Source organism: Gemmobacter caeni, from assembly GCF_003054195.1.
Lineage (GTDB): Bacteria > Pseudomonadota > Alphaproteobacteria > Rhodobacterales > Rhodobacteraceae > Gemmobacter > Gemmobacter caeni.
This window is the reverse complement of the sequence record NZ_QBKP01000003.1, coordinates 107867-331417: the sequence shown is the minus strand read 5'-3', so window position 1 is coordinate 331417 and position 223551 is coordinate 107867. Positions and strand designations below refer to the sequence as shown.

General features: G+C 64.8%; 232 protein-coding genes, 3 tRNA genes and 1 other RNA gene (2 of these 236 only partly in view). 104 read left to right on the top strand and 132 right to left on the bottom strand.

The window, feature by feature from the left end:
- On the top strand, window positions 1–981 hold the 3' portion of the coding sequence (locus tag C8N34_RS06970) for a valine--tRNA ligase (RefSeq protein ID WP_108128300.1). 2127 nt of this gene lie to the left of the window's left edge; 981 of the gene's 3108 nt are visible here — the last part of the coding sequence; its start codon lies off the left edge, out of view; the stop codon is at window positions 979–981.
- A gap of 92 nt (window positions 982–1073) precedes the next feature.
- Here the strand turns inward: C8N34_RS06970 and C8N34_RS06965 are convergent, their stop codons facing one another.
- Window positions 1074–2702, bottom strand: coding sequence for an MFS transporter (locus tag C8N34_RS06965; RefSeq protein WP_054301825.1), 1629 nt, complete (start codon window positions 2700–2702; stop codon window positions 1074–1076).
- A gap of 119 nt (window positions 2703–2821) precedes the next feature.
- Here C8N34_RS06965 and C8N34_RS06960 point away from each other — a divergent pair, with 119 nt between their 5' ends.
- Together C8N34_RS06960 and C8N34_RS06955 are read left to right on the top strand one after the other, a co-directional pair.
- Window positions 2822–3154, top strand: coding sequence for a DnaJ family domain-containing protein (locus tag C8N34_RS06960; RefSeq protein WP_108128299.1), 333 nt, complete (start codon window positions 2822–2824; stop codon window positions 3152–3154).
- Window positions 3155–3191: 37 nt separating this feature from the next.
- The gene (locus tag C8N34_RS06955) at window positions 3192–4301 is read left to right on the top strand and encodes a pyridoxal phosphate-dependent aminotransferase (protein WP_108128298.1); all 1110 of its coding nucleotides are present in this window, start codon (window positions 3192–3194) and stop codon (window positions 4299–4301) included.
- On the opposite strand, the gene C8N34_RS06950 is transcribed toward C8N34_RS06955, so the two are convergent.
- Window positions 4302–4691, bottom strand: a complete 390-nt coding sequence (locus C8N34_RS06950) for a DUF4177 domain-containing protein (RefSeq protein WP_108128297.1) — start codon at window positions 4689–4691, stop codon at window positions 4302–4304.
- A 155-nt stretch (window positions 4692–4846) separates the two neighbouring features.
- A complete protein-coding gene (gatB, locus tag C8N34_RS06945; protein ID WP_108128296.1) occupies window positions 4847–6358 on the bottom strand; it encodes an Asp-tRNA(Asn)/Glu-tRNA(Gln) amidotransferase subunit GatB in 1512 nt (503 codons plus the stop codon).
- Window positions 6359–6525: 167 nt separating this feature from the next.
- Here gatB and C8N34_RS06940 point away from each other — a divergent pair, with 167 nt between their 5' ends.
- On the top strand, window positions 6526–7137 hold the full coding sequence (locus tag C8N34_RS06940; protein WP_229825186.1) for a transglycosylase SLT domain-containing protein: 612 nt from the start codon (window positions 6526–6528) through the stop codon (window positions 7135–7137).
- A 43-nt stretch (window positions 7138–7180) separates the two neighbouring features.
- Here C8N34_RS06940 and pepN read toward each other — a convergent pair whose 3' ends face one another.
- From pepN to C8N34_RS06905, 7 genes are all read right to left on the bottom strand, one after another.
- Window positions 7181–9736 (bottom strand): aminopeptidase N, encoded by a 2556-nt coding sequence (gene pepN, locus C8N34_RS06935; RefSeq protein WP_108128295.1) that lies wholly within the window; start codon window positions 9734–9736, stop codon window positions 7181–7183.
- 51 nt (window positions 9737–9787) lie between these two features.
- On the bottom strand, window positions 9788–10009 hold the full coding sequence (locus C8N34_RS06930; protein ID WP_054301819.1) for a ribbon-helix-helix domain-containing protein: 222 nt from the start codon (window positions 10007–10009) through the stop codon (window positions 9788–9790).
- A gap of 86 nt (window positions 10010–10095) precedes the next feature.
- On the bottom strand, window positions 10096–10326 hold the full coding sequence (locus C8N34_RS06925) for an N-(5'-phosphoribosyl)anthranilate isomerase (RefSeq protein ID WP_108128294.1): 231 nt from the start codon (window positions 10324–10326) through the stop codon (window positions 10096–10098).
- A 46-nt stretch (window positions 10327–10372) separates the two neighbouring features.
- Window positions 10373–10558, bottom strand: coding sequence for a DUF4169 family protein (locus C8N34_RS06920; RefSeq protein WP_054301817.1), 186 nt, complete (start codon window positions 10556–10558; stop codon window positions 10373–10375).
- Between the two features lie 204 nt (window positions 10559–10762).
- Window positions 10763–12157, bottom strand: a complete 1395-nt coding sequence (gene fumC, locus C8N34_RS06915; protein ID WP_108128293.1) for a class II fumarate hydratase — start codon at window positions 12155–12157, stop codon at window positions 10763–10765.
- Window positions 12158–12283: 126 nt separating this feature from the next.
- A complete protein-coding gene (locus tag C8N34_RS06910; RefSeq protein WP_054301815.1) occupies window positions 12284–12745 on the bottom strand; it encodes an SspB family protein in 462 nt (153 codons plus the stop codon).
- A gap of 83 nt (window positions 12746–12828) precedes the next feature.
- Entirely contained in the window at window positions 12829–14064 is a 1236-nt protein-coding gene (locus tag C8N34_RS06905; RefSeq protein WP_108128292.1) for an aminotransferase class V-fold PLP-dependent enzyme, read from the bottom strand.
- A 237-nt stretch (window positions 14065–14301) separates the two neighbouring features.
- Here C8N34_RS06905 and C8N34_RS06900 point away from each other — a divergent pair, with 237 nt between their 5' ends.
- The 5 genes from C8N34_RS06900 (at window position 14302) to C8N34_RS06880 (ending at window position 19703) form a co-directional block, all read left to right on the top strand.
- Window positions 14302–15348: an extracellular solute-binding protein gene (locus C8N34_RS06900; protein ID WP_108128291.1), complete on the top strand. Its 1047-nt coding sequence runs from the start codon at window positions 14302–14304 to the stop codon at window positions 15346–15348.
- 54 nt (window positions 15349–15402) lie between these two features.
- Window positions 15403–15756, top strand: a transfer-messenger RNA (tmRNA) gene (gene ssrA, locus C8N34_RS06895).
- Between the two features lie 131 nt (window positions 15757–15887).
- The gene (gene purQ / locus C8N34_RS06890; RefSeq protein WP_108128290.1) at window positions 15888–16556 is read left to right on the top strand and encodes a phosphoribosylformylglycinamidine synthase subunit PurQ; all 669 of its coding nucleotides are present in this window, start codon (window positions 15888–15890) and stop codon (window positions 16554–16556) included.
- 50 nt (window positions 16557–16606) lie between these two features.
- Entirely contained in the window at window positions 16607–18370 is a 1764-nt protein-coding gene (locus tag C8N34_RS06885) for a sensor histidine kinase (protein WP_054301811.1), read from the top strand.
- 7 nt (window positions 18371–18377) lie between these two features.
- A complete protein-coding gene (locus C8N34_RS06880) occupies window positions 18378–19703 on the top strand; it encodes a sigma-54-dependent transcriptional regulator (protein WP_054301810.1) in 1326 nt (441 codons plus the stop codon).
- 3 nt (window positions 19704–19706) lie between these two features.
- Here the strand turns inward: C8N34_RS06880 and C8N34_RS06875 are convergent, their stop codons facing one another.
- Window positions 19707–20678 (bottom strand): calcium-binding protein, encoded by a 972-nt coding sequence (locus C8N34_RS06875; RefSeq protein WP_158640455.1) that lies wholly within the window; start codon window positions 20676–20678, stop codon window positions 19707–19709.
- A 434-nt stretch (window positions 20679–21112) separates the two neighbouring features.
- Between C8N34_RS06875 and C8N34_RS06870 the strand changes: the two genes are divergently transcribed.
- The gene (locus C8N34_RS06870) at window positions 21113–23959 is read left to right on the top strand and encodes an Rne/Rng family ribonuclease (protein ID WP_108128365.1); all 2847 of its coding nucleotides are present in this window, start codon (window positions 21113–21115) and stop codon (window positions 23957–23959) included.
- Window positions 23960–24003: 44 nt separating this feature from the next.
- Here C8N34_RS06870 and C8N34_RS06865 read toward each other — a convergent pair whose 3' ends face one another.
- Entirely contained in the window at window positions 24004–24252 is a 249-nt protein-coding gene (locus C8N34_RS06865; RefSeq protein WP_108128364.1) for a sulfurtransferase TusA family protein, read from the bottom strand.
- A gap of 136 nt (window positions 24253–24388) precedes the next feature.
- Here C8N34_RS06865 and C8N34_RS06860 point away from each other — a divergent pair, with 136 nt between their 5' ends.
- From C8N34_RS06860 to C8N34_RS06850, 3 genes are all read left to right on the top strand, one after another.
- Window positions 24389–25144 carry a cytochrome c biogenesis CcdA family protein gene (locus tag C8N34_RS06860; RefSeq protein ID WP_054301808.1) on the top strand — a complete coding sequence of 252 codons (756 nt, stop codon included), beginning with the start codon at window positions 24389–24391 and terminating at the stop codon, window positions 25142–25144.
- 120 nt (window positions 25145–25264) lie between these two features.
- Complete coding sequence (locus tag C8N34_RS06855; RefSeq protein ID WP_108128363.1) at window positions 25265–26512, top strand: hypothetical protein; 1248 nt, start codon at window positions 25265–25267, stop codon at window positions 26510–26512.
- Complete coding sequence (locus C8N34_RS06850; protein ID WP_108128288.1) at window positions 26509–27888, top strand: cytochrome P450; 1380 nt, start codon at window positions 26509–26511, stop codon at window positions 27886–27888. Before C8N34_RS06855 ends, C8N34_RS06850 begins: the two co-directional genes overlap by 4 nt.
- A gap of 51 nt (window positions 27889–27939) precedes the next feature.
- Here C8N34_RS06850 and purS read toward each other — a convergent pair whose 3' ends face one another.
- Together purS and C8N34_RS06840 are read right to left on the bottom strand one after the other, a co-directional pair.
- A complete protein-coding gene (purS, locus tag C8N34_RS06845; protein WP_054301806.1) occupies window positions 27940–28179 on the bottom strand; it encodes a phosphoribosylformylglycinamidine synthase subunit PurS in 240 nt (79 codons plus the stop codon).
- Window positions 28180–28191: 12 nt separating this feature from the next.
- Window positions 28192–28968, bottom strand: coding sequence for a phosphoribosylaminoimidazolesuccinocarboxamide synthase (locus C8N34_RS06840; RefSeq protein ID WP_054301858.1), 777 nt, complete (start codon window positions 28966–28968; stop codon window positions 28192–28194).
- Between the two features lie 193 nt (window positions 28969–29161).
- On the opposite strand from C8N34_RS06840, the gene C8N34_RS06835 reads away from it, so the two are divergent.
- Genes C8N34_RS06835 through C8N34_RS06825 form a run of 3 tightly spaced genes read left to right on the top strand, consistent with a single transcriptional unit; the run spans window position 29162 to window position 30956 of the window.
- Entirely contained in the window at window positions 29162–29476 is a 315-nt protein-coding gene (locus tag C8N34_RS06835; protein ID WP_108128287.1) for a DUF1476 domain-containing protein, read from the top strand.
- Between the two features lie 60 nt (window positions 29477–29536).
- On the top strand, window positions 29537–30550 hold the full coding sequence (bmt, locus tag C8N34_RS06830) for a betaine--homocysteine S-methyltransferase (RefSeq protein WP_108128286.1): 1014 nt from the start codon (window positions 29537–29539) through the stop codon (window positions 30548–30550).
- On the top strand, window positions 30507–30956 hold the full coding sequence (locus C8N34_RS06825) for a DUF4260 domain-containing protein (protein WP_108128285.1): 450 nt from the start codon (window positions 30507–30509) through the stop codon (window positions 30954–30956). The genes bmt and C8N34_RS06825 overlap by 44 nt, the downstream gene beginning before the upstream one ends.
- Here the strand turns inward: C8N34_RS06825 and C8N34_RS06820 are convergent.
- Window positions 30938–32026 carry a PA0069 family radical SAM protein gene (locus tag C8N34_RS06820; protein ID WP_108128284.1) on the bottom strand — a complete coding sequence of 363 codons (1089 nt, stop codon included), beginning with the start codon at window positions 32024–32026 and terminating at the stop codon, window positions 30938–30940. The genes C8N34_RS06825 and C8N34_RS06820 overlap by 19 nt on opposite strands.
- A 153-nt stretch (window positions 32027–32179) precedes the next feature.
- Here C8N34_RS06820 and C8N34_RS06815 point away from each other — a divergent pair, with 153 nt between their 5' ends.
- From C8N34_RS06815 to C8N34_RS06800, 4 genes are all read left to right on the top strand, one after another.
- A complete protein-coding gene (locus C8N34_RS06815; RefSeq protein WP_054301802.1) occupies window positions 32180–32872 on the top strand; it encodes a corrinoid protein in 693 nt (230 codons plus the stop codon).
- A 99-nt stretch (window positions 32873–32971) separates the two neighbouring features.
- Complete coding sequence (locus C8N34_RS06810; protein ID WP_108128283.1) at window positions 32972–33625, top strand: DUF1638 domain-containing protein; 654 nt, start codon at window positions 32972–32974, stop codon at window positions 33623–33625.
- Window positions 33626–33672: 47 nt separating this feature from the next.
- The gene (locus tag C8N34_RS06805) at window positions 33673–35049 is read left to right on the top strand and encodes an FAD-binding oxidoreductase (RefSeq protein ID WP_108128282.1); all 1377 of its coding nucleotides are present in this window, start codon (window positions 33673–33675) and stop codon (window positions 35047–35049) included.
- Window positions 35036–35437 carry an SgcJ/EcaC family oxidoreductase gene (locus C8N34_RS06800; protein WP_054301799.1) on the top strand — a complete coding sequence of 134 codons (402 nt, stop codon included), beginning with the start codon at window positions 35036–35038 and terminating at the stop codon, window positions 35435–35437. The genes C8N34_RS06805 and C8N34_RS06800 overlap by 14 nt, the downstream gene beginning before the upstream one ends.
- On the opposite strand, the gene C8N34_RS06795 is transcribed toward C8N34_RS06800, so the two are convergent.
- The 13 genes from C8N34_RS06795 to C8N34_RS06735 form a co-directional block, all read right to left on the bottom strand.
- Window positions 35438–35602, bottom strand: a complete 165-nt coding sequence (locus C8N34_RS06795; protein WP_082400751.1) for a DUF3563 family protein — start codon at window positions 35600–35602, stop codon at window positions 35438–35440.
- A gap of 110 nt (window positions 35603–35712) precedes the next feature.
- Complete coding sequence (recN, locus tag C8N34_RS06790) at window positions 35713–37356, bottom strand: DNA repair protein RecN (RefSeq protein ID WP_108128281.1); 1644 nt, start codon at window positions 37354–37356, stop codon at window positions 35713–35715.
- Window positions 37357–37408: 52 nt separating this feature from the next.
- Entirely contained in the window at window positions 37409–38260 is an 852-nt protein-coding gene (locus tag C8N34_RS06785) for an outer membrane protein assembly factor BamD (protein ID WP_108128280.1), read from the bottom strand.
- Between the two features lie 162 nt (window positions 38261–38422).
- Window positions 38423–39343 (bottom strand): UDP-3-O-acyl-N-acetylglucosamine deacetylase, encoded by a 921-nt coding sequence (lpxC, locus tag C8N34_RS06780; protein ID WP_108128279.1) that lies wholly within the window; start codon window positions 39341–39343, stop codon window positions 38423–38425.
- A gap of 237 nt (window positions 39344–39580) precedes the next feature.
- The gene (ftsZ, locus tag C8N34_RS06775) at window positions 39581–41230 is read right to left on the bottom strand and encodes a cell division protein FtsZ (RefSeq protein ID WP_108128278.1); all 1650 of its coding nucleotides are present in this window, start codon (window positions 41228–41230) and stop codon (window positions 39581–39583) included.
- Between the two features lie 213 nt (window positions 41231–41443).
- Entirely contained in the window at window positions 41444–42778 is a 1335-nt protein-coding gene (gene ftsA / locus C8N34_RS06770) for a cell division protein FtsA (protein ID WP_054301795.1), read from the bottom strand.
- Window positions 42775–43731, bottom strand: coding sequence for a cell division protein FtsQ/DivIB (locus C8N34_RS06765; RefSeq protein WP_108128277.1), 957 nt, complete (start codon window positions 43729–43731; stop codon window positions 42775–42777). The genes ftsA and C8N34_RS06765 overlap by 4 nt, the downstream gene beginning before the upstream one ends.
- Window positions 43719–44642 (bottom strand): D-alanine--D-alanine ligase, encoded by a 924-nt coding sequence (locus tag C8N34_RS06760; RefSeq protein WP_108128276.1) that lies wholly within the window; start codon window positions 44640–44642, stop codon window positions 43719–43721. Before C8N34_RS06760 ends, C8N34_RS06765 begins: the two co-directional genes overlap by 13 nt.
- A gap of 38 nt (window positions 44643–44680) precedes the next feature.
- Window positions 44681–45607: a UDP-N-acetylmuramate dehydrogenase gene (gene murB, locus C8N34_RS06755; protein WP_054301792.1), complete on the bottom strand. Its 927-nt coding sequence runs from the start codon at window positions 45605–45607 to the stop codon at window positions 44681–44683.
- A 42-nt stretch (window positions 45608–45649) separates the two neighbouring features.
- The gene (locus C8N34_RS06750) at window positions 45650–46378 is read right to left on the bottom strand and encodes an SDR family NAD(P)-dependent oxidoreductase (RefSeq protein WP_108128275.1); all 729 of its coding nucleotides are present in this window, start codon (window positions 46376–46378) and stop codon (window positions 45650–45652) included.
- Window positions 46375–46854 carry an aromatic-ring-hydroxylating dioxygenase subunit beta gene (locus tag C8N34_RS06745; RefSeq protein ID WP_054301790.1) on the bottom strand — a complete coding sequence of 160 codons (480 nt, stop codon included), beginning with the start codon at window positions 46852–46854 and terminating at the stop codon, window positions 46375–46377. Before C8N34_RS06745 ends, C8N34_RS06750 begins: the two co-directional genes overlap by 4 nt.
- Window positions 46851–48191: an aromatic ring-hydroxylating dioxygenase subunit alpha gene (locus C8N34_RS06740; protein WP_108128274.1), complete on the bottom strand. Its 1341-nt coding sequence runs from the start codon at window positions 48189–48191 to the stop codon at window positions 46851–46853. The genes C8N34_RS06745 and C8N34_RS06740 overlap by 4 nt, the downstream gene beginning before the upstream one ends.
- A gap of 11 nt (window positions 48192–48202) precedes the next feature.
- Complete coding sequence (locus tag C8N34_RS06735) at window positions 48203–49153, bottom strand: PDR/VanB family oxidoreductase (RefSeq protein ID WP_242013766.1); 951 nt, start codon at window positions 49151–49153, stop codon at window positions 48203–48205.
- A 142-nt stretch (window positions 49154–49295) separates the two neighbouring features.
- Here C8N34_RS06735 and C8N34_RS06730 point away from each other — a divergent pair, with 142 nt between their 5' ends.
- The 5 genes from C8N34_RS06730 (at window position 49296) to C8N34_RS06710 (ending at window position 53407) form a co-directional block, all read left to right on the top strand.
- On the top strand, window positions 49296–49784 hold the full coding sequence (locus tag C8N34_RS06730) for a MarR family winged helix-turn-helix transcriptional regulator (protein WP_108128273.1): 489 nt from the start codon (window positions 49296–49298) through the stop codon (window positions 49782–49784).
- A 168-nt stretch (window positions 49785–49952) separates the two neighbouring features.
- Window positions 49953–50975 (top strand): TRAP transporter substrate-binding protein, encoded by a 1023-nt coding sequence (locus C8N34_RS06725; RefSeq protein WP_108128272.1) that lies wholly within the window; start codon window positions 49953–49955, stop codon window positions 50973–50975.
- Between the two features lie 53 nt (window positions 50976–51028).
- Window positions 51029–51538 carry a TRAP transporter small permease gene (locus tag C8N34_RS06720; protein ID WP_054301786.1) on the top strand — a complete coding sequence of 170 codons (510 nt, stop codon included), beginning with the start codon at window positions 51029–51031 and terminating at the stop codon, window positions 51536–51538.
- On the top strand, window positions 51531–52850 hold the full coding sequence (locus tag C8N34_RS06715; protein WP_108128271.1) for a TRAP transporter large permease: 1320 nt from the start codon (window positions 51531–51533) through the stop codon (window positions 52848–52850). Before C8N34_RS06720 ends, C8N34_RS06715 begins: the two co-directional genes overlap by 8 nt.
- Window positions 52847–53407 carry a GNAT family N-acetyltransferase gene (locus C8N34_RS06710; protein WP_054301784.1) on the top strand — a complete coding sequence of 187 codons (561 nt, stop codon included), beginning with the start codon at window positions 52847–52849 and terminating at the stop codon, window positions 53405–53407. Before C8N34_RS06715 ends, C8N34_RS06710 begins: the two co-directional genes overlap by 4 nt.
- A gap of 32 nt (window positions 53408–53439) precedes the next feature.
- Here C8N34_RS06710 and C8N34_RS06705 read toward each other — a convergent pair whose 3' ends face one another.
- Both C8N34_RS06705 and C8N34_RS06700 read right to left on the bottom strand, forming a co-directional pair.
- Window positions 53440–54192, bottom strand: a complete 753-nt coding sequence (locus tag C8N34_RS06705) for an SDR family oxidoreductase (protein WP_108128270.1) — start codon at window positions 54190–54192, stop codon at window positions 53440–53442.
- Window positions 54193–54294: 102 nt separating this feature from the next.
- Window positions 54295–54378 (bottom strand) — tRNA-Leu (locus C8N34_RS06700).
- A 161-nt stretch (window positions 54379–54539) separates the two neighbouring features.
- Here C8N34_RS06700 and C8N34_RS06695 point away from each other — a divergent pair.
- The 3 genes from C8N34_RS06695 (at window position 54540) to C8N34_RS06685 (ending at window position 56225) form a co-directional block, all read left to right on the top strand.
- Window positions 54540–55244 carry a CoA transferase subunit A gene (locus C8N34_RS06695; RefSeq protein ID WP_108128269.1) on the top strand — a complete coding sequence of 235 codons (705 nt, stop codon included), beginning with the start codon at window positions 54540–54542 and terminating at the stop codon, window positions 55242–55244.
- Entirely contained in the window at window positions 55244–55873 is a 630-nt protein-coding gene (locus tag C8N34_RS06690) for a CoA transferase subunit B (protein ID WP_108128268.1), read from the top strand. The genes C8N34_RS06695 and C8N34_RS06690 overlap by 1 nt, the downstream gene beginning before the upstream one ends.
- A gap of 61 nt (window positions 55874–55934) precedes the next feature.
- Entirely contained in the window at window positions 55935–56225 is a 291-nt protein-coding gene (locus C8N34_RS06685; RefSeq protein WP_054301780.1) for a GNAT family N-acetyltransferase, read from the top strand.
- Here the strand turns inward: C8N34_RS06685 and C8N34_RS06680 are convergent.
- Entirely contained in the window at window positions 56222–57100 is an 879-nt protein-coding gene (locus C8N34_RS06680) for a lytic transglycosylase domain-containing protein (RefSeq protein WP_108128267.1), read from the bottom strand. The genes C8N34_RS06685 and C8N34_RS06680 overlap by 4 nt on opposite strands.
- 372 nt (window positions 57101–57472) lie before the next feature.
- Between C8N34_RS06680 and C8N34_RS06675 the strand changes: the two genes are divergently transcribed.
- The 13 genes from C8N34_RS06675 (at window position 57473) to C8N34_RS06620 (ending at window position 69407) form a co-directional block, all read left to right on the top strand.
- Window positions 57473–57658 (top strand): Flp family type IVb pilin, encoded by a 186-nt coding sequence (locus C8N34_RS06675; RefSeq protein ID WP_054301778.1) that lies wholly within the window; start codon window positions 57473–57475, stop codon window positions 57656–57658.
- Window positions 57659–57769: 111 nt separating this feature from the next.
- Window positions 57770–57946 (top strand): hypothetical protein, encoded by a 177-nt coding sequence (locus tag C8N34_RS26285; RefSeq protein ID WP_158640454.1) that lies wholly within the window; start codon window positions 57770–57772, stop codon window positions 57944–57946.
- Between the two features lie 51 nt (window positions 57947–57997).
- Window positions 57998–58861, top strand: coding sequence for a Flp pilus assembly protein CpaB (gene cpaB / locus C8N34_RS06670; protein ID WP_054301777.1), 864 nt, complete (start codon window positions 57998–58000; stop codon window positions 58859–58861).
- A gap of 205 nt (window positions 58862–59066) precedes the next feature.
- A complete protein-coding gene (locus tag C8N34_RS06665) occupies window positions 59067–60458 on the top strand; it encodes a type II and III secretion system protein family protein (RefSeq protein WP_054301776.1) in 1392 nt (463 codons plus the stop codon).
- 3 nt (window positions 60459–60461) lie between these two features.
- The gene (locus tag C8N34_RS06660) at window positions 60462–61121 is read left to right on the top strand and encodes an OmpA family protein (RefSeq protein ID WP_054301775.1); all 660 of its coding nucleotides are present in this window, start codon (window positions 60462–60464) and stop codon (window positions 61119–61121) included.
- Between the two features lie 242 nt (window positions 61122–61363).
- Window positions 61364–62629 (top strand): CpaE/TadZ family protein, encoded by a 1266-nt coding sequence (locus C8N34_RS06655; RefSeq protein WP_054301774.1) that lies wholly within the window; start codon window positions 61364–61366, stop codon window positions 62627–62629.
- A 24-nt stretch (window positions 62630–62653) separates the two neighbouring features.
- On the top strand, window positions 62654–64111 hold the full coding sequence (locus C8N34_RS06650; RefSeq protein ID WP_054301773.1) for a TadA family conjugal transfer-associated ATPase: 1458 nt from the start codon (window positions 62654–62656) through the stop codon (window positions 64109–64111).
- Between the two features lie 9 nt (window positions 64112–64120).
- On the top strand, window positions 64121–65089 hold the full coding sequence (locus C8N34_RS06645) for a type II secretion system F family protein (RefSeq protein ID WP_054301772.1): 969 nt from the start codon (window positions 64121–64123) through the stop codon (window positions 65087–65089).
- 9 nt (window positions 65090–65098) lie between these two features.
- The gene (locus tag C8N34_RS06640; protein WP_054301771.1) at window positions 65099–66070 is read left to right on the top strand and encodes a type II secretion system F family protein; all 972 of its coding nucleotides are present in this window, start codon (window positions 65099–65101) and stop codon (window positions 66068–66070) included.
- Window positions 66071–66082: 12 nt separating this feature from the next.
- Window positions 66083–66649: a tetratricopeptide repeat protein gene (locus C8N34_RS06635; protein WP_054301770.1), complete on the top strand. Its 567-nt coding sequence runs from the start codon at window positions 66083–66085 to the stop codon at window positions 66647–66649.
- Between the two features lie 36 nt (window positions 66650–66685).
- Window positions 66686–67534, top strand: a complete 849-nt coding sequence (locus C8N34_RS06630) for a tetratricopeptide repeat protein (protein ID WP_108128266.1) — start codon at window positions 66686–66688, stop codon at window positions 67532–67534.
- 7 nt (window positions 67535–67541) lie between these two features.
- Window positions 67542–68030: a prepilin peptidase gene (locus C8N34_RS06625; RefSeq protein ID WP_108128265.1), complete on the top strand. Its 489-nt coding sequence runs from the start codon at window positions 67542–67544 to the stop codon at window positions 68028–68030.
- 63 nt (window positions 68031–68093) lie between these two features.
- Window positions 68094–69407, top strand: coding sequence for a P-loop NTPase family protein (locus tag C8N34_RS06620; protein WP_108128264.1), 1314 nt, complete (start codon window positions 68094–68096; stop codon window positions 69405–69407).
- A 152-nt stretch (window positions 69408–69559) separates the two neighbouring features.
- Here C8N34_RS06620 and C8N34_RS06615 read toward each other — a convergent pair whose 3' ends face one another.
- Complete coding sequence (locus C8N34_RS06615; RefSeq protein ID WP_108128263.1) at window positions 69560–70111, bottom strand: 5-formyltetrahydrofolate cyclo-ligase; 552 nt, start codon at window positions 70109–70111, stop codon at window positions 69560–69562.
- Window positions 70108–71484: a magnesium transporter gene (mgtE, locus tag C8N34_RS06610; protein WP_082400754.1), complete on the bottom strand. Its 1377-nt coding sequence runs from the start codon at window positions 71482–71484 to the stop codon at window positions 70108–70110. The genes C8N34_RS06615 and mgtE overlap by 4 nt, the downstream gene beginning before the upstream one ends.
- A 122-nt stretch (window positions 71485–71606) precedes the next feature.
- Here mgtE and guaD point away from each other — a divergent pair, with 122 nt between their 5' ends.
- On the top strand, window positions 71607–72884 hold the full coding sequence (gene guaD, locus C8N34_RS06605) for a guanine deaminase (protein ID WP_108128262.1): 1278 nt from the start codon (window positions 71607–71609) through the stop codon (window positions 72882–72884).
- Window positions 72885–72963: 79 nt separating this feature from the next.
- On the opposite strand, the gene C8N34_RS06600 is transcribed toward guaD, so the two are convergent.
- The 4 genes from C8N34_RS06600 to C8N34_RS06585 form a co-directional block, all read right to left on the bottom strand.
- On the bottom strand, window positions 72964–73281 hold the full coding sequence (locus tag C8N34_RS06600) for a ribonuclease E inhibitor RraB (protein WP_108128261.1): 318 nt from the start codon (window positions 73279–73281) through the stop codon (window positions 72964–72966).
- A gap of 59 nt (window positions 73282–73340) precedes the next feature.
- Window positions 73341–74681, bottom strand: a complete 1341-nt coding sequence (locus C8N34_RS06595; RefSeq protein WP_108128260.1) for an 8-oxoguanine deaminase — start codon at window positions 74679–74681, stop codon at window positions 73341–73343.
- Between the two features lie 121 nt (window positions 74682–74802).
- Window positions 74803–75606 carry an inositol monophosphatase family protein gene (locus C8N34_RS06590; protein WP_108128361.1) on the bottom strand — a complete coding sequence of 268 codons (804 nt, stop codon included), beginning with the start codon at window positions 75604–75606 and terminating at the stop codon, window positions 74803–74805.
- A 114-nt stretch (window positions 75607–75720) separates the two neighbouring features.
- Window positions 75721–76083 (bottom strand): helix-turn-helix domain-containing protein, encoded by a 363-nt coding sequence (locus C8N34_RS06585; RefSeq protein ID WP_054301761.1) that lies wholly within the window; start codon window positions 76081–76083, stop codon window positions 75721–75723.
- Between the two features lie 330 nt (window positions 76084–76413).
- Here C8N34_RS06585 and C8N34_RS06580 point away from each other — a divergent pair, with 330 nt between their 5' ends.
- A complete protein-coding gene (locus C8N34_RS06580; RefSeq protein ID WP_108128259.1) occupies window positions 76414–77376 on the top strand; it encodes an NADPH:quinone oxidoreductase family protein in 963 nt (320 codons plus the stop codon).
- A 129-nt stretch (window positions 77377–77505) separates the two neighbouring features.
- On the opposite strand, the gene C8N34_RS06575 is transcribed toward C8N34_RS06580, so the two are convergent.
- From C8N34_RS06575 to C8N34_RS06545, 8 genes are all read right to left on the bottom strand, one after another.
- On the bottom strand, window positions 77506–78489 hold the full coding sequence (locus C8N34_RS06575; RefSeq protein WP_108128258.1) for a Gfo/Idh/MocA family protein: 984 nt from the start codon (window positions 78487–78489) through the stop codon (window positions 77506–77508).
- A 72-nt stretch (window positions 78490–78561) separates the two neighbouring features.
- A complete protein-coding gene (locus tag C8N34_RS06570) occupies window positions 78562–79179 on the bottom strand; it encodes a class I SAM-dependent methyltransferase (RefSeq protein ID WP_054301758.1) in 618 nt (205 codons plus the stop codon).
- Window positions 79169–79927 carry a CDP-alcohol phosphatidyltransferase family protein gene (locus tag C8N34_RS06565; RefSeq protein WP_054301757.1) on the bottom strand — a complete coding sequence of 253 codons (759 nt, stop codon included), beginning with the start codon at window positions 79925–79927 and terminating at the stop codon, window positions 79169–79171. The genes C8N34_RS06570 and C8N34_RS06565 overlap by 11 nt, the downstream gene beginning before the upstream one ends.
- Before the next feature lie 3 nt (window positions 79928–79930).
- Window positions 79931–80629, bottom strand: coding sequence for a phosphatidylserine decarboxylase (locus C8N34_RS06560; RefSeq protein WP_108128360.1), 699 nt, complete (start codon window positions 80627–80629; stop codon window positions 79931–79933).
- A 195-nt stretch (window positions 80630–80824) separates the two neighbouring features.
- A complete protein-coding gene (locus C8N34_RS26280) occupies window positions 80825–81001 on the bottom strand; it encodes a hypothetical protein (protein WP_158640453.1) in 177 nt (58 codons plus the stop codon).
- 204 nt (window positions 81002–81205) lie between these two features.
- A complete protein-coding gene (rpoH, locus tag C8N34_RS06555) occupies window positions 81206–82102 on the bottom strand; it encodes an RNA polymerase sigma factor RpoH (protein ID WP_054301756.1) in 897 nt (298 codons plus the stop codon).
- Window positions 82103–82297: 195 nt separating this feature from the next.
- Entirely contained in the window at window positions 82298–82726 is a 429-nt protein-coding gene (gene irrA, locus C8N34_RS06550) for an iron response transcriptional regulator IrrA (protein ID WP_054301755.1), read from the bottom strand.
- Window positions 82727–82811: 85 nt separating this feature from the next.
- Window positions 82812–84071, bottom strand: a complete 1260-nt coding sequence (locus C8N34_RS06545; RefSeq protein WP_108128257.1) for an MFS transporter — start codon at window positions 84069–84071, stop codon at window positions 82812–82814.
- Window positions 84072–84209: 138 nt separating this feature from the next.
- Between C8N34_RS06545 and fabA the strand changes: the two genes are divergently transcribed.
- The 3 genes from fabA (at window position 84210) to C8N34_RS06530 (ending at window position 87041) form a co-directional block, all read left to right on the top strand.
- On the top strand, window positions 84210–84719 hold the full coding sequence (gene fabA / locus C8N34_RS06540) for a bifunctional 3-hydroxydecanoyl-ACP dehydratase/trans-2-decenoyl-ACP isomerase (protein ID WP_108128256.1): 510 nt from the start codon (window positions 84210–84212) through the stop codon (window positions 84717–84719).
- Window positions 84720–84996: 277 nt separating this feature from the next.
- A complete protein-coding gene (gene fabB / locus C8N34_RS06535) occupies window positions 84997–86226 on the top strand; it encodes a beta-ketoacyl-ACP synthase I (protein WP_054301752.1) in 1230 nt (409 codons plus the stop codon).
- A 26-nt stretch (window positions 86227–86252) separates the two neighbouring features.
- Window positions 86253–87041, top strand: coding sequence for an enoyl-ACP reductase FabI (locus C8N34_RS06530; RefSeq protein WP_108128255.1), 789 nt, complete (start codon window positions 86253–86255; stop codon window positions 87039–87041).
- 85 nt (window positions 87042–87126) lie between these two features.
- On the opposite strand, the gene C8N34_RS06525 is transcribed toward C8N34_RS06530, so the two are convergent.
- Window positions 87127–87200, bottom strand: a tRNA-Gly gene (locus tag C8N34_RS06525).
- A gap of 58 nt (window positions 87201–87258) precedes the next feature.
- Window positions 87259–87504 (bottom strand): accessory factor UbiK family protein, encoded by a 246-nt coding sequence (locus C8N34_RS06520; protein WP_054301750.1) that lies wholly within the window; start codon window positions 87502–87504, stop codon window positions 87259–87261.
- A 138-nt stretch (window positions 87505–87642) separates the two neighbouring features.
- Here C8N34_RS06520 and lgt point away from each other — a divergent pair, with 138 nt between their 5' ends.
- From lgt to C8N34_RS26275, 4 genes are all read left to right on the top strand, one after another.
- Entirely contained in the window at window positions 87643–88536 is an 894-nt protein-coding gene (gene lgt, locus C8N34_RS06515) for a prolipoprotein diacylglyceryl transferase (RefSeq protein WP_108128254.1), read from the top strand.
- Window positions 88523–89602, top strand: coding sequence for a class I SAM-dependent methyltransferase (locus tag C8N34_RS06510; protein WP_108128253.1), 1080 nt, complete (start codon window positions 88523–88525; stop codon window positions 89600–89602). The genes lgt and C8N34_RS06510 overlap by 14 nt, the downstream gene beginning before the upstream one ends.
- Window positions 89599–90354: a peptidoglycan editing factor PgeF gene (gene pgeF, locus C8N34_RS06505; RefSeq protein WP_108128252.1), complete on the top strand. Its 756-nt coding sequence runs from the start codon at window positions 89599–89601 to the stop codon at window positions 90352–90354. The genes C8N34_RS06510 and pgeF overlap by 4 nt, the downstream gene beginning before the upstream one ends.
- A gap of 225 nt (window positions 90355–90579) precedes the next feature.
- Complete coding sequence (locus C8N34_RS26275; protein ID WP_158640452.1) at window positions 90580–90726, top strand: hypothetical protein; 147 nt, start codon at window positions 90580–90582, stop codon at window positions 90724–90726.
- A 482-nt stretch (window positions 90727–91208) separates the two neighbouring features.
- Here the strand turns inward: C8N34_RS26275 and C8N34_RS06500 are convergent, their stop codons facing one another.
- Window positions 91209–91709 (bottom strand): Lrp/AsnC family transcriptional regulator, encoded by a 501-nt coding sequence (locus C8N34_RS06500; protein WP_054301746.1) that lies wholly within the window; start codon window positions 91707–91709, stop codon window positions 91209–91211.
- A 193-nt stretch (window positions 91710–91902) separates the two neighbouring features.
- Here C8N34_RS06500 and trxB point away from each other — a divergent pair, with 193 nt between their 5' ends.
- A complete protein-coding gene (gene trxB, locus C8N34_RS06495; RefSeq protein ID WP_108128251.1) occupies window positions 91903–92841 on the top strand; it encodes a thioredoxin-disulfide reductase in 939 nt (312 codons plus the stop codon).
- A 118-nt stretch (window positions 92842–92959) separates the two neighbouring features.
- On the opposite strand, the gene C8N34_RS06490 is transcribed toward trxB, so the two are convergent.
- Both C8N34_RS06490 and C8N34_RS06485 read right to left on the bottom strand, forming a co-directional pair.
- Window positions 92960–93187, bottom strand: a complete 228-nt coding sequence (locus C8N34_RS06490; RefSeq protein WP_108128250.1) for a DUF1150 family protein — start codon at window positions 93185–93187, stop codon at window positions 92960–92962.
- 12 nt (window positions 93188–93199) lie between these two features.
- Window positions 93200–93655 (bottom strand): Hsp20 family protein, encoded by a 456-nt coding sequence (locus tag C8N34_RS06485; RefSeq protein ID WP_054301743.1) that lies wholly within the window; start codon window positions 93653–93655, stop codon window positions 93200–93202.
- Window positions 93656–93859: 204 nt separating this feature from the next.
- Between C8N34_RS06485 and C8N34_RS06480 the strand changes: the two genes are divergently transcribed.
- The 3 genes from C8N34_RS06480 to C8N34_RS06470 all read left to right on the top strand — a co-directional run bounded on the left by C8N34_RS06480 (window position 93860) and on the right by C8N34_RS06470 (window position 95746).
- Entirely contained in the window at window positions 93860–94078 is a 219-nt protein-coding gene (locus tag C8N34_RS06480; protein ID WP_054301742.1) for a YdcH family protein, read from the top strand.
- 68 nt (window positions 94079–94146) lie between these two features.
- Window positions 94147–94632, top strand: a complete 486-nt coding sequence (gene purE, locus C8N34_RS06475) for a 5-(carboxyamino)imidazole ribonucleotide mutase (protein ID WP_054301741.1) — start codon at window positions 94147–94149, stop codon at window positions 94630–94632.
- Between the two features lie 46 nt (window positions 94633–94678).
- Complete coding sequence (locus C8N34_RS06470) at window positions 94679–95746, top strand: 5-(carboxyamino)imidazole ribonucleotide synthase (protein WP_108128249.1); 1068 nt, start codon at window positions 94679–94681, stop codon at window positions 95744–95746.
- A 130-nt stretch (window positions 95747–95876) separates the two neighbouring features.
- Here the strand turns inward: C8N34_RS06470 and C8N34_RS06465 are convergent, their stop codons facing one another.
- The 3 genes from C8N34_RS06465 to C8N34_RS06455 form a co-directional block, all read right to left on the bottom strand.
- Window positions 95877–96707 carry a DMT family transporter gene (locus C8N34_RS06465; RefSeq protein ID WP_108128248.1) on the bottom strand — a complete coding sequence of 277 codons (831 nt, stop codon included), beginning with the start codon at window positions 96705–96707 and terminating at the stop codon, window positions 95877–95879.
- Between the two features lie 172 nt (window positions 96708–96879).
- On the bottom strand, window positions 96880–98517 hold the full coding sequence (gene groL / locus C8N34_RS06460) for a chaperonin GroEL (protein ID WP_054301738.1): 1638 nt from the start codon (window positions 98515–98517) through the stop codon (window positions 96880–96882).
- Between the two features lie 72 nt (window positions 98518–98589).
- Window positions 98590–98877 (bottom strand): co-chaperone GroES, encoded by a 288-nt coding sequence (locus tag C8N34_RS06455; RefSeq protein WP_054301737.1) that lies wholly within the window; start codon window positions 98875–98877, stop codon window positions 98590–98592.
- Between the two features lie 181 nt (window positions 98878–99058).
- On the opposite strand from C8N34_RS06455, the gene C8N34_RS06450 reads away from it, so the two are divergent.
- The gene (locus tag C8N34_RS06450; RefSeq protein WP_108128247.1) at window positions 99059–100075 is read left to right on the top strand and encodes a TraB/GumN family protein; all 1017 of its coding nucleotides are present in this window, start codon (window positions 99059–99061) and stop codon (window positions 100073–100075) included.
- A gap of 147 nt (window positions 100076–100222) precedes the next feature.
- Here the strand turns inward: C8N34_RS06450 and C8N34_RS25910 are convergent, their stop codons facing one another.
- The gene (locus C8N34_RS25910; RefSeq protein WP_145693526.1) at window positions 100223–100765 is read right to left on the bottom strand and encodes a hypothetical protein; all 543 of its coding nucleotides are present in this window, start codon (window positions 100763–100765) and stop codon (window positions 100223–100225) included.
- Window positions 100766–100911: 146 nt separating this feature from the next.
- Between C8N34_RS25910 and C8N34_RS06445 the strand changes: the two genes are divergently transcribed.
- The 7 genes from C8N34_RS06445 (at window position 100912) to C8N34_RS06415 (ending at window position 106311) form a co-directional block, all read left to right on the top strand.
- Window positions 100912–101286, top strand: coding sequence for a GFA family protein (locus tag C8N34_RS06445; protein ID WP_108128246.1), 375 nt, complete (start codon window positions 100912–100914; stop codon window positions 101284–101286).
- A 102-nt stretch (window positions 101287–101388) separates the two neighbouring features.
- The gene (locus tag C8N34_RS06440; RefSeq protein WP_108128245.1) at window positions 101389–102306 is read left to right on the top strand and encodes a manganese-dependent inorganic pyrophosphatase; all 918 of its coding nucleotides are present in this window, start codon (window positions 101389–101391) and stop codon (window positions 102304–102306) included.
- A gap of 125 nt (window positions 102307–102431) precedes the next feature.
- Window positions 102432–103313, top strand: a complete 882-nt coding sequence (locus C8N34_RS06435) for a TIGR01459 family HAD-type hydrolase (protein ID WP_108128244.1) — start codon at window positions 102432–102434, stop codon at window positions 103311–103313.
- A 116-nt stretch (window positions 103314–103429) separates the two neighbouring features.
- Entirely contained in the window at window positions 103430–103873 is a 444-nt protein-coding gene (locus C8N34_RS06430; protein WP_054301732.1) for a MaoC family dehydratase, read from the top strand.
- A 29-nt stretch (window positions 103874–103902) separates the two neighbouring features.
- The gene (locus C8N34_RS06425; protein ID WP_108128243.1) at window positions 103903–104826 is read left to right on the top strand and encodes a bifunctional riboflavin kinase/FAD synthetase; all 924 of its coding nucleotides are present in this window, start codon (window positions 103903–103905) and stop codon (window positions 104824–104826) included.
- Window positions 104823–105269: a YcgN family cysteine cluster protein gene (locus tag C8N34_RS06420; protein ID WP_108128359.1), complete on the top strand. Its 447-nt coding sequence runs from the start codon at window positions 104823–104825 to the stop codon at window positions 105267–105269. The genes C8N34_RS06425 and C8N34_RS06420 overlap by 4 nt, the downstream gene beginning before the upstream one ends.
- 22 nt (window positions 105270–105291) lie before the next feature.
- A complete protein-coding gene (locus C8N34_RS06415) occupies window positions 105292–106311 on the top strand; it encodes a threonine aldolase family protein (RefSeq protein WP_108128242.1) in 1020 nt (339 codons plus the stop codon).
- Here C8N34_RS06415 and C8N34_RS06410 read toward each other — a convergent pair.
- Window positions 106308–107090 carry an alpha/beta fold hydrolase gene (locus tag C8N34_RS06410; protein WP_108128241.1) on the bottom strand — a complete coding sequence of 261 codons (783 nt, stop codon included), beginning with the start codon at window positions 107088–107090 and terminating at the stop codon, window positions 106308–106310. The genes C8N34_RS06415 and C8N34_RS06410 overlap by 4 nt on opposite strands.
- Window positions 107090–107686 (bottom strand): 2-hydroxychromene-2-carboxylate isomerase, encoded by a 597-nt coding sequence (locus C8N34_RS06405; RefSeq protein WP_108128240.1) that lies wholly within the window; start codon window positions 107684–107686, stop codon window positions 107090–107092. The genes C8N34_RS06410 and C8N34_RS06405 overlap by 1 nt, the downstream gene beginning before the upstream one ends.
- A 109-nt stretch (window positions 107687–107795) precedes the next feature.
- Between C8N34_RS06405 and C8N34_RS06400 the strand changes: the two genes are divergently transcribed.
- Entirely contained in the window at window positions 107796–108815 is a 1020-nt protein-coding gene (locus C8N34_RS06400) for a ribose-phosphate pyrophosphokinase (RefSeq protein WP_054301726.1), read from the top strand.
- A 34-nt stretch (window positions 108816–108849) separates the two neighbouring features.
- On the opposite strand, the gene C8N34_RS06395 is transcribed toward C8N34_RS06400, so the two are convergent.
- The 7 genes from C8N34_RS06395 to C8N34_RS06365 all read right to left on the bottom strand — a co-directional run bounded on the left by C8N34_RS06395 (window position 108850) and on the right by C8N34_RS06365 (window position 115216).
- A complete protein-coding gene (locus C8N34_RS06395; RefSeq protein ID WP_054301725.1) occupies window positions 108850–109200 on the bottom strand; it encodes an H-type lectin domain-containing protein in 351 nt (116 codons plus the stop codon).
- Between the two features lie 110 nt (window positions 109201–109310).
- Entirely contained in the window at window positions 109311–109703 is a 393-nt protein-coding gene (locus C8N34_RS06390) for a F0F1 ATP synthase subunit epsilon (protein ID WP_054301724.1), read from the bottom strand.
- Window positions 109704–109713: 10 nt separating this feature from the next.
- Window positions 109714–111138, bottom strand: coding sequence for a F0F1 ATP synthase subunit beta (gene atpD / locus C8N34_RS06385; RefSeq protein WP_054301723.1), 1425 nt, complete (start codon window positions 111136–111138; stop codon window positions 109714–109716).
- A 21-nt stretch (window positions 111139–111159) separates the two neighbouring features.
- The gene (locus C8N34_RS06380) at window positions 111160–112029 is read right to left on the bottom strand and encodes a F0F1 ATP synthase subunit gamma (RefSeq protein ID WP_054301722.1); all 870 of its coding nucleotides are present in this window, start codon (window positions 112027–112029) and stop codon (window positions 111160–111162) included.
- A 23-nt stretch (window positions 112030–112052) separates the two neighbouring features.
- Window positions 112053–113591 (bottom strand): F0F1 ATP synthase subunit alpha, encoded by a 1539-nt coding sequence (gene atpA / locus C8N34_RS06375; RefSeq protein ID WP_108128239.1) that lies wholly within the window; start codon window positions 113589–113591, stop codon window positions 112053–112055.
- Window positions 113591–114151: a F0F1 ATP synthase subunit delta gene (locus C8N34_RS06370; RefSeq protein WP_054301720.1), complete on the bottom strand. Its 561-nt coding sequence runs from the start codon at window positions 114149–114151 to the stop codon at window positions 113591–113593. Before C8N34_RS06370 ends, atpA begins: the two co-directional genes overlap by 1 nt.
- Before the next feature lie 297 nt (window positions 114152–114448).
- Window positions 114449–115216, bottom strand: a complete 768-nt coding sequence (locus C8N34_RS06365; RefSeq protein WP_054301719.1) for a class I SAM-dependent methyltransferase — start codon at window positions 115214–115216, stop codon at window positions 114449–114451.
- Between the two features lie 63 nt (window positions 115217–115279).
- On the opposite strand from C8N34_RS06365, the gene gloB reads away from it, so the two are divergent.
- The 3 genes from gloB (at window position 115280) to C8N34_RS06350 (ending at window position 119488) form a co-directional block, all read left to right on the top strand.
- Window positions 115280–116044, top strand: coding sequence for a hydroxyacylglutathione hydrolase (gene gloB, locus C8N34_RS06360; RefSeq protein WP_242013765.1), 765 nt, complete (start codon window positions 115280–115282; stop codon window positions 116042–116044).
- 178 nt (window positions 116045–116222) lie between these two features.
- Window positions 116223–118544, top strand: coding sequence for an ATP-dependent Clp protease ATP-binding subunit ClpA (gene clpA, locus C8N34_RS06355; RefSeq protein ID WP_054301717.1), 2322 nt, complete (start codon window positions 116223–116225; stop codon window positions 118542–118544).
- The gene (locus tag C8N34_RS06350; protein ID WP_108128237.1) at window positions 118541–119488 is read left to right on the top strand and encodes a M23 family metallopeptidase; all 948 of its coding nucleotides are present in this window, start codon (window positions 118541–118543) and stop codon (window positions 119486–119488) included. The genes clpA and C8N34_RS06350 overlap by 4 nt, the downstream gene beginning before the upstream one ends.
- Here C8N34_RS06350 and C8N34_RS06345 read toward each other — a convergent pair.
- Window positions 119465–120460: a DUF2125 domain-containing protein gene (locus tag C8N34_RS06345; RefSeq protein WP_054301715.1), complete on the bottom strand. Its 996-nt coding sequence runs from the start codon at window positions 120458–120460 to the stop codon at window positions 119465–119467. The genes C8N34_RS06350 and C8N34_RS06345 overlap by 24 nt on opposite strands.
- A 61-nt stretch (window positions 120461–120521) precedes the next feature.
- On the opposite strand from C8N34_RS06345, the gene C8N34_RS06340 reads away from it, so the two are divergent.
- Window positions 120522–121043: a gamma-glutamylcyclotransferase gene (locus C8N34_RS06340; RefSeq protein ID WP_054301714.1), complete on the top strand. Its 522-nt coding sequence runs from the start codon at window positions 120522–120524 to the stop codon at window positions 121041–121043.
- Window positions 121044–121081: 38 nt separating this feature from the next.
- On the opposite strand, the gene C8N34_RS06335 is transcribed toward C8N34_RS06340, so the two are convergent.
- A tRNA-Thr gene (locus C8N34_RS06335) sits at window positions 121082–121157 on the bottom strand.
- Between the two features lie 238 nt (window positions 121158–121395).
- Here C8N34_RS06335 and C8N34_RS06330 point away from each other — a divergent pair.
- The 11 genes from C8N34_RS06330 to C8N34_RS06280 all read left to right on the top strand — a co-directional run bounded on the left by C8N34_RS06330 (window position 121396) and on the right by C8N34_RS06280 (window position 129850).
- Window positions 121396–122238, top strand: a complete 843-nt coding sequence (locus C8N34_RS06330) for an urease accessory protein UreD (protein WP_108128236.1) — start codon at window positions 121396–121398, stop codon at window positions 122236–122238.
- Entirely contained in the window at window positions 122235–122537 is a 303-nt protein-coding gene (locus C8N34_RS06325) for an urease subunit gamma (RefSeq protein WP_054301712.1), read from the top strand. Before C8N34_RS06330 ends, C8N34_RS06325 begins: the two co-directional genes overlap by 4 nt.
- A 23-nt stretch (window positions 122538–122560) precedes the next feature.
- The gene (locus tag C8N34_RS06320; RefSeq protein ID WP_108128235.1) at window positions 122561–123139 is read left to right on the top strand and encodes a HupE/UreJ family protein; all 579 of its coding nucleotides are present in this window, start codon (window positions 122561–122563) and stop codon (window positions 123137–123139) included.
- Window positions 123140–123143: 4 nt separating this feature from the next.
- Entirely contained in the window at window positions 123144–123449 is a 306-nt protein-coding gene (locus C8N34_RS06315) for an urease subunit beta (protein ID WP_108128234.1), read from the top strand.
- A complete protein-coding gene (ureC, locus tag C8N34_RS06310) occupies window positions 123450–125156 on the top strand; it encodes an urease subunit alpha (RefSeq protein WP_108128233.1) in 1707 nt (568 codons plus the stop codon).
- A gap of 60 nt (window positions 125157–125216) precedes the next feature.
- A complete protein-coding gene (locus C8N34_RS06305) occupies window positions 125217–125726 on the top strand; it encodes an urease accessory protein UreE (RefSeq protein WP_108128232.1) in 510 nt (169 codons plus the stop codon).
- A complete protein-coding gene (locus C8N34_RS06300) occupies window positions 125719–126360 on the top strand; it encodes an urease accessory UreF family protein (protein WP_108128358.1) in 642 nt (213 codons plus the stop codon). Before C8N34_RS06305 ends, C8N34_RS06300 begins: the two co-directional genes overlap by 8 nt.
- A complete protein-coding gene (gene ureG, locus C8N34_RS06295) occupies window positions 126357–126977 on the top strand; it encodes an urease accessory protein UreG (RefSeq protein WP_108128231.1) in 621 nt (206 codons plus the stop codon). The genes C8N34_RS06300 and ureG overlap by 4 nt, the downstream gene beginning before the upstream one ends.
- 105 nt (window positions 126978–127082) lie before the next feature.
- Window positions 127083–127871 (top strand): 5'/3'-nucleotidase SurE, encoded by a 789-nt coding sequence (gene surE, locus C8N34_RS06290; RefSeq protein WP_054301705.1) that lies wholly within the window; start codon window positions 127083–127085, stop codon window positions 127869–127871.
- Entirely contained in the window at window positions 127868–128533 is a 666-nt protein-coding gene (locus C8N34_RS06285; protein WP_054301704.1) for a protein-L-isoaspartate(D-aspartate) O-methyltransferase, read from the top strand. The genes surE and C8N34_RS06285 overlap by 4 nt, the downstream gene beginning before the upstream one ends.
- A 69-nt stretch (window positions 128534–128602) precedes the next feature.
- Entirely contained in the window at window positions 128603–129850 is a 1248-nt protein-coding gene (locus C8N34_RS06280; RefSeq protein WP_108128230.1) for a M23 family metallopeptidase, read from the top strand.
- 189 nt (window positions 129851–130039) lie between these two features.
- Here C8N34_RS06280 and C8N34_RS06275 read toward each other — a convergent pair whose 3' ends face one another.
- The 4 genes from C8N34_RS06275 to tatA are packed head-to-tail and all read right to left on the bottom strand — an operon-like array spanning window position 130040 to window position 132488.
- Window positions 130040–130879 carry an ATP-binding protein gene (locus tag C8N34_RS06275; protein WP_108128229.1) on the bottom strand — a complete coding sequence of 280 codons (840 nt, stop codon included), beginning with the start codon at window positions 130877–130879 and terminating at the stop codon, window positions 130040–130042.
- A complete protein-coding gene (gene tatC, locus C8N34_RS06270; RefSeq protein ID WP_054301701.1) occupies window positions 130876–131739 on the bottom strand; it encodes a twin-arginine translocase subunit TatC in 864 nt (287 codons plus the stop codon). The genes C8N34_RS06275 and tatC overlap by 4 nt, the downstream gene beginning before the upstream one ends.
- Window positions 131736–132227 carry a Sec-independent protein translocase protein TatB gene (tatB, locus tag C8N34_RS06265; RefSeq protein ID WP_108128228.1) on the bottom strand — a complete coding sequence of 164 codons (492 nt, stop codon included), beginning with the start codon at window positions 132225–132227 and terminating at the stop codon, window positions 131736–131738. The genes tatC and tatB overlap by 4 nt, the downstream gene beginning before the upstream one ends.
- Window positions 132228–132266: 39 nt before the next feature.
- Window positions 132267–132488 (bottom strand): twin-arginine translocase TatA/TatE family subunit, encoded by a 222-nt coding sequence (gene tatA, locus C8N34_RS06260; RefSeq protein ID WP_054301700.1) that lies wholly within the window; start codon window positions 132486–132488, stop codon window positions 132267–132269.
- 156 nt (window positions 132489–132644) lie between these two features.
- On the opposite strand from tatA, the gene C8N34_RS06255 reads away from it, so the two are divergent.
- Together C8N34_RS06255 and C8N34_RS06250 are read left to right on the top strand one after the other, a co-directional pair.
- A complete protein-coding gene (locus C8N34_RS06255; protein ID WP_108128227.1) occupies window positions 132645–132971 on the top strand; it encodes an antibiotic biosynthesis monooxygenase family protein in 327 nt (108 codons plus the stop codon).
- A 33-nt stretch (window positions 132972–133004) separates the two neighbouring features.
- On the top strand, window positions 133005–133730 hold the full coding sequence (locus C8N34_RS06250) for a helix-turn-helix transcriptional regulator (RefSeq protein WP_108128226.1): 726 nt from the start codon (window positions 133005–133007) through the stop codon (window positions 133728–133730).
- On the opposite strand, the gene C8N34_RS06245 is transcribed toward C8N34_RS06250, so the two are convergent.
- Both C8N34_RS06245 and C8N34_RS06240 read right to left on the bottom strand, forming a co-directional pair.
- A complete protein-coding gene (locus C8N34_RS06245) occupies window positions 133678–134760 on the bottom strand; it encodes an ABC transporter ATP-binding protein (RefSeq protein ID WP_422387659.1) in 1083 nt (360 codons plus the stop codon). The two genes, C8N34_RS06250 and C8N34_RS06245, sit on opposite strands and share 53 nt — an antisense overlap.
- A 126-nt stretch (window positions 134761–134886) precedes the next feature.
- Window positions 134887–135666 carry an SDR family oxidoreductase gene (locus C8N34_RS06240; protein ID WP_108128225.1) on the bottom strand — a complete coding sequence of 260 codons (780 nt, stop codon included), beginning with the start codon at window positions 135664–135666 and terminating at the stop codon, window positions 134887–134889.
- Between the two features lie 184 nt (window positions 135667–135850).
- On the opposite strand from C8N34_RS06240, the gene C8N34_RS06235 reads away from it, so the two are divergent.
- Window positions 135851–136855, top strand: coding sequence for a Hint domain-containing protein (locus C8N34_RS06235; RefSeq protein WP_242013762.1), 1005 nt, complete (start codon window positions 135851–135853; stop codon window positions 136853–136855).
- A 77-nt stretch (window positions 136856–136932) separates the two neighbouring features.
- The gene (locus C8N34_RS06230; RefSeq protein ID WP_145693525.1) at window positions 136933–137358 is read left to right on the top strand and encodes a hypothetical protein; all 426 of its coding nucleotides are present in this window, start codon (window positions 136933–136935) and stop codon (window positions 137356–137358) included.
- A gap of 15 nt (window positions 137359–137373) precedes the next feature.
- Here C8N34_RS06230 and C8N34_RS06225 read toward each other — a convergent pair whose 3' ends face one another.
- Window positions 137374–138732 carry an esterase-like activity of phytase family protein gene (locus C8N34_RS06225; RefSeq protein ID WP_108128224.1) on the bottom strand — a complete coding sequence of 453 codons (1359 nt, stop codon included), beginning with the start codon at window positions 138730–138732 and terminating at the stop codon, window positions 137374–137376.
- Between the two features lie 146 nt (window positions 138733–138878).
- Between C8N34_RS06225 and C8N34_RS06220 the strand changes: the two genes are divergently transcribed.
- The 4 genes from C8N34_RS06220 (at window position 138879) to C8N34_RS06205 (ending at window position 143844) form a co-directional block, all read left to right on the top strand.
- Complete coding sequence (locus tag C8N34_RS06220) at window positions 138879–140477, top strand: peptide chain release factor 3 (RefSeq protein WP_108128223.1); 1599 nt, start codon at window positions 138879–138881, stop codon at window positions 140475–140477.
- Window positions 140474–141091, top strand: coding sequence for a hypothetical protein (locus C8N34_RS06215; RefSeq protein WP_108128222.1), 618 nt, complete (start codon window positions 140474–140476; stop codon window positions 141089–141091). Before C8N34_RS06220 ends, C8N34_RS06215 begins: the two co-directional genes overlap by 4 nt.
- A 64-nt stretch (window positions 141092–141155) precedes the next feature.
- Window positions 141156–142184, top strand: coding sequence for a glycosyltransferase family 2 protein (locus tag C8N34_RS06210; protein WP_054302289.1), 1029 nt, complete (start codon window positions 141156–141158; stop codon window positions 142182–142184).
- A 118-nt stretch (window positions 142185–142302) separates the two neighbouring features.
- A complete protein-coding gene (locus C8N34_RS06205; protein ID WP_108128221.1) occupies window positions 142303–143844 on the top strand; it encodes a DEAD/DEAH box helicase in 1542 nt (513 codons plus the stop codon).
- Between the two features lie 51 nt (window positions 143845–143895).
- Here the strand turns inward: C8N34_RS06205 and C8N34_RS06200 are convergent, their stop codons facing one another.
- The 30 genes from C8N34_RS06200 to C8N34_RS06055 form a co-directional block, all read right to left on the bottom strand.
- Window positions 143896–145575 (bottom strand): ribonuclease J, encoded by a 1680-nt coding sequence (locus C8N34_RS06200; protein ID WP_108128220.1) that lies wholly within the window; start codon window positions 145573–145575, stop codon window positions 143896–143898.
- A complete protein-coding gene (locus C8N34_RS06195) occupies window positions 145572–146351 on the bottom strand; it encodes a type III pantothenate kinase (RefSeq protein ID WP_054302292.1) in 780 nt (259 codons plus the stop codon). Before C8N34_RS06195 ends, C8N34_RS06200 begins: the two co-directional genes overlap by 4 nt.
- A 12-nt stretch (window positions 146352–146363) precedes the next feature.
- The gene (locus tag C8N34_RS06190; protein WP_108128219.1) at window positions 146364–147128 is read right to left on the bottom strand and encodes a biotin--[acetyl-CoA-carboxylase] ligase; all 765 of its coding nucleotides are present in this window, start codon (window positions 147126–147128) and stop codon (window positions 146364–146366) included.
- Complete coding sequence (nuoN, locus tag C8N34_RS06185; RefSeq protein WP_054302294.1) at window positions 147118–148554, bottom strand: NADH-quinone oxidoreductase subunit NuoN; 1437 nt, start codon at window positions 148552–148554, stop codon at window positions 147118–147120. The genes C8N34_RS06190 and nuoN overlap by 11 nt, the downstream gene beginning before the upstream one ends.
- Before the next feature lie 10 nt (window positions 148555–148564).
- A complete protein-coding gene (locus C8N34_RS06180; RefSeq protein ID WP_054302295.1) occupies window positions 148565–150106 on the bottom strand; it encodes an NADH-quinone oxidoreductase subunit M in 1542 nt (513 codons plus the stop codon).
- The gene (gene nuoL / locus C8N34_RS06175) at window positions 150106–152250 is read right to left on the bottom strand and encodes an NADH-quinone oxidoreductase subunit L (protein WP_108128218.1); all 2145 of its coding nucleotides are present in this window, start codon (window positions 152248–152250) and stop codon (window positions 150106–150108) included. Before nuoL ends, C8N34_RS06180 begins: the two co-directional genes overlap by 1 nt.
- 4 nt (window positions 152251–152254) lie before the next feature.
- Complete coding sequence (nuoK, locus tag C8N34_RS06170) at window positions 152255–152560, bottom strand: NADH-quinone oxidoreductase subunit NuoK (RefSeq protein WP_054302297.1); 306 nt, start codon at window positions 152558–152560, stop codon at window positions 152255–152257.
- 89 nt (window positions 152561–152649) lie between these two features.
- On the bottom strand, window positions 152650–153264 hold the full coding sequence (locus tag C8N34_RS06165; protein ID WP_108128217.1) for an NADH-quinone oxidoreductase subunit J: 615 nt from the start codon (window positions 153262–153264) through the stop codon (window positions 152650–152652).
- The gene (locus tag C8N34_RS06160; protein WP_054302299.1) at window positions 153261–153671 is read right to left on the bottom strand and encodes a carboxymuconolactone decarboxylase family protein; all 411 of its coding nucleotides are present in this window, start codon (window positions 153669–153671) and stop codon (window positions 153261–153263) included. Before C8N34_RS06160 ends, C8N34_RS06165 begins: the two co-directional genes overlap by 4 nt.
- Before the next feature lie 5 nt (window positions 153672–153676).
- A complete protein-coding gene (nuoI, locus tag C8N34_RS06155; protein WP_054302300.1) occupies window positions 153677–154180 on the bottom strand; it encodes an NADH-quinone oxidoreductase subunit NuoI in 504 nt (167 codons plus the stop codon).
- A gap of 1 nt (window position 154181) precedes the next feature.
- A complete protein-coding gene (nuoH, locus tag C8N34_RS06150) occupies window positions 154182–155219 on the bottom strand; it encodes an NADH-quinone oxidoreductase subunit NuoH (protein ID WP_054302301.1) in 1038 nt (345 codons plus the stop codon).
- Between the two features lie 30 nt (window positions 155220–155249).
- Window positions 155250–155648 carry a hypothetical protein gene (locus C8N34_RS06145; protein ID WP_054302302.1) on the bottom strand — a complete coding sequence of 133 codons (399 nt, stop codon included), beginning with the start codon at window positions 155646–155648 and terminating at the stop codon, window positions 155250–155252.
- A gap of 4 nt (window positions 155649–155652) precedes the next feature.
- Window positions 155653–157665, bottom strand: a complete 2013-nt coding sequence (gene nuoG, locus C8N34_RS06140; RefSeq protein ID WP_108128216.1) for an NADH-quinone oxidoreductase subunit NuoG — start codon at window positions 157663–157665, stop codon at window positions 155653–155655.
- A 1-nt stretch (window position 157666) separates the two neighbouring features.
- Window positions 157667–158056 (bottom strand): hypothetical protein, encoded by a 390-nt coding sequence (locus C8N34_RS06135; protein WP_108128215.1) that lies wholly within the window; start codon window positions 158054–158056, stop codon window positions 157667–157669.
- Window positions 158053–158406, bottom strand: coding sequence for a hypothetical protein (locus C8N34_RS06130; RefSeq protein ID WP_108128214.1), 354 nt, complete (start codon window positions 158404–158406; stop codon window positions 158053–158055). The genes C8N34_RS06135 and C8N34_RS06130 overlap by 4 nt, the downstream gene beginning before the upstream one ends.
- Entirely contained in the window at window positions 158403–158798 is a 396-nt protein-coding gene (locus C8N34_RS06125) for a hypothetical protein (RefSeq protein WP_054302306.1), read from the bottom strand. Before C8N34_RS06125 ends, C8N34_RS06130 begins: the two co-directional genes overlap by 4 nt.
- Before the next feature lie 5 nt (window positions 158799–158803).
- Complete coding sequence (gene nuoF / locus C8N34_RS06120) at window positions 158804–160099, bottom strand: NADH-quinone oxidoreductase subunit NuoF (RefSeq protein WP_108128213.1); 1296 nt, start codon at window positions 160097–160099, stop codon at window positions 158804–158806.
- Between the two features lie 9 nt (window positions 160100–160108).
- Window positions 160109–160345 (bottom strand): DUF5337 domain-containing protein, encoded by a 237-nt coding sequence (locus C8N34_RS06115; RefSeq protein WP_054302308.1) that lies wholly within the window; start codon window positions 160343–160345, stop codon window positions 160109–160111.
- 10 nt (window positions 160346–160355) lie between these two features.
- The gene (gene nuoE / locus C8N34_RS06110) at window positions 160356–161465 is read right to left on the bottom strand and encodes an NADH-quinone oxidoreductase subunit NuoE (RefSeq protein ID WP_108128212.1); all 1110 of its coding nucleotides are present in this window, start codon (window positions 161463–161465) and stop codon (window positions 160356–160358) included.
- Window positions 161465–162679 (bottom strand): NADH-quinone oxidoreductase subunit D, encoded by a 1215-nt coding sequence (locus tag C8N34_RS06105; RefSeq protein ID WP_054302310.1) that lies wholly within the window; start codon window positions 162677–162679, stop codon window positions 161465–161467. Before C8N34_RS06105 ends, nuoE begins: the two co-directional genes overlap by 1 nt.
- A 55-nt stretch (window positions 162680–162734) precedes the next feature.
- Entirely contained in the window at window positions 162735–163334 is a 600-nt protein-coding gene (locus tag C8N34_RS06100) for an NADH-quinone oxidoreductase subunit C (protein WP_108128211.1), read from the bottom strand.
- Between the two features lie 10 nt (window positions 163335–163344).
- Window positions 163345–163878: a NuoB/complex I 20 kDa subunit family protein gene (locus C8N34_RS06095; protein WP_054302312.1), complete on the bottom strand. Its 534-nt coding sequence runs from the start codon at window positions 163876–163878 to the stop codon at window positions 163345–163347.
- On the bottom strand, window positions 163869–164234 hold the full coding sequence (locus C8N34_RS06090; protein WP_054302313.1) for an NADH-quinone oxidoreductase subunit A: 366 nt from the start codon (window positions 164232–164234) through the stop codon (window positions 163869–163871). The genes C8N34_RS06095 and C8N34_RS06090 overlap by 10 nt, the downstream gene beginning before the upstream one ends.
- Before the next feature lie 246 nt (window positions 164235–164480).
- Window positions 164481–165269: a crotonase/enoyl-CoA hydratase family protein gene (locus C8N34_RS06085; RefSeq protein WP_108128210.1), complete on the bottom strand. Its 789-nt coding sequence runs from the start codon at window positions 165267–165269 to the stop codon at window positions 164481–164483.
- A 53-nt stretch (window positions 165270–165322) separates the two neighbouring features.
- Window positions 165323–166192, bottom strand: coding sequence for a hydroxymethylglutaryl-CoA lyase (locus tag C8N34_RS06080; RefSeq protein ID WP_108128209.1), 870 nt, complete (start codon window positions 166190–166192; stop codon window positions 165323–165325).
- A 4-nt stretch (window positions 166193–166196) separates the two neighbouring features.
- Complete coding sequence (locus C8N34_RS06075; protein WP_108128208.1) at window positions 166197–166856, bottom strand: glutathione S-transferase family protein; 660 nt, start codon at window positions 166854–166856, stop codon at window positions 166197–166199.
- The gene (locus C8N34_RS06070; protein ID WP_108128207.1) at window positions 166853–168763 is read right to left on the bottom strand and encodes an ATP-binding protein; all 1911 of its coding nucleotides are present in this window, start codon (window positions 168761–168763) and stop codon (window positions 166853–166855) included. Before C8N34_RS06070 ends, C8N34_RS06075 begins: the two co-directional genes overlap by 4 nt.
- Window position 168764: 1 nt before the next feature.
- Window positions 168765–169823 carry an NAD(P)H-dependent flavin oxidoreductase gene (locus tag C8N34_RS06065; protein WP_108128206.1) on the bottom strand — a complete coding sequence of 353 codons (1059 nt, stop codon included), beginning with the start codon at window positions 169821–169823 and terminating at the stop codon, window positions 168765–168767.
- Complete coding sequence (locus C8N34_RS06060; RefSeq protein ID WP_158640451.1) at window positions 169808–170419, bottom strand: thermonuclease family protein; 612 nt, start codon at window positions 170417–170419, stop codon at window positions 169808–169810. The genes C8N34_RS06065 and C8N34_RS06060 overlap by 16 nt, the downstream gene beginning before the upstream one ends.
- Window positions 170420–170424: 5 nt before the next feature.
- Window positions 170425–172029, bottom strand: a complete 1605-nt coding sequence (locus tag C8N34_RS06055) for a carboxyl transferase domain-containing protein (protein WP_108128204.1) — start codon at window positions 172027–172029, stop codon at window positions 170425–170427.
- 214 nt (window positions 172030–172243) lie between these two features.
- Between C8N34_RS06055 and C8N34_RS06050 the strand changes: the two genes are divergently transcribed.
- Window positions 172244–172837: an OmpW/AlkL family protein gene (locus tag C8N34_RS06050; protein ID WP_108128203.1), complete on the top strand. Its 594-nt coding sequence runs from the start codon at window positions 172244–172246 to the stop codon at window positions 172835–172837.
- Window positions 172838–172920: 83 nt separating this feature from the next.
- On the opposite strand, the gene C8N34_RS06045 is transcribed toward C8N34_RS06050, so the two are convergent.
- The gene (locus tag C8N34_RS06045) at window positions 172921–174081 is read right to left on the bottom strand and encodes an isovaleryl-CoA dehydrogenase (RefSeq protein WP_108128355.1); all 1161 of its coding nucleotides are present in this window, start codon (window positions 174079–174081) and stop codon (window positions 172921–172923) included.
- A 142-nt stretch (window positions 174082–174223) separates the two neighbouring features.
- Here C8N34_RS06045 and C8N34_RS06040 point away from each other — a divergent pair, with 142 nt between their 5' ends.
- The gene (locus tag C8N34_RS06040) at window positions 174224–174685 is read left to right on the top strand and encodes a CreA family protein (protein ID WP_108128202.1); all 462 of its coding nucleotides are present in this window, start codon (window positions 174224–174226) and stop codon (window positions 174683–174685) included.
- Window positions 174686–174850: 165 nt separating this feature from the next.
- Here C8N34_RS06040 and C8N34_RS06035 read toward each other — a convergent pair whose 3' ends face one another.
- The gene (locus C8N34_RS06035; RefSeq protein WP_108128201.1) at window positions 174851–176074 is read right to left on the bottom strand and encodes a DegT/DnrJ/EryC1/StrS family aminotransferase; all 1224 of its coding nucleotides are present in this window, start codon (window positions 176072–176074) and stop codon (window positions 174851–174853) included.
- Between the two features lie 419 nt (window positions 176075–176493).
- Window positions 176494–176820: a DUF3775 domain-containing protein gene (locus tag C8N34_RS06030; protein WP_108128200.1), complete on the bottom strand. Its 327-nt coding sequence runs from the start codon at window positions 176818–176820 to the stop codon at window positions 176494–176496.
- Between the two features lie 175 nt (window positions 176821–176995).
- On the opposite strand from C8N34_RS06030, the gene C8N34_RS06025 reads away from it, so the two are divergent.
- From C8N34_RS06025 to C8N34_RS06005, 5 genes are all read left to right on the top strand, one after another.
- The gene (locus C8N34_RS06025; RefSeq protein ID WP_108128199.1) at window positions 176996–177664 is read left to right on the top strand and encodes an FkbM family methyltransferase; all 669 of its coding nucleotides are present in this window, start codon (window positions 176996–176998) and stop codon (window positions 177662–177664) included.
- A 65-nt stretch (window positions 177665–177729) separates the two neighbouring features.
- Window positions 177730–179490: a DNA polymerase III subunit gamma/tau gene (locus tag C8N34_RS06020; RefSeq protein ID WP_108128198.1), complete on the top strand. Its 1761-nt coding sequence runs from the start codon at window positions 177730–177732 to the stop codon at window positions 179488–179490.
- Between the two features lie 50 nt (window positions 179491–179540).
- A complete protein-coding gene (locus C8N34_RS06015) occupies window positions 179541–179885 on the top strand; it encodes a YbaB/EbfC family nucleoid-associated protein (RefSeq protein ID WP_108128197.1) in 345 nt (114 codons plus the stop codon).
- A complete protein-coding gene (gene recR / locus C8N34_RS06010; protein WP_108128196.1) occupies window positions 179882–180481 on the top strand; it encodes a recombination mediator RecR in 600 nt (199 codons plus the stop codon). The genes C8N34_RS06015 and recR overlap by 4 nt, the downstream gene beginning before the upstream one ends.
- A gap of 9 nt (window positions 180482–180490) precedes the next feature.
- The gene (locus C8N34_RS06005; RefSeq protein WP_108128195.1) at window positions 180491–181396 is read left to right on the top strand and encodes a peptidoglycan DD-metalloendopeptidase family protein; all 906 of its coding nucleotides are present in this window, start codon (window positions 180491–180493) and stop codon (window positions 181394–181396) included.
- Window positions 181397–181527: 131 nt separating this feature from the next.
- Here C8N34_RS06005 and C8N34_RS06000 read toward each other — a convergent pair whose 3' ends face one another.
- The 3 genes from C8N34_RS06000 to C8N34_RS05990 form a co-directional block, all read right to left on the bottom strand.
- Window positions 181528–182922, bottom strand: a complete 1395-nt coding sequence (locus C8N34_RS06000) for a glutamine synthetase family protein (RefSeq protein WP_108128194.1) — start codon at window positions 182920–182922, stop codon at window positions 181528–181530.
- A gap of 3 nt (window positions 182923–182925) precedes the next feature.
- Entirely contained in the window at window positions 182926–184293 is a 1368-nt protein-coding gene (locus tag C8N34_RS05995) for an aspartate aminotransferase family protein (RefSeq protein ID WP_054302331.1), read from the bottom strand.
- Window positions 184294–184422: 129 nt separating this feature from the next.
- Entirely contained in the window at window positions 184423–186006 is a 1584-nt protein-coding gene (locus C8N34_RS05990; protein ID WP_108128193.1) for a bifunctional metallophosphatase/5'-nucleotidase, read from the bottom strand.
- 171 nt (window positions 186007–186177) lie between these two features.
- Here C8N34_RS05990 and C8N34_RS05985 point away from each other — a divergent pair, with 171 nt between their 5' ends.
- Both C8N34_RS05985 and C8N34_RS05980 read left to right on the top strand, forming a co-directional pair.
- Window positions 186178–186516 (top strand): DUF952 domain-containing protein, encoded by a 339-nt coding sequence (locus C8N34_RS05985; RefSeq protein ID WP_054302333.1) that lies wholly within the window; start codon window positions 186178–186180, stop codon window positions 186514–186516.
- Complete coding sequence (locus tag C8N34_RS05980) at window positions 186513–187574, top strand: quinone-dependent dihydroorotate dehydrogenase (protein ID WP_054302334.1); 1062 nt, start codon at window positions 186513–186515, stop codon at window positions 187572–187574. The genes C8N34_RS05985 and C8N34_RS05980 overlap by 4 nt, the downstream gene beginning before the upstream one ends.
- 41 nt (window positions 187575–187615) lie before the next feature.
- Here the strand turns inward: C8N34_RS05980 and C8N34_RS05975 are convergent, their stop codons facing one another.
- Entirely contained in the window at window positions 187616–188170 is a 555-nt protein-coding gene (locus C8N34_RS05975; RefSeq protein WP_054302335.1) for a YqgE/AlgH family protein, read from the bottom strand.
- Between the two features lie 131 nt (window positions 188171–188301).
- Here C8N34_RS05975 and C8N34_RS05970 point away from each other — a divergent pair, with 131 nt between their 5' ends.
- Window positions 188302–189144, top strand: coding sequence for a protein-disulfide reductase DsbD domain-containing protein (locus C8N34_RS05970; RefSeq protein ID WP_242013761.1), 843 nt, complete (start codon window positions 188302–188304; stop codon window positions 189142–189144).
- On the opposite strand, the gene coaBC is transcribed toward C8N34_RS05970, so the two are convergent.
- From coaBC to C8N34_RS05940, 6 genes are all read right to left on the bottom strand, one after another.
- A complete protein-coding gene (coaBC, locus tag C8N34_RS05965; RefSeq protein WP_108128192.1) occupies window positions 189145–190344 on the bottom strand; it encodes a bifunctional phosphopantothenoylcysteine decarboxylase/phosphopantothenate--cysteine ligase CoaBC in 1200 nt (399 codons plus the stop codon).
- Window positions 190345–190571: 227 nt separating this feature from the next.
- Entirely contained in the window at window positions 190572–191651 is a 1080-nt protein-coding gene (locus tag C8N34_RS05960; protein ID WP_108128191.1) for a saccharopine dehydrogenase family protein, read from the bottom strand.
- A gap of 156 nt (window positions 191652–191807) precedes the next feature.
- Window positions 191808–193307: an L-piperidine-6-carboxylate dehydrogenase gene (amaB, locus tag C8N34_RS05955; RefSeq protein WP_108128190.1), complete on the bottom strand. Its 1500-nt coding sequence runs from the start codon at window positions 193305–193307 to the stop codon at window positions 191808–191810.
- Window position 193308: 1 nt separating this feature from the next.
- A complete protein-coding gene (locus tag C8N34_RS05950; protein WP_108128189.1) occupies window positions 193309–194340 on the bottom strand; it encodes an ACP S-malonyltransferase in 1032 nt (343 codons plus the stop codon).
- On the bottom strand, window positions 194337–196520 hold the full coding sequence (locus C8N34_RS05945) for a thiamine pyrophosphate-dependent enzyme (RefSeq protein ID WP_108128188.1): 2184 nt from the start codon (window positions 196518–196520) through the stop codon (window positions 194337–194339). Before C8N34_RS05945 ends, C8N34_RS05950 begins: the two co-directional genes overlap by 4 nt.
- Window positions 196521–196587: 67 nt before the next feature.
- Window positions 196588–197796, bottom strand: a complete 1209-nt coding sequence (locus C8N34_RS05940; RefSeq protein WP_054302341.1) for an acyl-CoA dehydrogenase — start codon at window positions 197794–197796, stop codon at window positions 196588–196590.
- 100 nt (window positions 197797–197896) lie between these two features.
- Between C8N34_RS05940 and C8N34_RS05935 the strand changes: the two genes are divergently transcribed.
- Entirely contained in the window at window positions 197897–198814 is a 918-nt protein-coding gene (locus tag C8N34_RS05935) for a LysR family transcriptional regulator (RefSeq protein ID WP_108128187.1), read from the top strand.
- A 90-nt stretch (window positions 198815–198904) separates the two neighbouring features.
- The gene (locus C8N34_RS05930; protein ID WP_145693524.1) at window positions 198905–201775 is read left to right on the top strand and encodes a PAS domain-containing protein; all 2871 of its coding nucleotides are present in this window, start codon (window positions 198905–198907) and stop codon (window positions 201773–201775) included.
- Window positions 201776–201782: 7 nt separating this feature from the next.
- Here the strand turns inward: C8N34_RS05930 and C8N34_RS05925 are convergent, their stop codons facing one another.
- The 7 genes from C8N34_RS05925 to paaN all read right to left on the bottom strand — a co-directional run bounded on the left by C8N34_RS05925 (window position 201783) and on the right by paaN (window position 209941).
- Window positions 201783–203726 (bottom strand): 3-hydroxyacyl-CoA dehydrogenase NAD-binding domain-containing protein, encoded by a 1944-nt coding sequence (locus C8N34_RS05925; RefSeq protein WP_108128185.1) that lies wholly within the window; start codon window positions 203724–203726, stop codon window positions 201783–201785.
- 1 nt (window position 203727) lies between these two features.
- Window positions 203728–204429, bottom strand: coding sequence for an ABC transporter ATP-binding protein (locus tag C8N34_RS05920; RefSeq protein ID WP_054302345.1), 702 nt, complete (start codon window positions 204427–204429; stop codon window positions 203728–203730).
- Window positions 204416–205192 (bottom strand): ABC transporter ATP-binding protein, encoded by a 777-nt coding sequence (locus C8N34_RS05915; RefSeq protein ID WP_054302346.1) that lies wholly within the window; start codon window positions 205190–205192, stop codon window positions 204416–204418. Before C8N34_RS05915 ends, C8N34_RS05920 begins: the two co-directional genes overlap by 14 nt.
- A complete protein-coding gene (locus C8N34_RS05910) occupies window positions 205189–206145 on the bottom strand; it encodes a branched-chain amino acid ABC transporter permease (RefSeq protein WP_108128184.1) in 957 nt (318 codons plus the stop codon). Before C8N34_RS05910 ends, C8N34_RS05915 begins: the two co-directional genes overlap by 4 nt.
- Window positions 206146–206149: 4 nt before the next feature.
- Entirely contained in the window at window positions 206150–207022 is an 873-nt protein-coding gene (locus C8N34_RS05905; protein WP_054302348.1) for a branched-chain amino acid ABC transporter permease, read from the bottom strand.
- 93 nt (window positions 207023–207115) lie between these two features.
- A complete protein-coding gene (locus C8N34_RS05900; RefSeq protein WP_108128183.1) occupies window positions 207116–208255 on the bottom strand; it encodes an ABC transporter substrate-binding protein in 1140 nt (379 codons plus the stop codon).
- 33 nt (window positions 208256–208288) lie between these two features.
- Complete coding sequence (gene paaN / locus C8N34_RS05895; RefSeq protein ID WP_108128182.1) at window positions 208289–209941, bottom strand: phenylacetic acid degradation protein PaaN; 1653 nt, start codon at window positions 209939–209941, stop codon at window positions 208289–208291.
- A gap of 101 nt (window positions 209942–210042) precedes the next feature.
- On the opposite strand from paaN, the gene paaG reads away from it, so the two are divergent.
- The 6 genes from paaG (at window position 210043) to C8N34_RS05865 (ending at window position 214735) form a co-directional block, all read left to right on the top strand.
- The gene (gene paaG / locus C8N34_RS05890; protein ID WP_108128181.1) at window positions 210043–210837 is read left to right on the top strand and encodes a 2-(1,2-epoxy-1,2-dihydrophenyl)acetyl-CoA isomerase PaaG; all 795 of its coding nucleotides are present in this window, start codon (window positions 210043–210045) and stop codon (window positions 210835–210837) included.
- A gap of 14 nt (window positions 210838–210851) precedes the next feature.
- Entirely contained in the window at window positions 210852–211283 is a 432-nt protein-coding gene (gene paaI / locus C8N34_RS05885; RefSeq protein WP_199750646.1) for a hydroxyphenylacetyl-CoA thioesterase PaaI, read from the top strand.
- 29 nt (window positions 211284–211312) lie between these two features.
- A complete protein-coding gene (paaK, locus tag C8N34_RS05880; protein WP_054302353.1) occupies window positions 211313–212623 on the top strand; it encodes a phenylacetate--CoA ligase PaaK in 1311 nt (436 codons plus the stop codon).
- Between the two features lie 104 nt (window positions 212624–212727).
- Complete coding sequence (locus tag C8N34_RS05875; protein WP_108128179.1) at window positions 212728–213327, top strand: TetR/AcrR family transcriptional regulator; 600 nt, start codon at window positions 212728–212730, stop codon at window positions 213325–213327.
- Window positions 213328–213359: 32 nt separating this feature from the next.
- Entirely contained in the window at window positions 213360–213752 is a 393-nt protein-coding gene (locus tag C8N34_RS05870) for a hypothetical protein (RefSeq protein WP_108128178.1), read from the top strand.
- On the top strand, window positions 213752–214735 hold the full coding sequence (locus C8N34_RS05865) for a formylglycine-generating enzyme family protein (RefSeq protein WP_158640450.1): 984 nt from the start codon (window positions 213752–213754) through the stop codon (window positions 214733–214735). The genes C8N34_RS05870 and C8N34_RS05865 overlap by 1 nt, the downstream gene beginning before the upstream one ends.
- Before the next feature lie 7 nt (window positions 214736–214742).
- Here the strand turns inward: C8N34_RS05865 and C8N34_RS05860 are convergent, their stop codons facing one another.
- From C8N34_RS05860 to C8N34_RS05815, 10 genes are all read right to left on the bottom strand, one after another.
- Entirely contained in the window at window positions 214743–215357 is a 615-nt protein-coding gene (locus C8N34_RS05860) for an acyltransferase (RefSeq protein WP_108128176.1), read from the bottom strand.
- A complete protein-coding gene (paaZ, locus tag C8N34_RS05855) occupies window positions 215354–217405 on the bottom strand; it encodes a phenylacetic acid degradation bifunctional protein PaaZ (protein ID WP_108128175.1) in 2052 nt (683 codons plus the stop codon). Before paaZ ends, C8N34_RS05860 begins: the two co-directional genes overlap by 4 nt.
- A 69-nt stretch (window positions 217406–217474) precedes the next feature.
- Complete coding sequence (locus C8N34_RS05850; protein ID WP_108128174.1) at window positions 217475–218227, bottom strand: Phenylacetic acid catabolic protein; 753 nt, start codon at window positions 218225–218227, stop codon at window positions 217475–217477.
- 8 nt (window positions 218228–218235) lie between these two features.
- Entirely contained in the window at window positions 218236–219312 is a 1077-nt protein-coding gene (gene paaE / locus C8N34_RS05845) for a 1,2-phenylacetyl-CoA epoxidase subunit PaaE (RefSeq protein WP_108128173.1), read from the bottom strand.
- 33 nt (window positions 219313–219345) lie between these two features.
- Window positions 219346–219873 (bottom strand): 1,2-phenylacetyl-CoA epoxidase subunit PaaD, encoded by a 528-nt coding sequence (gene paaD, locus C8N34_RS05840; protein ID WP_108128172.1) that lies wholly within the window; start codon window positions 219871–219873, stop codon window positions 219346–219348.
- Between the two features lie 4 nt (window positions 219874–219877).
- Complete coding sequence (gene paaC / locus C8N34_RS05835) at window positions 219878–220645, bottom strand: 1,2-phenylacetyl-CoA epoxidase subunit PaaC (RefSeq protein WP_054302362.1); 768 nt, start codon at window positions 220643–220645, stop codon at window positions 219878–219880.
- On the bottom strand, window positions 220645–220929 hold the full coding sequence (gene paaB, locus C8N34_RS05830; protein ID WP_054302363.1) for a 1,2-phenylacetyl-CoA epoxidase subunit PaaB: 285 nt from the start codon (window positions 220927–220929) through the stop codon (window positions 220645–220647). Before paaB ends, paaC begins: the two co-directional genes overlap by 1 nt.
- A gap of 58 nt (window positions 220930–220987) precedes the next feature.
- The gene (gene paaA, locus C8N34_RS05825; protein WP_054302364.1) at window positions 220988–221986 is read right to left on the bottom strand and encodes a 1,2-phenylacetyl-CoA epoxidase subunit PaaA; all 999 of its coding nucleotides are present in this window, start codon (window positions 221984–221986) and stop codon (window positions 220988–220990) included.
- Window positions 221987–222004: 18 nt separating this feature from the next.
- Window positions 222005–223210: a 3-oxoadipyl-CoA thiolase gene (pcaF, locus tag C8N34_RS05820; protein WP_108128171.1), complete on the bottom strand. Its 1206-nt coding sequence runs from the start codon at window positions 223208–223210 to the stop codon at window positions 222005–222007.
- A gap of 182 nt (window positions 223211–223392) precedes the next feature.
- On the bottom strand, window positions 223393–223551 hold the final stretch of the coding sequence (locus C8N34_RS05815) for a PaaX family transcriptional regulator C-terminal domain-containing protein (protein WP_108128170.1). Its footprint extends 690 nt past the window's final position; only the last 159 of its 849 coding nucleotides appear in the window; its start codon lies beyond the right edge, outside the window; its stop codon occupies window positions 223393–223395.

Here is a 223551-nt window from a genome sequence, read left to right as displayed (position 1 = left end):
GCCGCCATGGCCTCGCTTGGTGGCGTTCTGAAGCTTGATACCCAGCGCATCGCCGGTTACCGCAACTTTGGCACGAAGCTCTGGAACGCCTGCCGCTTCGCCGAGATGAACGGCGTGTGGGAGGGTCACACGACCCAGGCCACCGCCCCGCAGGCCAGTGCCACTGCGAACAAGTGGATCATCGGTGAAACCGCCAAGGCGCTGACCGAGGTCAACGCTGCGCTGAATGATTTCCGCTTCGATCAGGCGGCGGACGCGCTTTACAAATTCGTCTGGGGCAAGGTCTGCGACTGGTATGTCGAATTCGCCAAACCGCTGTTCGACGGGGATCAGGCGGCCGAGACGCGCGCGACAATGGGCTGGGTGCTGGATCAGTCCATGATCCTGCTCCATCCGTTCATGCCCTTCATCACCGAGGAACTCTGGTCCACCACCGGCAAACGCGACGGGATGCTGGTCCATGCCGACTGGCCGTCCTTCGGTGCCGAACTGATCGACACAGAAGCAGACCGCGAGATGACCTGGGTCACCGGGCTGATCGACGATATCCGCTCGGCCCGCACGCAGATGCATGTGCCGGTCGGGCTGAAGCTCGACATGCTGGCGCTGACCATGGATACCGCCGCCCGCGCGGCCTGGGATCGCAACGAAGTGCTGATCAAGCGCCTCGCCCGCATCGAAAGCCTGACGGATGCGGCGACAGCCCCGAAAGGCGCACTGTCCATCGCGGCGGAAGGGGCCAGCTTTGCCATTCCGCTGGAAGGCATCATCGACATCGGCGCCGAAAAGGCGCGGCTGGTGAAGGCGCTTGAAAAGCTCGGGAAGGAAATTGCGGGGCTGAAAGGGCGGCTCGATAACCCGAAATTCATCGCCTCCGCCAAGGAAGAGGTGGTGGACGAAGCCCGCGCCAATCTGGAAGCGCGGGAGGAGGAGGCAGCCAAAGTCGCTGCCGCCGTCGCCCGTCTGGCAGAAATCGGCTGAGGCATTTTCTGTCAGAAAATATCATCAGCGGATGAATGTGCCGTAAGGCGCAAGGGGGGGCAGACAGCCCCCCTTCCTTTTTCACCTCGCCGTCACGGCAGATCAGGCCCAGGTTTCAACACCATCTCGCCGGGATGCGGGATGCTGTGCCGCTCGATCATGCGGTGCACCACGGGCTTGCCCGGCCCTCGGTGCAGGGCTTGCAGCCGCTCCAGATTGGCAAGATCGGCCTTCGTCCGCCGTTCGACATGCCGGATATATTCGACCCAGGTCGCGACGTGGTAGCTTTCGACCCAGATATCGGGGTCTTCCAGATCGCGCAGCAGCGCCCAGGCCCGCGCGCCATCACGGCGACGGATGCGGCGACGTTCCTGCATCACCTCCAGAAACGCAGGCACATCTTCCTCGGCGATGCGATAGTCGATCATCACCATGATCGGCCCCGACCGCCCCCGCAGATCCAGCCGCAGCGGCGGCGCATTGAACGGCCCCACCGGATCAAGGCTGAGGCCGCCGAACTCGCCCACCGCCAGCCACAGCCCCGACAGCGCGGCCAGCACCAGCGCGCCTGCGGCGAAGTAAAGCGCAAGGCTGACGCCGCCCGCATCCGCCACCGCGCCCCAGACCCAGGCGCCCACTGTCATGCCGCCAAAGGCCGCCGTCTGATAGAACGACAGCGCCCGCCCGACCACCCAGCGCGGCGAGGATAATTGCACCGTCACGTTGAACAGCGACAGCGACATGACCCAAGCGCCGCCGCAGATCAGCAGCGCAGGCGCGGTCATCCACAGGCTGCGGCTCAACCCCAGCGCGACCAGCCCCACGGCAAAGACCAGACAGCCGCCGCGCACGATGCTTTCATTCTTCAGCCGTGCCCGCAGCGGTCCGTTCAGCATCACCCCGCCGATGGCGCCAAAGCCGAAGGCGCCCAGCGTGATGCCGTAGGTCAGCGCGGTGCCGTGCAGCAGATCGCGCGCCACCATCGGCAGCAGCGCCAGCACCGCGCAGGCCCCAAAGCCGAACAGCCCCGCCCGCGCCATGGCCCGCATCAGGTTCGGAGACATCGCCACATAGCGCAGCCCCGACGACAGCGCCGCCCGCAGGGATTCGCGCGGCAGCCGCCGTTCGGGATAGGCCGGGCGCCAGCGCATCAGCGCGCCCAGCAGCGGCAGATAGCTCGCCGCATTGATGGCAAAGGCCGCAGCCGCACCGAACGCCGCCACCACCGCCCCCCCGATCGCCGGTCCGACCGAGCGCATCATATTGAACCCCATGGAGTTCAGGCTGACGGCCTGCGGCAGATCCTCGCGTTCCACGATATCGCCCATGCTGGCCTGCCAGGACGGATTGTAAAGCGCCGTGCCGCAGCCGATCAGGAAGGTGAAAGACAGCAGAAGCCAGGGCGTCATCGTGCCCCAGAAGGCCACGACCGACAGCGCCACCGAGGCGGTAAACAGAAAGACCTGCGCCCAGATCAGGATGATGCGGCGCGGGAAATTGTCGGCCAGCGCGCCTGCGATCAGCGACAGCACCATGATCGGCAGCGTGTTCGAGGCCTGTACCAGCGCGATCAGCTGATGCGAGTCGGTCAGCGAGGTCATCAGCCACCCCGCCCCGACCGTCTGGATCAGTCCGCCAAGCTGCGAAATCACCGTTGCAGTCCAGAGCAGGCGGAAGTCGGGGTTGGCGAAAGGGGCGAAAGTCGGTCTGCGTTCGATCACTGTCAGGCCTCGGGCGACACGTTTTCCGGGGATGCCGCCATATCGCGCCGTTTCGCCGCCGGGTGCAACCCTTTGTCGCAGGTCTTGTCTTTACGTCCGGGCAGGCCCAGAATCAGCGCATGACATGGCTGAACCGCATTGCCGAACGGATGATGATGAAAGCCCGCGCCGAGGGGAAGCTTTCGGGCCTGAAGGGTGAGGGGCAGCCTTTGCCTGATCGGCCCGGCGATGCCTTCGTTTCGGCGGGCGAGGCTGTGGGGTTTCGCATCATGGCCGAAGCCGGTGCGCTGCCCGAGGAAATCACCCTGAAAAAGCAGGTCCTCGCCCAGCAGGCGCATCTTGCCACGCTGGTGGACGAGGCCGAACGCAAGGCGGCAATGCGGGTTCTGGCCGATCTGCAAATGCGGCAGGCCATGGCCGAAGAGGCGCGGCGCGCCTTCATGAAAGGCTGATCTTGCAGGCCGGCCGGTTTCCGGCTGATATGCGGCCATGACCCAGTCCCCGCGTTACACCCCGCTCGTTCAGTCGCTGCCCGCCACCGTGCCCTTCGTCGGACCGGAAACCGCAGAACGCGCCTCGGGCCACCATTTCACCGCGCGGCTTGGCGCGAATGAGAACACCTTCGGCCCCTCGCCCCGCGCCATCGCCGCAATGGCGGCAGCAGCGCAGGATGTCTGGATGTATGGCGACCCGGAAAACCACGATCTGCGGGGCGCGCTGGCGGCGCATCACGGCGTGACGCCGGATCATATCGTGGTAGGCGAAGGGATCGACGGGCTGCTGGGCTATCTGGTGCGACTGGTCGTGGAACCGGGCGATGCCGTGGTCACCTCGGATGGTGCCTATCCGACCTTCAACTTTCACGTCGCGGGCTTTGGCGGGCTGCTGCACAAGGAGCCGTATATCGGCAACCATGAAGACCCAGAGGCGCTGCTGGCCCGCGCGGCGGAGGTTCAGCCGAAACTGCTGTACGTCGCCAACCCGGACAACCCGATGGGCTCGCATCATCCCGGCACCGTGATCGCCGATATGGCGGCCCGGCTGCCCGAGGGCGTTCTGATGGTGCTGGACGAGGCCTATATCGACCTCGCGCCGCCGGGGACCGAGGCCCGGATCGACGCAGACGACCCGCGCGTGATCCGCTTCCGCACCTTTTCAAAGGGATATGGGATGGCGGGGCTGCGTGTCGGCTATGCCATCGCGGCGCCGGGGCTGGTCTCGGCCTTCAACAAGGTGCGCAATCATTTCGGCATGGGGCGCATCGCGCAGGCCGGGGCACTCGCCGCGCTGGCCGATCAGGACTGGCTGGCCCATGTGCGGAACGAAGTCGCGACATCCCGCGACCGTCTCACCGTGATCGCGCACGACAACGGCCTGACACCCCTGCCCTCGGCCACGAATTTCGTGACCATCGACTGCGGTGCCAATGGCGATTTCGCGCGCGCGGTCGTGCGTGAACTGGCGGCGCGCGGCATCTTCATCCGCATGCCCTTCGTTGCGCCACATGACCGCTGCATCCGCGTCAGCTGCGGCCCCGCCGCACTGATGGACAAGTTCGCGGCTGCCCTGCCCAAGGCATTGGCCGCCGCGCGTGGCTGATCACTCGGCGGCGATTTCAGGGTTGTCGGAAGGCTTTTCCTGCGGACGTGCCGGGCCAACGGCAGGCGCCCGGCCTTCCTCCGTATGCGTGGTCAGACGCGCGGGCATCGCCGCAGCAACTTCGGCCACCTCGGGCAGCGCCGCGACCGCTTCGGCCCGAACCGGACGGCGGAACACCAGCATGTTGTGGAAATTGGTGGCCTTACCCGTCAGACCCACCCGTTCATCACAGGGCAGGACATCAGCCCGGACATAATCCCAGCCCTCGGCGCCCAGCCGGTTCATCAGCTGCATCAGCGCATGGGCGAAACGGTCTTCGACCGATTTCAGACCCCGGACCTTTTCGGCCTTGCGCGGCGCCGGAATGACCTTGAATTCATACTGCTGCATGCGTGCCTCCCGCAAACTTCGCGCAGAATGTCAGATTCCGCGCGCAAGTCCAAGCGATTGAAAGATAATCCGGCACAAAGCGGCCGATGGGCAGGGATGAAATAGAAAAAGGGCGGATCTGGTGTCCGCCCCCTTCCTGTCTACCAGCCCTTGCGTCAGAGCCCGAGCTTTTTGGCCACCATCTCGTTTACCACCGCCGGATTAGCCTTGCCCCCGGTCGCCTTGAGCACCTGACCCGTGAACCACCCGGCGAGCTTGGCATTGACCTTGGCCTTTTCCACCTGCGCCGGATTGGCGGCAATCAGATCGTCCAGCGCCTTCTCGATGGCGCCGGTATCAGTGACCGCCTTCATGCCGCGCGCCGCCGCCACCTCGGCGGGGTCACCACCTTCGGTCCACAGGATTTCAAACAGATCCTTGGCCATTTTCGAGGTGATCTCGCCCTTCGACAGCAGATCAAGCATGCCACCCAGTTGCGCAGCCGTGACCGGGCTGTCGCCGATGGCGTGACCTTCCTTGTTCAGCCGGCCGAACAGTTCGTTGATGACCCAGTTCGCCGCCAGCTTGCCATCGCGCCCCTGAGCCACGGCCTCAAAGAAGGCAGCCGAATCCAGCTCGGCGGTGAGGACGCTGGCATCGTAGTCAGTCAGGCCGAAATCGCCCATGAAGCGCGCTTTCTTGGCATCGGGCAGCTCGGGCATCCGCGCGGCGATGTCATCGACCCATGCCTGCTCGATTTCCAGCGGCAGCAGATCCGGGCAGGGGAAATAGCGATAGTCATGCGCCTCTTCCTTCGACCGCATCGACCGGGTTTCGCCCTTGTCAGGATCGTAAAGCCGGGTTTCCTGCGTGATCGAACCGCCATCTTCCAGAATGGCAATCTGGCGCCGCGCCTCGTAGTCAATCGCCGCCTGAATGAAGCGCAGCGAGTTCATGTTCTTGATCTCACAGCGCGTACCCAGATGCGAGAAATCCTGCGTTTCCTGATACTTCTCGTATTGGCCGGGGCGGCAGACCGACACGTTCACATCCGCACGCAGGTTGCCGTTCTGCATGTTGCCGTCGCAGGTGCCCAGATAGCGCAGGATCTGCCGCAGCTTGGAGACATAGGCTGCCGCTTCCTCGGGGCCGCGAATGTCGGGGCGGCTGACGATCTCCATCAGGGCGACGCCGGTGCGGTTGAAATCGACGAAGGACATGTTCGGGTCCATGTCGTGAATCGACTTTCCGGCGTCCTGTTCCAGATGGATGCGTTCGATCCGCACCAGTCGCGCCACGCCAGGCCCCATCTCCACCAGCACCTCGCCCTCGCCCACGATCGGGTGGTAAAGCTGGCTGATCTGATAGCCCTGCGGCAGGTCCGGGTAGAAGTAATTCTTGCGGTCGAAGGCCGAGCGCAGGTTGATCGCGGCCTTCAGCCCCAGCCCCGAACGCACCGCCTGTTCGACGCAATATTCATTGATCACCGGCAGCATGCCCGGCATGGCGCAATCAACGAAGCTGACATTGCTGTTCGGCTCGGCCCCCACGGCGGTGGAGGCGCCGGAAAACAGCTTGGCGTTCGAGGAAACCTGGGCGTGAATCTCCATCCCGATCACCAGTTCCCAGTCGTGTTTCGCCCCGGCGATCACCTTCGGTTTCGGCGCTTCATAGGTCAGGTCGAGCATCGGTTTCCCCTTGCAAACTTGCCCCCTTCATAGGCAGCGCCACGCAGCGCGGCAAGGCGCTGCGGGCGGATTTTCGCGCATGTCCGTACAGCACGCTAGCCCGGAGGGCGGTTGCGCAGGCAAATAACGCCTGTCGCCGCTGGGGGCGATGCCACCTTGGGCAAGGGATGCTGGGGAAAACTGCGATCATCCGGGGTATGCAGGGCGCGTTCGTCGCACTGGCTCTGGCAGGCTGCACGACCGAGGCCGCACAATTGGTCTCGCGCGCGGCGGAACCGCCCCCGATGCGTTGGGACCACCGCCCGGAAGCCGCCGAATGGACAGCCAATACCCTGATGGCCGTGGCACAGGAAGATGAGGTTCTGGCCGATCGCGTTCCCGCAGATATCGACAGCTGGTGTCCGGCCTACAGCGACGCGCCCCTGCCGCAGCGCCGCGCCTTCTGGGCCGGGCTGATTTCAGCGGTCGGGAAATATGAAAGCAGCCACAACCCGGCAGCAGTCGGCGGTGGCGGCAAGTATATTGGAATCATGCAGATTTCGCCGCGTTCTGCCCGCAACTACGGCTGCGAGGCCACGTCGGCCTCGGCGCTGAAGAACGGGACTGCCAATCTGGACTGCGCGGTCGAGATGATGGCCTACCATGTGCAGCGGGACGGTATGGCCGTCGGCGGCGGCAATCGCGGAATCGGACGCGACTGGATGCCCTTCCGCAAGTCGAATACGCGCGCGGAAATGCGCAACTGGATCAGCCAGCAGATTTACTGCCAGAAAGGCTGATGACCCGGTCGGGGGGCATCAGCCCCCCGGATGGACCTTTAGCTCAGCCCGCCATGCGCGTCGCCATCTCGCCCAGATCGCGGCTGAGACCGGAGGTGGCGAGGATGCGGGCCAGTTCAGCCCGGATCAGCCCCTGACGCCCCGAATCGTAGCGCCGCCAAGTTTCGAAAGCGGTGGACATACGCGCCGCCGTCTGCGGGTTCTTCGGGTCCAGCCGAAGCAGCCAGTCGGCCAACAGCCGGTAGCTGGCACCATCCTGATAATGGAACCCTGCGTGATTGGCGCTGAGCGCGCCGATGACCGACCGGAAGCGGTTGGGGTTCTTCCAGTCGAAATCGGCCCGCGCGGTCAGGAGTTCGACCGTTCGCGCGGTCTGGTCGGGGGCGGCATGCAGCACCTGAACCATGAACCATTTGTCCATGACCAGACGGTCCCCGCGCCAGCGCGCCTCGAAGGCGTCAAGCTGCGGCTGGCCGCGCCCGATCTCCAGCAACGCCGCAAGCGCGGCAAGGCTGTCGGTCATGTTGGTCGCGGCGGCAAAGGCCGCCTCGGCGGCCGCGCCTCCGTCGCGCAGGCTGAGCAGCCCAAGACAGGCATTATGCAGCGCCCGCTTGCCCGCCTGAACCGCATCGGGCGAGAAGGCGCCAGTGATCTGCGTCGCCTCCATCAGCCCGGGCAAGGCCGGGGCCAGCGCCCCGGCCAACGCCGCCGCCATGCGCCGCCGGGCCGTATGAAGTGCTGCCGGGTCGGGCTGTTTGCCTGCGGCCGCCAGGGTCGCGGCCATGTCATCCTCCCCCGGCAGGCGCAGCGCCAGGGCGCGGAATGCGGGATCAAGGCTGTCGTCCTGCACCAGCCGCACCATCGCCTCCAGCCAGTCAGGACCCACGGTCGGGGCGCCTGCTGCCAGATCGGCCAGCACCTCTTTCGCCAGCGCGCGCCCCGCCTCCCACCTGTTGAACGGGTCGGTGTCATGCGCCAGCAGGAAGGCGCGCTCCGCCGCACTGACGGCGCGGTCCAGTACCACCGGCGCCGAGAAGCCGCGCAGGATCGAGGCAACGGGACGACTGGCAAGCCCCTCGAAGCGGAAGCTCTGCCGTGTTTCGGTCAGCTCCAGAACGGTGGTCGGCTGCACCTCGTCACCGTTCGGGTTCAGCAGGCCCACCGCCACCGGAATCACCTTCGGCGCTTTCACCGGCTGCCCCGGTGTCGGCGGCAGATGCTGTTCCAGCGTCAGTGAATAAATACCGTCCTTCCACTCCTCCTCCACCGTCAGACGCGGGGTGCCTGCCTCGGTATACCAGCGCTTGAACTGCCCGAGGTCGCGGCCGGTCGCATCTTCGAACACCTTCAGCCAGTCCTCTATCGTCGCCGCCTCGCCATCGTGGCGCGCGAAGTAGAGATTCAGCGCACGGGCATATTCCGCATCGCCCACCAGACGCTTCAGCATGCCGATGACCTCGGCCCCTTTTTCGTAAACGGTGGCGGTGTAGAAATTGTTAATCTCGACAAAGCTGTCAGGCCGCACCGGATGGGCCAGCGGCCCCTGATCCTCGCGGAACTGCCGCGCGCGCAGCGCCTGCACATCCTCGATCCGCTTCACCGCATGCGACCGCATGTCGCCCGAGAACTGCTGATCGCGGAATACGGTGAGCCCTTCTTTCAGGCACAGCTGGAACCAGTCGCGGCAGGTGATGCGATTTCCAGTCCAGTTGTGGAAATATTCATGCGCGATCACCGCCTCGATCCGTTCATAATCGGTGTCGGTCGCAGTCTCGGGCGAGGCCAGAACCAGCTTGGAGTTGAAGATGTTCAGCCCCTTGTTCTCCATCGCGCCCATGTTGAAATCGTCCACAGCGACGATGTTGAACACATCCAGATCGTATTCGCGACCGTAGACCTGCTCATCCCAGCGCATTGAGCGTTTCAGCGCATCCATCGCATAGGCACAACGCGATTCGTCGCCCGCGCGCACCCAGATATTCAGCGCGACCTCGCGGCCCGAGGCCGTGAGGAAATGATCAGGCAGCGCTACCAGTTCCCCCGCGACCAGCGCAAACAGATAGGCTGGCTTCGGCCAGGGGTCATCCCATTCGGCCCATCCCGGCCCCTGCCCCGCCGGATTGCCGTTTGACAGCAGCACCGGCAGATCGCTTTCGATCCGCACATGAAACCGCGCCATGACATCCGGGCGGTCGGGGTAGTAGGTGATCTTGCGGAAACCTTCGGCTTCGCATTGCGTGCAATACATGCCGTTCGACATGTAAAGCCCCTCCAGCGCGGTATTGCCCACGGGGGCAATCTCGACCTCGGTTTCCAGAACGAAAGGATCGGCAGGCAAAAGCGCGGCGGGCAGCGTCAGGCCGGTGTCGTCGGGCTGGCAATCCAGCGGGGTGCCGTCCAGCGCAAGGCGGATCAGCCGCAGACCTTCGCCATCCAGCCGCAAATCCGCGCCGGGACTGCGCGCCGGATCAGGGCGGAAATGCAGTCGCGCGACAACCCGCGTCGCCTGCGGCGCCAGCCGGAAGGTCAACTCCACCCGGTCGAGTGGATGGCTGTAGGGGCGGTAGTCGGCCAGGTAAACGGTGGTCTGCTGCGTCATGGCGGTCTCCTTCGTCGTGAAGGCTACCCGATGGCGCGGCAGGCGCAACCGTCAGCCGCGCTGCTGGTAATGCCGCAACACCGCAAGGCGGATCGCTGAAGCAAGGCCGATATCGCCCTCACGGCTTTCGTCGATTTCCGCCGCCAACTCGTTCAGGCCCATCTCCCGCGCGGCGGCAAGTTCGCGGAACCCGTGCCAGAACTCGGCCTCCAGCGAGACACTGGTGCGATGGCCCCGCAGCGTCAGGGAATGCTTGGCAGGACGGGCGGACATCGCGGGTACCTCGGGGCTTGGGACAAATCTTTTGCGCCAAAAGATTTGCAAATTTCTTAGCAAGAAATTTGCGCCCGGTGGCGCGGTCAGTGCAAGAGCCGGATCGGGTCGCGGTTGCAGAAGATCACGAATTGCCCGGCGTTTTCCACCAGCCGGTAACCGCGTCGTCGCACCTCGTGCAGCAGGCGGTCACGACCGATCAGCCGGTCCACATCGGCGGCACTGCGGCGGATGATGCCGCCTTCCGCCACCGCACGGGCCGAAAACAGCTGCACGATCCATCGGTCGGCGTCGGGGGCAATACGGGTCGGGATCATCGGGCACCTCCGCCACCGATCCTCTCGGACCTGACTTAATGCGAGGTTAATCCTGATCCGTCTCGCGCTTCTTGCCATCCAGTTCGGCCCGCGCCCGTTCGGCGTCCGCCGCCTCGCGCGCCTTCTGCGCCTTGCTGCGACCGAACTTCGCGGCATTGGCATCCGCTTCATCGCGCGCCTCTGCCCGCGCCTTTGCCTTGCGGAAACGATTGAGGTTCACGACTTCGGCCATGGCTTTCCTCCTGACGGGACCGGGGCATGGCCCCGGCTCCATTTTCTCGCGGTTCTCGTGGAATGCAAGCGCTTGGCCTGCAAATACCGAGACGATCCTCTTCCGGCCCGCGCAAGCGTGCGCGGGCGTTCGATGCTTGATTCGATGCTTGAAACGCTCCACAGGAGCGTTTCATCGGGGGCGCCTTACGCGCCCGACCTCATCTCACCCCTTCGGCGAGATCATGTCTTCGGGGCGCACCACGCGGTCGAAGGTTTCTTCGTCCACGAAGCCCAGCGCGATCGCCTCTTCCTTCAGCGTCGTGCCGTTCTTGTGCGCGGTCTTGGCGACCTTGGTGGCATTGTCATAGCCGATGGTCGGCGCCAGCGCCGTCACCAGCATCAGGCTTTCCTTCATCAGCTTGTCGATGCGCGCCACATTCGCCTGCGTGCCCACCACCATATTGTCGGTGAAGGCCGAAGCCGAATCGCCCAGAAGCTGCATGGATTGCAGCACGTTGTAGGACATCATCGGGTTGTAGACGTTCAGCTCGAAATGCCCTTGCGAACCTGCGAAACCAACGGCAGCGTCATTGCCCATGACATGCGCGCAGACCATGGTCAGCGCCTCGGCCTGTGTCGGGTTCACCTTGCCAGGCATGATCGAGGAGCCCGGCTCGTTCTCTGGCAGGATCAGCTCGCCCAGACCCGAGCGCGGGCCGGAGCCCAGGAGGCGCAGGTCGTTGGCGATCTTGAACAGGCTCGCCGCCACCGTCTTCAGCGCGCCGGAGAACATGACCATGGCGTCATGCGCGGCCAGCGCCTCGAACTTGTTCGGAGCGGTGACAAAGGGCAGCCCGGTGATTTCGGCGATCTGCGCGGCCACACGGGTATCCCAGCCCACACGGGTGTTCAGCCCGGTGCCGACGGCGGTGCCGCCCTGCGCCAGTTCGTAGATATGCGGCAGGCACATCTTCACCCGCTCGATCCCGCGCTCCACCTGCTTGGCATAGCCCGAAAACTCCTGACCCAGCGTCAGCGGCGTCGCATCCTGCGTATGGGTGCGGCCGATCTTGATGATGTCCTTGAATTCCTCGGCCTTGGCAGCCAGCGCAGCATGCAGCTTTTCCAGCCCCGGCAGCAGCACGTCACGCGCCAGCATCCCGATGGCGACATGCATCGCGGTCGGGAAGGTGTCGTTCGAGGACTGGCCCATGTTGCAATGGTCGTTCGGGTGAACGGGTTTCTTCGACCCCATCACGCCGCCCAGCATCTCGATCGCGCGGTTCGAGATCACCTCGTTCGCGTTCATGTTCGACTGGGTACCCGAGCCGGTCTGCCAGACCACCAGCGGGAAGTTGTCGTCAAACTTGCCCTCGATCACTTCGGTCGCGGCGGCGGCAATGGCGTCGGCCAGCTCGGCAGGCATGTCGCCCTGCGCCTTGTTCACCAGAGCACAGGCCTTCTTGATAACGCCCAGCGCCCGGATGATCGGCACCGGCTGACGTTCCCAGCCGATCGGGAAGTTGATGATGGAACGCTGCGTCTGTGCGCCCCAGTATTTATCGGCAGGAACTTCCAGCGGGCCAAAGCTGTCGGTTTCGGTGCGGGTGGCGGTCATGGGCAAGCCTCCTTGAAAGGTTGGCTTCTTCTAGGCGGCACCGCGCGCGAAATCAATTGGTATACGGATGTATACCGCTAACAGGCCGGAAATTCCGGCCCGAAGAAGACCCGACAAAATGCCGGATTACTTGCGGAACTTGTCGAGGCTGACAACCTCGGCCTCGCGCGGGCGTTCTTCCGGCGCGGCGGCTTCTTCCTCGCCGTCTTCCTCATCCTCTTCGTCGTCTTCGTCCTCATGCGTTTCAAAACGCAGGCCGAATTCGACCGAAGGATCGACGAAAGTGCGCACGGCGTCGAAGGGGATAATCAGCGGTTCGGGGCTGTTGCCGAAGTTCAGCGTGACGGAAAACCCTTCGGGCGTGACCACAAGGTTTTCAAACCAGTGCTGGAGAACAACGGTCATTTCATCGGGGTAACGCGCACGCAGCCAGTCGGCGATCTCGACGCCCGGATGATTGGTGTCGAAGGTAATAAAGAAATGGTGCGCACCGGGCAGACCATGTTCGGCCACATCCTCCAGCACGGTCTGGATCAGACCCCGCATCGCGCGGTGCATCAGGTTGCCATAGTCGATCGTGCGCGCCATTCGGTCCCCTCTCGTCTTGCCCCCACCATAGGGCCGGGTCGCGCGGTTGGAAAGGGGCTTACCCGCCCCTTTCCACGCAAGGGTCAGAGCACGCGGTCCAGTGCGCCCATCAGTTTCTGCACCTCTGCGGCGGTGGTGTAGTGCACGAAGCTGAGCCGGAGCACGCCGCGGGACAGATCGACGCCCAGGGCCTCCAGCGGCCGGACGGCATAGAAATCGCCGCCACCGGCCATGATGCCATGCGCGGCCAGCGCTGCCGCCACCGGCTCGGCCGGGCGGTCCAGCGCAACGGCGACTGTAGGTGCGCGGCCAGCCGCCTGACGCGGGCCGATCAGCCGCAGATCGTTGCGCGCGGCCAGATGATCCAGCAGCGGTTGCAGAACCTCTTCCTCATGTGCGCGCATGAGCGCGTGGACCGCATTGTTGCGCGCCAGCGGCGTGGCATGCGCCGCCTCGCCATGATGGTGGGTGTAAAGTGCGTCGATATAATCGGCCATCCCCGCACAGGCCGCGACCTGCGCATGATCCGGCCCGGCCGGGGTGAAGCGCTTGTAAAGCGTGCCGCCATTGAAGAAATGGGCCTGATTGGGCAGGGTTTCCCCGAACTTGCGGCGGATCACCATGATGCCCTGATGCGGGCCATAGGTCTTGTAGGCGGAAAACAGGTAGACATCCGCCCCCAGCGCCGCCATGTCAGGAAAGCCGTGCGGCGCGTAGCTGACGCCATCGACACAGGTGAAAGCCCCCGCCGCATGCGCCATGGCGCAGATTTCGGCCACCGGATTGATCTCGGCCACCACGTTGGAACAATGTGGGAAGCAGACCAGCTTGACGCGGCCGTCCTCCAGCAGCGGCGCCAGCGCGGCCGGGTCCAGATGGCCGGTCTGCGGGTCGATACGCCATTCCCGCACCTCGATGCCCTCGTCCGCCAGACGGCGCCAGACCCCGCTGTTGGCCTCGTGATCCTGGTTCGTCACGACGATAGCGGCCTTCTTGCCGCGCAGCCATTGCCGTACTGCATTGGCCAGCACGAAGGTATTGGCGCTGGTCGAGGGGCCGAAGGACAGTTCGTCCCGTTCTACCCCCATCATCGCGGCAAGCCGCGCACGGGCTTCATCCATCTCGGCCCCGCCCAGTTGACTGGCTTCGTAGGGCGCATAGGGCTGCACCTTCCGGTCATGGTAAAAGCGGAACAGCCGGTCGATCACCGGCTTGCAGGTGTAGGAACCGCCCGCATTCTCGAAAAACGCCTGCCCCTGAAGCGCCGCGCTTTGAAACGCCGGAAACTGGCGGCGCACGAAATCAATATCCAGCGGCATATCACCCTCTTGCTGATGTTCCGGCGCGATCCTGACCCAGAGCCGCAGACACCGCAAGCGCCACAGCCTTCACCCGGCACCGCCTGCGCCGATTTTTTGATCAAAATGCGCATTTTTTCGCAACCCCAGACCCCGGAAGCGGAATTTCCGCTTGAGACACCGAATCCCCTCGCTTAGCTTCGTCCCCGACATGGCCGCTTGGGGGAGTGGGCCGTGACCAACAGCCGAGGAACACCCATGACCTTTCGCAGCCTTATCCTGTCCAGTGCCGCCGTCCTGCTGGCCGCGCCCGCCCTTGCCGCCGACCCGGAGTTCACCGTGCTCGACTGGGCCGGCTGGGAAATCGACGGCGTTCTGACCAGCTATGTCGCCAAGAATGGCGACAAACCCACCTACAGCTTCTTCGCCGATGATGACGAAGCGTTCCAGAAAGCCTCGTCCGGGTTCAAGACCGATGTGGTCCACCCCTGCGCCGCCCATGTCGGGCGCTATCGCGACGCCGGGCTGATCGAGCCGTGGGACCCGGCCAAGATCCCGGAATTCGGCAATATCGCGCCGCGCCTGCTGAACTCGCCTATCTTCAAGGACGACGCGGGCGTCTGGTTCATCCCGACCGATTACGCTTACACCGCCATCGCCTACAACACCAAGGAAGTGCCTGAGGCCGATGTGGCCTCGCTTCAGGTGTTCAAGGACCCGAAATACGCGGGCCGCATCTCGCTGCCGGACAGCACCGACGATGTGTGGTCTCTGGCCTTCCTCGCCACCGGCCTGACCCAGTGGGACAATGTGACGGACGAGCAGTTCAAGGCCGCTGCCGACTGGCTGCGCGAAGTGCATCCGAATGTCCGCGCCTACTGGTCCGACCCGGCCGAAATGGCACAACTGATGGCCACGGGCGAGGTTCTGGTGGCCTGGTCGTGGAACGACGGCGTGGCGACGCTGAAGGCCGAGGATTTCCCGGTCGGCTTCCAGCGCACCCCCACTGAGGGCGCGACGACCTGGTTCTGCGGCTATGTCAACATGAAGGACGCGCCCGGGAAGGAAGACAAGGCCTATGACTTCATCAACAGCCTGCTGGCGCCCTCGTCGGCTCCGGCACTGCTGGAAGAGCTGGGCTATGCACTGTCGAACGACGCTGCGATGAAGGAAATCCCGGCCGAGGAGCTCAAGGCGGCTTACGTCGATCCGGTCGAGGGGCCGATTCTGGCTCAGACCCCGGTTCCGGCAGAGATGCGCGCCAAGATGATCGAGGAATTCGAGGCGATCAAGGCGGGCTTCTGATCCACGCCATCCTAACGAAAGGCCCGGTGCATGCGCCGGGCCTTTTTCATTGCGCCGCTTGCGCCCCCGCCCCGCCCCGCCTATATCTGGCGCGTTCGGGTTCGCCCGGACTATGGCGATAAACGCACCTGTAATAAACGGATCGGACCCGGGGGCGGTACCCGGCGGCTCCACCATTCACCGCTCGTTGGGCGTGGCGGGGGCCGAAACAGGATCGACGGACGTCTAAAGAGGCCAGCTTTCGCTCGGTGAGGTACCACCGTTATCGGTCCAAAAGTACAGTTGCCAACGACAACCGTGCTCCGGTCGCTCTGGCTGCGTAAGCAGCTCGGGTAACCGAAACTTAAGTCCTTACGCTTAGCCGCCTAAGGCGGGGCCCGCCGGAGCCTGGCAACAGAATCCGGCACCTTTCCCTTCTCATTTCCGCAGCATCCGCCCGCGAAGGGGCTGGAAGCGGCAGGGGCTTTGCGTTATGGGCTGCGCATCCTCGGCCGCCGCGCTTTTGCTGCCCTGCGGCCTGCCCCTGAAAGGATCGCCCGATGAAAGCCGCCGTCGTCACCTTCCCCGGTTCCAACTGCGACCGCGACCTTGCCGTCGCCTTCGAAAAGGCAGGGGCCGAGGTCGTGCGCATCTGGCACAAGGACAGCGAACTGCCTGCGGGCGTCGATGTCGTGGGCGTGCCGGGTGGCTTTTCCTTTGGTGACTATCTGCGCTGCGGCGCGATTGCCGCGCAATCGCCCATCGCCCCCGCGGTCAAGGCCCATGCCGACCGGGGCGGCTATGTTATCGGCATCTGCAACGGCTTTCAGGTGCTGACCGAAATGCACCTGCTGCCGGGCGCGCTGATGCGCAATGCGGGGCTGAAATTCATCTGCAAGCCGGTAGAGATGACCGTGGCCACCACCGACAGCGCCTTTACCGCAGGCTACAGCGCCGGCCAGAAGGTCAGCTTCCCGGTCGCGCATCACGATGGCAACTATACCGCCGATGTCGAAACGCTGGCGCGCCTGAAGGGCGAGGATCGCGTGGCCTTCCGCTACACCGCCAATCCCAACGGCTCGATGGAGGATATCGCAGGTATCCTTTCGGCCAACCGCCGCGTGCTGGGCATGATGCCCCACCCCGAACGCGCGGTCGAGGCCGCGCAGGGCGGGGCCGATGGCGCGGCGCTGTTTGCGGCGCTGGTCGGCAAGATGGCGCTGGCCTGACGCGCTGCGGCCTTGAGGCCCCCCGGCGCCGCGCCTAGACTGCGCCGATCATGCAGGACGCCGCACCCGAGCCCGAGATGAAAGCCGAAAACGCCGGGATTTCCTGGCGCCTGAAGCTTGTCGTGCTGCTGCTGGTCATCTTCGGCGCCGTTGTGGTTCTGGTCACCAACCGCTGGCTGTCGGAACGCTTTACCGAAGTCACCCGCAACCGGGCCGAACTGCGGCTGGCACTTTACTCCGGCAACATGATTTCGGAGTTGCAGCGCACCTCGGTGGTGCCGCTCTTGCTGGCGCGCGACCCCGAACTGATCGGCGCGCTGACGCGGAAGGAATATTCCGCCACCTCCGCCCGCCTCATCTCGTTTCAAAGCGAGATCGGCGCCGCCTCGATCATCCTTCTGGATGCCGAGGGACGGATCGTCGGCGCGACCAACCGCAACCAGCTTGGCGCCAACCTGCGCAGCGCGCCCCAGTATATCGAGGCGCAGCGGGCCAAAGACACGATCTTCACCGTGGCCCCGCGCGAAACGCCGGGCTTCGATTTCACCTATTCCCGCGCCGTCCGGTCTGACAATCAGGTTCTGGGCGTCATCGTCGTCGCGGTCGATCTGATGAAATATGAACGCGCCTGGGCCGGGTTGCAGGATGCGGTTCTGGTGACCGACAGCGAGGGCACGGTGCTTCTGGCCACCGAACCCCGCTGGCGTGGCCTGCCGCTGGCCCGCGCGCTGGAGGCGCGGGATGCGCCCTCTGCCATCCGCCGCGCGCTCCAGGGCGCCGCCGACTGGGCGCAGGAACCGCCGGACGCCTATCTCAGCGGCGAGGCGGTGATGAAGACCGAAACCCGCGTCGCCTTCCGCGGCTGGCGCATCATCACCTATACCGCCTACGATTCGGTGCGCGAGCGGGTGAATGGCGTCATCGCGCTGGAAATCATGGGTTTTGCCATCCTGCTGGCCGTGACCTTCTACATGCTCTCACGCCGCGCCTGGTCGCGCAGCGTCACCTATCAGCGCGAAAGCGCGGAACTGCGGCTGCTGAACGCCCGGCTGCAACGCGAGATCGCGGAGCGCGAGAAGGTGCAGAAGAACCTTGCCGTGGCGGAACTGACGCTGGCGCAATCGTCGAAACTCGCCGCCTTGGGCGAGATGTCGGCGGCCGTCAGCCACGAGCTCAACCAGCCGCTTGCGGCGATGAAAACCTATCTGGCGGGCGCGCGGCTGCTCTTGCAACGCAAACGGCCGGAGGAGGCACTGTCTTCCTTCCAGCGCATCGACGATCTGATCGACCGCATGGGCGCGATCACCCGGCAACTGAAATCCTATGCCCGCAAGGGCGGCGAGGCGTTCGAGCCGGTGGACCTGCGCAACTCTGTCTCCAACGCACTGGCGATGATGGAACCGCAACTGAAGGCGCGCACCGTGCGCATCACCCGCACCCTGCCCCGCACGCCCGTCATGGTGATGGCCGACCGGATCCGTCTGGAACAGGTCATCATCAACCTTCTGCGCAATGCGCTGGACGCCACGAAGGAAACCCGGCAGCCGCAGATCGACCTGCTGCTGTCGGCGGGGGAAACTGCAATCCTGAACGTGCGCGACAACGGGCACGGGATCAAGGAACTCGAAAACGTGTTCGAGCCTTTCTACACAACCAAGAAACCCGGCGAGGGGGTGGGGCTGGGCCTTGCCATCTCCTCGGGGATCGTCACCGACCTTGGCGGCCGGCTGACCGCGCGGAATGCGGACGGCGGGGGGGCTGTATTCGAAATGCAGCTTCCCATATTGACCGGCGAAGCCAGGGCAGCAGAATGAGGACCAAATGGCCCGTGCAATGAAGATCGCCATCGTGGATGACGAGGCGGACATGCGCCAGTCGATCAGCCAGTGGCTTGCCCTTTCGGGGTTCGACACCGAAACCTATGGCAGCGCCGAGGATGCCCTCGCCGCCATTACCGGCGATTTTCCGGGCGTGATCGTCTCAGACATCCGCATGCCCGGCATGGATGGCATGGCCTTCCTCAAACGCCTTATGGGGATGGACAGCGCGCTTCCGGTCATCATGATCACCGGCCATGGCGACGTGCCCATGGCGGTAGAGGCGATGCGTCTGGGCGCCTTCGACTTTCTGGAAAAGCCGTTCAATCCCGACCGGATGACCGAACTGGCAAAGCGCGCCACTCACGCGCGGCGCATGACGCTGGACAACCGGGCACTGCGCAAGGAACTGTCCGACGGCTCCACCATCATGAAGAAGCTGATCGGTGCCTCCCCCGCGATCGAACGGCTGCGCGAGGATATTCTCGATCTAGGTCAGGCCGACAGCCATGTGCTGATCGACGGCGAGACCGGCACCGGCAAGACGCTGGTCGCCCATGCGCTGCATGCCGTGGGGCCGCGGGCGTCGAAGAAATTCGTCACCGTCTCCTGCGCGGCCTGGTCCGAGGATCAGCTTGCCGCCAAGCTGTTCGGCCCGACCGAAGATGGCGTGCCGCTGGTGGAAGAGGCGCGCGGAGGGACGCTGTGTCTGGAAGATATCGAAAGCCTCAGCCACGCGCTGCAATCGCGCCTGCTGACCATGATCAACGATCAGGGCACGCCGCCGGAAACCCGCGTCATCGCCATCTGCAACGAACACGCCCCCGACAAGACGCTGGAGCAGCTTCTGCGCAGCGATCTGTTCTACCGGCTGGGCGCCATGACCATCGTGCTGCCGCCCTTGCGCGCGCGGGGCGAGGACATTCTGACGCTGTTCACCCGCATGTCGGAACAATTCGCCGAGGAATATGGCTGTGACGCCCCGCCGGTGACCGCGCAGGAGGCCGCGCAACTGTTGCAGGCCCCCTGGCCAGGCAATGTGCGCCAACTGGTGAACATCGCAGAACGGGCGGTGCTGCAAAACCGGCGCGGCTCCGGCTCCATCGCCTCGCTTCTGATGGCGGATAACGAGGCGGCAGGCCCGGCGATGACCACAGAGGGCAAGCCGCTGAAGGAATATGTGGATGCTTTCGAGCGGATGCTGATCGACAACACCATGCGTCGCCACAAGGGCAGCATTGTCGCGGTGATGGAGGAACTCTGCCTGCCGCGCCGCACCCTGAACGAGAAAATGGCGAAATACGGGCTTCAGCGCTCGGATTATACCTGAGCGTTACAGCAGAAGATTGTCAGCACTCAGCCCGGTGACGGCAAGCAGGCGGATTTCCAGATCCGCCGCTCCGTCGCCAGTGACATCGGCCCGCAGCAGGGTATCGGCGCCATCGGTATCGAACCAGACGGCGCCGGGCCCGAAATGCAAAGGCTGATTGCCTGGCAGGTCGGCGTCAGCGTCGATCCGGCGCAGGTCGATGACGTCGCGGGAAGGGTCGAAGCCGCTCAGACTGTCCGCCGCCCCTGTCGCACTGTCCGACACCGCACGCAGCACCACGGTATCGCGCGCAACGTCGCGGCCAAGGCCGATCAGATCCGCCCCGGCGCCCCCCGTCACCACATCCGCTCCGCGCCCGGCACGCAGCACATCCGCCCCAGCCCCGCCCGACAGCGTATCGGCCCCGCCCGAGCCGACCAGCGTATCGTTCCCCGCCGCGCCTGACAGCCGGTCCCGCGCCAATCCGGCACGAATCACATCATTCCCGACAGTCCCGGTCACATCCAGCGACAGGCCACGCTGCCACTCGCCGTCAACCTCCACCCCGAACAGCACGTTACGGGCAAAGCCCGGAAAGGCGGTCAGCCCCACGTCCCCGAACTTCGCCGACCAGTCGCGCCCGTCCCCGATGATGTATAGCAGCGTCCGAATGTAGGAATTGCTGTTCTGTTCGGTCAGGATGAAATCGGTCCCCGCGCCACTTTCAGCCAGCGCATCGCGCAGCCTGACCAGCAGTTCCCAGACATGCGCGCCATCCTGCGCGGGGCGCAACGGCAAGGGCAAACGCCCATAAAGCTCGCCCTCTTCCGGCAGGTTGTGCGGCTGTCCTGCCGGCCGGAAATCCCAGTTGCCCCAGGCCAGAAACCCCTGCGGCTGCACCTCGATTTCCACCCATTCCCCCGCCAGACGGCGCAGGATCTGCAAATGGCCATTGTTGGCGACCACCTGATCCCCCGCCACGAACAGTTGCACCATCGTCCACCCCCGCTGTCGCCCGGATCGAATCCCCGGCAATTTTGCCATTGTATTTTGAGGGCACCTCCCCTTATTGTCACGCGACGGGTGCCATTTCGTTACATGCGAAGCCCCGCAAACCAGTTTCGCTGCCGGAAGCGCGGGTGGGGCCAAGGGTCCGACAGCGCTGATCCCCGCAGAAATCACTGGCCGAAAGGCCGCCAATTCGCCGGTCGCCCTGGTGCCCGGCGCATCATTTGGGTGCTTCGTCACCCGGGACTACGAACCGCGATGAGCCGCGCGCCTGATGCACTGATGACCGACGGGGGGCTTTCGCGCCTGCCTGCGGCCTGCGCATGCCGCAGCCACGCCCTTACAAGCCGCCATCTGCCCGCCCGCATCTTCCACGGTACCCCCGACGGAGGGGTGGACGGGCCATGGCGCAATGGAACACCATGGCCAAGAAAATGCTCATCGACGCCACGCACCCGGAGGAGACCCGGGTTGTCGTGGTGGACGGAAACAAGGTCGAGGAATTCGACTTTGAGACGGTAAACAAGCGTCAGCTTCAGGGAAACATCTACCTCGCGAAAGTCACGCGGGTGGAACCCTCGCTTCAGGCGGCTTTCGTCGATTACGGCGGCAACCGCCACGGATTTCTGGCTTTCGCCGAAATTCACCCCGATTACTATCAGATCCCCGTCGCAGACCGGAAGGCGCTGATCGAGGAAGAGCGCGCCCTCGCCCGCGCCGAGGAAGAGGAAGAGAACCGCAGCCGCAAGCGGCCGTCCTCGCACAAACGCCCTGCCCCGAAAGCCGAAGCCGCTGTGGCTGATGCCGTTGTGCATGCCGAGGCCCCGCAGATCACGGGCATGGATGTCGTCGATCTGGGCGAGGAAACCGGCGCGGATGCACTGTTCAGCGCAGCGGAACCCGTTGCCGCTGAAAGCCGCGAAGCGGATGACCAACCCACCTTTGACACCGCCCCCGAAACCGACAGCGCGGAGACCGAGACCGCCGCCGAGGACGAGGCCGAAGCCCCCGTCGATGACGAGATTGAATCGGTTGCCGAAGAAGACGTGACCGAAGAAATCCGCGCGCCGCGTAAACCGCGCCAGCGCCGCTACAAGATCCAGGAAGTCATCAAGGTGCGCCAGATCATGCTGGTGCAGGTGGTGAAGGAAGAACGCGGCAACAAGGGCGCCGCGCTGACCACCTACCTCAGCCTCGCGGGCCGCTATTGCGTGCTCATGCCCAATACCGCGCGTGGCGGTGGCATCAGCCGCAAGATCACCAATGCCGCCGACCGCAAGAAGCTGAAGGAAATCGCAGGCGAGATGGAGGTGCCGGAAGGCGCCGGCCTGATCATCCGCACGGCGGGGGCCAAGCGCACCAAGCCGGAAATCCGCCGCGATTACGAATATCTCATGCGCCTGTGGGAACAGGTCCGCGAGTTGACGCTGAAATCCATCGCCCCCGCCCCGATCTACGAGGAAGGCGATCTGATCAAACGCTCGATCCGCGACCTCTATAACCGCGAGATCGAGGAAATCCTGGTCGAGGGCGAAACCGGCTACCGCACCGCCAAGGATTTCATGCGCATGATCATGCCTGCCCATGCGCGGGTGGTGCAGCGCTATACCGATCAGATGCCGCTGTTCGCGCGCTTTCAGGTGGAAAGCTACCTTTCGGGCATGTTCAACCCGGTCGTACAGCTGAAATCCGGCGGCTATATCGTGATTGGCGTCACCGAGGCGCTGGTGGCGATCGACGTGAACTCGGGCCGGGCCACCAAGGAAGGCTCGATCGAGGATACGGCGCTCAAGACCAACCTTGAGGCGGCGGACGAAGTGGCGCGCCAGCTCCGGCTGCGCGACCTTGCGGGCCTCATCGTGATCGACTTCATCGACATGGAAGAGCGGCGCAACAATGTCGCGGTCGAGAAGCGCCTGAAAGACAAGCTGAAAACCGACCGCGCGCGCATTCAGGTCGGTCGCATCTCGGGCTTCGGCCTGATGGAGATGAGCCGCCAGCGCCTGCGCCCCGGCATGCTGGAATCGACGACCCAGCCCTGCGCTCATTGCCACGGCACCGGCCTGATCCGGTCTGACGACAGCCTCGCGCTGACCATCCTGCGCGCGCTGGAGGAAGAAGGCACCCGCAAGCGCAGCCGCGAGGTGCTGCTGAAGGCGCCGGTCGCGGTGATCAACTATCTGATCAACCACAAGCGCGAACATATCGCGCTGATCGAGGCGCGCTATGGCATGGCGGTCCGGCTGGAGGCCGACCCGCATCTGATCTCGCCCGATTACAGCATCGAAAAGTTCAAAACCGCCACCCGCATGGTGCCCGAACCGTCTTCGGTGATCTCGGGTAATGCCGCACTGATGGGCGCCCCGGTGGATGAGGACGAGGACGATCCGGAACTGCCGCTGGACGAGGATCTGGACGAGGCGGAAGCCGAAGCCGAGACCGAGGCGCGGGAAGAAGGCGCAGGGAATGGCGAGGGTGGCTCGAAGAAGAAGCGCCGCCGCCGTTCGCGCCGTCGGGGTGGCTCCAAGTACAAGGAAGGCGGGTCCGAGGCAGAAGCCGGGGACGACGCCGCCGATGAAGGCGCAGACGAGGAAGGTGCTGAGGACGAAGCTGCCGCTTCGCAACCCGAGCCGCTGACCGAGACGCCGGAAGCTCCGGCTGAAGCTCCTGCCCCCGTGGCCGCAGAGGCAACCGAAGCTGCCGAAACCGTTGCCGCAGAGACCCCGGCCGAGGCTGCACCGCAGAAGCCCAAGACCACGCGGAGCCGCAAGGCCCCAGCGAAGGACGGCGAGGCGAAGCCTGCTGCGAAGAAGACCACCACCTCGCGCAGCAAGTCCAAGGCCAAGGCTGCCGAAGCGGAAGTGCCCTCAGAGGGCGAGGCTGCGGCACCGGCCGAGGCGGACGAACCCGTCAAGACCAAACCCGCCGCCAAGCCCCGCAGCACTGGCTCGCGCAGCAGCAGCGCCAAGGCAAAGGCCAAGGCCGCAACCGCGGAAGAGCCCGTGGTTGCCGAAGCGCCGCAGACCGAAGCTCCGGTTGTCGCAGAAGCCGCCGCTGCCGCAATCCCCGTCGCCGCCGTGGCGGTGACGAGCGAACCGGCTCAAACCGAACCGGCGCCGGTCGCCGCACCAGAGCACCCCGCGCTGCAAGCCGATCCCGGCGCGCTGGAAACCGCTGCCGCCGTTCAGGCGGACCCGGCCGAGGCAGAGGCGCCCGAAGCCGACGACGACCGGCCCAAGCGCAGCGGCTGGTGGTCGGTGAACCGCTGACACGGCCGAAAAGACCAGAACGCCGGGCATCTGCCCGGCGTTTTTCATTCCGGTTCGGGCCGGTTCTCTCCTCGGCGGATGAAATGGGCGGTGGCGGCCCCCTCGGGCACCGCGCCAAGATAGGCATGCCCCGCGCCGGTGCAGAAATGCGGCAGGTCTACGGCGGCCATGCCATCGGTCGCCCGCACGCGCAGCACCTGTCCGGGCCGCAGCGCCATCAGCCGCTTGCGCGCCCGCAAGACCGGCAGCGGGCACAACAGCCCTTCGCAATCCAGATCGACATCATATTCCATGCGCCCGGCATAGACCCGCGCGCGCATCCGCACCAGATGAAACGCATCTGACGGCTTAGTGATGCACCGCGACGAGTCGCCCCGGTGACGACCGGGCGGCTTTGGTCTATCACCATCCCGACAGGACGGAGACCTCATGTTCGGCATCGACATATTTGACGCGGGCCTGTTGCCCGCCATGATCGTGGCGCTGGCCGGGGGCATTCTGTCCTTCCTCAGCCCCTGCGTGTTGCCTATCGTGCCGCCCTACCTTGCTTATATGGGTGGGATTTCCATGCCCGAGCTGCGCGACGGCCAGGCCGCCGCACGCCGCCGCATCATCCTGCCCGCGCTGTTCTTCGTGCTGGGCCTGTCGACCGTGTTCCTGTTTCTGGGCTTCACCGCCTCGGCCTTCGGTGCTTTCTTCCTGAAAAATCAGGAAATCTTCGCCCGCATCTCGGGCGCGGTGGTCATCGTGCTGGGCCTGCATTTCCTTGGCCTGTTCCGCATTCCGATCCTTGACCGCGAGGCACGGCTGGATGCGGGCGACCGGGGCGGCTCGGCCGCCGGGGCCTATCTTCTGGGTCTTGCCTTCGCCTTCGGCTGGACCCCCTGCATCGGCCCGCAACTGGGCGCCATCCTCTCTCTGGCCGCGAACGAGGCCAATCTGGCGCGCGGCACTGCGCTGCTGGCGGTCTATGCGCTGGGTCTGGGCCTGCCCTTCCTGCTGGCCGCCATTTTCATCGAGCGGGCGATGGGCGTGATGACCCGCCTGAAACCCTACATGAAGACCATCGAGCGGATGATGGGCCTGCTGCTGGTCCTCGTGGGGCTGGCACTGGTGACAGGCGCGCTGTCAGATTTCTCGTTCTGGCTGCTGGATACTTTCCCCTTCCTCGCCACGCTGGGCTGACCCGCCTGCTCCGCCTGCCCCGCCTGCCCCGCCGGGCTTGGCCTTTGCTCTCCCAGCCGCTACCCTATTTTCGCCAGATTGGCCCGGCAGGCTGCCCGCCGGAGGATGCGGATGCGCGATATGCAGGATGATCAGCCGAACGACCCGAAGGATGGTGGCACATTCCGCCGTCGGGTTTTCTATATTCCCGGCTACGATCCCATCCACCCGCGCCGCTACCGCGAATTATACCGCAAGGAAGGCGCGGCACAGGCCACCCTCTCCGGCAATACGCTGGAACTGAAGCCCAAACGCGTGCGCGGCCCCTATGGCTGGCAGGTGCGGGCCACGGTCGAGGGGCAGCCGGTCGAAGCCGATATCGAGGTGCTGGTCTGGTCGGACATCGTGCGGCATTCGATGCGCAATTCGATCCCGGCGACCTATGTGCAGCTTGTACGCACCGCGTGGGCCTATATCGGTTCCGGCGCGCTGTTCCGGCTGATGCGGCTGCGCAAGGGGCCGATCATCGCGGCACTTTACCCCATCGTTGCGCTGCTGCTGCAACTGGTGCTGGCGCTGGCCGTCGGGGGCGCTCTGTGGTGGATCACCCGTAGCGTGCTGCCCGGCTGGCCGGGGCGGATCGGCGGTTTTGCCCTGGGCCTCGCCGTGGCCGGGCTGATCCTGCGCTGGTTCAAGCGCAAGGACGGCAAGTTCTATGCCTATTACCTGATGCACGACTATGCTTTTTCGGCCCAGTCGAAAGGCGCCAACCCGCCGGAGCTTGAGGCCCGTATGACGGCCTTTCGCCACACCATTGCCGAGGCCCTGACCGGCCCCTATGACGAGGTGCTGGTGGTCGGCCATTCCTCGGGCGCGCATCTGGCGGTGTCGATCCTTGCCGACCTGATCCGCGAGGGGATGCCGGAGCAGCGCCCTGTGCTGTCTTTCCTGTCACTGGGCCAGGTGGTGCCCATGGTCAGCTACCTGCCCGAGGCGAAGCGCCTGCGCGGCGATCTTGCCTTTCTTTCCACGCGCCCCGAACTCACATGGATCGACGTGACGGCCCCCGGCGACGGTTGCGCCTTCGCGCTCTGCGATCCGGTGGCGGTGTCGGGCGTGGCACCCGAAGAACAGATCTGGCCACGCATCTATTCCGCGGCTTTCACGCAGACCCTGAAGCCCGAAACCTGGGCGGCGTTGAAGCGGCGCTATTTCCGGCTGCACTTCCAGTACCTCTGCGCCTTCGACAACCTGCCCGGCGCCCCATGGGATTACGACTATTTCCGCGTTACCGCCGGGCCACTGACGCTGGCGGACAGGTTTGCCGGACGGCCCGAGTCGAAAAGCCGCATTGACCGTGCCGCCAACCGCTTTACCACGGTGGCATGACCGCAGCGCCGCCCCTGCCCCCGAAGCCGCCCGCCCGCCCCGACCGGGTGTCGCTGTGGCGCTATCTGCGGCTGTTCCGGCGTGACATCCTCTCGGCCCAGCCCGCCCGGCTTTACCGGGCATGGATGGCCGAATTCCGCACCCCGTTCTTTCGCAGCTACATGTGCAACGACCCGGCACTGGTCGATCTGGTGCTGAAAGAGCGTCCCCGCGATTTCCCGAAATCCAACCGCATCCGCGAGGGGTTGACCCCGCTTCTGGGCAATTCTGTCTTCGTTACCAATGGCGAGACATGGGAACGCCAGCGCCGCATCATCGACCCCGCCTTCGAAGGCGGCCGCCTGCGCGATACCTTCCCCGCCATGCGCGCCGCGGCCGAGGCGATGCTGGCCCGGCTCGCCCCCCGCGCCGATGGCAAGCCGGTAGAGATGGAGTTCGAGGCCAGCCACGCCGCCGCCGACGTCATTTTCCGCACGCTGTTTTCCATTCCCATCGAGGATGCGACCGCCAGTGCAGTGTTCCACGAGTTCCGCCGCCACCAGCAGGAGCAGCCGATCCTGAACCTCGCGGCCTTCCTGCCGCTGCCGCGCTGGATGCCGCGTTTTCACAGCCGTACCACCCGCCAAACGGCCGCCCGTATCCGCCAGCTCATCGAAAGCCTCACCGCGGCCCGCGCCGCCGAAATCGCCACGGGCACCGCGCCGGATGATCTGGCAACCAAGATCATGACCTTCCCAGACCCGCAGACCGGCTCACGCTTTGATACCGCCGAAATGGTGGATCAGGTGGCGATCTTCTTTCTGGCGGGGCATGAGACCTCGGCCTCTGCCCTCGCCTGGGCTCTTTATCTGCTGGCGACACACCCCGACTGGCAGGAAAGACTGGCAGCCGAAGCACAGGAGCAACTGGGCGAAACCGCGGATTTCACCGTGATGGGGCGACTGAAACTCGCCCGCGCCGTCTTCCGCGAGGCGATGCGACTTTACCCGCCGGTGCCGATGATGGTGCGGCAAACCCGCTGCCCGGTGCGCCTGCGTGACCGCGAGGCCCCGGCTGGCGCGCAGATCGTGCTGTCACCATGGCACCTGCACCGCCATGAACGGCTGTGGGACAATCCCGACGGTTTCGACCCCGCACGGTTTGAGACGGAAAACGGGCGCGAGGGGCTGCGCCATGCCTATATCCCCTTCTCAGCCGGGCCGCGCGTCTGTCCCGGCGCGGGCTTTGCCATGGTGGAAGGGCCGCTCCTGCTGGCAATGGTGCTGCGCGATTTCCGCCTGACCGCCCTACCCGACCGCGTGCCGGTGCCCGCCGCGCATCTGACGGTACGGTCTGCCAATGGAATCTGGCTGAAACTGGAACGGCGCACGAGCTGACCGCCCGCGCGCCGCAAATCTTTTCCCGAAAAGATTTGCGGCGCGCGGGCGTCAGATCAATTCGACCGAATATTTCTCGATCACGGTATTGGCCAGCAGCTTCTCACACATGGCCTTCACCTCTTCCTCGGCCCTGGCGCGATCCGTCGCGGTCAGGTCCAGTTCGATCACCTTGCCCTGACGCACCGCCTCGACCCCTTCGAAGCCGAGCGTACCCAACGCGCGGCGCACGGCCTCGCCCTGCACATCCAGAACGCCGGTTTTCAGCATCACGGTCACACGCGCTTTCATCGTCAGGGCCTTTCAGTTGATGAGGGTCGGCTTGGTGGTATGGGTCACGTTGGAGGGCAGAACGCCCAGCCGCCGTGCGAGTTCTGTATAGACATCATTCAGCGGACCGGGCTCGCGCACCTGCCCTTCGCGGTCCGGGGTTTCCAGCCCGCGCAGATCCCACAGGCGGCAATTGTCGGGGCTGATCTCATCGGCGACGATCAGGCGCATGTAATCGCCTTCCCAGATCCGGCCGACTTCGATGCGGAAATCCATCAGCCGAACGCCGACACCCAGCATCACGCCCGACAGGAAATCGTTCACCCGCAGTGCCAGCGCAACCATATCGTCCAGATCCTGCTGGTTGGCCCAGCCGAAGGCGACGATATGTTCTTCGGCGACCATGGGAGAGCCGAGCTTTTCGTCCTTGTAGTAATATTCCACGATCGGCCGCGGCAGGGCGGTGCCTTCGGGAATGCCAAGGCGTTGCGAGATATCGCCTGCGGCGAAGTTGCGCACCACCACATCCACCGGCAGGATTTCCGCCATGCGGACAAGCTGTTCGCGCATGTTCAGCCGCCGCATGAAATGCGTCGGCACGCCGATGGCATTGAGCCCGGCCATGAAGAATTCGGACAGGCGGTTGTTCAGCACCCCCTTGCCTTCCAGCCCCTTCCCTTCGGCCCCCTGAGCAGGTGCCTGTTCGGACTGGGCGGCATCATCCTTGAAATACTGGATCAGGGTGCCCGGCTCCGGCCCTTCGTAAAGGATCTTCGCCTTGCCTTCGTAGACCTTCTTCCGACGTGCCATGAACTTTCCCGAATCGCGCTGGGGCGGAAGGTATTGCACCCCCGCCCGTCTGCGCGCGTCATAGTGGAAGCGCCGCGCCGCCGCAAGGTTTAGCGCCATCGCCCGCCCGGTCCCTCCTCTCGGCCCTTGCGGCAGGGGCCACGGGCGGGCATATGGAAGGAAACCGGAACCAATTCATTCAGGGGGCCTTGCCATGACCACCTTCGACGACCGCGAACAGGCATTCGAAGCCAAATTCGCCCATGACGCCGACATGCAGTTCAGGGCCGAAGCCCGCCGCAACAAGCTGGCCGGCCTCTGGGCTGCCGGGCTGCTGGGCAAATCGGGTGACGAGGCCGCCGAATATGCGATGACCATCGTCGCCGCCGATTTCGAGGAAGCGGGCTCCGAAGATGTGGTGCGCAAGCTGTCCGCAGATCTGGGCGACCGCGCCAGCGCCGATGCGATCCGCGCCAAGCTCGCCGAGCTGCTGCCGGTCGCCAAGGCGCAGCTGATGTCGGAACAGTAATTCCCTATCTCCGATTTCCCGGCTGCCCGGCGTTCGGGCAGCCTACCCTTGCGAGGCGATATGACCGACGCACTTTCCCGCCTTCTGGCGTCGCGCGACTGGCTGATGGCCGATGGCGCAACCGGCACCAACCTGTTCAACATGGGGCTGTCCTCGGGTGATGCCCCCGAATTGTGGAACACCGATCAGCCCGAGAACATCCGCGCGCTGTATCGTGGCGCGGTCGAAGCCGGGTCCGATATTTTTCTGACCAATACGTTCGGCGGCAATGCCAGCCGTCTGAAGCTGCACGGGGCGCAGGGCCGCGTGCGCGAGCTGAACCGCGTGGGTGCCGCCCTTGGCCGCGAGATCGCCGATGCCTCGGGCCGCACCGTTGTCGTCGCGGGTTCGGTCGGTCCGACCGGCGAGATCATGGCACCGATGGGCAGCCTGACGCATGAGCTGGCGGTGGAGATCTTCCACGAACAGGCCGAAGGCCTGAAGGAAGGCGGCGCCGATGTTCTGTGGGTGGAAACCATTTCGGCCCCCGAAGAATTCAAGGCCGCCGCAGAGGCAGCAGCGCGTGCCGATATGCCCTGGTGCGGCACCATGAGCTTTGACACCGCGGGCCGCACCATGATGGGCGTGACTTCGGCCGATCTGGCGACGCTGGTGGAAAAGCTGCCGAACCCGCCGCTGGCCTTCGGTGCCAATTGCGGCGTGGGGGCCTCCGACCTCATGCGCACCGTTCTGGGTTTCTTCGCCCAGGGCACCGAGCGTCCGGTGATCGCCAAAGGCAATGCCGGCATCCCGAAATACAAGGATGGCGCCATCGTCTATGACGGCACGCCCGAGTTGATGGCCGAATATGCCGTGCTGGCGCGCGATGCCGGTGTGCGCATCATCGGCGGCTGCTGCGGCACCATGCCCGAGCATCTGCGCGCCATGCGTGCCGCGCTGGAAAGCCGCCCCAAGGGCCCGCGCCCGACGCTGGAGGATATCTCTGCGCATCTGGGCGGCTTCTCCTCCGCGTCGGACGGCACGGGCGAGGATGCGGGCAGCGCGCGGCGAGAGCGGCGCGGGCGGCGTGGCTGACCGGCGCATCTGCGACCGGGGCACGATCCTTTGGCAGAAAGCCGAGGGCGCGGGGGTATTCCTCTGCGCCCTTCTGTTATATTTCACAGGGCCACAGCCGCTGCCCATGGTCACGCTGCTGCCGCTGTTCCTTGCCCCGGACCTGAGCTTTTTTGCCTATCTGGCCGGGCCGCGCATCGGGGCCTTCGGCTATAACTGCGTTCACAATTATGGGTTAGGGGCACTGCTGCTGGCTCTGGGCAACTGGTTCCAGACTGACCTGATGGCAAGTCTTAGGCTGCTCTGGCTCGCGCATGTCGGCTTCGACCGGATGCTGGGTTACGGGCTGAAAGAGACGCGGGGCTTTGGCTTCACTCATCTGGGGCGTATCGGCAAAGCCCGTCCCGTTCAGAACAGCGACAACTGATCACCCGCACGCGGTGGCGGGCGAAACAGGTCGCGGCGCAGCGGCGGTTGCGGCACGGTCAGCCCCAGCCGCGCCACCGCCTTGTCAAAACGCTGCGCCACAAGGTCGGACCAGATCCCCTCGCCCCGCATGCGGCGCCCCCATTGCGCATCGTAAAGCTTGCCGCCGTGCAATTCGCGGATGCGCGCCAGCACCTTTTCGGCCCGGCCCGGCACCCGCGCACGCAACCATTCCTCGACCAGAGGGGCCACCTCCAGCGGCAGGCGCAGCATGATCCAGCTCGCCGCCACGGCCCCGGCATCGCGGGCGGCGGACAGGATCGCCTCAAGCTCCGGGTCGGTCAGGCCAGGGATAACCGGCGCCACCATGACGCGCACCGGCACCCCCGCTACGCTGAGACGGCGGATCGCCTCCAGCCGCCGGGCAGGTGTGGGTGCGCGCGGCTCCATCGCGCGGGCCAGGCCTGCATCCAGCGTGGTGACGGTGATCCCCACCCGCGCCAGCCCCAGCGCCGCCATGGGCGCCAGCAGGTCCAGGTCACGTTCGATCAGCGCGCCGCGCGTGGTGATCGCCAGAGGGTGCTGCCAGTCATGCATCACCTGCACCACCTCGCGCGTGACGCGATAGGTCTTTTCCACGGGCTGATAAGGGTCGGTATTGGTGCCAAGCGCCAGCGGCGCCACGACATAGCCCTTGCGGCCGATCTCGCGTTCCAGCACCGCGCCAATACCGGGACGCGCGATCAGCCGGGTCTCGAAATCCAGCCCCGGCGAAAGGTTCAGATAGGCGTGGGTCGGACGGGCGAAACAATAGATGCAGCCATGCTCGCAGCCACGATAGGGGTTTACGCTGCGGTCAAAGGGCAGATCGGGCGACTTGTTCCAGTTCAGCGCCGAACGTGGCCGTTCCACCTGCACCTCGGTTTCCAGCAGCCGCTCCTCCTCGACCAGATCCCAGCCATCATCTTCCGCCACGCGGCGTCCGGGTTCAAACCGGCCGCTTTCATTCGCCAAGGCGCCACGCGCACGCAGACGCAGTTCCGGCCTGAGGGTGGTGTCTTTTCCGGTCATTTCCGAATTAGAACATAAAGCGAACAAATCGCAACCCCCCGTCCGACGATTCGGGCCGCTGTCGTCTTTGTTCAGCCCGATGTCGCAAAGCGAAAAGTCCCCGCGTCGCTTCCGTCGCATTGAAGCGATAACACTTTCCGCAGGAGCGCGCCGATGGCCGACGAAGACGATATCATCCTGTCCGAACTGAATGACGAAGAGCTTGTCCTTCAGATGCATGACGACCTCTATGACGGTCTGAAGGAAGAGATCGAAGAGGGCGTGAACATCCTGCTGGAACGCGGCTGGGCCCCCTATGACGTGCTGACCAAGGCGCTGGTCGCTGGCATGACCATTGTCGGCGCCGACTTCCGCGACGGTATCCTGTTCGTTCCCGAAGTGCTTCTGGCAGCCAACGCCATGAAAGCGGGCATGGCGATCCTCAAGCCGCTCCTGGCCGAAACCGGCGCGCCGCGCATGGGCAAGATGGTCATCGGCACCGTGAAGGGCGATATCCACGACATCGGCAAGAACCTTGTCGGCATGATGATGGAAGGCGCCGGGTTCGAGGTGCTGGATCTGGGCATCAACAACTCGGTCGAGAAATACCTCGAGGCGCTGGAAGCCGAACAGCCCGACATCCTCGGCATGTCGGCCCTGCTGACCACCACCATGCCCTACATGAAAGTCGTGATCGACACGATGAAGGAAAAGGGCATGCGCGAGGATTACATCGTTCTGGTCGGTGGCGCACCGCTGAACGAGGAATTCGGCAAGGCGATCGGTGCCGACGCCTATTGCCGCGACGCGGCCGTGGCGGTGGAAACCGCAAAGACCATGGTTGCGCGCAAGCACAACACGCTCTGATCCCGCAGTCACTGCGGATCAAGGCCCCGGCGTGCGAACGTCCGGGGCCTTTTCGTTTCGGGGCCAGTCCCCATATCTCTGTCAGATACGGAGCCCGCGATGACCGACACGCTGCCCGACGATATCACCCTGACCGAGGCCGGGCTTGCGCCCGAGGCGCGCGCGGGCCGCGTGCTGCTGATCGCCTGTGGCGCACTGGCGCATGAGGTGCTGGCGGTGAAACGTGCGGGAGGCTGGGATCATCTGGATCTGCAATGCCTGCCCGCCAACCTGCATCTCTGGCCCGACCGCATTCCCGCCGCTGTGGAGCGCGCAGTCACCGAAGCAAAGGGCGCCTACCAGCAGGTCTTCATCCTGTACGCCGATTGCGGTACAGGCGGTCTCTTGCAGGAAAAGTGCAAGCAACTGGGTGTTGAGATGCTGGCAGGCCCGCATTGTTATTCGTTTTTTGAAGGCAACGCGCGGTTCGCCGAAATCGCCGAGACCGAGATCACCGCCTTTTACCTGACCGATTTCCTTGTCCGGCAGTTCGATGCCTTCGTCTGGCGGCCCATGGGCTTCGACAAACACCCCGAACTGATCCAGATGATGTTCGGCAATTACGACAAGCTGGTCTATCAGGCGCAGACAGACGACCCGGTTCTGGATGCCAGGGCGCAAGAGGCGGCGGAGCGGCTGGGGCTGGCCTATGAACGGCGCTTCACCGGATACGGCGATCTGGCCGTGGAAATCGAGCGGATTGCCGCGCGCTGAGGTGGCGCCCCCTTCCCCTCGCGGAGGCCCAGGCCTAATGTCGCGGCATGAATGACGCGCATTCCGAACTGTCCGCCCTGCTGGGCCCCCGCTACAGCCGCAGCGCCGCCGAGTGCGACGCCCATGCGCACAGCGAAACCCATGTCTGCGCCGGCCCGCCCGAGGGCGTGGCCTGGCCGGAAACCACCGGGGAGGTCGCGGCGATCCTGCGGATCTGCCACGCCCACCGCCTGCCCGTGGTGGGCTGGGGTGCTGGCACCTCGCTGGAGGGGCATGCGCTGGCCCTTCATGGCGGCATCTGCGTCGATTTCACCCGCATGACCCGCATCGTCGAGTTGCGCCCCGAGGATATGCTGGTGCGCGTGCAGCCCGGCATCACCCGCGAGGATCTGAACCGCGAACTCCGCGCGACGGGGCTGTTCTTTCCGGTCGATCCCGGCGCCAATGCAACGCTGGGCGGGATGGCGGCCACCCGTGCCTCGGGCACCACTGCGGTGCGCTATGGCACGATGCGACAAGCCGTGCTGGGGCTGGAGGCGGTGCTGGCCGATGGCACTGTCATTCGCACCGGCAGCGCCGCGCCGAAATCCAGCGCGGGCTATGACCTGACCGCCCTGCTGGTCGGGTCAGAAGGCACGCTGGCGCTGATCACCGAACTGACCCTGCGCCTGCACGGCCAGCCCGAGGCCGTCTCGGCTGCGGTCTGCGGCTTTGCCGATATGTCCGGCGCTGTCGATTGCGTGATCGAAACGATCCAGAGTGGCATTCCGATGGCGCGGATCGAGTTTCTCGATACCGCAGCCGTTGCCGCCTGCAATGCCCATGCCAGGCAGGATCTGCCTGCGATGCCGCATCTGATGGTGGAGTTTCACGGCTCTGCCGCAGGCGTTGCCGAACAGGCGCAGCGCTTTGGCGAGATTGCGGCCAGCCACGGCTCTGCCGGTTTCCGCTGGGCGGAAAAGACCGAAGATCGCAATGCGCTGTGGAAGATGCGGCACAATGCCTATCCGGCCTGCCTTGCCGCCCGCTCCGGCGCCACGGCCATCGTCACCGATGTCTGCGTGCCGATCTCGCGTCTGGCCGAGGCCGTGGAGGAAACCCGCGCCGACATCAAAGCCAGCGGCCTGCCCGGCCCGATTCTGGGCCATGTCGGCGACGGTAATTTCCATGCCATCCTCCTGATCGACCCGGCTTCGGCCGACGAACGCGCCACCGCCAAGGCGCTGGCCGCGCGCATGGCAGATCGTGCGTTACGACTGGGAGGCACGATCACCGGCGAACACGGGATCGGGATGGGCAAGCTTGATTACATGCCCGCCGAACACGGACCTGCCTGGGCGGCCATGGGCGCGGTGAAACGCGCGCTCGATCCGCTGAACCTGATGAACCCCGGAAAGCTGGTGCCGCCGCATGACCAAGGCTGAAACGACCACTGCCGATGATTTCGCCCGCGCCTTTGCCCGCGCCTGGACGGCCCAGGACGCCAAGGCGCTGGCCGATCTGATGGCCGAGGACGGCGATCTGGTCAGCCTGACCGGCCGCTGGGCGGAGGGCCGCAAGGATATCGCCGCGACCTTCGCCGCCGAATTTGCCGGAACGCTGGCCCGCGCCCGTCTGGTGACGGGGCGGGCCAAGCTACGGCAACTGGGGCCGCAGATTGCCGTGCTGCATCAACGCTTCGTGCTGTCCGGCCTGATCGACCCGCAGGGCGCGGATCTGGGCCGCGTCGGCGTGGTTCTGGTGGCGACGCTGATCATCACCCCGCAAGGCTGGCGGGCCGCCGCGCTGCAATTCTGCGCGGCGGAGGGTTGATCAGTAATAGTAAGCGAAATTGCGGCGGAACTTACCGGCGTCGATCTCGTGCTGCCGGTATTCCAGATCGTAGCGATCGCGCGCGCCTTCCAGATAGGCCATCTCCAGCTCCTCGGTGCTGGGGATACGGAAAGACCGCAGGAAGCGGGACATCTTGTTCATCATGGCAAAACCCTTTTGATGGTTCAGCCTCCCTGATCCCAAGATAGGTCAGCACACCTGACAGAACAATTGCAAACGGCGCCCTGCCGCCCTGCGCTTGCTGCAACGCAGCATCACCCGTCGAGCAGTGCCATCGCCGCAGCCCGCGCGGCATCCGACACGGTATCGCCCGCGAGCATGCGGCCAATTTCCTCGACCCGCGCTTCGGCGCCCAGCGGAGTGACGGTCGAAAGCGTCATGTCCCCCTCGACCCGCTTTTCCACCCGCCAGTGATGCGCCCCCAAAGCCGCCACCTGTGGACTGTGGGTGACGACCAGAACCTGAGCCCCCTCGGCCAGCGCCTTCAGGCGCCGCCCTACCGCGTCGGCGGTCGCGCCACCGACACCCCTGTCGATCTCATCAAAAATCAGCGTCATGCCGGGAGCGTCGCCGGTCAGGCAAACTTTCAGCGCCAGCAAAAAGCGACTGAGTTCCCCGCCACTGGCGATGCGGTTCAGCGGCCCGGCGGGCGCACCGGGATTGGTGGCGACGGTGAAAGCCACCGCATCCTGCCCCTCCGGCCCGGCCTCGCCCGGTCCGACCTCAGTCGCAAAGACCGCGCGTTCCATCTTCAGCGGTGCGAGTTCCGCCGCCATGGCGGCATCCAGCCGCCCCGCCGCCGCCTTGCGCGCTTCGGTCAGCCGCGCGGCCTCGGCCCCGTAGGCATCTTCTGCCAGCGTCACCTCGCGCGTCAGCCGCGCCACGATTTCAGCCCCACCATCCAGCGCCGCCAGACGATTGCGCAGGGTGATCGCGTGGGTGCCCAGATCGTCGGGCAACACGCCATGCTTGCGCGCCAGCGCACGAATGGCGAACAGCCGCTCCTCGATCGCCTCAAGCTCGGCAGGGTTGACGTCTAGCCCTGACAGGCAGCGTTCCACACCCTGCTGCGCTTCGGCCAACTCATGCAGCGCCCGGTTCAGCGCCGCCAAGGGAGCCTCCAGCGCGCCCTCGGCCTGATCGGCGGCCCCTTCCAGACGGCGCAGCGCATCGAACAGCAGACCCTCGGCCCCCTGATCGGACAGTGCTTCATGCGCCCGCGCGACATCGGAGCGGATTTTCTCGGCCGCCTGCATGGTGCGGCGACGGACGTCCAGCGTCGCCTCTTCGCCCGGCTCGGGATCAAGCTTGTCAAGTTCGGCAACCGCGTGCCGCAGGAAATCCTCTTCCGCCTGCACGGCGGCAAGCGCCGCCTGCGCCTCGTCCAGCCGCTTCCGCGCCCGCCCCAGAGCGCCCCAGGCAGCGCGCGCGGACGCCAGATCCAGCCCGGCGAAAGCGTCCAGCATCTGTCGGTGCCCCCGCGGGTTCAGCAAACCCCGGTCGTCATGCTGGCCATGCAGTTCCACCAGCGTATCTGACAGCGCCCGCAGCACCTCGCCCGACACACGGCGGTCATTGACCCAGGCGGTCTTACGGCCATCCGCATGGTTCACACGGCGGAAGATCAGCTCGTCCTCGGCCTCGATGCCATATTCCTCCAGCACTGCATGGGCGGGATGGCCCGGCGCCAGATTGAAAACCGCCGTCACCTCGCCCTTTTCGGCCCCAGCGCGCACCAGTTCGGCCCGGCCTCGCCAGCCAAGCACGAATCCCAGACTGTCCAGCAGGATCGACTTGCCCGCGCCGGTTTCGCCGGTCAGCACGTTCAGGCCCGGCTGGAACGCCAGCGCGAGCCTGTCGATGATAAGCATGTCGCGGATGTCGAGCGAGCGGAGCATCGTCAGTTCCAAAGAAAGGCCCGAACCGGAAGAGGGGTGGGCCCCCTCCCCCTTACAGCCACTCGCCCTTGATCATCTGGCGATAGACCTTGGCCAGCCAGCTGTTGCCCTTGGCCTTCGGCTCCAGCCCCCGCTTGGTCAGCAGCTTGTAGCTGTCGTCATAGAACGGGCTGGACTGGTAGTTATGGCCCAGAATCGCGCCTGCCGTCTGCGCCTCGTCCGTCAGGCCAAGGCCCAGATAGGCTTCAACCAGACGATGCAGCGCCTCGGCGGTATGGGTGGTGGTCTGGAAATCCTGCACCACCACGCGGAAGCGGTTGATGGCAGCAGTGTAATGGCGCTGCTTCAGATAGTAGCGGCCGATTTCCATTTCCTTCGCCGCCAGATGGTCGAAGGCCAGATCGAATTTCAGCATCGCCGAACGGGCATATTCGCTGTCGGGATACTGCTCGATCACTTCGCGCAGCGCCTGAAGCGCCTGGAAGGTCAGGCCCTGATCGCGGCCGACCTCGTCGATCTGGTCATAATAGCTGAGCGCCATGAGGTATTTGGCATAGGCCGCATCCTCGTCACCCGGATAGAAATCAAGGAACCGCTGTGCCGCCTGCCGCGCCTCTTCGTAGTCGCGGTTCTTGTGATAGGTGAAGGCCTGCATGATCAGCGCACGGCGGGCCCAGTCGGAATAGGGATAGAGCCGCTCCACCTCGGTGAAATAGTGGATGGCATTCTTGGGATTGCGTTCGCCTTCCAGCGTCAGCTCGCCCTTCTTGTAAATCTGCTCCGCGCTGAGCGTATCAAGCGGCACTTCCTTGCTGGCAGCCCCGCCGCCCCCGCCGCAACCGGCAAGCATACCTACCAGAAGCAGGCAGCCCAGAACAGCCGCGCCCGATTTTCCGCCCGTCATCTCTTGCACATCTGCCTCGTCACTTCCGGCCCTTGCGGGCAAAAGTCCCGCGCGGCTTGGTCCCTGACGGCGGCCCGCCAAGGCTGTTCGGCTTGTCCTAGCATGAAAAACGGGAGAGGCAAAACGCCTTTCTTGCCACCAGCCCGCGGCATCCGCCTAGCGTCAGTGATGCACGGGCAGATCGCCCGGATGCACACCCATGCCCGGCAGCTTGCAACCCGTTACCGTGCCGCAATCCACCGGCATCCAGGCCGATGGATCGGCGAACAGGGCGCGCAGCAGGCGGTTCGTCATGGCGTGACCGGCCCGGATGCCGGTGTAGCGGCCAAGAATCGGCCCCCCGGCCAGCGCCAGATCCCCCAGCGCATCCAGCATCTTGTGGCGCACGGGTTCATCCGCATGGCGCAGGCCACCGGGGCTCAGCACCTGGCCGTTTTCAAACACCACGGCATTTTCCAGCGTGCCACCCAGGGCCAGCCCGTTGGCGCGCATCCGGTCGACATCGGCCTGAAGGCAGAAGGTGCGGCTGTCGCACAATTCGCGCACGAAGGCCCCGTTCGCCATGTTCAGCATCTTGGTCTGCTTGCCGATCGCGGCTTCAGCAAAGTCGATGCGGAAATCGATTTCCAGCATGTCCGAGGGTTCAAGCCGTGCAACCGCATCCCCCTCGCGCACTTCGACCGGCTTCAGGACGCGGATCGCACGCACACGGGCGGCCTGTTCGACCAGACCGACCTCAAGGAATTTTTCAACAAAGGGCACGGCCGAACCGTCGAGGATCGGCACTTCCGGCCCGTCAATCTCGATCACGGCGTTGTGGATGGCACATCCCGCAAGAGCGGCCATGATATGTTCGATGGTCGAAACGCTGGACCCGGCCGCATTGGCCACGAGTGTGCACAATTTCGACGGGACAACGGCATCCCAGCGCGCAGGAATGTCGGCCTCGGCGGCAGGCAGGTCGGTCCGGCGGAACAGAATCCCCGAATCCTCGGCCGCCGGGTGCACGATCATGCGCACCGGCTGGCCCGAATGCAGGCCAAGACCATCAAAGACAGCGGCGGATTTCAACGTGTTCTGCACGTCAGGTGACCCTTGATTATTCCACTCGCGGCACTGCACCAAGGCTGGCACAAAACCGCTCAGTTTAGGTAGTTCCGATGGGATCAGACCTCAACTCACACATTGTGACGAGTTGTAACACTGGCCGTAACACAGCGGGACATTCCGCCGACACGGCACTAAGCTCATGCTTTAAATAGACAAAAGGCCCACTTGCGCGGGCCTTTTGTGTAAAAAATGTGACCTGCTTCCCCTGGGTCAGTTTGCCTGACGGCGCAGGAAAGCCGGGATCTCGATCCGCTCCTGATCGGCCGAAAGCTCGGGCTCGTCGTCATAGGCCTGCACCTGCGGCTGCTGACGCGGCGCCGGACGTTCGGCTGCCGGTTCCGCCGCATGGCCTGCCATGCGATTGATCAGCGAGCCGATGCCGAAGCGCGGTTTTTCCTGCGCACGCGCCGGGGCGGCCGGGGCTTGCGGCGCAGCCGGGCGCTGTGCAGCGGGCGGTGCCTTGCTGACAGCGGCTTGCAGACGGGCCAGCGCCTCGGGCGAAGGCTGACCAGCGGCACGCGGACGCGGAGCAACAAAATTGCCCGCATCGGCATCATGGGCGGCAAAGCTGCGGGACTGCGGGGCCGGTTGCGGCGCAGCAGGCTGCGGACGGTAGGCCGGGGGCGGCATGTCGTCCACTGCCTCGTCCTCGTGCATCGGCTCGAACCCGGCGGCGGGCGTGTCGAACAGCGCGGCCTGTTGCGGCTGCGGGGCCGGAGCGACCGGCGCAGCGGCCTGCTGGGCGGGCACTACCTGCACCGTCACAGCCGGGCGAGCCTCGGCGGCACGGACTTCGACGCGCGGCTCCGGCTTCTGCTCGGGCGCCGGGGCGAAGCTGGGCGCAGCGCTGCCCATCGGGCGACGGGTCGGGGTTTCGGCGCGGTTCGAAGCCGAAGCGTCGATGCCGGTCGCCACGACCGATACGCGGATCGCGCCTTCCATTTCCGGGTCGAGCGTGGAGCCGACGATGATATTGGCGTCGGGGTCCACCTTTTCGCGGATGATGTTCGCGGCCTCATCCAGTTCGAACAGGGTCAGATCATAGCCGCCCGTGATATTGATCAGCACGCCTTTGGCGCCGTTCAGGCTGATCTCGTCCAGCAGCGGGTTGGCAATCGCTTTCTCGGCGGCCTGCACGGCGCGGTCTTCGCCGGTCGCCTCGCCGGTGCCCATCATCGCCTTGCCCATCTCGTCCATCACGGCACGCACATCCGCAAAGTCGAGGTTGATCAGGCCGGGCCGCACCATCAGATCGGTCACGCCCTTGACGCCCTGATACAGGACGTCATCGGCCATGGCGAAGGCTTCGGTAAAGGTGGTGCGTTCGTTGGCCAGGCGGAACAGGTTCTGGTTCGGAATGATGATCAGCGTGTCGACCACCTTCTGAAGCGCCTCGATTCCGTCCTCGGCCTGCTTCATCCGCTTGTTGCCCTCGAACTGGAAGGGCTTGGTCACAACGCCGACCGTCAGCACACCCAGTTCACGCGCGGCCTGCGCGATGATCGGCGCGGCGCCGGTGCCGGTGCCGCCACCCATGCCGGCGGTGATGAAGCACATGTGGACCCCGGCCAGATGATCCACGATCGCCTCGATCGTTTCCTCGGCGGCGGCGGCGCCGACCGAGGGGCGCGCACCTGCGCCCAGACCTTCGGTCACCCGCGGCCCCATCTGGATGCGGGCCCCGGCGCGCGACTGTTGCAGCGCCTGCGCATCGGTATTGGCGACGACGAACTCCACACCCTCGAGGTTCTTCTCGATCATGTTGTCAACGGCATTGCCGCCTGCCCCGCCCACACCGAACACGGTGATGCGCGGCTTCAACTCTTCACTCTGGGAGGTCATCATCAGATTCAGTGCCATTGCAAATCCGCCTGCTTTTCTTGGGGCCGCCGTTTTCTCGTTCTTTATCAGGATTTTGCCCGTGCCTGTCCCGCACGCCTTGATCCTGAGTTATCCGCAATTCTATCCACAGTGGCTTGCGCCGTCACCTAAAAAACACACAAAACCCACAAAATATGGGGGATAACGCCGCCATTTCAGCGGGATTTCGCCATGACCGCAATTTGTTGCGGGTTACCAGTTGTCCCGGAACCATTTGATGGCCCTCTTGAGCGACCGCGCCGGATAGCGTTCGGCCGGAATGTCGAAGTCCCACCATTCGTCCTGCGGATGGGTGGCAAACAGGCAAAGCCCGACCGACGAGGAAAATGCAGGTCCGGTAACGGCCTGCGGCAGGCCCTGGATGCGCAGGGGCCGTCCCAGACGGACCCGCTGCCCCAGGATGCGCGCCGCCAGACCGTCCAGACCGGGGATCTGGCTCGCGCCGCCGGTCAGCACGATCTGCTGGCTTGGCAGATGCTCGAACCCGGCCGCATCCAGCCGCACGCGCGCCTCTTCGAGGATTTCCTCGACGCGCGGGCGGATAATGCCGATCAGCTCGGTCCGGCTGACCTGACGGCGATCCTTTTCCCAGTCGCCGCTGTCGCCGCCGATCTCGATCATCTCGCGGTCATCCATGCTGGTGGCATGCACACCGCCGTGTTTGGTCTTGATCCGCTCGGCCACCGTCATCGGCACCTGAAGGCCTTTGGCAATGTCGGAGGTGATGTGATCGCCGCCCATGCGGACCGAATCCGCATAGATCATATGCTTCTTGATGAAGATGGAGATGCCGGTCGACCCGCCCCCCATGTCGATGCAGGCGGCACCCAGCTCCTGTTCGTCCTCGACGAGGCTGGAAATGCCCGAGACATAGGCCGAGGATGCGATGCCCGCGACCTCCAGATCGCAGCGGTTGATGCAATAGAACAGGTTCTGCACCACGCTCGCCTCGACCGACAGCAGGTGCATGTCGCAGGCCAGACGGTTGCCGATCTGTCCGCGCGGGTCGCCCATGCCAGTGCGATGATCCAGCGCGAAGTTCACAGGCTGGGCATGCAGCACCTCGCGCCCCTGCCCGATGTCGGGCATGTCGCAGGCGGCCAGCGCGCGCGCCACATCATGTTCGGTGACAACACTGTCCGCCAGTTCGATCTCGCCCGCCAGGCCATAGCTGCGCGGCTCTGCGCCCGAAAAACAGGCGATGACGTGATCGACCCGAACATTGGCCATTTTCTGTGCCGCCTGAACGGCGGTGCGGATGGCGCGCTCGGTTTCGTTCATCGCGTGGATCTCGCCAAAGCGCACCCCGCGTGACCGGGTTGTCGCCGCGCCGATGATGCGGAACTGCGACTGACCGGCCATGGACCCCACGCCATCGGTTTCGCGCCGCCGCTCCGGCCCGTCGAAGCGCAGGACCAGACAGGCGATCTTGCTCGACCCGATGTCGAGAATGGCGACGACGCCCCGCTGCATGGCGGCGCGGCGCATGTTCCGCATGGCACGTTGCGAATGATAGAGATCGGTCACAGGGCGTTCTCCAAGGTCTCAAGCCCCTTGGCGCGGCGCAGGCTCCGCAGGGCATCGGCTGAAAGGCGAATGGTGGGGCGGGCCTGATTGCGCAGGTCCACGGCGATGATGTCACGGCCAAGCAGATCCTCGGCCTTGTCGAGCGCCAGAAGGCGTTCCAGCGCCCGCACCGGATTGTCGGCGGGCAGCAGGATGCGCTGATCACGGTCCAGCACCAGATCCCAGCGACGTTCGCCAATCCGAACAAGACCGCGCAGACGCGGCAGTACGGGTTTGGCGGCGGCAACGATGGCCAGCGCCTCTGCGGCGGCCTTGTCGGCGCCAAGGCCGGTCACCACTGGCAGATCGGGACGGTCGGCCCGTTCCAGCACCTGCGCCACGCGGCGGCCCGAAGCATCGAGCAGGTCAAGCTCGGCTTCCTTGCGCCAGATCAGCGCGGGCTTGCGTTCGGTGATCTGCACCGACAGCACGCCCCCCGACCCCACCTTGACCTCGGCCTGCGCCACGGCATCCAGAGTACGGATGCGGGTCGCCGCGGCCTCAAGGTCGATGGCGAAGCGCGAAACCGGCAGCTTCACATCCAGCATCTCGCGGATCGCGGCATCCAGCGAAGGCGAGGCGCCGGTGACCTGCAGGACCGAGACGCGAAATTCCGGACGGTTCTCGATGGCCTGACGCCACTCGCCCACCTGGGCGAAAATCGCATTGCGCCGTGCTTCGGGACCGAAGGCAATCGCGCCAACGGCCGCCACGCACAGGACCGGCACCCCGACCCGCATAAGCACCCGGAACGCGGGCGTCAGCCACAGCCGCTGCATCCGGTAGGCCATGCGCGTCGGCGCAGGGTCCCGGCGCGGCGCGGGCGTATAGGCCGCCTGCGGAACATAGCCCTGCTGCGGCGCGCGGGCGCGCGGCGCATCGGGGTAGCGGCGGTCAGCAGTCAGCGGTCGCATGACGCATCCTCCACGATCCAGCGGCAGAGATCCGGGAAGCTGATGCCGTGGAAGGCTGCCTGCTCGGGCGCGAGCGACGTGGGCGTCATCCCCGGCTGGGTATTGGTTTCCAGCAGGATCAGCCCGGCCATCCCGCGACTTTCATCCCAGCGGAAATCCGACCGGCTGAGCCCCCGGCAACCGAGCGCCCGGTGTGCGCGAAGCGCGTAATCCAGACAGGCCGCCTCGATTTCGGCCGGGATATTGGCCGGAACCTCGTGCCGCGACCCGCCCGCCTTGTATTTGGCGTCATAGTCATACCAGCCAGAGGTGATGATATCAGTGACCGCCAGCGCGCGGTCGCCCATCACGGCGCAGGTAAATTCGCGCCCAGGCACATAGGTTTCGACCATAACCCGCTCGGGCATGTTGTCGGAAAGCTGCGGCGGGCCGTTGGCGGCCTCATGCACCAGATAGACCCCGACCGAAGAGCCTTCGTTATAGGGTTTCACCACATAAGGCGGCTGCATCACATGGCGCGTGCGCACCTCGTCGCGGGGGGCGATCAGGCTTTCCGCCACCGGCAGCCCGGCGGCCCGGAAGGTCTGCTTCGAGCGCTCTTTATCCATGGCCAGCGCCGAGGCCAGCACACCCGAATGCGTATAGGGGATACGCAGCCATTCCAGCAGACCCTGAACGCAACCATCCTCGCCCCAGCGGCCATGCAGGGCGTTGAACACGACGTCAGGAGAGATTTCATGCAGGCGCACGGCCAGATCGGGGCCAGCCTCGACCTCGACCACCTCAAACCCGGCTACCCGCAAAGCGTTGGCGCATTCACGCCCGGACGACAGCGACACCTCCCGCTCTGCGGAACGGCCGCCCATCAATACCGCTACACGGGAGCACGTCCTGCCCGACTTGCCCGCCATTTACTGCCTCTTCAGGGTCTTTGCCCCGATATTCTTCGTTATTTTGTCGCCGGTTCGCCGACGCGCATGATTTCCCACTCTAGCGTGATCCCGCTGTGTTGGAAAACCCTTTTTCGTACTTCCTCACCCAGATTTTCCAGATCGGCGGCTGTCGCCCCTCCGGCGTTGATCAGGAAGTTGGAATGCATCTCGCTCATTTGCGCGCCGCCGATGCGGGCGCCGCGCATGCCAGCCTCATCAATCACCTTCCAGGCTTTCAGCTCATGCGTGTCATCCGCCGCGCCGGTGGAGCTGCGCCCCAGCGGGTTGCGAAAGGTGGAACCGGCGCTGCGGTCCTTGGTGGGCTGGCTCGCGTCGCGTTTGGCCAACTGATCCTCCATCCGCGCCGCCAGCGCGGCAGGATCGCCCGCAGGCGCGTTAAAGGTGGCACCGATCACCACGGCGCCATCCGGCAGGTCGGATTGGCGATAGCGCAGGTTCAGCGCAGCGGCGGGCAGGGTTTCAATCTGCCCCGACCGCGTGACAATGCGGATTTCCTCCAGAAAATCCGCGACGTAGTGGCCGTAGCAGCCCGCGTTCATCCGCACCGCCCCGCCGATAGAACCGGGGATAGTGCGCAGGAAGGTCAGGTCGCGCCCGGCCTCGGCGGCTTTCCGCGCAACATGGGCGTCCAGCGCGGCGGCCCCCGCCGTGACGCGTCCGCCCTCTACCGTGATACCGTTGAAACCGCGCCCGAGGCGGATCACCACTGCCCGGATACCGCCATCACGGACGATGAGGTTCGACCCGACCCCCATCGGGAACACCGGCACCCCGGGCGGCAACACCGCCAGAAATTCGGCCAGATCGGCCTCGTCGGCGGGCTGGAACAGCCAGTCGGCCGGGCCGCCGACGCGCAGCCAGGTCAGATCGGAAAGCGGACGGTCCGGCGTCAGCGCGCCGCGCGGGGTGGGAAGCGTGGTCATAGCTCTCTGGTAGCCGCCTGCCCTGCCCCGCGCAAGCCATGGCTACAGGCTCATGCTTCCCACGCTCGCGCCACCGCAGACATAAAGCGTCTGGCCGGTGACGAAGCCAGAGGCCGGATCACAGAAGAACAGGAAGGCGTTGCTGACATCCTCGACCGTGCCCAGCCGCCCGACCGGAATGCGTTTCGCCAGTTCCGCCTCGCGTGCGCTGCCCTTGGGCACGATGCCCCAGAAATTGTCGGTCTGGATCGGTCCGGGCGCCACCACATTGACGGTGATGCCATGCGGCGCCAGTTCCAGCGCCCAGGTTCGCGCCATGCCGATCATCCCCGCCTTGCTGGCGGAATAGGCGGTGCGCGTCGGCACGCCCAGCGCCGCGCGCGAGCCATTGAACAGGATACGCCCGAAGCGCCGCGCCTTCATCGCGGGCAAGGCGGCCTGCACCAGCGACAGCGCCGCGCCAAGGTGCAACTGCGCAAGGCCGGTGATGTCGGCGGGTTGCGCCTCCTCCACCAGCTTCGGCCAGACCAGCCCGGCGTTGTGGATGACATGTGTCACCTCATGCCGGGCGGCGATGGCGGCGGCGGCCTCGGTCACAGCCGCGCTGTCCAGCAGATCAACCGACATATTCTCCAGCCGGTCATGGCTGAATTCGGCCGGGCCGCGCGACAGGTTGATCACCCGGTAGCCGCGCGCCAGCAGACGCCCGGCCAGATCGGCGCCGATGCCCTTGCTCGCGCCGGTGATGACGGCGGTGAAATCCGCGCTCATGGCAGCAACTGGATATTGCCGAAGGCGGCATCGCAATTGAGGATGTCGACCCGTTTGTTGGCGATGCGCAACCGCCCGTCAATCAGCGCCAGATCATGCTGCGCGGTCAGCGCCAGCAGCATCTGCTCATCCAGCCGCGTCTCGATATAGTGCATCTGCGTCGTGGTGCGGATGCGCCCGCTCTCAAGATCGATCTCGTCCACCCAGGGGCGTTGCAACACATGATGACAGCGGCTTTTCGGTTTCTGGCTGAAGGTGCGCGCGCCGTTCAGACGCTCCACCCGGACCTTGAGCATAAAGATATCCTCATACATCAGCGAGGTCACGTTCAGCGGATCAGTCTGCTTGTAGTCGAGCGGCATCCAGTAGTGCCCGTCCTTCAGCCAGAGCGCCAGCCAGTCGTCATAGCGCCCCTCGTCCAGCATCCGCGCCTCGTCATAGAGGAAGTCGATGATGTCGTCCTTCGTCACGCTCATTCCGCGGCCTCCCGTGCCGGCATGTCATGGGTCATGAACTTCACCCAGGCATGGAACTGGTTGCGCATCTGTTTTTCCGTGGTGCCGTTCAGCACGCTTTCCTGTTCGAAATCCTCGTCCGGGTCGTAAAGGCGCTGGATGTTCACCCATTCCATTCCATCGGCCTGCAAGCCTTCCTGCGCACGCTCATACATCTCCAGATCGTCATGGCCGACGATCGAGGTGGGGGCGTTGATCATGCGGTTATACATGGCGGTGCGCGCGGTCAGCTCCTCGGGTGCATCGACCAGCCGGTAGATATAGCTTTCCACCAGCGTCTTGTCAGCGGCGAGCGGAATGAACACGCGCAGTTGCTGGATCGGGCCCTTGATCATGATGTTCGGGAAATAGACCGTGTTGTGCCGGTTCTCGCCCAGAATGGCGCGGGCCTTTTCCTCGCCATGGGTGGCCGACAGCTTGTCCAGATAGCCCGGAATCTCGGTGTAGTTCGAATGAATCGAATGATGCACGCCGGTATGGCCATGGCCATTGGGCCAGGTACGGATGCCCATATTCTCAAAGAATTCATAGGGCGACGTGAAGGGGGCGATGATCTCCATCGCCGGGGGCAGCGGCGTGCCCTCGGGCATGTCGAGTTCCTTCCACAGCCGCACCGCCGTCCCGGCCGAGCTTTCATGCGCGACCATCGGGTGACAGGTGTCGGTCTGGTTCTCGACCAGCATCTTCCAGTTGCACTTGTGCATGTAGCGGAGCGGCGGCCCCGCCACCTCCAGCCGCTGTGCGGGCGAGCGGTCCACCATATTGTCGATGGAAGACAACGAGCCGCCGAAGAAATCCTCGAAGGAAATCCCCTCTTCCGCCAGACGGCAGAAGATGAAACCCCGGTAGTTCATCACCGCGCCCACGGATTTCATGCCATGGCCCGCATCGGTCTGCTCGAACCCCGTATTTTCGTAACCCTTCTTCAGCGGGATCGCCAGAAGGCAGCCATCGGTCTTGAACGACCAGGCGTGATAGGGGCAGCGGAAGAATTTGCCGGTGTTGCCGGTGCGGTCGATCACCAGCTTGGTGCCCTTGTGCGGACAGCGGTTGTAAAGAACGTAGATCTCGCCATCCGTATGCCGCACCTGGATGACCGGCTGATCGCCGACCATGGTGGTGAAGTAATCGCCCTTGTTCGGGGTCTGGCTGTCATGGCCCACGAAGATCCAGGCATTGGCAAAGAGATGCTTCATCTCCAGCCGGTAGACTTCGGGGTCGATATAGACGTCGCGATGCACCTGATGCCCCTGCACCAGAGCCGCGACCGCCGCCTTGTCGCCGGTATAACGTGTCATGGCTTCCTCCCTCAGAGATCAAGCACCAGCCGCAGCGATTTCGCCCGGCTGACGCAGATTTGCATGAGCTTCCCGGCCGCGCGCTCGGCCTCGGACAGCACCACGTCGCGGTGATCGGGTTCGCCCGAGATCACGCCGCACTGACAGATGCCGCAATCGCCGCGCTGGCAGTCGTAGACCAGATCGACGCCGCCTTCCTCCAGCACCTCGATGATGCTGCGGTCGGGCGGGATGGTGAAGGTCTGGCCGGTGGAGGCAAGCTCCACCTCGAAGGCGGTGTCGCCCGCCTCGGCCTGCGGGGCGTCGAACAGTTCGAAATGTACACGGCTGGCCGGGATGCCCGCCGCCTCGGCCTTCTGGCGCAGCGCGTCGAGCATGCCGCGCGGTCCGCAGGCATAGATGTGCCGGTCGCCCAGTGCGGCAAGCAGCGCGTCCAGATTCAGCGCGGTGGCCGGATCGTCGTCGCAATGCGCGGTGAAGGCCGGGCCGAAGGTTTCCGCCAGAGCGGACGCATAGGCCATCAGCCCGGCACTGCGCCCGGCGTAATGGAATTCAAAGGGTGTGCCCGCCGCCTTCAGCGCGGTGGCCATGGAAATCATCGGCGTCACGCCGATGCCACCCGCCAGCAGAGCAGCAGGCGCCCCGGCCACCAGCGGAAAATCGCATTTTGGCAGGCTGAGCGTGACCTCCGCCCCTTCCGCCAGCCCGTGCATGAAGCGCGAGCCACCTTTGCCCTCGGGTTCCAGTTGCACCGCGATGCGATACTCCGCCGGTGCCTCCGGCACGGGGGCCAGCGCGATCAGCGAATAGGCCCGGCTGTCGCCATCGGGCAGCGAGACGCGGACATGGGCGCCCGGCTCCCATCCCGGCAACGGGCGCTCGGCCACGCCGGTCAGGCGGAACTCGCGAATACGGTTGGTCAGTGGCTGGATGGCCGTGATTCTGGCTTTGATGCTGTGCACGTTTCGTCCTCCCCTCCACAAAACATGAAATTTCATGTAAATTTCGTCAAGCGTTTTTTTCACCGCCCGGCGCGACGCTGACCGCCCTTCGCATTGACAACCCGCCCCGCCCCGGCGTTCTTCTGCCAGACCGGAGGACTGCATGACCGACACCACCCCCGCGCCCGAGACAGAGACCGGACTGAAAGACACTTTCGTTTCGGGCTATCTGCTGTATTTGCTGGCCGCCGCGAGCGAGGCCGCCAGCGCGCAGTTTCACGCGCGGGTGCGCGAAGAAGGTCTTCGCGTGCCCGAATGGCGGGTGCTGGCGTGTCTGCATGACCGTGACGGCGCCATGGTGACCCGACTGGCGCAATTCGCGCTTATCGAACAGTCGCGCCTGACCAAGATCATCGCGCAGATGGAGGATCGCGGCCTCGTCACCCGGCGCGGCGACCCCGAGGATCGCCGCCGCACGCGGGTTTACCTGTCGTCCGAAGGCCGCGCGCTGGCCGAGGCGCTGGTGATCGAGGCCCGTCGGCACGAAGCTGATCTGCTGAATATCCTCGCAGGCAGCGACGGCGCCCGAATCAAACAAGCCCTGCGCGCGCTGATCGACCGGCTGGCCCCGGCCGAGACGCTGGACGCCTGACCCGCCCCGAAGATCCCCCGAAAATCCCTGTGCCACAAGAAATTGCGGCGCATCGCATCCTCACATGAAAAATCAGTTCACAACTGGCTGATTCTGTGGATACATGAAATTGCATATAATGAGCCCGCCGGAAGAGGAGCTGTCGGGCCGCACAACAGGGAGACCACCGTGACCAGGATTGCACGCCTTCTTGCCAGCGCCGCCGTTGCCGTCTGCACCGCCGCCGCCGCCCATGCCACCGAGACGCTGACCATCTCGAGCTGGCTGCCGCCGACCCACCCGATCAACACCGGCATGCTGGAAGGGCTGGTGAAGATGATGGAAGAGGCCACCGACGGCCAGGTCACCGGCGAGATCAAGCTTGGCCTCGCCCCGCCGCCCGCCCAGATGGATCTGGTGATGGATGGTGCTGCCGACATGACGGTGATCTTCCACGGCTACCAGCCGGGCCGGTTCATCGGCACTCAGCTCATTGAACTGCCGGGCTATCCGGGCAATGCGGAGGCCGCCTCGGTTGCCTACTGGCATGTGCAGAAGGCTTTCCTTGACAAGTTGGACGAACATCGTGGCGTCAAGCTGATCGCGCTGACCACCCATGGTCCGGGCCAGATCCACTCCAGCAAGGAAATCAATACGCTGGCCGATCTGAAGGGTCTGAAAACCCGCCTCGGCGGCGGCGTTTCGGCCGAAGTGGGCGCCGAACTTGGCCTCGTCGGCATTCAGGTGCCCGCGCCCAAGGTCTATGAGACGCTGGCCTCCGGCGCCGCGGACGCGGTGGCAATGAACATGGGCGAACGTGTCAGCTTCAAGCTGAACGAAGTGGCGAAGAACGTCTATGAAATGCCCGGCGGCTTCTATCGCGGCTCCTTCGCGGTGCTGATGAGCCAGGAACGTTTCGACAGCCTGCCCGAGGATGTGCAGAAGGCGCTGGACGAAAAGGTGTTCGGCGAACCGGCCAGCCGCATGATGGGTGCCGTCTGGGACCAGAGCGACAATGACGCCCGCGCCGCGACCGAGGCGGCGGCCGACAACAAGATCGTCACGGCCAGCGCGGAAGATCAGGCTGCCTTCGCCGAAATGGCCGCGCGGGTGCGCGAAAAGGTTCTGGCGCAGATTTCTGCCGCAGGCATCGACGCACAGGCAGCCTATGATATGGTCATGACAGAGATGACCGCCGCCGCCGGCAACTGACGCGACCCAAGGGCGCGCCGGACCGGCGCGCCCCACGCCTGCGGGAGCCCCTGATGATACCCTTGATCCGCCTCATGCGGCGCCTTTCGGTGCTGCCTGTCCTTCTTGCTTCTGTCACCCTGTTCGCGCTCATGGTGCTGACCTTCTGCGATGTGGTGCTGCGGTCGGCCTTCAGCGCGCCCATCGAGGCCGCCACCGAACTGACCCGCATCGCCATCGCCATCATCGTCTTCGCCTCGCTGCCCGTTCTTTCGGGGCGCGGCGGCCATATCGCGGTGGACCTGCTGGACCCGATCTTCGCCCGGCTGCATCTTGAACGTCTGCGCGACGGCATCGTCACCACCCTTTCGGGGGTCATGCTGCTGTGGCCTGCCTGGCGCATCGTCGATCTGGCCGAACGCGCCCGCAGCTATGGCGACGTGACCGAGTACCTCGCCATCCCCGTTTCCACCGTCACATGGTTCATCGCAATTATGACCTTTCTCACCGCTGCCGTGCTGATTGTACGCGGCCTGATGATCTGGCTGGCCCCGCGCCTGCTGTGGGAGGCCGGGCATGACTGACTCGCTCATCGGCTTCGCTGCCGTTCTGGTGCTTGTGTTGCTGCGCATGCCCATCGCCTTTGCCATGGGTCTGGTCGGTCTTGTGGGCTATGCGCTGGAAACCAACTTTCGCGGCGCCATCTCCATGGCGGCCCGGCTGGTGATCGACACCAGCCAGGATTATGGCCTGTCGGTGGTGCCACTGTTCATCCTGATGGGGCTGTTCGTCAACAAGGGCGGCATCAGCCGCGAGCTTTATCAGGTCTCGAACGCCTTCCTGGGCCATTTCCGGGGTGGCCTTGCCATGGCGACCATCGTGGCCTGCGGCGGGTTCGCCGCAATCTGCGGCTCGTCTCTGGCGACCGCCGCCACCATGTCGAAGGTCGCCATGCCCGAGATGCGGAAATACGGCTATGCCGACAGCCTTTCCACCGCCTCCATCGCGGCCGGCGGCACGCTGGGCATCCTGATCCCGCCCTCGGTCATCCTCGTGATCTACGGGCTGCTGACCGAAACCTCTATCGGGCAGTTGTTCATCGCCGGGATCATCCCCGGCGCACTGGGTATCCTGTTTTACCTGGCTGCCGTCTATATCTCGGTCCTGCGCAATCCTGCTGCCGGTCCGGCGGGACCGCGCGCGACCTGGGGGCAACGTCTGGCGGCGCTGCGCGGTGTCTGGTCGGTGCTGCTCTTGTTCGGGCTGGTGATTGGCGGGCTCTACGGCGCGCTGGATGTCTGGCCGATCCATCTGACCTTCTCGCCGACCGAAGCGGCGGGCATGGGGGCGATGGGCGCCTTCCTGATCGCGCTGGCGCGCGGCGGTCTGACGCTCGCCGACATCCGCGAGGTGCTGGAGGAAACCGCGCTGACCACCGCTTCGCTGTTCGCGGTACTGATCGGGGCGTGGATCTTCTCGAACTTCGTCAATATCGCGGGCCTGCCCGAGGCGCTGGCCAATGGCGTGATGGAGATGGGCCTCGCCCCCTGGATGGTCATGGCGCTGATCGTGCTGATCTATGTGGCGCTTGGCTGCGTGTTCGAAAGCCTGTCGATGCTGCTGCTGACGGTGCCGATCTTCTTTCCGCTGGTCACCGGCATGGGCTTCAACCCGGTATGGTTCGGCATCATCGTGGTGGTGGTGACGGAAATCAGCCTGATCACCCCGCCGGTCGGGCTGAACGTGTTCATCCTGAAAGGTGTGGTCGGCAATGTGTCCACCGCGACGATCTTCCGCGGGGTGACGCCCTTCTGGATGATGGACATCCTGCGCCTGCTGCTTCTGCTGCTGATCCCGGGGCTGACGCTGTTCCTGCCCTCGCAGATGCTGCCATGAGCGGGCTGCCGCCCCTGCCCCACCAGACGGCGCGGCTTTCGCTGCGCCGTTTTGTCCCTGAGGATTTCGCGGCCTATGCCGATTGTCACCGACGGGCCGAGGTTTATCGCCATCTTTACACCGCCCCGCCCGAGGGCGAGGCGCTGGCCCAGCAATTCGCCCGCGCCTGCGATCCGCGGTTCGAGGACGAGGGCGATGCCTTCCGGCTGGCGGTCTGCCGCCAGACGGACGGGGCTCTGCTGGGTGAGGTGGTGCTGAAATATGCCAACCGCATCGCGCGTCAGGGCGAGCTTGGATATATCTTCCACCCCGATTACGCCGGACAGGGCTACGCGACCGAGGCCGCCGGGGCCATGCTGGCGCTTGGCTTCGGTCCCTGCGGCCTGCATCGCATCTTCGCCCGCATCGCCAGCCGCAACGAGGCTTCCTGGCGCCTTGCCGACCGTCTTGGCCTGCGCCGGGAGGCGCATCTGGTGGAGAACGACTTCTTCGAAGGCGTCTGGGGCGACGAGTTCATCTATGCCCTGCTGGGGCGCGAGTGGCGCGACCGGGGCTGAGCGCTGCCCCGCATCGGGACAGCGCGCAAGGCTCAAAGCTTGCTGATCGAATTGCCCCCATCCGCCAGCATCGCCGTGCCGGTCACGAAAGACGCCTTGTCAGACAGCAGGAACAGCGCCGCATTGGCGATTTCCGCAGGCTCCGCCATCCGCTTCAGCGCGTGCAGGCCGCGCACGAAGTCATGGAATCCGGCATCCTCTCCGGCCATGGGCGTCATCGTCCCGCCGGGCAGCAGCGCGTTGACACGGATGTTCTCGGCTCCGTGCTCTGCCGCCAGAACCTGCGTCATGCCGATCAGCCCGGCTTTCGCTGCCGCATAGGCCGCCATACCCGGCAATCCGACCGTGTGCCCGACAAAGGTCGAGGTAAAGACGATGGAGCCAGCGCCACGTCGGCGCAGCGCCGGGATCTGGGCCCTGGCCGCATGAAAGCCGCTGGTCAGATTGACGGCGATGACCTTGTGCCAGTTTTCCTCGGTCATGTCGGGCACCGGCCCCAGCTCTCCGGTCATGCCGGCATTGTTGAATGCACCGTCAAGCCCGCCAAACCGGGTTTCCGCCAGCGCCACCAGATCAGCGGCATAGGCACCGTTTTCGACATCCCCGGCCAGAAAGGCAGCCTCGCCCCCCTTCTCCGCGATCTCGGCCACAAGATCGGCCAGCAGATCGCCACGCCGCGCGCCCAGCACCAGCCTTGCCCCTTCGGCAGCGAAAATCCGCGCCGCAGCCGCCCCGATCCCGCTGCTTGCGCCGGTGACAATGATGATCTTTCGATCCAGTAGCATTTCCGTCTTCCTTTCCTGAAGCTCGGAACTGTCTAGGAAAACGGGATGTGCCGACCGACCCGGTTCTTGCGCAAAGGCCGGACTGCCAGGCCAGCGCGCGTCTGGTGCGGGTGGCGGGGCTCGAACCCGCACGGGATACCCCTGGCGATTTTAAGTCGCCTGTGTCTACCATTCCACCACACCCGCACTGGCCTGCAACTTACATGGCGGCGCGGCGTGGTAAAGGGCACATCCCGCACGGCCCCATGCTTTCCGTGCGGCCCTGCTGCAATGCGGCACGGGTTCGATTGACTTGGGCCGTTGCAATCGCCACAACTTGACCCCGGAGAGTTTGCGGGGAGAGACGCATGGACAAGACATATGCGAGCGCCGGGGCGGCGCTGGAGGGGTTGCTGTTCGACGGCATGACGATGGCGGCGGGAGGCTTCGGCCTTTGCGGCATCCCCGAACTGCTGATCGACGCGATCAAGGCAGCGGGAACGAAGGACATCACCATCGCCTCGAACAACTGTGGCGTGGATGATTTCGGTCTGGGCGTACTGCTCAAGACCCGGCAGATCAGGAAGATGATCTCGTCCTATGTCGGCGAGAATGCCGAATTCATGCGCCAGTATCTGTCGGGCGAACTGGAGCTGGAATTCAACCCGCAAGGCACGCTGGCCGAACGGATGCGGGCGGGCGGCGCGGGCATTCCCGGCTTCTACACCGCCACCGGCGTCGGCACCGTGATCGCGGAAGGCAAGGATGTGAAGGTCTTCAACGGCCGCGAATACATCCTTGAAACCGGCATCGTGGCGGATGTGTCCATCGTGAAGGCATGGAAGGCCGATCCCTCGGGCAACTTGGTGTTCCGCAAGACCGCGCGCAACTTCAACGTACCCGCCGCCACCTGCGGCAAGGTCTGCGTGGCCGAGGTCGAGGAAATCGTGCCGCTGGGCAGCCTTGACCCCGATCACATCCACCTGCCGGGCATCTATGTCCACCGCATCGTGCAGGGCCAGCACGAGAAGCGCATCGAACAGCGCACTACCCGCAAGAAGGAGCAAGCCTGATGCCCTGGGATCGCAATCAGATGGCGGCACGCGCCGCGCAGGAGCTTCAGGACGGCTGGTATGTGAACCTCGGTATCGGCATTCCGACGCTGGTGTCGAACTACATCCCCGAAGGCGTCAACGTCACGCTGCAATCGGAAAACGGCATGCTGGGCATGGGCCCCTTCCCCTATGAGGGCGAAGAGGACGCGGACCTCATCAACGCCGGCAAGCAGACCATCACCGAACTGCCGCAGACCGCCTATTTCGACAGCGCGACCTCCTTCGCCATGATCCGTGGTGGCAAGATCGCCATGGCGATCCTCGGCGCGATGGAAGTGGCGGAAAACGGCGATCTGGCGAACTGGATGATCCCCGGCAAGCTCGTGAAGGGCATGGGCGGCGCAATGGATCTTGTGGCGGGCGTGGGCCGCGTGGTGGTGGTGATGGACCACACCTCGAAGCATGGTGAGTCGAAGGTGCTGAAAGCCTGCACCCTGCCGCTGACCGGCAAGGCGGTGGTGGATCGTATCATCACAAATCTGGGCGTGCTGGACGTGGTGCCGGGCGGCCTGAAGATCGTCGAACTGGCCGATGGCGTGACCGAGGCCGATCTGCGCGCCGCCACCGAGGCGACGCTGGTCGGCTGACCTTGCAAGAATCTGGCTGCCCCGCCCTGTGCGGGGCGCCTGCGACCATCAGGAGGATTGCATGAGCGACTTCGAGATCACACGCGAAACCACGGGCTCGAAGGGCCGCTATGTCATTCGTCAGGGCGGCGAGGAGGCCGAACTGACCTATTCCATCACCTCGCCCCAGCTTGTCATCGCCGATCACACCGGCGTGCCCGACAGCTTTCGCGGCACCGGCGCCGGGTTGGCGCTGGTCCTGCGTCTGGTCGCGGATGCCCGGGCCGAGGGGTTCAAGGTCATGCCGCTTTGCCCCTTCGTCAATGCACAGCGCAAGCGCCACCCCGAATGGGCGGATGTCTTCGCGGTCTAACCCCCCGCCGCGATCACCTTGAAGACGCAGGGGTCCGAAAACAGCTCTGGCGGGGTCAGGCACAGGCCCTGTGCCACCTGCCAGGCTGCCAGCACCTTGGGCACATAATCCCGCGTTTCCGCATAGGGCGGGATGCCGCCATTGGCCTCCACCGCCCCCTCGCCCGCGTTATAGGCGGCCAGCACCATCAACGGGTCGCGGTCGAACCGCTTCATCAGCCAGTCGAGATAGGCGACCCCGCCCTTGATGTTCTGCGCGGGCACCTTGGAATCCGTCACACCGAACCGCTCGGCTGTTGCGGGGATCAACTGCATCAGCCCCTGCGCGCCCGCTGAACTGACCGCATCCGGGCGGCCCGCGCTTTCGATCCCGATGACGGCCAGCGCGAGCGCGGGCGAAACCTCGGTGCCGATGGTGGCTTTCAGGATGTCAGTGCCATAGGCCGAGGCGATATTCTGCATCGCTTGCAGACGCGGCGCGGCGACAGCCTTGCCGCCCGGCCCCTGCGACAACGCCGCCAGAGCCTGCGGGAAACGCCCCTGCACGGCCGCCCTGTCCGCAGGCACCTGTTCCCAGAACCATGCATAGGAAGACGCGGGTTTCGCCACCGGATCAGCCAGCGGTGCGGGCGGCGGCGCATCGGCCACCGACTGCGCCTCTTTCTCGCGGTCGACCTTGGGCGAGGCGGCGAGGCGGCGCGCCTGTTCCTCGGGGTCGATCTGCACGGTGATGCGCTTGCCAGCCCCCGAGCCGGGCACCTTGATTCGCCGGAATGTGAAATCCTCGAACGCCGGAGGCGTCTGGGCACCCGCCGGATGCCAGTGAAAGGGCAGAATCGCCCCCGTCAGAATCGTGACCAATACTGCCCGCCTCATGCGGATGCCTGCCCGTTTCCCGGTTTCTAGCCCCCCTACTGTCGCAGAAACCCGTGAATCGCTCCAGCAAGGGACGAATCCCCCGGTCAGATCGTGGCAGTTTTGCCGCAATCCTGCCCAACTTGGCAGGGCGCGGCTGTGGGGCCCTTCGTTCGGCATGAAAAATTCAAAAACATATCCTCTAATTTCAATGCATTACGATTTTATTTTCGGTTTTACACAGATTTCCCGAGCGGTCAAATTGCCTCCCAACTCCCGCCACCTTCGGGGGGCTATATACACCCATGCCGCAACGAAGCGGATCGGAACAGAGGCCGGTCAGACGCAACGGCGGCGAGTAGTGAGCAACACCTGAACCAAGGGACCAAGACCATGAAACTGCTGAACATCTTCAAATCCTTCAAAAACGACGAATCGGGCGCCGTGACCGTTGACTGGGTCGTGCTGACCGCCGCCATCGTGGGCCTGGGCCTCGTCGTGATGCAAACCATCTCGCCGTCGCTCGACGCGACCGCCGCGAACATCGCGGACAAGCTGGACACCGCAGCCTCGTACTGATCCGGGCGTCTTCGGACACTTCGAGACTTCATGGGCTGCGGCTTGGTCACAAGCCGCAGCCTGTTTCGTTGCAAGGCTCAACGTGACGCTTCAGGGACCGCGAGGACCGACATGGACAAGATCACCGGCTTCCTGCGCGCCGAAGATGCCGCAGCCACCGTCGACTGGGTCGTCCTGGTCACGGCAGTCATTGTCATGACGATGGGTATTTTCATGATCGTGACGCAGGCGCTTTACGAAAACGCCGCCGAAAGCATCAGCGACAAGGTTCTGGAGGCGCGCAGCTAGTCTTGCGGCGATCTGCTGCCCGAACAGGCAGAAAATGAGAGAGGAACGAGAATGCGCATGATTTTTGCCGGTGTTCTGGTGCTCGGGCTGGCTCTCGCCGGGTTCGCGGTTTACATGGCCCAGAATTTCATCGGACATACCCAGGCCCAGCTTGCGAAAGAGCGCGAGATGCGGGCCAAAACCGGACCTCTGGTCGAGGTCTATGTGGTGAACAGGGCGGTCAACTATGGTGACGCGCTGACCCGCGACGACGTGCAACTGATCTACTGGCCGCAAAGCGCCCTGCCCGAAGGCATCTTCAAGGCGGGCGATCCGCTATTCCCCGAAGGCGAAACGCGGCCGCGCTTCGTGCTGCGCCAGATGGAGAAATTCGAGCCGGTTCTGGGTGTCAAAATCACCGAACCCGGCGAAGTGGCGGGGCTGACCGGCATGCTGGCTGCGGGAGAGCGCGCCTTTACCATCAAATTCGATGACGCCTCGGGCGCCTCGCGCTATCTGCAACCGGGCAACCGCGTCGATGTCTACTGGACCGGCGTCAGCAGCATGGGCGGTGAGGTCACGCAGATGATCGAAACTTCGCTGGCGATTATCGCCGTGGACCGCCCGCCGACCAAATCCGGCAAGGAAGATGCCCGTGCAACCGACGTGTCGGCCCCCAAGGCCATGACGGTCGCCGCAAGCCCGCAGCAGGTCGCGCGCCTGGCCCAGGGGCAGGCCACCGGCCAGCTTTCGGTCTCACTGGTCGCCAAAAGCGATGACAACACACCGCTGGCCGGCCCGATCGAGGTCAATAACGATCAGCTTCTGGGCATCCAGAAAGAGGCGGCGGCCCCAAAAGTCGAGGAAAAGGTCTGCACCATCAAGACCCGCAAGGGCGCAGATGTGCTGGAAATCCCGATCCCCTGCACCAACTGACCATCCACACCTTCGACGGCAGCACAATTAATGGTGCTGCCGTAAGTGTTTACGGCTACGGCTTGTGGGTTGTTGCAGGTTATCCACAGCAGAAACGCCGCACAAGCGTTTGATTCTTGCAATAAAATGTCGCTTGCGGCATCTTGAATGCGAATAAAGGGCGAAAAGACCCGGTTCCCGAGGCGTGATCGGAAAGGCAGGTCACATGCAGTTGAACAAGTTTATCGCGGCGGTTCTGGCAGGCTTGTGCCTCGCCGCCGCCGGATCGAGTACGGCAGATGCCCAGAACCTGCGCGTCATGACCGGCAGCGCCTCGGCGCCGCTGAACGTCCCGATGAACCGCGCCGTGGTGGTGGAAAGTGATACGCCTTTTGCGGAACTCTCGATCGCCAACCCCGGCATTGCCGATATCTCGACCCTGTCGGACAAATCGATCTATGTGCTGGGCAAGGCACCCGGCCGCACAACGCTGACGCTGCTGACCGGCGACGGCAAGCTGATCTCCAACGTCGAGGTGCAGGTGGCCCCCGATGTGGCCGAGTTCAAGGAACGCCTGCGCCAGATCCTGCCGGGCGAGAATATCGAGGTCCGCACCGCCAATGACGGCATCGTGCTGTCGGGCACCGTTTCTTCGACCGCGAAACTGGATCGCGCGCTGGACCTCGCGGAACGCTATGCGCCTGAGCGGGTGTCGAACCTGATGTCCGTCGGCGGGGCGCAGCAGGTGATGCTCAAGGTCCGCTTCGCCGAGATGCAGCGCTCGGTCGCCAAGAACCTGTCTTCCTCTCTGGCCATCTCCGGCGGCAACAAGGTGGGCGTCAAGGGTGAGACGGGCACCTGGCTCAATGGCGACAACGGGATCTCCAACGGCAATATCGCGGTGCGGGAAAACGCGAATTCCGCGCTGGCCCTCGGGTTTTCCGCAGGTTCGCTGCAATTTGCGGTGCTGCTGGAAGCCCTTGAATCCAAAGGGGTGGTCCGCACTCTGGCGGAACCGAACCTGACCGCCCTGTCGGGACAGGAAGCAAAGTTCCTCGCGGGTGGCGAATATCCGATCCCGGTGGTGTCGAAAGATGGTATCTCGGTCGAATACAAGCCCTTCGGCGTGGAGATGAACTTCACCCCCGTGGTGGTCGACGGGGACAACATCAACCTGACGATCAACGCCGCCGTTTCCTCCATCGACAGCACGGTGACGGTGGAAAACGAAGGCTTCAGCGTCAATGCTTTCCGGCGCCGCGAAACCTCAACCACGGTCGAGATGCGCGACGGGGAAAGCTTTGCCATTGCAGGTCTGCTGCAAGATGACTTTCGCGACCTGAACGGCCAGGTGCCGTGGCTGGGCGACATCCCGATCATTGGCGCGCTGTTCCGCAGCGCCGAATACCAGCGCCAGCAATCGGAGCTGGTGATCATCGTGACGCCGCATCTGGTAACGCCCACCCGCGGCGAAGCACTGGCGTTGCCGACCGACCGCGTGCGCATTCCGACCGAGAAAGAGCTGTTCCTGTTCGGCAAGGTCGCGGGGGCCAAAGGTCCTGCTGGCGAGGTCGCGCGGCAGGATTTCACCAGCCCCTACGGCTATGTGATGGAGTAAGCGATGCGGGGGCATATGCGGATCATCCTTTCGGCGGCAGTGCTGCTAGCACTGTCGGCCTGCGGCGACATGAACAAGGAACTGGGCGCCGAGGTCGACAACGGCCATTTCGGCGAAGCGACGATGAACAATTCGCTGATCCAGACCGGCGCTGTCGACTACCGGATTCAGCTTGGGCGACGCTTTGCCAGCGAAGTGCCCTCAACCATCACCTTCCCGTTCAACTCTGCCGCGCTGACACCAGAGGCGCGCAGCGTGCTGGATCATCAGGCCAACTGGATGCGCCAGTTCCCCGAACTGCGCTTCTCGGTCTATGGTCATACCGATCTCGTGGGCTCGCCGGGCTATAACAAATCGCTTGGCAAGAAACGGGCCCAGGCTGTTGTCGCCTATCTGGGCAGCCGCGGCATCTCGCGGTCGCGTCTTGATGCGCTTGTCTCTTATGGCGAGACGCGGCCGGTCGTGATGACCCAAAGCCCGGAAGAACGGAACCGCCGCACTGTGACCGAGGTCGCGGGCTTCGTGCAGAAGGGCAAATCCGCGCCGCTGAACGGCAAATATGCCGCCGTGATCATGCGCGAATATGTCAAGCTGGCGGAACGCAAGCATCCGCCAAACGTCGAGATGACGCCGGTTCTGGTGCCGGTCGGCACCGGCGGCTGACCTTTGAAACGGAATGCGGAACAGGCCCTTCGGGGCCTGTTTCCATTTTGGGCACCGCGCCGGATTCGCCCGTCCAAATGCCCCGGATTGACGGCTTTTCGGCCCAATTGTCGCCAATATTGACCCCCAGTTTCGGGGCAATCGAACCAATGGCGCGGTCCATACGCGCCCCGGGGACGGCTACGGGATTCGCGGCGCGGGGCGCCGTTCCCCGCCTGCCCGGTCAAGGAAGGACAGAGGCAATGACGAGTGTGGCAAATCTTCAGCCCGATCCTGCGCCCGTTGTGGCATGCACGATCTCGCGCGATGTTCAGAATTTCGAACTGCTCATCGACGACATGGAGCAGGAGCTGGGTGAAAACTGGGGCGATCTGTCATTCGAGGACGCCGCGATCTTCCTTGAACAGCCGGATGCGGGCAGCCTGCAATTCGTGGCAGTCGCCGTAGATGACAAGGACGAGGCCGATCTGACCCGGATCACCGAGATCATCCGCACCGCCAAGGGGCGCGGGATCCGCGTGGTCCTGATTGCCGATCAGGTCAGCCCGGTCGCGCTGCATCAGCTGCTGCGCCTCGGGGCCGATGACTTCGTGCCCTATCCGCTGCCGGAAGGTGCCCTGCACGAAGCAATCGAACGCATTCGCCAGCCCGCTCCTGCCCCGGCGGCCGAACAGCCTGCCGAGCCTGAGGAGCCGCACCAGACGCCCAGCTTCAAGGCCAAGGGCGACCGCGACGCGGTGCTGTTGCCGGTGCATGGCCTGGCCGGGGGCACCGGCGCCTCGACCTTTGCCGCGAATCTTGCCTGGGAACTCGCGACCATCGACAAGCAGAACCCGCCCCGGGTCTGCCTGCTGGACCTCGACCTGCAATTCGGCGCCATTGCCACCTATCTGGACCTGCCGCGCCGCGAGGCGGTGTTTGAAATCCTTCAGGATACCGAACATGCCGACAGCGATTCCTTCCTGCAGGCGATGATCACCTTCAATGATCGCCTGCATGTCTTCACCGCGCCTTCCGACATGCTGCCGCTGGACATCATCGGCCCCGAGGATGTGTCGCGCCTGCTGGACATGGCGATGGCGAATTTCGATTTCGTGATCGTCGACATGCCCAAGACCATCGTGGCCTGGACCGAGACGGTGCTGTCGCGCGCCCATGTCTATTTCGGTCTGATGGAGCTGGACCTGCGCTCGGCGCAGAATGTGCTGCGCCTGACCCGCGCGCTGAAAGCCGAAGGGCTGCCGCATGAAAAGCTGCGCTTCGTGCTGAACCGCGCGCCCAAGTTCACCGATCTGACCGCGAAAAGCCGGGTGAAGCGGATGGCCGAAAGTCTGGATATCAGCATCGAGGTGCAACTGCCTGACGGGGGCGCACAGGTGACACAATCCAACGATCACGGCCTGCCGTTGTCGGAAACCGCCGCGAAAAACCCGCTGCGCAAGGAAATCGGCAAGCTGGCCAAGCAGCTTTTCGAGGTGAACAAGGCCGCCGAGACCAGCCGCGGCTAAGCTGTCGCCGAGTGGAGTAACGATATGTTTTCAAGGTTCAAGAAGCCTGAGGGCACAAGCCCGAAGCCCGCCCCTCTGGCGCCCGTAGGCGCGGCAACCGCCGCGCCCAAAGCCGTTGGGCAGCCGGCGAAACCGGCGGCTCCGGGGCTTGCCCCCGCGCGCAACGCGCCGCGTGCCCCGGCCGAGGCGGCTGCGGCCGACAAGGAACGCAAGCGCAAGGACCGGCTTCAGGAACTGAAGGTCGAACTGCACAAGCGGCTTCTGGAAAACCTCAATCTCGCGGCACTGGAAAAGGCGTCGGAATCCAACCTCAAGGCCGAGATCGCTGCGATTTCCTCCGAAGCGCTGGACGAGATGGCAGTGGCGCTGAACGCGCATGACCGCGCCACGCTGAACCAGGAGCTTTATGACGAGGTGATGGGCCTTGGCCCGCTGGAGCCGTTGCTGAAAGACGAAACGGTCAGCGATATCCTCGTAAACGGACCCCAGCGCATCTTCGTGGAACGCGGCGGCAAGCTGACCCTGACCGACATCACTTTCAAGGACGAACGCCACCTGCTGCGCATCATCGACAAGATCGTGAGCGCAGTGGGCCGCCGCGTCGATGAATCGAACCCCTATTGCGACGCGCGCCTTGCCGACGGCTCGCGTTTCAACTGCATGGTGCCGCCGGTGGCGGTCGACGGCTCGCTGGTGTCGATCCGGAAGTTCAAGAAGGAAAAGCTGGGCATCAACGATCTGGTGAAGTTCGGCGCCTTCACCGAAGAGATGGCGCTTTATCTGGAAGCCGCCGTGTCGACCCGGCTGAACGTCATCGTCTCGGGCGGGACGGGTTCGGGGAAAACCACGACGCTGAACGCGCTGTCCTCCTTCATCGACAATACCGAGCGCGTGCTGACTATCGAGGATACGGCAGAACTCCAACTGCAACAGATCCACGTCGGCCGGATGGAAAGCCGCCCCGCCAACGTCGAGGGCAAGGGCGCGGTGACCCAGCGCGATTGCTTGCGCAACGCGCTGCGGATGCGTCCCGACCGCATCATCGTGGGCGAAACCCGCGGCGAGGAGGTCATCGACATGCTTCAGGCAATGAACACCGGCCACGATGGCTCAATGACCACGATCCACGCCAACAACCCGCGCGACGGTATCAGCCGTCTGGAAAACATGGTGGCCATGGCCGGGATCGAAATGCCGCTGAAAGCCGTGCGCAGCCAGATCGCCAGCGCCGTCAATCTGATCGTGCAGGCCAGCCGCCTGCAAGACGGTTCGCGCCGCATGATCTCGATCACCGAGATCACCGGGATGGAAGGCGAAGTCATCTCGATGCAGGAAATCTTTCGCTACGAGCGTCTGGGCATGGCCCCGGACGGCAAGATCATCGGCCGCTTCAATGCGACCGGCGTGCGCTCGCACTATTCCGAGCGATTCAAACAATGGGGCTTCAACCTGCCCCCGTCGATCTACGAACCGATTGCCTGAGGTGCGCCCATGACGATCAATCCCGCCGTTATCGTCTATGTCCTGATCTTCGTCGCGGTGCTGGCACTGGTCGAAGGTCTGTATCTGACCGTCTTCGGCAAGTCGATCAGCCTCAGCAGCCGCATGTCGCGGCGGCTTGCGCTGATGGAAAAGAACCAGAACCGCGAAGAGGTTCTGGCCCAACTCCGCAAGGAGATGAGCCAGCACATGCGGGCACGGTCAATCCCGGTCTATTCGATCCTCGCCTCAAAGGCGCAGAAAGCAAATATCGCCTTCTCGCCGATCCAGCTCATCGGGATCATGGCCGGGTTGTCGGTGTTTGCCTATCTCGGCCTTGCTATCGGCACACCCGCCGAAGGCCCGGTCCGGGCGCTGATTGCCGTAGTGATGGGCGTCGGCGGCGTCTACATGTGGGTGAACAAGAAGGCCAAGAAGCGCGTGGCGCTGATGGAGGAACAGCTTCCCGACGCGGTGGAGCTGATGGTGCGCTCGCTCCGGGTGGGGCACCCCTTTGCCTCAGCCATGGGAATCGTCGCCAAGGAAGTCCCTGATCCGCTGGGCACCGAATTCGGCCTGATCGGTGACGAGGCCGCCTATGGCCGCGACGTGGCCGAAAGCCTGAAAGCCTTCGCCGAACGGATGGACAATCAGGATCTGCGCTTCCTTGCGGTGGCGGTGACGATCCAGCAGCAATCCGGCGGCAACCTGGCCGAGATCCTGGAAGGGCTGTCAAAGGTCATCCGCTCGCGGTTCAAGCTGTTCCGCCGGGTCAAGGCCATCACCGCCGAGGCGAAATGGTCGGGGATGTTCCTGTCGTCCTTCCCCATCCTGGCGCTGGTGATGATCCTGATGCTGAAGCCCGACTATTTTGACGAAGTTCAGGAAACCTCGGTCTTCATTCCCGCAGCGCTGGCGGTCGGCGTCTTCCTGATCCTGAACATCATTTACATGCGCATCATGGTCAATATCAAAGTCTGAGGCCCGGTCATGTTCGACAATATCAATGCGATGCTGGTCGAGGCTTTCGGGCCGCTGGGCCCGGTGATCGTGCTTCTGGCGCTGGGTATCCTGCTGGCCGCCGCCACGCTGCCCACTCTGATGAAGAAGCGCAGCGATCCGCTGGACAAGCTGCGAGAGCAGCGGACGCAGCGCGCGAGCGAAACCAAGGCCGAGGCGCTGCGGCAACGCGACGCTGCCGACAAGCTGGAGAAATACGCGGCCTTCCTGGAACCACAGGATGCCGAAACGATGACGGCCTCGCGGCTCAAGATGATGCGCGCGGGCTATCGGCAGAAGAATGCGGTGCGGATGTTCCACTTCGCGCAGTTCTCGCTGGGCATCGGTATGCTGGTGCTGGGCTTTGCCTATGCGATGATGCTGAAAACGCAGCATGGCAACCTGTCTACGCAGACGCTGATCCTTTACACGATCCTGCCCGCAGCGGCGGGCTATTATCTGCCGCAATACTGGGTGCAGCGCCGGTTGCAGACCCGCCAGCAGGAAATCGTGCAGGGCTTTGCCGATGCGCTGGACCTGATGCTGGTCTGCGTCGAGGCCGGTCAGTCGCTGGACCAGTGCATCAACCGCGTCGCCAAGGAAACCCGTGCGGGCTATCCCGCCCTGTCGGAAGAGTTCGAAATCGTCAGTCAGGAGGTCAAGGCCGGCAAGGAACGGGTGCAGGTGCTGAAAGACATGGCCGAACGGGTCGGCGTGCCGGATGTCGCCTCCTTCGTCACGACGCTCGTGCAATCGGCCACTTTCGGCACCTCGATCGCCGAGGCGCTGCGGGTCTATTCCGCTGAAATGCGTGACAAGCGCGTGATGCGGGCGGAAGAAAAGGCAAACGTCTTGCCGACCAAGCTGACACTGGGCACAATGCTGTTCACCCTGCCGCCCCTGATGATCATTCTGATCGGCCCGTCGATCTATGGCATCGCAACCCAGCTTGGCGGGGGCTGAGACCGGACCCGAATGAAACCCGCACTTGTGATGTGTCTGTTGATGCTGGCCGCCTGCCAAACGGGCGGCCAGACTGCTTTGAACCCCGCGCTGAACGCCCCCCCTGCCGCCGATGGCAGTGAAAAGGGGGTGGACGGCCTGCTGGTCGGCCACCGCCTGATGGCCGCAAATGAACCGGAACTGGCGCTGAAGGCCTATCTTCGTGCCGCAGCCGAGGATGGAATGAGCGTCGATGTCCTGTCTGCGCTGGGGTCAGCCAATCTCTCGCTCGGGCGGCTGGGTCAGGCCGAACAGCTTCTGCGCCGCGCGGTGGAACTCGACCCTTCCTTCGTGCCCGCTCAGAACAACCTTGGTGTCGTGCTGATGGAGCGCGGCAAGGTGCCCGAGGCCCGCGTGGTGTTCCAGCAGGCCTTCGCGCAGGACAGTGGCAAGACGGACTCGATCCGCGACAATCTGAAACGCGCAATAGCCATGACCGAGAATTCCATCTATTCTGAACCGAACGAGAAAGAAGAACCGCACCGCTTCAATCTGGTGCGGCGGGGTCAGGGCGAATTCGTCCTGCTGTCGTCGCTCTAGGCTGCGGGCCGGACCGAGCAGTAAAAAGGACGCGAAATGCGCCACCCTGTCACCGTTGCGCTGTGCCTTGGCGGCATGGTCTTGCTTTCCGCCTGCGGACGCGGCACCTCGGATGCCGAGGTCCAGAAGGCGCTGAAGGATGTGAACGTCATCGACGAAAGCAACCTCAGCGATATCATGCTGACGGTGGGCGATCCGAACGAGGCGGTGACCTATTTCACCAACACGCTGCAACAAAACCCCGACCGGCCCGATCTGAAACGCGGCCTCGCGAAATCGCTGGTGCGCGCCAATCGCCCGGCCGAGGCGGCGAAGGTCTGGGCCACGCTGGTGAACTCCGGTCAGGGGACCAATGACGACCGTGTGGGCTATGCCGATGCGCTGATCCGGGCGAATGACTGGGCGCAGGCCGAGGCACAGTTGAACCTCGTCCCGCCAACCCACGAAACCTACGAGCGCTACCGGCTGGAAGCGATGGTCGCCGACAGCAAGAAGCAATGGAAGAAAGCCGACAGTTTCTATGAAATCGCGGCCGGCCTGACGACGAAGCCCGCCAGCGTGCTGAACAACTGGGGCTTTTCCAAGCTGACGCGCGGCGAATATGCCGGGGCGGAGAAGCTGTTTCTTGAGGCGCTGACCCACGACCCGACCATGTTCACCGCCAAGAACAACCTCGTTCTGGCGCGCGGCGCGCAGCGCAAATACGATCTGCCTGTCGTGCAGATGACCCAGAAGGAACGGGCGGAACTGCTGTATACTCTTGGCCTTGCCGCCGTGAAGCAGGGGGATGTGAAAGCGGGCCGCAACCTTTTGCAGGATGCCGTCGAAACCCATCCGCAGTATTTCGAGGCCGCCGCCCGCAGCCTTGCCGCGCTGGAAGGCTAGCTCCGTGATGATCGCTCCCACCGCCGCGCTGTGGTTCCTGCCGTTCTGCTTGCCCGTCGCCGTCTGGGTGGCCTGGTCCGACATGAAGTTCATGAAGATCCCCAACAAGGCGGTGATGGTGATGGCCGCTTTCTGGGCCGTGGTGGGGTTTCTGGCCTTCCCGATGAACGCCTACCTTTGGGGCTGGGCGGTACTGGGCATCGTGCTGGTGGCGGGGTTCCTTGCCAATGCCATCGGTCTGGTGGGCGCAGGGGATGCGAAATTTGCCGCCGCCATGGCCCCGGTTTTTGCCACCGGCGATCCGCGCCTGATCTTCGCCCTGTTCGCGGCCTGCCTGCTGGGCGCCTTCGCCACCCACCGCCTTGCGCGTGCCGTGCCGCCACTGCGTCGCGCGCTTCCCGATTGGGAAAGCTGGAACCGTAAGGATTTTCCCATGGGCCTTGCCCTTGCAGGAACGCTGATTTTCTACCTTCTCGCCCCATTTCTGGCCAAATGATCAGCTTTCCTCGGTGACATCCGCGCCGGTGTCCGGCGCCCGTTTGCCAAGCCGAGGAACGCCATGAACGTGCAGGTCGCGCCCAATGTGATCGCCCCACCAGCCCCCCGCACGCTGGCTGATACCGGGCTTTCCATCGTGATGATGCGGGATATCCTGCTGAAAACGATCTTCCGCACGAATACCAATCTGGTATCGGACCTGGCCCGCCTCGTCTGCCTGCCGATCCCGGCCACACAGGAACTGATCGACCTCGCCCGCAGCCAGCGTCTGCTGGAGGCGACGGGCACCCTGCATGCCACCAGCGGCAACGAGATGGGTTATCAGTTGACCGACGGCGGCAAGGCCCGCGCGCTGGATGCGCTGGCGCAGTCGGAATATTATGGCGCCATGCCTGTGCCGCTGGAGACCTATTCCCAGCAGGTCAAGCGCCAGTCGGTCCGTAACATGAAACTGACCCGCGACCAGCTGATGAGCGGGATGGGCCATCTGATCCTGCCGGAAAACCTGATCGGCAACCTTGGTCCCGCCGTCGGCTCGGGCCGGTCGATCCTGATGTATGGCCCGCCCGGCAACGGCAAATCCTCGATCTCCAACGGCATCCGCGACGCGCTGGGGGACAAGATCTATATCCCTCGCGCGGTGGAATATTCGGGTCAGGTCATCACCGTCTATGATCCGATTGTCCATTCCGCCGCCGAAGAGGCGCTGGACGATCCGAACAGCCTGCGTCGCACCTCGAACCGCTTCGACCAGCGCTATGTCTATTGCCAGCGCCCCTCGGTCATCACCGGCGGCGAACTGACGCTCGACATGCTCGACCTCACCTATAACCCGGTCGCCCGCACCTATCAGGCGCCGCTTCAGATGAAATCGAATGGCGGCATCTTCATCGTCGACGACCTTGGCCGCCAGTCCGAACCGCCGCAGAAGCTCGTCAACCGCTGGATCGTGCCGCTGGAAGAAAGCCGCGACATCCTGCAACTGCAATCGGGCGAAAAGTTCACCGTGCCTTTCGACACGCTGGTGATCTTTTCCACCAACTTCCACCCGAACGAGATCTTCGACGGCGCGGCGCTGCGCCGGATCTTCTTCAAGATCAAGATCGACGGGCCGAACCAGGAAAACTTCCTGAAGATCTTTGCCATGGTCGCCCGCAAGAAGAAGATGCCGCTGGACGAAAAGGCGCTGGTTCACCTGTTGAAAGTGAAATACCCGACCATCGAGATGAATTTCGCCAATTACCAGCCGGTGTTCCTGATCGACCAGATGATCGCGATCTGCGAATTCGAGGGCATCCCCTACCAGATGACCCCGGAGCTGATCGACCGCGCCTGGGCGAACATGTTCGTGCGTGACGAAAAGATCGCCAAGTAACCCAGGCGGATGCGCAGTGGTGGGCTTGTTCGAGTATTTGGACAAGAAGCAAGAGGCAAAGGCGCAAGGGGGCGGAGAACGGCTCTCTGCCCTTGTGCTTGCTTCTTGCAAAAATACTCAAGTTCCAGCCTGGCCGCCTGTGCAGCCTTGGGTCAGGTGAACCGCAGCACCCCGGTTTCGGTCACGATGATATCAAGCCGCTGATCGGTCGGCTCGATCGGCACTTCGGGCAGTTCCTGCGCGGCGAAGGCAAAGCCGATGGCCAGTGTCGGGCGTTTGGCGCGCAGGCCCTCCAGCGTGCGGTCGTAGAAGCCGCCACCATAACCCAGACGATAGCCGCGCCGGTCCCAGCCGACCAGCGGTACGATCAGCACCTCGGGTTCGATCCAGTCACCCGTGGCGGGGATCATCGCACCGAACTCGCCCGGCACCAGATCACAGCCCGGATGCCAGGCGCGGAAGCGCAGCGGCAGCCCCTTGCCCAGGATCACCGGAACGCCGACCGGGCCAGTATGCGCAGCCATTGCCGGCGCGGGGTCGATTTCCGTCCGCATCGCCATATAGCCCGCCAGTGGCTTCCCGGCATGGGGCGCCAGCACATCGGCCAGAAGCGCAGCCGCGCGGCCCTGCCCCGCGGCATGGGCCAGTTTGCGCGCGGCAAAGGCCGCCGCCCGCGCCTCGGTCTTGATTTCGGTGATCGTCACAGCAGCACCAGGGTTGCGAGACCGAGGAAGGCAAAGAAGCCGATCACATCGGTCATCGTGGTCACAAAGGTTCCCGATGATAGAGCCGGATCAAGCCCCATGCGGTGCAGCAAAAGCGGCACGATGACACCTGCAAGCGCCGCGACCAGCAGATTGACGATCAGCGCCGCCCCGATCACCGCGCCCAGCAGGGGCGTCCCGAACAATGCCCAGGCCACACCGCCCATGATCAGCGCGAAGACCGCACCGTTGATCAGGCCCACGCCCGCCTCGCGTCGCACCACCCGGAGCGCGTTCGAGCCGGTGAGGTCGCGCGTCGCCAGCGCCCGCACCGCCACGGTCAGCGATTGCGTCCCAGCGTTCCCCCCCATCGAAGCGACAATCGGCATCAGCGCCGCAAGCGCCACCAGCGCCGAAATCGTGCCCTCGAACAGCGAGATCACCCCGGCCGCGATATTGGCCGTGACAAGGTTGACCAGCAGCCATGGGATACGGCTTTTCACCGTATCCAGCACCCCGTCCGAGATCGAACTTTCATCGCCCACGCCCGCAAGGCGCAGCATGTCTTCCTCGTGTTCCTCATCTAGCACATTCATCGCGTCGTCGATGGTGATGACACCGACCAGGCGGTCGTTTTCGTCCACCACCGGGCAGGAGATCAGGTGATACTGGTTGAAGATATAGGCGACTTCGGCCTCTTCCTCGGTCGCCTCGATGGTCCGGAAACTGTCTTCGGCGATGTCACGCAGCTTCACGTCGCGCCGCGAGGCCAGCATCCGGCCCAGCGTGACATACCCCACCGGGTTCATCCGCGGGTTCACCAGAATGACATGATAGAACTGGTCGGGCAGCCATTCGGCACTGCGCAAGTGGTCGATGGTTTCGCCCACCGTCCAGTGTTCTGGCGCCACCACCACCTCGCGCTGCATCAGGCGTCCGGCGGAATACTCCGGGTAGGCCATCGCCTGTTCGACCGCCACGCGATCGGAATCAGCCAGTGCGCTGAGGATGATCGCCTGTTGCGGTTCCTCCAGATCCTCAAGGATGTCAACGACATCGTCGGTTTCCAGCTCGCGGACCGCCTCGGCCAGAACCTCTTTCGGCAGCGCCTCGATCACCTCTTCGCGGATCGATTCGTCCAGTTCCGACAGGATGTCGCCGTCGATCTCGGGCGAGTAGAGATGCAGGAAGTCGCGGCGGGCGGACGGGCCGATCTGTTCCAGAAGGTCGGCGATATCGGCAGCGTGCAGCGGATCGACCAGTTCGCGCAATCGCGCACTGTCCCCGGCCTCCACCGCATCCAGAATCGCTGACACGCGCCGCGTGTCCAGCTCTTCCTCATCCTCTGCCGGGATCGCCTCGTGTTCCGCCATCATGCCTCCGCGCCGATTGCCGCGACCTTATGATAAGCTGTTTCAAAGAAACAGGGTGGTGGCGGAAATTTACCTGCGAGCGGAAAGACTTTAGGCTGATCCGGCTGAACAGGAGGCCCGAGATGACCGAACTGCTGCTGGGACAGGTGCTGAGCTTCGCCGCCGATCCGTTCGAGGCGGGGCCAGAGGCCGCGCGACTGGACGCGGCACTGGTGATCGAGGCAGGCCGCATAGTGGCGGTGGGCGCGGCGGATGGGCTGCGCCGGGCCTGGCCGCAAGCGCGCGTCACCGATTACGGGCGCGACCTGATTTCGGCCGGATTCATCGACGCCCACGCGCATTACCCGCAGACCGCCATCATCGCCAGCTGGGGCAAGCGGCTGATCGACTGGCTGAACAGCTATACGTTCCCCGAGGAAATGCGCTTTGCCGATCCCGCCTATGCAGCCGAGGTTGCAGGCCGGTATCTTGACCTGACACTGGCCAATGGCACAACCTCGGTCTGTTCCTATTGCACCATCCATCCGGCTTCCGTCGATGCACTGATGTCAGAGGCACAGGCGCGCGGGCAGCGGATCTGGGCAGGCAAGACCTGCATGGATCGCAACGCCCCCGAAGGCCTGCGTGATACCGCACAATCGGCGCATGACGACAGCGCCGCCCTCTTGGCGAAATGGCATGGGGTGGACCGGCTGTCCTATGTCATCACGCCGCGCTTTTCGCCCACCTCGACCCCCGAACAGCTTGAGGCGCTTGGGGCGCTCTGGGCCGCCAACCCGTCCTGCCTGATGCAGACGCATCTGAGCGAGCAACTGGACGAAATCGACTGGGTAAAGGGGCTTTACCCCAATGCCCGCGATTATCTGGATACCTACGAGGCGCATGGCCTGCTGGGCCGGGGCGGGCTTTACGGCCATGCCATCCATCTGGAGCCGCGCGAGAAAGCCCGGCTGGCCGAGGTGGATGCGAGCCTGATCCATTGCCCGACCTCGAACACGTTCATCGGCTCGGGCCTCTTCGACATAGGCGGGCTGAAGGCGGCAGGTCACCGGGTCGGCCTTGCCACCGATACCGGCGGTGGCTCGTCGTTTTCCATGCTGCGCACCATGGCCGCAGCTTACGAAATCGGGCAGTTGCGCGGCCGCGCCCTGCATCCGGCCGAACTCTGGTGGCTCGCCACCCAAGGGTCCGCCCGCAGCCTGCTGGCCGATGATCGCATCGGCAATATCGCGCCGGGGATGGAGGCGGATCTCGTGGTGATAGACCTCGGCTCCACACCCGCCATCGCACAGGCCACCACACGCGCCGAAACGATCTGGCAGGCACTGTTCCCCACCATCATGCTGGGTGACGACCGCGCCATCCGTGCCGTCTGGATCAATGGCACGCCGCGCGGCTGAGCCTTCATCTTGGCGAAAATATCCTCGGGGGTGAACGGGCTGCAGGCCCGGAGGGGGCATACAGCCCCCTGCCCAGCCTTCACTCTTCCAGCAGGCCCCAGCCATCCGGGGTGAAATTGAATTCCAGCGCGATTTCGGTGGCCAGCTTCTCGAACTTCCAGATCGTCTCGGCGTCGATCTTCACCGGACCGACCAGCGCATCCAGCAACTCGTCCTCGTCATCCCGGTTGGTGCGGAAGCCCTTGGCCTGCAAGGCTTTCTGCACCCCATCCCAGTTCGCGTCCACATCCTCGGGATAGAACTGATAGGTGATGACCGCCTCGGCCGGCGCATCCGCCGAGAAAGCCTCGAAACTTTCAAAGGTCTCGGCCTGCTGGGATTTGTAATCGTGGCGCATGGAACCCTCCGCTTTTCCCGGTGATGCCTCAGGCCGCGGCAGGCCGCAAGCGGCTTCGTTCACAGCCCCGCCAGACGCCGCGCCAGCCGGTTCTGCTGCTCGATGGCCCGCGGCAGGTCCAGCGTTGCCATCTGACCGTCGCGCACAACCTGCCGCCCCTCGACGAACAGGTCGCGCACCCGCGTCGGCCCACAAAGCATCAGCGCCGCCACCGGGTCCCAGGCGCCCGCCGCCTCGATCCCGCGCATGTCCCAGATCGCGAGATCCGCGCGCTTGCCCGGCTCCAGCGAGCCGCAATCGCCGCGCCCCAGTACCTTCGCGCCGCCCAGCGTGGCAATCTCCAGCGCCTCGCGCGCGCTCATCGCATCAGCCCCGCGCGCAACCCGCTGCAACAAAAGCGCCTGCCGCGCCTCGGCCACCAGATTGCCCGCGTCATTCGAGGCGGAACCATCGACGCCCAGCCCAACCTTCACGCCCGCATCCCGCATCGCCCGCACCGGCGCGATACCGCTGCCCAGTCGGCAGTTGGAACAAGGGCAATGCGCGACCCCGGTGGCGCTGCGCGCAAACAGCCCGATCTCGTCGCCATCCAGCTTCACGCAATGCGCATGCCAGACATCGGGGCCGGTCCAGCCCAGATCCTCGGCATATTGGCCGGGGCGGCAGCCGAACTGCGCGAGGCTATAGGCGATATCCTCGTCATTCTCGGCCAGATGGGTGTGCAACATCACCCCCTTGTCGCGCGCCAGAACCGCCGCCTCGCGCATCAGATCACGACTGACCGAGAAGGGAGAACAGGGCGCCAGCCCCACACGCACCATCGCGCCCTCGCGCGGATCGTGGAAAGCATCGACGACGCGGATGCTGTCCTCCAGGATAGCGGCCTCACGCTCCACCAGACTGTCGGGCGGCAGGCCGCCTGCGCTTTCACCAATGCTCATGGCGCCGCGCGTGGGGTGGAAACGCAGCCCGACCTCTTGGGCGGCGGCAATCGTGTCATCCAGCCGCGCGCCGTTGGGGTACAGATACAGGTGATCCGAGGTCAGCGTGCAACCTGAAAGCGCCAGTTCCGCAAGCCCGATCCGGGCAGAGACGAACATCTCCTCCGGCCCGAAACGCGCCCAGATCGGGTACAGCGTCTTCAGCCAGCCGAACAGCAGCGCATCCTGCCCGCCCGGCACCACCCGCGTCAGCGTCTGATAAAGGTGATGATGCGTGTTCACCAGACCGGGCGTCACCACACAGCCCCGCGCCTCGACAATCATGCCTGAGGTGGTCAACCCCTGCCCGACGGCAACGATCACACCGTCCCGCATCAACAGATCACCGCCCGCGATCTCGCGGCGGGTGCCGTCCATGGTCACAAGGACATCGGCATTGCGAACAAGAATTTCAGGCATGATGGCGCCTCCCCCTCTGGCGCCCCTTCGGTACAGACGAGGACGTGCGACAGAAGGGGGGAAGGACTCGCGACGTCGCCCGAAACCTAGCGCAGATTGTGCAGATGCAGCAAGCGGCTTTTCAACCTCTGAGTGCAGCGAGCGCCGCCGCATGGACCTCGGGAGATGAGGCCGCCAGCAGCCGCCCGCCCATATCGGCGCGTGCCCCCGTCCAGTCGGTGACGACCCCGCCAGCGGCCTCGATCACCGCGATCGGGGCCTGGACATCATAGGTTTGCAACCCGGCCTCGACCACAAGGTCGATATGCCCCGCCGCCAGCAGGGCATAGGCGTAGCAATCCGCCCCATAGCGCGTCAGGCGGCACTGTGAGGCAAGACGATGGAAGGCGGCCCCCTCCTCCGCGCTGCCGACTTCGGGGAAAGTCGACATGATGATGCATTCGTCCAGCGGCCGGGCCGGGCGCGTGGCCAGCGCACGGCTGCCGCCCGGCCCCTGCATCCGGGCCAGGCCAAGCCCGCCCTCGAAACGTTCCGCGATATAGGGCTGGTCGATCAGGCCATAAAGCGGCCGCATTTCCGCGCCCGCCACCGCGATCAGAACACCCCAGGTGGGCATCCCCGCCAGAAAGGCACGGGTTCCATCAATGGGGTCCAGCACCCAGGTCAGCCCGCTGCTGCCGGCCTGCTGCCCCATCTCCTCTCCGAGGATCGCATCCTGCGGTCGCCGCTGTGCCAGCACCGCGCGCATCGCGACCTCTGCCGCCCGGTCAGCCACCGTAACTGGATCAAATCGCACGGTTTCCTTGCTGTCCGCTGTCAAACCGACACTGCGGAAATGCGGCAGGATCGCCTTGCGCCCGGCCTCCGCCATCTCATGGGCAACCGAAACCAGGTCGGCCGAAAGATCGGGGGCTATCACGGTCATCATCGCTCTCCTGCCTCGGATGCCAAGGCGCTACCCCGCGGCCCTGCTCCGGTCAAGCCACGCCAAAGCAAAACGCCCCGCAAGCGGGGCGTCGCGTCAGCGCGGAAGGGGCAGCTAGGCAGCGTCGCTCAGCACGCGGGCCAGATCGAACAGCCGACGGCGCTGCGCCTCGGGGATCGCATAGTAAGACCGCACCAGCTCCAGCGCTTCCTTGTCGGCCAGGATGTCGCCTTCGACCGGAGTGGGCACCTCGCGCGCTTCGTCGATCCCTTCGAAGAAGAAGCTGATGTTCACGCCCAGCGTTTCCGCGATGTCCCACAGGCGCGACGCGCTGACGCGGTTCATGCCGGTTTCATACTTCTGGATTTGCTGGAACTTGATGCCAACCCGCTCCGCCAGTTGCTGTTGCGTCATTCCCACCATCCAGCGGCGGTGACGGATGCGCTTGCCAACATGCGCGTCCACGGGATGCTTCATCTTCGTACTCCCCTAGCAATTACAAAGCCGCGTTTTTCGGGCCCACCCTTCGCGGTATGATTGAACACGATACGCGAAGACCTGATTTTTTTCTACCACGCTTATGATCACAAATCGTGCCTTTTGTATATGGATTGCTATACGAATGGATAGGTATATTGTGAATTTCCTCGCTTTTGTTGGGCGGAAATCACGGCCAGGACACCAATGCGCAATATTATTGCGCAACGTGCGGCAGACCTGTACCGCTCAACCGGAAAAAGGGAATCATCCGGGCAAGGGTCGCGCAGGGGCGCGCCGCCGGGACCGGGACAGGACAGGAGCATACCGATGCGTGCATGGCGCCTTGCCGAAACCGGCACCCCACCCCGGCTTGTAACCCTTCCGCGCCCCGTGCCCGGTCCCGGCGAAGTGCTGATCCGCACTGCGGCCTGCGGGCTCAATTTCGCGGATCTGCTGACAATAGAGGGCAAGTACCAGGAAAAGCCCGCCCTGCCCTGCACGCTCGGGATGGAGATTGCAGGAGAAGTGGCCGAGGTCGGCGCCGATGTGACCGGCCTTGCCTCAGGTGACCGTGTGGCAGCCTTTCCCGGCATCGGCGGGCTGGCCGATTATACACTCTGCCCGGCCGGGCGCTGCCTGAAGCTGCCCGACGCGATGGATGCCATTACTGGCGCCGCGTTCCAGATCGCCTATGGCACCTCGCATCTGGCACTGGACCACAAGGCTCGGCTTCAGCCCGGTGAAACCCTGTTCGTCACCGGCGCGGCGGGTGGCGTCGGGCTGACGGCGGTCGAGATCGGCAAACGGATGGGCGCGCGGGTGATCGCCTCGGCGCGGGGCGCCGCGAAATGCGCGGCGGCGGCGCAGGCCGGGGCGGATGTCGTCATCGACAGCGAAGCGCCGGGCCTGCGGGACCGCCTGAAGGAACTGGGCGGCGTCGATGTGGTCTATGACAGCGTCGGCGGCCCCGCCTTCATGGAGGCCCTGCGCGCCACCCGCCCCGAAGGCCGCCTGCTGGCCATCGGCTTTGCCGGGGGCGAGGTGCCACAGGTGCCCGCCAACCTGCTGCTGGTGAAGAACCTGAGCGTGATGGGCCTGTACTGGGGCGGCTATCTGCGCTTCCGCCCCGAGGTGCTGACGGCGAGCCTTGCCACGCTGGCCGGCTGGATCGCCGCTGGCGAGTTGCACCCCCATGTCAGCCAGTGTTTCCCGATGGAGCAACTGCCCGAGGCGCTGGCCAGCCTGCGCGAGCGCAAGTCCACCGGCAAGATCGTGGTCACCATGGGCTGATGCCTCAGGGGCCTTTGCCCCCCGAGGATAGCGGGACCAAGGGAAAACGGGCCTGCTTTCATCTTGGTAAAAATATCCCCGGGGGGTGAATTGCCGCAGGCAAGAGGGGGCGGAAAGCCCCCTGCGCGGTCAGATTTCTGTGGCCACCGCAAAGACCTGATCGATCATGGCCTGCGTCCCGCGCGAGAACTCCAGCGGACAGGCGTAGGGTACGTCTTCTTGCAGGCTGCGACCGAAGGCCTCAACCTGAAGCACATACTGGTTCACCGCCGGAAATCGCCACAACTCGCGCATGTTCCCCGCGCGGTGGAGTTCCACCTGTGCCTCACCGAACAGCCCGGCATTGAAAGGCGCGCTCAGCCGGATCAGGCCGGTTTCGCCCTGAAACACCACCTCCTGCCGCGGAAACAACCGCATCGAGGTGATGGAGGACCAGGTGAAGCGGCCTGTCGGCCCCTCCATTTCGCCCACCACCTGAGCCCATGTATCAACACCGTTTTCCAGCTTCACCCGTGCGCTCAGCGCAAGAGGCTCTGCCCCGGTGGCAAAGCGGGTGCAGCCAAAGGTATAGACACCGATGTCACGCAAGCCGCCACCGCCGGTTTCCGGGCGGTTGCGGATATTGCCGGGATCGGCGCGGTTGTCATAGCTGAAGGCGGTATCGACATGCTCGATCCGCCCGATGGCGCCTTTCGCGATCAGAGCGCGGACCTTCTGCCATTGCGGGTGATGGACGATCATATAGGCCTCGGCCACCAGAAGCCCCGACGCATCGCGCGCCGCGATCAGCCGGTCGAACTCGCCCGCCCGCATCGCCATCGGCTTCTCGGTCAGCACATGCTTGCCCGCCGCGATGGCGCGCAAACTCCACTCCAGATGCAGGTGATTGGGCAGCGGAATGTAGACCGCATCAATGCCCGGATCGGCCAGCAGCGCCTCATAGCTGTCATGCTGGCGCAGGCCGGGGGCAAAAGCCGCGAAGGGCGCGGCCCGGTCAGCCGAGCTGCTGGCCAGCGCCACCAGTTCGGCATTGCGGGCAGCATGGATCGCCGGCCCCATATGTTCGCGCGCGAATTTAGCCGCACCCAGAATGCCCCAGCGGGTGATCGCCATTGCCCTGCCCTTTCGATGTTTTCGCTAACATCATAAAGGCAGGGCCGCCGCGCGACAACGCCCGCGACAGAGTCAGCGGCGGCGCAGACGCAGATAGGTCATCAGGCCCAGCGGCGGCAGGCCGTCTTCTTCCACCAGTTCCAGCCGGGCATCGCCCAGCACGCGGGCGCGCGCAAAATCGCTGTGCCAGCCCAGCAGGTCCGACAGCGGCGCGAACAGCCGCTCTAACCGTGCCATCGCGCCCTTGCCCTCGGCCGCGAAATGGTTGGTGATCAGCACATGGCCACCGGGACGGCAGACCCGCGCCATTTCCGAAAGGACATGTTCAGGTTCCGGCACCACCGACATGATATGCATGGCGCAGACCGTGTCGAAACTGGCATCCGGGAAATCCAGTTCGCGCGCATCCATCTGCCGCAGGCTGCGCACCTGGGTCAGATGCTGTTCGGCTACTTTCGACCGCGCCTTGGCCAGCATGGCCTCAGAGAAATCCACCCCCGTCACCGCCAGATGTGACGCATAGAACGGCAGGGCCAGGCCGGTGCCCACGCCCACCTCCAGCACCTCGCCACCGACGGCATTGGCAAAGCCGGTGGCCCGGCGGCGCCCGGCATTGGTCACTGCACCGAAAGTCCGGTCATAGACCGGCGCCCAGCGGGCATAGGATTTTGCGATGGCCTCAAGCTCCATCCGTGGGCTCCTCCAGCGGTTCGGGGTCAGAGGGGCGGCGGAACAGGCTGAACACCACCACTCCGATATAAACGAGATCCAGAGCCACCAGCGTGGCCCAGGGATAGGCCAGCAAGGCGGCCAGCAGACCGGCGAAGCCAACGACGACATAGCGCACATATTGCGCCTCGAAGGTGACTTTCTTGAACGAGGGCGTGCGGAAGCGACCGATCATCGCCGCGCCGACCAGCGCCATGTAGCAGGCGACGACCCCGCCGGGCAGGCTTTCGCCACTGCCGCCGAAGGAAAAGGCCGCGAACATCGGCAGGAAGGCCAGCATGGCTCCGGCGGGCGAAGGCACGCCCTGAAAGCCCGATTTCTCGGCCACCTTGTCGATGGCGCGATTGCCCAGATTGAAGCGCGCCAGCCGCAGGAGACACGAAACCACATAGATCAGCACCGCGATCCAGCCGGCCGCCTTCACATCCTGCAAGGCCCAGAGCCAGAGGATCAGCCCCGGCGCCACACCGAAATTCACGAAATCACACAGGCTGTCCAGTTCGGCGCCGATCTGGCTTTCACTGCGCAGCAGTCGGGCAATGCGCCCGTCCAGACCATCCAGAACCGCCGCCAGCAGGATCAGCAGCAACGCAGTGCGATACCAGCCTTCGATAGCGAAGCGGATCGCCGTCACGCCCGCACACAGCGCGCCGACGGTCAACATGTTGGGCAAAAGCCCGGCGATGGACAGGCGGCGCGGTGTGGCCATGGCTTACACCATCTTTGCCAGGCGCTGCGGCAGGTCGCGGCCCAGTTCCGCGATCACCGTCTCGCCCGCGACGCAGGTCTGGCCCAGCGCCACCAGCGGCGCCACGCCCTCCGGCAGGTAGGTATCAACCCGGCTGCCGAAGCGGATCAGCCCGAAACGCTCGCCGGTCTTGAGGCCCTGCCCCTCGCTGACGAAGGGCACGATGCGGCGCGCGACCAGCCCGGCGATCTGCACCACCGCGATGCGACGGCCATCCGCCAGTTCAAAGCACAGCGAATTGCGCTCGTTATCCTCGCTGGCCTTGTCGAGCGAGGCATTGAGGAATTTGCCGGGGCGGTAGGCCATCTTCACCACCCGTCCGGCAACCGGCGCACGGTTCACATGGCAGTTGAACACCGACATGAAGACCGAGACACGCAGCATCGGCGTATCCCCCATGCCCAGTTCCGGCGGCGGAACGGCGTGTTCAATCAGCGAGACCATGCCGTCGGCAGGCGAAACCATCAGCCCCTCCCCCTGCGGCACGGCGCGTTTGGGATCGCGGAAGAAGTAATAGCACCAGACAGTCAGGCCCGTGCCGATCCAGCCCAGCGGTTCCCAGTTCCAGAACAGCACCAGAGTCACCACGGCGAAGGCCGCGACGAACTTGTAGCCCTCCGGGTGCATCGGCTTGAGGAAGGTCTTGAGCATTTCCGAGGGCATCGACATGGGTCCGGTCCTTGTTCGTTTGCGCCCTAGGTAATGACACGCGCCCCCGCACGCAACGCCCAGCCGCAGCGGGCCCCGCGTCCTGCGGCATCAGAGTCGTATTGCGACGCTTTGAACGGGAAAAGCGACGCGATGTAAAGCCCCCGCATCGCTGCCCTGCCGACTTAGGCGCTGCACCGCCGCATCACGCTACCGCCGGGACAGTTGCACAAGGGCCCCGATCACTCCGGCAAGGCCAAGAGCACAGAAAAGATATTGCAGCGTCCGCAACGCGGGACTCGCACCGTCGGAACCGAAGAGGATCATCGCGCCGGAAATGGCCACGGCTGCCATGCCGATCACCAGCGTCTGTTTCGGATTGTTCATGATAATAAAAATCCTGGAAAAAGGCGCACCCACCAGCGCCTTCAGGATCGTGCCATCAGCCCGTGATTTGGTCCAGCGGGTTTAATGCATTCTGGATGCGGGAAATTCCCGAAATCAGCGGGAATGAAGCAGAGTAGCGCCCAGGCCACAGCGGATCGGACCGCAGCGGTTGAAGGGGCGGCCCGAGGGTCGCCCGACAGAAGTTCACGCGTCGATCAGCATGCCCTTGCCACGGGCCAGATCCTTCATGCGCGACTGAAGCTTCTCGAAGGCGCGCACCTCGATCTGACGGATGCGCTCGCGGCTGACGCCGTAGCTTTCCGACAGATCCTCCAGCGTCACCGGCTCGTCGGTCAGGCGGCGCTGCACGAGGATGTCCTTTTCACGGTCGTTCAGCACAGCCATGGCCTGCGCCAGCAGCTCGCGCCGGGCGTCCAGTTCGTCACGTTCCTCATAGGCGCCGGCCTGATCGCTGTCTTCATCCTCCAGCCAGTCCTGCCACTGCGTCGTTCCATCGCCGTCCGACCCGACCGTCGCATTGAGCGAGGCATCCGAGCCCGAAAGGCGGCGGTTCATCGCGATGACCTCTTCCTCGGTCACCGACAGATCCTTGGCGATCTGCGCCACGTTTTCGGGGCGCAGATCCCCCTCCTCCAGCGCACCAAGCTTGGCCTTGGCCTTGCGCAGATTGAAGAACAGCTTCTTCTGCGCCGAGGTGGTGCCCAGTTTCACAAGGCTCCACGACCGCAGGATGTATTCCTGGATGGCCGCGCGAATCCACCACATCGCATAGGTGGCAAGGCGGAAGCCCTTTTCGGGATCGAAGCGCTTCACCGCCTGCATCAGGCCCACATTCGCCTCGGAAATCACTTCTGCCTGCGGCAGGCCATAGCCGCGATAACCCATGGCAATCTTGGCGGCGAGCCGCAGGTGGCTGGTCACCAGCCTGTGCGCCGCCGTCGAATCCTGACGGTCGACCCAGGCCTTCGCCAGCATGTATTCCTCTTCGGGTTCCAGCAGCGGAAACTTGCGGATTTCCTGAAGATAGCGGTTCAGCCCCTGTTCGGGGCTGGGTGCGGGAAGGTTGGTATAGGTGCTCATCGTCTGACCCCCTTGGCCCCTGCGGAATGTCATCCCCCGCACGGGGCAGCAAAATCTAGGCGGCATGCGGTGCTGTCGCAAGGCAATGCCATACTTTTTACGTCAGATGTTCATGTTCCGTCGTGATTTCGAGCTTTGTGTCAGCTCTTCACACAACTGTGTCGTGCGCGACAGGTTTCGTGATTGCGCTAACGATCAGCGCCGCCGCAGGCGGATCACCACATCGACACGCGCGATCTCGGCCCCTTCCGGTGCATCGGGCAGTCGGGTGATCTCAAGCTGATCGGCGGGCGCATCGGTCAGCCGGCCGTCGTCTTCCCAATAGAAATGCGGGTGATCGTCCATGCGGGTATCGAAATAGCTTTTCGAACCATCGACCACGACTTCCTGCATGATCCCGGCCTCGCAGAAGGCCCGCAGGGTGTTATAGACGGTGGCGAGGCTGACCTTCTCCTCGCCCGACATCGAGGCGGCAAACAGGCTTTCGGCGGTGACATGGCGATCCGCGCCATCCCCCACCAGAAGCGAGGCCAGCGCCAGCCGCTGCCGCGTCGGCCGCAAGCCCCCCTGCGCAAGCCAGCCGGTTGCGCGCGCCATCACCATATCGTCTGCGGTCTCGGTCATCTTGCCTTCCGGTCCAATGATCCTTGCAGTCTAAGCCCGCCGGGCGGGGATTTCAAACCCATTCCCCGTCCTGCGCCCCCGACCGTCACTTTTGCAACAATGCCTGTGGGAGATAGGTGCCAAGCGGCCGCCAGACAAGCAGCGTCAGGATCAGCGTGCCGGCGGCGGCCAGCCAGAGCGACGCCTCCAGCGCGGCGATGCGGCCCAGCGGTGCTTCGGCAAGGCCGATGACAAGCCCGGCCAACGCCGAGCCGACCGGCATCATGCCCCAAGCCATCAGGCGATAAAGGCTGTTCACCCTCCCCCGGATCGCATCCGGCACCAACCGCTGCCGGGTCGAGACCGAGACGATGTTCCAGGTCAGGCCCCAGAACCACGCCATTCCCAGCGCCAGCCCCACGGTCACCGGGCCGGGGGCTACCGCCATGGCGGCAAAGCAGGGTGCGCCGGAAAACAGCGCGACCCGCATCAGCCGCACCGCCCCCATGGCGCGGACCACCCGGTCCCCGATCAGGCCAGAAACGATCCCCCCGACCGCCGCCGCTGCCAGCACAAGCCCGTATTGCCCGGCAGGCAGACCCAGCTTCTCCTGCGCCAGCAGCACAAGTGCGAACATCACCATGCTGTCGAACATGTTCCAGAACCCGGTCGCCACCGCGAGCATCCGCAGCAGCGGCGAGCCGCGCAGGAAAACCCAGCCCTCGGCCAGTTCGCGCCGCCAGTTGCGCTCCGCTGCCGCGCGCGGGGATGCAGGGCCTCCGGCGATCCCCGCGATGATCAGCCCCGCCAGAGCGTAAGCCAGCGCATTACCCGCGAAAGGCAGGGCCAGCATCAGCCCCAGCGCCGCCGCCCCCAGCGCCGGGCCGACCAGTGCATTGCCGACGCTCTCAACCAGCCAGAGCCGGGCATTGGCGCGTTCCAGCCCCTCCGAGGGGACAAGGGCGGGCAGATAGGATTGTGCGGCATTGTCGCGAAACACCTCGGCCACGCCGACGATCAGCGCCGACAGGCACAGCGCGCCAAACAGCGGCAGCGAGGTCACACCGCTGTCCGGGGCGGGCGGCAGCGGGGCGGCCAGCCAGAGGGCAATCGCAGCGGCCCCAAAACCCGCCGCGCGCAGGCCATCCATCGCCACGATCAGCCTGCGCCGGTCCATCCGGTCCGCGACGATCCCGGCAGGCAACGCGAACAGCGCCCAGGGCAACCGCAAGGCCACCGGAACAAGCGCGATCAGCGCCGCATCCCGTGTCAGCAGCGTGGCGACCCACAGCCAGGCCACCGTCGCCACCCCATCCGCAAGGTTGGCCAGCCCGGAAGCCGCCAGAAACATCCGATAACTGCGCATTTCCCGCACCCGCACCACAAACCGCTTGCCCGGCCGCGGCGATCCCGGCGGAACCCACGCAGGCAGGGTCCGCCACCCTTGCCACGGCAGAGACCGGGGTGATAGAGGGGTCCAAGGATAAAAGGAGAAAAGGGCCAGATGGCGGCATTTCCGACGAGCTTCACCAAGGACGATCTGCTGAAATGCGCACGGGGCGAGTTGTTCGGACCGGGCAATGCGCAGCTTCCGGCGCCGCCCATGCTGATGATGGATCGCATCACCGACATCTCGGAAGATCGCGGCGAACACGGCAAGGGCCATGTTGTTGCCGAATTCGACATCACGCCCGACCTATGGTTCTTCGAATGCCACTTCCCCGGCAACCCGATCATGCCCGGCTGCCTTGGCCTTGACGGCCTCTGGCAGCTCACCGGCTTCAACCTCGGCTGGCGCGGCTGGCAGGGGCGCGGCTATGCGCTGGGTGTGGGCGAGGTGAAGCTCACCGGCATGGTGCGGCCCGACCGCAAGCTGTTGACCTACAAGGTCGATTTCACCAAGGCGATCCAGACCCGCCGCCTGACCATGGGCGTGGCCAACGGCATCGTCGAAGCCGATGGCGAGGTCATCTATCAGGTCACCGACATGAAAGTCGCGCTCAGCGCAAACTGAACATCTGTCAGATCGCGCGTGTTGTGCCGGGCCTGAAGCAAAGGCCCGGCATTTTAGTTCCGAAGCCGCATCCTGACATGCGTCAGGTCAGGGCTTTGGGCAGGTCAGAGCGCGGTCCGCGCACGCCCCGGCCACCCCCGGTACGATGCCCGCATCCGTGCGTAATATCGGCAGGGCGCTCCTGCAACAGGCCCTGCCCCGCCCCCGGAAGCCCCCTTCCCGCTTGCCCCTTCCGGCCCGCTGCCCTAAACAGGCTTGAGATTTTGAGGGAGGCCCCATGCGTCGCGTCGTCATCACCGGGATCGGAATCGTCTCGCCGATCGGCAACAATGCCGCCGAGGTGGAAGCCAGCCTGCGCGCCGGGAAATCCGGCATCGTCTTTGCGCCGGAATATGCCGAGCACGGGTTCCGCAGCCAGGTTCATGGCATGCCGCAGATCGTGCTGGAAGACCATATCGACAAACGCGACCTGCGCTTCATGGGGCCGGGTGCAGCCTATAACTTCCTCGCCATGCAGCAGGCCATCGCGGATAGCGGGCTGGAGGCGGGCGACGTGTCGAACGAGCGCACCGGGATCATCGTGGGCTCCGGCGGGCCCTCGACCTCCAACTTCTTCCAGGCGCATCAGATCGTGATCGAGAAGGGCGCGCCCAAGCGCATGGGCCCCTTCATGGTCACGCGCTGCATGTCCTCGACCAACTCGGCTTGCCTCGCCACGCCGTTCAAGATCAAGGGTGTGAACTATTCGATCACCTCGGCCTGCTCGACCTCGGCGCATTGCATCGGCAATGGCACCGAACTGATCCAGATGGGCAAGCAGGACATCGTGTTCGCCGGTGGCGGCGAGGAACTTGACTGGACGCTGAGCTGCCTGTTCGACGCCATGGGCGCCATGTCGTCGAAATACAATGACAGCCCCGCCACCGCGAGCCGCGCCTTTGATGCCACCCGTGACGGTTTCGTCATTGCGGGCGGCGGCGGCGTCGTGGTGCTGGAAGAGCTGAACCACGCTCTTGCGCGTGGCGCGAAGATTTATGCCGAAGTTACCGGCTATGGTGCCACTTCCGACGGTCACGACATGGTGGCGCCCTCGGGCGAAGGTGGCGAACGCTCGATGCGCCTCGCGGTCGCCACGCTGCCGGAAGGCCGCAAGGTCGACTATATCAACGCCCACGGCACCTCGACCCCGGCGGGCGACGTGACCGAGGTGAAGGCGATCCGCCGCGTCTTTGGCGAAGGCAATGTGCCGCCGATCTCGTCGACCAAATCTCTGACCGGGCACAGCCTCGGCGCGACCGGCGTGCATGAGGCGATCTATTCGCTGCTGATGCTGGACGGCAATTTCATCGCGGCCTCGGCCAATGTCACCCAGCTTGACCCCGAACTGAAGCCCGAGGAAATCGCCACCACCTACCGCGAAGGGGTGGAACTGGATTCCGTGTTGTCCAACAGCTTCGGCTTCGGCGGCACCAATGCCACGCTGGTCATGAGCAAATATCGGGGCTGAATGCCCCCGTTTCAGGGAGAGCCGGCATGGCGGAACTGATGAAAGGCAAACGCGGCCTCGTTATGGGTGTCGCGAACGAACGCTCTATTGCCTGGGGCATCGCGAAGGCGCTGGCCGATGAAGGCGCAGAACTGGCGTTTTCGTATCAGGGTGAAGCCTTCGGCAAGCGGGTCGAACCGCTGGCTGCCTCGGTCGGCAGCGATTTCCTTGTGGATGTCGATGTGACCGACGATGAAAGTCTGGAGGCCTGTTTCGGCGCGCTGAAGGATCGCTGGGGCACGATGGATTTCCTCGTCCATGCCATCGCCTTCTCCGACAAGAACGAGCTGACGGGCCGGTTCATCAATACCAGCCGCGGCAATTTCAAGCATTCGCTTGATATTTCGTGCTTCTCCTTCATCGACGTCAGCCGGCGCGCGGCTGAAATGATGCCGGATGGCGGCAGCCTGATCACCCTGACCTTCCAGGGGTCGAACCGCGTCACGCCGAATTATAACGTGATGGGCGTGGCCAAGGCCGCGCTGGAAAGCGCCACGCGCTATCTGGCGAATGACCTTGGTCCGCAGAAGATCCGCGTCAATGCCATTTCGCCCGGCCCGATGAAGACGCTGGCGGGTGCGGCCATCGGGGGCGCCCGCGCGACCTACCGGCACACCGAACAGAACGCGCCGCTGCGGTCGAATGCGACGCTGGAGGCGGTGGGCGGCACGGCGGTCTGGCTGTGTTCGGATTACGGCGCCTTCACCACGGGCGAGGTGGTGCGGGTCGATGGCGGCTTCCACGTTCTCGGCATGCCGCAGGCCGACAATCTCTGACGCGAAAGCAGGGCCATCCGGCATGGTCCTGCGTAAGACTTCTGCGGCCCGTAAGGCGCGGAAAATCATCATATTTTAGGAAAACTGGAGCGGGTAGCGGGAATCGAACCCGCCCCATCAGCTTGGAAGGCTGAGGCGCTACCACTACACCATACCCGCCGCTCTGCTGACCGATTAACACCGGCACGGGGCGCTTCGCAACCCCGAAAACCGCAGCTTACTTCAGCTTCGCTTCCAGCGCCGCGATCCGGGCAGAAAGCGCCTCGTTTTCCTCGCGGGCTTTCTGGGCCATGGCGCGCACGGCGTCAAATTCCTCGCGGCTGACGAAATCACGGTCGGCCATCCAGCGATCCATCAGGCTTTTCATCGCCGTCTCCGCCTCGGTCTTCGCACCCTGAGCCACGCCCATGGCGTTGGTCATCAGCTGCGACATGTCGTCCAGAAACTTGCTGCGCGTCTGCATCGGGCTACTCCTGTTCTTCGGCCCTATATGCGGCCTGTCGCCCGGCGCATCAAGGGCCGGGGCGGGCGCGGTTGACAATGCCGCAGCCCCGCAACACAAGCGAAAGGCCCCGCCTGCGCCGGGGTCACGGAGGCCGGTATGAGCTACATTCCATTCCCCGACCTGTCACCCGAGGTATTCTCGGTCGATCTGTTCGGGGTCACCTTCGCGCTGCGCTGGTACGCGCTGGCCTATATCGCCGGTCTGCTGATCGGCTGGCGGCTTGTGACACGGGCGCTGGCCACGCCGCGTTTCTGGCCCGTCTCCCCGCCGATGACCGCAGAGCAGCTGGACCGCCTGCTGACCTGGATCATCCTTGGCGTCGTGCTGGGCGGGCGGCTGGGTTATGTGCTGTTCTACCAGCCGGGTTTCTACCTCCAGTATCCCGCGCAGATCCTGCGGGTCTGGGAAGGCGGCATGTCCTTCCACGGCGGATTTCTGGGCGTCATCGTCGCTGCGGCACTGTTCTGCCGGCGCGAAGGCATCCCGATGTTGCCCACCGCTGATCTGCTGGCGCTGGCCACCCCGCCGGGCTTGCTGCTCGGGCGACTGGCGAATTTCGTCAACGCCGAGCTTTGGGGCCGCCCGACCACCCTGCCCTGGGGCGTGGCCTTTCCCGGTGAGGCCGCACAATCCTGCGCCACGCTGGAGATGCCCTGTGTCCGCCACCCCAGCCAGCTTTACGAAGCAGGGATGGAGGGTCTGATCCTCGGCGCGCTGCTGCTGTGGCTGGCATTCCGCGCCGCCAGCGCGTTCCGCCGCCCCGGCCTGATCGCAGGCACCTTCATTGCGGGCTATGGTCTTGCACGTTTTCTGGTGGAATTCGTCCGCCAGCCCGATGCGCAATTCATCACCGCTGACAATCCTCTGGGTCTTTACCTCCATCTGGGGGGTTACGGTCTGACGGCCGGTCAGTTGCTTTCGCTGCCCATGATCCTCGCCGGAGCTTACTTTATCGTTAAAGCCCGCCGGTCCGCCGATGACCCCGCTTGAGCCGATCCTGCGCGCCCGCATCGCTGCGACCGGGCCAATGACGCTTGCCGATTACATGGCCGAATGCCTGCTGCACCCCGAGCACGGCTATTACACCACGCACGAGCCCTTCGGGCAGGCGGGGGATTTCATCACGGCGCCAGAGATCAGCCAGATGTTCGGCGAATTGCTGGGCCTGTGCCTCGCCCAAAGCTGGCTGGACCTGGGCGCACCCAGCCCCTTCACACTGGCCGAGCTTGGGCCTGGCAGAGGCACGCTGATGGCCGATGTGCTGCGCGCCACCGCACGGGTGCCGGGCTTTCATGCGGCGGCACAGGTCACACTGGTCGAGGCCTCACCCGCTCTGCGCGCGCGCCAGCGTGTCACGCTGGGCGCGCATCCGGTCACATGGCTGGACAGCGCCGCCGATCTGCCGGAGACGCCGCTGTTCCTGCTGGCCAACGAATTCTTCGATGCGCTGCCGATCCGCCAGTTCACCCGCGCAACAGGTGGCTGGGAGGAAACCGTGGTCACCCTGCGCGACGGGCGGCTGGCGCTGGCGCGCGGCCCTGCCCTGCCGATTGCGGCGCTGGATCACCGTCTGGCCGACACAGCACCCGGCGAGGTGGTGGAGATTTGCCCCGCCGCCATCCCGGTGATGTCAATGCTTGGTGAGCGTATCACGCGGCATGGCGGCGTGGCGCTGATCCTTGACTATGGCGACTGGCACTCGCGAGGCGACACGTTTCAGGCGCTGCGCAACCATGCTTTCACCGATCCGCTGGCCGATCCGGGTGCCGCAGACCTGACCGCCCATGTCGATTTCGCGGCGCTGGCGCAGGCCACAGCCTGCCCCGCCGCCTATACCACGCAAGGCGCGCTGCTTGTGGCGCTCGGGATCGAGGCACGCGCGGCCACGCTGGCGCAAAGGCTGGACGGCACGGCGCTTCAGGCCCATATCGCCGCAACTCGGCGCTTGACCCACCCCGAAGAAATGGGAACGCTGTTCAAGGCGCTGGCCCTGCACCGCCCCGGCACCGCGCCGCCGCCGGGCTTTCCGCCGCAATCGCCCCGAGACATGCCATGATCGAGATCATCACCTCCCCGACCCTCGCCCCCATCCGGCACGGCTTTTTCACCCGCAAAGGCGGAGCTTCCTCCGGTATCTTCGCAGGCCTGAACTGCGGCAACGGCTCCTCTGATCTGGCCGAGGCGGTTGCGATCAACCGCTGCCGCGTGGCGCAGGCCATGGGCGCCGAACCCGAGGCGCTGGTCAGTGTCCATCAGGTGCATTCGCCGGATGTGATCACGGTCACCGGCCCCCATGAGGGGCCGCTGCCACGCGCCGATGCAATGGTGACCCGCCAGCCGGGGCTGGTGCTGGGCGTGCTGACCGCCGATTGCCAGCCGGTGCTGTTCGCCGACCCGGAGGCGCAGGTCATCGGGGCGGCCCATGCGGGCTGGCGTGGCACGAAAGACGGCGTGCTGGAGGCGACGCTGGACGCGATGGAGGCCCTGGGAGCGAGCCGCACACGCATCCGCGCCGTAATCGGCCCGACCATCAGCCAGGCGACCTATGAGGTTGGCCCCGAATTCGTCGAAAGCTTCATCGACGATGATCGCGACACCGCCCGTTTCTTCGCCAATGGCAAGGGCGACCGCGCCCTGTTCGATCTGCCGGGCTATGCGCTGTGGCGCCTGCGCGCGGCGGGCGTGGGCGAGGCCGAATGGACACGACACTGTACCTACAGCGACGCCGAGCGATTCTACTCCTACCGCCGCACGACCCACCGCGGCGAGGCAGATTACGGGCGGCTGATCTCCTGTATCCGGTTGTGATTGCGGCAGAACGGCCCGCGATTTGCCGCAATTTGTGAAACAGTCGGTATTGGCTGTTTCCGGGATGCGGAAAATAACGAATTTCCCCACAATCTCTCCGCTGGCCCCGCGCGGCCAATCAGAGAAAATGCCACAATCCTCCCGCAAGCCCGCCGCAAATTTCCGGCATCTTCGCAGCATCAAAGGCCCACAGGTTCGGGCACATGCAGGATGCAGGAGCTGCACATGAAGAAAGAACGTCGCTGGCTGAAATCGGTGATCGCCGCTTCGGAAACCGCGCAACCCGCGATGCCGTGGCAGCGCGGCGCCCGTCGCAAACCCGCCGCGGTGAAAGCGACCACCCCGGCCCAGCGGGCTCAGGCCGCGCGCTGAACCACGCGTTCCGGCCGTAAATCCCTTCAGATCGAAAAGGCCGCGCCCTGACGGGGGCGGCCTTTCGTTTTGGGTGATTCGGGCGGGATATCCGCTTCAAGGGGAAAGATCTGCCCGATGCCTCCCCGTTTGCGGCAAGATTGCGAAACAATCCTATGCGACCCTTCACAACCTTTGCCAGCACCGCCACAAAAGCGCTGGAACTTTGACAAGACGCCAGAATTCAGCCACCTTTGCCTTAGTCCTCGAGAACGGATGGTGGCGGGTAAGTCCTTGCCCCAATTTGGCTCCCAGCCATCCGCAACAGGTTGTGTAGCTCAGTACGGGCGGCCCCGCTGCGAACCTCTGCGCAGCATCAGGGGCCGCCTGAGTGTTTCAGCTGCCACCTGTCGGCTGGAACATCCGGCCAATCCTCAAAGTGCGGTCGGATGCTCCGGTTGGGGCGACCAAGGCCTCCCCCCGGAACAACATATGCCCCGGCTTCAGGCGCTCTTGCTCAGCCGTGCTTCCAGAACGTCGAACGGCAGGCCCGGCTCGTCCTTCGCACAGCGGATGACAAGGCTGGTCTTCACGCTGGCCACATTGTCAGCGGCGGTCAGTTCGGCCGTCAGGAAACTCTGAAACGTCGACAGATCCGGTGCGACGCATTTCAGGATGAAGTCGATCTCGCCGTTCAGCATGTGGCATTCACGCACGAGCGGCCAGGCACGACAGCGCGCCTCGAAGGCGCTCAGATCCGCCTCGGCCTGGCTTTGCAGCCGCACCATGGCAAAAACCTGCACCTCGAACCCCAGTTCGCGCGCATCCACATCGGCATGATAGCCCTTGATGTAGCCCGATTCCTCCAGCGTCCGCACCCGGCGCAGACAGGGCGGCGCCGATATGCCCACGCGCTTGGCCAACTCGACATTGGTCATCCGCCCGTCGGCCTGAAGTTCGGCCAGAATGTGACGGTCGATTGGGTCCAGTTTGGAGCCGGCCATGTACAGATATCCTTGCTGCGCGGGCCATCGTGGCATGTGGTCCGACGTTTTGCGCGGACATTAGGATTTTGCAGCCTCAGACGCAATATTATTTCGCCACATCACTGAAATTCGATCCACGCCTCTGGCCCTGCGGGTTTGCCACCCCGGCATGGCGCACTTATATGGGGGGAACGCTTTCAACGAGGTTTCCATGAGCGACTCCCGGCATACCCGCCTCCTCATCATCGGTTCCGGCCCGGCAGGATATACCGCCGCCGTTTATGCCGCGCGCGCCATGCTGGAGCCGGTTCTGGTCCAGGGCCTTCAGCCAGGCGGACAACTCACCATCACCACCGAGGTCGAGAACTGGCCCGGCGATACCGAGGTCCAGGGCCCCGATCTGATGGTCCGCATGGAATCCCACGCCCGCGCCATGGGGGCCGACATCGTCAGCGACTATATCGCGACGCTTGACCTGTCCAAACGCCCCTTCGTGGCCCATGCCGACAGCGGCACCACCTTCACCGCCGATGCGGTGGTCCTGGCGACCGGCGCGCAGGCCAAATGGCTGGGCCTGCCCAGCGAGGAGAAATTCAAGGGCTTCGGCGTCTCGGCCTGTGCCACCTGCGACGGCTTCTTCTATCGCGGGAAAGAGGTCGTGGTGATCGGTGGCGGCAACACCGCTGTGGAAGAGGCGCTGTTCCTGACCAATTTCGCCAGCAAGGTAACGCTGATCCACCGGCGCGACTCCCTGCGGGCCGAAAAGATCCTGCAAGACCGCCTGTTCAAGAACCCCAAGGTCGAACTCCTGTGGCATCACGAGGTGACCGAGGTTCTGGGCACCGAAGCGCCGCTGGGCGTCACTGCCGTCCGTGCGCGCAATGTGCAGACGGGTGAAACCACCGATGTGCCCTGCGCAGGCTTCTTCGTCGCCATCGGGCACGCCCCGGCTTCGGAACTCGTCAAGGATCAGCTGGAGCTGCACAACGGCGGCTATGTGAAGGTCGAACCCGGCTCGACCCGCACCTCGATCCCCGGTGTCTTCGCGGCGGGCGACCTGACCGATCACGTTTATCGCCAGGCCGTCACCAGCGCAGGCATGGGCTGCATGGCCGCGCTGGACGCCGAACGCTGGCTTGCGGGACACTGAAACGACACAGGGGCGGCCCGGTCGCCGCCCCTTCCCGTCTTCCTGTTTTGCTTCTTGCAAAAATACTCAACTCCGCCGCGCCCCATCCGGCACCGGCGCCAGGTCTTGCGCACAGCGGTCAATGCGCGCTGACGGGGGCCAGATCGTTCTGCCGCGCCAGGGCAAAAGCCAGTGCCCGGTCACGCACAAGGGCCAGTCTTTCGCCATCCGGGCGATGGACCGCATAGAGGGTCTCAATCCCTCCTGCCTGATTGCGGATTTCCTCTGGCAGTTCCGCCACGGCAACCGGACGCACATAGACGATGCGATCTGCGGTTTCCGGGAAAAGATCAACTTTCACATCCATGACCCGTCTCCTTCACTTCGCCTCGATCCGCTTCACCGGCGCCTCGGCGGCGCTGCGGGAGGTGCGGATCGGGATGGTTTGCACGACCGCCTCGGGCACGACACGGCGCAGATCGACATGCAGCAGGCCGTGTTCCATATGGGCGCCCGAAACTTCAACCCCATCTGCCAGCACGAAGCTGCGCTGGAAGGCCCGGCTAGCGATGCCCCGGTGCAGGAACACGCGGTCCCCCTCATCCTCGGCCTGGCGTCCGCGAATGACGAGCTGGCGGTCCTCGACGGTAATGGCGAGCTCATCCTCGCGGAAACCGGCAACGGCCAGCGTGATGCGATAGGCGTTTTCCGACACCGCCTCGATATTGAACGGCGGATAGCCCTCGCCCGACCCCTTGGCGGTGCGTTCGACCAGCCGTTCAAGCTGTTCGAAGCCCAGAAGATAGGGATGCGATCCGAAACTGATCTTGGTCATCGACTTGCCCTTGAATGAAGCGACATATCGTGCCGGCCCCTGTCAGGCATCCGGCCCTGTCCTGAATATGGGGCGCCACCGCCCCCGGCGCAAGCCCGCGCGCCCGGATCGGTCCCCGCAGTTTTCTTCCCCTCGAGCAGGAAAAAGACTATACTTCTCAAACCCGAAGCCCACGACTCAAACCAGAGCGACGCCAGGATTGCCATGAACGCCTCGATGGAACTCAACCTCGACGAGATGCTGCGCATCAAGCTTGAGGTGCTGCGGCGTGAGCACCGCGATCTTGATGAGGCGATTGCCGCGCTGGAGGCGACGGGCCGCCCCGATCAGCTGACCCTGCGGCGGCTGAAGAAGCAGAAACTGGCGCTGAAGGATCAGATCGTGAAGATCGAGGATCAGCTGATCCCCGACATCATCGCCTGAGCCCGGCTTCGGTGCTTGCCCCTTGGCACGCCGCACGCTAAAGCCCCTGCAAACCAAGGGGGAAGCTGATGGCGACCGAAGTCGGAATCATCATGGGCAGCCAGTCCGACTGGCCGACGATGCGCGAGGCAGCGGCGATTCTGGACGAGCTGGGCATCCCTTATGAGGCAAAGATCGTCTCGGCCCATCGCACCCCCGACCGGCTTTGGAGCTATGGCAAGACCGCCGCAGAGCGCGGGCTGAAGGTCATCATCGCGGGCGCCGGTGGCGCGGCGCATCTGCCGGGCATGATGGCGTCGAAAACCCGCGTGCCGGTGATCGGCGTGCCCGTGCAGACCCGCGCGCTTTCGGGCGTGGACAGCCTTTATTCCATCGTCCAGATGCCCAGGGGCTTTCCGGTGGCGACCATGGCGATCGGCGCGGCCGGGGCGGCCAATGCCGGGCTGATGGCAGCGGGCATCCTCGCGCTGAACGACCCGGCACTGGCCGCGCGACTGGACGCGTGGCGCGACGCGCTTTCGGCCTCCATTCCCGACGAACCCGCCGACGAATAACCCCGTCCGGGGGCCGCGCCTCGGGTTGTCAGGGGCAGGTGACCGCATGACCTCTCCCCTTCCGCAAGGCGCCACCATCGGCATTCTGGGCGGTGGCCAGCTTGGCCGGATGCTTTCCGTAGCGGCAGCGCGACTGGGGTTCCGCAGCCATGTGTTCGAACCCGCCGCCAATCCGCCCGCCGCCCATGTGGCGGACCGGGTGACGACGGCGGGCTATGACGACGCAGCGGCGCTGGCGGCCTTTGCGGCCTCCGTCGATGTCATCACCTATGAATTCGAGAACATCCCCACCGCCGCGCTGGATCTGCTGGAGGCGGCGAAACCGATCCGCCCGAACCGCCGGGCGCTGGCCGTCAGCCAGGACCGGATTGCGGAAAAGGATTTTCTGACCGGCCTCGGCCTCAGCGTCGCGCCCTATGGGGCGGTGGACAGCCTGGATGATCTGCACGCCGCGCTGGGGCGGATCGGCGCACCGGCAATCCTTAAGACCACGCGGCTGGGCTATGACGGCAAGGGCCAGGCGCGGCTCCGCACGGCGGAGGATGCCGAGGAGGCCTTTGCCGCCATGGGCGGCGCTGCGGCGGTGCTGGAGGGGTTCGTCAACTTCAGCCACGAGGTTTCGGTGATTGCCGCGCGCGGCATCGACGGGGCGGTGGCCTGCTATGATCCGGGCGAGAATGTCCATCGCGACGGCATCCTGCACACCACGACCGTGCCCGCCCGGCTGAGTGCCGCGCAGCGCGCCGACGCGGTGCTGATCGCGGCCCGTATCCTCAACGCACTGGACTATGTCGGCGTGATGGGGGTGGAGCTGTTCGTGACACCGCAGGGCCTGCTGGTGAACGAGATCGCACCGCGGGTCCATAACTCGGGCCACTGGACGCAGAATGGCTGCGCGGTCGACCAGTTCGAGCAGCATATCCGCGCAGTGGCTGGCTGGCCGCTGGGCGATGGCAACCGCTACGCCGATGTGGTGATGGAGAACCTGATCGGCGATGACGTGCTGCGGGTGCCGCAGATCGCGGGGGAACGCAACGCGGCGCTGCATCTCTATGGCAAGGCCGAGGCACGGCCGGGCCGCAAGATGGGCCATGTGAACCGGATCAAGGGCTAAGCAGCGCCGGTCTCAGGGGCATCGAGCCCCCTCGCCCGGCATTGCCATGGCCTGCGGTGAACGCGTGCCTGCGCCCGGCACCGGAATGGCGGCACCGGCGGCTTGAGTATTTGGCCAAGAAGCAAAAGCCTCAGCGGCGTGGCAGGGTGGCGAGAGCGACGCCCGCCATTACGATGGCCGAGGCCGCCAGTGCAGGGAGGCCCGGAACCTCGGCCAGAAGTGCGACGCCTCCCAGCAGCGCGATCACGGGAACCGCCATCTGCGCCACCGCCGCGCGTCCTGCGCCAAGTTGGGGCACCAGCGCGTACCAGAGGGCATAGCCGAGGCCGGAGGTGACCGCGCCTGAAACAAGTGCCAACAGCCAGCCCTGCGCATTCGGCAGCGTGGCGCCGGGCCAGATCAACGGCAACGCGGCCAAAGGCAGGCACCAGATGAAATTCGCGGCGGTTGAGGCCAGCGGATCAGCCACGCGACGCCCGGCCAGCGAATAAATCCCCCACCCCAGCGCGGCAACGAGCATCAGGGCTGCGGCGCGGAAGGACGGCACCGCGCCAGCCGAGGGCAACATCAGCCAGACCAGCCCGGCAAAGGCCAGCGCGGCACCGAGGCTGCGCCTGGGCGGCACCTTCTCTCCTGACAGGAGCGCACCTGCGAACATGGTGATCTGCACGCCGCCGAACAGGATCAGCGCGCCGGTTCCCGCCGCAAGTTCCAGATAGGACAGCGAGAAGCCCAGCATATAAGCGGCCAGCGCCAGCACCGGCACCGGCACCGGGCGCAATGCGGGCAGCCGCTTGCCCCGCACCTGCACCAGCGCCAGAAGCGTCGCGGCCCCTGCCGCAACCCGGATCGCTGCGAAGGCCAAGGGATCAGCGCCGCCAGCGGCCAGTGCTGCCCGGTTCAGGAGTGAGTTCGCCGCGAAGGCGCAGAGTGTGAGCAGGGTCAACCAGAAGAGCCGCATGGCGCCACGCTACGCGCGCGGCGGCGCCGCCTGCAAGGGATGTTCGGCGCGGCAGCGGTCTTTCCTCCCGCAGCGAAGGGTGCGGCGCAGGCGGGACAGGCAGCGTTTCGGTGCCGGAATAGAAAAGGGCGCCCCCAAAGGGCGCCCTTCCCCGAACCGATGGTCCGGCAGATTACATCATGCCGTCCATGCCGCCCATGCCGCCCGGCATTGCCGGTGCCGACTTGTCGGCGGGCTTGTCAGCGATCATGGCTTCGGTGGTGATCAGCAGCGAGGCGACCGAAGCCGCATCTTCCAGCGCGGTGCGGGTCACTTTGGCCGGGTCGATCACGCCAAAGGTGAACATGTCACCATATTCTTCGGTCTGAGCGTTGAAGCCGAAGTTCTTGTCGCTCGATTCGCGGACCTTGCCAGCCACCACGGCGCCGTCGACACCGGCGTTTTCGGCGATCTGACGCAGCGGCGCTTCCAGAGCGCGCTTCACGATGGCGATACCGGCGTTCTGGTCGCTGTTCTGGCCGGTGAGGCCGTCCAGCGATTTGCCAGCCTGAACCAGCGCCACGCCACCGCCGACAACGATGCCTTCCTGAACGGCGGCACGGGTCGCGTTCAGCGCGTCATCCACGCGGTCCTTGCGCTCTTTCACTTCGACTTCGGTCGCACCGCCGACGCGGATCACCGCAACGCCGCCAGCCAGTTTGGCCACGCGCTCTTGCAGCTTCTCACGGTCGTAGTCCGAGGTGGTTTCCTCGATCTGGGTGCGGATCTGGGCCACGCGGGCTTCGATCTCGGACTTGTCACCGGCGCCATCAACGATGGTGGTGTTGTCCTTGCTGATCGAGACTTTCTTGGCGCGGCCGAGCATGTCGATGGTGACATTTTCGAGCTTCATGCCCAGATCGTCGGAGATCACCTGACCGCCGGTCAGGATGGCGATGTCTTGCAGCATGGCCTTGCGACGGTCGCCGAAGCCCGGCGCCTTCACGGCAGCGATTTTCAGACCGCCACGCAGCTTGTTCACGACGAGCGTGGCCAGAGCCTCGCCTTCCACGTCTTCAGCCACGATGATCAGCGGCTTTTGCGACTGGATCACCGCTTCCAGCAACGGGACCATCGGTTGCAGCGACGAGAGTTTCTTCTCGTGCAGCAGGATCAGTGCGTCTTCCAGTTCCGCGACCATCTTGTCGGGATTGGTGACGAAGTAGGGGGACAGGTAGCCGCGGTCGAACTGCATGCCTTCGACGACTTCGACTTCGGTGTCCATGCCCTTGTTTTCTTCGACGGTGATCACACCCTCGTTGCCGACCTTCTGCATCGCGTCAGCGATGAAGCGGCCGATCTGGGCTTCGCCGTTGGCCGAAATGGTGCCGACCTGAGCGACCTCGTCCGAGTCCTTCACCGGACGCGCGGCGCCCTTGATGGTCTCGACGACCTTGGTGGTGGCCATGTCGATGCCACGCTTCAGGTCCATCGGGTTCATGCCCGCGGCGACAGCCTTCAGGCCTTCCTTGATGATGGCCTGCGCCAGCACGGTCGCGGTGGTGGTGCCGTCGCCGGCCTCGTCATTGGTGCGCGAGGCGACTTCTTTCACCATCTGCGCGCCCATGTTCTCGAACTTGTCCTGAAGTTCGATTTCCTTGGCGACGGAAACGCCGTCCTTGGTGATGCGCGGGGCACCGAACGACTTTTCGATGACCACGTTGCGGCCTTTCGGGCCGAGGGTCACTTTCACGGCATCGGCGAGGATGTTCACGCCGCGCAGCATGCGGTCGCGGGCATCGGTATCGAACTTGACGTCCTTGGCAGCCATGTGCTTGCTCCAGTTGTCTTGAATTTCAGAAAATGGGGTCCGTCACCGGCCCCCGGATCAGGAAGACCGACCTCAGGCGATGACGCCGAGGATGTCGCTTTCCTTCATGATCAGAAGCTCTTCGCCTTCCAGCGTCACTTCGGTGCCCGACCATTTGCCGAACAGGATGCGGTCGCCCGCCTTCACCGTCATGGGGATCAGCTCGCCCGAATCCTTGCGGGCGCCTTCGCCGCAGGAGACGACTTCACCCTCTGCGGGCTTTTCCTTGGCGCTGTCGGGGATGATCAGACCGCCCTTGGTCTTTTCGTCGCTCTGGACGCGCTTGACCAGAACACGGTCATGAAGCGGTTTGAAAGCCATCTGGATACACTCCCTAGGTTCCAGTTAGAAATCCGGTTAGCACTCACCGTCAGCGAGTGCCAACGCCGCGAGAGTTAGGCATGGTCCGCCGGGCTGTCAACGCCTGCATCCGAAATTTTCGACGAAAAATTTTACCCCGCGCTGCCTTCCCGAGACCGGCCCCCTGTGCAAGGCTGCGCATATGTTGAAGCTTTCCCTGTTCCGCTCCGCCGCGCTTGCGCTGGCCCTTTTCGCCCTGCCCCAGGATGCGGTCGCCCGCTGTGCCGGGCAGAACCTGCTGGCCGACCTGCCCGCCGCCGAATCGGCGGAACTGGCCGATGCGACCGCAGCGCAGCCCTATGCGCAAGGCAATCTGTGGCAGGCCACCAAAGGCGACCGTCAGATCTATCTGCTGGGCACCTATCACATGCCCGATGCCCGGCACGCCGCCACTCTGGCCGAGGTGACGCCACTACTGGCCGGGGTCGATACCCTGCTGGTCGAGGCAGGGCCAGAGGAGGAGCGTGCGCTGAAGCGCGAGATTGCCAGCAATCCGGGGTTGCTGTTCCTGACCGAGGGGCCAAGCCTGCTGGAACGCTTTGGCCACGAGGAATGGGCCGGTGTTGCCGCAGCACTGGAGGCGCGCAAGATTCCCGCCTTCATGGCCGCCAAGATGCGGCCCTGGTATCTGGCGACCATGCTGGGCATCGCGCCCTGCGACATGGCCGAGGCGCAGGCGGGCCGCGGACTGGATCATCTGGTGATGGAACAGGCGGCGGAAACCGGGGTGCCGGTGCGGGCGCTGGAACCCTACACCACGCTGTTCGCCATCTTCGACGAATTGTCGATGGAGGAACAACTCGACATGCTGCGCGCCACGCTTCAGATGGAGCCGCAGATCGCCGATTTCGCCACCACCATGGCCGACGGCTATTTCGCCGGCGACACCCGCCGCATCTGGGAATACATGCGGCTGTCGAGCCACGATGCCCCCGGCTACACGCCGGAAAAGGCCGAGGCAGAATTTGCCCGGATGGAAGACATCCTGATGACCCGCCGCAACAAGGCCTGGATTCCGGTGATCGAGGAGGCCACCGCGACCGGCCCGGCCTTCGCCGCCTTCGGCGCCCTGCATCTGGCGGGCAAGACCGGCGTATTGAACCTGCTGGCCGAACAGGGCTGGACGGTGGAGCGGATCGTGCTGCCGTCGGAGGGTTAATACCCTCATACGAACGTTGAGATAGCTATGTTGACGTCAGTCGTGGTTAGAATGCTATGAGGTTTCAGCATTAAAGTTAGTGATATTAAAGTCTGAAACTTTATCAGACGGTCAGATTTGCTAAATCACCATATTAGCGCATTTCCCTTACTTCAAATCACTAACCGCGAAAAGACACATACCCGCGGCCCGATCTCCCGTTTCGAGACCTCTTTCAAATTTCCACTCAGATTCACTAAAAAAATGAACCCGCACTCGAATAAATTGCACGCCTCTCACATCTTCGTAGCTGCCACAGACAGCCATTCGACCCTCAAAGCTTTTGTAGACCCACCAGCTATCGAAATTATATCCTCGCGCTTGAGGATCATACTTGCCAATTTCCTGCAACGCATCATCAATGACCCTCGGGGACGCAGGAAGAGATCTGTGCGCGGCCCTGCCCACCAAAACTCTGTGTATTGCTTCCCTGCGAACAGGAATATTGTTGCGCTCCGCAAAGGCCGCAATAAGACCGGGCAAATCTTTCGGTGAGAATACATCAGGTATCTCTCCTGCCTGCCTCAAAGCCTCGATTGCATATTTTGAAAGCTTGACCTCATCAGCGAACAGAGGATTTACCGAGAAGGATACCGCATACAGTATTGCAATCCGCAACTTATTTTTCAACATAATCAAAACTCGTGGCACGCCCTTCCCCTTTTAATGCCGGACTACGTTTTTGTCCATTATGCATCGTCGATCTTTCGGCCTATCGCCCAATGTAGTATGCTGCGACACTGCAGGCTGACAGCCAACACAAACCTGCCCCCTTCCAACCAAACGGAGCCAACCTCATGCCCTCCATCACCGGCGGATGCCTTTGCGGGGCCTTGCGGATCGAGGCGCGGGGGCGGCCGTTGCGGGTGGGGGTTTGTCATTGCCTTGACTGCCGCAAGCATCACGGGGCGCTGTTTCATGCCTCGGCGATCTTTCCCGAAACGGCGGTCACCGTGACCGGCAGGGCGCAGGGCTATGCCGGGCGGTTTTTCTGCCCGACCTGCGGTTCGCCGGTGTTTTCGCGCACCGGCACCGAGGTGGAGGTGCATCTGGGCACGCTGGATGCCCCCGACCAGTTCGTGCCCGGCTACGAGCTTTGGACCATCCGCCGCGAAAGCTGGCTGCCGCCCTTCCCCGGCACGCGGCTTTATCCGCAGGACCGCGACGAGTGACCCATCGGCGGCAAGCTGTCACCCCGCCCCCGGCCTCCCGTGACAAGCGCGCTTTCCTTCCCTATAAGGCGCGCGAAACCATTCCATCCACGGGTTAGATTCATGATCAAGGTCTTCGGCCACAAATCCCCCGACACCGATTCCACCGGCTCGCCCATCGCCTGGGCCTGGTATCTGACCGAGGTGAAAGGCACCCCGGCCGAGGCCGTGCTGCTGGGAGAACCCAATACCGAGGCGGCCTTCGTGCTCCGGCACTGGGATCTGCCGAAACCCGCGATCATCGCCGATGTGGCGGCGGGTGAGGAAGTGGTGATCGTCGACACCAACAACCCCGCCGAACTGCCGCCCTCGGTGAACGACGCGAAGATCCTTGGCATCATCGACCATCACATGCTGGTCGGCGGCATCAAAACCAAGACGCCGATCGACATTACCATGCGGCCGCTGGCCTGCACCTCGACCATCCTCTACGATCTGATGGGCGCCGACGTGGCGCGCGCGCCGCGCGGCATCAAGGGTGCCATGCTGTCCTGCATCCTGTCGGACACGCTGGAATTCCGCAGCCCGACCACCACCGACCATGACCGTAAGGTGGCTGAGGCGCTGGCCGCAGATCTGGGTGTCTCGATCCCCGAATTCGCCGCCGCCATGTTCGAAGCGAAATCCGATGTCTCCGCCTTCTCGGATGCCGAACTGCTGCGGATGGATTCGAAAGAATACAATGTCGCCGGCAAGGAACTGCGCGTCAGCGTGCTGGAAACCACCGCGCCGAAGATCCTGCTGGACCGCAAGGACAGTCTGATGGCCTCGATGCCTGCCGTCGCACAGGAAGATGGCGCCGATCAGGTGCTGCTGTTCATCATCGACATCCTGAAGGAAGAAGCGACGCTGCTGGTGCCGAACGATCTGGTCAAGCAACTGGCCGAAGCCTCGTTTGGCTGCGCTGTGTCCGGTGACAGCGTGGTGCTGCCGGGCATCATGAGCCGCAAGAAGCAGATCATCCCGTCGCTGACGCTCTGATCGCCTGACGTTTCAAGACCGGGCCGGGGAACCCTCCCCGGCCCGTCGCCGTTCTGCCCTGCTGTCACAAAGCTGTCGGGCCATTGCGCCAGACTGCGCCCGATCTGTTCCCCGAAAGGCCCGCCATGACCCAGATGATCGCCTCGCTTTCCGAAATTTCCGGCCGTTACCGTGCGGTGTTCTGCGATCTCTGGGGCTGCCTGCACAATGGCAAGACCCCCTTCCCCACCGCCGTCGCCGCCTTGCAACAATTCCGTGCAAGCGGTGGCTTCGTCGTCCTGATGACCAATGCACCGCGCCCTTTCGGCTCGGTCGCGGCACAGCTTGACCGGATCGGGGCACCGCGTGACTGCTATGATATGATCGTCTCCTCGGGTGATGCCGCGCAGCAGGCGCTGGTCAGCGGCGCGGTCGGGCGCCGCGTGGCCTTCCTTGGCGCGGAAAAGGACATGCCCTTCTTCACCGACCTGCCGCCCGAGTTGCAGGGCAATCACCCGATCACCTTTGTGCCGATGGCCGAGGCCGAGGGCATCGTCTGCACCGGCCTGCGCGACGATCTGACCGAGACGCCTGAAGACTACCGGACCGAACTGGCACTCGGCAAGGCGCGCGGGCTGACCATGCTCTGCGCCAACCCCGATATCGTGGTCGATATGGGCGACAAGCGGGTCTATTGCGCCGGGGCGCTGGCGAAGGATTACGAGGAACGCGGCGGCACCGCGCTGTATTTCGGCAAGCCGCATCCGCCGATCTACGATCTCGCCCGCCGGAAAATGGCCGAAACCGCCGAACCTTTGTCCAATGACGACATCCTGTGCATTGGCGACGGACCCTGGACCGATATTCTGGGTGGCCAGAACGAAGGGATCGACACGCTGTTCATCACCGGCGGGATTGTGGCAGATCGGTTCGGCGCGGATTCCGCCAATCCTGACAAGGCTTTGCTGGAAAGCTGGCTGGAGGCGGAGGGGCTGTCACCTACCTATGCCATGCCGCACCTGGCCTGACGGCACAGCAACATTATTACCACTTTTGTCGCACCTGCGCCAAATAATTACCCGCGCAATTGCGCTGCGACGCAGCATATGCTACGTTGCAGCGCAGGAACCGGAGGATTCGCAGGATGCTCGACAACATGCCCCGCGGGACGATCTGCATTGAAGACATCGAAATCGGCATGAGCCGCCATCTGCGGAAAACCGTGACCGACCGGGATATCGAACTCTTCGCCGAGGTCTCGACCGACAGGAACCCGGTGCATCTGGACGATGCCTATGCGCAGGACACCATCTTTGAAGGCCGGATTGCTCACGGGATGCTGACCGCCGGGCTGATTTCGGCGGTGATCGGCGAACAGCTTCCCGGTCATGGTACGGTTTATCTGGGCCAGTCGCTGAAGTTCATGGCGCCCGTGCGTCCCGGCGATACCGTCTATGCCGAGGTCAAGGTGACGGCCATTGACCATGCGAAGCGCCGTGTGACCCTTGAAACCCATTGCGCCGTGGGTAATACCGTGGTGCTGAAGGGCGAGGCGCTGGTTCTGGCGCCAAGCCGCAAGTTCGACTGAGGGCAGGACGGCCCTCGCCACGGGGTCGCATGAAGATAGTCAGGCACTGGCAGGGGCTGGCACCGCAGGATCGCGGCGCGTCGATTGCCATGGGCAATTTCGATGGCGTGCATCTGGGGCACCGCTCGGTGATCGAGGCGGCGGCTGCGCACGGACCGCTGGGCGTGCTGACTTTCGAGCCTCACCCGCGCGAGTTTTTCGCCCCCACCGCCCCGCCCTTCCGGCTGATGAATGCCGAGGCGCGGGCCAACCGGCTGGCCAAGCTGGGCGTAGCCCATCTTTACGAACTGCCGTTCAACGGCACCATGGCGGCCTTCACCCCGGCGGAATTCGCCGAAGAGGTGCTGGCACGCGGTCTGGGTGCCGCCCATGTCACCGTTGGCGCTGATTTCTGTTTTGGCAAAGGTCGCAGCGGCACGGTCGCGGATCTGAAGGCAGAGGGCGCGCGGCTGGGCTTTGGCGTCACCGTCGCACCGCTGCTGAAGATCGGTGCGCAGGAAGTCTCCTCCACCGCAATCCGCACCGCCTTGGCCGAAGGCCGCCCGCGCGATGCCGCCGACATGCTGGGTCACTTGCACCGGATCGACGGCGAAGTGTTGCATGGCGAAAAGCGCGGCCGCGAACTGGGCTTTCCCACCGCGAACATGAGCGTGGCGGGCCTGCATCTGCCAAAGCTTGGCGTCTATGCGGTGAAGGTCGATGTGCTGACCGGGCCGCAGGCTGGCAGTTATGGCGGTGCGGCAAGCCTCGGCGTGCGGCCGATGTTCGGGGAGAACACCCCGAACCTTGAAACCTATATCTTTGATTTCAAGGGCGATCTTTACGGACAGCACATTTCCGTCGCGCTGGTCGATTATCTGCGACCGGAGATGAAGTTCGACGGCCTGCCCGCGCTCATCGACCAGATGAACACCGATTGCGCCCGCGCGCGCGACATTCTGGCGGGGGCATGATGCGCCCGCGCTTCTGGGAAACCGTGCCGCTGGACCGGATGCGCCCCGAGGAATGGGAAGCGCTGTGCGACGGCTGCGGCAAGTGCTGTCTGAACAAGATCGAATATGAAGACACCGGCGAGGTGGAATTCACCCGCATCGCCTGTCGCCTGCTGGACGGCGAGACCTGCCGCTGCACACAATATCCGATCCGCAAGCAATTCGTGCCCGATTGCGTGCAGCTGACACCCGCAACGCTCCCGAATATCGCCTACTGGATGCCCCGAACCTGCGCCTACCGCCTGCTCTATGAAGGCAAGCCGCTGCCCGACTGGCACCCGCTACTGACTGGCAACCCGGAATCGGTGCACGAGGCTGGGGCCAGCGTGCGCGGCTGGACGGTACCGGAATTTGAAGTTCCCGAAGAAGACTGGGACGATTACGTCATCGACGAAACGCCCTGACCCTGCCAGCGGAGGCCACCCGATGTATTTCACCTCTGACAATGCCGCCGGGGTGCCGCCCGAGGTTCTGGCCGCGCTGACCAGGGCGAACACCGGATATACCAAGGGCTACGGCGCTGAAGACCTGTCACTGGCGGTAGAGGCGCGGCTGCGCGAGGTGCTCGAAGCGCCCGAAGCGCGGGTGTTCCTTGTCGCCACCGGCACGGCGGCCAATGCGCTGGCGCTGGCCTGCCTTTGCCCGCCCTGGGGCACGGTGCTGTGTCATCCGCAGGCCCATATCGCCGAGGATGAATGCGGCGCGCCCGAGTTTTTCACCCATGGCGCGAAGCTGGTGCATTGCGCGGGCGCGCATGGCCGCATCGCGCCCGAGGCACTGGTGCAGGCGTTGGGTGCCACAGGGGCGAGCGTCCATAACAGCCAGCGCGGCGCGCTGTCGCTGACCAATGTGACAGAGGCGGGCACTGTTTACTCCGCCGCGCAGACCGCGCAACTGGCTGGAATGGCGCGCGGCGCCGGGATGCCGGTTCATCTCGATGGCGCGCGCTTTGCCAATGCGGTTGTGGCCACAGGCGCCAGCCCCGCCGATCTGACATGGCGCGCCGGGGTCGATGCGCTGTCCTTCGGCGGCACCAAGAACGGGCTTATGGGGGTAGAGGCGGTGGTGATCTTCGACCCCGCCCGCGCCTGGGAATTTGAGCTGCGCCGCAAGCGCGGCGGGCATCTGCTGTCGAAAGGCCGCTATCTGGCGGCGCAGATGGCAGCGATGCTGGAAGGGCGGCGCTGGCTCGACTGGGCCGTGCAGGCCAATGCCATGGGCGCCCGGCTGGCCGAAGGGCTGGTGGCGCGCGGCGTCGCACTGCGCCACCCGGTCGAGGCCAATATCCTGTTCCCGCTCTGGCCCAAGGGAACCTCGGCCCGGCTGCGCGCGGGCGGGGCGATGTTCTATGACATGCCCGCGCCCGAGGGGCAGGAGGGCGCCCGTCTGGTGACAAGCTGGGCCACGACCGAGGCGGATGTGGATCGTTTTCTTGCGCTGATCTAGCCCCGGATCGCCGCGACCACAGCGGCGGAATGGGTGATCGGCACCATATGCGCCGCTCCCGGCACCGAGACCCGCCGCGCGCCCGGAATGCGTGCTGCCAGCGCGCCATGGATCGCACCGATCACAGCCGGGCTTTCCGCCCCTTCCAACAGCAGAACCGGCACGTTGATCGCCTCCAGCCGCCCCGGCGCTGTCAGACCCGGACGGTCCTCCAGCAGCACAGGATTCTGTGCCCGCACCAGCGGCATGCGATCCGCCATGTAGCGGCGCTGCATTTCCGGCAGGCTGGCGAAATCGCCGACACCCCAGTGTTTGTGGAACAATGCGGCAGCAGCGAAAGGATCGCCATCCATCTGTGCGTCAACCGCCATATAGACCCGCGCGAAGTCGTCAAACTCCGGCGTGCCGCGCACGATGGCGAACAGCACCGGCTCGATCAGCACCAGACGGCGGACCAGATCGGGTCGTTCCACCGTCAGACGCAGCGCCACGGTCGCCCCGAAACTATGCCCGAACAGATCGACCGGGCCATCCGCACGCTCTGCCAGTTCGGCGGCAATCGCCGTGGCAAGGCCATGCAGATCCCCCCCCGGCGGCAAGTCGGCGCTGCGGCCATGGCCCGGCAGGTCCGGCGCGGTCAGCGAAAGCTCCGGCAACCCGGTCGCCACACCCGACCACGCCCCCGCATGGGCCAGCGAGCAATGCAGCGCCAGGGCCGGGCGCCCGCCCTGCCCCCAGTGCCGATAGGCCGTCGGATGGCCTGCGATGGTCTCCGGCATCAGAGCTTGCCCGACAGATGCAGATCAAGGTCTTGCAGATGATCCTGCCCCCAGAAGCCTTCGCCATCCACCAGATAGAAGGGCACGCCGAACACGCCGCGCGATACCGCCTCTTCCAGGTTGACGGCATAGGTTTCCGCCGCCGCCAGCATACCGCGCTGCGCCACAGCCGGGTCGAAACCCGCCTGTTCCATGACCGAGGCGATGACCGCGTCATCGGCAATGTCACGGTTCTCGGCCCAGCAGGCACGGGCCAGCCCATGCGTCAGTGCCCCCAGATCGCCGCCCCCCGCCGCCTGCGCCGCGATGATCGCATAGCCCGAGGGCGCCGGGTTGACCGGCCAGAACAGCGGTTGTTCGTTCAGCATCAGCCCATGCTTGCGCGACTGGCGGCGCAACTCCTGCAAGCGATAGGCACGGCGGCTTTCATGCCGCTGCGCCAGCGGCTGCCCGCCGGTCCGCGCGAACAGCCCCGCCGGGTCCAGCGGCTTGTAGCTGATCGAGGCACCGTGTCGCGCGGCAATCTCTTCCAGCCGCTGCCCCGCCAGGTAGACGAAGGGCGATACGGCGGCAAAGTAATAGTCGATATGCGGCATGGCGGCCTCCCCGAGGGCGTGAAGATTTGCGCCGACCGTAACCCGGTGGTAAGCGGTGTCAACGCTACCGGACGGTCGCGAATCCGCCGCTCTTTACAGGACCCCTCCCATGGCTGCCACCACCGAACCCAAGCTGATCGCCGGAAATGCCAACCGCGCGCTTGCGAAATCCATCGCGCGGCGCATGTCGATGCACCGCGGAATGCAGGTCGGGCTGGTGGATGCACGGGTTGAACGCTTCAATGACGGCGAAGTTTTCGTCGAGGTGTTCGAGAATGTGCGCGGCGAGGATATGTATATCATCCAGCCGACCTCGCGCCCGGCCAATGACAATCTGATGGAGCTGCTGATCATCGCCGATGCGCTGCGCCGCTCCTCCGCCGACCGCATCACCGCTGTGATCCCCTACTTCGGCTATGCCCGCCAGGACCGCCGCGCCAAGGCCCGCACCCCCATCAGCGCCAAGTTGGTGGCCAACCTGCTGACCGAAGCCGGGATCGACCGTATCCTGACGCTGGACCTGCATGCGGCGCAGATCCAGGGCTTCTTCGACATTCCGGTCGACAACCTTTATGCCAGCCCGATCTTCGCGCTGGATATCGAGCACCATTTCAAGGGCCAGATGGACGATCTGATGATCGTCTCGCCCGACGTGGGCGGTGTGGCCCGGGCGCGCGAGCTGGCCAAGCGCATCAATGCGCCGCTGTCGATCGTGGACAAGCGGCGGGAAAAGGCGGGCGAAGTCGCCGGGATGACCGTGATCGGCGACGTGAAGGGCCGCAAGTGCATCATCGTCGATGACATCTGCGATACCGCCGGAACGCTGTGCAAGGCCGCCGAGGTGCTGCTGGAGAACGGCGCGACCGAGGTCCACAGCTACATCACCCATGGCGTGCTGTCCGGCCCCGCCGTCGAACGGGTGCAGAATTCGGTCATGAAATCGCTGGTCATCACCGATTCCATCGAACCGACCGAAGCGGTGAAGAACTGCCCCAATATCCGCATCGTGCCGACAGCGCCGATGTTCGCGCAGGCAATCCTCAATATCTGGCATGGCACCAGCGTGTCGTCGCTGTTTGAAACCGAAACGCTGGTCCCGATCTACGAGGGGCTTTACCAGCGCGGCTGAGACAGACCGAAAGGCCGCCCCACCGGGCGGCCTTTCAGTAAAGCTGCCAGTTATCTTCGTCTTGCACCGGACCAATGGCCATCCAGTCGGCCCGCACCCGTGCCACGCGCGTATCACCCCAGGTGCGAAAGACGATGTGAAATCCGGTCTCTGTCACGTTCTCGGCCGTCAGGTCCGCGCGGGAATTGTGCTTGTGGTCCATATCCCACATCGACACGCCCAGCGAGACCACGGGCGGATCAAGGAACGGCTCCTTGAAGGTGACGATGAACCGGCTTTCACGCGGCCCCTGCCCCGTCCACATCACACCGCCATCGGCAAAATCCGAGAAAAGCACGCGGCTGCCCTGATCGACCCCGAATGATCCGGTGTTGAAACGTCGCATCTGGCCTCCTTTTCGCGGCCATGCTCCGCGAGAATCTCGTCAAAAAATTGGTAACATAATGAAAAAGGCCCCGAAAGATCGGGGCCTTTCGATTGATGCCGGTTCCGCGATCAGTGGGTCGCGGCGTAGCGCAGGGCCTGAAGATCATTGACGATCTTGTCGGCGGCATCCTTGTCGTCGGCCATAGCCGCAAGGTCGCGCGCCTCCTGGATCATCTCATCCAGCAGGGTGCCGGTCAGGTCGCTGACCGGGATCGCCCGCTCCGCCAGGACCGTCACGCCAGAGGCGGTGATTTCGGCGAAGCCGCCGGTGACCGCGAAGGCCAGCGTGGCTTGCGGCGAAACCGCCTTCAGGATGCCGGGGCGCAGGGTGGTGATGGTGGCCGCATGGCCTTCCATCGCCGTCATGTCGCCATCGGCCCCCGGGATCTGCACCTCGGTCACCTGGGCGGAAGCAAGCTTCCGCTCGGGCGACACCAGGTCGAATTGCAGGGTGTTGGCCATTTACGCCCCCTTACGCCGCAGCCGCGGCGAGCTTCTGGGCCTTGGCCTTCACCTCTTCAATATCGCCGACCATGTAGAAGGCGGCTTCCGGCAGGTGGTCGTATTCGCCATTCACCACAGCCTTGAACGAGGCGATGGTTTTTTCCAGCGGCACCTGAACGCCGTCTGAGCCGGTGAAGACCTTCGCCACGTCGAAGGGCTGCGACAGGAAGCGCTGGATTTTCCGGGCGCGGGCCACGGTCAGCTTGTCCTCTTCCGACAGTTCGTCCATCCCGAGGATGGCGATGATGTCCTGAAGCGACTTGTAGCGCTGAAGGATGCCCTGCACCTGACGGGCGACGTTGTAGTGCTCTTCGCCGATCACGGACGGGTCCAGCAGACGCGAGGTCGAGTCGAGCGGGTCAACGGCCGGGTAGATGCCAAGCTCCGAGATCGCACGCGACAGCACCGTGGTGGCGTCGAGGTGGGCGAAGGAGGTGGCGGGCGCCGGGTCGGTAAGGTCGTCGGCCGGAACGTAGATCGCCTGCACCGAGGTGATCGAGCCGTTCTTGGTCGAGGTGATGCGCTCCTGCAGGGCGCCCATGTCGGTCGCCAGCGTCGGCTGGTAGCCCACGGCCGAAGGAATACGGCCCAGCAGAGCCGACACTTCCGAACCGGCCTGGGTGAAGCGGAAGATGTTGTCCACGAAGAACAGCACGTCCGTCCCCGACTGGTCGCGGAACTGTTCGGCCAGCGTCAGGCCGGTCAGCGCCACGCGGGCACGCGCGCCCGGCGGTTCGTTCATCTGGCCGTAGACCAGCGCCACTTTCGAGGCGGTCAGGTCGTCGGTCTTGATAACGCCCGATTCGATCATCTCGTGATACAGGTCGTTGCCTTCACGGGTCCGCTCACCCACGCCGGCGAACACGGAGTAGCCCGAGTGCACCTTGGCGATGTTGTTGATGAGTTCCATGATGAGAACGGTCTTGCCCACGCCGGCGCCGCCGAACAGGCCGATCTTGCCGCCCTTGGCATAGGGGGCCAGCAGGTCGATGACCTTGATGCCGGTCACCAGAACCTGGCTTTCGGTCGCCTGCGACGCGAAATCCGGGGCTTTCTGGTGGATGGCCCGCTTTTCGGTCGCCACGACCGGGCCCTTTTCGTCCACCGGCTCGCCGATGACGTTCAGGATGCGGCCGAGGGTGGCGTCACCCACCGGCACCGAGATCGGCGCGCCGGTGTCGCTCACCCTGGCGCCGCGGACGAGACCTTCGGTCGCGTCCATGGCGATGGTGCGGACAGTGTTTTCACCCAGGTGCTGGGCAACTTCCAGAACCAGCGGCTTGCCGTTGTTGTCGGTTTCAAGGGCGTTCAGAATGGCCGGCAGGGCGCCATCGAACTGAACGTCCACAACGGCGCCGATGACCTGCGTCACTTTGCCTTGTGCTTGTGCCATGTCGTTTCTCCGTTCGGGTCGTCAGAGCGCCTCGGCGCCCGAGATGATTTCGATAAGCTCTTTGGTGATCGCGGCCTGACGGCTCCGGTTGTACTGGATCGTCAGCTTGTTGATCATGTCGCCCGCGTTGCGGGTCGCATTGTCCATCGCGCTCATCCGGGCCCCCTGTTCGGAAGCCCCGTTTTCCAGAAGGGCGGTGAAGATCTGCGTCGCGACACCGCGCGGCAGCAGGTCGGCGAGGATCGCCTCTTCGCCCGGCTCGTAATCGTAGAGCGTGTTCGTGACCACCGCCTCGCCCGGCTGGGCGGGGATGATCTGCTGGGCGGTCGGGATCTGCGAGATCACCGACTGGAAGCGGTTGAAGAAGATCGTCGCCACATCGAACTCACCCGCGTCATAGCGGTTGAGGATGTCGCGGGCGATTTCCTGGGCATTGACATAGCCCACACGCTTCACGTCCGACAGATCGACATGGCCGACGAAATGATCGCCGAGATCGCGGCGCAGCTGTTCGCGGCCTTTCTTGCCGACGGTCAGGATCTTGACGACCTTGCCCTGGGCCAGAAGCTCGTTGGCCCGCGCGCGGGCAAGCCGCACGATGGTCGTGTTGAAACCGCCGCAGAGACCGCGTTCCGCCGTCATCACCACCAGCAGATGCACCTTGTCGGCACCCGTCCCGGCCAGAAGCCGGGGCGCGCCGTCAGAGCTGCCGACCGAAGTGGCCAGCCCGGCGATGACCGCATTCATGCGATCCGCATAGGGGCGGGCGGCCTCGGCGGCCTCTTGCGCGCGGCGAAGTTTCGCCGCGGCAACCATCTGCATGGCCTTCGTGATCTTCCGCGTATTCTTGACGCTTCCGATCCGGTTTTTCAGGTCCTTAAGGCTGGGCATATCCCTGTCCTCTCAGCCCGCGCTTACGCGAAGGTCTTGGCGAAGTCGGCGATAGCGGCCTTCAGTTTCTCTTCATCCGCGCCCTTGATCTTCGGGTCGGCCGAGGTCAGCCATTCCAGGATGTCCTTGCGCTGGCCGCGCAGATAGGACAGCAGACCGGCCTCGAACCGGCCCACATCCTTGACGGCAACCTTGTCGAGGAAGCCCGCGGTGCCCGCGTAGATCACGCAGACGATTTCCGCGTTGGTCAGCGGCGAATATTGCGGCTGCTTCATCAGCTCGGTCAGGCGCGCACCACGGTTCAGCAGGGCTTGCGTCGAGGCGTCAAGGTCCGAACCGAACTGGGCGAAAGCGGCCATCTCGCGATACTGGGCGAGCGACAGTTTCACCGGGCCCGCCACGGTTTTCATGGCGTTGGTCTGCGCCGACGAACCCACGCGCGACACCGAGAGACCGGTGTTCACGGCCGGGCGGATGCCCTGGTAGAACAGTTCGGTTTCAAGGAAGATCTGGCCGTCGGTGATCGAGATCACGTTGGTCGGGATGAAGGCCGACACGTCGCCGCCCTGGGTTTCGATGATCGGCAGCGCGGTCAGCGAACCGGCACCGAAGTCTTCGTTCAGCTTGGCCGAACGCTCCAGCAGGCGCGAGTGGAGGTAGAACACGTCGCCCGGATAGGCTTCACGCCCCGGCGGACGGCGCAGCAGCAGCGACATCTGACGGTAGGACACGGCCTGTTTCGACAGGTCATCATAGATGATCAGCGCATGACGGCCGTTGTCGCGGAAGTATTCCGCCATGGCAGTCGCCGAATAGGGGGCGAGGAACTGCATCGGCGCCGGGTCCGAGGCGGTCGCGGCCACGACGATGGTGTAGTCGATGGCGCCGGTTTCTTCGAGCTTCTTCACCAGCTGTGCCACGGTCGAGCGCTTCTGGCCGACGGCGACGTAGATGCAGTAGAGCTTCTTCGACTCGTCCGAACCGGCGGCCTCGTTGTACGACTTCTGGTTCAGAATGGCGTCCAGCGCGACAGCGGTCTTGCCGGTCTGACGGTCACCGATGATCAGCTCGCGCTGGCCACGGCCAATCGGGATCATGGCGTCAACGGCTTTCAGGCCGGTCGCCATCGGCTCGTGCACCGATTTCCGCGGAATGATGCCCGGCGCTTTCACGTCGGCAATGCGACGCTCGGTCGCCACGATCGGGCCCTTGCCGTCGATCGGGTTGCCAAGGCCATCAACCACGCGGCCCAGCAGGCCCTCGCCCGCCGGCACGTCCACGATGGACTTGGTGCGCTTGACGGTGTCGCCTTCCTTGATGTCCTGGTCGGAGCCGAAGATCACGACGCCGACGTTGTCGACTTCGAGGTTCAGCGCCATCCCGCGGATGCCGCCGGGGAACTCCACCATTTCACCGGCCTGGACGTTGTCCAGCCCGTGCACACGCGCAATACCGTCGCCAACCGACAGCACGCGGCCGACTTCAGCCACGGCAGCGTCAGTGCCGAAGTTCTTGATCTGCTCCTTGAGGATCGCAGAGATCTCAGCAGCCTGGATTCCCATCACCCAACCTCTTTCATTGCATTCTGGAGAGCCGCGAGCTTGGACTTGATCGAGGTGTCGATCATGGTCGAGCCCAGGCGGACAACAAGACCGCCGATGAGGCTTTCATCGACGGCGACTTTGACTTTCACTTCCTTGCCCACACGCGCTTTCAGCGTGGCGGCCAGCTTGGCGGCCTGCTCCGACGACAGGGCGGCGGCAGAGGTGACCTCGGCGGTCATCTCGCCCTTTTCAGCGGCGATGGCATCGCGCAGGTTCGCCACCAGTTGCGGCAGAACGAACAGACGGCGCTTGGACGCCATCAGGGCAAGCGTATTCGCGGTCAGGGTCGACAGACCCATCTTGGCGGCAAGGGCCGCAATGGCATTGCCCTGATCTTCGCGCGAGTAAAGCGGCGAGCCGATCAGGTCACGCAGGTCAGCGCTGGACTGGAGAGCGGCGTCGAGCGCATCGACATCCCCCTCCAGAGCCTTCAGGCCCTTCGCCTCTTTCGCGAGGTCGAACAGGGCAGTTGCGTAACGCGCGGCAATGCCGGAGGAGATCGAAGCTGTTTCGGACACGTCAACCCTTCCGCTGGCTGTGCCCCATGCCGGCGCGGGAGGGCGCAGGCCAGAGGCTTCCTGTGGCGCATGTTTGCACATGCGTCTCAAATTCGACGCGTCTCTAACAGAGGTGCCCTAATGCCGCAACCGTGAACAGCGCCAGAATCGGGCTTGTTTGTCGCAAACATACCGGGCTTTCGCAGCCGGTCCTTCGTTTGTGTCGCTACAATGACAGCCCGGCCAGAATCGCCACTTCTTTCGGCACCTCCGACACGGACTCGCAGCTATAGACCGCGCGCCCGCGCGAGGGGCGACTCAGGCCCCCTCCCCCGTGCGCATCGCGGGTTCCGGCGCGGCGGCCCCCGCCCCCTCCCAGACCCGCAGCGGCTTCTTCACCACGGCCCCCAGCCCGCCGCGCGTCGGGGCATAGATCTGTTTCGAGGCCTCCACCATCAGCACGCCGCCGGCGATCCAGGGCGCAAAGCGGCGGCCCGTGCGTTCCCAGAAATTCGCGGTCCGCAGCCAGAAGCGTTTGGTTGACGGCGGGGCGTAAAGCGCCGCGACATGCCGTTCCGGCGTGAAACCCGCACGGCGCAGCTGCGCCTCCACCTGACCCAGCGAATAGGGACGACCAAAGCCGAAGGGCGTGCCATCGCCCCGCGCCCAGAGACCGGAGCGGTTGGGCACCACGAACAGTACCTTCCCTCCCGGCCCCAGTACGCGATGCGCTTCCTCCAGCACGGCAGAGGGTTGTTCCGAGGTTTCCAGACCATGCATCAGGACAAGCCGGTCGACAAAGCCGGTCGACAGCGGCCATGCGGTTTCCTCGCACAGCACGCTTACATTCTCCATTCCGGCAGGCCAGGGCATGACGCCCTGCGGCCCGGGCATCAGGCCGATCACCCGCCGGGCCTCTGTGAGATAGGGGCGCAGCAGGGGCACCGCGAAGCCGAATCCCGCCACGGTCTGCCCCGCCATCGGCGGCCACATCGCCACCACCTGATCGCGGATGGCCCGCTGCGCCACCCGGCCCAAAGCGGTACGGTAGTAAAAGTTGCGCAGGTCGAGCACGTCGAGATGCATTGCGGGCAGGTCCGTTCACGGCCAATCTGGACCACGACCTTAGCCGATCAGACAGGAAACGCCATGCTGCAACTCGTCACCGTCCCCTGCCTTGCGGACAACTATGCCTTTCTTCTGCATGATTCCGTCACCGGCCAGACCGCGCTGGTCGATGCCCCGGACGCCGAGCCCATCCTGACCGCGTTGCGCCAGCATGGCTGGGGGCTGGACGACATCCTGCTGACGCACCACCACTGGGACCATATCGACGGCACTGCCGCCCTAGTTGCGGCGACGGGCGCCCGAGTCACCGGGGCCGCCGCGGATGCCCACCGCCTGCCACCGCTGGACCGCGCGGTCAGCCCCGGTGACCGCATCACCATCTGCGGCGAAACCGTCGAAGTGATCGACGTGCCCGGCCATACCGTCGGTCATGTCGCGTTCCACTTTCCGGACAGCAAGATGGCCTTTACCGGCGACAGCCTGATGGCGCTGGGATGCGGCCGCCTGTTCGAGGGTACCCCCGCCCAGATGTGGGACAGCCTGACCCGGCTGGCCGCCCTGCCGACCGATACGCTCATCTGTTCAGGCCATGAATATACCACGTCCAACGGCCGTTTCGCGCTGAGCCTTGAAGATGTGCCGCCGGCACTTATCTTGCGGATGGAAGGGGTCGAACGCGCCCGCGCCGCCAGCCAGCCCACCGTGCCCTCCACCCTTGCCGAAGAGCTTGCCACCAACCCGTTTCTGCGCGCCCGTGACCCGGCGATGAAAGCCGCGCTGGGGATGACCGATGCACAAGATGCTGCGGTTTTCGCGGAAATCAGGGCGCGAAAGGACAAATTCTGACCTCCCGCCGGAAGCCGCCACCCCGGGCCGATCACATTTTGCAACCACCTCCGGGGAATCGGACGTTTTTGTCAAATAGCACTTGAAGCCTCGCGCAGAAAACCGAACTTTAATCTTATGAGGCCACGGTCGGACCGGGTGTCGCACCCTCCGGCCCGCAGGACAGGAGCACCGAACAGTGCCATCATTCTCGACCACACTCGAACAGGCCATTCATGCCGCCCTGGCGATCGCCAATGCGCGCCGTCACGAGCTGGCCACGCTGGAACACCTGCTGCTCGCCCTGATCGACGAGCCCGAGGCCGCCCGCGTGATGAAAGCCTGTTCCGTCGATCTGGACGACCTGCGCAAGACGCTGACCGATTTCATCGACGATGACCTTTCGACGCTCGTGACCTCGGTCGAAGGGTCCGAGGCGGTGCCGACCGCCGCCTTCCAGCGCGTGATCCAGCGCGCGGCGATCCATGTGCAAAGTTCGGGCCGCAGCGAGGTGACGGGGGCCAATGTTCTGGTTGCCATCTTCGCCGAACGGGAATCGAATGCCGCCTATTTCCTGCAAGAGCAGGACATGACCCGCTATGACGCGGTGAATTTCATCGCGCATGGCGTGGCAAAAGACCCGAGCTATGGCGAAAGCCGCCCGGTCAGCGGATCGGAAGAGCATCAGCACGAAACGCCCAAGGGCGAGGCGGGCGAGGCGAAGGAATCCGCCCTGTCCAAATACTGCGTTGATCTGAACGTGAAGGCGCGGATGGGGGATGTGGACCCGCTGATCGGCCGCGAGGGCGAGGTGGAACGCTGCATCCAGGTGCTGTGCCGCCGCCGCAAGAACAACCCGCTGCTGGTGGGCGATCCGGGCGTCGGCAAGACCGCCATCGCCGAAGGTCTGGCCAAGAAGATCGTCGATGGCGAGACGCCGGAAATCCTCGCCCATGCCACGATCTACAGCCTCGACATGGGCGCGCTGCTGGCCGGCACCCGCTATCGCGGCGATTTCGAGGAGCGGCTGAAAGCCGTGGTGAAAGAGATGGAGGATCACCCCGACGCGATCCTGTTCATCGACGAGATCCACACCGTCATCGGCGCCGGTGCTACCTCGGGCGGCGCGATGGATGCCTCCAACCTGCTGAAGCCCGCGCTTCAGGGCGGGAAGCTGCGCTGCATGGGAAGCACCACCTACAAGGAGTTCCGCCAGCACTTTGAAAAGGACCGCGCGCTGTCCCGCCGGTTCCAGAAGATCGACGTGAACGAACCTTCGGTGCCTGATGCCATCAAGATCCTGCAAGGGCTGAAGCCGCATTTCGAACAGCACCACGACCTGCGCTATACCAACGAGGCGATCAAGTCGGCGGTGGAGCTGGCGGCGCGCTATATCAATGACCGCAAGCTGCCCGACAGTGCCATCGACGTGATCGACGAGGCGGGCGCGGCGCAGCATCTGGTGGCTGCCAACAAGCGGCGCAAGACCATCGGCATCCGGGAAATCGAGGCCGTGGTGGCCAAGATTGCCCGCATCCCGCCGAAAACCGTCTCGAAGGACGATGCAGAAGTGCTGCGCGATCTGGAAAAGACGCTCAAGCGCGTGGTCTTTGGTCAGGACAAGGCCATCGAGGCGCTGTCTGCCTCGATCAAACTGGCCCGCGCCGGTCTGCGCGAACCCGAAAAGCCCATCGGCAACTACCTGTTCGCCGGCCCCACCGGCGTCGGCAAGACCGAGGTGGCCAAACAGCTTGCCAGCACGCTGGGGGTGGAACTGCTGCGCTTCGACATGTCAGAATACATGGAGAAACATGCGGTTTCCCGTCTGATCGGCGCCCCGCCCGGCTATGTCGGCTTCGATCAGGGCGGCATGCTGACCGATGGTGTGGACCAGCATCCGCATTGCGTGCTGCTGCTCGACGAGATCGAGAAAGCCCACCCGGATGTCTACAACATCCTGCTGCAGGTGATGGACCACGGCAAGCTGACCGATCACAACGGGCGGCAGGTCGATTTCCGCAATGTCATCCTGATCATGACGACCAACGCGGGTGCCTCGGACATGCAGCGCGCCGCCATCGGCTTTGGCCGCGACAAGCGGCAGGGTGAGGATACAGCGGCAATCGAGCGGACCTTCACGCCGGAGTTCCGCAACCGTCTGGACGCCGTGATCGCCTTCGCCCCGCTGACGAAAGAGACCATCATGCAGGTGGTCGAGAAATTCGTGCTGCAACTGGAAGCACAGCTCATGGATCGCAACGTCCATATCGAGCTTTCGGATGAAGCCGCGCGCTGGCTGGGCGACAAGGGCTATGACGACAAGATGGGCGCGCGTCCGCTGGGCCGGGTGATACAGGAGCACCTGAAGAAACCGCTGGCGGAGGAGTTGCTGTTCGGCCGGTTGCAGAAGGGCGGCGTCGTCCGGGTGAAGGTGAAGGACGACAGGATCGACCTCATCATCGAAGAGCCTGGCAAGCCGCAGCTGACCGGGCAGAAACCCCCGCTGCTGACGGCGGAATGAAGGCCGCGCTTGTGGCGCTGCTGCTGGCCCCCGCTTCGGCGGGGGCTTTCGAACTTGTGCAGCCCATTGACTGCACCCTGGGTGAAACCTGTTTCATCCAGCAATATACTGATCGTGACCCTGGCCCCGGCGCACGGGATTTTACTTGCGGCTCCCTCGCCTATGACGGGCACAAGGGCACCGATTTCGCCCTGCCCGACGATGCCGCGATGCAGGCAGGTGTCACCGTGCGCGCCGCCGCCGCCGGTATGGTGAAGGGCGTGCGCGATGGCATGCCGGATATCCGCGCAAATGATCCCGCGGCCCCTCCGCTCGAAGGACGCGACTGCGGCAACGGGCTGGTGATCGACCATGGCGACGGCTGGGAGACGCAGTATTGCCACATGCGTCAGGGTTCCGTCCGCGTGCGCAGTGGTGACCGCGTGGCGGAAGGCCATATGCTCGGGCTGGTCGGCCTGTCGGGCTATACCGAATTTCCGCATCTGCATCTGTCGGTGCGCCATGCCGGCGCCGTCATCGACCCATTCGCCACGTCGGATCTGAGCACCTGTGGCGCCACGCAGGCCGATCTTTGGCGCGACGACATCGCCTATCAGCCCGGAGGCTTTGTCGCGGCGGGCTTTGCCACAGCGATACCCGATTACGCGATGATCAACGCGGGCACCGTGACCTCGCCCGATGTGCAGGCCCCTGCTCTGGTGTTCTGGGCCAATCTTTTTGGCACGCGGGCGGGCGACAGGCTGCATCTGGTGCTGACCGGACCCGAGGGCGAAATCGCGGCGCAGGATGTGGCGCTTGACCGCACGCAGGCCCGCGCGATGCGCGCCATTGGCCGCAAATTGCGCGGGGCAGGCTGGCCCGCCGGGAACTATGACGGGATCGCCAGCCTGCAGCGCGACGGGCGACAGATCGCCCGCATCTCAGCCCGGCTGACCTTGCCCTAGCATCGGCGCAGGTCCCAGCGGCAGCGGGCCAAGCATCATCCGCCCCGATTGCATGGCCAGCGGCAGGCTCAGCCGGTTGGCATCGCCTCCCTGATCGGCCAGGCTCGACAGCATGGACCGCAGCGCGACCCGGAACCGCTCGGGCACCAGTCCCGCCGCCTCCGCCGCCGCCAGCCCGGTTTGCCAGTTGTCCACCGTCACGGTGATCAGCCCCTCGGCCTGCCCTTGCGGATCGGCGACCAGTTCGCCCGCGGCTTTGGCACTGACCGGCCCCCAGACCAGATTGGCCTCGGTCAGATTGACCTTGCGCACCACGGGCGGCGCCGGATTGCGCAGCAGGATCGGCGCGGCAAGCTGCACATCAGCCAGCAGATCCACCCGCGCAATCTGCCCCGGCAGATCAGTCCCGGTTAACGCCGAGGTCACCGCCTGATCCGGCACGATTTCCAGCCCGCGCAGCGCCAGTTGCACCTGATCGCCCTCGCCCGCGATGACAGAAAGGTTAGCTGATCCCAGGGCCATCGCCCAACCGGCATCCGACCGCAGGCTGATGCCCTCGGTCACGGCATCCAGCCGGTCCAGCGGCAGATCGCCGGACGGTTTCATGAACAGGGAGGCCCGCATCCGCGTTGAGCCGATGGTGACCTTCTGCCCGGGCAGAGTGAGCACCTGATCCTCGGGCAGCGCCGCAATCAGCTTCCACGGGCTGTAGCTGAGCGAATAGACCTGCGCAAACGGTGCCTGCCAGCCGATGCCGCGCACGGGGTCGAACAGGTCCGGTTCCGTGACGGTCAGGTCAAACCGGCTGGGAAAGCCCGCAATCGACACGCCCTTTTGCTGCACCTGCCAGCCCCGCGCCTGCATCTGCGCCAGTGCCGCTTCGGCCCCGCGCTCTGCCGCACGCGCGCCGACGAACCAGTAGCCGCCATACAGCAGCCCCGCCGCAAGAACGATCCAGATCAACACCCGCATGGCCGCCCCTTTCCCTTGCCTGTCCCTCCGTCTACACCAGACTGCGGAAGGAGAGCCAGAGATGTGGGTATTCGGTTACGGTTCGTTGATCTGGCACCCGGGTTTTCCGGTGGCCGAGCAGCGCATTGCACGCGCTGAGGGCTGGCATCGCAGCTTCTGCATGAGGTCGATCCATCATCGCGGTACCGAAGACGAGCCGGGGCTGGTTCTCGCGCTTGACCGGGCCGAGGGCGCCGCCTGCACCGGTGTCGCCTTCCGCGTGGCGGCGGGCGCGGAAGCCGAGACGCTGGCCGCGCTGCGCGAACGCGAGCTGATTTCCTCGGCCTATCTGGAAACCCATGTGCCGGTTGAAAGCGGAGCCGACCGTTTCGACTGCCTCGCCTATGTGATCGACCCCGACCATGTGCAGTACTGCGGCGGGCTGGCGCTGGAAGAGCAGGCCCGCATCATCGCTCATGCCCATGGCGGCCGCGGCCCCAACCGCGAATACCTGTGGAACACCGCAAGCCACCTCGCCGATCTCGGCATCGCCGACCCTGATCTGGAATGGCTGTCCCGACGGGTACGCGAGCTGACCGCGTAACGGCACAGGCCCGACAGTCCGGTATGGATGCAAGGAAATGGTGCCCCCAGACGGACTCGAACCGCCGACCGTCAGTTTACAAAACTGCTGCTCTACCAGCTGAGCTATAGGGGCCTTGCACCGGCATTTAGCAATTCGGCCCGGGCTGCGCAATGGCGGACTGGGCAGCTTAATACTGCTTAATAAATGATCACTTCGCCCGGACAGCGGGCAATTGTCGCCCCTTGCCGCGAAGCCATTCACCTCCATGCCCCCGCCCCGTTGCCCTCGCCTGCTCGCGGGCAAACGATGAGACGTCGGGCTGCACAGTCAACCAGTAGCCGACAGGGGTATGGGGAGGGTACCGGGCAGGATGGCCGATGGGGGTTTTCAGAAAATCCGCATGCAGCGGAGCCAAGGCGAGGCTGCGCTGTCCTTCGCATGCCGGGACGGGCATCCGCGACTCGGGCTCTTGCGGCAGCGTGGCTCGGCCAAGATCATGCTGCCCCATGTTGCTGGCCCGGTCCCCGAGGCTGTTTTTCTGAATACATCCGGCGGACTGACGGGCGGTGACCGCCTTGGCTTCGATCTGAATCTGGGCGCCGGGGTATCGCTCTGCGCCACCACGCAAACGGCCGAGCGTGCCTATGCCAGCGGTGGCACAGCAGCCACAGTCCGGATCTGCGCCCGACTGGACAGCGATGCTGAACTGGCCTGGCTGCCGCAAGAGACAATCCTGTTCGAACACAGCATGTTGCAACGAGAAACTACAGTGCATCTGACGGGAAGCGCCCGACTTCTTCTGGCGGAGTCGGTCATTCTAGGGCGGCACGCCATGGGCGAGGCTCCGCTTCATGCGCAACTGACAGATCGCCGCCGCATTCTCCGCGATGGTCGTCCGGTCTGGGCCGAAACAACGCGGATCGACAGCCGGGTTCTGGCCGAAGCCGCTACGCCCGCCTTGCTGGGCGATGCGCGCGCCTTCGCCGTGCTGGCGCTGATTGCGCCGGGGGCAGAGGCTGCCCTGCCCCGCCTGCGCGCCGAATTGTGCGAACCGGGTGTCGAGGCCGCCGCTTCCGGCTGGAACGGCCGTTGCATCGCGCGTCTCAGGGCGCGCGACGGCTGGCCACTGAAACGACAGCTCGCAAGGGCAATCCGCGCACTTCGCCCCGGCCCGCTGCCGCGGGTCTGGCAGATGAATGGAGATATCGCATGAACCTGACCCCGCGCGAACGCGAAAAGCTGCTGGTCAGCCTTGCCGCCATGGTCGCGCGCAACCGGCTGGCGCGCGGCGTGAAGCTCAACCATCCCGAAGCCATCGCCCTGATCACCGATTTCGTGGTCGAGGGCGCCCGTGACGGGCGCAGCGTCGCCGATCTGATGGAGGCGGGCGCCCATGTCATCACCGCAGAGCAATGCATGATGGGCGTGCCCGAAATGATCCATTCCGTGCAGGTCGAGGCCACCTTCCCCGACGGCACGAAGCTCGTCACCGTCCATCACCCGATCCGCTGATCCGCTACTCTGAGAGGCCGCCCATGAACCGCATTCTTCTGTCCGCAAGCCTGTTCCCGCTGTTCCTGCCCGGCATGGCGCTGGCGCATCCCGGCCATATCGGCGGTGACGTCTTCGCCGCCGGGATCGGGCATCCACTCGGAGGGGCCGATCACGTTCTGGCGATGGTTGCCGTCGGCCTTTGGGCGGCACTGATGGGCGGGCGGGCCATGCTGATGCTGCCACTGGCCTTCGTCACGGCCATGCTTGTCGGCGGCCTCGCCGGGGCGGCTGGCCTGCCGCTGCCAGGGGTGGAGCCGATGATCCTTGCCTCCATCGTTGCGCTGGGTGCCGCCGCAGCACTGGCACTGCGCCCAGCCCTCGCGCATGCAATGGCGGCGGTGGCATTGTTCGGCCTGTTCCACGGCCATGCCCATGGCGCGGAAGGCCCCGCAGCTGGACTGGCGCTTTATGCGGCGGGCTTCGCGCTGGCGACCATCGCGCTCCATCTGGCCGGGGTCGGGCTGGGCCTCGGGTTGATCCGGCTGTCCCGGGCAACGGTGGTGCGCGGCCTCGGCGGCGTGACGGCCGTGGCAGGCCTCGCGCTTGCCATCGCGGGGTAAGCCCATGATCCCCGGAGAGATTTTTCCAGCCGACGGCAGCATCATCCTGAACGAGGGCGCCGAAAGCCTGACCCTGATGGTCGCTAATACCGGCGACCGGCCCGTGCAGGTCGGCAGCCATTACCATTTCGCGGAAACCAACCCCGGCCTCAGCTTCGACCGGGCGGCAGCACGCGGCATGCGGCTGGACATCGCGGCGGGCACTGCAGTGCGATTTGAACCGGGGCAAAGCCGCGAGGTTCGGCTGGTGCCCTTTGGCGGTACGCGCCGGGTGTACGGCTTCAACCAGAAGGTCATGGGAGATCTGTGAATGGCCGTGAAAATCTCGCGCCCCGCCTATGCGGCGATGTACGGCCCGACGACGGGCGACCGGCTGCGTCTTGGCGACACCGACCTGGTGATCGAGGTCGAGCGTGATCTGACGATCTATGGCGAGGAGGTGAAGTTCGGCGGCGGCAAGGTCATCCGTGACGGTATGGGACAAAGCCAGCTGACACGGGCAGAGGGCACACCGGACACGGTGATTACCAATGCGCTGATCGTCGATCATACCGGCATTTACAAGGCCGACATCGGCCTGCGGGGCGGGTTGATCGCGGCCATCGGCAAGGCGGGCAACCCCGACACGCAACCCGGCGTCACCATCCCCATCGGTCCGGCGACCGACATCATCGCGGGCGAAGGCCGCATCGTCACCGCTGGCGGGATGGATGCGCATATCCACTTCATCTGCCCGCAACAGGCCGAGGACGCGCTGCATTCCGGCGTGACCACCATGCTGGGCGGCGGGACCGGCCCCTCGCATGGCACGCTGGCCACCACCTGCACCCCTGGCCCCTGGCATATCGGGCGGATGTTGCAGGCGCTGGATGCCATCCCGATGAATTTCGGGATCGCGGCCAAGGGCAATGCCTCGCTTCCCGCAGCGCTGGTCGAGATGGTGGAGGCCGGAGCCTGCGCCATGAAGCTGCATGAGGACTGGGGCACCACCCCCGCCGCAATCGACTGCTGCCTCTCGGTGGCCGATGACATGGACGTGCAGGTGATGATCCACACCGACACGCTGAACGAAAGCGGGTTTGTGGAAAACACGCTGGCCGCCATCAAGGGCCGCACCATCCACGCGTTCCACACCGAGGGCGCGGGCGGCGGCCATGCGCCCGACATCATGAAGGTGGTCAGCAGCCAGAATGTGCTGCCCTCGTCGACGAACCCGACGATGCCCTACACCGTCAACACGGTAGAAGAGCATCTGGACATGCTGATGGTCTGCCACCACCTCGACCGTTCGATCCCCGAGGATGTGGCCTTCGCCGAAAGCCGCATCCGCAAGGAGACCATCGCCGCCGAGGACATTCTGCATGACATGGGGGCGTTTTCCATCCTGTCGTCGGACAGTCAGGCCATGGGACGGGTGGGCGAGGTCATCACCCGCACCTGGCAGACCGCGCACAAGATGAAGCTGCAACGGGGGCGGCTGGCCGAGGAAACCGGCGCGAACGACAATTTCCGCGTGCGCCGGTACATTGCGAAATACACCATCAACCCGGCGCTGGCGCATGGGTTGTCGCGGCATATCGGCAGCGTCGAGGTCGGCAAGCGTGCCGATCTGGTGCTGTGGTCGCCTGCCTTCTTTGGCGCCAAACCCGACATGGTGCTGATGGGCGGCATGATCGTTCTGGCGCAGATGGGCGATCCCAACGGCTCGATCCCCGTGCAGCCGATGTATTCGCGGCCCATGTTCGGCGCCCTTGGCCGCGCCCGCTATGAAAGCTGTGCCACCTTCCTGTCGCAGGCGGCCATCGCCAACGGGGTCGGTGCGCAGCTTGGCCTTCAGAAACAGCTTCACGGCGTGGAGGGCACGCGCAAGGTGACGAAATCCGATCTGGTTCTGAACGCGGCGACGCCCCTGATTGAGGTGAACCCGGAAACCTATGAGGTGCGGGCGGATGGTGAATTGCTGACCTGCCAGCCAGCGGAAAGCCTTCCGCTTGCGCAGCGATACTTCCTGTTCTGATCCGTGATCCGGCATCGGCGCCCCCTCCCCCTCACTCAGACAACAAAAGGTTGAAAGACCATGAATATCCCCGTGGCTCAGGGCATTCTTCGCAGCGGCCAGTGGCTGAAGGCCGACAGCCGCGTCGTGCTGAGCTATGACGCACGGTTTCTGCGACGCAAGCGGCTGGTGGCGGAGGATGGCGGCGCCTTCCTCGTCGATCTGGCCGAGACCACGAGCCTCGATCAGGGTGATGCATTCCAGCTTTCCGACGGGCGGCTGATCGTCGTCATCGCGGCAGCGGAGGAGATCATCGAGGTGCGGGGCGATCTGCCGCGTCTGGCCTGGCATATCGGCAACCGCCATACGCCCTGCCAGATCGGCGCCACCCATCTGGCGATCCGCCGCGATCATGTGCTGGAGAAGATGCTCACCGGGCTGGGGGCGGAGCTGACGCCCTCGACCGCGCCGTTCCGTCCCGAAGGCGGGGCCTATGGCCACGGCCGCACGATGGGGCATGATCATGGGGGGCACGATCACGGCCACTTCGGCCATCACCATGGCGACGGCAAGTTCCATGTCCATGGCTGAGGCGACCGACCGGCTGTATCTGGTGCAATGGCTGTCGCCCGCCTTTCCGATCGGCGCTTTTGCCTATTCGCAGGGGCTGGAATGGGCGATTGCCGAGGGCGGGCTGACCAGCGCCGGGGCGCTGCACGCTTGGGTGCGGGCCGTGCTGCACCATGGCAGCGGCCGGACCGACGGTATCCTACTGGCGCGGGCCCGCGCGGGCGATGACCCGCAGATGCTGACCGATCTGGCGCTGGCCTTCGCCCCCTCCTCGGAACGCGAGACCGAGATGCTGGAACAGGGCGCCGCCTTCGCCCGCGCCCATCGGGCGATGACCGGCATCGTCTTGCCCGAGGGCCTGCCCTATGCGGTGGCAGTGGGGCTGGCGACCCGCCCCCTTCGCGTGACAACGCAGGAGGTTCTGACGCTCTGGCTGCATGGCCTTGCCGCGCAGCTTGTGTCGGCCGCCGTGCGCTTCGTCCCCTTGGGGCAAGGCGCGGGGCAACGCCTGCTGCACGAACTCGGCCCCGGCCTCACCACGCTCGCCGCCGAACTGGCCAGCACCCCGCTGGACGACATTTCCGGCTTCACCCCCGGCGCCGATCTGGCGGCAATGCGGCACGAAACCATGGACATCAGGATTTTCAGAACATGACCAGCATGAACGGCCCGCTGCGGGTGGGGATCGGCGGTCCGGTGGGCGCAGGCAAGACAACGCTGACGGAAAAGCTTTGCGCCGCGCTGGCCGGCCGCTGCTCCATGGCCGTCATCACCAATGACATCTACACGCGCGAGGATGCCGAATACCTGATGCGCGCGCAGGCGTTGCCAGCGGATCGCATCCGGGGCGTCGAAACCGGCGGCTGCCCCCATACCGCGATCCGCGAGGATGCGTCGATCAACCTCGCCGCCGTGGCGGATCTGCGCCGCAATTTCCCCGACCTCGATCTGATCCTCATCGAATCCGGTGGCGACAATCTGGCCGCGACCTTCAGCCCTGAACTGGCGGATCTGACGATCTATGTCATCGACACCGCCGCCGGGCAGGACATTCCGCGCAAACGCGGGCCGGGGGTCACGCGCTCGGACCTGCTGGTGGTGAACAAGACCGACCTAGCGCCGCATGTCGGGGTGGATCGCATTCTGCTGGAGGAAGACACCGCCCGCGCCCGTGGCCCCCGGCCCTATGTGATGGCCGAGCTGCGCCATGGTCGCGGCGTCGCCGATGTCGTGCGCTTCCTGCAAGAGGAAGGCGGTCTCGCACTGGCCTGAGCGGCGGGCGTGGCCCGCATGCGGCACCCGCTGCGAAATCCCGTCCCGGCGCTTGCCGCATGCGGCGGGCTCGTCTAATCAGGATGCCAACGAAAGGCTTTCCGAATGCGCATCCTGATTACGAACGACGACGGTATCAACGCCCCCGGACTTGAGGTGCTTGCCGCCATCGCCGCCGAAATCGCGGGGCCTGAGGGCGAAGTCTGGACCGTGGCACCCGCCTTCGAACAATCCGGCGTCGGCCATTGCATCAGCTATACCCATCCCATGCTGATCGCCAAGCTTGGCCCGCGCCGTTACGCCACCGAGGGCAGCCCTGCCGATTGCGTTCTGGCCGCGCTTTATGATGTGTTGCAGGGGGCTGCCCCCGATCTGGTGCTGTCGGGCGTGAACCGGGGCAACAATGCCGCCGAGAACACGCTTTATTCCGGCACCATCGGCGGCGCGATGGAGGCGGCGCTGCAAGGCATCCCCGCCATTGCACTGTCGCAGTTCATGGGGCCGCAGACCGCCGAACTGGATGATCCGTTTCAGGCTGCACGCCAGCACGGTGCGGCAGTGGTGCGCCGTATCCTCGACACCGGGCTCTGGCAGCCCGAGGCCGATTACCGCCTGTTCTACAACGTGAATTTCCCGCCCGTCGGGGGCGCCGCCGTGAAAGGCATCCGCGCCGCCGCTCAGGGGTTCCGCCGCGATACCAGCTTTTCCGCTGATCCGCATATCTCGCCCTCCGGCAAGAAATTCCTTTGGATCAAGGGCGGCCCCCAACATCGCCCCACCGCGCCGGGCACCGATGCCGCCGTCAATCTGGACGGTTATATCTCGGTCACACCGATGCGGGCCGATCTGACCGCCCATGATGTTCTGGCCGATCTGGCGGCAGGTCTCGCATGACCACAGGGACGCCGGATCACGAGGACGACCCGGCCGAACGCAAGATGCGCTTTCTCTTTGCCCTGCGCTCGCGTGGCGTCACCGATGCCCGCGTTCTGACCGCGATGGAGCGGATAGACCGTGGCCTTTTCGTCAAAGGTCTGTTCGCCGACCGCGCCTATGAGGACATGCCGCTGCCCATCTCCTGCGGGCAGACCATTTCGCAACCCTCGGTCGTCGGGCTGATGACCCAGGCGCTGGGGGTCCAGCCGCGCGATGTGGTACTGGAAATCGGCACCGGCTCCGGCTATCAGGCCGCGATCCTCAGCCAGCTGGCGCGCCGGGTCTATACAATCGACCGCCACCGCCGCCTTGTGCGTGAATCCTCGGAACTGTTTCGCCAGCTCAGCCTGACCAACATCACCGCCGTTGCGCGGGATGGCAGCTTTGGCTGGCCCGAACAGGCCCCGTTCGACCGCATCCTTGTCACGGCCGCTGCCGAAGACCCGCCCGGACCGCTGCTCGCACAGCTGAAACCCGGCGGCGTTATGGTGCTGCCGGTCGGTCAATCCGATGCGGTGCAGAGCCTGATCAAGGTCACACGCCTGCCAAACGGTTTCGATTACGAAGAGTTGCGGCCGGTTCGTTTCGTTCCTCTGGTCGAAGGGCTTGCGTCCGAATAGTCTGGCGCGCACTATATGAAGCGTAACGCAACGCGACCCGGATCAACCGGGCAGGAACGAGGCAGAGCTATGCGATCGACCTTTCTTACCTTGCCCCCGCTCCGCGCCCTCGGCCTTGGCGGCAGCCTTCTGCTCGTCGCGGCCTGCGGCAATGGCGGCGGCAAACCCTTCGACTGGGATTTCCGGCCCGGTGGTGTCTCGACCGCCGATGCCGCCCGCGCCGCCACCGCTGCAAGGCCCAGCCCTGACGCGCGCGGTATAATCTCATATCCCGGTTATCAGGTAGCCGTTGCCCGGCGCAACGATACCGTGGCCAGCGTCGCCGCCCGCGTCGGCATCGACCCCGGCGAACTGGCGCGCTACAATGCTGTCAACCCGAACGACCCCGTGCGCGAGGGCGAAATCCTTGCCCTGCCGCGCCGCGTCGCGGAAGGTGCTGCGCCGGTCGCACCGGCCACCGGCGCGATTGTCGGTGCTCCGATCAAGTCAGGCTTCATCGACGTGGCCCCTCTGGCCAGCGCCGCCATCGACCGCGCCGCGCCGAAACCTGCCGCCGCGCCGCAGGGCTGGCAGAAAGGTGCCGATTCCGCTGCTGCAACGCCCGGCGTAGAACCCGCCCGCCATCAGGTGAAGCGTGGCGAAACCGCCTTCATCATCGCGCGGGCCTACAACGTCTCTGCCAAGGCGCTGGCCGACTGGAACGGGCTGGATGCCAACATGACGGTGCGCGAGGGGCAGTATCTGCTGATCCCGGTCGCCGCCACCCCGGCCCCGGCCACCCGCGCGCCAGAGCCTGTTACCCAGCCCGGTGCCGGTTCACCGACGCCAGTGCCGCCCTCGGCCGCCAAGCCGCTGCCCGCCAAGGACGAGCCGCCCGTCGCCACCAAGAAGCCTGACGGCAGTGCGGCCCCCGCCCCGGCGCAGAAACCCGCCGCCGATCTCGGCGCGAACCGCAGCAGCGCCTCGGCTTCGAAGCTGGCGATGCCGGTCAGCGGTCAGGTCATCCGCCCCTATGCTAAGGGCAAGAACGAAGGCATCGACATCGGTGCCAGCGCGGGCACGGGCGTGGTCTCGGCTGCTGACGGGACCGTGGCCGCCATCACCAAGAACACCGATGGCGTGCCGATCCTCGTGATCCGCCATGCCAACAACCTGCTGACGGTCTATGGCGGCATCGACGCGGTGGCAGTGGCCAAGGGCGCCTCGGTCAAGCGTGGCCAGCAAATCGCCAAAGTCCGCGCCGGAAGCCCGTCCTTCCTGCATTTCGAGGTGCGCAAAGGCTTCGACTCCGTCGATCCCATGTCCTACCTCCAATAAGCATCCTGCCTGCAATAGACGCAAAGGGCGGGTGCCGCACAGCACCCGCCCTTTATCTTGGCCCAAATATCCCCGCCGGAGGTTCCGCCGCCCGCCATCCCGCATCAGGCCGGGCCACCTTCCGCGCCAGCCGGGGTGACGGGGGCTCGATGCCCCCGGCGCGCCGTCCCTTGGTTCAGGACGCCGGTTTCAGGATACGCGCACGCCGTGACGCGCCGCCAGATCGGTGAAGAACTGCCAGGCCACCCGGCCCGAGCGGGCGCCGCGCGTGGCCTGCCATTCGATCGCCTCGGCCCGCAGCACCTCGGGCGCCACCTGCACGCCATAAGCCGCGCAATAGCCGTCGATCATCGCCAGATAATCGTCCTGCGAACACGGGTGGAAGCCCAGCCACAGCCCGAAACGGTCGGACAGCGACACCTTCTCCTCCACTGCCTCGCTCGGGTTGATCGCGGTCGAACGTTCGTTCTCGATCATGTCGCGTGGCATCAGATGGCGGCGGTTCGATGTGGCGTAAAGGATCACATTCTCCGGCCGCCCCTCAATCCCGCCATCCAGCACCGCCTTCAGGCTCTTGTAATGCTGGTCATCATGGCTGAACGACAGGTCGTCGCAGAACAGCACGAACCGCGCATCGGAGGCGCGGAGGAGGTTCAGCAGACGCCCGACCGAAGGCAGATCCTCGCGCGCCAGTTCGACCAGCTTCAGGTCTTGCCCCTCGGCCCGCACGGCGGCATGGATTGCCTTCACTAGGCTGGATTTCCCCATCCCCCGCGCGCCCCACAGAAGCGCGTTGTTCGCAGGCAGACCCTGCGCAAAATGCCGGGTGTTCGCCAGCAGCGTGTCACGCGCCCGGTTGACCCCGATCAGCAGATCCAGATCCACCCGCGCCACTTTCGTCACCGGCTCCAGCCGGTCGGGGCCGGTGTGCCAGATGAAGGCCGGGGCCGCGCCGATATCCGGCGCGGGTTGCGGTGGCGGCGCCAGACGCTCCAGCGCCTCGGCGATACGCAGCAAAGGGTCGGTCACTTGTAATCCTCGCCTTCGGGGTCGTCGTCTTCTTCCTCGACCCAGGTGCCATCGGCACGGGCTTGCGCCTCACGTTCGCGTTCGAACCGCGCGATAAGGAAGATCGAGATTTCATACAGCGGATAGATCGCCGCAAAGAGGATGATCTGGCTGAACATATCCGGCGGCGTCACCACAGCGGCCACGGCAAGGATGCCGACCACCGCGTATTTCCGCATGGCTTTCAGCCCCTTGGAGGAGATAAGCCCCGCCCGCCCCATCAGCGTCAGCAGCACGGGCAGCTGGAAGCACAGACCGAAGGCCATGACGAAGGTCATGGTCAGCGCCAGATAACTTTCCATCGAGCCCTGGAAAACCACCCCCGCCGGAGGCGCTGTCAGGTCGCCGCCCCCCAGATCGCTGGCGAACTGGTCCTGAAAGCCCAGGAAGAAGCCAAAAGCGAAAGGCAGGATGATGAAATAGGCGAAGGCCGCGCCGATCAGGAACATCGCGGGCGAGGCCACGAGGAACGGCAGGAAGGCCTTTTTCTCGGATCGATACAGCCCCGGCGCCACGAAGCGCCACAGCTGATAGGCGATGATCGGGAAGGCCAGCGCAAAGCCACCCCACATGGCGATGCGGATGGCGACGAAGAAGCCCTCCTGCATCTTCACGAGGATCAGCTGGCATTCCTGCCCGCGCTCGGCCAGCACGACGCACATCGGGCGGGCCAGAAAGGCGAAGATCGGCTTCCACAACAGATAGCCGATGATGAAGCAGACGGCGAAAGCCCCGATCGCATAAAGGATACGGGTCCGCAGTTCCTTCAGATGTTCGATCAGCGGCGCCGCGCTGTCGTCGATGTGGTCGTTCGCACTCATGCGTCAGGGGCCTTTTCGGCGGGGGTCTCGCCGTCTTTCAACGCGCGAAGCCTGTCACCGGTCTCGTTCAGGATGGCACGGCGCGCGGCCTGCTTTTCTGCCAGCGCCTGCGTTTCTGTGCCGGTTGCCGGCGGCGTGGGCGCGGGTGCGTCGGCGGGCGCGGCCGCATCCGGGTCGGGCTGCGCCCTGGCCGGACCTGTGGTCGGCTTCAGCGGGTCCCATTTCTCGAACCTGTCAGCCGCCTGCTTCACCGCATCAAGGCCCAGCGACTTGGCGCTGGTGGCCTTTTTCAGATCATCCGCCGCCTCTTTCACGCCTGCCTCGCGCGCGGCATCTTCCATCGCGCCCTGAAACTCGCGCGCCATGCGCCGCAGCTTGCCGGTGAACCGGCCAAGCTGCTGGAACATCATGGGCAGATCCTTCGGCCCGATGACGATCAGCGCCACGACGCCGATCACCAGAAGCTCGGTCCATCCGATATCGAACATCGCTTTCCCCCGTCAGAACCCGCCTGCCTGTTGCGCGGCTCAGACCTTGTCCTTGTCGGCCGGGGTCACGTCTTTCGCGCTGTCGGCCTTCACGGTGTCATCGGCGGCGTTCTCGATCTCGCTCGCGCCGTCCTTCACGCCCTTCTTGAAGGCCGTGATGCCCTTGCCGACCTCGCCCATCAGCGAGCTGACCTTGCCGCGGCCGAACAGAACCAGCACCACGACGGCGATAAGCAGCAGTTGCCAGGGTCCCATCTGCATGTCGAATTCCTCCAATGGGAAGTGTCTTTGGCCACAGGCTTACCCAAGCCGTCGCCCGGCGTAAGCCCCGAATCCGCTGCGATGCGGCGGATTGCTGACAGCTATATGTCAGTTGCCCTCTGCGAGAAAGCACCATCGCAACAACAGGAGATTCCCATGCGACAGACCCTATCCACCCCGGTTGCCATCGCCGAAATCGTGCAATTTCATCTGGTTGAAGGCACACAGACCGCGCAGTTTCTTGCGGCGGCAAAGGGAAGCGCAGCGCTGGTGAAAGCGCAGCCCGGATTCCTCGCCCGGCATCTGATGCAGGGCGAAGATGGCAGTTGGACGGACCTCGTGCTCTGGGCCGACCTCACGGCGGCCCGGACCGCCGCCACAGCCGTGGTGAAAGACCCGGCCTTCGCCCCGTTCATGGCCCTGATCGACGGCGCCAGCGTGCGGATGCGCCATGACCGGGTGATCTGGTCTCTGGCGGATTGACGCCGGGGCGCCAAGCCGTCAGCCTGTGCCATCATGCGCCGCACCGACCGCCTTTTCGAACTTATCCAGATCCTGCGCGACGGGCGGCTGCACCGCGCCTCGGAAATGGCAGAGCGGCTTGAGGTTTCGGTGCGCACGATCTGGCGCGACATGGCCACGCTGATGGCTTCGGGCCTGCCTGTGGAGGGAGAGCGCGGGGTGGGATACATCCTGCGCGCGCCGATCACCCTGCCACCGATGATCCTGACCCCGCCCGAGATGGAGGCGCTGCGGCTCGGGGTGCGGCTGGTGGCGGAAGGTGCCGATCCGGGGCTGGCGCGCGCGGCACGCGGGCTGGCGGCGAAAATCGCCGCCGTGGTCCCTGCCCCGGCGACGCCCGAGCCCGACGATCTGTTCGTCTATTCCGCCGATGAAACCCAGCGCGCCGCGCCGCATCTGCCGGTCCTGCGGCAGGCGATCCGCGCGCGGCAGCGGCTGGCCATCACCTATATCGACCCGCACGGCGCCGAGACGCACCGCGACATCCGCCCGCTGCAACTGGAATTCTGGGGCCGGGTCTGGACGCTGGCCGCCTTCTGCGAGGCGCGCGCAGATTTCCGCAGCTTCCGCGTAGACCGGATCGTCGCCATCACCGAAACGGGCGAAACCTATCCCGACGAGCCGGGGCGAAGGCTGGAGGATTACCGCGCCCGCATCGCCGCCGAACTTACGCCCGCCGATGCGCCGGAAACACGAAACAGCGATCCCGCCGGATCATAAGCCACAACGCCGTGCCCGGTTTCGGCAGAAACACCCCCGGCACGGCAGCGGTCAGGGTCGAGCCGTCGTAATCCATCACGAATTCCACAAGGCTCTCGCGTCCCATGAACCGGGCGCGCTGCACCGTGCCGCGTGCGGGCGTGCCATCCATCGGCGTCGGGTTTGGCCCGCGCCCGGCACGATCAAAGTCAATCTTCAGATGCTGCGGCCGTATGACGATTTCCACCTCGCCGCCATCGGTATGGCCGGGGGTCAGGAACTCGCCAAACGGGGTCAGGGTCAGCGCCCCGCGCGATACGCCCCGGATCACATTGACATCACTGAAGAAAGCCGCCGCCGCCCGATCCGCAGGCCGGGTGTAGACATTGTAGGGCGATCCCTGCTGCACAATCCGGCCATCCCGCATCAGCGCAATCTCGTCAGCCATGCGCATCGCCTCATCAGGTTCATGCGTGACCAGCAGGACCGCCGCGCCCTCTTCCTTCAGCACCGCCAGCGTCGTGTCCCGGATGCCGTCACGCAGGCGGTTGTCGAGGCCGGAAAACGGCTCGTCCATCAGCATCAGCCGCGGGCGCGGCGCCAGCGCGCGGGCCAGTGCGACGCGCTGCTGTTCCCCACCTGAAAGCTGGTGCGGATGCTTGTCGCCATAGCCCGAGAGGTTCACCTTCTCCAGCAGTTCGTCCACCCGACGCGCCTGAGCAGCACGGTCACCCTTCAACCCGAAGGCCACGTTGCGTGCCACTGTCAGATGCGGGAACAGCGCGAAATCCTGAAACATCAGCCCGATGCCCCGCCCTTCCGGCGGCACGCGGGTCACCGTGTCGCAGACCAGACGCCCATCCAGATGAATGGTGCCGCTGTCCTGCATCTCGACCCCGGCGATGATGCGCAGCGTCGTGGATTTGCCGCAGCCCGAAGGCCCGAGAAGGCAAGTGACCTGCCCCGGCATCACGGTCAGCGACACATCGTCCACCACCCGGCGGGCGTCGAAACGTTTCACGATGTCCCGGATTTCGAGACGGGGAGGCAGGCTGGTCACGATGGCGTCTTTCAGTCCGGCAGATTTCTCGACTGAAACGATTGGGTTTCCCTCGTCCCTTAGCAACCCAACCCCGCCAAGGCAACCCCGCCGGGGGGTGCCCCGGCGGGGCGCGGCTTACAGTGTCGCGTTGGTGGCGCCGCCGTCCAGCAGGATGTTCTGCCCGACGATGAAGCCTGCATGCTGCGAGGCAAGGAAGGCGCACATCGCGCCGAATTCCTCGCGCGTGCCATAGCGGCGGGCGGGAATCGTCGCCATGCGTTCGGCCCGTGCCTCGTCCCGGCTGATGCCGCGTGTCTGCATCACCCCGCCATCCAGCGCGGTCGCGCGGTCGGTATCGTGGATGCCGGGCAACAGGTTGTTGATGGTCACGCCGAAAGGCGCCACCTGCCGCGAGGTGCCCGCCACATAGCCGGTCAACCCGGCGCGGGCGGAGTTCGACAGGCCAAGCTGGGCAATGGGCGCCTTCACCGATTGCGAGGTGATGTTGATGACCCGCCCCCAGCGGCGTTCGATCATCCCCGGCAACAGGGCCTTCATCAGCGCGATCGGCGCCAGCATATTGGCTTCCAGCGCACGGATGAAATCGTCGCGGCTCCAGTCCGACCACAGGCCGGGCGGCGGGCCGCCCGCATTGGTGACGAGGATATCGACATCCTTCGCCGCCGCCAGAACCGCGACCTGACCGGATTCGGTCGTCACATCGGCGGCAACCGTGGTGACCGGCACGCCAAAGCGCGTGCGGATGTCATCGGCAGTCGCAAGCAACGCCTCGGCCCCGCGTGCGTTCATCACCAGTTCGACCCCGGCGGCAGCCAGCGCCTCGGCACAGCCACGCCCCAGCCCCTTGGACGAGGCGCAGACCAGTGCCCTTTTCCCCTTGATGCCCAGATCCATCGCGCGTTCTCCGTTATAATGCGGCCCGACCGTAGCAAGCGGCCCCCGACTTGCCAAGGCGCACCAATCGGCCCTTACTTCTGCCCGAATGCTGGCACATTTCCGTGACTTGATGCAGAAAACTGCATAGCGGCCGGCCTGCGCCTGCCGTCCCTTTCGCACAGCCCCGGAAAGCCCTTTTGCCATGACCGACGTACCGACCCGCCTTCTGCCCGGACAGGCCTGCATGGTCTTCCCCGCCGATGCGGTTTATGTCGCGCATGGCGTGAACATGGGTGACGGGCTGGGTCTGCCAGACGATGTCTGCGCGGGCGATGTCTACGAACTTGAACCCGGCACCGAGCCGCTGCGCCTGGTGGTGGCGCGTGCCGCAAAGGCGCAGCAGGTGGCGACGGGCTCCGGTCTGGGGCAACCGGGCGATCCGGTGCGGGTCGTCGCGCGCTACACGCTGATGGGCGACGATGCGAACCGGGTCGAACTGTTGCTACTGGCGCTGGAGGGTTCGGGCGACGGGCTGTTCGCGCTGCCGCTGTCACCCATGGCCGCCGGGCTTGGCTATACGCTGGTCAAGGTCGAGGACGCGCCCGAGGAAACGCCGCTGTCCGATCTTCTGTGCGTGAGCTTTGCGCGCGGCACGATGATCACCATGGCGAATGGCTCGCAACGTCCCATCGAGACACTGACCGCCGGGGACCGGGTTCTGACGCGCGACCACGGGCCGCAGGCGGTCCGCTGGGTCGGGAATGCCACCCTGCGGGCCGTCGGGGCCTTCGCGCCGGTCGTCATTACCTCAGGCGCCATGGGCAATGCGGGCGATCTGATCGTCAGCCAGCATCACCGCATGTTCCTGTACCAGCGTCAGCGGACGCCGGGCCTGCCAACTTCGGAACTGCTGGTGCAGGCCAAGCATCTGGTGAACGGCGAAACGATCTTCCTGCGCGAAGGCGCCTTCGTCGATTACTTCAGCCTGGTGTTCGAACGCCACGAGATCATCTATGCCGAAGGCGTGCCCGCCGAAAGCCTGATGGTGACAGAGGCGGTGGTGAACCGCCTGCCGGTCGAGCTGTCGGCCGAAGTGCGGGCGCGATTCCCCGGCCTGAGCCAGAACCAGCATTTCGGGACCGAGGCCGGACGGCAGGAACTGGAGGAGATCGGCCTCGGTCGCCGCGAATCCGCAGGTGGAAAATAGGGAACCTGTCGCAGCCCCAGGGGCTTGACCCTGACGCGCCACAGACGATGCTGGCGCCAGAACCGGAGACCCCGCCGATGCGCCTGCTGCTGCCCGCCGCTTTGCTGATCGCCGCCACCCCGCTGGCCGCGCAGGATCTGCAACCCGTCGATCCGCTGCCCGAAGGGGCACTTGCGATCCTGTCGGAAACCGAAGCGCCGGAATTTGTACTTGGCTGGCAGGGGGACCTGGATGGCGACGGTGATGCCGACCTGCTGGCGCAGGGCGCTTATACGGCGGGCGATGGCGGCAATGCCGCTGTACTGCGGCAGATGGTGTTGCGGCGGGACGGCGAAAGCTGGACCATCTGGCAGGAGTTCGTGGCGCCGGACGGAATCAAATCCGCCCGGCTGGACACCACCGCCGCAGGCCGCGAACTGGTTCTGACGCTGTTCAGCTACCAGCCGGACGACCCGCATTGCTGCCCGTCCGGCAGTTCGGAGATGCGCCTGCCCCTGAAGTGAGGCAGGCGCAACGGCTCACTTTGCCGAAAGCATCTCGGCCACGTCCAGCAGGATCACTTCGTTATCCGCCGCCGCATCCAGCTTGCGCCCCGACGAGAACGGCAGGTTGTTGTCATTGGCCACCATGATCTGCGTATCGCTCACCCGCATCACATCCTCGATGGTGAAGAAGGGGAAGGTGTGCTTGCCGGTCAGATCGCGCGCAGCCTGGGTTTCCTGACGGTTCACGCCCTCGGGGTCGGCAATGTCCATCAGGTCGATATGGCCGATGCGGCGCACGAAGCCCTCGGCATCGACGCTGGCGGTGTCGATCAGCACGACATTCTTCACCAGCGCGGGCAGCGGGAAGCAATCGGGCGCCGGATCACCGGCGCATTTCAGCGACGGATCGCCCTCGCCGTTGTCACGCTCGATCACCAGCGCACGGGTCTCGTCGATGAAGTTGAAATCACCGATCGCGGTTGCGCCTTCCGCCAGACGGAATTTGAAGCCCTGCCCCGTCCACTTTTCCGCTGCCGTGTCAAACGCTATGACGCGAAGGAAGGCGCCTTCGGGTTGTCCCTCGGCAGTCATCACCGGCTTTTCCAGCATGGCCCAAAGCAGAGGGGTGCCCGGCTGATGTGCCATGCCCTCATACCCGCCCGAGCGCGGCACGATCCAGTCCTTGCCGACCACCGAGGTGCCGGAATTGGCCGGGTTATCCACCGATTTGATGACCTCTTCACCCTGCATGGTCGGATAGACCGCGAGCACCTTGCCATCGAGCGTGGCGCGGATGAGGAAGGGGCCGAACTCTTCACCGATCCAGACCTCGCCATTGATGATCTGGATGCTTTCAGGGTCGAAATCCGCGCCGGTCAGATAGCGGCTGTCCGAGCCTTCATAGGCGATGCGAAACGGCACCTTGCGGTCGGGGTCGTGCAGGAACACGGTTTCCTTCACCTCGACCTTGCCGCTGGTGAAATCGGGCATGATCCGGCTGAAGAACAGCAGCGCATCGGGGCTGTTCAGCTTGGTGCCGAAGCCGTTGTCGGTCAGCACATAGGTGCTGCCATCCTCAGCCTGCTGCATGGCGAAACCGGAAAAGCCCTGAAGCGGCTGGCCGTTGAACGGCAGGTTCAGCCCGGTCGGGCGCTTGCCATGCATCGCGCCGGTATCGCCGGCCACGCTTTCGGCCACATCATTGCGGACAGCGCCGGTGAACTTGCCCGATACGCGCGCATCCGCAGGGGCATCGGCCGGCGGGTCGATCAGCGTCAGGGCGGGCAGCACGGCCTGTCCCTTCAGCACTGCCGGGAAGGTGGTTTCGGCGAGTGCCGGTGCGGCGATCAGCGTGGCGCAAAGCGCGGTGGCGGACAGAAGGCGCGACAGCATGGGAATCTCCTGCTTGGGTGTTGCTGCGCCGCTTCTGGCCGTGCCGCATTGCAGGAAGATGGCGCACAGACAAAGCTTCGGTGACGGCTGCGTGACGGGCTTTCGCACCAGTGGACGACCGGCCCGCTTTCGGCTAAAGCGCGGCCATGCTGGACAATCGCCCCACCCTCCCGCCCGAAATCGCCCGCCGCCGGACCTTCGCGATCATCGCGCACCCGGATGCGGGGAAAACCACGCTGACCGAAAAGTTCCTGCTGTTCGGCGGCGCGATCCAGATGGCGGGTCAGGTGCGGGCCAAGGGCGAGGCGCGGCGCACGCGGTCGGATTTCATCAAGATGGAACAGGATCGCGGCATCTCGGTCTCGGCCTCGGCGATGAGCTTTGACTACCGCGAGTTCCGCTTCAATCTGGTCGATACGCCCGGCCACAGCGATTTTTCGGAAGATACCTATCGCACACTGACGGCGGTGGATGCGGCGATCATGGTGATCGACGGCGCCAAGGGCGTGGAAAGCCAGACCCGCAAGCTGTTCGAGGTCTGCCGTTTGCGCGACCTGCCGATCCTGACCTTCTGTAATAAGATGGACCGCGAGGCACGCGATACGTTCGAGATCATCGACGAGATTCAGGAAAACCTGGCCATCGACGTGGCACCGGCAAGCTGGCCCATCGGCTCGGGGCGCGAGTTTCTGGGCTGCTACGACATCCTGAACGACCGGCTGGAACTGATGGACCGCGCCGACCGTAACCGGGTCGCCGAAACCATCGAGATCAAGGGGCTGGACGATCCGAAACTGGCGCAGCACGTCCCGGCCGGGATGCTGGCGCAATTGCGCGAAGAGCTGGAAATGGCGCGCGAGCTCTTGCCCGCTTTCGACCGCAAGGCGTTTCTGGAAGGCCATATGACGCCGATCTGGTTCGGATCTGCCATCAACTCCTTCGGGGTGAAAGAACTGATGGATGGTATCGGCAATTACGGCCCGGAGCCGCAGCCGCAGCCCACCGCCAGCCGCAAGGTCGCGCCCGAGGAAACGCCGGTGACCGGCGTGGTGTTCAAGGTGCAGGCCAATATGGACCCCAAGCACCGCGACCGCGTGGCCTTCATCCGCCTCGCCTCCGGCCATTTCGAACGGGGCATGAAGCTGCTGCATGTGCGGTCGAAAAAGCCGATGGCGGTGTCGAATCCGGTGCTGTTCCTCGCTGCCGACCGCGAACTGGCGGAAGAGGCCTGGGCCGGTGACATCATCGGCATTCCGAACCACGGGCAGCTTCGCATCGGCGACGCGCTGACCGAGGGCGAGGATCTGCGCTTTACCGGCATCCCGTCGTTCGCGCCGGAACTGCTGCGCGGGGTGCGGGCCGCCGATCCGATGAAGGCCAAGCATCTGGAAAAGGCGCTGATGCAATTCGCCGAGGAAGGCGCCGCGAAGGTGTTCAAGCCGATGATCGGCTCGGGCTTCATCGTGGGCGTGGTGGGCGCGCTGCAATTCGACGTGCTGGCCAGCCGGATCGAGCAGGAATATGCGCTGCCAGTGCGGTTCGAGGCGTCGCAATTCACCTCCGCCCGCTGGGTGGCGGGTCCGAAGGCGGAAATGGACAAGTTCCTCAACGTGAACAAGGGCCATATCGCCCATGACCACGATGGCGACGTGGTGTACCTGACCCGCCTGCAATGGGACATTGATCGCATCCAGCGCGATTACCCCGAGCTGAAGCTGACCGCGACGAAAGAAATGCTGGCGTGACGCGGCAAAACCGCGTCTTGCCAACTGGCGAGATCGCGGCGCTGCCGTTTCGCGGCGCATGGATGGGCAATCGCGGGATATTGCACGATGCAGCGGGCCAGCCTGGCCCGGCGCGCTGGCGGCACAAGAACTGGATCTGCTGCAAGCTGGCCTTCAAGGGCCGCAAGCGCCCGCTGATGGCGCCTCATAGCTATACCGAACTGTTCTTCTACGACGAGCCGCAGGCGCTGGCTGCCGGTCACCGCCCCTGCGCCGAATGCCGCCGCGAGGATTACAACCGCTTTCGCGGGATCTGGGAACGGTTGTTCGGCCCGGCGGATGCGAAAGCCATCGACGCGGCCCTGCACAAGGCCCGGCTGGCCGGACGCCCGGCGCAGCAATGCCGCCATCAGGCACCCTCACCCGACCTGCCTGACGGCGCCATGATCCTGACCGAGGGCCAGCCCGCCCTGATATGGCAAGGCGCCTTGCATCCCTGGACGCCCGACCACGGCTATGGCCCTGCCCGGCCCGTGCCAGATGGCCCTGCAACCGTTCTGACCCCTGCCCCGCTGGTCGCCATACTGGCAGCAGGCTACCGGCCCCTCCCGCATCCCTGCCTGACCGGAGTGTGACCGGAGGCGCCCTTGCGGCCCCTGCCCAATCGCGCCAGACTGGCCGCGTCCGACAGGAGGTTCCATGTCCGCCCCCCGTGCCTTTCTGGTTGCCACTGCGAAGAACGAAGGCCCCTTCATTCTTGAATGGGTCGCCCATCACATGGAAGTCGGCTTCACCGACATCGTGATCTACCAGAACGATTCCGACGATCTGACGCAGGACATCCTGACGGCGCTGCAAAAGCTGGGTGCCATCCGGTATTTCGACAACAGCGCCGCCGCGCGCGGCACCCATCAGGTGCGGGCCTATATCCGCGCTTCACGCCTGAAATCCTACGCCGAGGCCGATTTTGCCATGGCTCTGGATCTTGACGAGTTTCTGGTGATCAAGACCGGCAACGGGCGGCTGGAGGATTTCGTGGCGGCCAGCCCGCCCTTCGACGTGGCACAGATCAACTGGCGGCTGTTCGGCAATTCCGGCAAGCGGCTGCAAAGCTTCCGCATGCAGACCGAACGCTTCACCATGGCCGATTATGTGATGGCCGACGACGAACGGTTCAACGCCTATAAATGTCTGTTCCGCCCGAAATATTTTGAACGCCCGGGCGTCCACCGCCCCAATCCCCGCGAGGGCGTGGATGAAGACGCGTTGCGTGTCGTCAACGGTTCGGGGCTGGTGCCGGGGCAATATCAGATCAAGAATTACAACTCCACCGATCCGGGTGGACAAAGCCTTGCGCAGATCAACCATTACATCGTGCGCGATCTGGATACGTTCATGGTCAAGACCCGCAGGGGCTCCGCCCATCAGGATGACCGCGAGGTCGGGCTCAAATACTGGGCGCTGCGCAACAAGAACTATGTCGAGGATGACAGCATGGCGCCCTGGCGGGCGCGGCTGGTGGATCGGTTCAACGCCTTGAACGATGCGACCTATGACCGGCTGAAGCGGTTGCGGCGCCAGTCGGTCGCCATTCACAAGCGGAAGTTCGAAGAGGTCATGGAAGACCCCGAGGCGCGCCAGCTGCGCCGCGAATGCATGAAATTCGAAGGCAATATCCCCCTGCTGGGCAGTTACAAGGATGTGCTGGAACATGGCGGGCCAACTTGACGACGGATCAAATTTCCGGTAGGGGGCGGAAGGCAAAGTATGCCATGACGCCGGGGCGCCCGGACAAGCAGCGTCCCTCCACCTCCCCGCGGGCCGATCCCGCTGTGACAGGACGTTGATGACCAAGTTCTCCGATCTCGCGCTCGATCCGCGCGTTTTGCAAGCCGTCGCCGAAGCCGGCTATGAAACTCCCACCCCGATTCAGGCGCAGGCCATTCCGCCCGCCCTTGAAGGCCGCGACGTGCTGGGCATCGCCCAGACCGGCACCGGCAAGACAGCGAGCTTCTCGCTGCCGATGATCACGCTGCTGGGTCAGGGCCGTGCCCGCGCCCGGATGCCGCGCAGCCTCGTGCTGTGCCCGACGCGTGAGCTGGCGGCGCAGGTGGCCGAAAACTTCGACACCTATGCCAAGCACACCAAGCTGACCAAGGCGCTGCTGATTGGCGGCGTGGCCTTCGGCGAACAGGACAAGCTGATCGATCGCGGCGTGGACGTGCTGATCGCCACCCCTGGCCGTCTGCTGGACCATTTCGAACGCGGCAAGCTTCTGCTGACCGGCGTGCAGATCATGGTGGTGGACGAGGCCGACCGGATGCTGGACATGGGGTTCATTCCCGATATCGAACGCATATTCAATCTGACGCCCTTCACCCGGCAGACCTTCTTCTTCTCGGCCACCATGGCGCCCGAGATCGAGCGGATCACCAAGACCTTCCTGTCGAACCCGGTGAAGATCGAAGTGGCGCGGCAATCGACCACCTCGGAAACCATCGAACAGGCGCTGGTGCAGTTCACGCCCAGCCGCAAGGACCGCAGCTTTGCCGAAAAGCGCGCCGTCCTGCGCGCCCTGATCCGGGCCGAGGGTGAGAGCTGCACCAATGCCATCATCTTCTGCAATCGCAAGATGGATGTGGATGTGGTCGCCAAGTCGCTGAAATCGCATGGGTTCAACGCGGCCCCGATCCATGGCGACCTGGACCAGTCGCAGCGCATGAAAACGCTGGATGGCTTCCGCGACGGGTCTCTGCAACTGCTGGTCGCCTCGGATGTGGCGGCGCGCGGGCTGGACATTCCATCGGTCAGCCATGTGTTCAACTTCGATCTGCCCTCGCATCCCGAGGATTACGTCCACCGCATCGGTCGTACCGGCCGCGCCGGGCGCAAGGGCAAGGCGTTCTCGATTGCCACGCCGCATGACGAGAAATACCTGACAAATATCGAATCGCTGGTGAAGCAGGAAATCCCGCGCGGCAGCCTGCCCGAGGGCTTTACCCTGCCCGAACCGCGCGAGCGGGATGACCGCCGCAAGGATGACCGGCGCCGCGACGACCGTGGCCCGAAGGGCAAGGGGCCGAAGCCGCAGCGCGAGGCCACTCCGCGTGAGGCATCGCCGCGCGAACCCGAGGTGGTGGAAGACCGCAAGCCCGCAAGCCCGGCGCCCGCCCCTGCCCCGGCGCAGGTCCATACCCATGGCACCGGGCATCATCACCATCACCACCGTGAGGACCGTCGCGACGACCGCCGCCGCAATGACCGCGACGACCGTGTTGTCGGTATGGGCGATCATGTGCCGGACTTCCTGATGCGCAGCTTCAAGCTGAAGGAACGCCCCGCAGACGAGACGGCAGAGCCGCAGGTGGAAGACGCCACCGCAGAATAAGAAAGGGGCGCCGCGCGGCGCCCCTTTTCATTTCCGGTCTGGCAGCGCCTGTCATTCCTCTGACAGGCGGCTGACCACAACGGTGACCTCGGGCTTCTTGCCGATCTCCTCGACCGCGACCTGACGCACGATCCGACGGATCGCCTCTTCGGTCTTTTCATCGTCGCGCATGATCTTGGGTGGCGCGGTTTCAAGGAACTGCGTCAGCTCCGCCTCCATCGCCTCGGCCAACGGCTGCCCGCGCTTGCCGGTTTCCGGCAGGCCCATCAGTTCCACCCAGGCCTCGCCCAGCGGCTCGTTCTGTTCATCCAGGATGACGTTGACCATGGCATGCCCGTTCAGCGCCATGCGGATGCGGTTGCGCACCACACCATCCATCGCACCGATCAGCACCGATCCATCCAGATAAAGCCGCCCGGTCTCGATATATTCCGCGACCTCGGGGGCATCACCGCTGAGATCCAGCATCATGCCATTGGTGGCAATCTCACCTGCGCTACCGCGCGCCTCCGCCAGTTTCACATGCTCGCGCAGGTGGCGGTGTTCCCCATGCATCGGCACCAGCATCTGCGGATGCAGGACTTCATGCATCTTTTCCAGATCCGGGCGGTTGGCATGGCCCGAAACGTGGTAGCGCCCGCCCGTATCATCCACCACATCGACGCCCATTTCCGAGAAGCTGTTCATGATGCGCAGCACATCACGTTCGTTCCCCGGAATGGTTTTGGACGAAAAGAGGAACATGTCGCCCTCTTTCAGCTCCAGCCCCAGATACTTGCCGCGCGACAGCTGCGCCGTCGCCGCACGCCGCTCGCCCTGACTGCCGGTGACGATCAGCATGAGGTTCTGGCGCGAGACTTCCGTGGCCTGTTCCGACGGGATGATGGTCGGGAAATCGGTCAGCACGCCGGTTTCCTGTGCCACCTTGACCATGCGTTGCATCGCGCGGCCCAGCAGACAGACAGACCGGCCCGCTGCCCGCCCGGCCTCAGCCAGCGTTTTCAGCCGCGCGACGTTCGACGCGAAGGTCGTCGCCACAACCATGCCACCCGCATTGGCAATCAGGCCATGGATCGGATCGGCCAGCGTCGCCTCCGACCGGCCCGGCGCAGGCGAGAAGATGTTGGTGGAATCGCACATCAGCGCCTTCACCGGTACTTCGTCGGCAATGGCGCGGAACGCGGCTTCGTTCCAGCCCTCGCCAACGATGGGGGTCGGGTCCAGCTTGAAGTCGCCCGAATGCACCAGCCGCCCAGCGGGCGTGTCGATCACCAGCGCCGAGCTTTCGGGGATCGAATGGGCGATCGGCACGAACTGCACGCGGAACGGCCCGGCCTCGACCACCGCGGGGCGCGGCTCGACCGTATGGATCACATCCAGAGGATGGCCCTGTTCCTCGAACTTCAGGCGACCGATTGCAGCAGTGAAGCGCCGGGCATAGACCCGCTTCTTCAGCTTGGGCCAAAGATGCCCCAGCGCGCCGATGTGATCCTCATGCGCATGGGTGATAAAGATCGCCTCGATCCGGTCGGCACGCGCCTCCAGCCAGGCGATATCGGGCATGATCAGATCGACGCCCGGTGTGGTGTCCATGTCCGGGAAGGTCACGCCCAGATCGACGACGATCAGCCGCTCACGCCCTTCCGGCCCATAGCCGTAGACATAGCAGTTCATCCCGATTTCGCCGGCACCGCCGAGGGGCAGATAGATCAGGCGGTTCTTCACGCTCATGCGGTTTCCAGTTCCTTGTTATGGCGGTGGATGAGAACGAGCCCATGCATGGTCAGATCGTCCTCCACCGAATCGAACAGGTCGGTGCCCTGCTGAAAGAGAGGTGCAAGCCCCCCCGTGGCAATCACTTTCATCGGCCGGTCACGTTCGGCGCGGATCTGCCGGACGATGCCTTCGGCCAGACCGATATACCCCCAATACACGCCCGACTGCATGCAGGCCACAGTATTCGTGCCGATGGCCGTTGCCGGTTTGGTGACATCCACATGCGGCAGGGCGGCGGCGGCCATATGCAGGGCCTCAAGGCTCAGGTTCACACCCGGCGCGATGACCCCGCCGATATAGGCGCCATCGGTATCCACCACGTCGAAAGTGGTGGCGGTGCCGAAATCCACCACGATCAGGTTACCGCCATGACGGTCAAAGCCTGCCACGGTATTCACCAGCCGGTCCGGCCCCACCGTGGTGCCCTGATCGACGCGCGGCGCCACCGGCAGCGCGCATTCCGGCTTGCCCACCACCAGAGGGCGGCAATCGAAATAACGGTTGCACAGCACGCGCAGGTTGAACACCACGCGAGGCACGGTGGATGAGATGATGGCCTCGTCAATCTGCGCCTCGGTCTTCGTCAGCATCATCAGCGAAGACAGCCAGACGAAGTATTCATCCGCCGTGCGCTTATGATCGGTGGCGATGCGCCAGGTGGCGATGAACTCGCGCCCGTCCCAGATCGAGAACACCGTATTGGTATTGCCGCAGTCGATGGCCAGAAGCATGGCTGGTGCCTTTCAGAAAAAGACCTCGGCGGCGGGGATCGCCTCCCGCCGTCCGTCGATGTTCAGGACCAGCGCACCGCTGTCGTCGATTGTCTCGAAAATCCCGTGCCGTTCGGTCGTGCCGGTGCGCGCACGGATGCGCTCGCCGCGCCGCGCTGCCCGGTCAAGCCACGCGGCGCGGATGGGCGCGAAGCCCTCGGCCTGAAAGCGGGTTTCCCACAGCGCGAAGGCCGCAGCCAGATGGGTCAGAAACCGTTCGGGTGTGATGCGCAGGCCGGTCTCCGCCAGCAGGTTGACCGGCGTCACGGCACCGGGTTCCACCGCCTCAACCGGCGGAGCGCCGATCAGGTTGACGCCGATGCCGATGATCAGATGACTGACACGCCCGCCTGCCCCGCCGCTTTCCAGCAGGATACCCGCCAGCTTGCCGCCATTCAGCAGCACGTCATTGGGCCATTTCAGCGCGAAGGCACCGGGCAGATCGGTCAGCCCTGCACAGGCGTCATACAGCGCCAGCGCCGCGATGAAGCTGCGCAGCGCCGCCGTTTCGGGCCGCCCCTCGGGGCGCATCACCAGACTGCCGTAGAAATTGCCGCGCGGGCTGGACCAGGGCCGCCCGCGCCGCCCGCGTCCCGCTGTCTGCTCTCCCGCAATGACCCATGCCGGACCTGTCAGGCCCGGCACGAGGGAAAGCGCATAAGCATTGGTGCTGTCGACCGTATCGAGGGCATGGCGCGCCACGCCCTCGGGCCAGACCGGGTCCGCGTTACCGGACAAGGGCTTCGGCCGCCACGGCCGCCGCAGGGTCGATCCCGAACAGGTTGACCGCCCCGACCAGCATGATCAGCGCCGCCGCCACGAAAGCGATCCACTGCGGCGCGCTCATCCGGCTTTCAACGGTTTCGCCGTCCTTCCCGAAGAACATGAAGTAGACGATGCGCAGGTAATAGAAGGCCCCGATGGCCGAAGCCACGGCGCTGGCCACCACAAGCCAGGTCAGCCCCGCCGAAAGCGCCGCCTGCCACACCGCAAACTTCGCGAAGAAGCCGACGAAGGGCGGCACACCCGCAAGGCTGAACATCAGCGCAAGCACGGCATAGGCTTTCATGGGTTCACGCTTCACGAACATGTTCAGCGCCGCGATATCGGTCACCGGCTTGCCGTCACGCTCCAGCGACAGGATGAAGGCGAAGGTGCCGATGTTCATGGTGACGTAGATCGCCATGTAGATCAGCATGGCCTGCACCCCGGCCGCCGTGCCCGCCGCGAGGCCAAGCAGCGCATAGCCCATATGCGCGATCGACGAATAGGCCATCAGGCGCTTCAGGTCGCGCTGGCCAATGGCCGCGATGGCACCGACGAACATCGACAAGAGCGACATCACCGCGATGACCTGCTGCCAGTCGCCCGGAATGGCACCGAAGGCATCATAGGCAAGACGGGCCAGCAGCGCCATGGCGGCAACCTTCGGCGCGGTTGCAAAGAAGGCCGTCACCGGGGTCGGCGCGCCTTCATAAACGTCCGGCGTCCACATGTGGAAGGGCGCCGCGGAAACCTTGAAGGCCAGACCCGACAGCATGAACACCAGACCGAACAGAAGGCCCAGCGGGATCTCGCCACCCAGCGTCGAAAGGATGCCCGAGAACAGCGTGGTGCCGGCAAAGCCATAGGTCAGCGAGGCGCCGTACAGCAGCAGGCCCGAGCTCAGCGCGCCAAGGACGAAGTATTTCAGGCCCGCCTCGGTGGATTTGGCACTGTCACGGCGCAGGGCCGCGATGACGTAAAGCGCCAGCGACTGAAGCTCCAGCCCCAGATACAGCGCCATCAGGTCGCCCGCCGAAACCATCATCATCATGCCGACGACCGACAGGGAAACGAGGATCGGATATTCAAACCGCGCGAGATCGCGACGGCTCATGTAGTCGAAGCTCGTCACCAGAACGGCGGCGGCCGACAGCAGGATGGTGATTTTCGCATAGCGGGCAAAGGGATCGTCGTTGAACATGCCGCCGAAGGCAGTGCGCGCGCCCTCGCCGTTGGTGCCGATCCAGAAGGCAAGTACGAGGAAAACCCCCGCCGTCACCCAGGTGATCAGGCCCGCAGCCTTGTCCTTGGTGGTGTAGACCCCGAACAGAAGCGCCGCCATGGCGTAGATCGAAAGTGCGACCTCGGGCAGGAGGATGTTGAAATCGGTGCCGGTCATGGGCGGGCCCTCAGTGCGAAGCCGCTTCCGCCACGTCGGCAGACGCAGGCAGGGCAGCATGGTAGTCGGAAACCAGCGTCTCGACCGAAGGACCGATGATATCGGTCACCAGCGACGGATAGACGCCGAGGAGAAGGGTCATCACCACCAGCGGCGCGAAGATCGCGCGCTCGCGGCCATTCATGTCGGTGATCGACTTCAGCGCCTCTTTGATCAGGTCGCCGAACACGACCCGACGGTAGAGGTAAAGCGCATAGGCCGCCGAGAAGATCACGCCCGAGGTGGCGACCACGGCCACCCAGGTATTGACCTGGAAGATGCCCATGAGCGTCAGGAACTCGCCGATGAACCCGCTGGTGCCGGGAAGACCCACATTGGCCATGGTGAAGAACATGAAGATCAGCGCATAGGCGGGCATGCGGATCACAAGGCCGCCATAGGCGTCGATCTCGCGGGTATGCATGCGGTCATAGATCACGCCGACACAAAGAAACAGCGCGCCCGAGATGAAGCCGTGGCTCAGCATCTGGAAGATGGCGCCGTCGATCCCCTGCTGATTGGCCGCGAAGATGCCCATGGTGACATAGCCCATATGTGCGACCGAGGAATAGGCGATCAGCTTCTTCATGTCGCTTTGCGCCAGCGCCACCAGCGAGGTGTAGACGATGGCGATGGCCGACATCCACAGCACAAGGCCCGACATCACGTCAGCGCCCACGGGGAACATCGGCAGCGAGAAGCGCAGGAAGCCGTAACCGCCCATCTTCAGCAGGATCGCCGCCAGAACCACGGAACCGGCAGTCGGCGCCTGAACGTGGGCGTCGGGCAGCCAGGTGTGCACCGGCCACATCGGCATCTTCACCGCGAAGCTGGCGAAGAAGGCGAGGAACAGCAGCGTCTGCATGCCGCCCACGACGTGAATGCCCGCGATGTTCAGCGTGTCCGAGGCGAAAGTGTGGTTCAGCAGTTGCACCATGTCGGTGGTCCCTGCGTCGACATACATCGCCACCATCGCCACCAGCATCAGCACCGAGCCGAGGAAGGTATAGAGGAAGAATTTGAACGCCGCATAGATGCGGTCCTTGCCGCCCCAGATGCCGATGATCAGGAACATCGGGATCAGGCCCGCCTCGAAGAACAGGTAGAACAGCACCAGATCCAGTGCGCAGAACACGCCGAGCATCAGCGTTTCCAGCAGCAGGAAGGCAATCATGTATTCCTTGGTGCGATGTTCCACCGTCCAGCAGGCCGCGATGGTCAGCGGCATGAGGAAGGTCGTCAGCATGACGAACAGCACCGAGATGCCGTCGACGCCCATCTTGTATTTCAGGCCGAGGATCCAGTCGTATTCCTCGACGAACTGCATGCCAGTATTGGCCGGGTCGAAGCCCGACAGGATGGTCAGCGACACGAGGAAAGTGGCGGTCGTCGCGACCAGCGCCACCCATTTGGCGTTGCGCTGCGCGGCGGCATCATTCCCGCGCAGGAACAGCGCCAGAATGGCAGCCGCTACAGCCGGAATGAAGGTGATGATGGAAAGGACGTTTTCCATTAGTGCGCGCCCCCCGAGAGCGACATCCAGGTGATCAGGGCAGCGATGCCCAGCACCATGGCGAATGCGTAGTGGAAGATATAGCCGGATTGCATCCGGTTCACGACGCGGGTGAGCATCGGGATGAAGCCCATGGCCACGCCATTGATCGTGCCGTCAATCACCGCGCCGTCACCCTTCTTCCACAGGAAGTTGCCAAGCCAGCGGGCGGGCGCCACGAAGATCGCGGCGTAAAGCTCATCGAAATACCACTTGTTCAGCAGGAATTCGTAAAGCGGGCGCTGCGCCGTCGCCAGACGCCGCGGCAGATCGGGCCGACGGATGTAGAAAATCCAGGCGACGAAGAAGCCAAGCAGCATGGCGATGAAGGGCGAAACCTTCACCCAGTTCGGCGCCTCATGCGCCGCGTGGATGACATGGTTTTCGGCGCCAAGGAAGATCGCACCTTTCGGGGCGCTCGCCACGGCATGACCTTCGGTTGCCTGCTCTCCGGCAGCCGGGGCCGCATGGCCTTCCGTCGCCCCGGTCGCGGCAGCCTGGTCGCCCTCACCTTCCGTAGTGGCATGCCCGGTGTCGGCGGCCACATGCTCCATGGCCGGTTCCATGCCGAACCACGACCGCATCTTCGCCTCATCCCCGAAGAAGCTGTTGTACCACAGCATCCCCGAGAAGGCCGCCCCCAGCGCCAGAACGCCCAGCGGGATCAGCATGACAACAGGGCTTTCATGCGGCTCGTGGTGATGGTCATCATGGCCGTGGCCATGCCCGTGACCATGCGCCCGGCTTTCGCCGTAGAAGGTCAGGAACATCAGCCGCCACGAATAGAACGAGGTGAAGCAGGCCGCGACGACCAGCATCCAGAAGGCATACTGGCTGCCGACCCAGGCGCTTTCGATCACCGCGTCTTTCGACAGGAAGCCCGCGAAGCCGATATGGGTCAGCGGGATGCCGACGCCGGTGATGGCCAGCGTGCCGATCATCATGGCCCAGAAGGTGAGCGGGATCTTCTTGCGCAGGCCACCGTAGTTGCGCATGTCCTGCTCATGGTGGGTCGCGTGGATCACCGAACCGGCACCGAGGAACAGCATGGCTTTGAAGAAGGCATGCGTAAACAGATGGAACATCGCCACCGAATAGACGCCCACGCCCGCAGCCACGAACATGTAGCCAAGCTGCGACATGGTGGAATAGGCGATGACGCGCTTGATGTCGTTCTGCACCAGACCGATGGTCGCCGCGACGAAAGCGGTGGTCGCCCCCAGAACGGTGATGAAGGCCAGCGCCTGGGGCGCATATTCATAGATCGGCGACATCCGGCAGACGAGGAACACCCCCGCCGTCACCATGGTCGCGGCGTGGATCAGCGCCGACACCGGGGTCGGGCCTTCCATCGCGTCGGGCAGCCAGGTGTGCAGGCCGAGCTGCGCCGATTTACCCATGGCACCGATGAACAGCAGCACGCCGATCAGGTTGGCCGCGTTCCATTCGGTCCAGAGGAAAGTCAGATTGGTCTGCGCCAGTTGCGGCCCCGCTGCGAACACGTCGTCGAAACGGATCGAGTCGGTCAGGAAGAACAGCGCCATGATCCCCAGCGCGAAGCCGAAGTCGCCGACGCGGTTCACGATGAAAGCCTTCATCGCCGCCGCATTGGCCGAAGGCTTGCGGTAGTAGAAGCCGATCAGCAGGTAGGAGGCCACGCCCACGCCTTCCCAGCCGAAGAACATCTGGACCAGGTTGTCCGATGTCACCAGCGTCAGCATGGCGAAGGTGAAGAACGAAAGATAGGCGAAGAAGCGCGCCTTGTAATGCTCGCCCTCCTTCCAGTTGTCGTCATGCGCCATGTAGCCGAAGGAATAGAGGTGGACGAGCGCAGAAACCGAGTTCACCACGACCAGCATGATGGCGGTCAGCCGGTCAAGCCGGATCGCCCATTCCGTTGCCAGCGAACCGCTTTCGATCCAGCGCATCAGCACGATGCGCTGCGTCTCGCCGTCGAAACCAAGGAAGATGATCCAGGACAGCAGTGCCGCAAGGAACACCAGCGAGGTGGTGATGACCTGACCGGCCGTTTCACCGATGAATCGCCAGCCGAAGCCGCAGATCAGGGCCCCGACAAGGGGCGCGAGGAGAATGATCGTGGCCATTCGTTCAGCCTTTCATCACGTTGGCGTCTTCGACGTCGATGGTGCCGCGCGTGCGGAAGAAGCTCACCAGGATCGCAAGGCCGATGGCCGCCTCGGCGGCGGCGACGGTCAGCACGAACATGGTGAAGACCTGCCCCACCAGATCGCCCAGGAAGCTGGAAAAGGCGACGAGGTTGATGTTAACCGACAGAAGCATCAGTTCGATCGACATCAGGATGACGATGACATTCTTCCGGTTGAGGAAGATGCCGAAGATGCCAATGACGAACAGCGCCGCCGCCACCGTCAGGTAATGTTCAAGTCCTACCATTCTCGTCCCTCCGGGTGTGTGCCCGTAATTGTTCCGCTTGCGGGACAGACCCGCGATCAGGGCGCATCATTGTGCGCCCCTCTGAATTGTCAGAGCCCCTGCCCCGGCTTCACGTCCTTCAGTTCCATCGCCTTGGCCGGGTCGCGCCACATCTGGTGCAGCACGTTCTGGCGCTTCACGTCCTTGCGGTGGCGCAGCGTCAGGGTGATGGCGCCGATCATGGCGACCAGCAGCACGAGGCCCGAGGCCTGGAAGAGGTAGATGTATTTGTCGTAGATCAGCAGACCCAGGGCCTTGGTGTTCTGCACATCCTCGATGGCCGGGGCCACCGCCTGACGCAGACCCAGCGCGCCTTCGGCCTGTGTCCAGGCAGCATAGGCCATGCCGAATTGCAGGATGATGATCACCCCGATCAGAAGCGCCAGCGGCATGGTGCGTGCCATCTCGCCCTTCAGTTCCGCGAAATCGACGTCCAGCATCATCACGACGAAGAGGAACAGCACTGCCACCGCGCCGACATAAACGATGATCAGCAGCATCGCCACAAACTCCGCCCCCAGCAGGACGAACAGCCCCGCCGACGACAGGAAGGTCAGGATCAGCCACAGAACCGAATGCACGGGGTTGCGCGATACGGTGACCATGAGGCCCGCCGCCACCGTCACCACGGCGAAGCAATAGAAGGCAATATCCGCAACGCTCATGCGTTCTTCTCCTCGGTTTCCGCAAAAACCGCCTGAGCCATCTCAAGCGCCTTCTGCATGGCGGGCAGCCCGCCGAACATGCTCATCTGCCAGATCACTTCCGCGATCTCGCGTTTGGTCGCGCCCGCCTCAAGCGCATGCCGGATCGCCAGCTTCAGCTGCGCCTCCGCATGGGCACCCAGAACGGTCAGCGCGGCGATGGTGACCAGAAGCCGGGTCTTGGCATCCAGCCCCTCGCGGTTGAACGTGCGGCCGAACCACATCTCCATCATGTCCTTGGTCATGGTGGGGATGTAATTTTCGAACCCTTTCACCGACATGTTTTCCAAGGACGGGTTGAAGGCACGGACCATCTCCTGCCCCTGCTCCATCATCGTCTTGAAAAGTTTGGTGAAATCATCGTTCATGGGGATTACCGATAGGGCGCGTCGATTTCAAGATTGCGGGCAATCTCGGCCTCCCAGCGGGCGCCGTTGTCCAGAAGCTTTGCCTTGTCGTAGTAAAGCTCCTCGCGGGTCTCGGTCGAGAATTCGAAATTCGGCCCCTCGACGATGGCATCCACCGGGCAGGCTTCCTGACAGAAGCCGCAGTAGATGCATTTCGTCATGTCGATGTCATAGCGCGTGGTGCGGCGGCTGCCATCTTCGCGTGGTTCCGCGTCGATGGTGATGGCTTGCGCGGGGCAAATCGCCTCGCACAGCTTGCAGGCGATGCAGCGTTCCTCGCCGTTCGGATAGCGGCGCAGCGCGTGTTCGCCCCGGAAGCGCGGCGACAGCGGCCCCTTTTCATGCGGGTAGTTCAGCGTCGATTTCGGCGCGAAGAAATACCGCAGGCCCAGACCGAAGCCCTTGATGAAATCCACCAGCAGGAAATATTTCGCTGCCCGGTTGAAGTCGATTGCGCGCGTTTCGCCCATCTCAGCCCCCGATGGTCCAGCGTGCCCAGAGGCCGCCCAGAACTTCGTATTTTGCAAGGAATGCCACGATCACCACCCAGGCGAGCGACAGCGGCAGGAAGACTTTCCAGCCAATCCGCATCAGCTGGTCATAGCGGTAGCGCGGCACAATCGCCTTCACCATGGCGAACATGAAGAAGAAGAAGGCCATCTTGGCGACCATCCACAGCGCGCCATCCGGCAGGCCCGGAATGGGCGACAGCCAGCCGCCGAAGAACAGCAGCGAAATCAGCGCGCACATCAGGAAGATGGCGATATATTCGCCCGCCATGAACAGAAGGAACGGCGTTGCCGAATATTCCACCTGATAGCCGGCCACCAGTTCGGATTCCGCTTCGGGCAGATCGAAGGGCGGGCGGTTGGTTTCGGCCAGCGCCGAGATGAAGAACAGCGCCACCATCGGCAGATGCGGCAGCCAGTACCAGCCGAACAGGCCCCAGCCGGTATCCTGCGCCCGCACGATGTCACCGAAGTTCATCGAGCCGGTCGAGATGATGATGCCGATGATGATCAGACCCAGCGACACTTCGTAGGAAATCATCTGCGCGGCCGACCGCAGCGAGCCGAGGAACGGGTATTTGGAGTTCGAGGCCCAGCCGCCCATGATCACGCCATAAACCTCCAGCGAGGAAATGGCGAAGACATAAAGGATGGCCACGTTGATGTCCGACAGCACCCAGCCATCCGAGAACGGCACCACCGCCCAGGCGATCATCGCCAGAACGAAGGACAGCATCGGCGCAAGGAAGAACACCGGACGGTCGGCACCCGCGGGCACCACGACCTCTTTCACCACATATTTCAGGGCGTCGGCCACCGATTGCAGCAGGCCAAAGGCGCCCACCACGTTCGGGCCCCGCCGCATCTGGACGGCCGCCCAGATCTTGCGGTCGCCATAGACGAGGAACAACAAGGAGATCATCACGAAGGCGATGACCAGAAGACATTGCGCCGCGATCAGCAGCGCCGTCCCCAGACCTGTTTGCAGAAATTCAGCCATTTGCCTCTGGTCCCTCAGCCCAAGTCTTTTTCATACCGTCGGTATCCCCTGCGCGCCGCAATCGCGCACCGTTACCTCGGCGTCGATCGTCCGCAACCCGCGGGGCAGCGCGGCCGAGATCACATAGACCGCATCGCCGCGCCAGTTGTTTCCATCCTGTGCCACCGTGGTGCGCACATGCCGCGCGAACCCGAAACCCCGGATCAGCGCATATTGGGCCGCCGCGCAGCGCGCATAGGCCTCGACATCCCCATCATTCCGTGCGCCGGTCATGGCGACACGGAAATTGACCAGATCCCCGTCAAGCAGGATCGTCTCGATCCGCTCATACCGGGCCGAAGGCGGCGGCGCGTCGGCGCTGTCCCCTGCGCAGCCCGAAAGCACCGCCGCGGCGGTCGTCAGGCCAAGCAGGGAGGCGGCGGCGCGCATCCGGTTACTCCGCCGCCAGCGGCGCGTCGGTGCGCGCGGCAGCCATCGCCTGCAACTCGCCCATCAGGCTCGATGCACGGGCGATCGGGTTGGTCAGGTAGTAATCCTTCACCACCAGACCGAAGGGCGCATTCCCCAGCGCCGCACGCGGCAGCGCCACGCCTTCGTTGCTGGCCAGTTCGTCGATACGGCCCAGATGCGGATGCGCCGCCACGATGCGCGAGCGCAGCTCGGCCAAGCTGTCCCAACCCAAGGTCGAGCCGATCTCGGCCGACAGCGCCCGCAGGATCGCCCAGTTTTCCTTGGCATCGCCCGGCGCAAACCCGGCGCGCATCGCCAGTTGCGGGCGGCCTTCGGTGTTCACGAACAGACCGTTTTCTTCCGTATAGGCGGCGCCCGGCAGGATGATGTCGGCGCGATGCGCCCCGCGATCCCCATGGCTGCCCTGATAGATCACGAAGGCACCGGCCTCGATCTCCACCTCATCGGCGCCAAGGTTATAGATCACCTCGGCCCCTTCGGTCGCGCCTTTCAGCCCGCCCTCGGTGGTGCAGCCCACATCCATCGCGCCCACGCGGGCAGCGGCGGTATGCAGGACCAGCAGCTTCGCGCCGGTGGTGGCGCAATAGGCCTGCGCCTCGGCCAGAACGGCGGCGCCATCGGCCTCAATCAGCGCGCCCTGCCCCACGATCACCAGCGCGGGCTTGTCCGAGGCCGCAGCCTTGCCCACCAGCGCGGTCAGCGCGTTCCGGTCGGTGCCGAGATGCGCGTAATCATAGGTCAGATCGACCGCGCGGCCGATCAGCGCCACATCGGCACCCCGCGCCCAGGCCTTGCGGATCCGGGCGTTCAGAACAGGCGCCTCGTTGCGCGGGTCGGTGCCGATCAGCAGGATCGTTTGCGCCGCGTCGATATCCTCGATGGCGGCAGTGCCGACATAAGCCGCGCGGTTGCCTGCCGGAAGTTTCGCGCCATCGGTGCGGCATTCAACCGCGCCGCCCAGCGATTCCACGAGCGTTTTCAGGCTGTAAGCAGCCTCGACCGGCACCAGATCACCCACGATGCCGGTCACCTTGCGGCCCTTCATGGCAGCAGCGGCAGCGGCCAGCGCCTCGCCCCAGCTTGCCTTCCGCAGGCGGCCGTTCTCACGGATGTAGGGCGTATCAAGCCGCTGGCGGCGCAGGCCGTCCCAGATGAAGCGGCTCTTGTCAGCCAGCCATTCCTCGTTCACGCCGTCATGGTTGCGCGGGATGATGCGCATCACTTCGCGCCCCTTGGTATCGACGCGGATATTCGACCCCAGCGCATCCATCACGTCGATGCTTTCGGTCTTGGTCAGTTCCCACGGACGGGCGGTGAAGGCATAGGGTTTCGAGGTCAGCGCGCCGACCGGGCAAAGGTCGATGATATTGCCCTGAAGGTTGGAGGCCAGCGTTTCATTCAGATAGCTGGTGATCTCGCTGTCCTCGCCCCGGCCGGTCTGGCCCATCTGGGTGATGCCCGCGACTTCAGTGGTGAAGCGGACGCAGCGCGTGCAGGAGATGCAGCGCGTCATCTCGGTCTTGACCAGCGGGCCAAGGTTCAGGTTCTCGGAGGCACGTTTCGGCTCGCGGTAGCGGCTGAAATCCACACCATAGGCCATGGCCTGATCTTGCAGGTCGCATTCGCCGCCCTGATCGCAGATCGGGCAGTCGAGCGGATGGTTGATGAGCAGGAACTCCATCACCCCCTCGCGGGCCTTCTTCACCATGGGCGAGTTGGTCTTGACCACCGGCGGCTCGCCATTCGGGCCGGGGCGCAGGTCGCGCACCTGCATGGCGCAGGAGGCAGCCGGCTTCGGCGGGCCGCCGACAACCTCGACCAGACACATCCGGCAGTTGCCCGCGATGGACAGACGCTCGTGGTAGCAGAAGCGCGGAATCTCGATCCCCGCGACCTCGGCCGCCTGAATGATCGTCATCGCGGCGTCAACCTCGACCTCGATACCGTCGATGATGATTTTCTTGAGGTTGCTCACGTCAGATCTCCACTTGATCACGGGAGTTATTGAGAACAGGCCATTTCAGCATGGCCAGTATGGCAAGCGGTGCGATGCAGCCAAGAAGCAGAAAGATACTTCGCGCGATCTGGACCGCGACGAAGCTGCCGGGGGGGACCACTTTGAAAAGCACCCAGAGGGGGGGCCACAGATCATCGTTCATGGCGTGATGGACTATGGTTTCCATCATCAACGGGAAGACCAAACCACCCAACACCATCGACACCGGCGAAACGAGAGCCAAGCCGAGTAGCGCACCACGAACACCGGCACGGCGCAGAAGCAGGAATGTCAGAGCCGGGTTTATCACCAGAAAGGCAAAAGCAACCACCGGCGGATAAAGGTGCATCAGGGCATGCTGAAAGCTCATGCGCAGCCCCCCTCGAATTCCCATGCGCCAGCGGTATAACCGCCCACAGCCTGCGGCTGGAAGCGCCCGCCGGCCTGCGTGCAGGCCTGCGCTGCCACGTCCTTGGCGCGCTTGCCTTGGTCCATGGCGAAGGGCGCCACGCGCACCGTCGCACCCGAAACCGGCTGCGCGCCTGCGCGCGTCAGCGTCTTGCCTGCCCGGCCCGCGCCGATCTGCGCCTGATATTCCGCCCCCTCCTGCATCACCGCATAGGTGCCCCCCTTCACGGAGGCCCCCTGCGGCGCGGGCGCAGCGACGCAGGCCGAAAGGCCCGCTGCCATGCCCGAAAGGAGGATGGGGGTCAGGTTCATCCGCACAGCCCCTTCCAGAAACCGGCATCCCCTTGGCACGTCCCAAGGAAGACCCATTCCTCGTCGGTATGCGCCAGCGCCTTGACCGGCATAGCGCGTCCATTCAGATACGGGCAAATCGTCAGGTCAGCCGCCAAGGTGGCGGAAGGTGCCGCCTGCTTTTCAGACCACAGATCCTTCGGGCGCACATGCATGACAAAACTGCGGTTGGCTGCGTCATGCTCCGACAGGGTGATGACACCCTTCGGCCCGGCCCCTTTTGCATCAAGCTCAAGCCGCCCGAGGTCGACCTGACGGCCGCCGCAATCCACCAGCCATTGCTCCGCCATGGCGGGACAGGCCGCAAGCAGCCCTGCCGTCATCGCAATGTAATGGGGGAATACGCGGTTCATCAGGCTCACTCCGCCGCCATCGCGCCCATGCGGCCGGTCTTCTTGGCCTTGATGCGGTCCTCGATTTCCTCGCGGTAATGCCGGATCAGGCCCTGGATCGGCCAGGCCGCCGCATCGCCAAGCGCACAGATCGTGTGGCCCTCCACCTGCTTGGTCACGCTCAGCAGCATGTCGATTTCCTCGACCTCGGCCTCGCCGCGCACCAGACGGTCCATCACCCGCATCATCCAGCCGGTGCCTTCGCGGCAGGGCGTGCACTGGCCGCAGCTTTCATGCTTGAAGAACTTCGCCAGCCGCCAGATCGCCTTCACGATGTCGGTCTGCTGATCCATCACGATCATGCAGGCGGTGCCGAACGACGATTGCAGCGCGCGCATCCCGTCGTAATCCATGATCGCGTCTTCGCATTTGTCGGCCGGGATCACCGGGCAGGAAGCCCCGCCGGGGATGACAGCCTTCAGGTTCTTCCAGCCGCCGCGAACACCACCGCCATGCTTCTCGATCAGTTCGCGCATCGGGATCGACATGGTTTCTTCGATCACGCAGGGCGTGTTCACATGGCCCGACATGGCAAACAGCTTCACGCCCGCATTGTTCGGGCGGCCGAAGCTGGCAAACCAGGCGGCCCCACGGCGCAGGATGGTCGGCGCGACGGCGATGGATTCGACGTTGTTCACCGTGGTCGGGCAGCCATAAAGGCCGGACCCCGCCGGGAACGGCGGCTTCATCCGGGGCATGCCCTTCTTGCCTTCAAGGCTTTCCAGCAGCGCGGTTTCCTCGCCGCAGATATAGGCGCCCGCCCCGTGATGCAGGTAGACATCGAAATCATAGCCCGACTTGCAGGCGTTCTTGCCGATCAGACCCGCGTCATAGCATTCGTCGATGGCGGCTTGCAGCGCCTCTTTCTCGCGGATGTATTCGCCCCGGATGTAGATATAGGCCGCCACCGCACCCATGGCGAAACCGGCGACAAGACAGCCCTCGATCAGCGTATGCGGATCGTGGCGCATGATCTCGCGGTCCTTGCAGGTCGCGGGTTCGGATTCGTCGGCGTTCACCACCAGATAGGACGGGCGGCCATCGGATTGCTTCGGCATGAAGGACCATTTCATGCCGGTCGGGAAACCCGCGCCCCCCCGGCCACGCAGACCGGAGTCCTTCATGATCTGGATGATGCCGTCACGGCCAAGCGCCAGCAGATCGGCGGTCTTGTCCCAGTGGCCGCGCGCCATGGCCCCTTTCAGGCTGCGGTCGTGCATCCCGTAGAGGTTGGTGAAGATCCGGTCCTGATCCTTCAGCATCTTGTGCCCTCAATTTCCCCGGTTGACGGCTTTGTGCCGCCGCCAGATCTGGTAAGTGACGACCAGCGCCCAGAAGAACGCGGCCAGTGCGGCGAGGTCGAACAGGAAGGCATAGCGGGCTTCCAGCCCCACCTGCCCGCCAACCCATTGCGCCCCCATCCACAACAGCATGGTCCCCGCGATCACGAAGGCAACCAGACGCGAGTCACGCGCCAGCCGCTTCTGTTCGGGGGTGGGGGTCGTCATCGCCAGCTCCTCAGTAATCGTTGGTCTTGGCGCGTTCGAGGAAGGCGTCCATCCCCTCGGTCACGATGATCTTCGCCTGATTGACCCATTTGTCGCGGGTCACACGCCCACGGAAGCCCTTCAGATTGCTGTCCATCCACGCGATTTCGGCTTCGCCCCATTGGGCGATCTGGTCAAAGTGGAAGATGCCAAGCTCATGGCACAGCTTTTCCAGCGCCGGTCCGATACCCTCGATCTTTTTCAGATCGTCAGCCTGGCCATCGCGCGCCGCCGTCAGACCCTTCGGCTGCGTACCTTCCGGGGCGGCAGCCGTTTCAGGCTTGGCGGTCAGCACTTCGGCAGTGGCCTGGTCGATGCCACGCGCGGCGGGCGCCGGGGCTTCCTCGGTCACAGCCGGGGCTTCCGCCGCAGGCTTCTGACGCCAGGGTGTCAGGATCGGAACTTCGGTGCCGTCGATCCGCTTCACCGTATCGCCGACTTTCACTGCACGATCCACCGAGGCGTTATACTGCGTGCGACCGCTGTCATATTCCTTCAGCGAGGTCAGCCCGGTCGCCGGTTCCGACGAATAGCGCCCGGTTTGCGAACCCGGCACCGGCACCTCACCCTTCGAGAAGCGGGCGATCATCTCGCGCAGCTTCTCGGCGCTCAGATCCTCGTAATAGTCCTTGCCGATCTGCGCCATCGGCGCATTGGCACAAGCCCCGAGGCATTCGACCTCTTCCCACGAGAACTTGCCATCCGCCGACAGCGTGTGCGGCGTCGGGGCGATCAGTTCCTTGCAGACCGCGATCAGTTCTTCCGCGCCGCAGATCATGCAGGACGTCGTGCCGCAAATCTGAATATTCGCAACAGTGCCAACGGGTTGAAGCTGGAACATGAAGTAGAAGGTCGCCACTTCCAGCGCCCGGATATGCGCCATGCCCAGCAGGTCGGCCACATATTCGATGGCCGCGCGGGTCAGCCAGCCCTCCTGTTCCTGCGCGCGGAACAGCAGCGGGATGATGGCGCTGGCCTGACGACCCTCGGGATATTTGGAAATCTGCCCCTGCGCCCATTCCATGTTGGCGGGCGTGAAAGCAAAGGAAGCAGGCTGTTCTTTATGCAGACGGCGGAGCATTAGCGGTCGATCTCCCCGAACACGACATCCATCGTGCCGATGATGGCGGCCACATCGGCAAGCTGATGGCCCTTGGCGATGTAGTCCATGGATTGCAGGTGCGGATAGCCCGGCGCGCGCAGCTTGGCGCGGTAAGGCTTGTTGGTGCCATCGGCCACCAGATACACACCGAATTCGCCCTTTGGCGCTTCGACAGCGGCATAGACCTCGCCCGCCGGGACGTGGAAACCTTCGGTGTAGAGCTTGAAGTGATGGATCAGGCTTTCCATCGAGGTCTTCATGTCACCACGCTTCGGCGGGGTCAGCTTGCCGCGCGCCAGAACGTCGGTCTTCGCTGCCGGTTCGCGCAGCTTGGCGATGGCCTGACGCATGATCTTCACGCTTTCGCGCATCTCTGCCATCCGGCAGAGATAGCGGTCATAGCAATCGCCGTTTTTGCCGACCGGGATCAGGAAGTCGAATTCGTCATAGCACTCATAGGGCTGCGCGCGCCGCAGATCCCAGGCAAGGCCCGAGCCGCGCACCATGACGCCGGAATAACCCCAGTTCAGAATATCTTCCTCGCTCACCACGCCGATATCGGCATTTCGCTGCTTGAAGATACGGTTCTCGGTCAGCAGACCGTCGATATCATCCAGAACCTTCGGGAAAGTCTCGGTCCAGGCTTCGATATCGTCGATCAGCGCGGGCGGCAGATCCTGATGGACACCACCGGGGCGGAAATAGGCGGCGTGCAGACGCGCGCCGCAGGCGCGTTCGTAGAACACCATCAGCTTCTCGCGCTCTTCAAAGCCCCAGAGCGGCGGGGTCAGCGCCCCCACGTCCATCGCCTGCGTGGTGACGTTCAGCAGGTGGTTCAGGATGCGGCCGATTTCCGAATAAAGCACGCGGATCAGCGAGGCGCGACGCGGCACCACGGTGCCGGTCAGCTTTTCGATGGCCATGCACCAGGCATGTTCCTGGTTCATCGGCGCGACATAGTCCAGCCGGTCAAGATAGGGCAGGTTTTGCAGATAGGTCCGGCTTTCCATCAGCTTTTCGGTGCCACGGTGCAGCAGGCCGATATGCGGGTCGCAGCGTTCCACGATCTCGCCGTCCAGCTCCAGCACCAGGCGCAACACGCCGTGCGCCGCGGGGTGCTGCGGGCCGAAGTTGATGTTGAAGTTGCGGATCTTCTGTTCGCCCGTCAGCGCGTCGTCGAATTGTCCGTCCATCGTCTCACCTCATATCGACACGAGGGGCGCAGGCACAGCCGCACCCCTGACGCGCTCAGGCCTTTTTCTCGTCGCCGGGCAGCACATATTGCGCGCCCTCCCACGGGCTCAGGAAATCGAACTGGCGATATTCCTGCACCAGCTTCACCGGCTCGTAGACCACGCGCTTCTGCGCCTCGTCATAGCGGACCTCGGTATAGCCGGTGGTCGGGAAATCCTTGCGCAGCGGATGACCGCGGAAGCCGTAATCGGTCAGGATGCGGCGCAGATCCGGGTGACCCGAGAACAGGATGCCGAACATGTCGAACACTTCGCGTTCAAACCAGTTGGCGGAAGGGTGGACCGACACGATGGACGGCACCATCTCGTCTTCGCGCACCGCCGCTTTCACGCGGATGCGCTGGTTCTGGTACATCGACAGGAAGTGATAGACCACGTCGAAACGCGCCGGGCGTTCGGGATGATCGACCGCTGTAATGTCCACCAGAGTGGAAAAGCGGCAGGCACTGTCGGTCTTCAGGAAGTCGATAAAGGCGACAAGCTGCGCCGCCGTCACCTCGACCGTCAATTCGTCGAAGGCGATGGAGACACCGACAACGGCCTGCGGGCGCTTCAGCTGGATATGCTCGCCCAGTTGCGTCAGAGCTTCGGACATCTTCCCCTCCTCAGCGGACCAGCGTGCCGGTGCGGCGGATTTTCCGTTGCAGGGCAAGGATGCCATACATCAGCGCCTCTGCCGTGGGCGGGCAACCGGGAACGTAGATGTCCACCGGAACCACACGGTCGCAGCCGCGCACCACCGAATAGCTGTAATGATAGTAGCCACCGCCATTGGCACAGCTGCCCATCGAGATCACATAGCGCGGTTCGGGCATCTGGTCATAGACCTTGCGCAGCGCCGGTGCCATCTTGTTGGTCAGCGTGCCCGCAACGATCATCACATCGGACTGGCGCGGCGAGGCACGCGGGGCGAAACCATAACGTTCCACGTCATAGCGCGGCATGGCGGTGTGCATCATCTCGACCGCGCAGCAGGCCAGACCAAAGGTCATCCAGTGCAGCGAGCCGGTGCGCGCCCAGTTGATGATGTCCTCGGTGGTGGTGAGCAGAAAGCCCTTGTCCTGCAAGTCGCGGTTCATCGCGACCATGCCGGCATCGCGGTCGTTCGCCGCATGGTTCGCGCTGGTGCTCACGCCCATTCCAAGGCCCCCTTCTTCCATTCATAGGCAAAGCCGACGGTCAGAACGCCCAGGAAGACCATCATCGACCAGAAGCCCACCATGCTCATGTCCCCGAAGGCAACCGCCCAGGGGAAGAGGAAGGCCACTTCAAGATCGAAGATGATGAACAGGATCGACACGAGATAGAACCGCACGTCGAACTTCATCCGGGCGTCGTCGAAGGCGTTGAAACCGCATTCATAGGCCGACACTTTTTCGGGGTCGGGGTTCCTGACCGCAAGGATCACGGCGGCGAGGATCAGCACGAGGCCAAGACCGACGGCAAGAACCAGAAAGATGATAATGGGAAGGTATTCTCGGAGAAGTCCGTCCACGAGTGGCTCCTTCGGCTGGCGGCATGGGGCACAGGACGCCCGGCGCGCGCGGATCGTTGCTGCGACCCGTTTACTCCTGCCCTCACGCGCGGTCAACCAAAGGCGGAACGAAAAACCTGAGGCCGGAGCGTGATTTCATTGATTGTATGCCACCGCATACCGCGATTATTCCGCAGCGCGGCATCGCGCGGGGAAATGCCCTCGCGGAAAGCCCGGTCAAAGGCTTTCCCAACGGAATCTCTCGGACTAGCCGCGACTCGCCCAGGCGGGCGGGCGTTTTCCGAAGAAGGCGGCGATGCCCTCAGCGGCCTCCGGGCTTTCCCAGCGGCGGATCAGCAGATCAGCCGTGTCGGAAATAAGCGCCTCATCTACCTGCGGCCCAAGCCGCGCCACCAGCGCCTTGGCATCCGCCACCGCACCGGGCGCACAGGCGAGGATCGGCGCCACCTCGGCCTCTACCGCCGCATCCAGTTCGTCCGGGGAAACCACGGCATGCAACAGACCGATGCGATGCGCCTCGGCACTGTCGAACAGCCGCGCCGCCATGAAATGCCGCCGCGCCGCCGCCGCGCCGATCCGCGCCACGACGTAGGGCGAGATCGTCGCCGGGATCAGACCAAGCTTCGTTTCCGTCAACCCGAAGCGTGCGCCGCCGACCCCGATGCACAGATCACAGACCGACATCATGCCGATACCGCCCCCGAAGGCCTGCCCCTGCACCCGCCCGATCAGAGGCTTCGGCAGGGTATCGAGCGCGTTCAGCATCCGCGCCAGCGCCAGCGCGCCCTCGCGCCGCATCACGGGCCCGCCGTCGATCTGTGCCCGCATCCAGGACAGATCGCCCCCGGCACAGAAGCTGGCCCCTTCCGCGGCCAGAACCACGGCCCGCACCGAAGCGTCCCCGCCCAGCCGCGCCGCCGCCTCGGTCAGTTCGGCAATCATGGTCGCCGACAGCGTATTGTGCTTCTCTGGCCGGTTCAGCACCAGCCGCGCGACGCCGCGCGTATCCTGTGCGATGGTGATGGTCTCGAACATATCCGTCCCTCCGTGCCGCAAATTTCTTGCAAAGAAATTTGCAAATCTTTTGGTCAAAAGATTTGCGCCTGGCCCCGCAGGCTGCGCGCAAATCCGGCGGCTTCGTCCAGCACCACCGGGTCAAGCCCGGTGTCGAAACCCAGCGTTTCCAGACGCGCCGCCACCGCCTCGGTCGCGACATTGCCCGCCGCACCCGGCGCGTAGGGGCAACCGCCCAGGCCCCCGACCGCTGCGTCGAACACGCGCAGGCCCAGCGCCAGCGAAGCCTCGATATTCTCCAGCGCCCTGCCCTGAGTGTCGTGGTAATGCCCGGCGAGCCTTTCGGCGGGCAGTTCCACCAGCACAGCCTCCAGCATGGCGCGGATGGTGTCGGGCGTGCCATGACCGATCGTGTCGCCGAGGCTGATTTCATAGCATCCCATGTCGCGCAAAGCGGCAGCGACCTTGGCCACCTGAGCGGGCGGGGTCGGTCCGTCGAAGGGGCAATCGGTGACAACCGAGACATAGCCGCGCAGCGGGATGCCATCGGTGCGCGCCGCTTCGGCCACAGGCGCGAAGCGATCAAGGCTTTCGGCGATGGTGCAGTTGAGATTGGCCCTGGAGAACCCCTCCGAGGCCGAGGCAAAGATTGCCACCTCGCTGGCGCGGGCGGCGCGGGCGGCCTCGTATCCTTTCAGGTTCGGCGTCAGTGCGGCGTAGCTGACGCCCGGCGCACGGGAGATCCCCGCCAGCACATCGGCGGCATCGGCCATCTGCGGCACCCATTTCGGGCTGACGAAACTGGTTACCTCGATCCGGCGGAAGCCTGCGCGCGACAGCATGTCCACCAGCCGGATCTTGTCTGCCGCCGGGATCAGGCGCTTTTCATTCTGCAACCCGTCACGCGGGCCCATTTCGAAGATTTCGGCGCGGTCGCTTGACATCGGTTCAGCCCTCGGGGAGTTCATAGAAGTCGCGGGTATAAAGGACATCCTCCCCCGACCGTTCCAGCGCGCGGGCATAGGCCGGACGTTTTGCGATCCGCGCGGCATAGGCGGCAAGATTGGCAAAGCCGTCGGGCCTGACGAAGCGGAAACAGGCGGTGACGTTGAAGGCCATCATCAGATCGGCACCGGTGAAGCCCTTGTCCAGCAGCCAGTCGCGCCCCGCCAGCGCCGCCTCCTGCGCCTGCATGGTCTTGACCAGACGCCGGGTTTCCAGCTGCATCATGGCAGGGGAACGGGCCGAAGCCGGGCGCAGGAAGATATGCTGGATGTTCAGCGATTGCAGGATATTGGCCTGCGTTTCGGCGAAATGCACCCATTCCAGAAAGCGCGCGCGCTCTGCCGTGCCGGGGGCCACACCAAGGCCTGCCTCGGGAAAGCGTTCGCACAGGTATTCGATGATGGCACCGCTTTCGAAGATCGCCTGCCCGTCAATCTCCAGCGCGGGCACGCGCCCTGCGGGTGACAGCGCCATAAGTTCCGGGCGGCGGGTGGAGCCGTCGTCGAGCCGGTAGCTCACCAGATCGTAGTCAAGGCCAAGCTCCTCCAGCGCCCACAGGACACGCATCGACCGCGAGCCGGGACAGTGATGCAGCCGGATCATGCCGCCACCTCGGCGGTTTCGGCCTCCAGCAGGATCAGCGCCGCCCCCGCCTCGACCTGGGTGCCGGGGGTGACCAGCACTTCGGCCACCACGCCATCGCGGGCGGCGGTCAGCGTGTGTTCCATCTTCATCGCTTCCAGAATGGCCAGCCGGTCGCCCGCAGCGACGGCCTGTCCGGGGGCCACGAAGACCGCCTTTACCAGACCGGGCATCGGCGACAGCGTGGCATTCCCTGCCGCGCCGCCACTGGCCTCACGCGCCAGCGGATCGACCGGGGCAAAGCTGTGGCAGGCGCCTTTGTCGAAGACATGGATCAGGCCGCCCGCCTGCACCACCGGCAGCGCGGGCGGGACGAGACATTCCCCCTCGACCGTGATGCGCGGGCCTTCGGCGTCGAGGGTCAGCAACCCTTCGGTGACCTCATGCCCTTGCCGCACCGCCAGACGCCGCGCCAGCGGCGCCCAGAGTGTAAAGCCCAGCGCAGGGCGTGCGGTCAGTCCGGCACTGGCCAGGAGCGCCGCCGCACGCACGCCTGCCGAAGGCGCGGGGTCGGAGACCAGCGCGTCCAGATCCCGCTCGATCAGCCCTGTGTCGACATCCCCCGCCGCAAAACCCGGATGCCGGGCCAGCGCGCCAAGGAAACCAAGGTTCGTCACCGTGCCCGCGACCTGCGTTTCCGCCAGGGCGCGGGACAGTTGTTGCAAGGCAACTTCGCGGGTCGGGCCATGCACGATCACCTTGGCGATCATCGGGTCATACCACGGGCTGATCGTATCGCCCGTCCGCACGCCGGTATCGGCACGCGCGCCCTCGGGGAAGGCGAGATGGGCCAGTGTGCCGGTGGCGGGCAGGAAGCCCGCGGGCACATCCTCGGCGTAAAGCCGGGCCTCGAAGGCATGACCATGGATAGCAAGCTGATCCTGCCGCAGCGGCAGCGCCTCACCCGCCGCCACGCGGATCTGCCATTCCACCAGATCGACGCCGGTGATCGCCTCGGTCACCGGATGTTCGACCTGAAGGCGGGTATTCATCTCCATGAACCAGAAGCGGTCTGCGCGCAGGCCATCGGAGGCATCGACAATGAATTCGATGGTGCCCGCGCCCTTGTAGCCAATGGCACGCGCGGCGCGCACGGCGGCCTCACCCATGGCCGCGCGCATTTCGGCGGGCATTCCGGGGGCCGGGGCTTCCTCGATCACCTTCTGATGGCGGCGCTGCAAGGAGCAGTCGCGTTCGAACAGATGCACCGCATCACTTCCGTCCCCGAACACCTGAACCTCGATATGGCGGGGCTTTTCGACATATTTCTCGATCAGCACGGCATCATTGCCGAAGGCGGTGGCGGCCTCGCCCTTCGCACTGTCCAGCGCGGCCGCGAAATCTTCGGCACGGGTCACCTTGCGCATGCCCTTGCCACCACCACCCGCCACGGCCTTGATCAGCACCGGCCAGCCGATGCGCGCAGCCTCGGCGGCGAGGTGGTCCGCCTGCTGATCAGCGCCATGATAACCCGGCACCACCGGCACACCGGCCCCGGACATCAGGCGCTTCGCTGCATCCTTCAGGCCCATGGCGCGGATGGCTTTCGCGGAAGGACCGATGAAAGTAAGGCCCGCAGCCTCCACCGCATCTACAAAATCGGGGTTTTCCGACAGGAAGCCGTAACCGGGATGGATGGCCTGTGCGCCAGTCGCCTGTGCGGCAGCGATGATCGCATCGCCGCGCAGATAGCTGTCACGCGGGGCCGGGCCGCCAATGGCCACGGATTCGTCCGCCAGCGCGACATGGCGGGCATGGGCGTCGGCCTCGGAATAAACCGCCACGGTGGCGAGGCCCATGCGCCGGGCGGTGGCGATGATGCGGCAGGCAATCTCGCCGCGATTGGCGATCAGGATTTTCTGGAACATGTCAGACCTCCGGCGCGGGGTGATCGGGGGTGGACGGGGGGCTGTCTGCCCCCCGCGGGGCCTCTGGCCCCTCCCCCGGAGGATATTTGTGAACAGATGAAGAGCAGAGGCGCTGCGCCGCCTCGGCCGTGAGACGGGCGAGGATATCGGCGGCGGGGGCAATGTCATGGATCAGCCCCACGGCCTCGCCCGCAACCGGGGAGCCGTTGGAGGCATCGCCTTCGGCCTGGGCTGCGGCCCAGTCGGCGCGGGCATTGGCGGCGCCGGGCGCGCGCAGGGCTTGCGGATCGGCATGCCACCTGTCGGTGAAGGAGGAGCGCAGGACGCGGATGTCGAAAGGCGCGGGCCAGTCGAAGCCGCGCACCGCATCCACCGTGCGGGTGCGCAGGGTGGCATCGCCGTCGGCTGCGATTGCGGCGGCATGAAAGCCCGGCGGCACCAGCGCCTCGGTCGCGGCCCAGAAGCGGCTGCCGATCAGGGCGCCATCGGCCCCGAGCATCAGGCTGGCGGCAAGGCCGCGCCCGTCAGCGATACCACCTGCGGCCAGCAGCAGTGTCCCGGGCGCGCGTGCAGCGATGAGGTCGGCGAGTTCCGGCACCAGCGTAAAGGTGCCACGCGACTGGCCATGGCCACCCGCCTCAGCGCCCTGTGCAACGACCGTGCTGGCCCCGGCATCCAGCGCAGCGCGGGCATGATCGAGCGTCTGGCACTGGCAGATCAGCGGCACACCTGCCGCATGAATCGCAGCGGCGAAGGGCGCAGGATCACCGAAGGACAGCATGACCGCGCGCGGGCCGCGGTCAAGGCATTCGGCCAGCAGCGCGGGCGTCAACCGCCAGGTGATGAAGCCGATGCCGATGGGGGCGCCTTTGGCCAGCGCCCATTCGCGGGCGATCCAGTCCGCGTCGCCATAGCCGCCCCCCAGGAGACCCAACCCCCCGGCCTCCGCCACGGCAGCAGCAAGCCGCCCGCCCGTGGTGCCCGCCATCGGGGCCAGAGCGACGGGGTGGCGCAGGGCAAAGGCGCGGGTGAAGCGGGTGTCGATCAGGGTCTCAGCCATTTGGCACCTCCGCTTGCGGCAATCCGGGCGCACCAGTCGATGCGCTGCGCATCGTCATAAGCAACAGCCAGCCCCTCGGCGATCATGCGATCAGCGATATCCTCCCCCCCCGGAAGCCGCAGGCGGATCAGGCGGCGGCCGTATTTATCGGTGCCAAGATCGGTCATCGCAGGGGTCGCGGCGCGCAGCAGCCCGCGCAGCCGGTCGGTTGCTCGGGCGCCCAGCGTAGCCTCGGCGGCACAGCCGGGTTCGTGCGTTTCCGGCGCATCATAGCCCGCAAGCCGGGCCCGGTCGCGCCTGTTGCCGCAGATCAGCTCGACCGTATCGCCGTCATAGACATAGCCTGTCTTGCAGCCGACGAGACCGCCCGGCGCCTCGCGCGTCACCGGCTTCTGCGCCTCGCTGGACCGCGCAGCGACCGGCGCATAGCGATGCGCGGCGGACCACAAGACCAGCAGCGTGACGAAGATATAGGCGGCAAGTTCGGGATTGAGGCGCATCGGATCACTTTGCAGGGGCTTTGCCCTGTGATGCGCGACCCGGCGGCGCGGGGCAAGCGCCGCACCGCCGGTCCGGCCAGGGGGGAGCGCCCGCATCGCCATCACATCCGGAACACGCCGAAGCGCGTGGGTTCCACCGGCGCGTTCAGCGCGGCGGAAAGCGAGAGGAACAGTACCTCGCGGGTGCGACGCGGGTCGATGATCCCATCGTCCCACAGCCGGGCCGAGGCATAAAGCGGGTGACTCTGCCGGTCGAACATCTCGATGGTGGGGCGCTTGAACTCGGCTTCTTCCTCGGCCGTCCAGGCGCCGCCTGCGCGTTCGATCCCGTCGCGCTTCACGGTGGCCAGCACACCCGCCGCCTGTTCGCCGCCCATAACCGAGATGCGCGAGTTCGGCCAGGTCCAGAGGAAACGCGGCTGATAGGCGCGGCCTGCCATGCCGTAGTTCCCGGCCCCGAACGAACCGCCCACCAGCATGGTGATCTTGGGCACATTGGTGGTGGCGACCGCCGTCACCATCTTGGCACCGTGGCGGGCAATGCCCTCGTTCTCATACTTCCGGCCGACCATGAAGCCCGTGATGTTTTGCAGGAAGACCAGCGGGATATTCCGCTGGCTGCACAGCTCCACGAAATGTGCGGCCTTCTGCGCCGCCTCGGAAAACAGCACGCCGTTATTGGCGACGATACCGACAGGGCAGCCCATCACATGCGCAAAGCCGGTAACGATGGTTTCGCCGAAACGCGGCTTGAATTCATCGAAGCGCGAGCCGTCCACCACCCGGGCGATAACCTCCCGGATGTCATAGGGCGTGCGCAGATCGCCCGGCACCACGCCAAGAATTTCCTCGGGGTCATAGGCCGGAGCCTCGACCGACTGCCATTGCACCGTGGCGGGTTTCGCGCGGTTCAGGTGGCTGACGGCACGACGGGCCAGCGCGAGAGCATGGGCATCATCCTCGGCCAGATAATCCGCCACCCCCGACAGCCGCGTATGCACATCGCCGCCGCCCAGATCCTCGGCGCTGACCACCTCGCCCGTCGCGGCCTTCACCAGCGGCGGACCGGCGAGGAAGATCGTGCCCTGTTCCTTCACGATGATCGTCACATCCGACATCGCGGGGACATAGGCGCCGCCTGCGGTGCAGGAACCCATCACCACCGCAATTTGCGGAATACCCTTCGCGCTCATCCGCGCCTGATTGTAAAAGATGCGCCCGAAATGGTCGCGGTCAGGGAAAACCTCGTCCTGATTGGGCAGGTTGGCACCGCCGCTATCGACCAGATAGACGCAAGGCAGCGCGCATTCCTCGGCAATCTCCTGCGCGCGCAGATGCTTCTTGACCGTCATCGGGTAATAAGTGCCGCCCTTCACGGTGGCATCGTTGCAGACGACCATCACCTCTTGCCCATGCACCCGGCCGATGCCGGCGATGACCCCCGCGCAGGGCGCCGCGCCGTCATAAAGCCCATGCGCGGCGGTGGCGCCCACCTCCAGAAACGGTGATCCGGGGTCGAGCAAGCCCGCCACGCGGTCGCGCGGCGCCATCTTGCCGCGGGCCACATGCCGCGCCATCGCCTTGTCGCCGCCGCCCGCCGCCGCAAGGGCCGCCGCCCGCGCCACGGTTTCGAGCATGCCCAGATGCGCGGCACGATTGGCCCTGAAGCCGTCGGAGCCGGTAAGGATGCGCGAGGTCAGTTTCATGTCGGTCAGTCCTGCTGGTGGTTCTGGACAGAAGGGGCAGCGGTATGCGCGGCTTGGGCAAAGCGATATGCAAGATTCATCTTGAACCCATATATTTCAGTGACTTGCATGAAAAAATGTCGCACCCTGAACCTTTGCGAAATTGATCCACGTCAAGGTTTCCGGCGCCCCCGAAGGTGCAGGTTCGCCCGGTAAACAACCTGTGAGACCTGCGATGAAAACGCTTGCCTATGCCCTTCTGGCCACCGCCGCGCTGACGGCCCCCGCCCTTGCCCAATCGGCGGGCGACATGACGCTCGGCCTCGGGATCGGCTATGTCGCGCCGAAAAGCAACAACGGCACGCTGGCCGGGGCCCCCGCCGATGTCGGGGACAACGCGCGCCCGACCATCACCTTCGAATATTTCGTCCGCGACAATATCGGCATCGAACTGCTGGGCGCCCTGCCCTTCAAGCACAAGGTGAACGTGGGTGGGGCCTATGCGGGCAATACCAAACACCTTCCGCCCACCATCACGGTGAACTGGCACATCCCGACCAGCGGCCCGATCACGCCCTTCGCGGGCCTTGGCCTGAACTACACGACCTTCTTCGAGGAAAGCTCGCCCCTCGGTGACCTGAAGATCGACGACAGCTTCGGCCTCGCCGCCCATGTCGGCATGGATTACGCGCTGAACGACAAGGCCGCGCTGCGGATGGACCTGCGCTATATCGACATTGATGCCGATGTGAAGCTGAACGGCACCAAGATCGGCAAGGTCAATATCGACCCGGTGGTGGCCGGTATTTCCTACATCATGAAGTTCTGATCCCTTTACGGGACGGAAAGGTGCGGAGGGGTGCGGGTTCTGCCCGCGCCCCTTTTCCATAGCACCAGTTTCCCCTGAACTGGTCATCCCTGCGCCATCAGCTCGCGGCCGATCAGCATGCGCCGGATTTCCGAGGTGCCCGCACCAATCTCCATCAGCTTGGCATCGCGGAACAACCGGCTGACCACACTGTCATTCAGAAAGCCAGCCCCGCCCAGCGCCTGCACCGCCTGATGCGCCTGCACCATGGCCTGTTCGCTGGCATAAAGCACGCAGCCCGCTGCATCGGCACGGGTGATCTCGCCCCGATCACAGGCGCGGCCCGCCTCGTAGACATAGGCGCGGGCCGAGTTCATCGCGACATACATATCGGCGATCTTGGCCTGCATGAGCTGGAAATTCCCGATGGGCTGGCCGAACTGATGGCGTTCCTTTGCATAGGGAAGCACCTCGTCCAGACAGGCCGCCATGATGCCAGTTCCGATGCCCGACAGCACCACGCGCTCGAAATCGAGGCCGGACATGAGGACGCGCACGCCCTTGCCCTCCTGCCCCAGAACATTCTCGAACGGCACCTCGCAATTGTCGAAGATCAGCTCGCCGGTGTTCGACCCGCGCATCCCCAGCTTGTCGAAATGAACAGAGGTCGAGAACCCCTTGAAACCGCGCTCGATGATGAAGGCGGTGATGCCCTTCGGCCCCGCCTCGGGATCGGTCTTGGCGTAAACGATCAGCGTATCGGCGTCGGGGCCATTGGTGATCCAGTATTTGCTGCCGTTCAGGACGTAATAGCCATTCCGCTTTTCCGCCCGCAGCTTCATCGACACCACATCCGACCCGGCACCTGGCTCGCTCATCGCCAGCGCGCCAACCTTTTCACCGGACACGAGGCCCGGCAGGTATTTCGCCTTCTGCTCGGGCGAGCCGTTCAGCTTCATCTGGTTGACGCACAGATTGGAATGCGCACCATAAGACAGGCTGACCGAGGCCGAAGCACGGGCAATTTCCTCGGTTGCGATCACATGTGCCAGATAACCCATGCCGGAACCGCCATATTCCTCGGACACGGTGATGCCCAGCAGACCCAGTTCCCCCATCTCGCGCCAAAGCTCGGCCGGGAACACATTGTCTCGGTCCACCTGCGCGGCGATCGGCTTCACCCGCTCCTGCGCCCAGCGATGCACCATGTCCCGCAGCGCGGCGATATCCTCGCCCAGATCAAAGCGCATCGGCGATGTGAACATGGTTCCCTCCCAAGAAATGAACACATGTTCAATTAAGGCCGGTTTCCGAGTCGCGTCAAGCATTTCCTTCGGAACGCCGCGTCACCCTTGCGGGTTATTCCACAGCCCCCCAAATTCTGACCGTCAGGAAAAGGAGCCCCCCATGCGCCTGCCCACCACCGTCACCGCCCTCCTGTCTCTCGCCACCCTGTCCCTCACCACCCTGCCCGCAACTGCCGATGTGGTCGGGAAGGTCGGAGTCGACTGGGTCGGCAATGACATCATCGTCGAGGCGATCCCCGATCCGAAAGTGCAGGGCGTCACCTGCCATCTGGCCTATTTCGACCGCTCGCTGATCGACCGGCTGAGCCAGGGCAACTGGTTCGAAGACCCCAGCTATTCGGCCGTCGACTGTACCCGGACCGGCCCGATCACCCTGGGCGACATCGACAAGGGCCGCGATGGCGAGGCGGTGTTCAGCGAAGGACGGTCGCTGATCTTCAAATCGCTGAAACTGACCCGGATCTACGACGCGAAGAACAATGCCCTGATCTACCTCGCCCATGCCAGCGAGGTGACGCAGGGGTCCGGCAAGATGTCCCTGTCGGTAGTCCCGCTGCCCTGAGGCAGGGGGCTGTCTGCCCCCTCTTGAGCCTGCGGCTCAATTCACCCCTGAGGATATTTCCCGACAGAAAATGCCTGGAACGCTCCGCCCCTATTTTCTGTCCGAAAATATCCTGCGGGGGAGGTTCCGAAGGAGCCGTGGGGGCGCAAAGCCCCCGGCGACCGATCAATCTGCGCGGGGTGTCAGGTCAGGGGCGCTGGTGTCGCCCTGGAACACCGCCGAAACTTCCGCCCGGATGATACGCGCGATCTGGGCGCAATCCTCAAGGCTGAAGGTCAGCGGCAGGCGCATGTCGATGATCCCGTGCAGGATGCGGTCGGTCGCGGGCATCGGGGCGCTGGGTGCGTAGGTCCAGCTGTCATAGCGGCTGGTGAACGCGACGGGTTCAGGGGCGCCAAACCACTTCAGTTCCACCCCCCGCGCGCCACAGCGGGCGATCACGGCGCGGATCGCCTCCGGCGTCCAGTCGAGTAGCAGGAACTGGAAGGAGGAGGCGACAAAACCCTCCGCCGCAGGGCGCTGAATCCGGGTCAGGCCGGGCGTTTCGGCCAACCCCGCCTCGACCGCCCGGTAGCGCTCGTTCCAGCGCGCGCACTGGCGCGGCAGATCGGCCAGTTGCGGCCGCAGGATCGCCGCGCGCAGATTGTCCATCCGGCCCGAGATGTTGGGCGTCGTCAGCCGCAGGTCGGCAAAGGCCTCGGCTGGTGGCGCGGCGCGGTGGCGATTGTAAAGCATGTAGCTGCCGGACAGCAGCACCGTCCGTGCCATCAGCGCCGGGTCGTCAGAGATGATCAGCCCGCCCTCGCCCGAATTCATGTGCTTGTAGGTCTGGGTCGAGAAGCAGCCCATCGCTCCCCAGCGCCCGGTCAGCCGCCCGTCCCACGTCGCGCCCATCGTATGTGCGCAATCCTCGATCACGGTGATGCCGCGCGCGTCGCACAGGCGCATCAGCGCCCCCATGTCGCAGATATGGCCACGCATATGGCTGAGCATCAGCACCCGGACACCCTCGGCCTTGGCCGCAAGATCGTCGAGGTCGATCACCAGCCCCTCCGTGACGCCCACGAAAACCGGCACCGCACCCACCGAGGCGATAGCCCCCGGCACCGGGGCGAGCGTGAAGGCATTGGTCAGCACTCTGTCACCGGGTTGCACCCCCATGGCCCGCAAAGCGGTTGCCAGCGCGTAGCCGCCCGAAGCGACGGCGAGGCAATAGCGCGCGCCGGTGGCGGCGGCGAATTCCTCCTCCAGCAGGGCGGCCTCGGCGATCTCGTCCGGGGCGGTGTTATAGCGGTGCAGGCGGCCCGACTGCATCACCCGCAGCGCAGCGGCGATGGCGGCGTCAGGGATCGGTTCCTGCTGGGTGAAGCTGCCGGTAAAGCGTTCCATCCCTGACCTCTGCACCCGCGCCACGCGACTGTCAACGGCAGCACTGGCCCCCGGCCTGACTGGTGCGGCATGGCATAGAGAAGTTCTTGTGATGAAGATGAATGAGGCGATTCTCTTCACACGCATACGCAAGCGGGTTGGGAACAGCGCCCGACCAAGCGCAGCCCCGGCTCCGTCGCGAGAGCTGGGGCTCAATCCAGCATCGACACGCCCAGACTTTTCGGCCTCGCCATCAGGTGTGGTTTCATTTGTATCGGTAGTTAAGTGAAATATGGCGTCAGAAGCCCCCGAAAACAAGGAAGCCTTAAACGGCGAACCTGGACCCTTTGTCGATCCGGGCGTCAGGCGGCAAAATATTGAATTTCAGGCATGCCAGTTCTGCTTGCGACACCTTTCAATGGCACATGACCCCTGCCCGGTCAGTGGTCGCGCAGGAAGGCTTCCTCTTCCGCGCTGACGTCGATGCCCATGGCCTCCAGCCCCGCCTCAAGGTTTTCCGCCAAATGCGGCATGCCCATCAGATACTTGTCCGTGGGCACCGCGCGTTCGCGGTAGGCTGTGGCCAGCGCCTCGGCGTAATCGCCAGCCTCGTAGACCCCACGCCCGACCCAGGCGATCGCCACAAGATGCGCCTGCTCATCCTCGTTCAGCGCGCGGATGAAGGCGTGCAACTCGCGGTCGCCCATATCGCCCTCACGGGACTGATAGATCACATGCACCACCTTGGCCGGGCTAATCTCGATCATGGGAACCTCCTGTTGCGTCATGCTGCGCCCGTGTCCGGGCGAATGCAAGTGGCAGCATGGCCACCCTGGCACCGGCCCGCGATGTGCTGCCGAATTTCCAAACTTTCACCCGAGAGGGGGCTGGAAATGGCCCGCACGAATAATCACCTTTGCAGCGTGCCACTGATGGACCCTCATGCAGCTTTTCCACACCCTTCATACCGAAGCCGATTACCTTCTGTCCCGCCTGACCGGACGCAAGGCCCGGGCCCGGCGCGCAGCCTTCGAGGCTTTCGAAACTGCCCTGTCCCGGCTTGGGCCCGGTACACTGGCGATTGATCTTGGCGCAAATGTCGGGGTCTACACGGAACGGCTGGCCGAAACCGGGGCGGATGTCATCGCCTTCGAACCTGATCCGCATGCCTTCTCACTGTTGCAGGCGCGGGTCGGAACCCGCCCGAATGTGCGGCTGATCCCTGCTGCGGCCGGTGTGGCGGATGGAAGGATCAACCTTTATCGCCGCACGGATTTCGACGCCGCGCCTGACCGGCGCACCAGTTCCTCCTCCATCTTTTCCGACAAGCACAAGATGGACCCCGGTCGCCCGCATGAGGTGGAGATGATCGGCTTTCCCGATTTCCTCGCCGGTCTGAACCGCGAGGTTGCGGTGCTGAAAATCGACATCGAGGGGGCGGAAGTGCCGCTGATCGAGGCGCTGCTGCAATGCCCGGATTTCGCGCGCGTGGATCAGGTCTTCATCGAATCGCATGAACGGGTGGTGCGCGCACTCGCGGCCCGCACCCGCGCCCTGAAGGCCCGGACCCGCAACCTGACGCGACCGAGGGTGAACTGGGACTGGCATTGACCGCGCAGGCCATGGACGGCGGCGGCCCGAGCCCTTAGGTTGGCCGGACAGACGAAGGGAATGCCATGTCCGAAACCGCAGCGCAGGGCTATCAGGTTCTGGCCCGCAAATACCGCCCCGCCACTTTCGCCGATCTGATCGGGCAAGAGGCGATGGTGCGCACGCTGAAGAACGCCTTCGCGGCGGATCGCATCGCCCATGCCTTCGTGATGACCGGGGTGCGCGGTGTCGGCAAGACCACGACTGCCCGCATCATCGCGAAGGGGCTGAACTGCATCGGCCCCGACGGTCAGGGTGGCCCGACGATCGAACCCTGCGGGATCTGCGACCAGTGCCGTGCCATTGCCGAAGGCCGCCACGTCGACGTGATGGAGATGGACGCCGCATCGCGCACCGGGGTGGGCGACATCCGCGAAATCATCGAAAGCGTCCACTACCGCGCCGCCTCGGCCCGCTATAAAATCTACATCATCGACGAAGTTCACATGCTGTCGAACAGCGCCTTCAACGCGCTGCTCAAGACGCTGGAAGAGCCGCCGCCGCATGTGAAATTCATCTTCGCCACCACCGAAATCCGCAAGGTGCCGGTGACCGTGCTCAGCCGCTGCCAGCGGTTCGATCTGAAGCGGATCGAACCCGAGGTGATGATGGCGCATCTGGCGAAGGTGGCGGAAAAGGAAGGTGCGAAGCTCGCCCCCGATGCGCTGGCGCTGATTACCCGCGCCGCCGAAGGGTCCGTCCGCGACGCGATGAGCCTGATGGATCAGGCCATTGCCCACGGCGCCGGGGAAACCACCGCCGATCAGGTGCGCGCCATGCTCGGGCTGGCCGACCGGGGCCGCACGCTCGATCTCTTCGACATGGTGATGCGGGGCGATGCCCCCGCCGCACTGGCCGAACTGTCGGCGCAATACTCCGATGGTGCCGATCCGATGGCGGTGCTGCGCGATCTGGCCGAGATCACGCACTGGATTTCAGTCATCAAGATCACGCCCGAGGCGGCGGATGATCCGACCGTTCCCCCTGACGAACGCGCCCGTGGCCTTGACATGAGCCAGCGCCTGCCGATGCGGGTGCTGTCGCGGATGTGGCAGATGCTGCTGAAAGCCATTGAAGAGGTGGGGTTGGCCCCCAATGCCATGATGGCGGCCGAAATGGCGGTGATCCGGCTGACCCATGTGGCCGATCTTCCCGACCCCGAGGCGCTGATCCGTCGCCTGCAATCCGGCCCGCCGCCCGCACCGGGGCCAGGCGGCGGCGCCCCGGCTGGCGGGGGTGGGGGTGGTGGCATGGTTCATGCCCCCGCCCGCATGATGGCGCCCGCCCGCGGCCCTGCCATGGGAGCGACCATGCAGGGCGGTGCCGCGCTGGCGGTGGCCGAGGACCGGCTGACCGTCTACGCCACTTTCGATCATGTACTGGACCTGATCCGCGACAAGCGCGACATGACGCTGCTTCTCGCGGTTGAACGCCATGTGCGGCTGGCGAAATACGCCCCTGGCCGGATCGAGTTCGAACCGACGGCTGACGCGCCTTCCGATCTTGCCGCCACGCTGTCGCAGCGGCTGCAAGGCTGGACCGGCGCGCGCTGGGGTGTCTCGGTCGTCTCCACCGGCGGGGCGGCAACCGTAGCGGAAACCCGCGACGCGGACCGCCGCGCGGCAGAAGCGGAAGCCCTGCAAAACCCGCTCGTGCAGGCGGTGCTGGCGAACTTCCCCGGCGCGAAGATCACGGAAATCCGCACGCCCGAAGCCATGGCGCAGGAAGCCGCCGTTCAGGCCCTGCCCGAGGTCGAGGATGAATGGGACCCCTTCGAAGAGGATTGAGCCCGCCCCGGCGGCGCCCTATCTTCCACAGGCAGAACAATGAGGATGCGATGCTGAAAGGTTTGGGCGGGCTTGGCGACATGGCCAAGATGATGAAAGCCGCGCAGGACATGCAGGCCAAAATGGCCGAGATGCAGGAAACGCTCGCCAACAGCGTGGTCATCGGCGAGGCCGGGGCCGGGCTGGTCAAGGCGCGCTGCACCGCCAGGGGCGACATCACCGGGCTGGACATCGACCCGGCCATCCTCGTGCCCTCCGAAAAGGAAGTGGTGGAGGATCTGATCGTCGCCGCGATCAAGGACGCGCAGGCCAGGGCGGCACAGCGCGGCCAGCAGGAAATGGCGAAGATGACCGAAGGGCTGGGCCTGCCGCCCGATTTCAAACTGCCGTTCTGATGACCGCCCCCTCGGACATCGAGGATCTGATCGGGCTGATGGCCCGGCTGCCGGGGCTTGGGCCCCGTTCGGCCCGGCGCGCGGTGCTGACGCTTCTGAAGAAGCGCGGACCGCTGATGGCGCCCCTGGCACAGGCCATGGCCCATGTCGCGCTGACCGCGCGCGACTGCGCCACCTGCGGCAATATCGGCACTTCCGACCTCTGCCCGATCTGCGCCGACCCGAAACGCCAGACCGGCGAGATCTGTGTGGTGGCCGATGTGGCCGACCTCTGGGCGATGGAACGCGCAGGGGTGTTTCGCGGCCGCTATCACGTTCTGGGTGGTACGCTGTCCGCGCTGGATGGCACGGGCCCCGACGAATTGCGCATCCCCGCACTGGTGGCCCGCGTGCGGGACGAGGCAACGGCCGAGGTAATCCTTGCGCTCAATGCCACCGTCGATGGCCAGACCACCGCGCATTACATTGCCGACGCGCTGGAGCCGACAGGCGTGCGCATTACCTCGCTGGCGCAGGGCGTGCCGGTGGGCGGCGAGCTTGACTATCTCGATGATGGTACGATCGGCGCGGCCCTGCGCGCCCGCAGACAGGTTTAGAGGCCCCGCATGGCAGACATCGACCGCATCGCCGCCAGCCTGACCGGGCAGGACGACCTTTACGCCGCCCTGCGCCGCGCCGGAACCGGCCTGCCCCCGGCTGAGGTCGAGGTGCTGCTGCCCGCGCTGCTGGCCGCCCTGGGCGACGCGCCCGAGGCGGCACGGCTGGCCTCCGTCGATCAGGGGCTTCTCCGTGCCGTGCTGCGCGCGGGCGCGGGCCTGCCCGCCACACGCAATGCCGCCGCCATACGCGACTGGCTGGCACAGGCCGAAGTGGCGCCCGTCTTCCAGCCGGAAATCGCCACCAGCCGACATATCGCCCTGCTGACCGGCGGCCAGATGCCCGACATGCCCGCCTATTCCGACACCGCCTTCGACCGCTGGTTCGAGGCAACAGGCGCCGATTATGGCCTCGGCCCTTATGGCGAGAAACGCAGCGTCTATACCGCCGCGCAATTCGCCGATGCCGCCAGCGCCGAACGGCGGATGATCCATATGGGGATCGACGTCTTTGCACCGGCCGGCACGCCGGTCCACGCGCCCCTGCCCGCCCGTGTTCTGTCAGTCACCTACAACGCCGACCCGCTGGACTACGGCCACACGCTGATTCTGGAACACGAGGCGGCTGAGACACGGTTCTTCACACTATACGGCCACCTCGGCGCCAGCCTGCCCGGCCTCTGCGAACCCGGCCAGACCGTCGCCGCCGGTCAGATCATCGCCCATCTGGGCGACTGGCCCGAAAACGGCGGCTGGGCGCCGCATCTGCATTTCCAGATCATGACCGACATGCTGGAACAGACCGATGGCAACTTCTTCGGCGTCGGACACGAAAGCCTGTGGGACGTCTGGCAGGACATCTGCCCCGACCCGAACCTGATCCTGCGGCTGCCGGAAGGCGCCTTTGCCCGCTGACCACGCGGGGCGCCCCGGCCGGGTAATTTGAGTATTTTGACAAGAAGCAAACGGCAAGGCGCACGCCCTGTCCCTTGCTTCTTGCCCAAATACTCAAAATCCGACAGCGCCACCCGGCGCGGCGACGGCGGTCAGACCGTATGCAGGTAAAGGTCGAAATCCACCTCTGACACCGTGCGCGCAACGCGGGCATATTCGGCTGCCTTGATCGCGGTGAAGGTGCGGTGCATGTCCTCGCCCAGTGCCTGTTTCAGGAAGGCCGAGCCCTTTGCCACCTCGATTGCAGAACGCCAGTCCACCGGGATCGGCGGCGCGTCCTGCCCGCCCTCATAGCCGTTGCCGGTGGTTTCCGCGCCGGGGTCGAGCTTTTCGGCCAGCCCCTTGCGGATGCCGGCCAGCACGGTGGCGGCGACCAGATAGGGGTTGGCGTCCACCCCGGCGGGGCGGTGTTCGATCCGGCGGGCGCGGATGTCACCAGCCGGGATGCGCAACGCGACGGAGCGATTGTTCACCCCCCATGTCGGGCTGACCGGCGCATAGCTTTGCGCGGCAAAACGGCGCCAGCTGTTTGCGTGCGGGGCAAAGACCAGCATGCTTTCGCCCATGGTCGCCCGCAGTCCTCCCAACGCGTGCAGGATAGTATCGGACCACTGGCCTTCGACCGCCTCGACAAAGACGTTGCGGCCTTCGCCATCCTGCATCGAGACATGGAAATGCATGCCGGAGCCTGCATAATCCTCGTTGGGCTTGGCCATGAAGCAGGCGGTCACGCCATGTGCCCGCGCCTGCGCCCGGACGATGCGTTTCAGGCGCATCAGATCATCCGCTGCCTGCATCACATCCTCGCGGTAATGCAGCGTCAGTTCATACTGGCCGGGGGCATATTCGGAAATCAGGGTTTCTGCCGTGATCCCCGCCTTCCCCGCCGCTGCGTAGATGTCGGAAAACAGCGGCAGCATCCCGTGCAGGTGATCGACCGAATAGACCTCGGTCCTGGAAGACGGACGGCCATCCAGCACGTCGCGCGCCGGGACCATCTTGCCATTGGCGTCGCGGTCATTGGCCAGCAGGAAGAACTCCAGCTCGAAAGCGCCCGCCGGGTGCAATCCTTCGGCTGCCAGCGCGTCGACCTGCCGTTGCAGGGCGTGGCGCGGGTCCGAGGTCATCTTGTTGCCGTCGAGATCATACATCGACATGAAGACCTCGCCACGCGGCGGCGTGGTGTTGTGCAGGGGCTTCAGCGTGCCGGGGATCGGCCAGGCCCGCAGGTCGCCATCGCCCTGATCCCAGATCAGCCCGGTTTCGTGCACATCCTCGCCACAGATGTCGAGGCCGAGGATCGAGATCGGCAGATGCCGCCCGCCCTTAAAGAAGGACAGCAATTCGTGGCGCCGGATGATCTTGCCGCGTCCGATGCCATTAGCGTCGTGCAGCACGATGTCGAAGGCTTCAATCTCGGGGTGGGCGGCAAGAAAGGCTTCGGCCTCGGCAAGCGTCGAGCCGGAGGGGCTGTGAGTATCGGTCATGTCTCAGAACAATTCGGTGAGGATTTCGTCGAAGGCGGCAATCAGGCGGTCGATCTGGCGTTTTCGGGTGACCGGGCTGACCAGCATCATGTTGTGGAAGGGGGCGATCAGGCTGCCGCGATTCAGCAGCGCGGTGTGGATGGCCGCTTCCAGTTCGGGCTGATGGGCAGTCGCGGCTTCGGCGCCGTTCGTCAGCGGACCGGGGGCGCAAATGAACTCCACTCGCGCACCAACGCGAACCACATGCCAGGGGGCTCTGTGCGCCTCGATCACGCGGCGCAGACCGGCCGAAAGGCGTTCGGCGCCCTTTTCCATATGAGCATAAGCCTCGGGCGTCATAACCTCGGCCAGATTGGCCTTGAGGCAGGCGAATTGCATCGGGTTGGCCGAAAGCGTGGTGCCCATACCGGAATGGCCGGAGGGGCGGTGCGCGTCATATTCTGCGAAGCGCGCGGCCACCTCGTCCGTCATCCCCCAGACGGCGGTGGGCATCCCGCCCGCCACGCATTTTCCGGCCACGAAGATGTCGGGCGACAGCGAATGCACCCGGCTGTAACCGCCAAGGCCCGAGGAAATCGTATGCGTCTCGTCAATGATCAACAGGGCGCCATAGCGGCGGCTGAGCGTGCGCAGCCCGTCATGGAACCCCGCCTGCGGCAGCACCATGCAGGAATTGGTCATTACCGGCTCGGTCAGGATGGCGGCGATATCGCCCTTGGCCAGCGCGGCCTCCACGGCGGAAAGATCATTGAACTCTACCGCTTCGGCGACCAGAGACAGATCCTCGACCTGCCCGACCAGCCCCTGCCGGGCGTGTGTATGACCGTCGCGCAGCTCGATCATCGTGTCGTCCACGGTGCCATGGTAGCAGCCGTTGAACACCAGCACCTTCGGCCGCCCCGTCACCGCCCGCGCCACGCGCAGGGCAAAGCGGTTGGCATCGGTGGCTGTGGTGGCGATCTGCCAGCGATAGGGGCCGAAGCGGCGGTTCAGCAGCGCGCCCGCCTCCAGCGCGGTTTCGGTCGGCAGCATATAGGTCAGCCCGCGCCGGGCCTGACGGCGGATGGCCCTTGCCACCGGCGCCGGGGAATGGCCGAACATCGAGCCGGTATCGCCCAGACAGAAATCGTCAATGCGGAAGCCGTCAACGTCGGTCAGCCGTGCGCCCTCGGCCCGTTTCACCAGCATCGGAAAGGGCATCGGCCAGTCCCGCATCCAGTGCATCGGCACATCGCCCAGATAGGCTCCCGCCCCGGCGTCCAGCGCCGCGCGGGTTTTCGGCCGGGCCGCAGCGTAGCGTTTCGCCTCGCGCGCGGCCATGGCCCGCAGCCGCGTCACCTCAACCCCAGCGATCCGCACGGAATCCGTCATGGTCCATCCTCCAGAATGACGGGGTTATGCGGCATGATTTGATCAAATTCAAGCGCCATTCGGCGCCCCTCAAAGGACACACGCGGCCCCGGGCAGAGGCCGCGTGATCAGGCAAAGATGAAAGCCGCCTTACTTGCGGGTGATGCGCCCATCGGTAAAGGGCGTGTAGGGTGCATTCTTCGCCAGATAATCTGCCGTCACATCCGCCAGATCCGGCCCGAAATCATAGGGGTTCTTGGCGTCAATGAACATCTTGTAGCCGTCACCACCGCCACGGACATAGTTGTTCGTCACTGCCAGATAGTCTTTGGCCGGGTCGATGAGTGCCCAGGCGTCGCCCTCCTTCACCAGCACGCCCGAGACGCGGCTGCCTGCGGGTTGCGCCGGATCAAAGGTGTATTTCAGCCCGGCCACCTGCGCGAAGCGGCCTGCGCCTTCCTCGATCTGGCTCACCCCGTTTTCCAGCGCGGCGACAATCGTCGCACCATCGACGGTGAAGGTAGACAGCGTGTTCTGGAACGGCAGCACCGTGAGAACCTCGCCCATGGTCACGGGGCCGGCGTCGATCCCTGCCCGCAGCCCCCCGCCATTGGCAATGGCGATCTGCGCGCCCTGATCCTTCACACGGTCCAGCATGGCCTCGGCCACCAGATTGCCCATCTGGCATTCAACCGCCCGGCAGGAATCGCGCGAGCCGTCGATGGCTTCGGCGGTTTCGGCCACTACCTTGCCCTTCAGCTCTTCGATTGGCCCGGCGAGTTCCTTCACCCTGGCCTCGACCGCCGCATCCGGCACGACCGAGGCATCGAGCAGCACAGGTTCGCCCTTTGCCTCTTTCAGCACACCGGCATCGTCGAAGGTCAGTTCCAGATGGCCGAGGTATTTCGAATAGGCATAGGCCGTGACCACCGGCACCGCGCCGACCATGGTCGGATAGGGCCCCGCCGCCTTTTCATCGGTGTTGGACAGGAGCGTATGGGAATGCCCGCCCACCACCGCGTCAAGACCGGGCACCCCGGCCGCGATTTCCTGATCGCGCTTGTAACCCACATGGGTCAGCGCGATGATCTTGGTGACGCCCTGCGCCTCCAGTTCGGCCACGTCGCCCTTCAGACTGTCGATGTCATCCCTGAAGATCACGGTCGGCCCCGGCGAGGCGGTTTCGGGCGTATCGGTCGCCAGCGCCGAAACGATACCGATCTTCTCGCCCCCAACTTCCAGAACCAGATGCTTCTGCACCCGGCCCGAAAGCAGATTGTTCTGGCTGAAATCCAGATTGCCGGAAATCACCGGCACGCCCGCCCGCTCCAGAAACGGCACGACGCCCTCGGGGCCGTTGTCGAATTCATGGTTGCCCAGCGCCATGGCGTCGAATCCGATCTCTTTCATGAAATCGGCCTCGGCATCGCCCTTGTAGGTGGTGAACATCAGGCTGCCCTGCGACTGGTCCCCCGCGTCCAGCACGATGACATTGCCTCCGGCGGCGCGAATCCCGTCGCGCAGTTCGTTCACCTTGGTCTTGATCCGCGCAACGCCACCGAAACAGGCATTTTCGGCGGCTTCCTCGGCACTACAGGTGCTGTCGTATTTGTTGACGGCCTCGATCCGGCTGTGGAAATCATTGATGTGCAGGATATGCAGCGTGTAATCGGCCTGCGCGGCGCCTGTACCCAGCGCAAGTGTCGCTGCGCCAAGATAAAATCGTGCGAACATCCAAAGCTCCCTCTCAGGTTGATCGGTCCAGACTGCGCGGTGGGCGGACGCGTGTCAAAGCCTTCTGCCCTGCCTTGCCGCAGGAAGATCACGACAGCGTGACCACCAGCAATTTTCCGCGCAAGCCCGGCAGGCATTGACCAAAAGCCTTGCACGGTGCAATCAGGCCACATGCTGATCTACAAGATCTTCCGCCGCCCCGAATGGGATGCCTTCCGCGCCGCGGGCCAGACTGCGGGCGCCCCCGTCGATCTGGCGGACGGGTTCATCCATTTCTCGACCGCCGGTCAGGTGGTCGAAACCGCCGCCAAATGGTTCGCGTCGGAAAGCGATCTCGTACTGGTCGCCGTCAAGGGCGACGGCCTCGGCCCCGACCTGAAATGGGAAGCCTCGCGCGGTGGCGCGCTGTTCCCGCATCTTTACCGACCTCTCCGCCTTGCCGATGTGGTGTGGGACAAATCCCTGCCGTTGGGCATTTCCGGCCATATCTTCCCCGAGGGCGTGATTTGAGCCTGATCGAAACCCTGGGCCTCGCCGCCCTGCATCGCTGTGACCCCGAGCGTGCCCATGGCCTGTCGCTGACCGCGCTGCGCAGCGGGCTTGTTCCATTGCCAGGCGTCGTAACCTCGCCGCGTCTGGCGACCGATCTGGCCGGGATGGCTCTGCCCAACCCGGTCGGGCTTGCCGCCGGGTTCGACAAGAATGCCGTCGCGCTGGACCCGCTGATGCGGTCCGGCTTCGGCTTTCTGGAAGTGGGCGCCGCCACACCGCGCCCGCAGCCCGGCAACCCGAAACCGCGCCTGTTCCGGCTGAGCGAGGACCGCGCCGCGATCAACCGCTTCGGGTTCAACAACGAAGGCGCCTGCGCCATCTCGGCGCGTTTGGCTCTTCGCCCGAAGGGACCGGTTCCGGTGGGGCTGAACCTTGGCGCCAACAAGGATTCGGCCGACCGCGCCGCCGATTTCGGCGTGGTTCTGGCCACCTGCGGCCCTCATATCGACTTTGCCACCGTCAACGTAAGCTCGCCCAACACCGAAAAGCTGCGGGACCTGCAGGGCCGCGCTGCGCTGGCCGCACTGCTGGCCGGGGTGATGGAGGTGCGCGCCGGTCTGGCCCGCCCGGTGCCGGTTTTCCTGAAGATCGCCCCCGATCTGTCAGAGGGCGAACTGGAAGACGTCGCCGGTGTCGCGCTGGAATCAGGGATCAGCGGCATCATCGCCACCAATACCACCCTGTCGCGCGACGGGCTGGCCTCGCCCCATCGCGATCAGGCGGGTGGCCTGTCCGGTGCCCCCCTGTTCGAGAAATCGACCCGCGTTCTTGCCCGCCTCTCGGCGCTGACCGAGGGCCGCCTGCCCCTGATCGGCGTGGGCGGTATCTCCAGCCCGGAACAGGCGTGGGAGAAAATCCGCGCCGGGGCCACGGCGGTGCAGGTCTATACCGCCATGGTGTACGAGGGCATCTCGCTTGCTGCCCGCATCGCGCGCGGAATGGATGCCATCGCGGCCAGAGAAGGCTTCACCACCCTTGCCGGCGCGGTCGGCACCGGGCGCGACCGCTGGCTCTGAGCCGCAAATTTCTTCAAGAAGAAATTTGCGTCGCCCGGCGATCAGGCGCGCCCGGCAGAGGGCGACAACACCAGCGGATCGATTCCCATCGCTTTCAGCGCCGCCGACCACTTGCCACCGTCATCGGCCGCGAAGATCAGGCCTGGCGGCGGTTCGGTGGTCAGCCAGTCATTGCGCGCGATTTCAGCCTCAAGCTGCCCGGGCCCCCAGCCCGCATAGCCCAGGGCCAGCAACGCATCGCGCGGCCCGCCGCCCTGCGCCAGTTCCTGAAGGATGTCCAGTGTCGCGGTCATCGCATAACCGCCCGCCACCTGCATCGTGCCGCCAACCGCCCGGTAATCCGCGGAATGCAGCACGAAGCCGCGTCCCATTTCCACCGGCCCGCCGAAATGCACACGAATATCACGCCCCTCTGGCGCTGCAGGGATTTCCAGATGCTCCAGAAGCCCTGCGAAATCGAGCTCTTGCGAGGGTTTGTTGACAATAAGGCCCATCGCGCCCTCGTCACTGTGGGCACAGATCAGGATGACGCTTTTCTCAAAGCGCGGATCGCCCATGGCGGGCATCGAGATGAGCAAGGCTCCGGCGAGGTCCATGACGATCTCCCTTCGCCCTATCATATGGCGCGAAGCCCGGCGGGCCTCAAGCCCCCGGTTCCCGACATCGGCGCCAGCCGGCACGCGCCCCTGCGGCATGCAGGACACGCACACGCCACTGTCGCCGGAATGTGATTTCGCATTCCGCCCCCGATGCCTATCTTGGCGCCATGATGATGCGCCCGTTCCTCGCCCCCCTGCTCGCCCTGACCGCCCTGCCAGCCCTGGCCGAGGTGCCGACCCAGGCCGACATCCTGCAAGCCGAGCTGCGCCCCGGCTGGCGCGAGGCGGACGGACGCCATTTCGCGGCCCTGCATCTGCGCCTTGCGCCGCACTGGAAGACCTATTGGCGCAGCCCCGGCGATGCCGGAGTGCCGCCGGTGTTTGACTGGGCGGGTTCCAGCAATCTGGGATCGGTCAAGGTGCATTGGCCGCGCCCCGAAGTGTTCGATTTTCTCGGGATGCAGACCATCGGCTACCGCGATGAAGTCGTGCTGCCGGTCGAGATCACCCCCGCCGACCCGAGCAGGCCAGTGTCCCTGCGCGCGGATATGGAGCTCGGGGTCTGCAATGACATCTGCATGCCCGCCACACTGGAACTCGGCGCCGACCTGACAGGTCCGGGGGCGCCCGATGGGTTGATCACCGCCGCGCTGGCCGCACAACCCCGCCCCGCCACCGAGGCCGGGCTGACGGCGCTGCATTGTGAATTTACCCCCACCGGGGACGGCCTTCGGGTGACCGCCCGGTTACACCTTCCTGCGGCCACATCTCCGGAAACCGTGGTGATGGAACCGGGCGGCAGCCTCTGGGTCTCGGATACCGAGGTGCGTCGGGAGGGCAACGAACTGGTCGCTGTTGCGGAAATGGAACCGCCGCGCGGCACACCACTGAGCTTCGACCCGGCAAAGCTGCGCCTTACCGTGCTGTCTGCCACCGAAGCGCTCGAAGTTACCGGCTGCCCGGTGGAGTGATCAGCCCAGCGCCGCCGCGATCCGCGCGGCAAGCCGGCGCGCCACGGCGTCCTTACCCATGCGTGGCCAGACCTCCGCACCCTTGCCGGTGATCAGGACCACTGCATTCTCCGCCCCGCCCATGATGCCGGTCGACGGGCTGACATCATTGGCCACGATCCAGTCGCAGCCCTTGCGCGCCCGCTTGGCCGTCGCATGCTCCACCACGGTTTCCGTCTCGGCCGCGAAGCCCACGACCAGCCTGGGCCGCCCCTCGGCAAGCCGGGACACCGTTGCCAGAATGTCGGGATTTTCCGCGAATTCCAGCGCAGGCGCCCGGCCTGAGCCATCCTTCTTCATCTTCTGCACCCCGGCATTGGCCACGCGCCAGTCCGCCACCGCCGCCGCAAAGATCGCGGCCTCAGCCGGCAGCGCCGCCTCCACCGCCGCCAGCATCTCGCGCGCGGTTTCCACCCGTACAACCCGCACCCCCGCAGGTGGCGGCACACTTGCCGGGCCGGTGACAAAGGTCACCTCCGCCCCCAGATCTCGCAACGCCACCGCCAAGGCCGTGCCCTGCGCCCCGGAGGAGCGGTTGGCGATATAGCGCACCGGATCAATCGGCTCATGCGTCGGCCCCGAAGTGACCAGCACATGCCGCCCCGCCAACGGCCCACCGCCCAGCGCGGTCTCGACTGCCGCAACAATCTCCAAGGGTTCGGCCATACGCCCCTCGCCCGCTTCGCCCGCCTCGGCCATCTCGCCCCGGTTCGGCCCGATGAACAAGACCCCGTCCCCGGCCAGAACCACCCGATTGCGCCGTGTCGCCGGATGCGCCCACATGCGCGGGTTCATCGCGGGCGCCAGCAGCACCGGCCTGTCCGTCGCCAGCAAGACGGCAGACGCCAGATCATTGGCATGACCGTTGGCAAGTTTCGCCATCAGATCGGCGGTCGCGGGCGCCACCACCACCAGATCGGCCTCACGCGCCAGCCGGATATGCCCTACATCCTGTTCGTCCTGCCGGTCAAACAGATCGGTGAATACATGATCCGCTGTCAGCGCCCCCACGGACAAGGGCGTCACGAATTCCTGCGCCGCCGCCGTCATCACTGCCCGCACGCTGGCACCCCGCTCGCGCAGCCGCCGGATCAGATCCAGCGCCTTGTAAGCCGCGATTCCGCCGCCGACGATCAGAAGAATACGTTTTCCTGCCAGCATCGCGCCTCTCCAACCCGTTACCGAAGGTGTAGGGGGCAAAACCCAGAAACTCAACCGGGCGCCTCTGCCCGGCCGAAATCAGAACGGCAATGTCGCATGAGTATTTGGACAAGAAGCAAGGCCCTTTGCTTCTTGCAAAAATACTCCCGCCGGAGGCACCCCGGCGCAGCCGGAAGATGAAAAGGTTTGCGCGGCCCCGCAGGGCCGCGCTCCGCCTGACCGGCGTTTCAGGCGTGACGGGCGCGGTGGCCGATCTGGTAGTAATGGCCGGTCCGGGTGTCCAGATAGGGCTTCAGCGGGATGTCCTCCTGCTTCAGGAAGCCTTGTTGCGGCAGGGCGCCGCCGCGCACCATCTCGATCACCGCCACCACCGAGGCCGAGGTGGTCCAGGCGATCGCGGTGCGGGACTTGCCGCCGATCTCGACCGGGTAGTAGCTGCGCACGAATTCCTTGCGCCGCATCTGGCCATCCACCCGACCCTCGGCCGCGACGTGAACATAGACCACATCCTCGTCCACCGGCGGTTTCGCATTGGTCAGGATGCGGCCCGCCTCGGCCCGGTTCTCGCGCATCAGCAGTTCATGGAAGAAAAAGTTCATCAACTGCACATGGCCGGGATAGCGCATGGTTTTGTAATCAAGGTTCTCGATCTTGCCGAGATAGGTCTCGCACATGGTGCCAAGGCCGCCCGAGGTGGTGAAGGCTTCAAGCTGCATCCCGTCGATATAGATGGCTTCCGTCCATTCCATCGCCGAGACGGTTTTCAGCACGCCTTCCTCGATCACCTCGCAGTCATTGAGGTATTCATTTACCACGCCTTCGGGCGACCAGTTGAAGGCATAGCCCAGCAGGCCCGTCGGGTTCTGCGGCAGCGCGCCGACGCGCAGCTTGATGGAGCGCACGCTGTCGAACTGGTTCGCCAGATCGGCGGCCACGATCCCGACGAAGCCCGGCGCAAGGCCACATTGCGGCGCCATCAGACCCTTCGAGGTCTTGGCGAGTTCGCGGATGTGTTTCGTCGTCGGCACGTCTTCGGTCAGGTCGAAGTAATGCAGGCCCAGGCCGTGTGCGACGGTCGAGACGCCAATGTTCAGGTGGTAAGGCAGGCAGGACAGCACCGCCTCCTGCCCTTCCAGTGCGGCTTTCAGCGCAGCGGTATCCGACAGGTCGACGGTTTTCGTCGCAAAGCCCGCCTTCGTGTCGCGGGCGTCGATGCCGGTGACGGTGAAGCCGCTTTCCACCAGCAGCTCGGCCGCCAGATGGCCGACCTTGCCAAGCCCCAGTACCGCGATCTTGTTGAAAGACATTGTATTTCCCTCATTCCTGCTCCGCCTTTGCGGAGGCGCATATCTGGCAGAATGACCGAGGGGAGTGCCGAATGCGCCCGGCATAGCGCCCGAAGTGAAGCGTTTCTTCGGCAGAATGCCGGGCGGACCGTCGAAATGACAGCCCGCCCGATGTGATCAGAAGTCGAACTTCACGCCCTGCGCCAGCGGCAGGGTGGCACCGTAGTTGATGGTATTGGTCTGGCGCCGCATATAGCCCTTCCAGGCGTCCGAGCCACTTTCGCGCCCGCCGCCGGTTTCCTTCTCGCCGCCAAAGGCACCGCCGATTTCGGCGCCCGAAGGGCCGATATTGACATTGGCGATGCCGCAATCCGACCCGGCGGCCGACAGGAAGGTTTCCGCCTCGCGCATGTTCAGCGTGAAGATGCAGGACGACAGGCCCTGCGGCACGTCGTTCTGGATCGCCAGCGCCTCGTCCAGCGTGTCATAGCCCATGACATAGAGGATCGGGGCGAAGGTTTCCTCGCGCACCGTGTCGGTCTGCTGCGGCATCTCGATCAAGGCGGGGGTGACGTAGGCGCCGCCCTGCGGCACGTCCTCGGTCACGGTCTGGCCGCCATGGACGGTGCCACCCTCGGCGCGGGCCTTCTCGATCTGCGCCAGCATCCGGTCGCGGCTGGCATGATCGACCAGCGGGCCGATCAGCGTGGTCGCGCGGCGCGGGTCGCCGATGGGCAGGCTGGCATAGGCCTTGGTCAGACGCTCAACCAGTTCGGCACGGACCGAGTTATGTGCGATCAGGCGGCGCAGCGTGGTGCAGCGCTGACCGGCCGTGCCAACCGCCGAAAAGGCGATGGCGCGCACCGCCATATCCAGATCCGCTGAAGGCGCGACGATCATCGCATTGTTGCCGCCAAGCTCCAGAATCGGGCGGCCCCAGCGCGCGGCGACCTTCGGGCCAACGATGCCGCCCATCCGGGTCGAGCCGGTGGCTGACAGGATCGGCACGTCTTTCGACGCGACCAGCGCCTCGCCGATGGCCGGACCGCCGATCACCAGTTGCACCAGCCCCTCGGGTGCATCGCCAAAGCGGGCCAGCGCGCGTTCCATGATCTTCATGCTGGCCATGGCGGTCAGCGGGGTTTTCTCGGACGGTTTCCAGATCACCGGGTCGCCGCAGACCAGCGCCAGCGCCGCGTTCCAGGACCACACGGCCACGGGGAAGTTGAAGGCCGAGATGATGCCGCACGGCCCCATCGGGTGCCAGGTTTCCATCATCCGGTGCGAGGGACGTTCCGACGCGATGGTCAGACCGTAGATCTGCCGCGACAGGCCGACGGCGAAATCGCAGATGTCGATCATCTCCTGCACTTCGCCCAGACCCTCGGAGGTGATCTTGCCCGCCTCCAGCGTCACCAGCGCGCCCAGCGCCTCTTTGCTGGCGCGCAGTTCTTCGCCCAGCAGGCGGACGAGTTCGCCGCGGCGCGGGGCCGGAACGGTGCGCCAGGCACGGAAGGCTTCCTGCGATTTGGCAATGATCGCGGGCATGTCACCCGCGTCGGTCTCGTGGACATGAGCCACCACCTCGCCGTCGATGGGCGAACGCACGGCCAGCGTGCCGCCGGTCAGTTCGGCTTGGCTCAGGCCATTGGCCTTCAGGATTTCGGCATGGGTCATATCAGTCTCCCTTGGTGACCTGACGGCGTTGATCCTCCATCCCCATCGAAACCAGAAGGGGATCGGCGGATTGCCGCGATTGGAAATCGGATTTGCTGCGCATCCCGCGCCAGTCCGCGAGGATGAGCGATTGCGCCACCGCCCCGCCCAATGTGGTGCCGGGGCCGGTGACGATGAAGAGGTCGGGCGCGAATTCGCGCGCCGCGTGGGCGATGGCGCGGGTGAAGTCGTAAGGCTCCACCACCTGATGCCCCAGCGTATAATCCCAAAGCGCATGCAGATCGCAGGCGCCGGGCCACCAGATATGACCGCGCCCGTCGATCATCGGGATCTTCGGTTGTGCGAACAGGCCCGGCGCCAGACGGGCGCGCCCCGCCTCGGCCACCGGGACCTGCATGGCGGTGTGGAAGCCCGCGTGATTGGCGAGCCGCATCGGAAAGCGGCCCTGTACCGGCGGTACGGCAGCTTCGAACGCCTTCAGCCCCGCCTCGTTGCCAGCCAGAACCAACATGCCGCCAAGATCGATCGACAGGCCCAGCACATGATCGGGCCGGGCGCCGATATCTGCGACGACGGCCATGATCTCGGCCTTGCGGGTCGGGTCGGGCAGCCAGTCCTCGCCCATGAAGGGATAGATGATCTGGCCGCCGATCAGCCGTTCCTGCATCAGCGTGCCCATGGTGTTGACCACCTCGAACCCGCCTTCCGGCGTCAGCGCGCCGCCGCAGGCCAGCGCCGAATACCAGCCCATCGAATTGCCGGTGACGGCGACCACCTCCACGCCTTCAATCGCGCGAAAATCGGCCAGCGTCGCGGCATAGATCAGCGCAGAGCCATTGTCGCCCCGCGTGTGTTTCGCCACCGAATAGCTGGCCGCGCCATCCAGCGCCGACAGGGTTTCCTGTCCCAGCGCGGCGCGGCGGGCGTCGAAATTCGCCAGCAGCGCCTTGTCGTGGAAATGCCGGCCCAGCACGCCCAGTTCAGTCTTGGTATAGGTGCCCCGTCCGGGGCAGATCACGACCGCGGTTTTCATTTCATCATCTCCTGCGCGGCCGCGACGATCTGCGCGGTGGAGGGCATGGTGGCCGCATAGGCCGGGCCGGTGGCGATGAAACTGTCCTCGGCGGTCAGACGCGACAGCGGCGTGCCGGGGCAAGCCTCGTGGAAATGCGCCATCAGGGCTTCGGCAAAGCCGCCGGTATGGCGGGTTTCATCGACGATCAGGATGCGTTTCGCGCCCTTCACGGCCTCCGTCAGCGCCTCTTTCGGCAGCGGTGACAGCCAGCGCGTATCCACGATCCGGGTTTTGATACCCGCCGCCGCCAGCACGGGTTCGGCCTGACGGGAAAGGTAAACCCCGTTCCCGAAGGTGACGATGGCCAGATCCTCGCCCGCGCCATGTGTGCCCACCTGCCCGAAGGGGATGATCTCGGACGGGTCGGGATAGTGGCACATCCAGCCGCCATCCTTGTCGCCATGCAGGTCGCGCATCGGGTAAAGCGCGATGGGCTCCAGAAACACCACCAGCCGCTGCTCCTCGCGCGCCAGCCGCACGCATTCGCGCAGCATCCGCGCAGCATCGGCCCCGTTCGACGGACAGGCAAGGATCAGCCCCGGAATGTCGCGCAGCACGGCAAAGGAGTTGTCGTTGTGGAAATGCCCGCCGAAGCCCTTCTGGTAGCCCAGCCCCGCGATGCGCAGCACCATCGGATTGGTATATTGCCCGTTGGAGAAGAAGGGCAGCGTCGCCGCCTCGCCGCGCAACTGATCCTCGGCATTATGCAGATAGGCGAGGAACTGGATTTCCGGCATCGGGATGAAGCCGTTCTGTGCCATGCCGATGGCAAGGCCCAGAATGCTTTGTTCATCCAGCAGCGTGTCGATCATGCGGTCCGGCCCGAAGCGGGCCTGCAACTTCTGCGTCACGCCATAGACGCCACCCTTGCGACCGACATCCTCGCCCATCATCACGATTTCGCGGTGGGCCAGCATCAGGTCGGTCAGCGCCCAGTTGATGAGGCGCGACATGATCTGCGGCTCGGCCATCTGCTTCATGTCGCTGCCGAAAGCCGCCGCACGCGCCTCGGACGAGGGCCCGTTGGTCGGCGCGCAATTGCGCTTCGGCGGGATCAGCGAAGCCATGACACCCGCCGCATCATGCAGACGCGGGCGCGTCACGGCCTCGGCGGCGATGCGGGCCACACGGGCATTGGTGTCGGTATAGACCTGCAAGGCAGCCTCGGCCGTCATCGCGCCCATCTGGTCCAGCCCGCGTACCATATGCAGCAGCGGGTCCTGCGCCTCTTCGGCCTCCACCTCCTCGCGCGGCATGTAGGTCGTGGGCATGTCGGCACCGGCGTGGCCGTAAAGCCGGATGGTGCGGATATGCAGGAAGGCGGGCTTGCGCCGGGTCCGCACATAATGCGCCGCCTCCTGCGCGGTGGCGAAAGTGTCAAAGATGTCCAGCCCGTCACAGGCGAAATACTTCAGCCCCGGACGGTTCTGGAAGCTCGCCCCGATCCAGCCTTTCGGCGTCTTGGTGGAAATACCGATGCCATTGTCCTCGCAGCAGAACAGCAGCGGCAGCGGGATCGACTGATACGAGGTCCATTGCGCGGTGTTGAAGGCACCCTGCGCGGTGGAATGGTTGGCCGAGGCATCACCAAAGCTGCAATAGACGATGGCATCGTCGGGCAGTTCGGCATGTTCGGGCCGGTGGCGCCGCGCGGCGCCGACCGCATAAGCCGCGCCCACGGCCTTCGGCAGATGCGAGGCGATGGTGGAGGTCTGCGGCGGAATGCTCAGCGCCTTCGACCCCAGCACCTTGTGCCGCCCGCCGGAAATCGGGTCTTCCGACGAGGCCGCGAAGGACAGCAGCATGTCCCAGGCAATGCTTTGCCCCGGCACCTGCGCGCTTCGGCCGATCTGGAAGGCCGCGTCGCGGTAATGCAGGAAGGCCATGTCGGTCGGGCGCAGCGCGGCAGCCACCGCCGCCAGCCCCTCATGCCCGGACGAGCCGATGGTATAGAACCCCTGCCCGGCCCGCTGCATCACCCGGCTTTGTCGGTCCAGCGCACGGCTGAGACAGGCGGCGCGGTAAATCTCCACCGCCTGAAACGCCGAAAGCGCCCCCGAAGGAGCGCGGCCATGCGGAAAGTCCCGCGACGCGATGCGGCGCAGGAAATTGTCGTGAACGATATCGGCGCGATCCATGCCGGCCCCTGTTGTTGATAATTGGCCGGGGCGCGCGCCGCGGATCGGCGCGCGCCCCGACGTCGTCTCAGAAGAATGCTTGCAGGCCGGTGACAGCGCGGCCCAGGATCAGGGCATGCACGTCATGGGTGCCTTCGTAGGTGTTCACCGTTTCCAGGTTCACCATATGGCGGATGACCTGGAATTCCTGCTGGATGCCGTTGCCGCCGTGCATGTCGCGGGCCCAGCGGGCGATATCCAGTGCCTTGCCGCAGTTGTTGCGCTTGACGATGGAAATCATCTCGGGCGCAGCATTGGCCTCGTCCAGCAGACGGCCGACGCGCAGCGAGGCTTGCAGGCCAAGGCTGATCTCGGTCAGCATGTTCGCAAGCTTCAGCTGGTAAAGCTGCGTTCCGGCAATGGGCTTGTTGAACTGCTTGCGGTCCAGGCCATATTGGCGGGCCGCCGACAGGCAGAACTCGGCCGCGCCCAGCACGCCCCACGAGATGCCATAGCGGGCGCGGTTCAGACAGCCGAACGGCCCTTTCAGCCCCTCGACGCCCGGCAGCAGCGCATCTTCGCCGACCTCGACATCCTTCATCACGATCTCGCCGGTCACCGAAGCGCGGAGGGAGAGCTTTCCACCAATCTTCGGTGCCGAGAGACCTTTCATGCCTTTCTCAAGCACGAAACCCCGGATCTTGCCGCCATGCGCCTCGGATTTCGCCCAGACGACAAAGACATCGGCTATGGGTGCGTTGGAAATCCACATCTTCGCGCCGTTCAGGACATAGCCATTGGCGGTCTTGCGGGCGACGGTCTTCATCCCGGCCGGGTCGGAACCGGCATCGGGCTCGGTCAGGCCGAAGCAGCCGATATATTCGCCCGAGGCGAGCTTCGGCAGGTATTTCATGCGCTGCTCTTCCGAGCCGTAAGCGTAGATCGGATACATCACCAGCGACGACTGCACCGACATCATCGAACGGTAGCCCGAATCGACGCGCTCCACCTCGCGGGCCACCAGCCCGTACGAGACATAGGAGGCGCCAAGCCCGCCGTATTCCTCCGGCACGGTCACGCCCAGAAGGCCCATTTCGCCCATCTCGCGGAAGATGGCCGGATCGGTCTCTTCATCGGCGAAGGCCTTGATCACACGGGATTGCAGCTTGTCCTGCGCATAGGCGCGGGCTGCATCGCGCAGCATGCGCTCGTCCTCGGTCAGCTGGTCTTCCAGACGGAAAGCATCTTCCCAGTCGAAGCGGCCGAGGTCGGGGGCGTCTTTCGGTTTCAGGGCCATGTCTTTGCCTTTCGGGTGAAGCGATTGGGTATGTCTATAAGGGATTGTTCACCGACAGAATAACGATAGATTGACGTTATCCTATGCATGGAAAGCATACATGGCCACTCCTCGCCGCCTTTTGCCCTCGATCTCGCTGCTGATGGCCTTCGAATCCGTCATCCGCACCGGATCGACCCTTGCCGCCGCCCATGACCTTGCCCTGACGCAGGGCGCGGTAAGCCGCCTTGTGCAGAACCTTGAAGCACAGCTTGGCGTACAACTGTTCCGGCGTGAGGGGCGGCGGCTGGTGCCCACCGAAAATGCGCTGGCCTATGCGCGCGACGTGGCAAAGGCGATGGACCTGATCAGCCGCGCCTCGATGCGGGTGCGATCCACCACCGGGGGCGGCACGCTGGCGCTGTCGATCCTGCCGACCTTCGGTACGCGCTGGCTGGCGCCGCGGCTGCCGCGCTTTCTGGCGGCACATCCGGGGGTGACGATCAACCTTGGCACCCGGCTGCGGCCCTTCGATTTCGCGGAAGAAGGCTTTGACGCCGCCATCCATTTCGGGGATCGCACCTGGCCCGAGGCTGGCTTTGCGAAACTCTTCGACGAAAGGATGATCGCCTGCGCCGCGCCGGGCTTTCTGGCCAGCCACCCCATCGACAGCCCGCGCGACCTGATCGGCCTGCCGCTTTTGCAGCTGGAAACCCGGCCGAATGCTTGGGCCAGCTGGTTCTCGTTCCACGGCGTATCCGCCTCGATCCCGCTGGGGATGCTGTTCGATCAGTTCGCACCGATGATTCAATCGGCCATCTACGGCATGGGCGTGGCCCTGCTGCCCGAATTTCTGGCCAAGGCGGAACTGGCCGATGGCCGTCTGGTCGAGGCCTGGGGCGGGCCGGTGCCCAGCGTCGGCAGCTACTACCTCGTCTGGCCCGGCATCGGCGAAAACTACCCCCCTCTGGTCGCGTTCCGCGACTGGCTGATCCAGGAGGTTTCGGGCCGCGCGGCAGAAGAGCTTCTGGCGTGGTGAACGCGCCACGGATGCCAGATCCTTGCCGGACCGGATTTCCTTTCAACGACAATCGGCAGATACTCGCCCTGGTTGAATGGGGCGATCTTCATGGACGCATTGGCATATCTGGCGGCACTCGAAGCTCCGGCCTGGCTGTTGCCAGAAACGACAGATGGGCCCATCATCCCCAATGCCGCCGCCGAAGACATGTTCCCCGGCTTCACCCCCGCCACAGCGGCAGAGGTGATCGGGGCGGTGAACAGGCGGCTTGCCATCACCTGCTGGACCTTGCCCTTACAGCTGAACGACAGGCGCCGCTCAATCCTTGTCGCGCAATGCGGGCATGAGAACCGCGCGGGCATTGCCTTGCGTGCCGCCGGGCATGTGATGTTCGACTGGGACATGACAAGCGGCCGTCTGGACTGGTTTGCCCATGCCACGAAGGCGATGGGCTATGATACCACCCAATTCCCCGGCACGGTGCAGAACTGGCTGGGCCGCATCCACCCCGAGGATCGCCCGCGCATCGCCGCCGCCGTCCTGTCGCCCGTCCCCCCCGATCTGGAGACATGGGAGGAGGCCTATCGTTTTCTGCGCGCCGATGGCACGGCAGCCCATGTGATCGACCGGGGTTTCCTGTTGCGCGACGAGGCCGGGCAGGCCCGCCGCATGATCGGCACGATGATCGACGTCAGCGCCGTCCACGAGGCCGAGGCCCGGTTTCAGCTTGCCACCTCGGCCTCAACCGATGTGTTGTTCATCCACGATCTTGTCGAAGACAAGATCTGGTGGAGTGACGCGCTGTTCCGGCAATACGGCCATGCCGATGTGCCCGGCGTCGAAAAGACAGACTGGTGGCTGTCGCGCGTGCACCCCGAGGATGCGCCACGCCTGCGCGAACGCTTTGAAGCGGCCCGAACAGGAGCCGATGACCACTGGACCGAGGAATACCGCTTTTCCCGCGCCGACGGCAGCTATGTCTGGGTCGTCGACCGCGCACGGTTCCTGCGCGATGCCGACGGTCGCGCACTGCGCAGCGTCGGCTCGATGGTCGACATGACTGCGCTGCGCGAGGGGCAGGAACGCTTTCGCCTCGCGGCCGAGGCTTCGCAGGATGTGATCTATTCCTGGGAGCCGGAGACCGGCCGCACCTGGCGCAGCGAAAGCTACAGCCGCACCTTCGGGCTGGACCCGTTTGCCCCGGCATCCGGTCCGGGCAGCTGGCGCGCGGCGATCCACCCTGACGACCTGCCCCGTATCCTGCATCTGCGCGATACGGCGATCACGCGCGGGGATGACCGCTGGGAATATGCCTACCGGGTGATCCGGGGTGACGGATCGGTGGCGCATGTTATCGACCGCGCACTGGCCCAGCGCCGCCCGGATGGCCGGTTGCACCGGCTGATAGGCTCCATCGTCGATGTCACGCGCCTGCGCGAAGAGGGGGAACGCCTGCGCGCGGTGCTGCGGCTGGCCTCCGATGTCGTGTATGAAATTGACCTGCGCGCGGGCACCGTACTTTACAGCGAAGGCGCGGTGGCGATCTTCGGCGCCGAATGGGAAGGCGAGCAGCCGTCGCCCGGTATCTGGACACAGTCGCTGCATCCCGAGGATGCGCCGCAGGTTCTGCGCCAGTTCCGCACTTTCATCGCCGGACGGCGCGAGGACTGGCGCGCCGAATACAGGCTGCGCCGCTCGGACTGCAGCTATGCCCATGTCCGCGACCGTGCGCTGGCCCTGCGCGATGACGAGGGCGAGGCCTTTCGTATCGTGGGGGCAATCGAGGATATCACCGATGAGGTGGAGCTTGCCGCCAAGCTGCAACAGGCGCAGCGGCTGGAGGCCCTGGGCAAGCTGACCGGCGGGGTGGCGCATGATTTCAACAACCTGCTGTCGGTCATTCTGGCCAATGCCGAACTGCTGGCGGATACGGCTGAGGATGCCGAAACGCAGGCCCCGGCAGCGCAGGTCGTGCAAGCCGCCGAACGCGGCGCAGAACTGGTGCGCAGCCTGCTGGCCTTTGCCCGCCGTCAGCCGCTTGCCCCGCGCGCACTGGCCAGCGCCAGCGTTCTGACCGAATTGCGCTGCATGCTGACCCGTACCCTGCCCGCCTATATCCGGCTTTCGGTCGTCACACCCGATGACCTCTGGCCGGTCGAGGCAGATCCGACGCAATTGCAGACTGCGCTTCTGAACCTTGCTGTCAATGCCGGCGATGCGATGCCCGACGGTGGCGATCTCGTCATCGAGGCCGAAAACTGCGTGGTGGACAGCAGCTATGCCGCCGCCAATCCCGACGCGCGGACGGGCGAGTTTCTGCGGCTGTCGATCACCGATTCCGGCACAGGCATGCTGCCGGACGTCGCGGCGCGGGCTTTCGACCCCTTCTTTACCACCAAGCCCGTCGGGCGCGGCTCCGGGCTTGGTCTGTCGATGGTGCATGGTTTCGTCAGTCAGTCGGGCGGCCATGTCACGCTTTACAGTGAGGCGGGACAGGGCACCACCGTCCGGCTGTATCTGCCGCGCAGTCGCCAGGGATCAGAGGCCCATGTCGGCTCGCTCGCAGACCCGGCAGAGGCCATTCCCATGGGGGCCGGTCAGCATGTGGTCGTGGCCGAGGATGATCCCGCGCTTCGCCCGCATGTGGCGCGGCTGGTCGAAAGCCTTGGCTATCGCGTCACCGCTGTCGCGGATGGCGCCGCTGCGCTGGAGGCGATCCGCGCTGCCGGGGATGTGAGCCTGCTGTTCACCGATGTGGTGATGCCGGGTGAGATGAACGGGCTGGTGCTGGCCGAACGTGTGCTGGCCGATTTTCCGGGGCTGAAGATCCTGTTCACCTCGGGCTATTCGGAAAATGCGATCCTGCGGCGCGGCAGTCTCGTTTCCGGCGCAAGGCTCCTGTCGAAGCCCTACCGGCGCCGCGACCTCGGGCTGCGGCTGCACGAGGCGCTGCATGGGGATGCAGCGCCCCGCCCCTGAAGGTTCATCAGCCCTTGCGGGCGGTGTAATGCATCGGCCCGCCACGCCAGCGCGGGAAGCCGTAGCCATGGATTTCCACAAGGTCGATGTCGGACGGGCTGAGCGCGATACCCTCCGCAAGGATCGCCTCCCCCTCGGCGGCCATCTCACCGACAAGCCGTTCGGCAATGGCCGCACGATCCAGCGCCGGTCCGGCGGTGATGGCAGCCGCCAGCACCTCGGCCACCCTGGCCGATGCCTGCGGCTTGCGGTCGCCCGGCGCATAATCATACCAGCCACCGCCGGTTTTCTGCCCCTTGCGACCCGCGCGCACCAGCAGGTCGCCCAGCGTTTCCGGCACGTCCTGCCCTGCCGCCCGCGCGCCCTCGCGTTGCAGGAAGGCAATGTCGAGCCCGCCCAGATCCTGCGCCTCGAAAGGCCCCATGGCAAAACCGAAGCCGCGCATGGCGGCGTCAACCTCGGCAATCGCCACGCCTTGCCGCACCAGCGCCTCGGCGGCAGCGCGATAGCGTTTGAGGATGCGGTTGCCGATAAAGCCCTCGCAGATGCCCGCCTGCACCGGAATCTTGCCCAGCGCCCGCGCCAGCGCAAAGCCGGTGGCCAGCGTTTCCGGCGCGGTCTCGGGTGTCGGCACGATTTCCAGCAGTTTCATCACATTGGCCGGGCTGAAGAAATGCAGCCCGATGAAGCGACCGGGGTTCGCAAGCCCTTCGGCAATCGCGCGCGGATCGAGGTAGGAGGTATTGGTCGCCAGCACCGCATCGGACCGGCAATGGCGGGCAAGGTCGGCAAAGACCGCGCGTTTCACGCCGATCTCCTCGAATACCGCCTCGATCACCAGATCGGTGTCGGCAAGCGCAGCGTAATCGGTGGCGCCGGTGACGCCTGCCATACGCGCCGCCGCCTGTTCGGGCGTCAGCTTGCCGCGTTTGACCCCGCCGTCGAAGATGGTTTGCAGGTTGGCAAGCCCGCGCGCCAGCGCCTCGGCATCGCGCTCGATCAGCACGACCGGAAGTCCCGCATCGCGCAGTGCTGCGGCGATACCCGCCCCCATGGTCCCACCGCCGATCACCCCGGCATTGCGCAGGGGCAAGGGTTTAGCCTCGCCCAGATGCGCCGGGCGCGGGGCGGCACGTTCGGCGAAGAACACATGGCGCAGCGCGGCGGCCTGATCAGAGCCGCGCAGGTCAAGGAAGGTCGCGCGTTCAAAGGCCAGCGCTTCGGCAAAGGGCGCCTGAACCGCCTTCTGCACACAAGCCAGCGCGCGCAGCGGGGCGGCCTCGCCCTTCGCCCGCCTGGCAACCGCCGCCTGCTGTTCGGCCCAGAACGCCGCCCCCGGATCGGTGACAGGACGTTCCGAGGCGGGCAGCGGCAGCGGGGCCTCCAGCGCGGCTCGTGCGAAGGCGATGGCGCCTTCGCGCAGATCGCCGGACAGCACCGCATCGACCAGACCCATGGCCTGCGCCTTCGCGGCCTTCACCGGCTTGCCGGTGGTCACAAGATCCACCGCCGCCGCAGCGCCGGCCACACGCGGCGTGCGCACCGTGCCCGAGGCGCCCGGCACGATCCCCAGCACCACTTCGGGCAGACCGACCGAGGCGCTGTCCAGTACCACGCGGAAGCGACAGCCCAGCGCCACCTCGAACCCGCCGCCCAGCGCGCTGCCATGAATGGCGGCGACCCAGGGCTTCACCGCGCCCTCGATCCGGTTCACCAGATCGGGCAGATGCGGCTCCACCGGCGGCTTGCCAAATTCGCGCACATCGGCCCCGGCGATGAAGGTGCGGCCTGCGCAGATCAGCACCACCGCCCGCACATCCGGGTCGGCGTCCAGCGTGGCCACCGCATCCCACAGCCCCTGCCGCAGCGCCTGACCCAGCGCGTTGACCGGCGGATTGTCCACGGTGACGACGGCGATTTCGCCCTCGCGTTCGATGCTTACAACGCTCATCTCAGATCCCCAGATAGGCTTCGCGGATGCGCGGATCGGCGATCAGCTCGGCCGCCGTCCCGCTCATGGTGATATGCCCTGTTTCCATCACATAGCCACGATCCGCAATCTTCAAGGCACCGAAGGCATTCTGTTCGACCAGCAGGACAGTGACGTTCAGCGCCTTCAGACCCTTCACCACGTCAAAGATCTGCTGCACGACAATGGGCGCCAGACCCATCGAGGGTTCATCCAGCAGCAGGCAGGACGGCCGCCCCATCAGCGCCCGCGCCATGGCAAGCATCTGCTGCTGGCCGCCCGACAGGCCGCCCGCCGCCAGATTGCGCTTTTCCTTCAGGATCGGGAACATCTGGAAGGCATCTTCCATGTCCTTTTCCACCCGGTCATCCGAGAACAGGAAGGCGCCAAGCCGCAGGTTTTCCTCCACCGTCAGGTTGGTGAAGATCTGCCGCCCCTCGGGCGATTGCGCGAGACCGCGCCGCAGCCGCTTGTAGGCCGGAACCGGGGTCAGCGCCTCACCGCGAAAGGTGATGCTGCCGCCCGTGACCGGCTGCACGCCCGACAGGCAGCGCAGAAGCGTCGTCTTGCCCGCGCCATTGGCGCCGACCACGGTGACGATCTCGCCGCTGTCCACATGCAGGTCGATGCCATGCAGCACCTCGATGCGCCCGTAACGCGAGCGCAGCCCCTCAACCGTCAGCATTCTCGGCCTCCGTTCCCAGATAGGCCGCGATCACCGCCGGGTCGCGGCTGACCGTGGCCGGGTCGCCCTCGGCGATCTTCTCGCCATGGTCCAGCACCACGATGTGACTGGAAATCCGCATGACCATCTTCATGTCATGCTCCACCAGCAGGATCGCCACGCCGGATTTGGCGACCTCCGCGATCAGGTGGTCGATCTCCTCGGTTTCCACGGCATTGCAGCCTGCGGCGGGTTCGTCCAGCAACAGAACCTTGGGGTTCAGCGCCAGCGCGCGCGCAATCTCCAGCCGTTTCAGCGCGCCGTAAGACAGGTTCCCCGCCTCGCGTTCGGCAGCGCGTTCGAGCCCCACCCGCGCCAGCAGCGCCCGCGCGCCTTCCTCGGCTGCCTTAGAGCGCCGCCGCGACGAAGGCAGGCCCAGAAGATCGGCCAGCACCGGCCCGCGTTCCTGCAGGTGATAGCCGGAAATCGCATTTTCCAGCACCGTCATGCTTTGAAAGATTTGCAGGTTCTGGAAGGTCCGACTCATGCCGCGCCGGGCCAGAAGATCGGGGCGCATGCCCGTCACATCCTCGCCGTTCAGCACCACCTGTCCCGCGCCGGGCAGATAGACGCCCGAAATCATGTTGAACAGCGTGGTCTTCCCCGCACCGTTCGGCCCGATGACCGAGACGATCTCACCGGGATTGACCGAAAAGCTGACCTCGTTCACCGCGCGCAGGCCACCGAAGGTGATGCCAAGACCCTTGATGTCAAGAAGGCTCATTCCCCGGTCCCCCGCAGCTTGCGCAGGATCGAAGGCAGAAGCCCCTCCCGCAGGAAGATCATCACCAGCATCATCACCAGCCCCAGCACCATCTGTTCGTATTCGGCGAAGACGGTCAGAACCTGCGGCAGCAGCGTCAGGATGCCCGCGCCGAAGATCGCGCCCAGCACCGAACCCGCGCCGCCCAGAACCGCCATGGTCACCATCTCGATCGAGTGCATGAAGCCCGCGACATCGGGGGTGATGAACTTGTTTTGTAGGGCCAGCAGCGAGCCGGAAACGGAGGCATAGACCGCCGAGATCACGAAGGCCTGGAGCTTCAGGCGGCTGACATCCACGCCCACGGTCCGGGCGGCGATTTCTGACCCGTGCAGCGCACGCAGGGCGCGGCCGGTCGGGCTTTGATGCAGGTTCAGCGCGGCCCATGCGCCGAGGATCATCACGATGCCGCTGAAGAAATACCAGAACTCGCCGTTCGACAGGTTCAGGCCCCAGTCCTTCAGCACGCCGCGCAGGCCGAGGTCGGGCACGTCGATCCCGTCAGGGCCGCGCGTCAGCCAGCGTTCGTTGTTCAGCACCATGGAAATCAGGATGCCCATACCCAGCGAGGCAACACCCAGGTAATAGCCTTTCAGCCGCAGGATCGGGCGCCCGACCAGCCAGGCCAGCGCGGCGGACATCACCGCGCCCAGCACCACGGCCAGCGCGGGATGCAGGCCCAGATGCACCGGCGCCAATGCGCAGGCATAGCCGCCGATCCCGGCGAACCCGGCGTGGCCAAGGCTCACCTGTCCGGCATAGCCGGTCAGGATCACGATGCCGGTCACGGCAAGCCCATTGACGAAGATCAGGGCGCCCACGCGGTAGTAGTAGCCCGAAGGGAAGAAGAACGGAGTGATCGCCACAAGCGCGGCCAGCACCAGAAGGGTTGCGGTTTTCGGGGTCAGTTTCATGGCGTCACACCCGATCCGTGGATTTGCGGCCGAACAGGCCCTGCGGCATCAGGAACAGCACCGCGAGGATGACCACGAAAGCCGCCGCATCCTTGTATTGCGAACTCAGGTAGCCCGCCGTCATCGCCTCCAGGAGGCCCAGCAGCAGCCCGCCCGCCAGCGCGCCCTTAGGGTTGCCCATGCCGCCCAGCATGGCGGCGGCAAAGCCCTTCAGGGCCAGCGTCAGACCGACGTCATACGAGGTCAGCGTGATCGGCGTCACCAGAACACCTGCCAGGGCCCCGATGCCCGCCGACAGCGCAAAGGAAAGCGTCATCACGAAATTGGTGTTGATGCCCACAAGCTGCGCCGCCAGCCGGTTGTTCGAGGTCGCCAGCACTGCCCGCCCCAAGAGCGTTCGGGTGAAGAACAGCCAGAGCGCCACGAAAACCAGCACCGCCCCCGCGATGACCCACAGGCTTTGCGGCAGGATCGTCGCGCCCAGAATGCGGATCGGATCGTCCCCCGAAAAGGCCGGGAAAGTATGGATTTGCTTATCAAATACCAGTTGCGCCGCACCGCGAATGAAGATCGAGGCGCCGATGGTGATGATGATCAGCGACACGACCGGCGCGCCGCGCGCGGGCTCGATCGCCAGCCGGTTCAGCGCCACCCCCACGGCAGCGGTGCCGACGATGGCGACCAGCGCCGCCAGCGGCAGCGGCAGCCCCGCGGCATGGGCGAAAACCGTGGCCATGCCACCCAGCATGACAAACTCGCCCTGGGCGAAGTTCACCACATCCGAGGCGTTGTAGATGATCGTGAAGCCCAGCGCGACAAGCGCATAGACCGCGCCGACCGTCACCCCGGAAAAGAGGAATTGCAATAGTTCCGACATGCAGGAGGCTCTCCGGCTGGCAGGGATCGCGGGGCGGCCAAAGACCGCCCCGTCCCGTCAATGAAAGTCAGTCGAGGGATGCCCGACGCTGGATCACTCCACGATGGTCCAGTCGCCGTTCTTGATTTCCAGCATCTTGAACGCGGTCAGGTCGAGACCAAGGTGGTCTTCTGCCGTCATGTTCACGATACCGCCGGTGCCGACATAGCCGGTGGTGCCTTCGATGGCATCACGGATCGCGGCAGGCTCGCCCCCCGCCTTTTCCAGCGCGCCTTTCAGGATCATGAAGGCATCATAAGCGTGGCCGCCGAAGGTCGAAACCGGGGTGCCGGTCTTCTTCTCGAACCCGTCGCGATAGGCGGTCACGACCGCTTTCTGCGGGTCGCTGTCGGGCAGGATGTCTGCCACCAGAAGTGCAGCGGCAGGCAGGCGCACGCCTTCAGCCGCTTCCACCCCCGCGAGGTCGATGAAGCCTTTCGAGGCCACACCATGCGACTGATACAGCGGCAGGCCGACGGCAAGCTGCTTGTAGTTGCGCGTCACGATGGACGGGCCCTGACCGAAGCCGGGGTTCAGAACGGCCTGAATACCAGCGGTGTTCTTGATGTTGGTCAGTTGCGGCGTCATGTCGGCGTCTTTGGGATCGTAGGTTTCATCTGCCACGATCTCGATGCCGTAATCCCCCACCACGCCCTTGCACTGCGCCTGCATCGAGGCGCCGAAGCCGTCGGTGCCCGAGATCATGCCAATCTTGGTCACGCCGCGCTTCTGCATGTCCTCGAAGATCTTCTGGCAGGCCATGCGGTCAGTGTGCGGGGTCTTGAACACCCAGGCTTTCACCGGGTCAATGATGTCCACCGCACCTGCCAGCGAGATGAACGGGATTTCCGCATCTTCCGCCACCGGGATGATCGACATGGTGGTGCCCGTGGTGGTGCCGCCGATGATCGCGGCAACCTCATCATCTTCGACGAGGCGGGTGGCGAAGGTGCGCGCCTTGTTCGGGTCGCCGCCGTCGTCATACATCACGAGTTCCAGCATCTCGCCGTTGATGCCGCCTGCGGCATTCACTTCCTCGACGAGCATTTCCAGCGTCTTGGCTTCCGGATCGCCCAGGAAAGAGGCCGGGCCGGTGGCCGATAGCGTGGCACCGATCTTGATTTCGGCCTGCGCCGCCGGGGCAAGGCCCAGCGCCATCAGGGTGGCGATTGCGGTGGTGGTCAGTCTGTTCATGGGGTTCCTCCTCCCAAAGAAACGAGAAAACGGTCAGGTCGCCTGCCGCAGGGGGCGGCGCCACATCACGCGGGTGAAGCGGCTGGCGACAAAGGCGGTGTCGGTCAGGCTGGCATTGCCCGCCGGATTGCCGCCGGTGACATGGAAATCACTGAAAGCGGCGGATTGATTGACGAAGATATTGCCGGTCAGGTTGATCGACAGATTCACCCCCGCGCCTGCGAAAGCCCGGATCGCACGGGCGATGCGCGGCTCATCGGTATCATAAAGCGCGGCGGTGATGGCGCCCTTGCGGCGGGCGATCTCCGCCGCCGCCGTGATGCCCGCATCGGCATCCGCGACCGCGATCAGGAAGGCGACAGGGCCGAAGCATTCGCCGTCCTGCGGGCCGGGCTGACCATCCTCGACCGCCAGCAGCAGGGGCGAGCGCAGGCGGCCTTCGCCCGCGCTGTCGCGCACCACCCTGCCCTGCCCGCGCAGGCCTTCCAGCCGGGCGGCGGTGGCCGGATTGGCCAGCGCGCCGGAGACGCCCGCCGCGCGGGCCGGATCGGCCAGCAGATCGTCAATGGCCCCGGCCAGCGCCGCCGCTACCGCGTCAAAGCTCTTATGCCCCTCGTCGGTGTCGATCCCACCTCTGGGAATATAGATGTTCTGCGGCGCCGTGCACATCTGCCCGGAATAAAGCGACAGCGAGAAGGCGAGGTTGGCGCACATGCCCGCGTAATCATCCGTCGCGGCGAGGGTGATGCTGTTCACCCCGGTTTCCTCGGTGAACAGTTGCGCCTGCCGGGCATTGTCGCGCAGCCAGCCGCCGAAAGTGGCCGACCCGGTATAGTCGATCAGCCGGATCGCCGGATCGCTGGCCAATGCTTTCGTGACCTCGGCCCCCGGTTCATCCACCGCAAGAAGCACGGCGTCAGCGGGCAGACCCGCCTCGGCCAGAACCTCGCGCGCTACGCGCACGGTCAGCGCCAGCGGCAGGATGGCGCCGGGATGCGGCTTCACGATCACCGGATTGCCGGTGGCGAGGCTGGCGAAGATGCCGGGATAGGAATTCCACGTCGGGAAGGTGTTGCAGCCGATGGTCAGCGCCAGCCCGCGCGGCACCAGCGTCCAGTGTTTCTCCAGCACCAAGGGCGCGGCCTTGCCCTGCGGTTTTTCCCAGATCGCATCACGGGCGAAGCGCGTCATCTCGGACCAGGCGACAGCGACCGCCTCCAGCCCGCGATCCTGCGCATGGGGGCCGCCCGCCTGAAACGCCATGGCGAAGGCCTGCCCGGTGGTGTGCATGGTGGCATTGCCCAGAAGAAAACTGATCCGATTCAGCCGGGTCAGGATTTCCAGACAGATCCCCACCCGCGCCTCCGGCCCCGCCTCGGCCAGCGCCGGGGCGGCCGCTTCAGCGGCGGCAATCAGGGCAGGCACGTCCGCCGCCGGATAGGTGATTCCCAAGGCGCCACCAAAGGGCGAAACCTCGGCCCCCGCCCGGCGCGATTCGGGGTGACCGGGCAGCGCGAAGGGTTGCCCCAGCAGCGCAGCATAGGCGGCCTCGCCATCCGTTTTCGCAGTTTCCCCATAGATTTTACCGCTGGGCACCTCGGGGAACGGGGTCCAGAAGGCACGGCTCTGGACGGCCTTCACGGCATCGTCCAGCATCTCGCGGTGGCGATCGAACAGGGCGGTCATGGCATCCTCCTCCCAGGCTGCGCTTTATCATTGACCGGCCGGTCGGTTTATGCAACATGAATTTTCGAGGGCCCCATGATTTCGGGGCAAGGGAGAGAGCGATGACCCAATCCGATACCGTTCTGGCCACACTGGCCGACGGCGTGCTGACGCTGACGCTGAACCGCCCCGACAAGCTGAACTCGTTCAACGAAGAGATGCACCTTGCCCTGCGCGCGGGCTTCCAGCGGGCGCATGACGATGCGGACGTCCGGGCCGTTCTGCTGACCGGCGCCGGGCGTGGCTTTTGCGCCGGGCAGGATCTGGGCAACCGCGACCCGCGCAAGGGCGGCCCTGCCCCCGATCTGGGCTATACGCTGGACACTTTCTACAACCCGAATCTGCGCCTGATCCGCAGCCTTGAAAAGCCGGTGATCTGCGCAGTGAACGGCGTCGCCGCCGGGGCTGGCGCCAATATCGCCTTCGCCTGCGACATCGTGCTGGCGGCGAAATCCGCGAAATTCATCCAGGCTTTCGCCAAGATCGGCCTCGTTCCCGATGCCGGCGGTACATGGAGCCTGACCCGCCTGCTGGGCGAGGCGCGCGCCAAGGCGCTGGCCCTGACAGCGGAACCGCTGATGGCGGAAAAGGCCGCCGACTGGGGCCTGATCTGGAAAGCGGTGGAGGACGCCGATCTGCTCGCCGAGGCGACCGCGCTGGCGCAATCGCTTGCCGCCGGGCCGACGCTGGGCCTTGGCATGACCAAGCGGCTGATACAGGCTGCGGGCAGCAACAGCCTTGACGAGCAACTGGACATGGAGCGCGATTGCCAGCAGATCGCGGGCCGCAGCGCCGATTATGCCGAGGGCGTGACCGCCTTCCTCGAAAAGCGCAAGCCGGAGTTCAGGGGGGAATGAAGGACATGGCCGAAATGACCGCGCAGGACATCGCGCGCGCCTGCGCCGATGCGATGTGGAACAATGACAGCACTTCGCAGCGGCTGGGGATGGAGCTGGAACACATCGCCCCCGGCGAGGCGACCCTTGCGATGACCGTGACCGATGCCATGTCGAACGGCCACGGCAATTGCCACGGCGGCTTCATCTTCACGCTGGGCGACAGCGCCTTTGCCTTCGCCTGCAACAGCCACAATCAGGTGGTGGTCGGCCAGCACTGCTCGATCACCTATATCGCCCCCGCCCGCATCGGCGACCGCCTTGTCGCCACGGCGACCGAGCTGTCACGTCAGGGCCGGTCCGGCATCTACGACATCCGCATCACCAACCAGCACGGCCAGCATATCGCGGAATTCCGCGGTCATTCGCGTGTCGTGAAGGGCAGCCATCTGCCGGTCGAAGCCTGACCGGACCCGCATTTCCAAGGGAGGACACCATGGAAGACCTGACGCCGCGCAAGCAGGATCTGGACCCGATCGAATACGCCTCGCGCGATGAAATCGAGGCGCTACAATTCCACCGCATGAAGCGGTCGCTGAAACACGCCTATGAAAACTCGCCCTTCTACCGCAACCGCTTCATCGAGCACGACGTGCACCCCGAGGAGCTGAAGTCGCTGAAGGACCTGGCGAAGTTCCCCTTCACCACCAAGCAGGATCTGCGCGACACCTATCCCTTCGGCATGTTCGCCGTGCCGCAGACGAAACTGGTGCGCATCCACGGCTCGTCCGGCACCACCGGCAAACCGACCGTGGTGGGCTATACCGCCGCCGATATCGACCATTGGGCGAACCTCATCGCGCGGTCCATCCGGGCTGCGGGGGGGCGTCCGGGCGACATCCTGCACAATGCCTATGGCTACGGGTTGTTCACCGGCGGTCTGGGCGCGCATTACGGCGCGGAACGGCTGGGCTGCACTGTGGTGCCGATCTCGGGCGGGATGACCGAACGGCAGGTCACGCTGATCAACGACTTCAAGCCGCGCATCATCATGGTGACGCCGAGCTACATGCTGTCGATCCTTGATGAGTTCCGCCGTCAGGGCCTCGACCCCCGCGAATCCTCGTTGAAGGTCGGCATCTTCGGGGCCGAACCCTGGACCAACGCCATGCGCGAGGAAATCGAACAGGCTTTCGACATGCACGCGGTCGACATCTATGGCCTGTCCGAGGTCATGGGGCCGGGCGTCGCGCAGGAATGCGTGGAAACCAAGGACGGGCTTCACATCTGGGAAGACCACTTCTACCCGGAAATCATCGACCCGGTGACGGGCGAGGTGCTGCCCGACGGCGAGATGGGCGAACTGGTATTCACCACGCTGACAAAGGAAGGCCTGCCGATGGTGCGTTACCGCACCCGCGACCTGACCCGCCTGCTGCCCGGCACTGCCCGCTCCATGCGCCGGATCGAAAAGATCACCGGCCGCAGCGACGACATGATCATCCTGCGCGGCGTCAACGTCTTCCCGACCCAGATCGAAGAGCAGATCCTGAAGTGCAAGGGCCTCGCCCCGCATTTCCAGATCGAACTCACCCGCTCGGGCCGGATGGACAACATGACCGTCCACGTTGAATGCACCCCCGACATGACAGCCGAGGACGCCCGCGCGAAGTCGGCCAAGGAACTGGCGCATCACATCAAGTCGGTCGTCGGCGTCTCGACCAAAATCGAAGTGCGTGACCCGAATGCGGTGGCCCGGTCGGAAGGCAAGGCCAAGCGCGTGATCGACAACCGCCCCAAGGAATGACGGTGAATTTCCGCGGCCGGGGTGACTCGGCCGCGACTTGCCGCTAAAGCAGAAACGGGGGCCCTGCCCCCTTTTTTCGGCCAGAATGGCAGGAAAGCGAGAATATGGCTCGGACCAGAGCGACAGATTTCGAAGAAAAGCAACGTGGCATTCTGGAAAATGCCGCCGCAGTCTTTGCCGAACAGGGGATGGAGAAAGCCTCCATGTCCCAGATCGCCGCGCATGCGCAGGTGTCTAAGGCGCTGCTGTATCACTATTACCCCAGCAAGGATGCGCTGATCTTCGCGATCATCATGACGCATCTGGAGGGGCTGGAGACCGCCACGGAAGAGGCCGACGACCCCACCCTGCCCCCGGCCGACCGCCTGCGGCAACTGGTGGGGGCCGTGCTGGAAAACTATCGCGGTGCCGACAATCAGCACAAGGTGCAGCTCAATGCCGCCGCCGCCCTGTCTGATGACCAGAAGGCCGAAATCACCGGCGTCGAGCGCCGCATCGTCAAACGCTTTTCCACCGTGCTGCGTCAGATCAACCCGGACCTTGACAGCAGCGACCGCCCCCTGCTGATGCCCGTCACCATGTCGCTGTTTGGCATGATGAACTGGGTCTACATGTGGTTCAAGGAAGGCGGCCGCATCAGCCGAGACGATTACGCCGACGTCGCGACGACGCTGATCCTCGAAGGCATCAAGGCGGTGCGGTGAAGCACCGCCCTTCTGGGCATCACCAGACAATCATGGGTTTTCAATTGCCCTTCCAAGATGCGTGTGGCAATTTCCGCGCGCATTCCCTTGAAGGCTTTCAACCCATGCGACAAATCCTCCGCGCCACCGCGACCCTGGCCGCGATCCTTCTGTCGGTCGGCCCTGCCGCCGCAGCCCCGTCGGGCGCTGAGATCTGCAAAAAGATGATCAGGGAGGGCCGCGCGAATGGCATGGATCAGCGCAAGTGCCTCTGTGCCCACCGCCTTGCCGAAGCGACACTTGACGACGACATCACAGCTTTGCTTTTCGACTCCTGGTACAGGGGCGTCAACAACATGTCGGCGATCGAGCGTCTGCCGAACCAGAGCCGCGTCAAGAAGCAGATCGCGACCATGGCTCTGACGCTTGAGACCAGATGCAAGTGATGCCACCCGCCTGCCGTCGGCGCCTGATCGTGACGGCACTCTCGCTTGCGGTACTGATCCCCTCCGGTGCGCTGGCAGAGGCTTCGGGCGCGTCCCTTACTCCGCTCTCGATATTCCGCGAATGTGATGCCTGTCCCGAAATGATCGTCATGCCGCCCGGCAACTTTATAATGGGGGCGATCCCGGGAGAATCCCGCAACCCGTTCTATTACGACAAAGCGAAAGACCAGTTCGGGCGCAGGAAACCGGGCGAGGTGAACATCCTGCCCGCCGAACATCCGCCCCACCGGGTCGAGATGGATGTTCCCTTCGCCATGGCGCGGAACGAAACCACCCATGCCGAGTGGATGGAATGTGTCGACGATGGCGGATGCAGCCGTGTTCCTGATCATCGGGTCGTCACGATCAACGGCTATATCCGCCTCGGGCCGCGGCATCCCGTCATCAATATCTCGTGGCAAGATGCGCAGACCTATGTGGACTGGCTGAACCGGAAGGTCGGACAGACGGTCTACCGGCTGCCGACCGAGGCGGAATGGGAATATGCTGCACGGGCGGGCACCGAGACACCCTTCGCACAGGGCGATGCGCTGACATCGGATCAGGCGAATTTCTCGCGGCTAGGAACCGAGAACATCCTTGGCCACCCGATGCCCGAGCTGCGCGATCCGAACGGCCCCGTCACCGTCGATGAACTGGACGCGGCAAACCGCTGGGGGCTGCGGCATATGTCCGGGAACGTCTTTGAATACACCTTGTCCTGCTGGACGCCGGAACATCTGGGCCTGTCCAGCGACAGCGCCTATCTGGCGCAGGCACGCGCAACCGCCACCTGCCGCCGCGTGAAAAAAGGGGGCTCCTATCAGACTTCAATGGACAGCCTGCGCCCGGCACACCGCCGCTTTGGTTCTGAAGATTTCGCCATGCCGTCTTACGGGTTTCGCGTCATCCGGGAGTTGCGCGTGGAGGCGGGCGGAGGGTAGGCCCGCCCTACCCCTCGAACCCTGCCCGCGCCAGCACCAGCGGATCATATTCCGGTGCGGTGGTGCGGCGGCGGTCGGGTTCCGCTTCGGTCAGCGCCACTGCAGGGCGGAGCTTGTCGCGGGCCTCCAACGCGAGGCGCTGATAGACGCCGGTGCCCTGCCGCTTCCAGGCGATTTCCTCGGGGCTGAGTTCCCGCACCACCTTAGCCGGCGAGCCGACAGCAAGGCTGTTGGGCGGGATCTGTGCGCCCGCCTTCACGAAGGCCATGGCGGCGATGATGGTGTTTTCGCCCACCACCGCCTCATCCATCACCACGGCATTCATGCCGACCATGGCGTTCCTGCCGATTTGGCAGCCATGCAGCACCGCGCCATGGCCGATATGGCCGCTTTCCTCCACCACAACATCCTTGCCGGGGAAGGAATGCACCACGCAGGTTTCCTGCACGTTGCATCCACGCTCCAGCACGATGCGGCCGAAATCGCCGCGCAGCACGGCGCCGGGGCCGACATAGACCGCCGGGCCGATGATCACATCGCCGATGACCACCGCCTCGGGATGGACAAAGGCCATGGGGTCGATCACCGGCACCACGCCGTCATAGGCGTAGACGCGGCTCATGCGGCGGGCCAGTGTTTCGCGACCATGGTCAGCACGTCATATTGCGCCACCACCGCGCCGTTCTGGTTGGTCACCTGGCAATCCCAGCGCACCTCGCCATGTTCGGCATTGGCACGCGGGTTGATCTCCTTGCAGGTCAGCCGCACTTGCAGCGTGTCGCCGAAATAGACCGGGGTCAGGAAACGCAGGTTATCGACGCCGTAATTGGCCAGAACCGGGCCGGGGTTCGGTTCTACGAACAGCCCCGCCGCGAAACTCGCGATCAGATAGCCATGCGCCACGCGGTCGTCGAAGAACGGGTTCGCCTTGGCGGCGGCCTCGTCCATATGGGCATAGAAGGTATCGCCGGTGAAATGGGCGAAATGCTCCACATCCTCCAGCGTCACCTCGCGTTTCGCGGTGACCAGCTGGTCCCCGATCTTCAGCTCCTCCAGCGATTTGCGGAAGGGGTGGATGTCATGGGTGACCGGCGCGCCTTCGATCCAGCGGCCCGTCACCGCCGACAGAAGGCGCGGGCTGCCCTGCACGGCGGTGCGCTGCATGTAATGCTTGACGCCGCGAATGCCGCCCATTTCCTCGCCACCGCCAGCGCGGCCGGGGCCACCATGGACCAGCGGCGCGAGCGGCGAGCCATGCCCGGTGGAGGTTTTCGCCGATGCGCGGTTGCCGATCATCACGCGGCCATGGAACGGGGCAAGAGCCAGCACCACCTCCTCGGCCACTTTCGGATCATCGGTAAAGACCGAGGAGACCAGCGAGCCCTTGCCCATCGCGGCCAGTTCCGCCGCCTCGGCCGGGTCGTCATAGGGCATAACGGTGGACACCGGGCCGAAAGCCTCCACCTCATGCACCGCAGATGCGGTGAAGGGTGTGTCGCAATACATCAGCACCGGGTTGAGGAAGGCGCCCATGGTGGCATCGCCCGAAACGACGCGCACGTCATCGGGGTTGCCCGCCACGATCTCGGCATCGGCTTGCAGGTCGCGGATGCGGGCGCGGACCTCGTCGCGCTGGTCAAGGCTCGCCAGCGCGCCCATGCGGGTGGTCTCGTCGCCCGGTAGGCCCGGCAGGGTCTTGCCCAGCCGGTCGCGCAGCGCCTCGACCAATGCCTGAACATGGGCGCGGGGTGCGATGACGCGGCGAATGGCGGTGCATTTCTGCCCGGCCTTCGCCGTCATCTCGCGCGAGACTTCCTTGACGAACAGGTCAAATTCCGGCGTGCCCGGCCCGGCATCGGGGCCAAGGATCGAGGCGTTCAGACTGTCGGCCTCCATCGTGAAGCGGACCGAGTTTTCCACCACCGCCTTGTGCGATTTCAGTTTGCGCCCGGTCCAGGCCGATCCGGTGAAGGTGACGGCATCCTGCCCCGTCACATGATCCAGCAGATCCCCGACCGAGCCACAGACGAGTTGCAGCGCACCATCCGGCAGGATGCCGGTTTCGACGATCCGGCGCACCATCAACTCGGTCAGATAGGCGGTCTGGCTCGCGGGTTTCACGATGCAGGGCACCCCGGCCAGCAGCGTCGGCGCAATCTTTTCCAGCATCCCCCAGATGGGGAAGTTGAAGGCGTTGATATGCACCGCAACGCCGGTCAGCGGCGTCAGGATGTGTTGCGCGACAAAGCTGCCATCCTTCGACAGCACCTCCACCTCACCATCGGTCAGCACGCGGGTGTTCGGCAATTCGCGGCGGCCTTTCGATGCGAAGGTGAGCATCGTGCCGATACCACCTTCGATGTCGATCCAGCCATCAGCGCGGGTGGCGCCGGTGCGGAAGCTCTCGGTATAGAACTCCTCCTTCCATTCCATCAGCTTCAGGCCCAGCGCCTTGAGCATCCCGGCGCGGTCGTGGAAGGACATGGCCCGCAGGCGCGGGCCGGCCACGCGGCGGCCGTAATCCAGCGCGCCGGCGAAATCGAGCCCGGTGGAATCGATCATCGCCACCGGCGCCCCGGTGGCGGCATCGAGCAGCGTCTGCCCCTCGGCCTGCCCGGCCATCCAGTGGCCACAGAGATAGCTTTCAAGACGGCGCGGCGCGGCGGTCATGGCGTTTCCTTCAGATTTGTCGTTCATCAACGGGCGCGGCCCTGTTCCACCGCGCCCGCAGGTAGCGTGTCAGAGGCCCAGCGGGGCCAGCTTCTCGGCCACCAGCGCCTCCCAGCGGGACAGCAGGGCCTCGTTCGGGCTATGGCGCAGGCCGAATTTGCGCAGCGTATCATAGCGGCCGGAACCGGCGACGCCGAAGGTCGCGGCGACGCGCGGGCGCCAATAGGCCAGCGCAGATTGCGCCTCGGCGCGGCCCGTGTCGGTCGCGGCGATACGCTCCAGCCCCTCCAGCCCCAGCTCAGTGTGACGCGCCTCGCGCGGGGCGATCTCGCGGAAGACCTCGGCCAGCGGCGCGTAAGAGACGCGGGTCAGTTCGGTCATCTGCACGCCGGTAGCAAGGCCCATCAGCACGTTCATCGCCACCGCATCCGCCCAGCCGGTGATCGGGTAATGGAACACCGACAGGCGCATGTCGCCCGCCTGCCTCGCCGCGCCCAGATCGGCGTCGCGACCCACCCGGGCAGCCCAGTCATGCTGGCCCTGATAGCGTTTGGTATCGGTGCCGAAGCTGCCCATCACGTCCAGCACGCGCTCGGCATGATCGGCCTTTTCCAGCGTGATCCGGCTGGCACTGATGCGTTCCTTGATGCCGGGCGCAAAGTTGATCGAGGCGGCAAAGCCCGCCGACCCGGCCAGTTCGCTGTCGACGAACGACCCCATCAGCCGCATCAGCTCGCCCCGATAGCGGGCGGGCACGTTGCCGGGCGCGGTCAGAACACCGCCCTGCGCCAGATAGTCTTCGATATTCATCGTGTCGGACATTTCAGACCTCATTCGTCATAGGTCACGACCACACGGTCGCTGAGCGGGATCGCCTGGCAGGACAGCACATAGCCCGCGCGGACCTCGTAATCTTCAAGCGCGTGGTTCACGGCCATTTCCACCTCGCCCTCCAGCACCTTGCAGCGGCAGGTCGAACAGACGCCCGCCTTGCACGAATAGGGCGCGTCCATCTGGGCGGCGATGGCGGCATCGAGGATCGACTGGCCCCCGCGCGGCATCTCGAAGCTGCGGGTCGCGCCGTCGAGCGTGACGGTGGCCTGCGTGCCGCTGCCCGGCGTCACCGCGACCTTGGAAACGGCCTTGGCACGCGCCCGGCCCGGCTGGCCGCTGGCGAACAGTTCAAACTTGATCTGGCTGTCGCTCAGCCCATGGTCGCGCAAGCTGGCGGCGATAGCCAGCATCATCGGCTCAGGGCCGCAGATGAAGGCGATATCCACCGATTTCGCGTCGATCCAGTGCTCGAACAGCGCTTTCATCTTCTCGACATCCACCCGGCCGGTGAACAGGTCGATGTCCTGCGCCTCGGCTTCCAGCACATGCAGAACCGAGAGGCGGCCGAGATAGAGGTTCTTCAGATCCTCCAGTTCCTCGCGGAACATGATCGTGCTGATCTGGCGATTGGCATAGACCAGCGTGAAGCGGCTGGCAGGTTCGCGGGCCAACACGGTCTTGATGATCGACAACAAGGGCGTGATGCCCGAGCCGCCCGCAAAGCCGAGGTAGTGCTTTGCGGTGTCGGGTTCGAGGGCGGTAAAGAACTTGCCCATCGGCGGCATGGCGTCGATTTCATCGCCGGGGGCGAGGTTCTCGTTCGCCCATGTGCTGAAGGCGCCGCCATCGACGCGCTTGATGCCGACGCGCAGCACGCCCTCATCCTTGCCGGCGCAGATGGAATAGCTGCGGCGCAGTTCCTCGCCGTCGAAATCGCGGCGGAAGGTCAGATACTGGCCTTGGGTAAAGTCGAACAGCGCGCGGTCCTCGTCGCGCGGGGCGAGGGTCACCACCACGGCGTCGCGCGTCTCGCGGCGGACCTCGGTGACCTTCAGGGAATGGAAGCGTGCCATGATGGGCTCCTGCCTATTGGGTCGGACGCATCGTCAGATGCATTTGAAATAGTCGAAGGGTTCCAGACAGTCGTTGCAGACATAGCTGGCCTTGCAGGGGGTCGAGCCGAACTGGCTGACCTTGCGGGTCTGGGTGGAGCCACAGCGCGGGCAGGCGATGGTCAGGTTCGACGTGCCCGAAAGCCGCGCGATCCGCCCCGCCAGCCGCCCATCGGCGGCGGTGCCGTCGATCGGGGGGGCGATGCCATAGGCGCGCAGCTTCTCGCGCCCCTCGGCTGTGATCCAGTCGGTCGTCCAGGGCGGCGACAACTGCCGCTCCAGCCGCAGATCGGTGATGCCCCGGTCGCGCAGCGCCTTTTCGATGTCGAGGTTGATGACCCCGGTCGCCGGGCAGCCCGAATAGGTGGGTGTCACGGTGACAACCAGCGTCTCCCCCTGCCAGGCCACATCGCGGATGATGCCCAGATCGGTCAGGCTGATCACCGGGATTTCCGGGTCCGGCACTTCCGACAGCCAGCCCCGGATTTCCGCGATGCCCGGGCGTTCCTCCCCCCCCTGCATGGCGTTACCAGGTCGCGCCAGGATAGGCGCGTTGCAGGAACTGCATTTCGGCCAGGATATAGCCAAGGTGTTCGGAATGAACCCCTTTGCGGCCGCCCTTATGCTGATAGGTCTCGCCCGGATGGGTCAGCGTGGATTCAGCCAGCACTTGCGAAACCGTCGCATCCCATGCCGCCTTCAGGCTGGCCGGTGCCGGGGCGATCCCGGCGGCGACCACGGCCTCGTCCGAGGCATCGGCCATGAACAGCTCCCCCGTATAGGGGTAAAGCGTATCCAGCGCCTTCTGCATCCGCGCGCGGCTTTCCTCGGTGCCGTCCCCCAGACGGATCACCAGATCGGCAGAGCGTTCCAGATGATAGGCCACTTCCTTCACCGCCTTGGCGGCGATCTCCGCCACGCGGGCGTCGGAGGATTTCTCCAAGGCGCGCAGCAACTCGATATGCCAGGCGTCGAACAGGAACTGCCGCATCAGCGTATTGCCGAAATCGCCGTTCGGACGTTCGACCAGCAGCACGTTGCGGAAGGCCGCCGCGTCACGCAGATAGGCAAGCTGATCGGCAGTGCGGCCCTTGCCCTCCACCTCGGCCGCGAGGCCAAGCCAGAACTGCGTCTGCCCGATCAGGTCAAGCGCCTGATTGGCCAGCGCGATGTCTTCCTCCAGAACCGGCGAATGCCCGCACCATTCCGAAACCCGGTGGCCAAGGATCAGGCAATTGTCGCCGATCCGGCACAGCCATTCGAAGAAGGCGGCCTGATTGACTGCGCTACCCATCACATATGCCCCACTTCCGGCGGGATGTCGAAGAAGGTCGGGTGGCGATAGACCTTGGAATTCGATGGCTCGAACAGCGGTCCCTTGTCCGAGGGGCTGGAGGCGGTGATGTCATTCGACTTCACAACCCAGATCGAGACGCCTTCATTGCGGCGGGTATAGACGTCGCGCGCATTGCGGATCGCCATTTCGGCATCCGGCGCATGCAGGCTGCCGACGTGACGATGGTTGAGGCCGTGCTGGCCACGGATGAAAACTTCCCAAAGGGGCCATTCGCTGGACATGGGTTCCTCCCGGTGATGGGTGTCTGGCTTGGGGGGCAGGCGCCCCCCTGTTCGATGATTATTCGGCGGCCATGCGGGCCGCGGCGCGGCGGGCATCGGCCTTCTTCGCATGCGCCATCAGCCCGTCACGGAACCAGGCGCCATCCTCCCAGGCGGTCACGCGGGCCTCCAGGCGTTCGGTATTGCAGGGGCCGTTCCCGGCGATGACCGCGAAGAACTCGCTCCAGTCCGGTTCGCTGAAATCCCAGCCGCCCTTTTCCTCGTTCCATTTCAGCCCCTCGTCGGGGACAGTCAGGCCAAGGTAATGCGCCTGCGGCACGGTCTGATCGACGAACTTCTGGCGCAGTTCATCGTTGGTGTTGATCTTGATCTTCCACGCCATCGACTGCGCAGAATGAACCGAGTCCTTGTCGGACGGGCCAAACATCATCAGCGCCGGATACCAGAAGCGGTTGAGCGCATCCTGCGCCATTTCCTTCTGTTCCGGGGTGCCCGCCGCCATCTTCATCATGATGTCGTAGCCCTGCCGTTGGTGGAAGCTTTCCTCCTTGCAGATGCGGATCATCGCACGGCTGTAGGGGCCGTAAGAGGTACGTTGCAGCGGCACCTGGTTCATGATCGCCGCGCCATCGACCAGCCAGCCCACCGCGCCGATGTCAGCCCAGTTCAGCGTCGGATAGTTGAAGATCGAGGAATATTTCATCTTCCCGGCATGCAGCGCGTCCAGCAGCTCGTCGCGGCTGACGCCCAGCGTTTCAGCGGCGCTGTAGAGGTAAAGGCCGTGCCCCGCCTCGTCCTGCACCTTGGCCAGCAGGATCGCCTTGCGTTCCAGCGTGGGCGCGCGGGTGATCCAGTTGCCCTCCGGCAACTGGCCGACGATCTCGGAATGCGCGTGCTGGCCGATCTGGCGGATCAGCGTCTTGCGATAGCCTTCCGGCATCCATTCCTTCGGCTCGATCTTCTCGCCCCGGTCAATGCGTTCCTGAAACGCGATTTCCTCGGGCGTCATGTCCTCGCGGGATTTCATCCCCTCGGATTTCACCATCTGTGCATACATGGGCCGGTCCCTCCCTGTTCAGACGCGTTCGATAATGATGGCGATGCCCTGCCCCACCCCGATGCACATGGTGCAAAGCGCATAGCGCCCGCCGGTGCGGTGAAGCTGATACATCGCGGTCGTCACCAGCCGCGCGCCCGACATGCCCAGCGGATGCCCCAGCGCGATGGCCCCGCCATTGGGGTTCACATGCGCCGCATCATCCGGCAGGCCAAGGTCACGCAGCGTCGCCAGTGCCTGACTGGCGAAAGCCTCGTTCAATTCTATCACATCCATCTGGTCGATGGTCAGCCCCGCGCGGGCCAGCACCTTTTTCGCTGCGGGCGCCGGGCCGATGCCCATAATGCGCGGCTCAACCCCCGCCGCCGCCATGGCGACGATGCGGGCCCTGGGCGTCAGGCCCTGCGCGCGCGCCGCCTGTTCCGACAGGATCGCCAGCGCCGCCGCGCCGTCATTCACGCCCGAGGCATTGCCAGCGGTGACGCTGAGATCCGGGCCGTTCACGCCCTTCAGCTTCGCCAGCGCCTCGGCGGTGGAGCCGGGGCGCGGGTGTTCGTCGGTGGCAACGATGATCGCGTCACCCTTGCGCTGGGGAATGGTGACCGGCACGATTTCATCAGCGAAGATCCCGGCCTCTTGCGCAGCGGCCCAGCGGGCTTGCGAGCGGGCGGCAAAGGCATCCTGATCAGCACGGCTGACGGCGAAATCGGCTGCCACATTGTCTGCGGTCTGTGGCATGCTGTCGACGCCAAACAGCTTTTTCATCAAGGGGTTGACGAAGCGCCAGCCAATCGTCGTGTCATAGACCGCATTCGAGCGCGAAAAGGCGCTTTCGGCCTTGGGCATCACGAAGGGCGCGCGGCTCATGCTTTCGACGCCGCCAGCCAGCACGAAATCGCAGTCGCCCGCCTTGATGGCGCGGGCGGCCATGCCGACCGCATCCATGCCCGATCCACAAAGACGGTTCACCGTGGTGCCCGGGACGCCGATGGGCATACCCGCCAGCAACACCGCCATGCGGCCCACATTGCGATTGTCCTCGCCCGCCTGATTGGCGCAGCCATAGATCAGGTCATCGACCGCCGACCAATCCACACCGGGGTTCCGCTCCATCAACGCTTTCAGGGGCAGCGCGGCAAGGTCATCGGCCCGCACCGAGGCCAGCGCCCCGCCATATCGCCCGATGGGCGTGCGTACCGCGTCGCAGATGAAGGCTTCCGTCATGGGCCTGTTCCCCCTCGCATGTATCGGATGAAGCTGGTGCGTCTCCCAATTCACCAACCGCTCGGTCAACGTATAGCGCGAAAGCATCACACTGTTAAGCGATTTATTGGATTCCTCGTGATGTTTTGATCGACAGCCCGCCGTCGGCCGGGAAACGGCGCTTTGACAAGGGTTTGGCGGGATCAGTCCTCGGACAATGCCAGCAGGCGCGCCTGCGTTTCGGCGGTTCGGGCAGGCAAAAGGCCTGCGCCGCCCTCGAACCGGGTGCCGATATACGAATCGGCGGCGGGCGACAGCGTGCGATAAAGCTGTGCAAACAGGGTCCGCGCCGCCTCGCCGGG

Coding starts and splice junctions, on each gene's coding strand:
- C8N34_RS06250 (WP_108128226.1), top strand. CDS start 133,005: ATGCGCCGCACCGACCGCCTTTTCGAACTTATCCAGATCCTGCGCGAC.
- gloB (WP_242013765.1), top strand. CDS start 115,280: ATGCTGCAACTCGTCACCGTCCCCTGCCTTGCGGACAACTATGCCTTT.
- C8N34_RS26275 (WP_158640452.1), top strand. CDS start 90,580: ATGAAGAAAGAACGTCGCTGGCTGAAATCGGTGATCGCCGCTTCGGAA.
- C8N34_RS06330 (WP_108128236.1), top strand. CDS start 121,396: ATGGCCGATGGGGGTTTTCAGAAAATCCGCATGCAGCGGAGCCAAGGC.
- C8N34_RS06015 (WP_108128197.1), top strand. CDS start 179,541: ATGCTGAAAGGTTTGGGCGGGCTTGGCGACATGGCCAAGATGATGAAA.
- paaZ (WP_108128175.1), bottom strand. CDS start 217,405: ATGACCGCCGCGCCGCGCCGTCTTGAAAGCTATCTCTGTGGCCACTGG.
- C8N34_RS06635 (WP_054301770.1), top strand. CDS start 66,083: ATGAAACCCGCACTTGTGATGTGTCTGTTGATGCTGGCCGCCTGCCAA.
- C8N34_RS06160 (WP_054302299.1), bottom strand. CDS start 153,671: ATGAACGATGATTTCACCAAACTTTTCAAGACGATGATGGAGCAGGGG.
- C8N34_RS05950 (WP_108128189.1), bottom strand. CDS start 194,340: ATGAAAACCGCGGTCGTGATCTGCCCCGGACGGGGCACCTATACCAAG.
- C8N34_RS06840 (WP_054301858.1), bottom strand. CDS start 28,968: ATGGCACGTCGGAAGAAGGTCTACGAAGGCAAGGCGAAGATCCTTTAC.
- pcaF (WP_108128171.1), bottom strand. CDS start 223,210: ATGACGGAAGCCTTCATCTGCGACGCGGTACGCACGCCCATCGGGCGA.
- C8N34_RS06960 (WP_108128299.1), top strand. CDS start 2,822: ATGACATGGCTGAACCGCATTGCCGAACGGATGATGATGAAAGCCCGC.
- C8N34_RS06640 (WP_054301771.1), top strand. CDS start 65,099: ATGTTCGACAATATCAATGCGATGCTGGTCGAGGCTTTCGGGCCGCTG.
- C8N34_RS06730 (WP_108128273.1), top strand. CDS start 49,296: ATGACCGACACCACCCCCGCGCCCGAGACAGAGACCGGACTGAAAGAC.
- C8N34_RS06115 (WP_054302308.1), bottom strand. CDS start 160,345: ATGACGACCCCCACCCCCGAACAGAAGCGGCTGGCGCGTGACTCGCGT.
- cpaB (WP_054301777.1), top strand. CDS start 57,998: ATGCGCATGATTTTTGCCGGTGTTCTGGTGCTCGGGCTGGCTCTCGCC.
- C8N34_RS06680 (WP_108128267.1), bottom strand. CDS start 57,100: ATGAGGCGGGCAGTATTGGTCACGATTCTGACGGGGGCGATTCTGCCC.
- C8N34_RS06205 (WP_108128221.1), top strand. CDS start 142,303: ATGACCAAGTTCTCCGATCTCGCGCTCGATCCGCGCGTTTTGCAAGCC.
- atpD (WP_054301723.1), bottom strand. CDS start 111,138: ATGGCACAAGCACAAGGCAAAGTGACGCAGGTCATCGGCGCCGTTGTG.
- C8N34_RS05990 (WP_108128193.1), bottom strand. CDS start 186,006: ATGTTCGCACGATTTTATCTTGGCGCAGCGACACTTGCGCTGGGTACA.
- purS (WP_054301806.1), bottom strand. CDS start 28,179: ATGAAAGCGCGTGTGACCGTGATGCTGAAAACCGGCGTTCTGGATGTG.
- C8N34_RS06630 (WP_108128266.1), top strand. CDS start 66,686: ATGCGCCACCCTGTCACCGTTGCGCTGTGCCTTGGCGGCATGGTCTTG.
- lgt (WP_108128254.1), top strand. CDS start 87,643: ATGAGCTACATTCCATTCCCCGACCTGTCACCCGAGGTATTCTCGGTC.
- C8N34_RS05945 (WP_108128188.1), bottom strand. CDS start 196,520: ATGGATCGCGCCGATATCGTTCACGACAATTTCCTGCGCCGCATCGCG.
- C8N34_RS06095 (WP_054302312.1), bottom strand. CDS start 163,878: ATGGGCGTGAGCACCAGCGCGAACCATGCGGCGAACGACCGCGATGCC.
- tatB (WP_108128228.1), bottom strand. CDS start 132,227: ATGTTCGATATCGGATGGACCGAGCTTCTGGTGATCGGCGTCGTGGCG.
- atpA (WP_108128239.1), bottom strand. CDS start 113,591: ATGGGAATCCAGGCTGCTGAGATCTCTGCGATCCTCAAGGAGCAGATC.
- nuoN (WP_054302294.1), bottom strand. CDS start 148,554: ATGACCGGCACCGATTTCAACATCCTCCTGCCCGAGGTCGCACTTTCG.
- C8N34_RS06445 (WP_108128246.1), top strand. CDS start 100,912: ATGCCCTCCATCACCGGCGGATGCCTTTGCGGGGCCTTGCGGATCGAG.
- nuoL (WP_108128218.1), bottom strand. CDS start 152,250: ATGGCCACGATCATTCTCCTCGCGCCCCTTGTCGGGGCCCTGATCTGC.
- C8N34_RS06435 (WP_108128244.1), top strand. CDS start 102,432: ATGACCCAGATGATCGCCTCGCTTTCCGAAATTTCCGGCCGTTACCGT.
- C8N34_RS06300 (WP_108128358.1), top strand. CDS start 125,719: ATGGCTGAGGCGACCGACCGGCTGTATCTGGTGCAATGGCTGTCGCCC.
- paaB (WP_054302363.1), bottom strand. CDS start 220,929: ATGTCCAGCGAATGGCCCCTTTGGGAAGTTTTCATCCGTGGCCAGCAC.
- C8N34_RS06765 (WP_108128277.1), bottom strand. CDS start 43,731: ATGCGACCGCTGACTGCTGACCGCCGCTACCCCGATGCGCCGCGCGCC.
- C8N34_RS06390 (WP_054301724.1), bottom strand. CDS start 109,703: ATGGCCAACACCCTGCAATTCGACCTGGTGTCGCCCGAGCGGAAGCTT.
- C8N34_RS06520 (WP_054301750.1), bottom strand. CDS start 87,504: ATGCAGACGCGCAGCAAGTTTCTGGACGACATGTCGCAGCTGATGACC.
- C8N34_RS06350 (WP_108128237.1), top strand. CDS start 118,541: ATGAAGGCCGCGCTTGTGGCGCTGCTGCTGGCCCCCGCTTCGGCGGGG.
- C8N34_RS06405 (WP_108128240.1), bottom strand. CDS start 107,686: ATGCCGCATATCGACTATTACTTTGCCGCCGTATCGCCCTTCGTCTAC.
- guaD (WP_108128262.1), top strand. CDS start 71,607: ATGACCGAACTGCTGCTGGGACAGGTGCTGAGCTTCGCCGCCGATCCG.
- paaA (WP_054302364.1), bottom strand. CDS start 221,986: ATGTATGCACAGATGGTGAAATCCGAGGGGATGAAATCCCGCGAGGAC.
- pepN (WP_108128295.1), bottom strand. CDS start 9,736: ATGACGCAGCAGACCACCGTTTACCTGGCCGACTACCGCCCCTACAGC.
- groL (WP_054301738.1), bottom strand. CDS start 98,517: ATGGCTGCCAAGGACGTCAAGTTCGATACCGATGCCCGCGACCGCATG.
- irrA (WP_054301755.1), bottom strand. CDS start 82,726: ATGACCGAGACCGCAGACGATATGGTGATGGCGCGCGCAACCGGCTGG.
- C8N34_RS06240 (WP_108128225.1), bottom strand. CDS start 135,666: ATGGATCTGGGCATCAAGGGGAAAAGGGCACTGGTCTGCGCCTCGTCC.
- paaN (WP_108128182.1), bottom strand. CDS start 209,941: ATGACCGCCCTGTTCGATCGCCACCGCGAGATGCTGGACGATGCCGTG.
- C8N34_RS06125 (WP_054302306.1), bottom strand. CDS start 158,798: ATGAACCGCGTATTCCCCCATTACATTGCGATGACGGCAGGGCTGCTT.
- C8N34_RS05915 (WP_054302346.1), bottom strand. CDS start 205,192: ATGAGCCTTCTTGACATCAAGGGTCTTGGCATCACCTTCGGTGGCCTG.
- C8N34_RS06565 (WP_054301757.1), bottom strand. CDS start 79,927: ATGGCCACACCGCGCCGCCTGTCCATCGCCGGGCTTTTGCCCAACATG.
- coaBC (WP_108128192.1), bottom strand. CDS start 190,344: ATGCTGGCAGGAAAACGTATTCTTCTGATCGTCGGCGGCGGAATCGCG.
- fabB (WP_054301752.1), top strand. CDS start 84,997: ATGCGTCGCGTCGTCATCACCGGGATCGGAATCGTCTCGCCGATCGGC.
- C8N34_RS06665 (WP_054301776.1), top strand. CDS start 59,067: ATGCAGTTGAACAAGTTTATCGCGGCGGTTCTGGCAGGCTTGTGCCTC.
- C8N34_RS06340 (WP_054301714.1), top strand. CDS start 120,522: ATGTGGGTATTCGGTTACGGTTCGTTGATCTGGCACCCGGGTTTTCCG.
- C8N34_RS06450 (WP_108128247.1), top strand. CDS start 99,059: ATGTTGAAGCTTTCCCTGTTCCGCTCCGCCGCGCTTGCGCTGGCCCTT.
- C8N34_RS06210 (WP_054302289.1), top strand. CDS start 141,156: ATGTCCGCCCCCCGTGCCTTTCTGGTTGCCACTGCGAAGAACGAAGGC.
- C8N34_RS06420 (WP_108128359.1), top strand. CDS start 104,823: ATGATGCGCCCGCGCTTCTGGGAAACCGTGCCGCTGGACCGGATGCGC.
- C8N34_RS06230 (WP_145693525.1), top strand. CDS start 136,933: ATGCGCCTGCTGCTGCCCGCCGCTTTGCTGATCGCCGCCACCCCGCTG.
- C8N34_RS06235 (WP_242013762.1), top strand. CDS start 135,851: ATGACCGACGTACCGACCCGCCTTCTGCCCGGACAGGCCTGCATGGTC.
- rpoH (WP_054301756.1), bottom strand. CDS start 82,102: ATGAGCACCTATACCAACCTTCCCGCACCCAGCCCCGAACAGGGGCTG.
- C8N34_RS06575 (WP_108128258.1), bottom strand. CDS start 78,489: ATGGCGATCACCCGCTGGGGCATTCTGGGTGCGGCTAAATTCGCGCGC.
- C8N34_RS06715 (WP_108128271.1), top strand. CDS start 51,531: ATGACTGACTCGCTCATCGGCTTCGCTGCCGTTCTGGTGCTTGTGTTG.
- C8N34_RS06820 (WP_108128284.1), bottom strand. CDS start 32,026: ATGACCGGAAAAGACACCACCCTCAGGCCGGAACTGCGTCTGCGTGCG.
- amaB (WP_108128190.1), bottom strand. CDS start 193,307: ATGACCCATGCCGAAATCCTGAAGGCCAATGGCCTGAGCCAAGCCGAA.
- C8N34_RS06810 (WP_108128283.1), top strand. CDS start 32,972: ATGACCGACACGCTGCCCGACGATATCACCCTGACCGAGGCCGGGCTT.
- C8N34_RS06410 (WP_108128241.1), bottom strand. CDS start 107,090: ATGCCGGAGACCATCGCAGGCCATCCGACGGCCTATCGGCACTGGGGG.
- C8N34_RS06325 (WP_054301712.1), top strand. CDS start 122,235: ATGAACCTGACCCCGCGCGAACGCGAAAAGCTGCTGGTCAGCCTTGCC.
- C8N34_RS06180 (WP_054302295.1), bottom strand. CDS start 150,106: ATGGAAAACGTCCTTTCCATCATCACCTTCATTCCGGCTGTAGCGGCT.
- ftsZ (WP_108128278.1), bottom strand. CDS start 41,230: ATGGCACTGAATCTGATGATGACCTCCCAGAGTGAAGAGTTGAAGCCG.
- C8N34_RS06885 (WP_054301811.1), top strand. CDS start 16,607: ATGCAGGACGCCGCACCCGAGCCCGAGATGAAAGCCGAAAACGCCGGG.
- C8N34_RS06315 (WP_108128234.1), top strand. CDS start 123,144: ATGATCCCCGGAGAGATTTTTCCAGCCGACGGCAGCATCATCCTGAAC.
- C8N34_RS06400 (WP_054301726.1), top strand. CDS start 107,796: ATGGCTGCCACCACCGAACCCAAGCTGATCGCCGGAAATGCCAACCGC.
- C8N34_RS06100 (WP_108128211.1), bottom strand. CDS start 163,334: ATGTCCGAAGCTCTGACGCAACTGGGCGAGCATATCCAGCTGAAGCGC.
- C8N34_RS06040 (WP_108128202.1), top strand. CDS start 174,224: ATGCGCCTGCCCACCACCGTCACCGCCCTCCTGTCTCTCGCCACCCTG.
- C8N34_RS26280 (WP_158640453.1), bottom strand. CDS start 81,001: ATGAACAATCCGAAACAGACGCTGGTGATCGGCATGGCAGCCGTGGCC.
- C8N34_RS06720 (WP_054301786.1), top strand. CDS start 51,029: ATGATACCCTTGATCCGCCTCATGCGGCGCCTTTCGGTGCTGCCTGTC.
- nuoK (WP_054302297.1), bottom strand. CDS start 152,560: ATGGTAGGACTTGAACATTACCTGACGGTGGCGGCGGCGCTGTTCGTC.
- ureG (WP_108128231.1), top strand. CDS start 126,357: ATGACCAGCATGAACGGCCCGCTGCGGGTGGGGATCGGCGGTCCGGTG.
- C8N34_RS06690 (WP_108128268.1), top strand. CDS start 55,244: ATGCCCTGGGATCGCAATCAGATGGCGGCACGCGCCGCGCAGGAGCTT.
- C8N34_RS06785 (WP_108128280.1), bottom strand. CDS start 38,260: ATGACGGGCGGAAAATCGGGCGCGGCTGTTCTGGGCTGCCTGCTTCTG.
- C8N34_RS05860 (WP_108128176.1), bottom strand. CDS start 215,357: ATGAGCCGCGTCTACGCCTATGACGGCGTGGTGCCGGTGATCGACCCC.
- C8N34_RS05850 (WP_108128174.1), bottom strand. CDS start 218,227: ATGTCCGACACGATGAATATCGAAGACTATCTGGCGCAGGGCGGTGTT.
- recN (WP_108128281.1), bottom strand. CDS start 37,356: ATGCTCCGCTCGCTCGACATCCGCGACATGCTTATCATCGACAGGCTC.
- C8N34_RS06415 (WP_108128242.1), top strand. CDS start 105,292: ATGTATTTCACCTCTGACAATGCCGCCGGGGTGCCGCCCGAGGTTCTG.
- C8N34_RS05975 (WP_054302335.1), bottom strand. CDS start 188,170: ATGGACCTCGCCGGAGCCTTGCTCATCTCGATGCCCGCCATGGGCGAT.
- C8N34_RS06105 (WP_054302310.1), bottom strand. CDS start 162,679: ATGGACGGACAATTCGACGACGCGCTGACGGGCGAACAGAAGATCCGC.
- C8N34_RS06595 (WP_108128260.1), bottom strand. CDS start 74,681: ATGCCTGAAATTCTTGTTCGCAATGCCGATGTCCTTGTGACCATGGAC.
- gatB (WP_108128296.1), bottom strand. CDS start 6,358: ATGCTCGACCTGACCTATGAAGCGCCGAAACCGAAGGTGATCGCCGGG.
- C8N34_RS06925 (WP_108128294.1), bottom strand. CDS start 10,326: ATGATCCCGACCCGTATTGCCCCCGACGCCGACCGATGGATCGTGCAG.
- C8N34_RS06055 (WP_108128204.1), bottom strand. CDS start 172,029: ATGAAACTGACCTCGCGCATCCTTACCGGCTCCGACGGCTTCAGGGCC.
- C8N34_RS06225 (WP_108128224.1), bottom strand. CDS start 138,732: ATGCTGTCGCGCCTTCTGTCCGCCACCGCGCTTTGCGCCACGCTGATC.
- C8N34_RS06870 (WP_108128365.1), top strand. CDS start 21,113: ATGGCCAAGAAAATGCTCATCGACGCCACGCACCCGGAGGAGACCCGG.
- C8N34_RS05875 (WP_108128179.1), top strand. CDS start 212,728: ATGGCTCGGACCAGAGCGACAGATTTCGAAGAAAAGCAACGTGGCATT.
- C8N34_RS06930 (WP_054301819.1), bottom strand. CDS start 10,009: ATGTCCGCCCGTCCTGCCAAGCATTCCCTGACGCTGCGGGGCCATCGC.
- nuoF (WP_108128213.1), bottom strand. CDS start 160,099: ATGCTGAAGGATCAGGACCGGATCTTCACCAACCTCTACGGGATGCAC.
- C8N34_RS06000 (WP_108128194.1), bottom strand. CDS start 182,922: ATGACCGATACTCACAGCCCCTCCGGCTCGACGCTTGCCGAGGCCGAA.
- C8N34_RS06850 (WP_108128288.1), top strand. CDS start 26,509: ATGACCGCAGCGCCGCCCCTGCCCCCGAAGCCGCCCGCCCGCCCCGAC.
- C8N34_RS05900 (WP_108128183.1), bottom strand. CDS start 208,255: ATGAACAGACTGACCACCACCGCAATCGCCACCCTGATGGCGCTGGGC.
- mgtE (WP_082400754.1), bottom strand. CDS start 71,484: ATGGCGGAACACGAGGCGATCCCGGCAGAGGATGAGGAAGAGCTGGAC.
- C8N34_RS06285 (WP_054301704.1), top strand. CDS start 127,868: ATGACCACAGGGACGCCGGATCACGAGGACGACCCGGCCGAACGCAAG.
- C8N34_RS06645 (WP_054301772.1), top strand. CDS start 64,121: ATGACGATCAATCCCGCCGTTATCGTCTATGTCCTGATCTTCGTCGCG.
- C8N34_RS05910 (WP_108128184.1), bottom strand. CDS start 206,145: ATGAAACTGACCCCGAAAACCGCAACCCTTCTGGTGCTGGCCGCGCTT.
- C8N34_RS06030 (WP_108128200.1), bottom strand. CDS start 176,820: ATGATCGAGATTAGCCCGGCCAAGGTGGTGCATGTGATCTATCAGTCC.
- purQ (WP_108128290.1), top strand. CDS start 15,888: ATGAAAGCCGCCGTCGTCACCTTCCCCGGTTCCAACTGCGACCGCGAC.
- C8N34_RS06685 (WP_054301780.1), top strand. CDS start 55,935: ATGAGCGACTTCGAGATCACACGCGAAACCACGGGCTCGAAGGGCCGC.
- ureC (WP_108128233.1), top strand. CDS start 123,450: ATGGCCGTGAAAATCTCGCGCCCCGCCTATGCGGCGATGTACGGCCCG.
- C8N34_RS06280 (WP_108128230.1), top strand. CDS start 128,603: ATGCGATCGACCTTTCTTACCTTGCCCCCGCTCCGCGCCCTCGGCCTT.
- C8N34_RS06745 (WP_054301790.1), bottom strand. CDS start 46,854: ATGAGCGTGACGAAGGACGACATCATCGACTTCCTCTATGACGAGGCG.
- tatA (WP_054301700.1), bottom strand. CDS start 132,488: ATGCAGATGGGACCCTGGCAACTGCTGCTTATCGCCGTCGTGGTGCTG.
- C8N34_RS06530 (WP_108128255.1), top strand. CDS start 86,253: ATGGCGGAACTGATGAAAGGCAAACGCGGCCTCGTTATGGGTGTCGCG.
- C8N34_RS06585 (WP_054301761.1), bottom strand. CDS start 76,083: ATGAAGCATCCCGTGGACGCGCATGTTGGCAAGCGCATCCGTCACCGC.
- C8N34_RS06880 (WP_054301810.1), top strand. CDS start 18,378: ATGGCCCGTGCAATGAAGATCGCCATCGTGGATGACGAGGCGGACATG.
- C8N34_RS05870 (WP_108128178.1), top strand. CDS start 213,360: ATGGGTTTTCAATTGCCCTTCCAAGATGCGTGTGGCAATTTCCGCGCG.
- C8N34_RS06005 (WP_108128195.1), top strand. CDS start 180,491: ATGGCAGACATCGACCGCATCGCCGCCAGCCTGACCGGGCAGGACGAC.
- surE (WP_054301705.1), top strand. CDS start 127,083: ATGCGCATCCTGATTACGAACGACGACGGTATCAACGCCCCCGGACTT.
- fabA (WP_108128256.1), top strand. CDS start 84,210: ATGGCGGCATTTCCGACGAGCTTCACCAAGGACGATCTGCTGAAATGC.
- C8N34_RS05930 (WP_145693524.1), top strand. CDS start 198,905: ATGGACGCATTGGCATATCTGGCGGCACTCGAAGCTCCGGCCTGGCTG.
- fumC (WP_108128293.1), bottom strand. CDS start 12,157: ATGACCGCCACCCGCACCGAAACCGACAGCTTTGGCCCGCTGGAAGTT.
- C8N34_RS06940 (WP_229825186.1), top strand. CDS start 6,526: ATGCTGGGGAAAACTGCGATCATCCGGGGTATGCAGGGCGCGTTCGTC.
- C8N34_RS06455 (WP_054301737.1), bottom strand. CDS start 98,877: ATGGCTTTCAAACCGCTTCATGACCGTGTTCTGGTCAAGCGCGTCCAG.
- C8N34_RS06165 (WP_108128217.1), bottom strand. CDS start 153,264: ATGAGCGTTGCGGATATTGCCTTCTATTGCTTCGCCGTGGTGACGGTG.
- C8N34_RS05920 (WP_054302345.1), bottom strand. CDS start 204,429: ATGCTGACGGTTGAGGGGCTGCGCTCGCGTTACGGGCGCATCGAGGTG.
- C8N34_RS06860 (WP_054301808.1), top strand. CDS start 24,389: ATGTTCGGCATCGACATATTTGACGCGGGCCTGTTGCCCGCCATGATC.
- paaE (WP_108128173.1), bottom strand. CDS start 219,312: ATGGCACGCTTCCATTCCCTGAAGGTCACCGAGGTCCGCCGCGAGACG.
- C8N34_RS06760 (WP_108128276.1), bottom strand. CDS start 44,642: ATGGCGGGCAAGTCGGGCAGGACGTGCTCCCGTGTAGCGGTATTGATG.
- C8N34_RS06320 (WP_108128235.1), top strand. CDS start 122,561: ATGAACCGCATTCTTCTGTCCGCAAGCCTGTTCCCGCTGTTCCTGCCC.
- C8N34_RS06050 (WP_108128203.1), top strand. CDS start 172,244: ATGAAAACGCTTGCCTATGCCCTTCTGGCCACCGCCGCGCTGACGGCC.
- C8N34_RS05925 (WP_108128185.1), bottom strand. CDS start 203,726: ATGAGCGTTGTAAGCATCGAACGCGAGGGCGAAATCGCCGTCGTCACC.
- C8N34_RS06650 (WP_054301773.1), top strand. CDS start 62,654: ATGTTTTCAAGGTTCAAGAAGCCTGAGGGCACAAGCCCGAAGCCCGCC.
- murB (WP_054301792.1), bottom strand. CDS start 45,607: ATGACCACGCTTCCCACCCCGCGCGGCGCGCTGACGCCGGACCGTCCG.
- bmt (WP_108128286.1), top strand. CDS start 29,537: ATGACCGACGCACTTTCCCGCCTTCTGGCGTCGCGCGACTGGCTGATG.
- paaD (WP_108128172.1), bottom strand. CDS start 219,873: ATGCAGGGGGGGGAGGAACGCCCGGGCATCGCGGAAATCCGGGGCTGG.
- C8N34_RS06065 (WP_108128206.1), bottom strand. CDS start 169,823: ATGGCTGAGACCCTGATCGACACCCGCTTCACCCGCGCCTTTGCCCTG.
- C8N34_RS06805 (WP_108128282.1), top strand. CDS start 33,673: ATGAATGACGCGCATTCCGAACTGTCCGCCCTGCTGGGCCCCCGCTAC.
- C8N34_RS06135 (WP_108128215.1), bottom strand. CDS start 158,056: ATGAGCTTTCAGCATGCCCTGATGCACCTTTATCCGCCGGTGGTTGCT.
- C8N34_RS06815 (WP_054301802.1), top strand. CDS start 32,180: ATGGCCGACGAAGACGATATCATCCTGTCCGAACTGAATGACGAAGAG.
- C8N34_RS06795 (WP_082400751.1), bottom strand. CDS start 35,602: ATGATGAACAAGATGTCCCGCTTCCTGCGGTCTTTCCGTATCCCCAGC.
- C8N34_RS06825 (WP_108128285.1), top strand. CDS start 30,507: ATGCGGGCAGCGCGCGGCGAGAGCGGCGCGGGCGGCGTGGCTGACCGG.
- C8N34_RS06025 (WP_108128199.1), top strand. CDS start 176,996: ATGCAGCTTTTCCACACCCTTCATACCGAAGCCGATTACCTTCTGTCC.
- C8N34_RS06465 (WP_108128248.1), bottom strand. CDS start 96,707: ATGCGGCTCTTCTGGTTGACCCTGCTCACACTCTGCGCCTTCGCGGCG.
- C8N34_RS06855 (WP_108128363.1), top strand. CDS start 25,265: ATGCAGGATGATCAGCCGAACGACCCGAAGGATGGTGGCACATTCCGC.
- tatC (WP_054301701.1), bottom strand. CDS start 131,739: ATGAGTGCGAACGACCACATCGACGACAGCGCGGCGCCGCTGATCGAA.
- C8N34_RS05905 (WP_054302348.1), bottom strand. CDS start 207,022: ATGTCGGAACTATTGCAATTCCTCTTTTCCGGGGTGACGGTCGGCGCG.
- C8N34_RS06545 (WP_108128257.1), bottom strand. CDS start 84,071: ATGCGCAGTTATCGGATGTTTCTGGCGGCTTCCGGGCTGGCCAACCTT.
- nuoE (WP_108128212.1), bottom strand. CDS start 161,465: ATGCTCCGCCGTCTGCATAAAGAACAGCCTGCTTCCTTTGCTTTCACG.
- C8N34_RS06365 (WP_054301719.1), bottom strand. CDS start 115,216: ATGCATCTCGACGTGCTCGACCTGCGCAACTTTTACTACCGTACCGCT.
- pgeF (WP_108128252.1), top strand. CDS start 89,599: ATGATCGAGATCATCACCTCCCCGACCCTCGCCCCCATCCGGCACGGC.
- C8N34_RS06740 (WP_108128274.1), bottom strand. CDS start 48,191: ATGACACGTTATACCGGCGACAAGGCGGCGGTCGCGGCTCTGGTGCAG.
- C8N34_RS06035 (WP_108128201.1), bottom strand. CDS start 176,074: ATGGAACGCTTTACCGGCAGCTTCACCCAGCAGGAACCGATCCCTGAC.
- C8N34_RS06070 (WP_108128207.1), bottom strand. CDS start 168,763: ATGTTCCAGAAAATCCTGATCGCCAATCGCGGCGAGATTGCCTGCCGC.
- C8N34_RS05940 (WP_054302341.1), bottom strand. CDS start 197,796: ATGGCCCTGAAACCGAAAGACGCCCCCGACCTCGGCCGCTTCGACTGG.
- C8N34_RS06910 (WP_054301815.1), bottom strand. CDS start 12,745: ATGGCGCGCACGATCGACTATGGCAACCTGATGCACCGCGCGATGCGG.
- C8N34_RS06620 (WP_108128264.1), top strand. CDS start 68,094: ATGAACGTGCAGGTCGCGCCCAATGTGATCGCCCCACCAGCCCCCCGC.
- C8N34_RS06145 (WP_054302302.1), bottom strand. CDS start 155,648: ATGCGCGCCGCCGCCTCCCTGCTTGGCCTGACGACCGCCGCGGCGGTG.
- C8N34_RS06625 (WP_108128265.1), top strand. CDS start 67,542: ATGATCGCTCCCACCGCCGCGCTGTGGTTCCTGCCGTTCTGCTTGCCC.
- C8N34_RS06200 (WP_108128220.1), bottom strand. CDS start 145,575: ATGAGCGTGAAGAACCGCCTGATCTATCTGCCCCTCGGCGGTGCCGGC.
- C8N34_RS06570 (WP_054301758.1), bottom strand. CDS start 79,179: ATGGAGCTTGAGGCCATCGCAAAATCCTATGCCCGCTGGGCGCCGGTC.
- C8N34_RS06380 (WP_054301722.1), bottom strand. CDS start 112,029: ATGCCCAGCCTTAAGGACCTGAAAAACCGGATCGGAAGCGTCAAGAAT.
- purE (WP_054301741.1), top strand. CDS start 94,147: ATGGCGACCGAAGTCGGAATCATCATGGGCAGCCAGTCCGACTGGCCG.
- C8N34_RS05960 (WP_108128191.1), bottom strand. CDS start 191,651: ATGTCTTTCAACAAGATCGCGGTACTGGGGCTTGGCAAGGTCGGCCAT.
- C8N34_RS06085 (WP_108128210.1), bottom strand. CDS start 165,269: ATGTTCGAGACCATCACCATCGCACAGGATACGCGCGGCGTCGCGCGG.
- C8N34_RS06800 (WP_054301799.1), top strand. CDS start 35,036: ATGACCAAGGCTGAAACGACCACTGCCGATGATTTCGCCCGCGCCTTT.
- C8N34_RS06695 (WP_108128269.1), top strand. CDS start 54,540: ATGGACAAGACATATGCGAGCGCCGGGGCGGCGCTGGAGGGGTTGCTG.
- paaG (WP_108128181.1), top strand. CDS start 210,043: ATGACCCAATCCGATACCGTTCTGGCCACACTGGCCGACGGCGTGCTG.
- C8N34_RS26285 (WP_158640454.1), top strand. CDS start 57,770: ATGGACAAGATCACCGGCTTCCTGCGCGCCGAAGATGCCGCAGCCACC.
- C8N34_RS06075 (WP_108128208.1), bottom strand. CDS start 166,856: ATGATCCGGCTGCATCACTGTCCCGGCTCGCGGTCGATGCGTGTCCTG.
- C8N34_RS06130 (WP_108128214.1), bottom strand. CDS start 158,406: ATGAACCTGACCCCCATCCTCCTTTCGGGCATGGCAGCGGGCCTTTCG.
- C8N34_RS06710 (WP_054301784.1), top strand. CDS start 52,847: ATGAGCGGGCTGCCGCCCCTGCCCCACCAGACGGCGCGGCTTTCGCTG.
- C8N34_RS06600 (WP_108128261.1), bottom strand. CDS start 73,281: ATGCGCCACGATTACAAATCCCAGCAGGCCGAGACCTTTGAAAGTTTC.
- C8N34_RS06485 (WP_054301743.1), bottom strand. CDS start 93,655: ATGACCAAGATCAGTTTCGGATCGCATCCCTATCTTCTGGGCTTCGAA.
- C8N34_RS06470 (WP_108128249.1), top strand. CDS start 94,679: ATGACCTCTCCCCTTCCGCAAGGCGCCACCATCGGCATTCTGGGCGGT.
- C8N34_RS06305 (WP_108128232.1), top strand. CDS start 125,217: ATGAATATCCCCGTGGCTCAGGGCATTCTTCGCAGCGGCCAGTGGCTG.
- C8N34_RS06510 (WP_108128253.1), top strand. CDS start 88,523: ATGACCCCGCTTGAGCCGATCCTGCGCGCCCGCATCGCTGCGACCGGG.
- C8N34_RS06440 (WP_108128245.1), top strand. CDS start 101,389: ATGATCAAGGTCTTCGGCCACAAATCCCCCGACACCGATTCCACCGGC.
- nuoH (WP_054302301.1), bottom strand. CDS start 155,219: ATGGCTGAATTTCTGCAAACAGGTCTGGGGACGGCGCTGCTGATCGCG.
- C8N34_RS06660 (WP_054301775.1), top strand. CDS start 60,462: ATGCGGGGGCATATGCGGATCATCCTTTCGGCGGCAGTGCTGCTAGCA.
- C8N34_RS06425 (WP_108128243.1), top strand. CDS start 103,903: ATGAAGATAGTCAGGCACTGGCAGGGGCTGGCACCGCAGGATCGCGGC.
- C8N34_RS06220 (WP_108128223.1), top strand. CDS start 138,879: ATGCTGGACAATCGCCCCACCCTCCCGCCCGAAATCGCCCGCCGCCGG.
- C8N34_RS06950 (WP_108128297.1), bottom strand. CDS start 4,691: ATGCAGCAGTATGAATTCAAGGTCATTCCGGCGCCGCGCAAGGCCGAA.
- trxB (WP_108128251.1), top strand. CDS start 91,903: ATGAGCGACTCCCGGCATACCCGCCTCCTCATCATCGGTTCCGGCCCG.
- C8N34_RS06655 (WP_054301774.1), top strand. CDS start 61,364: ATGACGAGTGTGGCAAATCTTCAGCCCGATCCTGCGCCCGTTGTGGCA.
- C8N34_RS06430 (WP_054301732.1), top strand. CDS start 103,430: ATGCTCGACAACATGCCCCGCGGGACGATCTGCATTGAAGACATCGAA.
- C8N34_RS06955 (WP_108128298.1), top strand. CDS start 3,192: ATGACCCAGTCCCCGCGTTACACCCCGCTCGTTCAGTCGCTGCCCGCC.
- C8N34_RS06900 (WP_108128291.1), top strand. CDS start 14,302: ATGACCTTTCGCAGCCTTATCCTGTCCAGTGCCGCCGTCCTGCTGGCC.
- C8N34_RS06905 (WP_108128292.1), bottom strand. CDS start 14,064: ATGCCGCTGGATATTGATTTCGTGCGCCGCCAGTTTCCGGCGTTTCAA.
- C8N34_RS06500 (WP_054301746.1), bottom strand. CDS start 91,709: ATGGCCGGCTCCAAACTGGACCCAATCGACCGTCACATTCTGGCCGAA.
- C8N34_RS06590 (WP_108128361.1), bottom strand. CDS start 75,606: ATGACCGTGATAGCCCCCGATCTTTCGGCCGACCTGGTTTCGGTTGCC.
- paaC (WP_054302362.1), bottom strand. CDS start 220,645: ATGGGTAGCGCAGTCAATCAGGCCGCCTTCTTCGAATGGCTGTGCCGG.
- C8N34_RS06020 (WP_108128198.1), top strand. CDS start 177,730: ATGTCCGAAACCGCAGCGCAGGGCTATCAGGTTCTGGCCCGCAAATAC.
- paaK (WP_054302353.1), top strand. CDS start 211,313: ATGGAAGACCTGACGCCGCGCAAGCAGGATCTGGACCCGATCGAATAC.
- C8N34_RS06560 (WP_108128360.1), bottom strand. CDS start 80,629: ATGCCCTCGGAAATGCTCAAGACCTTCCTCAAGCCGATGCACCCGGAG.
- C8N34_RS06835 (WP_108128287.1), top strand. CDS start 29,162: ATGACCACCTTCGACGACCGCGAACAGGCATTCGAAGCCAAATTCGCC.
- C8N34_RS06920 (WP_054301817.1), bottom strand. CDS start 10,558: ATGGCCGAAGTCGTGAACCTCAATCGTTTCCGCAAGGCAAAGGCGCGG.
- C8N34_RS06675 (WP_054301778.1), top strand. CDS start 57,473: ATGAAACTGCTGAACATCTTCAAATCCTTCAAAAACGACGAATCGGGC.
- C8N34_RS06060 (WP_158640451.1), bottom strand. CDS start 170,419: ATGCGGGCGCTCCCCCCTGGCCGGACCGGCGGTGCGGCGCTTGCCCCG.
- C8N34_RS06255 (WP_108128227.1), top strand. CDS start 132,645: ATGCGACAGACCCTATCCACCCCGGTTGCCATCGCCGAAATCGTGCAA.
- C8N34_RS05865 (WP_158640450.1), top strand. CDS start 213,752: ATGCCACCCGCCTGCCGTCGGCGCCTGATCGTGACGGCACTCTCGCTT.
- C8N34_RS06750 (WP_108128275.1), bottom strand. CDS start 46,378: ATGAGCGCGGATTTCACCGCCGTCATCACCGGCGCGAGCAAGGGCATC.
- C8N34_RS06480 (WP_054301742.1), top strand. CDS start 93,860: ATGAACGCCTCGATGGAACTCAACCTCGACGAGATGCTGCGCATCAAG.
- C8N34_RS06875 (WP_158640455.1), bottom strand. CDS start 20,678: ATGGTGCAACTGTTCGTGGCGGGGGATCAGGTGGTCGCCAACAATGGC.
- C8N34_RS06490 (WP_108128250.1), bottom strand. CDS start 93,187: ATGGATGTGAAAGTTGATCTTTTCCCGGAAACCGCAGATCGCATCGTC.
- C8N34_RS06580 (WP_108128259.1), top strand. CDS start 76,414: ATGCGTGCATGGCGCCTTGCCGAAACCGGCACCCCACCCCGGCTTGTA.
- C8N34_RS06195 (WP_054302292.1), bottom strand. CDS start 146,351: ATGCTTCTGGCCATCGACTGCGGCAATACCAATACGGTGTTCTCGATC.
- C8N34_RS06045 (WP_108128355.1), bottom strand. CDS start 174,081: ATGTTCACATCGCCGATGCGCTTTGATCTGGGCGAGGATATCGCCGCG.
- C8N34_RS06080 (WP_108128209.1), bottom strand. CDS start 166,192: ATGTCAAGCGACCGCGCCGAAATCTTCGAAATGGGCCCGCGTGACGGG.
- C8N34_RS05935 (WP_108128187.1), top strand. CDS start 197,897: ATGGCCACTCCTCGCCGCCTTTTGCCCTCGATCTCGCTGCTGATGGCC.
- C8N34_RS06865 (WP_108128364.1), bottom strand. CDS start 24,252: ATGGAATATGATGTCGATCTGGATTGCGAAGGGCTGTTGTGCCCGCTG.
- C8N34_RS05985 (WP_054302333.1), top strand. CDS start 186,178: ATGCTGATCTACAAGATCTTCCGCCGCCCCGAATGGGATGCCTTCCGC.
- C8N34_RS06345 (WP_054301715.1), bottom strand. CDS start 120,460: ATGCGGGTGTTGATCTGGATCGTTCTTGCGGCGGGGCTGCTGTATGGC.
- C8N34_RS05995 (WP_054302331.1), bottom strand. CDS start 184,293: ATGACGGATTCCGTGCGGATCGCTGGGGTTGAGGTGACGCGGCTGCGG.
- nuoI (WP_054302300.1), bottom strand. CDS start 154,180: ATGGGCGAAACGCGCGCAATCGACTTCAACCGGGCAGCGAAATATTTC.
- C8N34_RS06705 (WP_108128270.1), bottom strand. CDS start 54,192: ATGCTACTGGATCGAAAGATCATCATTGTCACCGGCGCAAGCAGCGGG.
- paaI (WP_199750646.1), top strand. CDS start 210,852: ATGACCGCGCAGGACATCGCGCGCGCCTGCGCCGATGCGATGTGGAAC.
- C8N34_RS06395 (WP_054301725.1), bottom strand. CDS start 109,200: ATGCGACGTTTCAACACCGGATCATTCGGGGTCGATCAGGGCAGCCGC.